Below are 167,329 nucleotides of genomic sequence, written 5' to 3'. Positions count from 1 at the left end.
GACTACCATATCGGAGTCCTACAACCCCAACAAGCAAGCTTGTTGGTTTGGGCTCTTCCCGTTTCGCTCGCCGCTACTCAGGGAATCGAATTTTCTTTCTCTTCCTGCAGGTACTAAGATGTTTCAGTTCTCTGCGTCTACCTCTAATCAGCTATGTATTCACTGAAAAGTAATATCCTATAAAAGATATTGGGTTCCCCCATTCGGAAATCTCTGGATCATAGCTTACTTACAGCTCCCCAAAGCATATCGGTGTTAGTCCCGTCCTTCATCGGCTCCTAGTGCCAAGGCATCCACCGTGCGCCCTTATTCACTTAACCTTATCAACCTTACGGTTGGGTCTTGATCACTTCTTCTAGCGATAGAAGGTTAATCAATAAATAAGCAATTGAACTTATTAAAAAACTCATTCAACGCGGTGTTCTCGGTTTGTTTTGATTCTTTTTACTTCAATATCCAGTTTTCAATGAACGAATGTTTTGAGAGTAGACCTCTCAAAACTGAACAAAGTAAAGACGAAATGTGTATTTCCGTAATATTCCTTAGAAAGGAGGTGATCCAGCCGCACCTTCCGATACGGCTACCTTGTTACGACTTCACCCCAATCATCTATCCCACCTTAGGCGGCTGGCTCCAAAAAGGTTACCTCACCGACTTCGGGTGTTACAAACTCTCGTGGTGTGACGGGCGGTGTGTACAAGGCCCGGGAACGTATTCACCGCGGCGTGCTGATCCGCGATTACTAGCGATTCCGGCTTCATGCAGGCGAGTTGCAGCCTGCAATCCGAACTGAGAGAAGCTTTAAGAGATTTGCATGACCTCGCGGTCTAGCGACTCGTTGTACTTCCCATTGTAGCACGTGTGTAGCCCAGGTCATAAGGGGCATGATGATTTGACGTCATCCCCACCTTCCTCCGGTTTGTCACCGGCAGTCTCGCTAGAGTGCCCAACTAAATGATGGCAACTAACAATAAGGGTTGCGCTCGTTGCGGGACTTAACCCAACATCTCACGACACGAGCTGACGACAACCATGCACCACCTGTCACTTTGTCCCCGAAGGGAAAGCTCTATCTCTAGAGTGGTCAAAGGATGTCAAGACCTGGTAAGGTTCTTCGCGTTGCTTCGAATTAAACCACATGCTCCACCGCTTGTGCGGGCCCCCGTCAATTCCTTTGAGTTTCAACCTTGCGGTCGTACTCCCCAGGCGGAGTGCTTAATGCGTTTGCTGCAGCACTGAAGGGCGGAAACCCTCCAACACTTAGCACTCATCGTTTACGGCGTGGACTACCAGGGTATCTAATCCTGTTTGCTCCCCACGCTTTCGAGCCTCAGCGTCAGTTACAGACCAGAGAGCCGCCTTCGCCACTGGTGTTCCTCCATATATCTACGCATTTCACCGCTACACATGGAATTCCACTCTCCTCTTCTGCACTCAAGTCTCCCAGTTTCCAATGACCCTCCCCGGTTGAGCCGGGGGCTTTCACATCAGACTTAAGAAACCGCCTGCGCTCGCTTTACGCCCAATAAATCCGGACAACGCTTGCCACCTACGTATTACCGCGGCTGCTGGCACGTAGTTAGCCGTGGCTTTCTGGTTAGATACCGTCAGGGGACGTTCAGTTACTAACGTCCTTGTTCTTCTCTAACAACAGAGTTTTACGATCCGAAAACCTTCTTCACTCACGCGGCGTTGCTCGGTCAGACTTTCGTCCATTGCCGAAGATTCCCTACTGCTGCCTCCCGTAGGAGTCTGGGCCGTGTCTCAGTCCCAGTGTGGCCGATCACCCTCTCAGGTCGGCTATGCATCGTGGCCTTGGTGAGCCGTTACCTCACCAACTAGCTAATGCACCGCGGGTCCATCCATCAGCGACACCCGAAAGCGCCTTTCACTCTTATGCCATGCGGCATAAACTGTTATGCGGTATTAGCACCTGTTTCCAAGTGTTATCCCCCTCTGATGGGTAGGTTACCCACGTGTTACTCACCCGTCCGCCACTCCTCTTTCCAATTGAGTGCAAGCACTCGGGAGGAAAGAAGCGTTCGACTTGCATGTATTAGGCACGCCGCCAGCGTTCGTCCTGAGCCAGGATCAAACTCTCATAATAAAAGTTAGAACAATCTTACGATTGTTAAGCTCAATTTGTTTGCTAGCATATTGCTTGCTTGTTAAAAATGTTTGTTGTCTTGAATTGAATCAAGACGCCCTACACATTTGGTTCGTCTATTCTTTGTTCAGTTTTCAAAGGTCTACGTTACCTCGCAGCAACTTTTATATCATAACAAACTTTCGTTTGGATGTCAAGAACTTTTTTAAAAAAGTTTTTTTAAGTTGTTTTGCTCGGTTGTTGTTGTCTGTTGTGACAACTTCTATATCTTATCATCTCGCTTGTTATTTGTCAACAACTTTTTTGTTGTTTTTTCAAACTTTTTTCGAGAGATTTGAAATCAAGAATTGTTATTTAATTATTGATTTCTGAATCGCTCAGCTGTGTGACTCGCCTTGCGACATGTAATAATATACCAAGATTTCAAGCATTGGTCAATCATTATTTTCACTTTTTTTAAACTTTTTTTCAATACCGATTATTCTTTCTTATCCGATTAGATAAAGTTCGTTTTTTTATCAGATTACCCATTCTTTTTATTACCCATCTTCGATTTTTTTAGAAAAAAAGAATTGGTTTCAATTGTTTTTCTATTCTTTTTTTATTTAATTTTTTGCGAATACAAAAAAAAGATGCCCTTAAGGCATCTTTTTTTATCTCATTGTTGGGAATAGCAAGACATCACGAATTGATTGTGCATCAGTTAATAACATAACTAGTCGATCAATCCCAATACCTAATCCTCCGGTTGGTGGTAAGCCATATTCTAAGGCTTCGATGAAATCTTCATCTACTCCGTGTGCTTCATCATTTCCTTGTTCCCGTTCTTTTTCTTGTTCTTCAAAACGTTCACGTTGGTCAATTGGATCATTTAATTCTGTAAATGCATTAGCAAACTCTTTTCCGATAATAAACAGTTCAAAGCGGTCAGTGAAACGACCATCTTCTGGATTTTTCTTCGCTAATGGTGAAACAGCTACTGGGTGACCATAAATAAATGTTGGTTGTTGCAACGTATCTTCTACAAATGTTTCGAAAAATTCATTAATGATATGACCGACTGTCATGGCATCTGTAATTTCAACATTATGTTCTTTAGCCAACGCACGGGCTTCTTCTATCGTCATCTCTTGCCAAAAATCTACGCCCGTTTGTTCTTTGACCGCATCTACCATGTGTAGACGTTTGAAAGGACTTCCTAAGTCAACCGCTTGACCATCGTACGTGATATCAGTAGTTCCTAAGACTTTTTCCGCAGCATTACGAATAATTCCCTCTGTTAAATCCATCACATCTTGATAATCAGTATAAGCGGTATAAGCTTCTAGCATTGTAAATTCTGGGTTATGAGTGGTATCGATTCCTTCATTACGGAAGACACGACCAATTTCATATACTTTTTCCATGCCACCGACAATTAAACGTTTTAAATGTAACTCTAGGGCAATGCGTAAGTATAAGTCCATATCTAATGCATTATGGTGTGTGATAAATGGACGAGCAGCAGCTCCTCCTGCTTCGTTATGCAAGACAGGCGTTTCTACTTCGACATAGCCATTGCCATCTAGATAACGACGGATTTCGCTAATAATTTGACTGCGTTTCATGAAACGATCAAAGCTTTCTTTGTTACTGATTAAATCCAAATAGCGTTGACGATAACGTTGTTCCACATTCGTTAATCCATGGTATTTATCTGGCAATGGACGCAAAGCTTTAGTTAATAACGTAATTGTTTGAGCTTTAACAGTAACTTCCCCCGTATTGGTTTTCATTATTTGACCTGTCACACCAAAGAAGTCGCCTAAGTCAGCATGTTTAAATAGTTCATAGGCTTCGTCTCCAACTTGGTCCTTCCGAACATAAATTTGAATTTGGCCTTCACGGTCTTGCAAATGGGCGAAACCAGCTTTTCCTTTACCACGTTTTGTCATCATACGTCCAGCAACGCTGACTTCTGTATTCATTTCACTAAGTTCTTCTTTTGTATGATTATCATATTGTTCATGAAGTTCTGCTGAATTATGAGTGCGATCGAAACGTTTACCGAAAGGATCAATCCCTTCTTCACGTAAAGCTTCCATTTTTTCGCGGCGCACGAGCATTTGATCATTTAAATCCTCTAAATGCGCTTGTTGTTCTTCTGCCACTGTTGTTCCTCCATTCTTGATTTTAACCTATCCTAATAATGCCACAGTAATTCGAAAAAAAGCAAGCCGAATTTTACTTTCGGCTTGAATTTTTTATTCTTCTATAGTAGTTACAGCAACTTTGGAAATCTTCTCTACAAAGGCATCAAGTAAATCGACAACTGCTTGTTGTGTTTCAACTTGGTTAATCGCAACTTTCACTTTGGCTGCTCGCGAAATTCCTTTTAGATAGTAAGAAGCATGTTGGCGAAACTCACGGACCGCAATTTTTTCACCTTTTAAATCCACTAATCGTTGTAAATGAACTTTTGCAATGTTAATTTTTTCAGCTGGTGAAGGCTCAGGCATCAATTCGCCCGTTTCCAAGTATTCTTTCGTCCGTTGAATCATCCAAGGATTGCCCAAAGCAGCTCGACCAATCATCACACCATCCGCTCCAACATATTCTAACATGCGTTTAGCATCTTCAGGCGTTTTGACATCTCCATTTCCCATAAAAGGAATGGTTAAATGCTTTTTCACTTCCTTTAAAACGTCCCAGTTGGCTGTCCCTTCGTACATTTGGACACGTGTCCGACCATGCATAGCAATTGCCGAAGCGCCTGCTTGTTCGGCAGCCAAAGCGTTGTCTACAGCATATAGATGATCTTCATCCCAGCCTGTTCGCATTTTTACAGTGACAGGCAAAGAAACTGCCGAAGAGACTGCGTGAACCATCTCATGCACTTTATTCGGATCCAGCAACCATTTCGCACCAGCTTCAGCTTTAATTATTTTATTGACAGGGCAACCCATGTTAATATCAATAATCGCCGCTTGCGTATTTTCTTCCACAAACTTAGCAGCTTCCACTAATGTTTCTTTATCTCCACCAAAAATTTGTACACTTAAAGGATATTCTCGCTCATCAATATATAGCATTTCTAAGGTTTTTTTGTTTCTTAATTTAATTCCTTTGTCACTAATCATTTCACAAACGACTAATCCTGCGCCAAATTCTTTTACAGTCACACGAAAAGCGGCGTTACTAATACCCGCCATCGGAGCTACGACAACACGGTTGGGGATTTCAACGTCTCCAATTTTCCACATAGTCTTTCCTCCTACTTTTGTTTCGTATTGCGAATCGCTTCATCGCGAAGTTCAATTAATTCTTCTTCACTATAGTGATATTTATTGTTACAGAATTGACAAACTGCTTCTGCTCCATGATCTTCATCGATCATCGCATTTAATTCATCGATCCCAACAGCAATCAAAGCGGTCGCAAATTTTTCTTTGGAACAGTCACATTTAAATTGTACAGGCATTTTTTCTAAAATTTCTACTTCGTCTTCTCCCAACAAGCGATACAAGACTTGTTCAGGTGTTTCTCCATTTTCTAGTAATTGTGAAATTGGTGGCACTTCCGCTAGACGCTGTTCAATAAAATCAATGGTACTTTCATCGGCACCTGGCATTACTTGAATCATAAAACCACCGGCTGCTTTCACAGATTCATCCGTGTCCACCAATACACCTAAACCGATAGCTGAAGGAACTTGTTCAGAGACCGCCATAAAATATGTAAAGTCTTCACCGATTTCACCAGAAACAATAGGTGTTTGTCCAGAAAAGGTTTCTTTTAATCCTAAATCTTTAATGACTGTGAAAATCCCTTCGTTACCGACAGCGCCACGTACATCAATTTTACCTGTTGCATTCAACTTTAAGCTGACATGTGGATTTTTAATGTAGCCTTTTGTTTCTCCACGGCCATTACTATCGACAATAATAGCGCCAGCTGGGCCATTTCCTTGTACTTTTACAGTTAATTTATCGTCACCTTTTAAAGTCGCTCCTAGTAAAAGGGCTCCAATCAATGTGCGCCCTAACGCTGCGGTAGAAGAACTCCATGTATCATGTCTTCTTTGCGCTTCGCTAACAGTTTCAGTGGCACTGATGGCATATGCTCGAATTGAACCTTTATAACAAAGGGCTTTTACCAAATAATCTTCCATTCTTTTTCCTCTTCTCTTGGTGCTTTTTTGTCCATTAGTCAGATAATACTAGGAATCAGGTGTTTTTTCAACCAAATAATCTTCCTTCTATAGAATATCTTAATATTATAGAAGGTGCAGTATTCGTCAACTCGACAAATACTGCACCTTCTACTAATTGGTTATTTATAACGATCTTCGTAGTTATTGCGATCATATTCAGAATTGGAATCTGAATCTTTTTTCTCTTCAGATTGGACTTCTTTTTCTGTTTGTTCGCTTTCTACTTTGACTTCTTCTGCTTCATCATGTAATTCTTTTTTCGCTTCTTCAAAGTCTTGCTTTTCTTCAACTTGTTTTTGCGCTTCTTTTTCTTCTAAAGCACGTTTTGCTTCTTCGAATGTTTGCGCTTCTTTTTCACTAGGATAGTCGCTGTCAGTACCTTCAGGCATTTTACCTGTTTCAAATAATGATTTGATTGCTTTTGCATCTAATGTTTCATATTCTAATAGTTTTTCAGCGATTAGTTTATGTTGTTCACGGTGCGCTTCGATAATTTCATGCGCTTTCGTATGAGCATCCATTAAGATACGACGAACTTCCTGATCGATTTCAAACGCCACTTGTTCTGAGTAAGCTTTTGTTTGACCATAATCACGACCGACAAAGACTTGATGGTTTCCTTCATATTGAACAGGTCCTAATTTGTCGCTCATTCCATATTCAGTTACCATGCTACGGGCAATCCCTGTTGCTTGTTCAAAGTCATTTGAAGCCCCTGTTGATTGAACGCCAAAGATAATTTCTTCTGCTGTACGTCCACCAAGTAAGCCAACGATTTGTTCAAACATATCTTCTTTAGTCATTAAGAATTGATCTTCTTTTGGTAAAGCAATCATATAACCGCCTGCGCGACCACGAGGGATAATTGTTACTTTATGGACAACACGGGCACGGCTTAAGACTAAACCAACGATTGTGTGTCCCGCTTCATGGTAAGCCACCATTTCGCGTTCTTTTTTATTAATCACGCGATCTTTTTTAGCTGGACCAGCAATTACGCGGTCTTCGGCTTCATCCACATCAGAAGCATCAATTTTTTTCTTGTTACGACGAGCGGCAACTAAGGCTGCTTCGTTTAAGACATTTTCTAAATCAGCACCAGCAAAACCTGGTGTTTGTTGTGCAACAACTTTCAAATCAACGTCATCAGCTAACGGTTTGTTTTTCGCATGAACACGTAAAATCGCTTCACGACCTTTGACATCTGGACGTCCTACCAAGATTTGGCGGTCAAAACGACCTGGACGTAACAACGCTGGGTCTAACACGTCTGAACGGTTCGTTGCAGCAATTACGATAACTCCTTCATTGCCATCAAAACCATCCATCTCAACTAATAATTGGTTAAGGGTTTGTTCACGTTCGTCGTGTCCGCCACCCATACCAGCACCACGTTGACGACCAACTGCATCGATTTCATCGATAAAGATAATCGCAGGTGCGTTTTTCTTCGCTGTTTCAAATAAATCCCGGACACGGCTAGCACCGACCCCGACAAACATTTCAACGAAATCTGAACCTGAGATTGAGTAAAATGGCACACCTGCTTCACCTGCTACAGCTTTAGCAAGTAACGTTTTACCAGTCCCTGGAGGTCCCTCTAATAGTACGCCCGCAGGAATCCGTGCGCCTAATTCAGCGAAACGACGTGGATCTTTTAAGAATTCCACTACTTCAACTAATTCTTGTTTTTCTTCTTCCGCACCAGCTACATCTGAGAAGCGGACACGGTTAGCTTTTTTATCGGCTTCTTTGGCTTTTGATTTACCGAAGTTCATCACACGGCCACCGCCGCCACCGCCACCGCCTTGTTGGCTCATCATCATGTAGAAGAAGAAGAAAATAATCACTAATGGTAAGAAACTAAACAACAATGACAACCAAGCGCCACTTGTTGATTGTTCTTTGACAACTAGCTTCACCTTGTTATTTTGTGCCGCATCTTGAATGCCAGCTAAGGTTGTATCACTAGGTAAAACGGTTGTTGTGAAGCCTTTTGACGACGCTTGCGTTGAGCCCCACAATGACAGACCACCTGTGTCTTTCACTTCTTGTTTTTCTTTATACTGACCTTCAATCCGGTAAACCCCATTGGTTGGTTGAATGGTCATGTCTTTGACTTTTCCGTCTTCCAATTGTTGTTGGAAGGTTGAGTAATCGATGTCTGGCGATTGTTGGTTGTTATTTCCAAAAATGAAATAGACAACCATGACCATGGCAAGTACTACTAAGACGTAGTATAAACCATTTTTCATGCCATTATTCTTTTTGTTCATGCCTGTCCTCCTTATGCTCATCATTACAATTCATGTTATTCTTTTATCAATCCTGACCTTTACATTGTAACACAATTAATTCCTTGATAGATATTAATTTGATTCGTAAACTTCAGGTTTTAAAACGCCAATATAAGGCAAGTTGCGGTACGTTTCTGCATAGTCTAATCCGTAACCGACCACAAACTCATTGGGCACATCAAACCCTACGTAGTCAGCTTTAATGTCTACCACACGGCCTTCTGGTTTATCTAATAAGGTAACAATTTTCACAGATGCAGCTTTACGGTATCTAAACAAATCTACTAAATACGCTAATGTACGACCACTATCGATGATATCTTCTACGATTAAAATATGTCTACCTTCGACATTTGTGTCCAAGTCTTTGACAATTTTTACTTCGCCTGAAGAAACTGTCGCGTTGCCGTAGCTAGATACATCCATAAAGTCCAATTCTAAATAAGTATTGATTTCACGAGTCAAATCAGCCATAAATGGTACTGCACCTTTTAAAATACCGACCACTAAAGGATTTTTCCCTTGATATTCTTCTGTCAGTTGCTTGCCAAGCTCTGCAGACTTCGCAAGAATTTCTTCTTTGGAGATTAGGACTTTCTCAATATCTTTTTCTATCATAGTGCGCTCCTTTCAGCATTACTCCTTTGTCTTAAAAAGGAGTCTGTAGTGTATTTTATCAGTTTCTAAAGGAATACTCAAATAGGAATTTGCAAATTTTGGTACCCAAATGATTTCCTCTTGCTCATCCGTAATGACCCAAGCACTCTCTCTCGCTTCATTTGGCACTTTTTGATCAATAAAAACTCTGCTTAATTTTTTCGTAAACCCTGGTTTTAATGTAATCCGATCACCACTTTGGCGATGACGAACGGTCAAAGGTGTGGCTGTGGTCAACGGGATCGCTAACAACTGACCCGTCCACTGATTAATCTCTTCAGGAAGAGGAAACGGTTTGTCTGTCGCAATTAATCCTAGCCACTCGGTTTCCGATAAATAAATCCCCGCGCCAGGTACTAATAAATGTGTAACTTCTTCTCGCAGTGCAACCTGTTTTTGTTCTAAGCACAGCCAATCATAACTTTTAGCTAGTTGCCATTGCTGTTCTAACATAACCGAGCCTTGCGGTTGGCGTTCATCATTCAAAACTTTTAAAATTTGTGTCATCTGGCGTTGGTTTAACGAAACCCCTAACGGCACTAATGTTTTTTGGAAAAACGCGGTTAAAAAGAAGTGCTGGTACGCAGGCGTTTCTTTTAATAATCTCTTCAAAGGAATGCGCCATCCTTGTTTGGTCGGTTCTACGGCTTCAGATAATTGAGGCTCAATTTGTTCTTGAATAAATTCTTGGGCAAAACGTTGTTCATTACTAAAAGAAGCAATCTGATCTAAGAATTGCGGATTTTCCTGCTTTAATAGCGGCAAAACCTGATTACGGAGCCGATTTCTCAAATATTCATTGGTTTGGTTCGTTTCGTCCTCAAAATAAACGAATGCTTGGCGCTGTGCAAATTGATACAATTCTTCTTTTGGATAAATAAGTAACGGACGAATCAATTCCCCTGTCGCAAAAGGACGTCTCTCTTTAATGCCTGCGGAATGGGAAAAATTAGTTCCTCGAATCAGTTTCATTAAAATCGTCTCCGCTTGATCGTCTAGATGATGTGCCGTCATTAAGACCGCCGCACCTTCAATTTCCATGACTTCTTTAAAAAATTCATAACGAAATGTGCGCGCTTTTGCTTCTAAATTCCGTTGCTTTTCAGGGTCTTCCCAACGCGTTTCATAATACGTCAGCTCTCGCTGCTGACAATAGGTAGCGAGATATTGCGCTTCCTGTGCCGACGCTTCTCGCAATTGATGATTGACGTGTGCAATAACCAATTGTAATTGTTCTTTTTCTGCCACCTGTTCCATTAACGTCAAAAGGGCCATGGAGTCTACACCACCAGAAACGGCGACCACGATTGTTTGATGCGGTTGCCAAAATCCTTGTTCTTTTCCTCGTTTATAAAACTGCCAAAACATTGTTCGCCCTTCTTTCTTCCTTAGAATAAAAGAGGAACCGAGAAATAACCCATTCGTTATCCCCAGTCCCCCTATTTGTTTGTGCTTAGCCGCGACGTCCGCCACGTCCGCCACGTTTGCCTTCAGTATTACGTTTTAATGAAGATAAACGGTCATCACTATCTTTCAAGAAAGAGCTCATCAATGAGTCAAAATCTTGTTTATTGTTATTGTTATTTGCTTGTGGTTTATTGAAAGGCTTTTTGCCCCCTGCGCGTGGATTACGGTCACGATTCTCATAATTGTTTTCACGACGTTGAAATTCACGTTTTGGTTGTTGCCCTTCTGCTGGCTCTTGTGCTTTACGGATCGATAAGCCAATTTTGCCGTCGTCACCAACTGAGGTTACTTTCACTGTTACTTCGTCACCTACTGTTAATACATCATGAATATCTTTAACGAATCCATTAGACACTTCACTGATGTGTACTAACCCAGTTTTTCCTTCTCCTAAATCAATAAATGCACCAAAGTTAGTAATCCCTGACACTTTTCCTGGCAATTTAGCTCCTACTTCGATTGACATAAAAAAATTGTTCCTCCTATTTTTTCCCTAATTATAATTGCAGTTTATTCAGCTGAAGACTTAGTTGTTTCAGTTGAAGACTGTGATTGACTATTTTTTTCTGAACTGCTCTTGCTTTCTTCCGCTCCAGAAGTCTGTGTTTTTTTCATTTGTTCTGGTGTGGGATAAATCTGTTCGCCTTCTTTTGAGAGAAGGAAACGGCTACGTGCTAATTTTGCCACATAATCATCATCTTTTAACAAAGCAACGTCTTTTTTTAGATCCTTGACCTTCTTATCAACTGCTACGGATTCAGCAATTGCATCTGCTCGTTCTTGTTTGAAAGCACCTAAGCGATGATAATCTTTCATCAATTGGATGCCAGAAAAGGCAAAAATAATGAAGGCCACGAGAAAAATCGCTGCCAAGCGTCTGCGTCTAAAAATCAATTGTTTCTGTTGTTTTTGGAATTCGACATACTGTTCTTTCGTGTAGTCATTTTCCAATGCCGCAACTTTCTTCGAGTTTTTTTCATTCTTTCCCATCGTCTCGCTCCACTCGCTTTGGATTGTCCGTTTTATTATACCAACATCTAAGAACCTTGTCTAATGTTAATTTCAGAGAAGTTAAAGAAAATCAAGCTTTTTTCTAAAATATTCTTTGCTTTTGAAATAACAGCGGTTGATTTATTAATTTTTTTCAAAAGCGGCGCGTCTGTTTCATTAAAACGCTGAAAGGATGAAGCGCTTGGAATATTCATCTTTTCAATGAACTTGCCAAGCGCTCCATCCTCACCTGCTTATTCTTCAGAGACACGTGTTTCTGATTTTATTTCATACATTTTTGTGGCATCTTCTTTTTTCGTAGAGTCATTTAGTTGCAGGACTTCTACTTCTAAAATTCTGTTCCCAAATTGAATTTTGACAAGGTCACCAATCTTCACAGTACTAGAAGATTTGGCTAAGACTCCGTTGATTTGAATCCGACCTTTATCAGCGACTTCTTTGGCAACTGTTCTTCTTTTAATAATGCGAGAAACTTTTAAAAATTTATCTAACCGCATCACATTCACCTCTTTTATTTTTTTTGTCTCATCCGTAAAATTTTTGCGCCATACGGTAAACTTAACCATTCACGTATCGTAAATAATTCTAACTTAATGATGGTGCTAATAAAAACTGTACCACCCACTGCAACACCTACAACTGTAACGAAAAACGCTTGACTTCGGTGATGCACACCTTGGAACAAGATGGAGATAATTCCTTGATAGACCAGTAATGACAGCATCATGATTGCTAAACTAAGCAACAGTTTTTTCAAAAAGTTTCGTTCTCGAACAAAACAATTAATCGCTGCATCCGATTGTCGGACTAAAACGAATAACGTCGCTAGTAACCCAAGGATGGTAGACCAACTAGCACCTAATGTTCCCCAACGAATGGTGAAAAAGCCCGTTGTCAGTAATTTCACTAATAAGCCCACACCAGCTGCCACTAAAGGACCTTTAAAACGATTGCGACTTTGTTCAATACTTTGGTAGGCCTGAATAATGGCCATAAAAGCGATGGATAAAACATACACCCCTAAAACATCGTTGCCTTTATAATCTTTAAAAAGCGTAAAGTTCATGTACGGCAATAACATCATTAGACCAATCGAAGCCGCCGATGCCAAGGTTGTGGTAAGGCGCAAAAAGATTTTTGCAACTTGTAAAAATTGTTGACGGTCTTTTTTCATAAAATATTTTGTCAAACCTGGTAAAAAGGTCGAGCTTAAAGCTAAAGCAATTACCAATCCTAATTGAACTAGTGGTTGTCCTCTATCATAAACCCCTTTGTCCACTTTCGCAGCTAAATCAGAGAGCCCGAAAAGCATGAGGGCATTTTTTACTTTAAAGGAATCAATTAATTGAAATAGAATCAGAAAAGCACTATATAAAGAGACCAAACCACCCTCAATCATTAAACGTTTAAATAGTCCTGTGGTTTGAGGCATAATCTTCCATTGATGCAAGTATTCCGTACTTCCACTAAGAATTTTTCGATTGTAGTACCATAAGACAAGTACCGCTAAGATACCGCCAGCCAACGCACCACTCATGGCCACCGTCCCCGTTTGGTAAATGGAGCCACCAAAGTAATGATAGGACAACGCAGCTACTAGAATAACCCCGACACGCACAAACTGTTCCATCACCTGTGAAATACCACTAGGCACCATCAACAAATGACCTTGAAAATTCCCACGATAGAAAGAAAGAATTGGAACGAGTAAAAAGGTAAAGGAAACAACTTCCATTAATGGTTGGAGTGCAGCATCCCCCATACTAATAGCAATTTCTTGACTACCAAAGAAAAAGAAGGCCCAACAAGCAATCGCTAACCATAACACATAGGGATATAGTTGGCGCAACACTTGTTTTTGACTCCGAATATCTGGTTGTTCAGCAACAATTTTGGAAATAAATTGCGGTAAGCCTGACAATGCTAATGTCATCGCAATCCCATAGATTGGATAAACTTGCTGATACACGTAAAATCCTTCATCCCCTACAAAGTTCTGAAAAGGAACGCGATAAAACGCACTCAACACTTTTGCAATGAAGGAAGCAATGGTTAACACAACGGCACCTTGCATCATTCGTTGCATTTCTTTTTGTGCCATCTTCTAGGCCTCCTTTTAAAGGGAATCCGTTTCTTGCGAATGTTTGTATTTTTCTTGTCGCAATGCGGTTGTAAAAGTAGCAATTTCTTGAATCCAAACAGCTTCTTTACAATCTTTCGGCAACTTCAAGGAAATAGTCATTTGTTCTTTCTCAACTGCTAGATCCGCTTTTAAGCTGGTTGCCGATAACGCTTCAAACAACTGCTCCACAGAGTATGTTTTTGTGCCAATTTTACTTAACACAAACTTGACTTTTCGGTCGCGTTTACGAATACTTTCTAACAAGGCACGGTCGCCATCCATTTTGATACGGCCAGTGGTTAATAAATGCGCCACTTCGTCAGGATACTCTCCAAAGCGGTCTAACAAGTCCGCTTCTAATTCTTCGTACATATCCATATTTTCTAATTGACGAATCCGTTTATAAATTTCAATTTTTTGTCGTTCGTCTGTAATGTACGTTCCTGGAATATAAGCATCAATGCCCAAATCAATTTCAACAGACGTTTTTTGGTCTTGGATATTTTTTCCTTGTTTACGAGCAACTGCCTCAGATAACATCTGTGAGTACATATCAAACCCAACCGAATCAATGAAGCCATGTTGTTGGGCACCAAGAAGGTTTCCGGCCCCTCGAATGGAAAGGTCACGCATCGCAATTTTGAACCCAGAACCTAATTCCGTAAAGTCTTTAATTGCTTCTAAACGTTTCTCGCTAACTTCGTTTAGGATTTTTTGCTGTTCGTACATAAAATAAGCATAGGCCACTCGATTGCTACGCCCCACACGACCACGTAATTGATACAACGTAGATAAGCCCATGTAGTCCGCATTTTCTACAAACAAGGTATTAGCATTAGGAATATCTACTCCTGTTTCAATAATCGTTGTAGTGACTAATATATCATATTGTCCTTCAATAAAATCAAACAAAGTATTCTCCAGTTGTACTTCTGTCATTTGCCCATGTGCATACGCAATTCGTGCGTCTGGAACTAGTGCTTGTAACTCTTCAACTTTTCGTTCAATCGTATCTACTCGATTGTATAAATAAAAGACTTGACCATCTCGGGCCATTTCTCGCTCAATCGCTTCCCGAATCGCCCCAGGATTATTTTCCATGACATACGTTTGGATCGGATAACGATTCTCTGGTGGGGTTTCGATGACAGATAAATCACGGACACCTAACATCGACATATGAAGGGTCCTTGGGATTGGCGTTGCTGTTAACGTCAAGACATCCACTTGTGAACGCAATTGTTTTAGTCGTTCTTTATGTTTCACTCCAAACCGTTGTTCCTCATCAATAATCAACAAGCCTAAATCACTAAAATTAATATCTTGCGACAATAAACGATGGGTACCAATCACAATATCTACTTGGCCATGTTTAATTTTTTCAATTGTTTCATTTTGCTGTTTTTTCGTGCGGAAACGACTTAATAAACCAATTTCTACAGGAAAGCCCTCAAACCGCTCTTGAATCGTTTCGTAATGTTGTTGCGCTAAAATAGTTGTTGGCACTAAAAAGGCAACCTGTTTATTGTTGCTAACAGCTTTGAAAGCCGCTCGTAAAGCCACTTCTGTTTTACCAAACCCTACATCGCCAACTAACAAACGATCCATTGGTCGAGATTTTTCCATGTCGTGTTTAATTTCGGCAGCACTACGTAATTGATCATCTGTTTCAGAATACGGAAAAGCCTCTTCAAATTCTTTTTGATACGCATCATCTGGCGGAAAAGCATAGCCTTTTTCCGACTCTCTTGTCGCATAAAGTAAGATTAAATCATCCGCGATATCTTCAATTTTCGAAGCAACTTTTCGTTTAGTTTTCGTCCATTCACTGCCGCCTAGCTTGTTAATTTTCGGCGTTTTAGACTCGGAAGCAACGAACTTTTGAATCAAGTTCAATTGTGTTACTGGAATAAATAACTTGTCATCATTTTGGTACAAGATAGTCATGTAATCTTGATGAACCCCATCAACTTCTAAGGTTTCCATACCAATATATTTACCAATCCCGTGATTCGCATGAACGACATAATCGCCCGTTTTTAAGTCGCTATAACTTTTCAAACGTTCCGCATTAGAGATTGTTTGACGACGTGCCCGTTTTTTGGTCGTTGTATGAAAAATTTCTTTTTCCGTAATCGCCACGAGCTTGTTTTTAGGTAATTCAAACCCTGTTTGTAATGCCCCTTGGACAATTTGGACATGCCCATCTAACAACTGATCCCAATTGCTTACTACGCTAGGTATGTCAAAGTCCTGAAATAGCTCTTCGACTTTTTGAATCCGTTCTTTCGTAGGAACAAAAACAACGACCGTTTGGTTTTGCTTTTGCCAACGGTCCACTTCCGCTTTTAGCAACGGCATTTGACCGAAGAATTGTTGCATTGAACGATATTGGAAATTATGGACTTCTTGGAAACGAAGATTCCCCATTCCTTTTTGAAAAAGTGAAAAGAAGGTCGTATTTCGTGCAGTTTTTCGCAATTGATCATGAAAGTCTACGCCAAAAGTTTGTTCAGAAAACACGCGCATTTCTTCAATTTTCAGGGTTTGCCATTCCGCTTCCTCTCTAGCGATTTCTCGCTCCGTTTCCATCATACGAGAATAATCATCCACAAAAAGCAAACTATTTTCTGGTAAATAATCTAACAGCGTAGTTTTTTGTTGGTACAGAAAATCTGTATAATAGTGAGCATTTTCTGTAGGAATCCCTTGTTCCCAAGAAGACAGCAACTGACCAAAATATTCTTCTAAAAAATCGGTCTCCGTTTGATCTTTAGCTGTCGCTAAACGTTTTTCTAGAGCATCTTGTAACCTCGTCATGCCATGATTCATATCTGCCTTTGAGAATACTAAATCAGTCATTGGTGAAATCGTTACTTCTTCAAGATTTTCTAATGAGCGTTGAGTATCTGCTTCAAAATAACGGATTGAGTCAATTTCAACATCAAACAGTTCCACCCGAACAGGGTATTCGGCATTTAGCGGATAGACATCAACAATGCTTCCGCGAATACTAAATTCGCCGGGCTTTCCGACCATCGATTGGCGTTCATAGCCCATTAACACTAAGCGTTGCGCGAGGATTTCAGGTTCTACTTCCGTCCCGATTTCCCAATGAAGTTGCGCATTTTGCCACGTTTCTTTCGTTGGCAAATATTTTCGTAGTCCAGCTACTGGTACGACCACGATTCCTGCATTCGCTGTCATCAGGAAATTTAACGCACTCACTCGATCTGCGCGCGCTTCTGGTGAAGAAAAGGCCATTTCGGCGGATAACACTTCATCTACTGGAAATAGATGAACTTGTTCTGAAGGTAAAATATTTAAAAAATCATCTACTAATTGATTGGCATAGTATAGGTTTGGGACCGCAATAACAATTTTTTGATGCGTCTTTTGTAAAGCGCCTGCCATCAGTAATGTTTTAGCAGAGCCTGATAACCCAGTAATTAGTTGGCGCGTTCCTGTTGTCATTAGTTGACTGCGCCATGATTTAGCAATTTCTGTTTGGCTAATTCGTTCGATAATATTCAAACAAGGGCCCTCCTTTCTGCTATTTTCCATTAAATTGATTCATTGTTTCAACAAACGTATGTCCTTCGCATGCATATAAAGCGGCATCGGCTGCTTTTTTTACAGCAAGTAACATCTCTCCGTGTGTTTCTTTGGGAAAAGTACTTAGTACATGGTGGATAACTGTATCATTTTTTGAGGGCCGACCAATGCCAATTTTAATTCTAGGAAAGACATTTGTGCCTAAATGGGCAATCAGACTTTTTATCCCATTGTGGCCGCCAGCACTACCTTTTTGCCGTAAACGAATTTTACCGACCTCTAAGTCTAAGTCATCATAAATAACAATCAAGTCTTCCTCATCTACCCCAAAGTAGGTCAACAACGGACCAACAGAGCGACCTGATTCATTCATAAATGTTAATGGTTTCACTAACAATACTTTCTCAGTCCCTATAAAAAACTCTGCAATATCTGCTTCAAAATTACTATTATTAAACGAAACATTTTGCCGATACGCAATTTCATCTAGCGTAATAAAGCCAATGTTGTGTTTTGTTTCTTTGTATTTACTACCGGGATTTCCCAGTCCTACGATTACTTTCATCTTTCATTCTCCTTGGATTATAAGCTTGCCAACACAAAATGGCTGGGAAGCGTATGCGCTACCCAGTTTTATTCATTATACCATAGAAATAAAAAAACTCGCAGTCTTTGAAGATTAAGAAAGATGTAAAAAAATTTTTTAGAAATTTAAATATGCGCAAGATAGTGAAATTACGCACATGTAAGAGCTACCATTTTGAAACAGGTCTGAAAACTGTATCATTTTTACAATCAAAGTTCGTGACATTTTTTACAAACCATGTTACTATCACTTTAGCAACAGGAAATAAAAACTCGTTGCTCACGAAAAAGAATGTAGAGGAAGGAATGGTACACATGACTGCAGCCGCAGGGAATAAAGATCACCAAAAAGTAATTTTAGTCGGGGACGGTGCCGTAGGTTCTAGCTATGCCTTTGCTTTAGTAACTCAGAATATTGCTCAAGAAGTTGGGATTATTGATATTAATGTACCAAAAACTGAAGGAGACGCGTTGGACTTATCTCACGCATTAGCATTTACTTCTCCTAAAAAAATCTATGCTGCTACTTATGACGATTGCCATGATGCAGACTTAGTTGTCTTAACAGCTGGTGCGCCTCAAAAACCAGGCGAAACTCGTTTAGACTTAGTTCATAAAAACTTGAAAATTAATAAAGAAATCGTTACAACAATTGTTGATTCTGGTTTCAACGGTATCTTCTTAGTTGCCGCAAACCCAGTTGATATTTTGACTTATTCAACTTGGAAATTCTCTGGCTTCCCGAAAGAACGAGTAATCGGTTCAGGAACTTCACTAGATTCTGCTCGTTTCCGTCAAGCAATTGCCGAATTAGTTGATGTTGATGCACGAAATGTCCATGCCTACATCTTAGGGGAACACGGAGATACAGAATTCCCAGTTTGGTCACATGCGAATGTCGCTGGCTTACAAATTTACGAATGGGTGAAAAATAATCCTGACGTCGATGAAGAAGCAATGGTTAATTTATTCTTCAACGTACGCGACGCTGCTTACACAATCATCGAGAAAAAAGGAGCTACTTTCTATGGAATCGCGGTTGCACTAGCGCGTATCACTAAAGCTATCCTAAACGATGAAAACTCTGTGTTACCATTATCTGTTTATTTAGAAGGTGAATATGGTCAAAACGATATTTATATCGGTGCACCAGCGATCATCAACCGCCAAGGCGTTAAACAAGTCATTGAAATTCCATTAACAGATGCTGAACAAGAAAAAATGGAAGCTTCTGCTTCTGCATTAAAAGAAGTTATTGAAACAGCTTTTGCTAAATTTGAAGCAGAAGAAGCAAAATAACTCCTTCTATAATAGTCGAAAATTAAAAACAACCAAGAGTGACCACTATTGTTACTCCGCTTTAAAGCCTGGTACAAAAATCCAAAGTGATTTTTGCACCAGGCTTTACTTTTAATCTGTTTTACTTTACTCATCACTCAACTTTTTCAAAAAATTATTGTTTTGTTTAGCTCGAAAAATAACAATAACCAAAAATAAGTTTATTATCTAAAATTCACTACACTACTTAATACAGTCCGTCTGCTTCTTCTTTTGTCACAATGTAAATATTTTTCATTTGCGTATAAGCATCTAGCATTGATTTATGCGTTTCTCGACCAATTCCTGATTTTTTATAACCGCCAAATGGCGCGCCCGCAGGCAATTGATTGTATGTGTTGACCCACATCCGACCTGTCCGTACACCACGAGCAACCCGTAATGCCACATTGATATCTTGAGAAAAGACGGCACCACCTAGACCATATTCAGAATCATTAGCTAAACGAATGACTTCTTCTTCCGTTTCAAATTTAATCACTGTTGCAACAGGACCAAAGATTTCTTCTTGGGCCACGCACATTGTATTCGTGCCGTTCGCTAATAACGTAGGTGCTAAAAACGCCCCCTTGTCTAGCCCATTTTCTGTTAAACGTTGCCCACCAGTAATCAGTGTAGCTCCTTCCTTCACACCAATTTCGACATATTTTAAAATTTCTTCCAATTGATGCTCATTGATCTGAGCGCCCATTTCAACATCTTTTTCCCACGGGAAACCAACGTTCACTTGTTCAAACTTTTCCTTTAAAGCTTCTACAAATTGATCATAAATACCTGACTGAACGAACACACGAGACCCAGCACAACAAACTTGCCCTTGATTGAATAAAATCCCTAACTGCACGCCTTCTAATGCACGTTCCCAATTGGCATCTTCAAAAATAATGTTGGCTGATTTTCCGCCAAGTTCTAAAGTGGCTGGAATTAGGCGGTCGGCCGCAGCTTTAGCGACAGTGTACCCCACCTCTGTTGAACCTGTAAAAGCTAGCTTATCAAACCCTGGATGTGCCAACATATAATTTCCTGAATCAGAACCACGACCGGTGATTAAATTCACTACTCCTTTCGGCAAGACTTGATCAAAAATTTTAAACAATTCCAACAGACTTAATGATGTGCTCGAGGACGGATGAATCACAACCGTATTACCTGCTGCCAACGCTGGTGCTAATTTCCAAGCACCCATTAATAAGGGGAAATTCCACGGAATAATTTGACCCACAACACCAATGGGTTCTTTCACAACAATGGATAACGTATCCTTATCAAATTCTTTGACAGACCCTTCTTCTCCACGAATCACACTAGCAAAATACCGAAAATGGTCTGCACTGGCAGGGACATCAATCGATTGCGTTTCCCGAAGCGGTTTTCCATTATCTAAAGTCTCCACCATAGCCAAATGTTCTTGATTTTCTTCAATCAAATCAGCAATTTTCAACAAAAGATTGCTTCTTGTTACAACGTCAACATCTTTCCATATCTGAAACGCTTCTTGGGCTGCTTCTACAGCTCGATCCACATCTGCATTTGTGGCATCAACAAATTCTGCTAATTTTTCGCCATTACTAGGATTGTAACTAGCAATCATTTTGTTACCACTACCTGTTGTCCACTCTCCATTAATATACAATTGATAGCTACTGGCAACTACTTGATTTATTTCTTTTTTACTCATTTACCCACCTCTTTTTTATTTTTGTATCCGCTTACAATTATAAGACATCTTCCACCTAAAAGTAAATGATTATACCTAAAAAAAATATAGCTCTCAGCGACTGTTGCTAACTCATCCCGACCTGAAGCCTCCTGGCAATATCTGAATGTATTAAACTTTATTGGAGAGAACTTTTGCCACAAAAAAAGCTAGCACTGAAGAATTAAAATTGCTTCTTCAGTGCTAGCTTTGATTTTTCCAACTCATTCGTTCTTATTGACAAAGAGCTGATTTTTTTATTTATCTTTTGGAACGATATAGTTCATTAAATGTGTTTCATCGGCTGAGATTGTACGTGTCGAAACAACGTTTAATCCCTTCACGTTCATTTCAGAAATTAAGATGCTACCATCTTTAAAGACTTTTTCCACAAATGCGACATGACCATAAGTATTGTCTGCGCCTAAAACGCCAGCTGGGAAGGAAACCGCTGCGCCTGCTTTTGGTGTACGACTTACTTTGTACCCGCGTGCACGACCTGTTTCGCCCCAATCTTGACCATTCCCCATTGTTAAGTCCACACGTTTACCTAATTGCGTAATACGGTTGTAGACATATTGTGTACAGTTGCCCCAAGCATAACTATTAAAGGTGTCATAGTTTTTGCCATTGTAGGCTGGGAAATTTGATTCCATTGGTTCAACGGTTGCTTTTTCTTTATCATAATAAGTTAAATCGTATGTTTTAATTAACGCATTTAATTTCTTATGGTAATCTTTGTCCGTTGCGTATTTTCCTGTTAGGAAACGTGTCGCTTCTTTATATGATTTGGCTTCCGTTTTCCAGACACCATGATAGAAATCTTTATTGGAATCTAAACCATTTTTCAATAATTTCGCATAATCTTCCATTGATTCTTTATACGTTGGATATTGACGGAATTTTGCTTCTACTGTGTATAGGTTACCGAAACCATTGTCTTCATAGGTAATAAAAGAAACAGATTGACCTTTGTAATCGCCTTTAATACCAAACAAATTGTAGTTTGGTTTCTGGCTTAATTTACTATTGCCGCTGCCACTTTCTAAAATTGCTTGAGCAATCATCACACTAGCATATAAGTTTTTGTCCTTGGCCACTTTCCGAGCAGATTCACCGATTTCTTGAATAAACTCTTCTGTCTTCTTCGTTTTGCTGACCGTAAACGCCTCATCGTCTTCCACTAACCCAACCGTTTCATTTGTAACTGGTGGGACTATTTCGGGCTGCGGTGTTGACGCTGTTGGTTGTTCTACTGGCTTTTCAGCTGGCGCTGTTGGTGTCACTGGTTTCGCCGGCTGTTTTGATTCAGAAGTACTCGTGCCAGGTTTTGGCTGTTCTTTAGAAGAACTTGGTGTGGTCGTCGGCGTGGTACTTGATTCAGTTGTACTTGTTGACGTAGAATCTGTGGTTGACTCTGTTGTACTCGTTGAGGTGGAGTCAGTAGTCGATTCTGTCGTACTTGTGGATGTTGAATCCGTTGTGGAATCGGTCGTTTCGGTTCCTGACGTTTCCGTGGACTCCGTGGTTGCAGATTCACTTGATTCGGTTGAACTTTCTGTTTCAGTTGTTGTTTCTTCTGTCGCTTCTGTTGTTTCACTAGTCGCTGTCATTTCAGTGGCTTCAGCAGTTGTTGCTTCTGCGGTTGTTTCTGCAACAGAACTATTTTCAGCTACCAAGTTATTACCTTCTGCAAATGCGCCTACTGGCATTGATGAACCTAAAAGTAACAAGGTAGAGAACAGGGCAAATTGTTTTTTCATACTCATTCTCCTTTTTTATTTTTCTCCATTTATTTTTATGTACCAACATAATAATTGACATAGTTATTGTTTAAATGGCTCCTTTTTTAATAGTATACTGTTTCATAAAAAATTTCTAGCAAAAAGTTAAAAAAATAGAAGAAAATTCACAAATTCTTCTATCTTTTTTTGGTAATTTTCTAAGAAAAAAAAGAAAGGGCTTGAACAAACATCAACGTCCTCTCTTTTTCTCGTTATCCTTCAAACAAAATACTTTTTTTTCGAAGTGCCTCTTTGATTTCTTGGAAAGTTTCTTCGTCTGCACAGCGAATAGTATGCAGATGGACGCCTCCTGTTAAAACTGATAGTAATGTAGCATGCTCTTTTTGATACTTGTCCATAAATTTATCAATATCTTTCTCTGATTGAATGCGCAAACTGCCGATTAATTCCCCATAAAGCGGATGTGCAATACTCACATCTACCACTTCTCCACCTTTGGCAACAATGACTGACAATTCTTCTCTCGTTTGTTCAGGTGTATGTTGACAAGCAATTTTCCGTTCAATTCCTTCTAAAGGTTGTTCCAACATATACCCTCGAGCTGTTGCGACAATTTCGACCCCTGTCGCCCGTAATAGAGCGACATCTCCTACAATAATTTGTCTGCTGACATCAAAAGCTTTTGCAAAACGAGTGGCACTAATTGGCTTTTCGGTCTCTCTTAATCTTTTAACAATCTCTCTTCTTCTGATTTCTCCATCCACGACCTTCGCCTCACTCTCCTAAATGTTTTTCTTGGAAACGTTTAGAGGCGTCCATAATTCCCTGGAAAGTCTCAGATAATGTTTCTTCATACTCGGCATTTTCAACATGATTCAGAATAGTTTCTAATACTTGTTGTTCTCTTTCAGAATCAAAAACCGCATGACCTGCTTTCTTTTTCACTGCAGCAATCTCTGCGACGACGTCCATCCGCTGTTCTAATAAACGGACCAGTTCCTTATCGATTTGGTTAATCTTTGCTCGTTGTTGTTCTAAAGAAGTTGTTGGGGCGTCATCTTCAGTCAATTCTTTAATTATCCGTGCTGGATTACCTGCGATCACACAGTTTTCTGGGAACGATTTGGTCACAACAGCGCCTGCTGCTACCACTACATTATCACCTAATGTTACGCCAGGAAGGACAATCGCTCCACCGCCAATCCAAACATTGTTGCCAATGATAATTCGTTTCCCTGATTCCATTCCGCTATTACGCTTGGCTGCTTGTAATGGATGCTCGGCTGTATAAAGTTGCACATTGGGTCCAAACATACAGTTATCGCCAATTTCGATTGGACAAACATCTAAAAAAACGTTATTAAAATTGGCATAGAAATTTTTTCCCACAGAAATGTTGTAGCCATAATCAAATTGAATCATCGGTTCGATGTACGTCCCGACACCCACTTTTCCAAACGTTTCTTCTATTAATTGACGACGAATATAAGTGTCTGGTTGTTGGTTAATTAACGCCATTTGTTCACGGGCTTTTTTGCGATCAGCCACTAATTCAGGATCTGAGGCAAAATATAGTGCACCTGCGATCATTTTTTCTTTTTCTGATTTAAATTCTTCCATTCCGTTACTCCTTTATCGTTAATTCTGCAAATATCGTTTCGGCTTTCGCTTCTAAAAAATAATAAGGTTGTTGTAAAAATAGCGGCGTTTGATTAATGGCTAAAATAGTTGCCGTTGGTTGTTTATAATGAATCAAATCGCAAAATGGATGCACTTGAAAACTCGTGCCGACAATCACGATTAAGTCGGCAGAAGCAACGGCCTGAATGGCTTTTTCGATTGCCTCTTCGGATAGGCCTTCTTCATACAAAGTAATAGCTGGACGGATTTGTCCATGACAATCAGCGTGCCGATCACTAAGCAAATAGTCTTGCCAAGGAACCGTTGCACCACAAGTTTGGCAATAACATTCATATAAATTACCATGAAAGTCCACCACTTCTTGGCTACCTGCTTTTCGATGAAGCCCATCAATATTTTGTGAAACAATTTTTCCCCGTTTCATTTGCTCTAATTGGGCCATTTTCTGGTGAATGATATTAGGTTGTGCGTCTGGATGATAGAGCGTTTTAACGAATTGATAAAACTTTTCTGGCTCTGTTTTTAAGCAAGTCCGGCTCAATAAGTATTCCGGTTGCTGGATTCCTTGATAGACACCTTTTAAGGAACGATAATCTGGCACACCTGAGGCTGTCGAGATACCCGCACCTGTTAAAAATGTGATTTTTTGTTGGGTTGCCAACCAATGAATTGCCTCAGCTTGCGTGATATCTTGCATATCGATTCAGCTCCTAATCTTCTATATTATAACGTATTTTAACATTAGCACCAAAAGTTTTTCCACTTTTTGAAAACTTCTTACCTATATATTGATTTATCTTGAAAGAGTTTGTGACAAATTTCTCAACTCGTGGTAAAATATGCATGAGTAAAAGTGAGGTGAAACAACAATGGTCGCATTTATTATTTATTGGGCTGCAATTATTGCCTGCATCGCTTGGGGCGTTTTAAGCATTTGGTTCTCTGTTTTTTATCTTTCTCGTAAAGAAAACGGAAATCTTTGGGCTTTTGCGTTCTTCAACGTTATCGCTATTATCGCCTTAGCAATTGTTTTATTAGTTTACAAAACTTGGGATTTCGGTATCTTAACTTACTCAAGTCTAATTTATACAATTTTAGCTTCTTTAGGTGTATTGACTGTTCTTCAAGCTATTTTAGGTCGTGAACCAAAAGCTGTCAAAGCTTAAGTAAAAAGCAACTGTTCCTTTAGGAATGGTTGCTTTTTTCGTATTAGTTTCTATTTCGTAGGGAAAATGTTACGCTAATTTCATGGTGTTTGTGTCCTCTTGATAAATTCCTTTGCTGGAACATATTGACTTTCTTCTGGATTTATCCTAAAATTAATAACTGAATTTAATAACTGAATAGTGCCTCAAAAAAGAGGTAGAGGTCGCGGTTTTTATTACGCTTGTGGAGTGAGAGGACACTGGGAAGCAAGTTTAGGATCAATCGCCGAAATGCATAACGGAGCCTCTTCTGTTGTGTGTTGGGACGTAAGTTAAGAGCTTGCGGACTGTCTTAGTAGTGATGCTAAGTTGTGCTATGTTTCGTTGAGGAATTTTTTTCGACATTACCTAGCAACCTTACATCTGTTTGGTTGTTTTTTTGTATTCAAAAATAGGTTGTGACAGAAGTATTCTCCTTTAAAAAGACAGAATCGCTTTTGCTCAGCTGATTATCAAAGCTTGTTGATTGAAAAAAGACAAAACGATCAATCAGACAAGAAATTTAAAGGAGAGAAAAAGATGAACAAAAAAGTTTTTTCATTCAGTCTACTACTTGTCACGCTATTTTCGTTACTTGGCATGACAACCAACGCTTCGGCGGAGGAAAATGGTGAATTTCGTGTCGGCATGGAAGCTGGCTACGCCCCTTTTAACTGGTCACAGAAAAATGACGCACATGGCGCAGTGCCTATTCAAGGCAACTCTTATGCAGGCGGCTATGATGTTCAAATTTCTAAAAAAATTGCCGATGGTTTAGGTCGTAAATTAGTAATCGTCCAAACCAAATGGGATGGCTTGGCGCCCGCCTTACAATCTGGAAAAATTGATGCCATTATCGCCGGAATGAGCCCAACCGCTGAACGAAAAAAAGAAATTGCTTTTACAAACCCTTATTATGAATCACAATTTGTCGTAATTGTAAAAAAAGATGGCAAATACGCTAATGCAAAAAGCTTGAAAGATTTAGCTGATGCTAAAATTACGGCTCAACTAAATACATTCCACTACGGATTAATTGATCAAATTCCAAATGTCAATAAACAGCAAGCAATGGATAACTTTTCAGCTATGCGAACAGCACTTGCTTCTGGCATGATTGACGGGTATGTTAGTGAACGCCCTGAAGGCATAACAGCAACTAGTGTCAATAAAGAATTAAAAATGTTAGAATTTCCAAAAGAAAATGGCTTTGATGCTAGCGCTGAAGACTCACAAGTAGCAGTCGGCATGCGTAAAGGCGATCCTGACATTGAAAAAGTAAACAAAATTTTAGCAGGTATTTCTCAAGATGAACGGACAAAAATTATGGACCAAGCAATCAAGGATCAACCTGCAGCAACAGATAGTGATGAACAAAAAACAGGACTTATTAACGATTTCAAAAATATTTGGAATCAATATGGCGACATGTTTTTACGTGGTGCTGGTTTAACGCTATTTATCGCGTTAATCGGGACGGTCGTCGGAACAACCCTTGGTTTACTAATTGGTGTCTTCCGTACAATTCCAGATTCTGAAAACCCAGTCGCTCGTTTCTTCCAAAAATTAGGAAATTTAATTCTTTCTATTTATATTGAAGTTTTCCGTGGTACACCAATGATGGTTCAAGCAATGGTTATTTTCTATGGTTTAGCTCTAGCTTTTGGCATCTCTTTAGACCGAACAGTGGCCGCATTATTTATCGTTTCTGTGAATACTGGTGCCTATATGTCTGAAATTGTTCGCGGAGGTATTTTCGCAGTAGATAAAGGACAATTCGAGGCAGCACAAGCGATTGGGATGACCCATGGACAAACAATGCGTAAAGTCGTTATTCCCCAAGTATTACGTAATATTTTACCTGCAACAGGGAATGAATTTGTCATTAATATCAAAGATACGGCCGTGTTAAGTGTTATCGGTGTTGCAGATTTATTCTTCCAAGGGAATGCTGCTTCTGGCGCAAACTTCCAGTTCTTCCAAACCTTTACAATTGTCGGCATCATGTACTTGGTAATGACTTTTGTGATCACACGAATCTTACGTGTTGTGGAACGTAAAATGGATGGCCCTTCTGCTTACGTTAAAGTAGAAGAATTAACTGAAGAAGGAAAAGAAAGCTAGGAGGCAAACAGATGAGTGCAATTATTGAAATTGAACATTTACGAAAAAGCTTTGGCGAAAACGAAGTATTAAAAGATATCAATATGAACGTCAATAAAGGAGAAGTTGTCACCATTATCGGTTCTTCTGGTTCTGGTAAATCAACGTTACTACGTTGTATTAATTTGTTAGAAAAACCAACAGATGGCAAAATCATCTATAATGGTAAAAATGTTTTAGAACGTGGTTATAGTTTGCCCAAATATCGGACCCATTTAGGCATGGTTTTCCAATCATTCAATTTATTTAATAACATGAATGTCTTAGAAAACTGTACTTCTGGTCAGATGACTGTCCTAAAAAGAAACAAAGAAGAAGCCAAAAAAATTGCCTTAGAAAATTTAGAAAAAGTTGGCATGGCTCGTTTTATTGATGCCAAACCTGCTCAATTATCTGGTGGACAAAAGCAACGGGTAGCCATTGCTCGAGCATTATCAATGGATCCAGATGTTTTACTTTTCGATGAACCAACTTCTGCATTGGATCCTGAAATGGTTGGCGAAGTGCTAAAAACGATGAAAAATCTTGCCCATACAGGGCTAACAATGGTGATTGTAACACATGAAATGGAATTTGCGCGGGACGTATCCGATCGTGTTATTTTCATGGATAAAGGTGTCATTGCCGAAGAAGGGACCGCTGAAGATATTTTTGTCCATCCAAAAGAAGCTCGGACAAAAGAGTTCTTACATCGGATTTTAACGAAAAACTAGTAAAAAAGAGGCAGTCATTCTGGTTAGAGTGACTGCCTCTTTTTTACTAGTTTTTGTATTGACGAATCATTGGCGGTTCATAGGAATCAATAAATGCACCAATTTCTTCTAAGGAATCTGAAATGAAAATTTTAGCTCGATCCGCCGCTGTTAAGAAATTAGTTTCTACCATTTTATCAAAAAAAGCAGCTAATAAATCATAGTAACCATTCACGTTGTATAAAATACAAGGGTTCATATGTTCACCGACTCGGCCCCAAGAGATCACCTCGCTAATTTCTTCGAGTGTGCCGGGACCACCGGGTAAAGCTAAATACACATCTGCCAATTCAATCATTTTTTTCTTACGCGCATGCATATCACTGACTGTATGCATCTTTGTAATGCCATTATGTGCAATCTCTCGTTCCATTAAAAAAGTGGGCATGACACCAATTACCTCTCCACCTTCTGCCAAAAGCGTATCAGCCACTGTACCCATTAGACCAACATTGCCACCGCCATAAACTAGATCATAGTGATTTTCTTTCATCCAAGCGGCTAACGCTACTGCAGCTTGCTGATAGATTGGCTCATTCCCCAGACTGGCGCCACAATATACTGCCATTTTTTTCACAAACATACCCTCCATTTAGATAGATTCTTTTTTACCATCTATCCTCTGGTAGCTATGGTAGCATATTTTGATTTTATCGAAAAGGTGCAGCCATTTTTCTTTTCGTTTTAAAAGTATTTGAATTTTCAGACAATAAATGCTATAGTCTTTTTATATTTTAAAATTTCAGAAAAAGGAGCCCTATTATCTTGTCTACCTCACTCACTATTCGCTTAGTTGCCGAAGCAGATTGGCCCGCATTACATACCTTGGACCAAATCATTTGGACAAAAAAGAATACCCCTGCCGAGATACAACCACTCTCGCTTGCGGCATATCAGGAAAAAATGAAGGATGAAACGATTTTCGTTGCCATCAGCGGACAACAACTCGCTGGATTTATTGAAGTCCATCCGCCCACTTCGTTAGCAGCTCATCAAAAGCAATGGTTACTAAGTATTGGCGTTTCGCCAGATTTCCAAGGTCAAGGGATTGGCGGTTCTTTGCTGTCGTATGTCAAAGATATGGCCCAGATAAGCGGGATTCATAAGCTGAGTTTGCGAGTAATGGCTACCAATCAAGAAGCCATTCGATTCTATGAAAAACATGATTTTGTGCAGGAAGCACATTTTAAAGAAGAATTTTATATAAATGGACACTATTGTGATGATTATCAGTATGCTTATTTCATAGAAAAATAAGAAAACCAATGTTTTCTATAAAAACTGGTTGCTCTCTGTTTCTTCTTCTGTTATTTTAAATAATAAGACAATATTAAGGAGTGTGAATCTATGCAAAAAAAGTTAGTTTGGCGTGATTATCTATACGTTGGTTCAATGTTATTCGGTTTGTTTTTCGGTGCTGGAAATTTAATTTTCCCTGTACATATGGGACAAGAAGCTGGGGCTTCCGTCTTTTTAGCAAACTTGGGCTTCTTAGCCACTGGAATTGGCTTACCTTTTCTTGGTGTCATTGCTATGGGTGTTTCTAAAAGTTCAGGTGTTTTTGACTTAGCTTCTCGGATTAATCGTCGTTATGCTCTTATTTTTACCTTACTATTATATTTAACGATTGGTCCTTTCTTTGCTTTACCAAGGTTAGCAACTACTTCTTTTGAGATTGGTCTTGCACCATTTGTTCCTAAAGACTTGCAATGGCTGGTTCTTGCTGGTTTTTCCGCATTATTTTTCTTAGCTGTTTGGCTCTTCTCTAGAAAGCCAAGTAAAATCTTAGATTATGTGGGTAAATTTTTAAATCCGTTATTTTTAGCATTGCTAGGAATTTTGATTGTTTTAGCCTTTGTAAAACCATTAGGTCATGTGGCCAGTGCCGCTGTTGGTGAAAATTATATTTCAAGTCCTTTCTTTAAAGGATTTACAGAAGGTTATAATACGTTGGATGCTTTAGCTTCATTAGCTTTTGGGATTGTTGTCGTTTCCACTTTACGAAATATGGGCGTCGAAAAACCAGGAGATATCGCTAAAGGAATGATTAAATCAGGTGCTTTCAGTGTTGTATTGATGGGGATTATCTATACCTTACTTGCTTATATGGGAACAATGAGTATCGGGGCTTTTCCAATCAGTGAAAACGGCGGGATTGCCTTAGCCCAAATTGCCAATTACTATTTAGGCCTACCGGGGAGTATTTTACTGGCTTTTATCGTAGTTCTTGCTTGTTTAAAAACCGGTATCGGCTTAAGCACAGCCTTTTCTGAGACTTTTGAAGAAATGTTTCCGAAAGTTTCCTATCAAAAATTCTTGGCAATTGTTGTTATTTTACCAGCTATTTTTGCAAATGTCGGCTTAACCAACATCATTCAATTTGCCGTTCCAGTCTTGATGTTCCTTTATCCATTGGCGATTACTTTAATGCTTTTGGTAATCATCAGTCCTATTTTCAAACATCGACGGGAAGTCTATCAAGCAACGACCTATATCACATTGATTGCTGCTGTTTTAGATGCATTAAATAGTTCCCCCGCCTTTATCAAAGATACGGCGTTTGTAACAACGCTTTTAGAAAAAGCCGGCCAATACTTACCATTGTTCACTATTGGCATGGGCTGGGTCGTTCCAGCAACGGTTGCTTTTCTAATTAGTTGGGTTTGGGTCATGATTTCTAAAAAAGATCCTATCCTTGATTAATTCTTACCAAAACAACACTAGAAAAAATGCGGAAGCGCATCTTTTCTAGTGTTGTTTTTATGTATATTCGTTGTACCAAACTCTTGACTATGGTAAATTGAAGTTACCAACAAGTACTGGAGGAAATTGCCCATGTTAGTTACAACAACCGAGAGAATTAGCGGTCAAGAATATGAAATTATTGGAGAAGTTTTCGGGTTAACCACACGTTCTAAAAATATGTTTAAAGATTTAGGTGCTGGACTAAAAAGTGTAGTTGGCGGTGAAATCAAAGGTTACACTGATATGCAACGAGAAGCACGCGACCAAGCAATCGAACGTTTAAAAGCAGAAGCCTCTAAATTAGGTGCAGATGCCGTTGTGATGATGCGTTTTGATTCTGGCACAATTGGCACAGACATGCAATCTGTCGTGGCTTACGGAACAGCTGTTAAATACATCTAAATTTTGCAACTAAAAAGACGCAGACCTTTTTTTGTAAGGTCTACGTCTTTTTAGTTTTCATATTTCACTTCTGCTAAATACAATCCTTCTGGATGAGCAGTCGGACCTGCTAAATTTCGATCTTTGGCTGCGATAATTGCTGGAATCGCGGTTGGTTCCAGCCGCCCATTGCCGATTTTCAATAGCGTACCAACTAAAATCCGAATCATTTTGTACAAGAAACCATCGCCCCGAAAAGTGAATGTTAATTCATCCCCCGTTTCATTGACATGAACACTGGCTTCATGAATGGTTCGGACTTTATCTTCTACCGAACTTCCTGAGGCACAGAAAGAGGTAAAATCATGGGTACCTAATAAATCAGGTAAAGCTTGTTGGATTTTTTCGAGATCAATGGGATACGGAAAATAACTGGCATAAAAACGTCGAAATGGACTTCGTGGTTTGCCAATATCCACTTTAAATTGATAGGTTTTTTCGATCACGTGATAACGTGCATGAAAGTCTTCTGAAACACGTTCCACGCTTCGCACAGCAATGTCTTCTGGTGTTTGTGTGTCTAACGCAAAGCGCATTTTTTCCAACGGACGTTCCTGCGGATAATCAAAGTGAATCACTTGGCCCATTGCATGAACACCTGCATCTGTTCGTCCTGAACCAAAAACCGTCACGGAGTGTCCGTTATTCATGCGTGCTAACGTTTTTTCTATTTCTTCTTGAACGGTACGCTCATTAGGCTGCTTTTGAAAGCCATGAAAATGAGTGCCATCATAGGCAATGATTGCTTTATAGCGGGGCATAATTTTTATTCACCTTTTCTAAGTTCTTAATACAAATAAGCCAATGGTTAACAAGACAAAGCCAAACATTACTATTGTATCTCGTAGGTGCCAATGAAGAATGCGGTATTTTGTCCGTCCTTCGCCACCTTGATAACCTCTTGCTTCCATAGCAGTCGCTAAGTCTTCCGCACGATTAAAACTACTTACGAAAAGCGGAATTAAAAGTGGAACAATAGCTTTCATTTTTTGAAGTAAGTTTCCTTCGCCAAAATCAACACCACGGGCACGTTGGGCATTCATAATCTTTTCCGTTTCATCCATTAATGTTGGGACAAAACGTAAGGCAATTGATAACATCAATGAAACTTCATGAACTGGAAATTTCACCACACGAAGTGGGCGTAACAAATATTCAATCGCATCTGATAACTCTAATGGTGCCGTCGTTAAAGTTAATAACGTTGACATGAAAATAATTAAAACAAAACGACAGAAAATAAATAGCCCATTCGTCACACCAAACTGGGTAATGGAAATAATTCCCCACTGAAAGTACACTTCCCCCCCTTGTGTAAACAAGGTTTGAAGAGCCACAGTAAACAGAATTAGCCATAATAACGGCCGAACACCGCGGATAAAGAAGCGGGCGCTGATTTTTGATAATGAAATAGCAAAAGCAGTAAAGGCTGCTATTAAAACATAACTCTGCCAATTATTTGCTAAAAAGATAATTCCAATAAAATAAAAACTAGCTAATAATTTTGCGCGCGGATCTAAACGATGGATAAAAGAATCACCTGGAATATAGCGCCCAAAAATCAATTTATTCATCATTTTGCCTCACCTGCTTCCTGCATTTTTTTCAGAAGCTGATCGGCTAATTGATCGGCCGTTAATGGTAATTGCTCAAAAGAAAAGCCTTTTGCCACTAATTTTTCAGCAAATTCGGCTGCAGTTGGCACGCCTAATTGTTTTTCTTTCAGCCATTGTGTCTCTTGAAACACTTCTTGTGGTGCTCCCGCTCGGACGATTTGTCCTTTTTCTAAAACAATCACATGATCTGCGTAATTAGCCACGTCATCCATCAAATGTGTCACTAAAACGATGGTCATATTATGTTCCTTATGCAGACGACTAAACATCTCCATCATTTCTTTACGACCCTTAGGATCCAAACCAGCAGTCGGTTCGTCTAATACTAAAACTTCTGGTTCCATCGCTAGCACACCAGCAATTGCGACACGGCGCATTTGACCACCTGATAACTCAAACGGAGAATGTTGTAAGTATTTCTCATCTAAGCCGACTAAATCAAGCATTTTCTTAGCTAATTTTTTCGCTTCTTCGTCTGAAACACCAAAGTTTTTCGGTCCGAAAGCGATGTCTCGCTCCACTGTTTCTTCAAACAATTGTGCTTCTGGAAATTGAAAAACGATCCCAACTTTTTTACGAATTGGTTTTAAATTCTTATTATCAGTTTCTGGCGTAATTACACGCTCTCCAATTGTCACTTGGCCTTTAGTTGGTTTCACCAAAGCATTCAAATGTTGTAATAACGTTGATTTGCCACTGCCAGTATGTCCGACAATCGCTGTATAAGAGCCGTCTTGAATCGTTAAATTAATATCGAATAATGCCCGTTGCTCAAAAGGAGTATTGGGTTGGTAAGTAAAATCTACTTGTTTAAAACGGATGTCCATAACCAATCCACCATCCCTTCTTCTGTTAAATAATTCGTTGGCACAACAACGCCACGCTCTTTCAAAGCTACTTTTAATTTTTCAGGAAACGGTAAATCCAAGCCCATTTCAACAAGCGCTTCTCCTGCAGAAAAAATCTTTTCTGGTGTTCCTTCGTTTGTCAATTGTCCTTGGCGCATCACTAAAATACGATTCGCATTAGCCGCTTCATCAATATCGTGGGTAATAGAAATAACTGTTAAATTGCTTTCTTCTTTAATCTTTTGAATGGTAGCAATTACTTCTGCACGACCTTCTGGATCTAACATACTTGTCGCTTCGTCTAAAATAATAATATCTGGTCGCAAAGCAACCACACCAGCGATAGCTACTCGTTGTTTTTGGCCACCAGATAGCCGAGCAGGTTCTCGCTTGGCAAAAGCTAACATACGAACCCGTTCTAAGGCATCGTGGACACGTTCGACCATTTCATCACGCGGAATACCTTGATTTTCTAAACCAAAAGCCACATCGTCTTCGACTGTTGAACCGACAAATTGGTTATCTGGATTCTGAAAGACCATTCCTACCATACGCCGGATATCCCAGACGTTTGCTTCATTTAATTCTTTGCCGCCAACTTTGATAGTCCCAGCAGCTGGCAGTAACAGCCCATTGATCGTTTTGGCTAACGTTGATTTACCAGAACCATTATGGCCAATAATAGCGACCCATTCGCCTTGTTGAATGGAAAAAGACACATCTTTTAAAGCGGGAGAAGCATCTTCTGGTTGATAATTAAATTGGATATTATTTAGTTCAATGATTGGTTGCATCGCGTACTCCCTCAATCTATTTATTCTTTCTAACACTACCAAAAAAGTAGCGTTTTTTCAATCATCTGTTCTGATTCTTCACACTATTTTTTATTATACCAAAAGAACGGTCATTATGGGAGCTCTTATCTGTCTTGACAGGTCTATTTTTCATAAAAATAACTTCTTGTTCTCATAAAACAAGAAGTTACTGATTTTCTTTTAAAAATGTGTCTTCAAATATTCAAACGCATATTGGGCATATAACTCAGCACCCATTGCCATCGCATCTTCATCAATATTAAAACGACCATGGTGATGTGCCCATTCCGTATCTTTCTCTGGATTACCACTTCCCACTAAGGCAAAACAACCAGAAGCATGTTCAGTATAATAACTGAAGTCTTCACCACCGGTTGTCGGCTCTTCTTGTCTTAAGGCCGCTTCACCAAAATTTTCCTTAATTAGTGTTTGAGCAAACAAGGCATCTTGCTCATCATTAATCACTGGCAACGTTCCATATTGATAATCTAACGAAGCCGTACCACCGTAAATAGCGGCTGTTTGTTCCGCATAGCGTTGCAGCGCCTGTTCTACTCGATTACGCGTTGCTACACTAAAGCAACGAACCGTTCCTTCTAAACGTGCATTCTCAGCAATCACATTAAAACGGGTCCCCACATCCATCCGTCCAATCGTGACAACTACTGGATCTAAAGGATCTGTCTCTCGAGAAACAATCGTTTGCAGATTCATCACGAAAGAAGAAGCTATGACTGCCGCATCAATACAAGCGTTTGGCATGGCACCATGGCCACCACGGCCTTTAAAATCAACAGAAAAAATATCTGCGGATGCGAAACTTGAGCCCACTCGACACGAAGCGGTTCCTACAGGCATTTGTGACCAGATATGTAAGCCAAATACATCATCAACACCGGTCATTGCGCCTTGCGCAACCATTGCTTTAGCACCTTGCGCATTTTCTTCAGATGGTTGAAAAATTAATCTTACAGTTCCCTGAAGTTCTTCCTGGATTTCTTTTAATACTTTAGCCGCTGTTACTAACATCGCGGTATGGGAATCATGCCCACATGCATGCATCTTGCCAGCTTCTAAAGATTTATAAGCTAAATCTTCATTTAATTCCTGTACAGGTAAGGCATCCATATCAGCCCGCAGCGCAACCACTCGGCCTGGTTTGCCGCCCACAATTTCAGCAATTAAACCCGTCGGTTCTGTTTTGCGATAAGTAATTCCTAATTGATCAAGAACTGCCGCGACTTTTTCTGTCGTTCGAAATTCTTCAAATTGTAATTCTGGATGTTGGTGTAAATCCCGTCGAAAAGCAATCATTTCTTGTGAATGCTGCTTGACTAGTGCTTTGATTTTTTTCATACTTACGCCCCGTTTCTACAAACTTAATAAAATACTTGAAAAAATACCCGCTAAAATAACCGAAACAATGGTGACTGTTACGAAACCTGCCACTAACATCGGTGGCATTAAATGGCTCGTTAAAGCCGCCTGTTCTTGTTCATCTTCTGTCAATGATTGAATCACTTCATTAGTAATAATATAATCGGCTGGAAAGCCATATAAAGCTGTCAATGAAACTGCGAATGCCATCTCTTTACTCACACCTAATACACGACCAACAATTGCTGAAAAGATGTACATCCCGATAACACCAATCACAATAATCCCAATCATTGGTAAAAATAAATCCATCAACATTTCAGGTGTGGCTTGTTTTAAGCCATCAAAGACAAAAAGCATTAACCCTAAAATCGCAAAACCAAAGCTATTTGCTTTCTGCAATGGTTGCTTTTCTAAAAAGCCTAAAGACGTTGCAATCACGCCAAAACATAAACACAGCACAAAAGGACTAATCGTCACAAACGGTGCCGTCCACACAGAAACATAATAAGCAAGTGTGGCAACTAAGGCTAAACGTAAAATTCGTGAATAATCTGTATGATATCGTTTGGGTACTTTTTCAAATAGTTTAGGCACATCTGGTTCTGCTCCTGTTTCTTGCCCCTCTTGTTCATGAACCGGCTGCCATGTCCCTGCTCGATATTCTTGAAGCTTCCGCTTTCCTTCTTTTTTTAGAACAATTGAAGTTAAGGGATAACCAGCAAACCCTTGAATGACATAAATTAAAATTGCCAAAACTGAAAGTGAGGCTAAACCAGCTGATTGAGCCGCTTCTGACATTACTAATGAAGAAACTAAACCTCCTACTAACGGCGGGATTGCAACTAAAACTGTTTTTAAGTCAAAAACAAAAGTCCCCACAGCTAACAACAAGGCAATAATGCCCAGAATACCTGACAAAGCAATCACAATCGTTTTCCATTGATTAACCAATTCTTTAACAGAGAGCAGAGTGCCCATATTAGTAATCAACAGATACATTAATAAAGTGGCAACCACTGTAGGAATCCCTGCCACTTCCACAATATTTTGTGGAAAAATAGTCCAATAACCAAGAATAAATAAAACACCACAAACAAAAACAGATGGAATCCAAGCTTTTGTTTTGATAGAAACTACATCACCAATGTATAAAATAACCATCAGCAACGAAAAAGCAAACATTTGCGACATATAATTCCCCCTTCTACTAACTCAGATGCTTAATTATCTGAAAATTCCAATTAATAACCAGTATAACAAACCGCAAAAGCTTCCGCAATGCTTTTATGAAACAAAAAAGCTTTGAGAAAACAGCGTTTTCCCAAAGCAAAAAAAAATCACCTTTATATGATGAGTGCTCCCCTGCTAAAGCCATCTTTAGCAGGGAAAGCAGAGCTAGACTCGGAGTCGCCTCCAACATCATAACACTCTAAAAGAAACATCTATAAAGTGATCGGTTTATTAATTATTTAACAAATTCGATAACTACCATTGGTGCTGCATCGCCGCGTCTTGGTTCTGTCTTCAAGATACGAGTGTAACCACCTTGGCGTTCCGCGAAACGAGGTCCTAAATCGTTAAATAGCTTTTGTAAAGCTGATTCAACAACGATAGACTCATCTTCTTCACGAACACTAGCAACTTCATTACGAACGAAAGTAGCTGCTTGACGACGTGCATGAAGATCTCCACGTTTACCTAAAGTAATCATTTTTTCTACAGTTGAACGTACTTCTTTCGCACGAGCTTCAGTAGTTACGATGCGTTCGTTGATGATTAAATCAGTTGTAATATCACGTAGCATAGCTTTACGTTGGCTTGATGTGCGTCCTAATTTACGGTAACTCACGTTGGGTTCCCTCCTTCGTTTCTGTTCTCACGAGCCACTGCTGTTAAGCAGGACTGGAAACTTCGTAAAAGTCTTAATCGTCCTTACGTAATCCTAATCCTAGATCATGCAATTTAAGTTTTACTTCTTCAAGAGATTTACGACCTAAATTACGTACTTTGATCATTTCTGGTTCAGATTTGTTTGTAAGTTCTTGTACAGTATTAATACCTGCACGTTTTAAACAGTTATATGAACGAACTGATAAATCAAGTTCTTCAATCGTCATTTCTAGCATTTTCTCTTTTTGAGTTTCTTCTTTTTCCACCATGATTTCAGCGTTTTTCGCTTCGTCAGTAAGGTTTACAAAGATATCTAAATGCTCAGTCATGATTTTCGCAGCTAAACTTAGTGCTTCTTGAGGAATGATTGAACCATCTGTCCATATTTCCATTGTTAATTTGTCGAAATCATCACGACGACCAACACGTGTATTTTCTACTTGGTAGTTAACACGACGAACGGGTGTGTAGATGGAATCAACTGGAAGTACACCGATTGGCATATCTTCTTTTTTGTTTTCGTCTGCTTGAACATAGCCACGACCAGGTTTCACTGTTAAGCGAGCATGGAAAGTAGCTCCTTCAGCAACACTACAGATAACTAAATCTTTATTTAGGATCTCAACATCACTGTCCACGATAATATCGCCGGCAGTCACGGTAGCGGGTCCTGTAATATCGATCTCAAGGGTTTTCTCTTCTTCAGCATATAATTTCAATGCTAAGCCTTTAATATTCAAAATAATTTGTGTTACGTCTTCTCGTACACCTGGAATGGTTGAGAATTCGTGTAAAACACCATCGATTTGAATATTCGTAATTGCAGCTCCTGGTAAAGAAGACAATAAAATACGACGTAGAGAGTTACCTAAAGTAGTTCCGTAACCGCGTTCTAATGGTTCAACGACGAACTTACCATAATCTCTATTTTCATCAATTTTTTCGATTCTTGGTTTTTCAAATTCAATCATTCTTATCTATACCCCTTTCAAAACGAAAAGTGTCTTGTTCAATGACGTTCCTAATTCAAACTCAGAATGAGTGGCGCTCATTAAACACGACGGCGTTTTGGAGGGCGGCATCCATTATGAGGAACTGGAGTCACGTCACGAATTGCAGTCACTTCTAAACCTGTTGCTTGTAATGAACGAATTGCTGCTTCACGTCCAGAACCAGGTCCTTTAACTGTTACGTCTACAGTTTTAAGTCCATGTTCCATTGCCACTTTAGTTGCGGCTTCTGCAGCCATTTGAGCGGCAAAAGGAGTTGATTTTTTGCTTCCTTTAAAGCCTAATGATCCTGCTGATGACCATGCTAATGCATTACCATGTGTATCAGTAATCATTACGATTGTATTGTTGAATGTAGAATGGATATGTGCTACACCTGATTCTATATTCTTTTTGACACGGCGTTTACGACTAACTTTTTTTGCTGCCATGAAGTTCTAACCTCCTTCACTTAGGAATTATTTTTTCTTGCCTGCTACTGTTTTAGTAGGGCCTTTACGAGTACGTGCATTATTTTTCGTGTTTTGTCCACGAGTTGGTAATCCACGACGGTGACGGATTCCACGGTATGAACCGATTTCCATCAAGCGTTTGATGTTTAAGTTCACTTCACGACGAAGATCCCCTTCAACTTTTAACTTATCAATTTCCGCACGAATCGCATCTGTTTGTTCGTTTGTTAAATCACGTACACGAACATCTTCAGATACGCCAACGTTTGCTAAAACTTTTTTAGCTGTAGTGTTACCAATACCATAAATGTAAGTAAGAGAAACTACTACACGTTTGTCACGAGGGATGTCTACTCCTGCAATACGAGCCATTATTCGTTACACCTCCTAATTATCCTTGACGTTGTTTATGTTTTGGATTTGCTGGGCAAATAACCATAACACGTCCTTTACGGCGAATTACTTTACAATGTTCACACATTGGTTTTACTGATGGTCTTACTTTCATGATAATACCTCCTGTGGTTTTACGGAGTACAATTATTTAAAGCGATAAGTAATACGGCCACGCGTTAAATCATACGGTGATAATTCAACTGTTACTTTGTCACCAGGTAAGATACGGATGTAGTGCATACGGATTTTACCTGAAACAGTAGCAAGAACTTGGTGTCCATTTTCTAGTTCGACTTTAAACATTGCATTCGGCAAAGTTTCGACGACTGTACCTTCGACTTCAATCATATCTTCTTTTGCCACGCACAGTACCTCCTTGTACTTGTTTCGCGTTTTCACACGATAAAACGGCGGAAACTCCAGCTCCCACCTAGAAATTCTCAACTAACTTCGTTATTCATTTTGATGTCACAAAACTGTAGAAGTCGGACTGATATATTCTACCATATTTAGTTATGTTTTGGCAAGAGAAACTGAATACAACAACAGGGTTAAACTGCGGGCAATTGGAAATTAGTTTTCGTCAATGATTTTTTTCACATCAGAAAAAACAGTATCGATTTCGCGATTGCCATCGATTGTATGCATCAAGCCTTGTTCTTTATAGAAAGCTAAGATTGGTGCGCTACTTTCAATGTTGACTGCCAAACGATTTTTAACCGTTTCGGGCTTATCATCTTCTCTTTGGTAGAATTCATGTCCGCCACAGCGATCACAAGTGCCTTCAACTTTTGGCGGGTTGAATAATTTATGATACGTTGCGCCACATGTGCGACAGATGAATCGTCCAGCTAAACGCTCGATTAATACATCTTCTTCTACATGGATGTCAATGACAGCATCAATTTTTTTGTTTAATTCTTTAAGCATTGTATCTAATGCTTTTGCTTGATCCAGTGTACGTGGGAAACCATCTAATAGGAATCCTTTGTCTGTGTCTGGTTCAGCAAGGCGTTCTTTAACAATTCCGTTTGTTACTTCGTCAGGAACCAGTTCACCTTTATCGATATAAGATTTCGCTTCTAGGCCCAAGGCAGTTTCATTTTTCATTGCTGCACGGAACATATCTCCAGTAGAAATATGTGGAATGCCATACGTATCAATGATTTTTTCTGCTTGGGTGCCTTTACCTGCTCCAGGTAATCCCATTAAAATGAGGTTCATATATTCTCCTCCTAATTTTAAAGACCGGCTTATGAAGCTAGCCATATGTGAGAATGGTGCTGAGGTAAAACCTCAACACTCGATTCTTACTTATTGATAAAGCCGACATATTGACGTTTCATCATTAATCCTTCTAATTGTTTCGTTGTTTCTAATGCAACCCCGATAACGATTAGTAAACTTGTTCCACCTAAACCGATTGATTGAGGTAAGTTCCAAACCATTTGCGCAATGATTGGAAGTAAAGCAACAAGTCCTAGGAAAATTGAGCCGACAACACTTAATCTCATTAACACGCCAGATACATATTCTTCTGTACCTTTACCTGGTCGCACGCTTGGAATGTAGCTTCCTTGTTTTTGTAAGTTTTCCGCTAATTTCTCAGGGTTTACTTGAACAAATGCATAGAAGAACGTAAACGCAACGATTAGGACAGTATAGATGATTGCCCCTGGAACTGTGTTATAACTGAAGATTTTTGTCATAATGTCATACCAATTTTCACCAGCGAATTTTGATGAGAAAGCTTGTAAAATGGCATTTGGTGTTGCAATTAACGAGCTGGCAAAGATAACTGGAATAACCCCAGCAGCATTTACTTTTAACGGTAAATAACTACTTGTTGGTGCACCAGAAACACGTTTTGTATATTGGATTGGAATCTTACGTTCTGCTTGTTGGAAGAACGTTACGACTGTAACGATCACCAAAATAGCAATAACTAAGATTGCAATGAAAATAACAGATTGCCAAATACGAGAAGACTCGATATTGACGAAGTAATCTTCATAGATTTCTTTGACTGCTCCTGGCAAACGAGAAATAATCCCGGCAAAGATAATCATTGAAACACCATTTCCGATTCCTTTTTCTGTAATTTGTTCACCCATCCAAGTCACAAACATCGTCCCAGCAGTTAAAATAACTGCAATCATCACAAAGGTACCTAAGGTTGGATTGTTTACAATCCCAGTTTGACTTAAGCTATTAAAACCAGCAGTGATCCCCATTGACTGAGCCACACCCAAGACAATCGTTAGATATCTTGTAGCTTGATTTAATTTCTTACGCCCAACTTCCCCTTGTTTTGACCATTCTACAAATCTAGGTACAATATCCATTTGCAATAGTTGAATAATAATAGAGGCTGTAATGTATGGCGAAACCCCCATCGAGAAGATAGAGAAGTTTTGCATGGCACTACCACTCACCATATTCAACATATTCAAAAAGGGTAAGCTACTTAAATCAGACAATCCCTTTGCATTCACCCCGGGCACAGTAATGTGCGCACCTAGGCGAAATACAAACAAGATTAAAACTGTAAATAAGATTTTTGATCTAATGTCTTTGACTTTAAAGGCGTTCTTTAATAGCTTGAACAATTAGATCACCTCGATTGAACCACCAGCAGCTTCGATAGCTTCTTGTGCTGATTTCGAGAATTTAGCTGCTTTCACAGTTAATTTTTTCGTTAACTCACCATCTGCAAGAACTTTGATTCCCGCTTTTTCGTTTTTAACGATTCCTGCTTCTTTTAGGACAACAGGAGTTACTTCTGTTCCATCTTCAAAACGGTTTAAAGTATCTAAGTTCACAACAGCGTAATCTTTACGATTAATGTTTGTAAACCCACGTTTTGGTAAACGACGGAATAATGGAGTTTGACCCCCTTCAAATCCTAAACGAACACCACCGCCTGAACGGGCTTTTTGCCCTTTTTGTCCACGGCCAGCTGTTTTACCATTACCAGATGAAGTACCACGTCCAACACGGTTACGTACTTGGCGTGAGCCCTCAGCAGGTTTTAATTCATGAAGTTTCATAGGTTTGGCACCTCCTTAAGCAATCTTCTATTACAAATCTATAAATCTTAAACTTCTTCTACGTCCACTAAATGTGAAATAGTGTTAACCATACCTTTGATTGCTTCATTGGCAGGTTTTGTAACAGTACTATTCACTTTACCTAAACCTAACGCTTTAACTGTAGCACGTTGGTTTTGAGGACGTCCGATAACACTGCGTTTTAAAGTAATTTTTAATTCAGCCATTATTTTTGTCCTCCTTAACCGATAATTTCTTCTACAGATTTACCGCGAAGTGCTGCCACTTCTTCGGCACGTTTTAATTGTTTTAGACCTTCAACAGTTGCGCGAACAACGTTAATAGGTGTGTTTGAACCTAGTGATTTAGATGTAATATCTGCTACACCAGCTAATTCCAATACGGCACGAACTGGTCCACCAGCAGCTACCCCAGAACCTTCTACTGCAGGTTTCATAAGGATACGGCCGCCACCGAATACGCCAATTACTTCGTGCGGGATAGTAGAACCAACCATAGGCACTTCAACTAAGTTTTTCTTCGCGTCTTCGATTGCTTTACGGATAGCTTCAGGTACTTCTTGTGCTTTACCAGTACCGAAACCAACGTGTCCGTTTTTGTCACCGACAACAACTAAAGCTGCGAAACGTAAACGACGTCCACCTTTAACAACTTTTGTTACACGGTTGATCGCTACAACGCGGTCTTCTAATTCCAAATGTTTTGGATCAATATAAACCATGAATGGTGTTCCTCCTTCTCCTAAAATTCTAGTCCATTTTCACGAGCAGCTTCAGCTAAAGCTTGCACGCGGCCATGGTAAAGGTATCCACCACGGTCGAAGACTACTTTTTTGATGCCTTTTTCAGCGGCACGTTCAGCAACTAGTTTACCAACAGCTGCAGCTGTTTCTGTTTTTGTTCCACCTGAAATTTCTTTATCCAAGGCAGAGGCACTTGCTAGCGTCACACCCGCTACGTCATCAATGACTTGCGCGTAGATGTTTTTGTTAGAACGGAAAATGTTCAAGCGTGGGCACTCAGCAGTACCAGAGATTTTGTTACGTACACGACGATGTCTCTTTTGACGTGTTTTGTTTTTATCTGGTTTTGTAATCACAATTTTCACCTCTTTGATTTAATGTTTACTACTAATATTTCAAGCAGTCAGCAGATTACGGAAAAGAGAAGCTGGCAGACAAGACAAAAGCATTTTATTGGAAAAATCCCATAAAATGACAGTTGCTTGTTGTTGACTTCTGTTTTCTACACAGCTGTTATTATTTACCAGTTTTACCTTCTTTACGGCGTACAAATTCACCAACATAGCGAATCCCTTTGCCTTTATAAGGTTCTGGAGGACGAACGCCACGGATGTTAGCAGCTAATTCACCAACAACTTCTTTGTTGATGCCTTTAACGATAACTTGTGTGTTCGCAGGTACTTCAAATGTTACGCCTTCTGGTGCTGTCATTTCGACAGGATGAGAATAACCAACGTTTAAAGTTAATTTGTTGCCTTGTACTTGGGCACGGTATCCGACCCCGATAAGTTCAAGTGCTTTTTGGAAACCTTCAGAAACACCAACAACCATGTTGTTGAAGTTTGCACGAGTTGTTCCGTGGATTGTTTTCATTTCTTTTGAATCGTTTGGACGAGTGAATGTCACTTCGTTTCCTTCGATGTTCATTTTGATATCAGAAGAAAATTCGCGTGTTAATTCACCTTTAGGTCCTTTAACTGTAATGTTGTTTCCGTCTTGCTTGATTTCAACACCAGCAGGAAGAACAACAACTTTATTACCAATACGGCTCACTTAGAGACACCTCCTTGTGTATTTTTTAGAATTACCATACGTAGGCGATTACTTCGCCGCCGATATTTTTCGCTCTAGCTTCTTTGTCAGTAATTACACCCTCTGATGTAGAGATGATTGCAATTCCTAGACCGTTTAATACTTTTGGTACTTCGTCAGCTTTTACGTATGCACGTAAACCTGGTTTAGAAATACGTTTTAAGTTTGTGATAACACGCTCTTCGTTTTTACCATATTTTAGGAAAACACGGATTACGCCTTGTTTGTCATCTTCGATGTATTCTACGTCGCGGATAAATCCTTCACGTTTCAGGATTTCTGCGATATCACGTTTGATTTTTGAAGCAGGTACTTCTAAAGTTTCATGTTTAACCATGTTCGCATTACGAATGCGAGTTAGAAAATCTGCAATTGGATCTGTCATGACCATTGAACTATTTACCTCCTTTATGCGAGTTTACTTGTTTACCAGCTAGCTTTCTTCACGCCGGGAATTTGACCTTTATAGGCAAGTTCGCGGAAGCAAATACGGCAAAGATGAAATTTACGATAAACTGAATGTGGACGTCCACAACGTTCACAACGAGTATAAGCTTGTGTTGAATGTTTAGCAGGACGTTTGTTTTTAGCAATCATTGATTTTTTAGCCACGTAGTTCGCCTCCTTATATTATTTTTGGAATGGCATACCTAATTGTGCCAACAATTCGCGAGACTCTTCGTCAGTGTTCGCTGTTGTAACAATTACGATGTCCATACCGCGTACTTTATCTACTAAATCATAATCAACTTCTGGGAAGATTAATTGTTCTTTAATACCTAAAGTATAGTTACCACGACCATCGAAAGCTTTTTTGCTGACACCGTGGAAGTCACGTACACGAGGTAAAGAAACTGTTACTAATTTATCTAAAAATTCGTACATTCTTTCGCCGCGTAGCGTTACTTTCGCACCGATTGGCATTCCTTCACGTAAACGGAATCCAGCGATAGATTTTTTAGCTTTTGTGATAAGTGGTTTTTGACCAGTGATTAATGCTAATTCTTCAACAGCTTTGTCTAAGTTTTTAGCATTTGATACTGCATCACCCACACCCATGTTGATAACGATTTTATCAACTTTAGGTGTTTGCATAACTGAGCTGTAATTAAATTTTTCCACCAATGATGGTGTTACTTCTTTAATATATTTTTCTTTCAGGCGGTTCATTCAGTAAGCCCTCCTTCCGCAATTTTTATTTATCTAAAACTTCACCTGTTTTTTTAGAAACGCGGACTTTTTTGCCGTCGACTTCTTTAAACGCAACTTTAGTAGCTTCTCCGTTTGAAGGATCAATCACCATTACATTAGAAACATGAATTGGCGCTTCCACTTCAAGGATTCCACCTTGTGGGGCTGCTTGGTTTGGTTTTTGGTGTTTTTTAACGACGTTGACACCTTCAACGATAACTTTATCTTGTTTAGGAAACGCTGCTAAGACAACGCCTTCTTTGTTTTTATCTTTACCAGTGATAACTTTTACTTTATCGCCTTTTTTAACAAACATTACTGTTTCGCACCTCCTTTAACGTGGGCTCGAGATTATAATACTTCTGGTGCTAGAGAAACGATCTTCATGAAGTTGTTTTCACGTAATTCACGTGCAACTGGTCCGAAGATACGTGTTCCGCGTGGGCTTTTATCGTCACGGATAATTACCGCAGCATTTTCATCAAATTTGATGTAAGAACCGTCAGCACGACGAGCGCCAGATTTTGTACGAACGATAACGGCTTTAACTACTTCACCTTTTTTAACAACCCCACCTGGCGTTGCTTGTTTGACAGTAGCAACAATAACGTCACCGATGTTAGCAGTTTTACGACCAGATCCGCCTAGGACTTTGATCGTTAAAATTTCACGTGCGCCAGAATTGTCAGCGACTCTTAAACGACTTTCTTGTTGGATCACGATGTGTATCCCCCTTTCAGATTTTGTGCTTCAATCTATTAGGAAATTCTCGTTTTATTAGATAATAACTGCTTCTTCGACTACCTCTAGTAAACGGAAACGTTTTGTAGCTGATAATGGACGAGTTTCCATGATTTTTACGATGTCTCCAACTTTCGCTGTGTTGTTTTCATCATGCGCTTTATATTTTTTAGAATATTTCATACGTTTGCCATAGATAGGGTGGTTTTTCTTTGTTTCAACGACAACTGTGATTGTTTTATCCATTTTGTCTGATACCACGCGACCTTGGTAAACTTTACGTTGATTTCTTTCTTCAGTCATACGCGTTTGGCCTCCTTCCACTATTAGTTAGCTTGTTCACGCAATACTGTTTTGATGCGTGCAATCGATTGACGTACTTCTTTAATACGTGCAGTGTTTTCTAATTGACCTGTTGCTAATTGGAATCTTAAGTTGAACAATTCTTCTTTTAATTGTTTTTCTTTATCTAGCATTTCGGCAGTGGTTAATTCTCTGATTTCTTTAACCTTCATTCGATTCACCACCCATTTCCTCACGTTTTACGATCTTAGTTTTTACCGGCAATTTGTGAGATGCAAGACGAAGAGCTTCACGAGCTACTTCTTCAGGAACGCCTGCGATTTCAAACATGATTTTACCACGTTTAACTGGTGATACCCAGCCTTCTGGTGCCCCTTTACCTTTACCCATACGTACGCCGATAGCTTTACTTGTGTAAGACTTGTGAGGGAAAATTTTAATCCATACTTTCCCGCCACGTTTCATGTAACGAGTCATTGCAATACGGGCTGCTTCGATTTGACGGTTAGTAATCCAGTGAGATTCAGTTGCTTGTAAACCCCATTCACCAAATGCTACTTCTTTTCCGCCTTTAGCTTCACCGCGCATTTTTCCGCGGAATTCACGACGGTGTTTTACACGTTTAGGTACTAACATGATTATTTCCCTCCTTTCTCAGTGTTTTTTTTCGTTGGAAGAATTTCTCCACGATAGATCCACACTTTAACTCCTAGTTTTCCGTAAGTAGTGTCCGCTTCTTCCCATGCGTAATCAATGTCCGCACGTAATGTATGAAGTGGTACAGTTCCTTCAGAGTATCCTTCTGAACGAGCGATATCCGCACCGTTTAGACGACCTGATACTTGAGTTTTGATTCCTTTAGCGCCAGCACGCATTGCGCGTTGGATGGCTTGTTTTTGAGCACGACGGAAAGCAACACGGTTTTCTAATTGACGTGCAATTCCTTCGCCTACTAATTTTGCATCTAAATCTGGTTTTTTGATTTCAACGATGTTGATGTGAACTCGTTTGCCAGTTAATTTGTTTAATTCTTTTCTTAGGTTTTCGACTTCAGATCCGCCTTTACCGATAACCATACCTGGTTTAGCTGTGTGAATTGAAATGTTAACACGGTTTGCAGCGCGTTCGATTTCAATTGTAGATACAGCAGCATCAGCAAGTTTTGTTGCGATAAATTTACGGATTCTTAAATCTTCGTGTAAGAATTCAGCATACTCTTTTTCAGCATACCATTTCGCATCCCAGTCGCGGATGATGCCTACACGCATTCCAATTGGATGTACTTTTTGACCCACTGATTGTCCCTCCTCTTAAATGTTTAAGCTCTGTTTTCATAAAGAAAACAGCCTATTTCATGAGACTTATTTCTCTGTTACAACTACTGTGATGTGACTAGTACGTTTGTTGATTGGTGAAGCTGAACCTTTTGCACGAGGACGGAAACGTTTCATTGTTGGTCCTTCGTTAACAAATGCTTCAGATACGACTAAGCTTTCAACGTCTAAGTCAAAGTTGTTTTCTGCGTTAGCAACTGCTGACATTAAAACTTTTTCAATGATTCCAGCAGACTTGTTCGGTGTGAATTTCAAGATTGAAATTGCATCCGCAACGCTTTTCCCTCTGATAAGATCGATTACTAAACGTGCTTTACGAGGTGAAGTGCGAACTGTTTTTGCAGTTGCTTTAGCTGATGTAATTTGTTCTGACATTTGCATATCCTCCCCTCAAAATTAGCGTTTAGTTTTTTTATCGTCAGCAACGTGGCCACGATAAGTTCTAGTTGGTGCAAATTCACCTAATTTATGTCCTACCATGTCTTCTTGAATGTAAACAGGGACATGTTTCCGTCCATCATATACAGCGATTGTGAAACCTACGAATGATGGAAAAATTGTAGAGCGGCGAGACCAAGTTTTAATTACTTTTTTCTTTTCGGCACCTTGTTGTGCTTCGACCTTTTTCATCAAATGATCATCGACGAAAGGTCCTTTTTTTAAACTACGACCCATGGTGAACCTCCTCTCAAAATGTACGACACATGGTCAAAAAAATTATTTAGTACGACGACGAACGATAAGTTTGTCTGATTTAGCTTTTTTATTACGTGTTTTGTATCCAATTGCTGGTTGACCCCATGGAGATACTGGCGCTTTACGTCCAATTGGTGTTTTACCTTCACCACCACCGTGTGGGTGATCGTTAGGGTTCATTACGCTACCACGAACAGTTGGGCGTTTACGCATCCAACGAGAGCGGCCAGCTTTACCAATGTTGATTAATTCGTGTTGTTCGTTACCAACTGAACCGATTGTTGCACGGCAAGTTGCTAAGATCATACGAACTTCGCCAGAGTTTAAGCGGATTAATACGTATTTGCCTTCTTTACCAAGTACTTGCGCGCTTGTTCCAGCTGAACGGATTAATTGTCCACCTTTACCAGGTTTCATTTCAATGTTGTGGATAACTGTACCAACTGGAATGTTTTCCAATGGTAATGCGTTACCTACTTTAATATCTGCTTCTGGACCAGATACTAGGCGCATGCCTACTTCTAATCCTTTTGGTGCTAAGATGTATGCCTTAACCCCGTCTTCGTAATGAACTAACGCGATGTTAGCAGAACGGTTTGGATCGTACTCGATCGTTTTAACAACCGCTGCGACGTTATCTTTATTACGTTTGAAGTCAATCACACGGTATTGACGTTTGTGACCGCCACCTTGGTGACGAACCGTAATGCGACCGTTGTTGTTACGACCGGCATTGTTTTTTAATGGCTGTAACAATGATTTTTCTGGTGTTGAAGTTGTGATTTCAGCGAAATCAGAACTTGTCATGTTACGACGGCCATTTGTGGTAGGTTTGTACTTTTTAATCGCCACGTCTTATTTCCCTCCTACGTTGATATTGTTCAGGACTGCTTATTCAGCAGCTTCGAATAATTGAATTTCTTTTGAATCTTCAGTTAATGTAACGATCGCTTTGCGACGTTTTTTTGTATAACCTGCATATTTACCCATGCGTTTGAATTTTGGACGCACGTTTAAGATGTTTACGTTTGCTACTTTAACATCGAATGCTGATTCAACAGCTTGTTTTACTAAAGTTTTGTTTGCGCGAGTGTCCACTTCGAAAGTATATTTCTTTTCGTCCATAGCTAACATGGATTTTTCAGTGATCACTGGGCGTTTGATTACGTCTAGTAATTCCATTATGCAAGCACCTCCTCAATTTGAGTAAGAGCTGTTTGTGTTGCCAAGACTTTGTTAGCTGACACAACATCTAACACACTAACGTTATCAGAAGTTACTACAGAAACGTTTGGTAAGTTACGAGCTGATAAAGCTGCAAAGTCGTTACCATTTTCTAAAACAACTAATACTTTAGTATCGATAGACAAGTTAGCAAGAACTTGTTTGAATTCTTTTGTTTTTGGTGCATCGAAGCTTAAACCTTCTACTGCTACCAAGTTATTTTCAGCAACTTTGTCTGATAATACAGATTTCATTGCTAAGCGACGAACTTTTTTAGGAAGTTTGTAGCTGTATGAACGCGGTGTTGGTCCAAAGACTACGCCACCTCCACGCCATTGTGGTGAACGGATTGAACCTTGACGAGCACGACCAGTTCCTTTTTGACGCCATGGTTTGCGGCCACCGCCACGAACAGCGCTACGGTTTTTAACTGCGTGTGTTCCTTGTCTTAATGAAGCACGTTGCATGATGATTGCATCATAGACAACACTTTCATTAGGTTCGATTCCGAAGATTTCTTCATTTAAAGTGATTTCACCGTTTTGAGTTCCATCTTGTTTGAATAATGCTACATTCGGCATTCCTTAGTTCCTCCTTTCCCTACACTTATTTAGCTTTCACAGCTGATTTGATTGTGATTAAAGATTTTTTCGCTCCAGGAATGTTTCCTTTGATTAAGATAACATTTCTTTCTACGTCCACTTTAACAACTTCAAGGTTTTGAATTGTTACGCGGTCGCCACCCATACGGCCGGCTAGTCGTTTATTTTTAAATACACGGTTAGGCGCTACTGGACCCATTGACCCAGGACGACGGTGATAACGAGAACCATGAGACATAGGTCCGCGGCTTTGGCCGTGACGTTTGATTGCCCCTTGGAATCCTTTACCTTTCGTAGTACCTGTAACATCAACAACGTCTCCTGCTTGGAAAACATCTACTTTGATTTCTTTACCTACTTCATATTCTCCTAGCTCAACATTCTTGAATTCTTTAATGAAGCGCTTAGGAGCCGTGTTTGCTTTTGCAACATGACCTTTCGCAGGTTTGTTTGATAAAACTTCACGTTTGTCTTGGTAACCAACTTGGATAGCTTCGTATCCGTCAGTTTCAACAGTTTTTACTTGTAAAACTACGTTTGGCGTAGCTTCAACTACTGTTACTGGAATTAATTCACCAGACTCAGTAAAGATTTGTGTCATTCCCACTTTTTTCCCTAAGATTCCTTTGGTCATGAGTACACCTCCATCTTAATTTTATAGTTTGATTTCAATATTAACACCAGACGGTAAGTCAAGCTTCATTAGAGCGTCAACTGTTTTTGGTGTTGGGTTCACAATGTCAATTAGACGTTTGTGAGTACGCATTTCGAATTGTTCGCGAGAATCTTTGTATTTATGAGTCGCACGAATAACTGTGTAAAGTGAGCGTTCTGTTGGTAATGGAATCGGACCTGATACGTCAGCTCCAGTTCTTTTTGCTGTTTCCACAATTTTATCCGCTGATTGATCTAAAATACGGTGTTCATACGCTTTTAAACGGATACGAATTTTTTGTTTTGCCATCTTGTTCCCTCCTTCGCCTATTTTAAAAGTAGACATAGCTCCACGAAAATTTATCCGGCATGCTCGTTCATGGCAAAGCGTCCGAGCGTGTCGCAACCTCTCGCTTCACAGCCGGCAAATCAAATCGTTGATCTACCAATGCTTTTTACACTCCTGTAAACAGCACCTTTTTGATTATACTATGAAAGGATAGTGTTAGCAAGGATTTTCTGCGTTTTTTTGAAAGAATTTTTTCTTGTTTTGAAAAGCATTTGTTTTGTTTTTCAATTCTTTTCATTCTATTTTTATAAAAAAAGAATTTGAGATTCCTTTTTTACCAGAATCTCAAATTCTCTCTTTTTTATTCTATTAACCAATCCGGCGCATTGGAATATCATTGTTATCTGGATGAACCAATAAATATTGAATAACATCAATATTGCTTGCTTGGAATGAGGCTGCACATGCTTGCAAATATAAGTCCCACATTCGATAGAAGCGCTCGCCTTTTTCGTCAACAATTTCTGCTTCTATATTATGGAAGTTTTTTGTCCAATGTTCCAACGTCAATTGATAATCTCTGCGCAAACTTTCCAAGTCAATCACTTGCAAGTCGTTTTCTGTCATATGGCCGACTAGCTCAGTGACACCAGGAATATAGCCACCCGGGAAAATATAACGATTAATCCAAGCATTTTTAGCCCCACCTTGTTGGCGACTGATCCCATGAATTAACGCCGTACCTTTAGGCGCTAAATTCCGCTGAACGACGTCAAAATATTCATGTAGATTTTCCGCACCGACATGTTCAAACATCCCAACACTCGTAATATGGTCAAAAGACTCTCCTTTTAAATCACGATAATCCATCAATTTGACAGTCATTCGATCTTGTAGACCTTCTTTTTCTATAATATGGCGAATATGATGAAATTGCTCTTCACTTAATGTAATCCCAGTTGCTTTGGCTCCATATTCTTTCACCGCAGTTAAAATTAACGTGCCCCAGCCGCAGCCAATATCCAGTAAAGTGTCGCCCTCTTTGATAAACAATTTATCTAAAATATGATGAACTTTATTCACTTGCGCTTGTTCTAATGTATCTTCAGGCGTTTTAAAATAAGCACATGAATACGTCATTGTTTGGTCAAGCCATTTTTTGTAAAAATCATTTCCTAGATCGTAATGGCTGTGAATATCCTCTTGCGAACGTTTTTTTGAATGACTTTCTTTAGGAAGCCATTTAATAAATTTAGCATTGTGTAAAAAGCTATCCTTTTGGTTATACACATCATAAATCAGCGCTTGGATATCGCCTTCGATTTCAATTTTGCGATCCATGTAGGCTTCCCCTAAAGTTAACGAAGCGTTATTCAGTAAATCCTTCACAGGAATTTTTTCATTGAATACAATTTTAAAAACCGGATCCCCCGACCCTTGCCCATACTCTTTGACGGTACCATCCCAGTATGTGACTTGTGTCTTTTTTGAAAAAGACCATTTAAACAGTTGACTGTACGTTTCTTTTTCTAACATTGCATTCCCTCCATTAAATACCATTTGAAGCCAAAACAAAAAGAAGTCGCTTTCCGGTAGTTCGTCAAAACAAACACCACAGTCCGTTCTAAACTGAAGCACAGAAAAGTTATCACCCCTTCTATGTTCCGCTTCTTTTTTTGCAATTACAGTTCTATTCTACTCCTCTTTTAAAAATTTGAACATTCTTTTAACGTAATACCTACTATTGTTATTCTTTATCACAAAAAAACTAGAGCCAGTCCTTGACAGACTCCTCTAGTTCTAAATATTATGCTTTCTTACGCATCCGTTGTTCCGCATGAGTGTAAGCGCCATGCCATACGTGCCCCACATAAGGATTAACTTGAATACCGTGTTTAATCGCCGCTGCTACAAATTTTTTTGCTAAAGTTACTGCTTCTAACACCGAATAACCTTTCGCCAAGCCAGCTGTGATTGCCGCTGAAAAAGTACAACCTGCACCATGATTATAATCAGTTGGATATAATTCATTTTCCAAAAGATGTGCGGTGTGACCATCGTAAAATAAGTCCAGTGCTTTTTCACCAGCTAAGCGATGTCCCCCTTTAACCACGACATGCTTGGCTCCCATTTGTACAATTCGTTTTGCCGCTTCTTCCATCTCCGCCACGGAAGAAATTTCGCCTAAACCAGATAAGATGCCCGCTTCAATTAAATTAGGCGTGGCCACTAATGCTAATGGCAGTAAATCGTTTTTTAGGCCTTCCACACTTTTGGGTTGCAGAATTTGTGCCGTGCCCTTACAAGCAATGACTGGGTCAATCACGACTTTTTGAATTTTCTCTTGTTTAATGTATTTGCTAGCCATTTTAATATTTTGTTCATTGCCCATCATCCCTGTTTTCAAAGCCGCTACTGGACCGCCTGCAAAAACCGAAATCAATTGTTTTTCTAAGAGCGTTTCTGGCAATTCAGTTACTTCATGTGACCAACCTGTCGTAGGATCCATCGTCACAATCGAGGTTAAACTTGAAAATCCAAAAACTCCATACTCTTCAAATGTTTTTAAATCTGCTTGAATCCCTGCCCCTCCAGTTGAATCGGAGCCTGCAATCGTCAATACTTTTTCCATTAAATCACCTAACCTTTTTCTCCAAGTATACTGAAGAAACAAGTCTGCTAAAACAGCCAATTGGCTTATTTTTTAGCCAGCCAATTTCTAAACAAAAAAAAGACCAGAGAATAAATTCTCTGGTCTTACGTCCGAATACCCCAGTTTTTTACGCTGGTTAAAGCTATAGTTAAAAAGTTAATTATTTAACGATTTCAGTAACAACGCCTGAACCTACAGTACGTCCGCCTTCACGAATAGAGAAACGAGTTCCGTCTTCGATAGCGATTGGGTGAATTAATTCAACGTCCATAGCAACGTTATCACCAGGCATTACCATTTCAGTACCTTCTGGCAATTCTACAACACCAGTAACGTCTGTTGTACGGAAGTAGAATTGAGGACGGTAGTTAGTGAAGAATGGAGTGTGACGTCCGCCTTCTTCTTTTGATAATACGTATACTTCAGCTTTGAATTTTGTGTGTGGAGTGATTGTAGCTGGTTTAGCTAATACTTGTCCACGTTCGATATCTTCACGTGCTACACCACGTAATAAAGCACCGATGTTGTCGCCTGCTTCAGCGTAGTCTAATAATTTACGGAACATTTCAACACCTGTAACAGTTGTTTTAGATGTTTCGTCTTTAATACCAACGATTTCAACTTCGTCACCAACGCGAACTTCACCACGTTCAACACGGCCTGTAGCAACAGTACCACGTCCAGTGATTGAGAATACGTCTTCGACTGGCATCATGAATGGTTTGTCAGTATCACGTTCTGGAGTTGGGATATATTCGTCAACTGCAGCCATTAATTCTAAGATTTTTTCTTCATAAGACTCGTCGCCTTCTAAAGCTTTCAAAGCAGAACCTGCGATAACTGGAACATCATCGCCTGGGAAATCGTATTCTGATAATAAGTCACGAACTTCCATTTCTACTAATTCTAATAATTCTTCGTCATCAACCATATCCATTTTGTTTAAGAATACAACGATGTATGGTACACCAACGTTACGTGATAATAAGATATGTTCACGTGTTTGAGGCATAGGACCATCAGCAGCAGAAACTACTAAGATAGCTCCGTCCATTTGAGCAGCACCAGTGATCATGTTTTTAACGTAGTCCGCGTGTCCTGGGCAGTCAACGTGTGCATAGTGACGAGTTTCAGTTTCATATTCGATATGAGAAGTGTTGATTGTGATTCCACGTTCTTTTTCTTCTGGAGCGTTATCGATAGAATCGTAGCTTTGTGCTTCCCCGCCACCGTGTTTTGATAATACAGTAGCAATTGCAGCTGTTAATGTAGTTTTACCATGGTCAACGTGTCCGATAGTACCAATGTTAACATGGGATTTAGAACGGTCAAATTTTTCTTTTGCCATTTTGAATGTTCCTCCTAAAAATATAAATTTTATTGTTTGTTTTATATGTGATAGACGTTACTAAAAATCGTCTGATCATCATAAGCTATTTTACACGAAATCTTGAAAAAAGGATAGTTCTAAAAACAAACCTTTTATTCTCAAGGAAAATTATGCGTTGCCGCCGTTTTTCTTGATGATTTCTTCTTGAACAGACTTAGGTACGTCTTCATAGTGGTCAAATACCATCATAAATGTACCACGTCCTTGTGTTGCTGAACGTAATGTTGTAGCATAACCAAACATTTCAGCTAAAGGTACCATCGCATTAACGATTTGAGAGTTACCGTGTGCTTCCATACCTTCAACACGTCCACGACGACTTGTTACGTGTCCCATGATATCACCTAAGTAATCTTCAGGAACAGTAATTGTAACTTTCATCATTGGTTCTAAAATAACTGGGTTTGCATTTTTAGCCGCAGCTTTCAATGCCATAGAAGCAGCTACACGGAAGGCCGTTTCATTTGAATCGACATCGTGGTATGAACCATCGTAAAGTTTTGCTTTGATATCAACTAATGGATAACCAGCAAGAACACCGTTGTTCATAGAGTCTTCTAACCCTTTTTCAACTGCTGGGATGTATTCACGAGGAACCACACCACCGACAATTGCGTTTTCAAACTCAAAGCCTTTACCTTCTTCATTTGGTGTAAATTCAACCCATACGTGACCGTATTGTCCTTTACCACCAGACTGACGAACGAATTTACCTTCTGCTTTAGTCGCAGCACGGAATGTTTCGCGGTAAGATACTTGAGGAGCACCTACGTTAGCTTCAACTTTGAATTCACGTTTCATACGGTCTACTAAAACGTCTAAGTGCAATTCACCCATACCAGAGATAACTGTTTCACCAGTTTCAACGTTTGTTTCAACGCGGAATGATGGATCTTCTTCAGCAAGTTTTTGTAGAGCCACGCCCATTTTATCTTGGTCAGCTTTTGATTTAGGTTCAACAGCGACTTGGATAACTGGGTCAGGGAATTCAATAGATTCAAGAATAACTGGTGCATCTAATGCACATAATGTATCACCAGTTGTTGTGTCTTTTAGACCAACAGCAGCAGCGATATCACCAGAGTACACTTTGTCAATTTCTTGACGAGTGTTGGCGTGCATTTGTAGGATACGACCGATACGTTCTTTTTTGCCTTTTGAAGCGTTCAATACGTATGAACCACTTTCAAGGACACCAGAATAAACACGGAAGAAAGTTAAACGACCTACGAATGGGTCAGTCATAACTTTAAATGCTAATGAAGCGAAAGGTGCTTCGTCATCAGCTGGACGAGTTGTTTCTTCGTCTGTTTTAGTATCGATCCCTTTGATAGCATCGATATCTAATGGAGATGGTAAGTAATCAAGAACAGCGTCCAACATTAATTGAACCCCTTTATTCTTGAATGCTGAACCAGCTAATACAGGGAAGAACTCAACGTTGATTGTTGCTTGACGGATACCAGCGACTAATTCTTCTTCAGTGATTTCTTCACCTTCAAGATATTTCATCATTAAGTCTTCGTCAGTTTCAGCAACAGCTTCAACTAATTTTTCGCGCCATTCTTGCGCTTTTTCTAAATAATCTTCAGGAATATCAGTTTCTTGAATATCTGTTCCCAAATCATTTGTGTAGATTTCAGCTTTCATTTTAATCAAGTCAATGATTCCAGTGAAGTCTTCTTCAGCTCCGATTGGAATTTGAATTGGATGAGCGTTTGCTTGTAAACGATCATGTAATGATTCTACTGAATAGAAGAAGTCCGCACCGATTTTATCCATTTTGTTACAGAATACAATACGAGGAACTTTATATTCAGTCGCTTGACGCCAAACAGTTTCTGTTTGAGGTTCTACACCTGATTGAGAGTCAAGAACTGTTACCGCACCATCTAATACGCGTAGAGAACGTTGTACTTCAATTGTGAAGTCCACGTGTCCTGGAGTATCGATGATATTTACACGGTAGCCTTTCCACTGTGCAGTTGTCGCAGCGGATGTAATCGTGATACCACGTTCTTGTTCTTGTTCCATCCAGTCCATTTGTGAAGCACCTTCATGGGTTTCACCGATTTTATGGATTTTACCAGTGTAGTACAAGATACGCTCAGTTGTTGTTGTTTTACCAGCATCAACGTGGGCCATGATACCAATGTTACGAGTTTTTTCAAGTGAAAATTCTCTTGCCATTTTGTATGTTTACTCCTCTCTTTATTTAAATCGATTGTAAATTGACTTTCTGCTGCCACTTTACGCGACAGACAGAGAGGATCTTACCAACGATAATGAGCAAATGCGCGGTTTGCGTCTGCCATTTTGTGTGTGTCTTCGCGTTTTTTAACAGAAGCGCCAGTGTTGTTAGCAGCATCCATGATTTCTTTCGCTAGACGTTCTTCCATTGTGTGTTCACCACGTAGACGTGCGTAGTTAACTACCCAACGTAAACCTAAAGTTGTACGACGTTCTGGACGAACTTCAACTGGTACTTGGTAGTTAGAACCCCCAACACGACGTGCTTTAACTTCAAGAACAGGCATAACGTTTTTCATTGCTTGTTCAAAAACTTCCAATGGATCGTTACCTGTAGATTCTTTGATGATATCAAATGAATTATAGATAATGTTAGCAGCAATCCCGCGTTTACCGTCAACCATTACACGGTTGATTAAGCGAGTTACTAATTTTGAGTTATAAATTGGATCTGGTAAAACATCACGTTTTGCAACAGGACCTTTACGAGGCATCCGTAACTCCTCCTTCCGAAATATGATTTTTCAAGTTGTTATTGTCTTATTATAATTAAGCTTTAGGACGTTTTGTACCGTATTTAGAGCGGCTTTGTTTACGGTCGTTAACACCGGCAGTATCAAGCGCACCACGAACGATATGGTAACGTACCCCTGGTAAGTCTTTTACACGTCCACCACGTAATAATACCACGCTGTGTTCTTGTAAGTTGTGACCGATACCTGGGATATAAGCTGTAACTTCGATTAAGTTTGACAAACGAACACGGGCATATTTACGTAAAGCTGAGTTCGGTTTTTTAGGTGTCATCGTACCCACACGTGTACAAACTCCACGTTTTTGCGGAGAGTTAACGTTTGTTTGAGTTTTCTTAAAACTGTTATATCCTTTGTTTAAGGCTGGTGAATCAGATTTTTCTACTTTAGATTTACGAGGTTTACGTACTAATTGGTTAATTGTAGGCATTCCTTGTTCTCCTCCTTCCTTACTTCGCTTCTAGTTCCACACATCCAGGTGGTTCTTTTTTCGCGATAAAAAATAATGCAATCTCTGCACTCTTTATCAAATATGCTTTGATAGACAGTCAGCACGTCCCTATAAGGAACCTGTAGATAAAGCACCTTTGTTAGGATACCACGATAAGTATCAGCTGTCAACCCTCTTCTTTCGCCTTTCGAAAAAAAGATTTTCCTTCTATTTAAACGTACTTTTCCTTTAAAAATTTTTATGACTTTTTCAAAAACTTTCTATCTTTTTTAGTTAAATAACGGTACAATATCTTTGACTATTGAAGGGGGCGGAAAACAGCGATGAATCTGAAACAAATGGTAGGAATCGAAGCTGCAAAATATGTAGAAGACGGCATGATTGTCGGTTTGGGTACTGGCTCAACAGCAAAATTTATGGTAGACGAAATTGGTCGTCGCATAAAAGAAGAAGGATTGTCAATCGTAGGGGTTACTACTTCAAAAGAAACAGAGAAGCAAGCCTTGGCCTTGGGCATTCCTTTAAAAAATATTGATGAGGTTCCGTATGTAGATCTTACGATTGATGGCGCCGATGAAATCAGCGCTGATTTTCAAGGAATCAAAGGCGGTGGCGCTGCCTTACTTTTTGAAAAAATTGTGGCCACTTATTCAAAGAAATGTATTTGGATTGTGGATAAATCAAAAATGGTGGACGATTTAGGGGCTTTCCCGCTTCCAGTTGAGGTTGTTCCTTATGGCAGCCGCCAACTAGTGCATTTATTTGAAGAAAAAGGCTATCACCCAACACTTCGTTTAAACGCTGCTGGCGAAACATTAATAACAGATGGAGGCCACCATATCATCGATTTGCATTTAGAAAAAATTACAGATCCAGAAGCTTTGGGTTCTTATTTAGACAACTTGGTTGGCGTCGTTGAACACGGCTTATTTTTAAATATGGTTTCTATGGTAATCGTCGGTTATGAAGATGGACCGAAAACCTTACATGTTCCCGCACGTTAAGAATGTGTGAAAAAAGATTATTTATATAGGAAGGATAATATATGAAACGAATTGGTTATGCACGCACAACTATTATTGAAGACGATTTAAAAAATCAACTAACCACTCTCCAATCGTTTGGTTGTGATGATATTTTCCAAGAGACATTTGATCCTCAAGCGGAGATCAGTGTCTTAGACGAAGTCGAAAAACTTCTTTCTGCTGGGGATACACTTATTGTTTGTAAATTGCACCATTTAGGTAAAACAACCCGCCAATTAACAGACTTTATGAAAATGCTAAAGGAAAAACAAGTTGATTTTGTCAGCATTTCAGAAGGAATTGATACTCACCTTCCAACAGGTGAAGCCTATTTCCAATTAATGGAGAGCTTATCTGCGATGGAATGTGCACTAATTAAAGAACGAACACTCGTCGGGCTCCACAAAGCTCGTGAAAACGGAAAAGTAGGTGGACGTCCAAAAATCGATGGACGCACCGTCCGCAAAATCCGTGCATTATATTACGAAAACAAAGAAACAATCCAATTTATTTCTAATAAATGCGGCGTTTCGGTGGGCACTTGTTATAAGTACATCAATTTACCTGAGACAGATGTCGAGAGGTTGTATTCCTAAGAATAAAAAAGAAGTCCTTCAGATGGGGCTTCTTTTTTGATTCGATTTCACTCTAATTTTTCAGCAACTTTCACGTTTTTTTACTATTTTCCATTGGAAATCTTGCGCAAAACGGTGTACAATAAACGTGGAAATCTTATTTTCAGAAAACTAAACTCAAAGGAGAGCTTATACATGCCAAAATTAGTTTTTTCTCGTCATGGACTTAGCGAATGGAATGCCTTAAACCAATTTACTGGATGGGCTGACGTAGATTTAGCACCTGAAGGTGTTGAAGAAGCAAAAGAAGGCGGCCGTAAAATTAAAGAAGCAGGCATCGAATTCGACGTTGCTTATACTTCTGTTTTAACTCGTGCCATCAAAACTTGTAACTATTTACTAGAATACTCAGATCAATTATGGGTACCTCAAATCAAATCTTGGCGCTTAAACGAACGTCACTATGGTAAATTACAAGGACTAAACAAAAAAGAAACTGCTGAAAAATACGGAGACGAACAAGTCCACATCTGGCGTCGTTCTTACGATACTCTTCCTCCATTAATGGAAGCAACAGATGAAGGTTCTGCAGCAAACGACCGTCGTTATGCAATGTTAGACCAACGCGATATTCCTGGTGGCGAAAACTTGAAAGTTACTTTGGAACGTGCATTACCATTCTGGCAAGATGAAATTGCGCCAGCTTTAAAAGACAACAAAACTGTTTTAGTAGCGGCTCATGGTAATTCATTACGTGCTTTAGCTAAACACATCGAAGGCATTTCTGATGAAGATATTATGGATCTTGAAATCCCAACAGGTAAACCATTAGTTTATGAATTAAACGATGATTTAACTGTGAAAGAAAAATACTACTTATAAGAACTTGTTTCTTATTAACAAAAGCGGTTTGCCAAGGCAAACCGCTTTTTTATGGATTAAATAAATTGACTTTCGGTTAAACAATCTTTATAAATCGCTACTATATCCGCTGCATCCAATGGTACATAAGCCTTTTCGGCAATTGCACTATGGTCCACAGCTTGTTGTGCCATTTCTTCAAATTTATCTGCTTCGATGCCAACTTCTGGTAATGTCATTGGAATGCCACAAGCCACAAAGTAATCATACAATGCTTGAATACCTTTTTTCGCTGCTACTTCCTCTTCTTGTTCGACTATTCCCCAAACATTTCGAGCAAACTGTGCAAATTTGCCTACGGTTTGTTCAGACAAAACGTAATTCATCCAACGAGGCGTTAAAATTGCTAAGCCAATCCCATGCGTAATGTCATAAAACGCACTTAATTCATGTTCCATTGGGTGACAAGACCAAACACCTTGTTTGCCGCGCCCTGTTAACCCATTTAAGGCTAAACTACTTGCCCACATTAAATTAGCACGTGCATCATAATCTTCTGGATTTTCTAAAGCAATAGGACAATTTTTGATAACCGTTCGCATTAAGCCTTCTGACACAAAATCTTGGACGTCTGTGCCTGTCGAAATACTAAAATAGTTTTCAATCAAATGACTGAAAATATCCGCTGAGCCAGCTGCTGTTTGATTTTGAGGAACCGTAAAAGTATTCGTTGGATCCAAGAACGAAACTTTTGGAATCATATTCGGACCACCAAAGCCTAACTTTTGATTGGTTTCTAAGTTAGAAATGACAGCACCTGCGTTCATTTCACTACCTGTCGCTGCTAAAGTCAAGATGGTCACGATTGGTAAAGCAGGACCAGTATACCCTTTTCTGGCTGCAATGACTGTCCAGATATCTTCTTCCGAATAAAAGCCCGCAGCTATTGCTTTGGAACAGTCAATGGTTGAACCACCGCCAACTGCTAAAATAACATCGACTTGGTTTTCTTTACACAACTCAATTCCTTTTCTAACGGTTTCAATGCGCGGGTTTGGTTCGACACCGCTCAACTCAATCAGTGTATGCCCGTTTTTTTGGGCCAAATCAGTAATTTGTTGGTACAAGCCATTACGTTTGATACTACCGCCACCATAAACAAGTAAGACATTTTTGCCAAATTGATCTAACACAGCAGGTAATTCGTCTAAACGATCTTTCCCAAAACGGATGTCTGTTGGTACATAAAAATTAAAGTTTTCCATTCTTTCATCCTCCATTCAATCCTCTTACGCATTTATCATACTATTTTTTCAAAAATCCGCCAATAAAAAAGCCGAGCAAATGACAGTTGCTTTCACAACGACCGATTGACCCAGCTTTTGATTCTTTTTTATAACGAATTGCTTGTTTTGATTAACAAATAAAGAAAATAAGGCGCACCGATGATCGCAACAATAATCCCTGCAGGCATTTCTCCATTGCCAGGCAATAGCCGACCAATCGTATCACTAACCAATAAAAGTAAACTCCCAAACAACGCCGCCAATGGCAATACCTGTTTTTGTTGCGTAAAACCACATTTGCGAGCAATATGTGGCGCAAGTAAACCTAAAAAATTAATTCCCCCTGTAACGGAAATCGCTGATGCCGCCAACATCACCGCTAACAGCAACGAAACGATTCGTTCTTTTTTCACAGCAATACCTACAGAAATAGCTGTTTCGTCCCCCAATTGAAAAATATCCAACAGACGATGACGCTTCATCGCAAAAAAGAACCCGATGACTAGCCAAGGCAACAAAGCGCCCACAAAGAACCAATTACTGCCCCAGATACTGCCTGCTTGCCACATTGTAACAAAACGGTACTTTTCAGTGTCAATTTTTGATGTAATTAATAAGGTGAGTGCTGAAATACCCGTACTCAAAATGACACCCGCTAAGACCATTCGAACTGGCGTCAATCCTAAACGATGATGATACGCGATTACTAAAATCCCAACAGCCGCTAGCAAGCCGCCAACTAAGGCCACGAGCGGAAGTGCAAACATCGTGATACTTGTCGTTTCAATAAAACTAATAAACAAAATCACTGCCAAACCCGCACCCGCATTAATGCCTAAAATCCCAGTATCTGCCAACGGATTCCGAGTAATCCCTTGAAGAATAGCGCCGCTTAAGCCTAAAGCTGCGCCCGCTAGGACCGCAAGCACAATCCGTGGTAACCGAAAATCCCAAACTAACAGTTGTTTGGCCTGACTTCCCTGTCCCAAAAGAAGAGCTTTTAAATCCATGAAGGAAACAGATAATTCCCCTTGCGTTAAACTGATACAAGCAGTTAGGATAATCCCAACTATTAAGATAGCCACCCAACGGGACACTTTTTTCTGTGTCATCCTAGTTGCCCTCCTTTACGAAATAAATAAAGAAAGAATGGGATGCCAATTAAGGCCGTGATAATCCCAAATGGTGTTTCAAAAGGCGGATTCACCATTCGAGCGATTAAATCTGCCACCAAAACGAGGAGCGCACCACCTAACGCCGAGAACGGAATCAAGCGCCGGTAATTTTCTCCAGAAACTGTTCGCATCACATGAGGCACCACCAAACCAACAAAACTGACCGAGCCAACTAGCGCCACAGACAATCCTGATAAAAGCAAAATCGTTATACTGGCAAACAACCGAATACGCTGCGGATTTCGCCCCAAACCAATTGTTGCATCATCGCCAAACCGTAAAATAGTCACCGACGGACTAATCAGAATTGCTAATGCAAATGCGCCCAGAAAGATAGGGACGACTATTTTTAATTGTGCCCAAGAAATAACGCTGACACCGCCAAGAAACCAAAACGTTAACTCTTGACTCAAATTGAACTGAATGGCTAAGAATTGACTAAATGATAAAAAAAGGGCACTAATACCAGCTCCCACTAAGGTCAGACGCATGGGGCTTGCTCCTCGAATTGAATGATTAGAAAGATAATAAATCAGTGCCACACTCACGCCGGCACCAAGAAAAGAAACAACTAAAAGCCACCAATAACTTGCCTGAGGGAGGAAAGCAAAAACAAGCGCCAAGCCCAAGCCAGCCCCAGCATTGATACCCAGCAAGCCAGAATCTGCCAATGGATTTTGTGTAATCCCTTGCGCTAACGCCCCACTCACCGCTAAACTTGCCCCCACAAAAGCGGCCCCTAAAATCCGCGGCAACCGAACCGTTTGGATGACTTGATGCGCTTGATTGGTCGCATCGAAGTGCGTAAATGAATCAATAATCGTTTGAATCGAAACCGACGTCGCACCAAACATCAATGACAGAAGCATTGTCCCCAGTAGCAAAAAAAGACAGACAAGCAACACTTGCCATTGGTGTCTATAAAATCCGCTTATGCCTTTCATCCATCCAGCTCCATTTCCATCAACTCATAAGAAAGCACTAGTGGCCGCTGTGTCTGACTATGATAACTAATTTCTGCTTGAATAGCGAAAACATCTGCTAAGCCAGTAACAGTAATCACTTCTTGCGGTGTTCCCTCATTGATAATCTTTCCCTCTTTCATCGCAATCACGCGATCAGAAAAACGAGAAGCTAAATTAATATCATGAATCGTCATCACGATAGTTTTCTGATGTTCTTGATTAATTCGTTTTAACACATTTAAAATTTCTAGCTGATGCGCTGGATCCAAATAGGTGGTCGGTTCATCTAAAATTAAAATATCTGTATCCTGCACTAGCGCCATAGCAATCCAAACCCGTTGACGTTGTCCACCTGATAAAATCGCCACAGACTCTCTAGCTAATTCAGTTAAGCCTGTTAATTCTAATGCCCATTGTATGTACTCTTGATCTTCTGTGGTGACACTTTTCCAGCCCGATTGATATGGATACCGCCCGAAAGAGACGAGGTCAAAAACAGATAAATCGATTGTATTTTCTGGCGTTTGTGATAAGATCGCTAGTTCTTGCGCCACTTCTTTTGAAGAAAAATGTTGAAGTTCTTGGTTCTTAATGAACACCTTGCCTTTCTCAGCTGGCAAAATACGCGCAAGTGTTTTTAACAAGGTCGATTTGCCACAACCATTTGGTCCAATAATACTTGTAATAGTTCCCGCTTCAAATGAACAGTTCAGCGCTTCACTAATCACTTGACGACCATATCCTGTAGTTAAGTCCTCTGCCTCTAAATAATTCATAACCATTCCTCTTTAATTTTTCTGTCGTTATTTTACATTTATTGAGAATCGTTCTCACTCATTGTTCCTTGATTATAAAAGACCCTTCCTTAAAAAGCAATGTTTCTTCCAATCAAAAAAACGAATTATCTAAAAAATGCAACTTATTTGCTCAAAAAAGCAAGCGATGATTGACAAACGGTCGTTTTTAACTGATAATGAGAATCGTTATCAACTAAAAATAAAGGAGTTACACAATGAAACTTTTAAAAAAGACGGTCCTAATTGGTACAACCCTTCTTCTTGGTTCATTCTTACTCGCAGCTTGTGGTAATACGAATAAAGAAGCCAACAACGCTGACAAAACACATGAAGTAACAGATACCTTAGGCAATAAAGTAACCGTCCCCGCGAAACCCAAACGGATTATTGCGAGTTATTTAGAAGATTATCTAGTTGCATTAGGAGAAAAACCAGTGGCACAATGGACAGTTGGACAAGGCAGCATTCAAGATTATTTAGCGAAAGAATTGAAAGATGTCCCCACTATTTCCTATGACTTGCCATATGAAGCGGTTCTAAAATTTGAACCTGACTTATTATTAATCAGTTCATCTGCTCTAGTTGAAGGCGGTAAATACAAAGAATACAGTAAAATTGCGCCAACTTATGTAGTCAAAAACGGCGAAAATGTCACCTGGCGTGATCAATTGGAAGATATTGCCACTGTTTTAGATAAAAAAGAACAAGCGAAAAAAGTGTTAGAAGATTATGATACCTTAACCAAAGGCGTCCAAGAAGACCTCGGCAAAAAGGATGCTGGCAAATCTGCGGCAGTCTTATGGGTAACCAACAACCAAGTCTTTATGGTTAGCGATAATCGCTCAAGCGGAACCGTGCTCTATCAGGACTTAGGCCTCCAAGTTCCAAAATTAGTGGAAGAAATTTCTAAAAACGCTACTGCGGATTGGAATCAAGTTTCTTTAGAAAAATTAGCTGAGCTTGACGCAGACCACATTTTCCTTGTAAACAGCGATGAATCAGCACCTCTTTTCCAAGAAGCAATTTGGAAGAACTTACCTGCTGTGAAAAATAACCAAGTTCATACCTATGACAAAAAAAGTAGTTGGTTATACAACGGACCTATTGCGAATACTCAAATTGTTGAAGATGTAAAAAAAGCGCTCTTAAATTAAAAAAATGCTTGGATGATTGTTTTCATCCAAGCATTTTTTTAATTAGCAATTGCCGTTTCTAAACCAACTTCAATCATTTCATTAAACGTCGTTTGGCGTTCTTCTGCCGTTGTTTCTTCGCCTGTCACCAAGCTATCACTCACCGTCATAATCGCCAATGCTTCTACATCAAATTTTGCTGCTAAATAATATAACATTGCCGCTTCCATTTCAATCGCTAATACCCCGTATCGACCTAAACGAAAGACATCATCTAAGCTATCTTTGTAAAAAACATCATCTGACAATACGTTACCAACATGGGTAGTAAAGCCTTTTGCTTTAGCAATTTCGTAAGATTTGAGTAAAAGATCAAAGCTCGCAATTTGTGGAAAATCATATTTAGGAAAATCATTGCGAATCGCGGAAGAAGGTGTCGCTGCTGCTTGTGCGATAACTAATTCACGAACGTTGACTTTTTCTGAAATAGAACCACACGTACCAACACGAATTAACTTCTTCACATTGTAAGAGTTAATTAACTCATGGGCATAAATACCTGCTGAAGGCATCCCCATCCCTGTTCCTTGGACCGAAACACGCTGTCCCTTATACGTTCCTGTGTAACCTAACATCCCACGAACTTGATTATAGCAGACAGGATTCTCTAAAAAAGTTTCCGCAATATATTTTGCTCGGAGGGGATCCCCTGGTAGTAAAATTTTATCGGCAATTTCACCTGGTTTTGCTTCGATATGCACACTCATTCTGGTTTACTCCTTTTTTATAAAGCTGCTAGTGTTGCTTTCACTAACTCTTTGAATTGTCCTTTAACGCGTTCAGTTGTTTCAACTACTTCTGCATGATTTAAGCTACTTTGCATACCAGCTGCTAAATTCGTAATACAAGAGATGCCTAGTACTTTCATGCCACTATGCACAGCTACAATGACCTCCGAAACAGTTGACATGCCAACTGCATCTGCACCCATCGTCCGTGACATCCGAATTTCTGCAGGCGTTTCATATGTCGGGCCAGAAAAGCCCATATACACGCCTTCTTTTAAGTCAATATTTTGTTCCGCAGCCACTTTTTTTGCCACTTCCCGATATTCTTGCGTGTAAGCATGACTCATATCTGGAAAACGCGGCCCGATTTCTTCATCATTTTCACCAATTAACGGATTATCGCCTGTAAAATTAATGTGGTCATTGATTAACATCAAATTCCCCGGTGTATATGTTTCATTTACGCCACCAGCTGCGTTGGTTACAATCATTGAATGAATGCCTAAAGCAGCCATCACACGAACGGGATAAGTGACCGTTTGCATCGAATGTCCTTCATAATAATGAAAACGTCCTTGCATCGCCAAAACTTTTTTTCCAGAAAGCGTTCCGTAAACTAATTGTCCAGCATGTCCAACGACTGTTGAAACAGAAAAATGGGGAATTTCAGAGAAAGGAATAGCAATCGCATCGGTTATTTCATTAGCTAATTCACCTAACCCTGAACCTAAGATTAGACCGAAGTCTGCTTGTTGCACCCCTTTTTCTTTCAAAAACTCAGTTGTTTCGTTTAAATGGTTCGTTAACGTTGTCATGTGTTGCCTCCTCGAATTATTGTAATTGATTTAAAAAGCTTTGACCGTTTTCCGTTGCAGGAACTTCAAAGTTTTCAGCAATCGTTGCTGAAATATCTGAATAAAATCCTTGTGGCAAGCTGCCTTGTTTTGTCATTTTTTTACTATAAGCCAATAAAGGCACATATTCACGTGTGTGGTCTGTTCCTGGGAAAGTTGGGTCATTCCCGTGATCTGCTGTAATTAAAAGCAAATCATCTTCGGCCATAGCTGCCATAATCTCTGGCAAACGACCATCAAAATCTTCGATGGCTTTTGCATAGCCCTTCACATCACGACGGTGGCCATACAGCGCATCGAAATCCACTAAGTTAGTAAAACTTAAACCTGTGAAATCTTTATTCATGACCGTTAATAATTGATCCACCCCATCCATATTGCTCTTCGTGCGGATAGCTTCAGTAATTCCTTGTCCATTAAAGATGTCGTTAATTTTCCCAACAGCGATCACATCATTGCCGTTTTCTTTCAACGAATCTAAAACAGTATGGCCAAAAGGATCTAAAGCATAGTCATGACGGTTACTGGTTCGAGTGAAATTACCTGGTTCACCAACATACGGGCGAGCGATAATCCGACCAATCATATAAGGTTCGTCTTTCGTAATGTCACGAACATATTGACAAATTTTATACAATTCTTCTAATGGAATAATGTCTTCATGCGCCGCAATTTGTAAAACAGGGTCTGCTGAAGTATAAACAATTAAATCCCCTGTTTTCATTTGATGTTCGCCATAATCATCAATGACTGCTGTCCCGCTATATGGTTTGTTACAAACAACTTTTCGCCCAGAAAAATCTTCAATTTGTTTCAGCAATTCTTCAGGAAAGCCGTTTGGGAATACTCGAAAAGGTTTTTTGATGTTCAAGCCCATAATTTCCCAGTGACCGGTCATAGTATCTTTTCCAACAGAAATTTCTTCTAATTTGGTGGCATAGCCATCGTGGTCTGCCACTGCTTTGACACCTGTTAAAGGAGCAATAGTTCCCAATCCAAGTTTTTCTAAATGAGGAATGGTTAGTCCCGCTTCTTTGGCAATATGACCTAGTGTATCACTGCCGACATCTCCAAATTTTTCAGCATCTGGTGCTTCACCAATACCGACTGAATCTAGTACGATTAAATGAACACGTTTAAACACACTTGCTTCCTCCTCTAAGGTCGTAAATACGTCAAGAATGACAATTATTTTACGCTAGCCTTTTAAATAGTCTCGAGAATCAAACAGAATAATCTATTTATTCTCAGCTCTTCAATTATACCATGAATCCGCTATTATTGCGTGTTTAAGACTGGCTTATATTTTAGAAAAAGCAACTTTTTCTAAAATATAAAGAAATAATTACACTAAAAAAGCCCCAGGCTGTTCCCTAGAGCATTGCTGAGATTCCTTCAATTTTCTTCTTAAAAATGAACGCATAAAATCCTTTTGTCATTGTAATATTCCTACAAGAACTGCTTCAAACTAATTGTTTGTCTTTGAAAGGCTTCTTTTACTTTATTACCAAACTGTCCTTTAAGAGCCGTTCCTAGTTGTTGCTGCCTTGTCCCAAAACTTGTTGCTGCTTCGACGACTAGCTTGCGATGCCTTTGATTTGCCTGATTCTTCTCCTGAGCAACCCGTTGTTGCATTGCTACTCCTACAGAACGAACATTGGCTTTATCTGCACTTCTAGCTATCTCCTTTAACAACCGTTGAATCATTTCGTCCACTAAATTACCTCTTTTCATTGCTTCGTTTTTGATACTCACTTCGATAAGTTTGTTCTAAATCCTCTATTTTATGGTTTATTTTTCGTTGTTCTAACTGAATCGTTTCTTGAAACTGTTCAATTATTGTTGAATAGTCCCTTTTCGCTCGATGCAAAGGTTCTCCGTCTAGCGCCAAGCTATTTAAGGCACTTCTTAAACGTTGCTCAGCTTCCATCCATTACCATTTGTTCTCCGTGCGACTGTGCTCGTCGTAAATCGTCACTTTGTTCTTCTAATCCTTGCCGTTCTCTGCGATAATTCGCTTGTAATTCATCCAATGTCATTTTTTGCTCCTATCTAAATTGATTAGCCAGTTCGCTATCGCGGGCAACGATTTCTGCTAATTTGGCGGTGATTTCCCGTTCTAAAGCATCAAAGGTGGCGCTTTTTTCTTTGGCTTGTTGAATACGCAGTTCATGGGTTTCTTTTGGTTGAAACACCTGACTTTGCTTGGTGACACCCACACTAGCTAAGGCTTCCATAATTTCAGCTTCAGTTAACATCTGAACAGAATTTCTAGCCGCACGAAGTCCTGCTTCCCAATTTTGCTCCAAGGTTCGAATCGCTTCTTGATGAATGCAAATCACTCGTTCCATGGCATATTTTGCATTGCGAGCTGCTATTTGAACCACGGCTCTGGCTTGAGCATCCTCCAAATAAATTTGTTGACTACTTGATAAACCGCTACCATTTTTCAGTAACTTTTTCTTCAAAATTTGTAAATTTGCCAATTCACTGGCAAAAACTGTCATGGATTTTCGCTCTTGTCCTTGAAGGCTCGCTTCTAAATTGTGTTCATTATCAGGAATTACCAAATAACCATCTGCATCAAAGAGCCAATTGGCTAAATCATGAGACTTCAACGGATTTTGCAAGCCCATTTGCAAAGCCACTTTGATTTCGGCGCCGGTACCATTGCCCATTAAATTACCTACAATATCCGCCTGATTGCGATAATTGGTTAACCAGCCAGGATTTTCAGCGACCCACTTTTTAGCAGCTGGTGTCAACACCTCATAGGGATCTGGCCCATTAAAACCGACATTTTTCCATTGATTTTCCGCGGCAATATACAACGCTAAATATTCCCCTAAAGAATGTCCGGTAGTAGAAAAAGTGGCCTCGCTGTATTCTTGTTTGACTGCCTCAGCAAAAGCCACTGCCGAACTCAGTTGCCCAGCCAAACGTTGTGGACTCCGTGCATCAGAAAAACCAGGAGATGCCGTTTTGTCCCAAAAACCACCAATCGTGCGCAAGTCCGTTTCCACATCTTTCCAATCACCAGGATTGGTGCCAGCATAACTAATCACAATTTGCGACAAATCAGGAACCCCTTGCTTATCTAAAGGAGCCACAGCCATCGCTTGCATCCCATCCGTCTGAGAATTCTCTTGGATTTTGAGGATTTGGAATTCAGTACCACCAAGACTATGAATAACATTCTCTTTTATTGTAGGAGAATATTTCTTATCTTTTGGATCCAGCCAATAAACAGCACCACTTATTTTATTATAACTTTTGTCTGTTATACTCAAATTGGCTCCTCCTGTCCATTAGAAAATGTCACTCTAACAACATTTTTAGTTATTCCTTTTTTCTGAACTTCTCTGTCGACGACTCCATAATCATCAATTTCATTACTATTTTTTACAAATCCATAATCAAAATAAGCAGTGCTACCAGTAGTATTTTTCAACGTCACAACAATCCTGTACGATCCCGTCATAGTATTAAATCCTGTTCGTTCAATCTCTACCTCTGCTATATCCGCAAAGGTATTTTTCAATACTTTCACTGATTGTTTCTCTACTGCTAGTAAATCTTGTTCTTTTTGTTCTGCCCGTTTGTCCATAAATACTTTCCCTCCAATGCCAATTAGGATGATTCCTAAAATCAATAAAATACCTACTCTAATTCCTTTTTTATTCATAGCTCCTCCTTTTATTTATTCATAGTTAATTGCTTAACCTATGTATCTTCATCTGATATTTATGTTTGACACAACAGCCATCGCTTGCATCCCATCCGTCTGAGAATTCTCTTGGATTTTGAGGATTTGGAATTTTAAATTTCCAAATTTACGTATTCTTCCTTCTTTAATACTCGGTGTATATCTTTTATGCTTAGGGTCTAGCCAATAAACTCTATCACTTAATTGATTATAGTCTTGGTCAGTTATCATTAAATCAACTCCTCCTTCCCATTAGTGTATGTTACTTTTACTGAAGTAGTTGTGACTCCTTCTTTTTGTACCGCTTCATCTTCTACTCCATAATCTCCCAATTCATTCCTCTCTTTCCAAAATCCATAATCAAATTTTACAGAGTCGTTATTCTTATTAAACATTGTCACATACATTCCATACGACCCTGTCATTTCGTTTTTTCCTGCTTCATGGAATTTGACTTCCTTAATATCCGCAAAGGTATTTTTCAGTACTTTCACTGATTGTTTCTCTACTGCTAGTAAATCTTGTTCTTTTTGTTCTGCCCGTTTGTCCATAAATACTTTCCCTCCAATGCCGATTAGGATAATTCCTAACACCAATAAAATACCTACTCTAATTCCTTTTTTATTCATGACTCCTCCTTTCTTTATTTAGAATCGAGACTTTGATAGCGTTTTACTTTTTAGTTTAACATAGCAAAAAGAAATGAATTTTCAATTTCTTGTACTTCACTAGAAAAAATTGAGAAAATAAGTACTAGGAAAAGTTCTCTCGCTAAAGTTGTTTGAAGAACAATCAAAAAAACTGCCCGTTATTTTACAACGGACAGTTTTAAATCTATTTCGTTTTGACGTAATTTTTCCCGTTCGCTTTTGGTCCCGATGATTTTCCGAAGAACACAACTAGGACTAAAATGGTCAATACGTATGGTGCTGCTTGTAGATAAACTTTTGGAATTTCTGAAATAATTGGTAGGTTTTCCCCAGCAATACTCAAGTTTTGTGCAAAACCAAAGAATAAGGCTGCGCCCATTGCCCCAAGTGGATTCCATTTACCAAAGATCATTGCGGCCATTGAAATAAACCCTTGTCCTGCAATTGTGGTAATCCCAAAACGACCCGCAATACTTTGAGCAAAGACAGCTCCGCCCATACCGCCTAAGAAGCCGGATAGCAAGACGCCAGAATAACGCATTAAGTAGACATTAATTCCCAATGTATCTGCCGCTTGTGGATGTTCCCCCACAGAACGTAACCGTAAGCCAAAACGTGTTTTATAAATGACAAACCAAGCTAAAATCGCAATCAAAATTGCTACGAAAGCTGGCAAAGAGGTTTTTGCAAAGAATAGTTCACCAATTACTGGAATTTTTGACAATCCTGGGAAAGAAAAATAGCCAAATGATTGTGTAATCATATCTGTTTGTCCTTTTTGATAAATAACTTTTACTAGGAAAACCCCTAGCGCCGGTGCCATCAAGTTAATGACAGTACCACTGATAATATGATCTGCTCGTAAGTTAATAGTTGCAACGGCATGTAAGAGAGAAAAGACAATCCCGACAACGCCTCCTACTAAACAAGCAATCCATGGTGTCGCCGCGCCAAATGTATCAGCAAACGTCAAGTTAAAAACGACCGAACTGAAAGCGCCCATTACCATAATACCTTCCAAACCAACGTTAACCACACCACTTCGTTCTGAGAACGTTCCGCCTAATGCTGTCAAGATGAGCGGAGTTGCATACACTAATGTTTGCGTGATGATTGAGGAAATTGTTGCTAAATCCATTAGATGTCTCCCCCCTCTTGATTGTTTTTGTCTGGCGCCGCTTCAATTGTTTCTACAATCGCTACTTCTTTTTTACTACCAGACGCTTTTGCTAACAAGAAACGAATTAAATAACTAATTCCCACAAAGAAAATAATCGCTGCAATAACAACATCAACTAATTCTGTTGGTACACCAGCTATCAACGGCATTCCTTGTCCACCAAGTTTTAACATTCCAAACAGTAATGCGGAAAGTAAAATCCCGATTGAGCTACCTGCTCCTAATAGAGACACGGCCATACCATCGAACCCAATGCTCAACGATGTGTTTTGAATAAAGAAGTTTTGGAAAGTCCCCAATCCTTGGACCGCACCACCTAAACCAGCCAGCGTTCCTGAAATCATCATGGATAAAATAATCGTTCGCTTGCTGCTCATTCCAGCATATTCAGAAGCAAATGGGTTTAACCCCACCGACCGAATTTCAAAACCAAGCGTTGTTTTTTTCATCAAGAACCACACAAGAATAAGGAAAATGAAGGCCAAGAAAATGCCGATGTTTAAACGAGAGCCATCACTGATACTTGTTAAAAACGGTGAGCGTAATGATGCATTCGCACCAATCATTTTGGTAATCCCTTTATTCGCCATAATACTTGGTTTCATGACATTATTAGCAATATGATTTCCTGTGTATAATAAAATATAATTCAACATAATCGTAACAATAACTTCACTCGTCCCAAAATAGGCACGCAAGAAACCTGGAATGGCTGCTGCTAAAGCTCCTGCAACTGCCCCAACAATAATCGCCACCGGCAACGCAATCATCCGGGGTGCATCAGGCATGGATAAAGCGACCCAAATACTAGCCACCCAACCACATAAGGCTTGTCCTGAAAGCCCGATATTAAAGAATCCAGCCGAATTTGCCACCGAGAATCCTAAAGCGGTAAAAATCAACGGAGCTGCGGTGACAAAAATCTCACCAATACTTTTCTTTCCTTGGAAAGCTGTTTCAAACATCGCTTGATACCCAGCCACTGGGTCATAGCCAAAGATAACCATAATAATTGCCCCTAAGAGGAAACCCATAATAACAGATAACACAGGGACTAAAATATTTCTTATTTTTTCAGAACGATTATTCAACAGTTTCACCTGCCTCTACTTTTGATAACTCAGCACGGGCTTCTTCCAATGAGTAGCCAGCCATTAACAAGCCCAATTCATTTTCTGTCGTTTCTTTCGGATCAACAATTCCGACAATTTCCCCCGCATGAATAACAGCGATACGATCAGAAACATTTAAAATTTCGTCTAATTCAAAACTTACTAATAAAACAGCTTTATTTTTATCTCTTTGTTCAATTAGTCGACGATGAATGTATTCAATAGCTCCGACATCTAAACCGCGTGTTGGTTGAGAAACAATCAACAAATCTGGATCGCGGTCAACTTCTCGGGCAATAATTGCTTTTTGCTGATTCCCACCTGAAAGCGCCCGAGCTGGTACTAGTTCATTAGGAGTCCGTACATCATATTCTTCAATTAATTCACGGGCGTGTTTGTTAATCATTCGATAGTTTAAAATACCTGTTGAACTGTATGGTTTTTGGTAATACGTTTGTAGGCCAATATTTTCAGCCAATGTCATCTCTAATACCAAGCCATATTTATGTCGGTCTTCAGGAACGTGGGCGACACCCATTTCCGTAATTTCCCGAGGTTTGCGATTAGTAATCTCTTTTTCATTCAAATGAATGGACCCGTTTTCGACTTTGGTTAATCCTGCTAAGGCTTGGATTAATTCTGTTTGTCCATTGCCATCAATCCCCGCAATCCCAACAACTTCCCCTGCTCGGACATCTAAGCTAAGATTTTTCACTGCATCTAAGCCGCGGCTTTCTTTCACTACTAAATCTTTAATTGATAAAATTGTTTCTTTCGGTTGCGCTGGTTTTTTCTCTGTTTTGAAGGAAACAGAACGACCCACCATCATATCGGCTAACTGTTGCGAAGAAACGTCTTTCACATTGACGGTGCCAATACTTTGCCCCCGGCGAATAACCGTACAACGGTCCGCCACTTTTTTAATTTCATCTAACTTATGTGTAATTAAAATGATCGATTTGCCTTCATCGGTTAGTTCTTTCAAAATAATCATTAATTCATCAATTTCTTGTGGCGTTAATACTGCGGTTGGTTCGTCAAAAATTAAAACGTTCGCACCACGATATAAGGTCTTTAAAATTTCAACCCGTTGTTGCATACCCACAGAAATATCGCGAATATAGGCATTGGGATTTACATCCAACCCGTATTGCTTAGACACTTCTTCAATCTCTTTTTTCGCTTTTTTCCGGTCTAAAATACCGCCATGGGTAGGTTCACTACCTAAGATAATATTTTCAGTCACAGTAAAGGCTTCAACTAACATAAAATGCTGATGGACCATTCCGATTCCTAAACGATTGGCTGCAGTAGGACTTGTAATGTTGACTTTTTCGCCATTCATATAAATCTCACCTGAGGTCGGTTCCAATAGCCCTGATAAGATATTCATCAAGGTCGACTTACCTGCACCATTTTCACCTAGCAGTGCGTGGATTTCACCAGGTTTTACTTGTAAATCAATTTGGTCGTTGGCTTTGAACGTCCCAAATTCTTTGGTGATTTTACGCATCTCAATTACGTTTTCTTCTTGAGACAAGGTCTATTCACTTCCTAACAAAATTATATTGGCAATACTTTAGAGGGTAATTTTGACCCTTAACTAAGTAGTTGAAGAACCTCAACTATTTAGTTAAAAATCCAAACATCATAAAGGGTTTCCTTGGCAGCCGTCGCTGCCAAGGACCACTTTATTTTTAGAAGGAACAATAATGAGCCCTTCTTTTTTCATTTAGGAGCTTAAATTATTCTGGTTTTTCTGGGACTTTTACGTCACCTGAGATTACTTTATCTTTTGCTGTTTTAACAGCTTCTTTTGTTTTGTCGTTTAAATAGCCGTCTGTTAAGTCAACGCCACCATCTTTTAATCCATAAACTAAATGTTCGCCACCAGGGAATTTGTCTTCTAACGCACGGTTGGCAATATCTTGAACCGCTGTGCCGACACCTTTAAGCGTTGAAGTTAACGTGAAGTTGTCTTCTTTGCCGTCTTTTGTTTTGTACTTGCCATCAGCATCTTGATCGCGGTCAACACCGATTACCCAAACTTTGTCGCCAGAACCTGATTCATTCAAGTCTTTTGCTTCTTGGAAGACCCCTTGTCCAGTCGCACCAGAAGCGTGGAAGATGATATCAACGCCATTTTGGTACATTGCAGCAGCTAAAGCTTTCCCTTTGGCAGGATCAGCAAATGAAGCCGCATATTTTGTATCAACAGTAATTTCTTTACCTAATTCTTTCGCAGCATCAGCCACACCTTTTTCAAAACCAGCTTGGAAACGGTCAATTACGACCCCTTCTTCACCACCAACAAAACCGACTTTGTTCGTTTTTGTTTCGTTTGCAGCAGCAACACCGGCTAAGTAAGCTGCTTCATTATCTCTAAATGTTGCAGAAACGACATTCTTTTTGCCATCGATTTGATCATCGATTAAAACAAAGTTTGTATCAGGGTTGGCATCTGCTGCAGAAGAAATTGCATCTTTTAGCAAGTAGCCAATACCAAAGATTGTGTTGAATTTACTTGATACCGCTTGGTCAATATTTGTTGTATAGTCAGCTGCATCATTCGATTGAATATATGCATACCCTTTTGAACCTTCTGGTAAATCATGTTCTTTACCCCAAGCTTGCAATCCTTCCCAAGAAGATTGGTTAAACGACTTGTCATCCACGCCGCCTGTATCTGTAATGATTACAGCACTATGCGCTGCATCCCCTTTGCCACCGCCGCTTTCAGCGGTTTTGCCTTTGCCACCACCACATGCTGCAAGTGAAACTGATAAACCTAATGCAATCAAACTAAAACCGAATAATTTTGCTTTTTTCATTTCTGTAAAGCCTCCTAAAAATAGTTTAATGTATTTAAACAACTAAGTTGTTTCTAAGGTTGGTCTGGGACTTTTACGTCACCAGAGATGATTTGTTCTTTGGCTTCTTTAACTGCCGTTTTGGCTTGATCGCTTAAGGCTTCTGTTGTTAAATCAACACCGCCATCTTTCAATCCATAAGTTAAATGTTCGCCGCCAGGGAATTTATCTTCTAATGCAAGATCAGAGATTTTTTTCACAGCAATATTTACACCTTTAATGGTTGAAGCTAACGTTAAGTTATCATCCTTGCCATCTTTGGTTGTATATTTACCGTCTTCGTTTTGGTCACGGTCAACACCAATCACCCAAACTTTATCTTTTGAACCTGTTTCATTTAGCGCTTTGGCTTCTTGGAAGATTCCTTGTCCTGTAGTCGCCGCTGCGTGATAAATAATGTCGGCACCTGCTTGATACATAGAAGAAGCTAAGGCCCGTCCTTTTGAAGCGTCTGCAAATGTCCCTGCATAAGTAGACGTAATTTGAATATCTTTGCCTAATTTTTTGCCAGCGTCTGCTACACCTTTTTCAAAACCAGCTTGGAAACGGCCAATAACAGGTCCTTCAACCCCGCCGATAAATCCTACTTTGTTGGTTTTCGTAGTGTTAGCTGCTGCCACACCTGCTAAATACGCAGATTCATTATCTCTAAATGTTGCAGAAGCGACGTTGTTTTTCCCATTAACTGTATCGTCGATTAGAACGAAATTCGTTTCTGGGTTGGCGTCCGCTGCATCTACTACTGCATTTTTTAGTAAATAGCCAATGCCAAAAATCGTTTTAAATTGACTTGAAATGGCTTGGTCAATGTTTGATGTATAATCAGATGCTTCATTTGATTGAATATACGCATACCCTTGAGGTCCTTCTGGAAGTTTGTGCTCTTTGCCCCACTCTTGCATTCCTTCCCACGCAGATTGGTTAAAAGATTTGTCATCAATGCCGGCTGTATCTGTGACCATTACGACACTATGTTGTGGATCACCTTTTGTGTTGGCGTTCTTTTTGCTATTGCCACCACATGCAGCTAACCCAATGGTTAAGGCAACTGCTGCCAATCCTAGACCTAAAAATTTTGCTTGTTTCACTTTCCGAAAAGCCCCCTACTATTTTATCTATTATTTCATTCGCATTTATGCTATTGAAATCTACTTTGAGCCCAACGAAACCTTATGTCCTTTTTTTAAAAATCTTTATCTGTAAATGAATAGGGCAATAATGCCTCAACTGTCATTGTTTTAGTCGCGCCATCTTTACCAACTAGCGTGACCGGCATTTGTGGATCAAAGAATTCAGCCATTACTTGACGACAAGCGCCACATGGAGAAATGGGTGCCTCTGTATTACCTGCTACAACTAAATGTTGGAAGGTCCGTTCATCTTCTGAAATGGCTTTAAAAATCGCCGTTCTTTCTGCACAATTTGTTAAACCAAAGGAGGCATTTTCAATGTTGACTCCTTGATACATTTTCCCGTCTGCAGTCACTAAGCAAGCGCCCACAGGAAAGTTAGAATACGGTACATAGGCGTGCGCCAATGCTTCTACGGCACAATCAAGCCATTCTTGTTTTACTGTCATCTTTTTCGCCACACCTTCGATTAATTTGAAATACGAATTAATACCCTTCGCCAGTTGCGCCAGAAACAATTGCTACACCCGTACTTGCACCGATGCGTGTTGCCCCAGCTTCAATCATTGCTAACGCTTCTTCTGCATTATGCACGCCACCAGAAGCCTTAACGCCCATGTCAGGACCAACTGTCTCACGCATTAAACGAATGTCTGCTACTTTAGCGCCGCCTGTTGAGAAGCCAGTAGATGTTTTAACGAAATCGGCACCTGCTTCTTTGGCTAATTCACAAGCTTTAACTTTTTCTTCGTCTGTTAATAATGCTGTTTCAATAATCACTTTGACTAACGCTTTTCCTTTGGCTGCATCTACTACGCCTTGAATGTCTTGACGTACGTAATCGTATTGTTGTGATTTTAATGCACCAATATTAATCACCATATCCACTTCATTCGCACCATTTTTAATCGCATCAGCTGCTTCGTATGCTTTAACTTCTGGTGTATTTGCCCCCAAAGGAAAGCCAATAACGGTACAGACAGCGACGTCGGTATCTGCTAATTGCTCGCTAGCAAAAGCGACCCAACAAGGATTGATACATACAGAGAAAAAGTTGTACTCCTTAGCTTCGTCAATAATTTTTTGGACAGCGGCTTCTGTCGCTTCTGGTTTCAAAATAGTGTGATCAATCATGCGGTTTAATTCCATGATGAGAATTCCTCTTTTCTTTTTGTTTTATTCCGTAATAATATCGTGAATCAAAATAGGCTCTTCGCCGGTTGGTCCAATTTCAATGTTTTTATAAAGCAATTGTTCGACTTCTGTCACGTCTTCACGATTGGCATAAATGGTTAATAATGATTCGCCTTTTTCAACTGGGCTCCCTACTTTTTTGTGAAGTTTCAAGCCAACTGCAAAATCAATCGTATCTTCTTTCGTAGCCCGACCAGCGCCCAGCAACATTGCGGCAACGCCAATTTCATTGGCAACGATTTTTTGTACCACGCCTGTTTCTTTGGCAGGTAAATCAAATTGATAAGTTGCGGTTAATAATTTTTCTGGCTGGTCAACAACGGAACTGTCGCCGCCTTGATTTTCAATCATTTCTTTAAATTTTGCGAGCGCTCGACCGCTTGTTAATGCTTCTTCTAATAAAGCCCGTGCTTCGTCTAACGTCTCGGCTTTTTTAGCTAAAACGACCATCTGACTTCCTAAGACATAGCACATCTCCACTAAATCTTCTGGCCCATTTCCTTGCAAGGTCTCGATTGCTTCAACGATTTCTAAACTATTTCCGATAGCCTCCCCTAAAGGTTGTGACATGTCTGAAATTACTGCCATCGTTTGGCGATTTGCCAGTTTCCCAATGCGAACCATTGTTTCCGCTAATCGACGAGCACTTGCTAGGTCTTTCATAAAGGCCCCTTCACCAGTAGTCACGTCTAAGACAATCGCATCTGCCCCTGCGGCAATTTTTTTACTCATAATGGAACTTGCAATTAATGGAATTGAGTCAACAGTGGCGGTCACATCACGTAACGCATAAAGTTTTTTGTCTGCTGGTGCTAGGTCACCTGACTGACCAATCACTGCCACTTTTGTATCGTTCACCAATTGAATAAAACGTTCTTCTGTCAATTCAACTTTAAAACCAGGAATCGCTTCTAATTTATCCAACGTACCGCCCGTGTAGCCTAAGCCACGACCAGACATTTTTGCTACATTGACCCCGACACTAGCAACTAACGGCGCTAAAATAAGCGTCGTAGTGTCGCCTACGCCACCTGTAGAATGCTTGTCGACTTTGATTCCTTCTATAGAAGAAAGATCCACAATTTCGCCTGAATGGACCATCGCTAACGTCATTTGTGTAATTTCTTCGTCTGTCATATCTTGGTAAAAAACAGCCATTAAAAAGGCACTTACTTGATAATCTGGAATTGAACCATCTGTGTATCCGTTGATAATAAATTGAATTTCTTCGCTTGTTAGTTGATGCCCGTCACGTTTCTTTTCAATAATGTCTACCATTCTCATGAATTCGTTCCCTCCGATTTCCCGATAATGTATTATACAACAAAATCGTTCAGCTTTAAACCATTTAGTAAACCAGTTTACTATTATTTTTTTCTTGTGAAAACGCAAACAACACGAACGTTCTATTTCTAAGCTGTTTTTTAAATCGGTTTTGTGCTTTTTCTAGCAATAAACGTCGCATCAAAAACTTTATTGGGAACTTTCCCTGTTGGATCTGCAATAGCTTCCACCAAAAATTTTGCTGCATAATAGCCAATATCAAAACTCGGCTGATAGACGGTTGTTAAACTCGGCACCAAATATTCGGAAATTTCCAAGCCATCAAAACCAACCACCGAAATATCGTCAGGAATTTTCTTGCCCGCTTCTTCAATGGCTTGATAAGCTCCCATCGCCATTTCATCATTGCCACAAAAAATTGCTGTGATTTCTTCATTTTTCAAAACTTCTTTCGCCGCAGCATAGCCGCCATGCAAGTTCAATTCCCCAGCACAAACATAATGCGGACGAAAAGGTAAATTATTGTCCTGTAACGCATGCTGATACGCCGTCACTCGTTCCGTCAAACGATAATAGCCGGCACTTTCACGCAACATGCCAATATGCTGATGCCCTTGTTGAATCAAATGATGGACCGCTTGATAAGCACCTTCGTACTCTTTAACGATTAATCGTCCACTATCTCGTGGATTAATCCCACGATCGACAAGAATGACAGGAATCGGATGTTCTCGTCGGTCTTTTAAAATATGATTTTCTGGCAAAACATTCGGCGTGGCAAAAATAATGCCATCCACCGACCGATGAATCAACTCGCTAACATATTGCATCGCTTGCTCGGAATCATGCTTTGAATTGCATAACAAAATCATGTAGCCTAACGAATTTAAATATGTTTCTACACCTTCAATCACTTTTGAGAAAAAGAAATCCGTCACATCTGGCACAATCATACCAATGGTTTTGGAATGACGGTTGATTACATTCGAAGCAAAGTAATCTGGTTTGTAATGATTTTCAGCGACTACCGCCAACACCTTGTTGCGGGTTTTTTCACTGAAACGACTCCCTTTATTATTCAGAATTTGTGAGACGGTTGTGACAGAAACACCAGCCATATCAGCAATTTCTTTAATCGTTAGTTTCATCGCGCCCCTCCCAACGTCTCCTTTTGCATTGACAGACATTTGTAGACGTGTTACAGTCTTCAAAATACTTATCGAATCTTTTACATTTTAACAAAAAAAAGACAAAAGAAATAGACTAAAAAGATTAAAAAACAAAAGAAAATGGAGGCTATTTTTTTCATGGAAGAATCCCGTGTCCGTCAATTACCAAAAATCGAGCTGCACTGTCACTTAGATGGGTCGATTCGACCAACCACTTTACGCACCATTGCTGAAAAACAAAACATTCCATTACCCCAAGACGAACAAGCCTTGAAAGAGTTAGTGGTTGCCCCTGAAAAATGCACCGATTTGAATGATTATTTAACTCGGTTCGACTTCGTGCTAACCTGTCTACAAACAGCTGAAGCTTTGCAAGCAGCGGCGTATGACGTGATTAGCCAAGCTGCCGAAGATGGCGTGGCATACATAGAGGTGCGTTTTGCGCCTTCGCAACATACAGAAAAAGGCTTACGGTTACCTGAAATCGTGACCGCTGTTTTAACTGGCTTAAAACAAGGCGAAGAAGATTTTGGTGTAAAAAGCAATGCACTGTTATGCGGCATGCGGCATGACCAACAACAAGCCATAGAAAAAATCGTTCACTTAGCGCATGATTTCAGAGAGACAGGCGTTGTCGGCTTTGATTTAGCTGGCAATGAAGTCGATTTCCCTCCATACACATTTGAAGACGTATTAGCTTTAGCCAACCAATTGTCAATTCCATTAACACTCCACGCTGGGGAATGCGGCTGTGGCAAAAACGTCGCTGATGCTGTCACTTTAGGTGCTACTCGGATTGGTCACGGTATTGCTTTGAAAGATACACCCGAATACTTGGCGCTCTTAAAAGAAAAAAAGGTTCTTTTAGAAATGTGTCCAACTAGCAACTTCCAAACAGGCACCGTCAAAACATTGGCTGAATACCCTTTTCAACAATTTATAGAGGCTGGCTTAGCCGTCTGCATCAATACCGATAATCGCACTGTTTCAGATACTACGTTAACGAAGGAATTCATGAAATTGGCCACTTGGTATCAATTAAGTTATGACGAAATGAAGCAACTCACTAAAAATGCGCTTGCAGGTGCTTTTTTATCGCCAGACGAAAAAAAACTGTTGAACCAAAAAATTGATCAAGCATATCTATTCTAAAAAAGAACCTCCACTAAAGTGGAGGTTCTTTTTTACTCTGCTTCTTTAACACTTCGTAAAATATAATAGCCTTTGTCTTTTGTCACAATTTCAACATTGCCAAATACTTCAGCCATTTTCTTTTCTGCACTAGGTGCACCTTGTTTCTTTTGAATAACTACCGTTAGTGTGCCACCAACTTTCAACAACGGAAAAGCCCCTGTTAAAATGCCATGGACAACTTTTTTGCCTGCACGAATGGGCGGGTTGCTAACAATCGCCGCGTAGGTCGTTTCGTTTAAGGTTTCATACACATTGGAAGAATGAATATCCACAGTAGTAATTTGGTTACGTTGGGCGTTCATTTGAGCTAGCCCAACTGCCCGTTGGTTGACATCCACCATTTCCACCAGTCGACCAGTCGCCGCTGCTAAGGACAACCCAATTGGTCCATAGCCACAACCAACATCTAACAAACGGCCTGCTGGTAAATTTTCCCATTCAAAGGCATCAATCAACACACGAGAACCATAATCCACTGTTCCTCTTGAGAAGACCCCGCTATCGGTCGTAAACTGAAAGGTCCGACCACGTAATGGAAAAGACCAGCTTTCTAAATCATGTGCTAATTCTGGATTTTCTGTATAATAATGATTCGCCATTTTGTTCTTCCTATCTATGCTTGTTTTGGTTTTAGTCTACCTTTTATTTCTCGAACAATCAAGGCACCTAATAATTCATAGCCCACTTGTGAAAAATGCAAACCATCCGCTTGTAAAAATTCATCCGTTCCAGGATAAACAGTCATCGCTTTATACAAATCAATAACTGGCAAGTTATGTGCCGCTCCGACTTCTTGTGCAACCTTGACCAATTCCTTGATACGCGTCTGTGGACGTTCTGGACGTCTGCCACTATCCGCATATGGTGGCGTAATTAAAATCACCTTTTCTGAACCAATTTCGTGAATCATTGTTTCAAGGTTTTCTCTAAACGTGGCTACTGTTATATTTCGATCCAGTGACGCATCATTGGCGCCAAAGAAAATCACCACCTCATCAGGTTTCTCAATTAGTACTTCTTTATTTAATCGTTTTAAACCATCCTCTGTTGTATCGCCAGGCATTCCAGCATTAATAACAGCCACTTCTTCTAGACCCATCGCAGCAATATCCCGTTTCACTAAGTCAACAAGAACAGGTGAGACGGCTTCGTCTAAATAACCAGCAGTAATGCTATCACCAAATAATACAATTTTTCTCATGGCTTTTCCCCTCTTTTCTAACAGTTTTCTCTTTTCATGATACCATTTTCATCATAAATTGGCGAAGAAGGGAATTCTTTTGTAAAATCCTGTGTTTCCCTTGTGAAATTATGGTAAAATGTACAAAGATTGAACAGGGTTTGGTGGAGGAACAATGGACGATAAAATGAATTACTACCCAATTTCCAGAGAAGAATGGCATGGGTTTTATCATGACGGCAAAGCACCGTTAACCGAAGCAGAATTGGATAACATTAAAAGTGTGAACGACCAAATTTCACTAAAAGATGTACAAGAAATTTATGTACCCTTAACGCATCTTATTCATTTATACATGAAAGAATTTGAATCGCTAACACTTAGCAAAGGATTATTCCTACATGAATATGTCTCTGTACCACCATTCATCATTGGAATTGCCGGCAGTGTCGCCGTTGGTAAAAGCACCACCGCTCGTCTTTTGCAAAGAATTCTGGCCCGAACGTTTAAACGAAGAAACGTTCAACTCATTACAACGGATGGATTTTTGTATCCCAATAAAGTGTTAGAAGAACAGGGAATTATGGACCGAAAAGGGTTTCCTGAAAGTTATGACATGGAGAAGCTAATTAATTTCTTAAACGAAGTCAAAAGCGGCAAAGACGAAATTAAAGCACCCGTCTATTCTCACAGTGTCTACGATGTTATCGAAGGCGAATATGAGTTGATTCAACAACCAGATATTCTGATTGTTGAAGGCATTAACACATTACAGTTACCCGCCAATCAACAAATTTATGTGAGTGATTTTTTTGATTTTTCTATTTTTGTGGATGCCGATCCAGCCTTAATTGAAAAATGGTACCTAGAACGTTTTGGGGCCTTATTAGATACGGCTTTCTTAGATCCTAATAATTATTATTACCAATATGCAATTGGCAAACGAGAAGATGCTTTCGCCATGGCACGGAATGTTTGGAAAACCGTGAACTTACCGAACTTGGAGGAATATATCTTGCCAACGCGCGGACGTGCGGACATTATTTTGCATAAAACGGAAAATCATTTGATTGACCAAATCTATCTACGTAAATATTAAGGGTTGACGAGCTAAGAAATATCCTGTATCTTTTGTAGAAATATCCTTGAAAATTTTCAGCAGAATGCATGACTTTCAAGGAGTAAAATGTTTTAATAAGTATAGCTAGACAAAGAAGAGTACGGAACAAAAGTGAACCACTTTTTAACCGCCTGATTCTCGGCTGTTTAAAAGTAGCCCCTGCGGAATTAAGCCAAAATTTTCTAAAAATCGTAAAACAATTTTTGAAAATCCTTTCTTAATTCTTGGTGCTGACCACTTTTTAACCGCCTTTTCTTTAGATAAATTTAAATGGATAAGGGGTAATAGACGTGACTAACGTTGCCGATTTGACATCTGTCGAAAAAATTATTGTTTTAGACTTTGGTAGTCAGTTTAACCAATTGATTACTCGTCGTATTCGTGAATTTGGCGTATTCTCTGAGTTATTAAGCCACCGAACTACGGCAGAAGAAATTCGCAAAATCGCGCCTAAAGGAATCATCTTCTCAGGTGGACCAAACAGCGTGTATGACAAAGATGCTTTTAGCATTGATCCAGAAATTTATGAGTTAGGAATTCCCATTCTTGGCATCTGCTACGGTATGCAATTAATGACTCATAACTTAGGCGGAAAAGTAGAACCTGCCGCAAACCGTGAATACGGAAAAGCAGAATTAGAAATCCTTGGTGATGCGACCTTATTCCAAGGAACACCTGCGAAACAAACCGTTTGGATGAGCCACGGTGATTTAGTAACAGAAATCGCTCCTGGATTCGAAAAAGTTGGGACAAGCAACGATTGTCCAATCGCTTCTATCGAAGATGCCAACCGCAAATTCTACGGCGTACAATTTCACCCAGAAGTTCGTCATTCAGAATATGGTAACGACTTATTACGTCATTTTGCTTTTGATGTGTGTGGCTGTACTGGTGACTGGAGCATGGAAAACTTCATCGATATGGAAGTCGCTAAAATCCGTGAACAAGTAGGCGATAAAAAAGTCTTACTTGGTTTATCAGGTGGCGTTGACTCAAGTGTTGTCGGCGTGCTTTTACAAAAAGCCATTGGCGACCAATTAACTTGTATCTTCGTTGACCATGGATTATTACGTAAAGGTGAAGCAGAACAAGTAATGGAAAGTTTAGGCGGTAAATTTGGCTTAAACATTATTAAAGTAGATGCGAAAGAACGCTTCTTAAGCAAATTAGCAGGCGTTTCTGACCCTGAACAAAAACGTAAAATCATCGGTAACGAATTTGTGTATGTTTTTGATGACGAAGCAACTAAACTTGCTGGGGAAGAAGGCGTTTCATTCCTAGCACAAGGAACTCTTTACACAGATGTCATCGAATCTGGTACAGAAACTGCGCAAACAATTAAATCACATCACAACGTTGGTGGTCTTCCTGAAGACATGCAATTTGAATTAATTGAACCTTTAAATACATTATTCAAAGACGAAGTTCGTGCCTTAGGAACTGAACTTGGCATGCCTGATGCAATCGTTTGGCGCCAACCATTCCCAGGACCAGGATTAGGTATTCGTGTGCTTGGTGAAATTACAGAAGATAAGTTACAAATCGTTCGTGATTCAGATGCTATCCTACGTGAAGAAATCGCAGCAGCTGGCTTAGATCGTGACATTTGGCAGTACTTTACTGTCTTACCTGGCATCCGCTCAGTAGGCGTTATGGGCGATGGCCGTACCTACGATTACACAGTCGGTATCCGTGCTGTGACTTCTATCGACGGCATGACCGCTGACTTTGCCCGTATCCCTTGGGATGTTTTACAAAAAATCTCTGTGCGCATCGTGAACGAAGTTGCACATGTAAACCGTATCGTGTACGATATTACTTCAAAACCACCTGCAACTGTGGAGTGGGAATAATATATAGGTGAACGCCATACAAGCTTATTGATTTATATGGGTTTCTTTCACCATTGAATTATTCCAGAAGAACAAAATTATGCAAATTTGATAGCTTGTGTACCCCGTTTGTAACCACGAAGTCAGTCGAAAAAAAGCTCTTTGTCAAATAATGTTGGTAAAGAGAAATTGTAGAATCATGTCGAGTCCAGAGGAGAAAATCCTCTGGATTTTTTTATTTGGTTTGTATAGCTTGTCCTTGTTGGACGAAAATACGTAATTTGAAATTATAAAAGTTACGAAAACCATAGGCATTCCGCTTTAACACTTTGATATGATTATTTAGACACTCCAATTGTCCATTCGAGTAAGGATAATTCAAGGCATCAAAATACGTTTGGTTGCGTTTATGAACGGCATACAAAAAGTCTTGGTACAATGTGTAGCGTTGTGTTAACTCAACACTACAGGAAAGAAGCCTGTCCACAAGCTCTGTTTCGGTCAAATAAGTTTTAAATGAAGGGCGCCGACGGCGGTTTAAACTATCCAACTTCTCTTGATTTTTTTGTAATAACTTCCAGTATTTTTTGAGTTATTTTCCTTGGCGTTTTTCAGCCAAACTTGAACTTTTTAATAGATAATTTGTCCAAGTGATTCGATGGTTTCGAAAGATCCGACCGATGTGTTGAACGATATGGAAGCGATCAATGATGAGCTTTGCTTTAGGGAAACATTTTTTCACGAGAAAAACGTAAGGTGTGTATATATCAATGACAATAAATTGGACGTTTTCCCGCACAGATAGTGGAAAACGATTAAAATAACGTTCTAAATAAGACAGTTGGCGGTTTTCAACAATATCAAATAATTTTCTTGTTTGCCCATTTAAAATGATAAAACTCATGGCGCCAGAAACCTGACGAACGGATTTAAATTCATCAAAGTGAAGAACGGTTGGGAAGGTTGTTTTAATTTGTCCATTTATTTTTTCTTTTCGCAAACAATTTTCTTCAAAAATAACATTTAGGTCTAGAATATTTAGGGTTTCTTTGATAAGCTCAGTATAGGACATCTTGATTCCTCCTTAGAATGGGTTAGGTGACTTTAATTCTACAGGATTTCGAGGTGTCTTTTTTGTGAAACAAAAAAGATGTTGGTAAAAATACCAACATCAGAAAGTATAGAGCCCGTTTATCCTACTAAAAAATCCCTGTAGTGATTTATTCAAGACAGGGATTCATTTTATTTATCTCTACTTTTTTGTAACTTACTAAGCAGTATTTCTGAGATTAGAAACGCTCTATTACTTAAAATATTGAGTTGATAACCCATAACTTTGGCAGTATATTGAAAGCTATGAATTTTCTGCATTCGAAACTTTGAATCCAAAAATTTATCTCTTATGATCCAATCTTGCTTTTACAATAGGATCATACCTAATTTCAAATCTACTTGCTATTTTCTGTCTTTCTTGTGGACTTAACTCAAATAGATACATGTATTTAGCTGCCATCTGTTGAAGAATTGATCTAGACATTAAATTTTTCTCTGTTTCTTGGAAAACTTCGTGTATATAGCTTGTGCTTGGATCAATGTACATCGTTTCTAAATAACTACCACTAATTATTAATTTTTTTATCATACTTAAATCGGTCGTTATCAAATTTTTATAGGTAATTTTAAGGGAACTACTACCAGTATCCTTAATGCTTTTATGAATTATAGAGAAACAAATCATCTCTACAAACTTGAAGAGTATTCTTTTTGCCGCAGCTTCTACTTCCCTTTGATTACTAGGTTCAATAACTCCATCTTCAACTATTTTTTCTGAAATAAAGTAAACAAGTTCATCTTTTTCAGATTTCACAATATTGATTAAATTACTTCCCGCTCGTAAGGTAACACTATATGCAGACTCTAATAAGTCTCGCTTAGTCTCCTTAATTATGCTTCCAGAATAATTTTTCAAAATTTGACCTATAACTTCTGATATTTTTTGTGCCTTGTCCATTTCAACAAGAATTTCATTTTTTTCAGTTAATGAGCTTTCTGTATCTGTTTCCTCACTAATCTCTGATTTACCATTCTCAGCAGTTTCAATAAAATGCTTTTCCTCATTATCATTTGAGTCTCTTACTCTATTATAATTCGATCTATTATCTGATACATTTGTATTTTCAAAAACTAAAGTTGGTAGTTCGGTCATTAACTGGTTTAACTCTATTATATCATCTTCCATTCTTAATTCAGGAAAATCTGCCAATAATTTATTTGATACTTCAACAACAGTATTCAAGATAAATTCATCTTTTGATAAATGCGTCAAAAATATCAATACATTCGCATTTATTTCGACATTTATTTTCTGAATCAAATCTACTATAATATTTTTAATTAGATCTTCTGATATGTTGTTTGACAAGTACTGTGCAACAAAAAAATACAATGCATAATTATAAGTAAACGTGTATCTCCCTTCTGAAAATTCTTTTATAATTCTACTCTTGATAAGCCTTTTTTTGTAGTATTCAAACGACATAGTTTGAGAATCTAGTTCATATTTTTCCAAGTAATTTTCGTGAAAATCATGCCATTCAGAATAGCTTAGAGATTTTTCATTATTTGAGAAAACTTTATATCCAAAATAACTCAAATAATTGTGCAATAGAGCCATTTCATTATTGTTTATATCAACGTCATTAATTAGTTGTTTTATTAGTAACTCGTAATAGTAACCATTTGATTGACTATTAAAATCTGATAAATCACGGCCACTATCTATAGATTGAAGTATGATTAAAATGTATAAAGGAACTTGAGGCACATAGCTCTTCCCTATAACTTCATCTATCTGTTTAGTATATTTATCAATATCAAATATTATATCCTTTTCTTCTTTTACATACTCATTTCCAAAACGAATCCATTTATCAACTAATTCTTCTCTTTTTTTAAATCCAAATTTTTTTATTTCAATAAATTTAATTCTACTTTCAAGCTCATCATTAAGTCCTAAAATATCAGAAGTATTATTAGGTATACTTTCTGCAACTATAATTATTGTAGAAAAAAATTTGGTAAAAATTTTTACAAGCTCTTTTTTTCCAATTTTATTTAAGTCTACTCGATCCCAATTATCCAATAACAAAATCTTTTTAGATATATCAAATTGCAAAAAATGCTCATACATATTTCCCTCATATTGTCTGGAGAACTCCTTTTTTATGAGTTGTTCTATTTTTTTTAATACGGGGATATCACTAATTTTTTCACCATCTAAAAATACTGGAACCCATTCTTTCTCATGAAAATCACGATACATTTTTTTTAATAAAGTGGTTTTACCTGATTCTTTATCTCCTTCAATAAACCAAACGCCTTTATCATCACCTATTTCATTAAGTAAATGTGAAGCCTTCATATCTTGCTTATTTTTTTCTCTTCAAGAGAATTTTCAAAATCAGGATATACAAAGATATCGTTCAGTAACAAATTCCCATGTCTTGGATGAACAACATACGCACCTAAATCATTAATAAATTTTGACATGCTTTCTTTTATAAAGAATCGATTATTTTCACCTGTAGAGGCATGGTTAATTCTTCGACGCATTGTATCTATTTTTATCTCCTCGAAATCATTTACAATATACATATTTTGTTGAGAATCCCAAGCAAATTGTTCCAAATCGATGTTTACAACAATTGAATTTTCTATTTCTATAGTAATAATATTAAATCCACTGATTTTAGGATCAGAATTTTCTTGAAGTACATTTCCTTCGAGAATTATTGTTTCTCCTAACGGTGATATTTTAGAAATTTGTGACTCTTGGTGTTCGTGCCCAGTAAATATAAAATCAGAAACATTTTCTAAAAGGTGATCAAATTCTCTTTTGTTATTTGGCTCTAACCAGTGAGTAGGATGATGAATAATAGAAAAATTGAAAAGAGCATCATTATCATATTCTAGCCCTTGAAGTTCAGTCATCGGCATATACTTAGTTCCTGCATTTTCATGTAATGTAGAATCCCAAGCGGTATTTATTAAATTAATTTTTATTTTTTGGTCTTCATTTATTGAGAAATTCACGACTTTGAAAATAGGAAAGTCTGATATTAATTCACTAGATTCCCAGAACTCCATAAACTTGGAGAAATAATCATCATAATGATCTTGTAATGTAATTTTTTGGATCAAATTCTCTCTTTTGTCTTCATTATCTTTTATTCTTTCTAAAATGGTTTCTCTTATTACTGAATCCATAACACTAAAATTGCAATCATGATTACCCGGAACACATAAAAAATCAGTTCCTTCAAATTCAAAAATAACATCCGAAAAAAATCAAATGCAACATCATATTCTTCCTGTTTTCCACTAAATGCAGAATCTCCATTCATTAGAAATAATTTTTTTTCACTACTATTAATTCTAGAAGCTATCGCCTTGATCAATTGCTGTTTTTTTTCTAATATAGAATTATTTCCTGCCATAAAATGAACATCCGAAAAATTAACAATTGATAATTTCATAATAATTCCTCCCTTAAGACTCCTCTACTATTAGAGATAATATCATTCACCTTTTTAAATAACTATTATTATACCACAATAAATGAAACGTTTTTCCATTATTAACAGGAAAAAAGCATTTAGAAGCATAAACCTCAGCAAAAATTTATTCTCTATCTCATGTATATGCACAATAAAAAAACCGCCAATATTTACAGTCTCTACAATCTATTTTTGCTCAATATTAACAATTCTTTCAATAATATTGAGCAGTTCATCTTTATTCTTTGATAAAGATAGAGCGTGAATAACAGCAGCTTCTCTATTAGTTGTTGTTCCAAATGAAAAGAAAGCTGGATAATCTCCATCAAGGGCTTCGATAATTTTTTCCAGTGTACTTATTTGAATGTTTGCAGACTTCCCTCATTCAATCCTACCCAAGTACGAAACAGCAAACCCAATTTTATCAGCTAACTGTTCTTGAGTCATGTTTTTAGAAGTTCTGAGTTCTCTAATACGATTCACTATTTCCTGTTCTAATTTCATAATGGCTATCCCCTTTAAACTCTCTCAATCAAGATTAAAGGTATTTCACCATTTTGTTTAGAAATCAAAAGACCTTTTATTAGACATTAAATAAATTTATTAGTACTTTTTTTGATATGATTACATCAGTTGTTAATTTAGAAATGGAGTACGAAAAATGAAAAGGAAAAAATTAGTGACACTTTTATATTTAAGCTTAGCAATGTTTGCATCGTTTGTACAACCCAAACAGCGGAGAGCATTTTTACACGGCAAACACTAATGAAAAGAATCATTTTAATAAAGTTGGTTGGAAGTATTAGAGAATCGGATGGTATTCAGACACGAAAAAACTGTACCACTATATCGTGCGTATAATCAAAATGCAAAAGCTAGTTCCCAAAGTTACACGGTAAACTATGCAGAACAAAAAAAAGCTGTTAAAAGTTGGCTGGAGAAATGAATGAATAGCATGGTACGGTACTAAAAAGGAATCGACAACACCAAAGCCAACGCCTGTCACTAAATATAAGGTGACTGTAAATGTAATTTGTGAAGGTAAAGTTATAAAGACTAAAAGTGAAATGATTGAAAAAGATAAGCAGTACACAGACTTTGCGGAAGAAATTAGCGGCTACATCTTAAACGAATATAATGTAAAATCTGTCATAGTAAATAATAATACTACAATCAGTTTTGATTACAAAAAAGTAGAATTAGTTGATACATTCAATATGAAAATTTATGTCGATAACGTATATTACAAAACGATTAAGAAAGGCGAATCCTATCAGCCAGCAACAAAAAATTTGGGATTAGATGAAAATGAATTTGATCTATCTAATTCAGTCACCGATCAACCTAAAAACTGGATCGATGGTCAAACATATAACTATGACTTTTACGTATCACATTACGAATTATTATCAAATGCTGAAAAAATAAAAGCAATCAATACTATACTTTCTATTCTTATCTAGTTGTTACTTCCTAAATGGATCTTTATACTTTCTTTTGTTTATACTATCCCTTACTCGATCTTCTGCTTCTTGTCCTCGTATATACTTAGCTATCGTTTTTTTGTTCAGTCCTACAGCGCTCACATAATAGCCTTTTGACCAAAAATATCGATTTCCATAATTGTATTTTAAATTCGCATGACGTTCATGAATGACTACTGCACTTCTTCCTTTTAAGAAACCCATAAAACCTGATACACTCAACTTCGGTGGAATTCTTACCAACATATGGATATGGTCGGGCATTGCATGCGCTTCAACGATTTCGACTTCTTTCATTTCACACAATTTTCTTAGTATTTTCCCTATATCTCGCCTCAATTGACCATAGATTACTTTTCTTCTATATTTTGGTGTAAACACAAGATGATACTTACAATTCCAACGAGTATGTGCTAAACTTTTATCGTCGTTCGACATTCAAAAACTCCTTTCGATTTGATAACGGTTGGTAGCCTTTATCTATTATATCGAAAGGAGTTTTTATCGCTAAAGCTCTGACCTCCACGCGCAGTATGCGTGTTTTTTTATCGAAAACTCTTTAGAGATTTTGGCTGATCAAAGTCATTAAATAAAAAAACAAATTACATTTCTTAAAATATCATCTAAAACATCTCATTTTAATAATAAAATTTTTGTGAATTATTTTAAAAAAATAAAATACAGAAGAAAATATCATTACAGTATTTACTGAAATCGCTTTCTTGTGTAATATATAAAAAAGGAGGTTTTTACTATGAAATGGCTTACTGAAGAAACAAAAATAGAAAAAAGAGGTGTTATAACGTGTACATTATTCAATTGTACAAGTAACAGCGCTAACTGCAAAATCAGAAAATGCTCTTCATACAACGGTAATTGTTTTATTAATTATTAACTAACTTTATTTTTAGAAATTCTAGCTGGATTGGAGTGATCATTGTGAAATTATCTACATTTAATATTGAAAAAGAAATTCCAGATGGAATCATAGTTTATAATACTTTTTCTTCTGGTGTTCTATTTCTTAACAATGAATATAAAAATGAATATCTTAATTTAAAAAAAGGAAAAAAATGTAATAAAAAAGATTTAGAGAAAGAATTGACTAAAGGAAGTATGCTTGTTTCAGATGAAGTAGATGAAGTGTCACAACTAAAGGTACTAAACAATGCGACTCGTTTCAACACTCAAGGAATTAGTTTTACTATTGCTCCCACAATGAAATGTAATTTTGCATGTCCTTACTGTTTTGAAGAAGGAGTTAGATATAATACAATGACTCAAACAATCGAGAATGAAACAATAGAATTCATAAAAAATTTTTACATACAAAATACTCCTTTTGGTATTTGTTGGTATGGTGGAGAACCATTATTGGGCATTAAAAATATCGAAAGAATTACTAACAAATTGTTTGAAAATGAATCTTTAAAAGAAAGCTATCAAGCAGATATAATTACAAATGGATTCTACCTGTCTAGAAAAAATGCAGAATTATTAGCCAGTTTAGGGGTTAAAACTGCTCAAATTACGTTAGATGGACCCCCAGATATCCACGATACTCGTAGAGTTCCTAGGAATGGTAAAAAAACTTTCAATACCATATTAGAAAATATCAAAAATTCATATGATCTTTTGGAGATAGTTATTCGAGTAAACGTAGACCGCACTAATATATCTAGAGTTCATGAAATTTTAGATATTTTAGAAGAAGAAGGTCTTCGAAATAAATTAGGTTTTTATATCGCTGCAGTAGATGATAGCGCTTCGCAAAAGCCTAATCCACAATGTTTTAGCGATAAAGAATTCTCAGAGGAAGAGTTCAATTTCTATATTGAAGCACTTAAACGAGGATTTAATTTAATAAATATTCCTGGTCAAAATTTAGGGATTTGTGGTGCTATTTCATTGAATAATTATGTAATTGATCCACTAGGCGATTTGTATAAATGTTGGAATGAAATTGGTAGAAAAGAAAAAGCTGTTGGAAATGTTGTTGAAGGTCCCTTGTATAATAATGTTATGGTTGAATACTTGAATTATGAAGCAATTACTGATAAAAAATGTATGGAGTGTAAGGTACTGCCAGCATGTATGGGAGGATGTCCTTATATAACAATTAATTCTGAAAGAAAATGTAATTCTATACGCTACAATGCAGAAAAACTAATTGAGCTAGTATATTCAAATCAGATGGTAGATGGTTAATGAAAAAAGAAATCAGTTTAGTTTTCAAATATATTTTAGAACTAGATCTATCAAAATGGGAATTTTCCTCATTATTGTTTGCAACAATAATGGCAAATTTAATAAATCTTACTCAACCATTTTTCTTAGGAAAAGTAATAGATGGTGTAACAACATTTTCAAATTTAGCAATAGTTAATAATCTTTTATTCATGGCTACTTTCTTTGTTTTCTCAATGTTTTTCTTATATATTAAGAACAAAAAAACAATTGAAATAGTCAGTAAGATAGAAATTGATATGAAAAAAAAAATTTTCAACTCTATTTTTAAGATGTCCTACAAAGATTTTCTAATAAATAACGACGGTAAATTGTTAAACCTTATTGAAGAAGATGCTATGGTTTTTTCAAATATTTTATCTACTCTTTTAAGTATGATCATAGATATTTTAAGTTTTTTCATTACAATTGGAATTATGCTGTTCTTAAACTCTACACTAAGCATCATTTTCATATTGATTTTTCCAATTACAAGTTTTATATATTATTTCACAGGAAAAAAATTGAGAAAAAAACAACTGGAATTGAAAAATGAACATGATGACTATATTTCATTTATCACAGAATCTCTCAATAATTTTAAATTGCTAAAAATTTTCAATAAAGAGACTGATCGGGGTAACCACTTCACTAGCAAAATCAGAAATATTTATGATATAGGTATTACAAAAATACTAATTGAAACAAAATCCGAAATTCTACTTCAAATTGTCTTGTTCATAAATAATATGGTAGTTCTCATCTTAGGAATTTATATGATATTCATGGGGACATTTACTTTAGGTTCCCTGATATCTTTCAATTCCTATTCCGAAAAGTTCAAGCAATCGGCATTAAGCCTAACAAAAATAAATAGCAGTATTCAAAATATGCTTGTCTCCTTAGAAAGAATCCATAATATAACAACAAACGGTAAGTATCATTTTAAGGTAGTTGAAGAGAATTATATTAAGACCGAAAATATTCATACTGTCCTAATAAATAATTTGAATTACTATGTAGACAGCAAACATATATTAAAGAATCTGAATTTTGAATTTCGTAGTGGTAGTATTAACTTAGTTAGTGGAGAAAGCGGCTCTGGAAAAACTACATTATTTAATATACTGACCAAACTAATAACAAGTTATTCAGGACAGATCTTTTTTGATACAGTTAACATACAAAATATTCCAAATAAAGAATATAGGAAAATAATATGCTACGTGACTCAAGAAAGTCTTATTTTCTCAGAAACTATTTCTAATAATTTGAAATTATACAACAAAAATATTACTCAAGAAGAAATTATTGATATCTGTAAAAAACTAAATTTGCATGAATTTATTAGCAAGTTAGAAAATGGTTATGATACTTACATCTATAAGGGTGGTGAAACTATCTCTGGTGGACAGGCACAAAGATTATGTATAGCTAGGGCTGCACTAACTAATCCAGATATTTTTATTTTTGATGAAATAATATCGTCCTTAGATGCTTACAACGCCAAATTAATCACAAACTTTGTTGAAGAGTTATCAAAAGAAAAAATTGTTGTTATTTCTTCTCATCAAAAATTAAATGTAAAAAGTTCTTACTCGATTTTAAAACTTTAAATTGTTAAATATAGGAGGAATAAATGATGAACAAGATTCTTAAAATTTTATTAATTATTTTTGTTATTTTAATAGTAGTCATTTTTCTGCCTACTATTATATTTTTCATAATTAAATAGAAAGGAGGAATTTGAAATGAATTGGTTAAATTTTAGTGAACCTTCACTGCGTGGCAATTGTTCAGGTTTAACTTGCGGAATTAAAACTTGTATCTCAGTTTCTTGTCCAAATAATGGGGGTTGCGCATGGAGATGGTGTTGGAATAAATCTTGTTATATCAATCTTTAAACAATAGGAAAGGAGCATATGAATATGAATTGGTTAAAAGACTATAACGAAATTAAACCTAGAGGTGCATGTGTCATAAGAGTTTGTACTCAGTATAATGGTTGTAACCCTCTGTACTGGTGTTGGAGATTAGAAGGTAACTAACTGAAAGAGAGGTGTTTTGTTAATGATTTGGCTTTCGCAAAAATCAATAGAACCTAGATGGTGTTTCTTCCGTACCGCATGTCCTAGAAAACAAAATGATACTTGTATAATTCATATAACTTAAATGGGAATTGTGTTGTTCATAGTTTGAATAGTAACAATATGTTTTTAATCACAAACCCTTAATACAAGTCCGAATGAAAAATTTCTTTATAATCAACTAATTTTTGGTGATAAAATTAAGTTTCTACGAAATAATTATTATGTAATTATTGGAAAAGCCCTATTACCAAAATCATTACTGATGTTGAAATATTTTATTTTATAAAACCTAAATATCTAAAGACTTATTTAACCTTAGTTGATAATATTCTAAATGAACATGCCTATTTTAAATTACTTTACATCTGCATAAATATCACCTCTCCTATTACCAAAGTTGTTGGCTTTTGGGAGGGAATAACAATCAACCCGCTAGAAAACCTATAAATTAGGTTTTCTAGCGGGTTTTCTTTTGTGTTATCACACTTTCCTCCCACCATTCTCCGTTTTTCCTTTGCTCCACCGCCCTCAAAGTCCTATAATTTAATCATAAGAATAGTGACTATTAATAAAATTCATCAACCAAAAGGAAGCGATTTCAACATGTCAAAAGAAACTTTTCTTAAGTATGGTTTTGTTGTCCTCTTCATAGGAATTTTTTTACTTCGTGCCCAAAAAGTTATTTCTGAGCCCCTTTCGTACCTTTTTTCGGGTATTCTTTTGCTTATTGTTGCGTATTTAATACTCGTGAAAAAAATGAACTTTTTCTCAAGTTTGCTCACTGTTACCGATCAACCTTCTTCTACCCAACAACGATTAGGTCAACTTTCTGGTCTTGTCAGTTTATTGATTGGTTTACTTCTGGTAATTCTTAGCTTCATTTTCTTTCTCCAACTTTGATTCCCCCTTGACTCTCCCTTCACTCTTGGCTATGATTACCTTAGCAAGTACAATGGTGTACTGTGAACAGTCGAGCAACGGCGCTCAAAAAGATTGGCTTTCGTGCATTCTTTTTGAGGGCTTTTTATTTTTAGAAAGTAGGGAAATTGAATGGAAAAAATGTACCGCAGTCCGTATGAAGCGTACCCGTATCTATCTTCTAAACCAGAAGATTTACGATGTGATTTTGAATTAATGACTGATGAATTGGCCTCGATGACAGGTCTTCTACGAGGATACGTGCAACAATTAGACGTCCCTGAACAACCTGCACTAACAGAAGAACTAGCCAAAATTTGCGAGTTAATCTACCATGTCAATCCAACGACCCGAACAAAATTAACAGTCACAGAGGAAGAAATAGCATGGCTTTTGGAACGTGTCAATGCTATGAATGAACTGACATACGAAGAAAATCGTCCTTTTGTTTTACCGATGGGCACAATCTGTTCCTCTTATGCACACATTTTAAGAGCCAAAGCCAAAGATATTGTTCGTTTACTTTATCGCATGGACTATGGTGGTAAAAAAATTGATCCGCAGCTGTATGATGTAGTCAACTTACTCTCAGGTTACTTTTTCATGTTAGCCTTGTACCTAAATCAGCTCGAAAATGGTGAAGAAGTTCCCTTTGTTTCTCGCAACTATTCTATTTAAAAAGTACACCGACCGCTAACGACGAATTGCTAGCGGTCGGTGTACTTTTATACAGGTAAGTAAGCTTCCCCTTTTGCAAATAGTTTAGCAGTACCACCAATAATGACTCGATTTTCTTTCACTTCACAAGTTAAAAAGCCGCCTCTTGGGGACACTTGATAGGCCGAAAGGGTCGTTTGATTGAGCCGTTTTCCCCAATAAGGAATTAAATTGGCGTGCGCAGAACCACAAACTGGGTCTTCGTTAATTCTTAGTTTCGGGAAAAAAGTTCGTGAAACAAAATCCACCGAGTCTCCTGATGCCGTTACAATGACTCCTACTCCTAAATCCAATGCTTTTAATGCAGAAAAATCTGGTGTGATTTTTGCCACTGTCTCTTCGTCTTTTAAGACAAAAAATAAATCGCGACCCAAATAAGCTTCATAAATTTTCGTGCCTAAAGCGGCTTCATACTCTGGCAAAATTGGAATCCTTTCCGGTAGGATATAAGGAAAATCTAGATAATAGTATTCCTCTTTTTTGGTCACTGCGAGCGGTCCACTTTGACTAGTAAAATGGAGTGTTTCTTCCGCAACGGAATAATAGTTAAATAACACAAAAGCCGTCGCTAATGTAGCATGTCCACAGAGATCGATTTCTCGTTCCGGCGTAAACCAGCGCAGGGCGTAACTTTGTCCCTCCTTGACCGTAAAAGCAGTCTCTGACAAATTATTTTCAATCGCAATGTTTTGCATCACCGCTTCTGGCAACCATTTTTCCAAAACATAAACAGCGGCGGGATTGCCTTTAAAAACTTCCTCCGCAAAAGCATCGACAATATAATAGGGATAACTCATTTTAATTCTCTCCTTGTATTTTTTGATAAATGTATTCCGCGCAACACAAATCCTCAACTGCTAAGCCAACCGCATCAAAAATCGTGCGGCCTTTCTGCTCCGCCTTTAGTTTAACTTTGCCAGTGACTAATTCGCCGAGAGAACCTACAATTTTTTCAGCTGAAAAGGCACCTTCTGAAATCGGAATTAAAAGATCCCCGCTTTCTTTTAATGCAGCCGCATACTCATCTACAAACACTTGACTGTTTTTAACAAGGTCGCTTGTTAATTCTCTGGAAGTCGGCGTGAATGTGCCAATCGCATTGATATGGGCATTCGGCAAAACGTCTTTTTCTTCTAAAAATGCGTCCTGACTGGAAGTTAGTGTACAGATAATTTCCGCTTCCTGGACGGCTTCTTGGACAGAAGAACAACCAATAAAGGTACATTCGGGGTAATTGTGCTGTTGCTTAGCGATTAATTTTCGTGCGCGTTCTGCTGTGCGGTCATATATAAAAACCTTTTCAATCGCCCGAACGCTTTGTAGCGCTGCGAGATGAGACGAAGCTTGTTGACCTGCACCAATCAAAGCGATACTTTTTGCATTTGGAGCTGCTAAATAATCGGTTGCCAAAGCAGAAACAGCTGCTGTGCGAAGCCACGTAATCGCATTGGCGTCCATCATCGCAACTGGTCTTCCAGTAGAACTATCAAACAATAAAATTTGACCAAGATGTGAGGCCAAATTTTTTTGTGGATTTTCTGGAAAAGCTGTAATGATTTTTGCCCCAAAAAAGCGATTTTTTCCTAAGTAAGCAGGCATTAATGCAAAAAGATTCTGATTTTCCCCATCTGGTAAAACCTCTACATGGCGCTCACTTTGCGAAATTTTTCCTTTTTGCAACTCTGCAAAGCAACGTTTCATCACTTGAATTGCTTCGGAAAACGACAATTGTTGAATGACCCTCTCATAAGAAATAATGTCCATCTGAATTCCTCCCTTTGCGCTATCATAAACCAGACAAACAATACACTCAATGTTATAATTGTATGGAATACAATTTTATAGAAAGGAAGTTCCCCTCATGCCGATTAATTCCTATGAGAACTATGCGTTGTCATGGCGCCCTGTTAAAGAACGTTTAACAAGACCTTATTACCAATCATTGGTTCAACAATTAGAAGCGGATATCTTATCTGGTGCGCTTCAAAAAAATGTGAAATTGCCTTCGCAAAGAGAATTAGCTGATTACTTGGATCTGAATTTCACGACGATTGGTCAAGCCTATAAACACGCTATGGAAAAAGGCTTACTTTATACCAACATCGGTAGCGGCACTTTCGTTTCTCCCAACGCGTTTCACTCAATTACAATCTCTACCAACCAAGTAGCGGACCATCTAATTGATTTAGGGCTGGTTAGTTCCTTTGATATGTGTAATCAGCGGATTTTACCTTTTATTGAATCCGTTAGTAAAAATGCGGCCCTTAACAGTTTGCTAAATTATCGCGATCCTTTAGGTACGCACTTTCAACGAGCAACCGCTGCCGAATGGCTTCAGACACAAGGCGTTCGGACCAATGCCGAAGAAGTTGCCATTGTATCTGGTGTCCAGAATGGGCTGGCCGTGACGTTAGCCGCCGCTTTTTCTCCAGGTCAGCGGATTGCCGTAGATCGATACACGTATTCAAATTTTATTGAACTCGCCCAGCTTTATCATTTAGAAATCGTCCCGATTGGCTATGATTCCGAGGGGATGGACCCAGAGCATTTACTGCAAGAATGCAAAAAGAAAAAAATACACGGTATTTTCTTAATGCCCGCATGTAATAACCCGATTGGTTTCCAAATGTCTAGCGCCCGCCGAATGACTTTAGCTGAAATCATTCAGCAAGAACACTTATGGGTAATTGAAGATGACATTCATTCTTTTTTAACAACTTATGCACAGCAAGCAGTTTTACCAACGTTTCAAGAACTCTTACCTCAACAAACGATTTACTTAGCGGGGATGACAAAGTTTGTCTGTACAGGCTTACGCATTGCGTACCTTGTTTTCCCTCCGCTTCTTCGCCAAGAAATAGAGCGTGCGATTTTTAACATTAACGTTAAAACTTCTGGCTTTGATGCTGAAATTGTCACCCAAGTCTTACGCTCACCAGTTGCAGAAGAATTAGTGATAGAAAAATTGGCTTTAACAAAACAAGCCAATGACTTATTTGATACCATTTTTGGGTTAGCTAGACCTAGCAATCCTTTGCCGTACTACCGAACTATTCCCCTTTCTACCGAAAAAACGGCGCCGCAAATTGAACAAGAATTTCTCCAAAATGGGGTACGTCTTTTTCACTCGAGCCGCTTTACTGTGCAAAATCAGCCAGATGCTTTTTTACGAATTTCCTTGGCCTCCAATCAGCTTGAGGTATTGGCGAAAGGATTAACCATTATCCAAGAACTCTTACCGACATTAAACGAAAAGAAAGGACATTCCCTATGAATTCATTGCCAATACTTGAAAAAGCAGTGGGCGCGATCACCCTGCTTTCCGAAGAAAAACAAAATGCCGAATATGAAGGCTTTTTATGTCAAGTTAATGAATCGCAACAACTTATCCGCAGTCGTTTAGCCAAAAAAACGCCGAAAAAAGAAGGCTATTTTGCAGCCTTCTGGGAAAAAAATCAACAAAATCAGAACGAAGCCTTTGATGCAACGGAAGCCCCTGAAATGTTAGCAATTGTCATTGCTGATCAAGAAAAGCAAGGTCTCTTTCTTCTGCCGAAAGAATGTTTAATCCAACAAAAAATTCTCAAAACGAATCAACAAAAAGGCAAAATGGCGGCCCGTTTTTATCCTTCTTGGTGCCAAAACCTTAATCAAACCGCCAAAAAAACACAAAAATGGCAACTAGCTTACTTTACTGATTTATCTAAATACTAAAAACGTCAGCTGGCTTCAGAAGCCAGCTGACGTTTGTTTCTTCTACTGTTTAACCAATTGGTGGCGTACCTTCTGCGTTCCCAGCAATCGCTTCGATTTGAATCTGAGCACCTTTTGGTAAATCCGTCACACCAATCACTCTTCTTGCAGGCGTGCCTTCAGGGAAGTACGTTTGGTAGACGTCATCTACTGCCGCCAGCTCTTCAATCTCTTTCACAAAAATGTTCACTTTCACCAGATCAGCTAAGCTGTGATCCACACTTTCAATAATCGCTTTAATATTTTCTAAACATTGCGTCGTTTGTTCCTTGATTCCGCCAGCGACTAACGCATTTGTTTTAGGGTCCAATGGTAGCTGAGCTGATAGATGGTTGTAATGAGAAAAAGCAACAGTTTGTGTCGAAAATGGACACTTCGGTGCGTGCTCTGTATTATTTGCTTCAATAATTAATCCATGTCGATCTTCAATCGCTTGTGGTGGCGTACCATCCCCATGAGAAACCACCGCTTCTACTTGCACCGCCGCGCCCATTGGTAAATCAGCAACAGCAATCACTGTTCGTGCTGGCATATAATTGACCGTGCGCGCAATTCCTGAATCTGGGAAAAAAGCGGCATGTACTTGATTGACAGCTTCCAGCTTAGATAAATCTTTTAAATAAATGTTGATCTTCACAATATCATCAAAAGGCACATCAATACTGGTTAAAATGGCTTTTATGTTTTTCAAACATTGCTTTGTTTGCGTTTTAACACAGCCAGCCACAACTCTGCCCGTTTGAGGATCTATAGGCAATTGTGCAGACAGATTGTTATAGTGAGAAAACGCGACCGTTTGACTGGCTAGAGCATCAATTGGTGCCTGAACAGTCTGATTTGTTAATTTAATTAAATCCCCAGCTTGAGGTGCATTAGGGATAGTTCCTTCCCCATTTGAAACAAGTGCCTCCATTTGAACAGAAGCGCCTAACGGCAAATCTGCGACGGCAACCACTGTTTTAGCTGGATAATAATGGGTAAAAAAGGCCGCATAGACCTCCTCAACTGCGGCAGCATCCCGCATATCTTTGACAAAAATGGTCATTCTGACAATGTCACTCATCACATGGTTGATACTTTCAACAACCGCTTGGATATTTTTCAAACATTGTGTCGCTTGGGCCCGAATGCCACCTTCTACCAATTGTCCAGAGGTTGGCTCAATAGGTAATTGTGCCGACAAATGATTATAGTGGGAAAATGCGACTGTTTGGGCTGCGAGAGGATGCTTTGGTGCACGCTCTGTATTTCTTGCTAAGACGATATTTTCATTACTCATAACTCTACTCCCTTTTTTAGCATTCCAACAAAAATGATTCCGCTTACATTTTTAAGCATTAAACTTCCAACAAGATCCTTTTTATTTTCCTGCTTTTCTATTAATGGTGATAGCTTTCCACCACCACTTCTTTCAGTCTACAATAAGAACAGGAACATTTCAATAAGGCATTCCTAAATTGATTGTTGGCCCGCAAACAAATCTTCTTCAGTTAAAGAAGACTGGCACGAATCAAGCTTGATTCGTGCCAGTCTTTATAGATAACTCGTTAGCTTTAACTAGTTTTATTTAACCACCATATACTCACGATAATTTTCCGAGAACGTATCCATTAGCGTATAAATTCGTTCAAAATCATAGTCACGACGAGGGTCATCATACCAAACACATTGAATACTTCCAATAATTGGAAGATTTGGGCTACCTGCTGGCACATCTGTAAATGCTTTTTTCGACATATTTGCTAAAGCATCATCATATTGATAAATGCCAGAATCAACATTGCCAGCTACCCAATACCACGCATCATTGGTATTAAAAATTTTGTGTCCTTTTTGAACAAAGTACTCAGGTTTGGCTACGTCATATCCGCTCCAACCGGCTGTCCAATAAGAAATAATAATCTCTGGGTCAAATGTACCGAAAGAATCGTCGCTGTTGTAATAAATGCCATCATTGAAGCTCATTGGCTGCATGCCCGCATCTTTAATTATTTTAGCTAAATCATTCGCATAAGCGACAAAATCTTTGTAGCGCCCAGAAGATTGCAGTTTCGCCCAACCGCCTGTATCGACATCATTTGCATACTCATCGCCGCCAAAATTGAAAATTTCACTATGCGCGGAAAAATAAGCCACGTACTTACTGATAATCGCCTTTGTGAAATTCACTGCCTTTTGGTTCCCTAAATCTACTGTTCGTTTTGAGCCATCAAAAGCGGGATTTTTAATCGCTAGTTTTTCCATGGCCACTAACAAGGCATCCATATGTCCTGGACTGTTAATCACGGGAATGATGTTGATGTTGCGCGCTTTCGCAAAAGCCAACAACCGATCCATTTCTTTTTGTGTTAACGCGTTGCCATTAGGATCATTGTAATATGCGTTGTTGCCTCGTTGGATTGCTTTTGAAACCCGGTTGTGGTTGTATTTTTTACCATTCACATTGACCGACATATCATCCAAGATAAACCGTAAGCCATCATTTCCTAAAATTAATTGGACATCTGTGTACCCATTTTGACTAGCTTTGGCCACTAATTCTTCCAGTTGCTCCACGGAAAAATATTTTCTTCCCGCATCAATGGAAAAGACACTTTTTAAAGGTTGTGTTTGTTTCTCTTTTAAATTATCCAAAGCTGTTTGGACCTCCGTTTGCCAAGTAGTCACTTGTGCGGCTGTATACGTTTTTCCCGCAAGTTCTGTGGCGACTGTCTCTTTTGTTGTTTGTAGTGCTTGAATCGTTTCTGGTGTATAACTTTCTGCCTTTTCAATGGCTGTAACTGCTTGATCCAACGCACGATATAAAGTGGTTAAGTCAATGGCTAACAGGCCTTTTTCTAATTCAGCATCATAGGTGTTTGAAAGCCCTTGGCCATAATCGCCACCTAAAATAGCTTTATTCACATCATAAAGCGTTGTTGCTTGTGTCACTGCTTCTGCGGCTTTATTTTGTGCTTCAAGGTCTGTGTTGGCGTAGCTAATTCGTTTTAAATAGTGTTGCGCAGCCGCTTTCATCTCTGCAAGAGAAACGCCTTTACTCTCTGCAATGGCCGTTTTTGTCCAAAGTAAATTAGAAGGTTTTATCTGATTTAAATCGTCTTCATTATAGGTGCGACCATCGCGATCTAAGGCATAGAGGAACATGCCCCCTAAATTATTTTCATAAGAATAACGAGCTACTTTATACATGTTACTTTCCATATACGGCTCTTTTGTGTCATACCAGCGGTTGCGATCTTGCTCTTCTGGGAAAGTTAATCCTGGAACAAATCGTTCCCCATTGAGAACCGGACTTAAATTATTTAATGCTCGTTGCGTGCGTTGGTCATCGCTACCATACTGTTGATACGCGAGAAAATCGAAACAGTCACTGACATCTTGTAAAGGTGGTAAATATTCTGCATTGGTATCATACAAAAATGGACGATCCGTTCCCGACTTCGGTCCAATGTATTTTGATAATGCACGAATGACACCATTAGATAGAACAATATCTTTTTCACTTGGACGAGTTTCCATGTCAATATCTAACCCATCAATTCCTAAATCATCGACAAATTTGGTTAACAACTCTTTCGCATAAGCATCAAATTCTGCTTCTGTAGGCGTTGTTCCTGCGTAAGGAACTTTTAATAGCTCGCTGTAATCAATCCCACGAACTAAACGAACACCTCGTGCATGCAGTGCTGGCGCATACTCATTTTTTAACGTATCATAAAATGGCTGTGCAAGTGCTTCTTGTCCTTTTGGCACATAACTAAAGACATTCACAATGTCAATACCATAAGGAATATCGTGCATCGTTAGCCAATTTTCATCTGGCAATGTTGTATTAACTCCTTGCATCGTTTTGTCACGCCAAGCCCGATAATAAACCATAAAATGTTTCTCTTGGGTCGGCTCATTGGCTTGGCTGATCATTGGTTGATGAAACAGACTAAATAAGATAAACGCCAAGCCAACCAATAACGAAAGACCCAGCCAACTGACAATTGTTTCTCTGTTTTCTCCTTTTCTTGTCGATAAATTGTTCCCCACTTTGAACACCATTCCTTTCTGCACTCCGTTCATTTTTGTGTATCCGCCTAAAAAGAAAGCGCATACACAACCATCAATAGAATAACAAAAAATAACGAATTTGCAAAATAGAAACTGGAAAAATGAGGATTTTCTATAAAAATCTTTTCCCGCCTAAAATCACTTTCGTTAGGCGGCGTTTAAATGGTAAACTTTGAGACTTGCAAGAAAAATGGGCCTATTTTTCTTGCAAGTTTCCTTTACTTAGTCGTGATTAACATCGGCGATTTTCACAACAATTTTCCCTTGCGCTCGTCCTGTCAGTGAATAGTCCACCGCTTCTTGAATTTGGCTAAAAGGTATGACTCGGTCAATTATCGGCTGTAATTTTCCCTGTTCAATGAACTCAGTGAGTAAAGCTAATTGCTCGCCATCGGGACGCATAAACAAAAAATGATAACTAACATCTGTGTCTTGCTCCAATCGATGAATCTTGCGGGTAGCTATTTTAAAGGCCCATTGTTTCCAAAGCGGCAAGCCATACTCTTTAGCAAAACGTTCGTTGGGAATGCCTGACAATGTAACAACTTTTCCCTGAGGTTTAACCACTGAAAAAGCTTTTTCTAAGATTGTCCCCCCCATTGTATCAAACACATAATCGTAGTCGGATAAAACTTCTTCAAAATTTTGTGTCCGATAGTCAATCACTTCATCTGCTCCCAACGCTTGAACCCATTCTTTATTTCTACTACTCGTTGTGGTGGCAACGTAAGCGCCTGCTAGTTTTGCTAATTGAATCGCAATGGTTCCAATCCCTCCTGAACCTGCTTGAATCAGGACTTTCTGGCCTGGCTGTACATTCATAATATCATGTAGCGCTTGATAACTTGTCAAACCGACTAACGGAATGGCCGCAGCTTCTTCAAACGTTAAATTTTTCGGCTTCATAGCTACAGCCGCTTGATCCACTGCAATATATTCAGCAAAAGTTCCCACGCGATTTTTGGGTACTCGTCCGTAAACTGCATCGCCCATCCTAAAATTTTGAACATTTTTTCCAACAGAAACAACAATCCCAGCAAAATCACTGCCTAAAATCAGTGGCATTTGATAATTTAAAAGCATCTTTACTTTGCCATCTTTTGTTTTTAAATCAATCGGGTTGATACTGGCAGCGATAATTTTGACCAAAACATCATTGTCATGAATGGTGGGTAAGGGCACCTCCTCGATTGATAATTCTTTTTGTCCGTATTTATGAATTAAAGCGGCTTTCATCATTGAATCTTTCCTCTCTTTCTATCCCTTTTATTGGTTTAAAAGTTTAAACCTTTAATCAATTAGTATCTTAACGAAAAATGGGATCCACGTCAAGTTTCAGCCCTCAGCGTATTTTATTGACAAAAAACACGAAAAATGGTTTAATCGTTTAAAAATACGAACCAAAGAGGCGAAAAAATATGAAAGAATTAGAAGAAATTCAAACAGAATTTACTGCGCTTAGTGATTTTTTAATCGCATTGGGTGATGAAAAACGCCAAGCAATTATTATTGCACTGTTAGAAGACCAGGCCTGTGTTGGCCGTCGTGTCACTGAGTTAACAGAGGCGACACAACTCTCACGTCCCGCTGTTTCTCACCACTTAAAAATTTTGAAACAAGCCAAATTAATTGATTGTCGCAGTGAAGGAACTAAAAATTATTACTCACTTTCTCACGATACCACCAAAATTGAGCAACTCCAACAACTATTGACCCACATTACGTCGATTATGCCAGGGAGGAAGCAAGCATGAAAAAAATTCTCGTGGTCCTCACAAACGTTTCCCGTTATCACGGCACCGAAGAACCAACGGGCCTCTGGCTAGGTGAAGCCACGGAGTTCGTGGAAGAAGTAACCAAAGCAGGATTTTCAGTTGACTATGTTAGTCCCCAAGGAGGCTATGTCCCTTTGGATCCCCGGAGTATGAAATATGTAGATTCATCCATTATGGCGGTTTATGAAAGTGCCGATTTTCAAGAACGAGCGCTAGCGCATTCCCTCTCTCTTGAAGAAATTGATCCAGATGAATACGCAGCGATTTACTTTACAGGAGGCCATGGCGTTATGTGGGACTTTCCTGATAATCCTCAGTTGCAAGCAATCACTCGTAGCCTTTACGAACAGGGCAAATACCTAACTTCTGTTTGTCACGGAATTGCTGGTCTTTTAAATGTCAAAGATGCGTCAGGAAATTATTTGATTGCAGATAAAACCATTACTGGCTTCACAACTGCAGAAGAAATTTTAGCCATGAAAAAAGTAGTTGTTCCTTTCTTAAACGAAACAATTGCCAAAGAACATGGTGCTACTTTTGCGAAAAAGCGTCCCTATAAAGAATTTGCGTATCAAGATGGCCGTATAATCACTGGGCAAAATCCTTTTTCTGTCCGCGCTGTCGCAAAATTGTTAATTCAACAACTATCAAAATGAAACAACAGCGACTACTTTTAGGTAGTCGCTGTTGTTTCATTGCTTCTTCTTTTTTCCGAAAGCCGAAGCCCTAACATAAAAAATTTTTGATTAGCTAAAGAGTAACATCGCGCCAATTAAGATAATTAGGTTAATTAAGCCTAAGACAATCATTGGTTTGGCCATGAATTTTGTCCAAGTGGCATATTGAACTTTGGAAATTTCCAAACCACCCATTACAACACCAGATGTTGGCGTGATCAAATTAATCAAGCCACAACCTGAAGCAAAAATCATAACCATCACTTCTGGACTTAAACCAATGTTTTTAGCTAACGCACCCATTACAGGAATAGAAACGTACGCTAAACCAGAAGTTGAAGGAATTAGGAAAGATAAACCTAAGTATAAAACAAAGGCACCGATGACAAATAAGACTGGGGAGAGTCCTTGTAATAAGCCTGCCGCTTTATCAAGGATAAATGAATCTAAATACGTTTTAGACATCAAAACAGATGCCCCGCGAGCAACTACGATAATTAAAACAACGGATAACATATCTTTGGCACCGTCGATAAATGCTTCAATGGTTTCTTTTTCAGTAAAGCGACCAATCAAGGCAGCAATGATCCCTAAAAGGAAGAACCACATCGCTAAGTCGCCAAAGTACCAGTCACCGAAACTGTTGCCTGTTAAAACAGACGTCCAGCCTTTGAAAATCGTCACTCCAAAGTCGTTCCATGGAATTAAGGAAACAATCATAATGACAAAACAGAAAGCGAATACCATTAAGATTTTTTTATGACGATTCGTAAATGGCATTTCTTTCGACGCTGCTTGTCCATACGTTTTTTCCATATCCTCTTGTTCTTGTAAAGATAAAATTGTTGAACCTTTGTCAGCCTTCACTTTTTTCGCATAACGCATCACAATGAAAATAGAATAGCTAGTAGAGGCCGCCCACAAAATAGCACCGACAATTAAAATAATTCCTGTATTCGGCTGAATGCCAATACCTCGCAACGCATCCATCGCTACCCCTGTGGAGAAAGGGTTAACCGTTGAACCGATAACACCTGATCCTGCACCCAATAGTACAGTACCCACTGCGACAAACGTATCAAAACCAGCGGCGACCATGGTGGCACTCAATAAACCATAAAAAGGAATTGTTTCTTCTGCCATTCCATAAGTCGAACCACCAATAGAAAATAAAATCATTAAAATCGGAATGATTTTCAATTCGTTCCCTTTTAACTTTTTAACGACTGATTGAATCCCTGCTTCAAGAGCCCCAGTTTGTGTCACAATATTTAAAAAGCCACCGAGTACTAAAATAAAAATATTAATTTCAATGGCATCTTTAAACCCATTGAATGGAGCCATGATAATATCCGATAATTTGGCCCCTACCACGTGGTCAACCATTTTGCCATCAATTTCTCTTGGGGTAAATGGCTGGCCATTTAGCAAGACCGTTACGATACCTAAAACAATTAAAATAATAAATAAAATACTAAAAGACGAAAGCTGTTTTTTGTTTTTCTTCTTTTTTTCTGCCATATCCTTTTATACAGGAACCTACTTTCCTGTATCTCCCTTCTCTATGATTAATTACTCAATCGATCAATAAAGAATGGCGTATCTAGAAAAGTTAAGAATTTATGACTGTAGCTAATACGGTTCATTTGGACTAATTTTTTCATAACACTGCTTGCTGTTTCCCGCGTAGTTCCACTCATCCGTGCAATGTCATTAATGGTAATTGGACAAGTAATTGCAACGCGTTCTCTGTTGTCAATTCGTTCTCCTAAATCATTTAATAACATCGCCAGTGATGTCACAATCCGTTCACATGCATCATTGGTTGTTCCTTTTTGGATTTTGATCATACTTTCTTTTAAAAGGACCGATTGTTCTTGAATCCAATGAATCAATTGCTGGGGATTATTTTGGAGAAAACGCTCAAACAGTTTAACTGGCACAAACACAACCTCAATATCCGTATAGGCAATCGCGGAGTCGTAATGAACCTCATCTTGAAACAGTCCGATTCTCGGAAAAAGAGCCTGCTTTTTCATAAAATGCAGATAGGAAAAATTACCACTGCGATCATTTTTTTCAATTTTAATGACACCTGAAACCAATAAAATTAAATGATTTCTCGGATCACCTGGATAAAAAAGGACTTGGCCTTTTTTATAGGAGCGAACGAAACTCTCGTTGCGCAATTCTGTTAGTTCTGATTCAGAAAAGTATTGAAAATCTTGATTATTTTTAGTGATTATTTTCTCTATCATCATCTTAATTCTCCTAAATACTATACTTTATTTTGTCACAACCGTTCCTACGATTTCATCGCCGCTCATACTTCCTAAGTTTTCCAAAGAAGTGATAATTGCTTGTTTATTGGGTTGGCTTTCTACAAACTGAATGGCGGCTTCAATTTTCGGTAACATACTACCTGGTGCAAAATGACCCGCTTGTTTGTATTCTTCCAACTCTGCTACAGTGACATTGGTTAATTGTTTTTCATCTGGTTTGCCATAATTAATACACACATAATCCACGCCAGTTAAAATAACTAGTGCATCCGCATCCACTAATTCTGCCAGTTTTTCAGAAGCAAAATCTTTATCGATTACTGCTTCGACACCTTTTAATTCTTGTCCTACGACAGGGATGCCGCCACCACCACATGAAATGGTAATTATATCATTTTTTATTAAGGTATTAATAGTCTCAGCCTCGTGGATATCAATTGGCTTAGGACTTGGAACGACTTTGCGCCAGCCACGTCCTGCATCTTCTTTAAAAATAGCACCTGCTTGCATTGCTTCTTTGGCTTCAGCTTCTGTTAAAAATGGACCGATCGGTTTTGTTGGATTTTTGAATGCCTCATCTGCTGGATCTACGACCACCTGTGTTAAAACAGTAGCCACTTGTTTCTTGATTCCTGCTTTGTTTAATTCTTGATTAAGCGCATTGGACAACCAGTAGCCGATACTTCCTTGTGTCATAGCAACACACGTATCTAGCGGCATCGCTGGATTTTTTTCAGAATCAGCTGCTTGTTGTTGCAATAATAGATTACCGACTTGTGGACCATTGCCATGTGAAACAATCAACCGATGCCCTTGTTTAATTAAATGAACTAAATAGGCAGATGTTTGAACTAATGCTTGCTGTTGTGCATGTGCGCTAGCATCATTTGAAAGGATGGCATTTCCGCCTAGTGCAACGACCATTTTTTTCCCCATTACAAATCCTTCTTTCCTATCATAATAAAGAATAGGCCGCCCTTCAAAAGAAACTCTTAAAGGGCGAAACAACTATTCTTTTTTCAATGTTTTTTCAGTTGCTTCCTACACACGAGGAATGAATAAGTTGCCTAAAGTAGCTGCCATGATCGCTTTAATAGAATGCATTCTGTTTTCTGCTTCTTCAAATTGACGACCATATTTACTGCGGAAGACTTCATCCGTAATTTCCATTTCAGTAATGCCAAATTTTTCAGCAACCATTTCACCGTATTGTGTTTTCGTATCATGAAAGGCTGGCAAACAGTGTAATACGATTAAATCGCCATCCATGTTTTCGGTTTTTTCTAACATAGCCATATTAATTTGATAAGGTTTCAACAGATTGACACGTTCTTCAAATTTATCTTCTTCACCCATGGACACCCAAACGTCTGTATATAACACGTTGGCTCCTTTAACACCTTTAGCAACGTCGTCTGTAATCATTAATTCTGCACCAGATTCTTTCGCAAATTCTTTTGCATAATTAACGACTTCATCAGAAGGGAACAATTCTTTTGGTGCACAAATGCGAACATTTACGCCTAAAATAGCACCTGTCACTAACAAGCTGTTTGCCATGTTGTTACGGCCATCGCCGACATATACTAAAGTGATTCCTTCTAAACGACCAAAGTTTTCTTTCACTGTCATAAAGTCCGCAATCATTTGTGTTGGGTGCCATTGATCCGTTAAACCATTCCAAACAGGAACACCAGAATATTTCGCTAAATCTTCCACTACTTCTTGACTAAACCCACGGAACTCAATCCCGTCAAACATACTACCTAAAACAATCGCTGTATCTTCAACAGATTCTTTTTTACCTAATTGAATATCGTTGGCGCCTAAATACTCAGGATGTGCCCCTAAATCAATCGCTGCTGTCGTGAATGCAGAGCGTGTCCGTGTCGAAGTTTTTTCAAATAAAAGAGCGATATTTTTTCCTTCTAAATAGTGATGTGGAATCCCTTTTTTCTTCAATTCTTTTAAGTGAATACTGAAGTCTACCAAATACTCTAATTCTGCTCTTGAAAAATCTTTTTCTGCTAATAAACTACGTCCTTGAAATACTGAATTCATGATGATTCCTCCTATTTTTGGGTGTTTTTTTAAAGATCTTCACGGTAAAGTGGCATACTCATACAACGAGGGCCACCACGGCCACGTACTAGTTCACTTCCTGGAATGTAATTCAATTTCACGCCTGCTTCTTCTAGCGCTTTATTCGTAATCGTATTCCGATCGTAAACAACAACTTCCCCAGGGGCAATTGCTAATGTATTTGAACCGTCGTTCCATTGTTCACGGGCTGCTGCTGTTAAATTTCCAGCACCGCAACGGATTAATTGAACATTGTCTAAATGCAAGTATTTGCATAAAATGTTATCTAATGTATCTTTTTCTTTTGTAATTTGGATGTCTCCATCTGCTTTTTCAGTGATTGAGTAAACAACCAAACCACCTTCGATTTCTGGATGAATCGTAAATTTATCATAGTCAATCATGGTAAAAACGGTATCTAAATGCATGAATTTACGATGTTCACCGATATCAAAAGCCAAGATATTTTTGAACCCTAATTTTTGTTCAAAAATATTTCTCGCAATTTTTTCAATTGACGCGGCATCCGTTCTTTGAGAAATCCCAATGGCCACTACTTCTTTTGAAAGAATTAATTCATCGCCACCTTCAATTCTGGTTGATTCTGAACGATCATAGACTCTAGGAACCTCTTTTCCAGCAAAACGAGGATGATAATCAAAAATGTATTGCCCAAAAATGGTTTCCCGTTGTCGAGTTACTGAATACATATGATTTAAAGAAATCCCGTGCCCCATTGTCGCAAAGTTATCACGCGTGAAGTATAAGTTAGGCATTGGATCAATAATGAATGGATAATCCGCTTCAACCATATCTGTTAAAAATTCTTGCTCATATTTAGGTAATTCTTGTTTTTGAATGCCAGCAATCGCTTTTTGAATCAGTTCTTCGTTGTCGTCAATTTCTAACATTAACTCTCTAACTTTTTCTTTTGCTGATTCACTGCGAATATTGGCTTCTTCTAAGAATTGGTCAATAAATTGTCGGCGGACCTCTTCATTAATCAACGCTTCAGCAGCTAAGTCCTCTAAATAGACCACTTCGATATCTTTTGATCGTAACAACTCTGCAAATGCATCATGTTCTGCTTGTGCTTTTTCTAAAAACGGAATATCATCAAACAACAGTCTCTCCAGATAATCTGGCATTAAATTTTCTAATTCCTTACCTGGACGATGTAACATCACTGTTTTCAATTTCCCGATTTCAGAAAATACATTAATTGGATGACTCATGTGAAATAACCTCCTCAACTTAATTACAAACACAGAATAACAGACCTGATTAACCTAGGACGTGAGCCATTTGCCAAACAAAATACCAAATATACAACGGTATTCTTTCTTATGCATATTTCCAGCCTAAAAGAATGCGCTTTCATAGATATTCTAAAAAAATAATGCATAATTAAATAAAAAAAAATGCATTTATTCAAAAAAAATTATTTCTCCACACACTTCATAAAGTTATAATCTTATAGAGGTAAAAGGAAGGGAGCCAGAAGTCAAAACGACTTCTGGCTCCCTTCCTTTTATGCGTTACTTTTTGACAAAGGTATTGGCTGAATAAATTGTTGAAAATACTGCTCTAGTTCTTGTGCTTTTTCCTCGGATGATGAAACAATAATAACAGTGTCGAAGCCAGCGACAGAACATTTCTTTTCACACAAAGACACTTCATCAAGTACAGCTGAAAACAATGTTGCGTTGTCTGGTAATGTATGAACCAATAGTAAAAAGGCGACACGTTCAACTTTGGTCACTACCTCACGAATTGCTTGTATCAACTGTTCTTTTTTTCGTTCTTCTAAAGAAGTGAATTGTTCAAAAATCGTTAACCGCATCTCGCCAGACTCATCTAATGCTTTGACGACTTTTAATTCCCATAAATCCCGTGAAATCGTTGCTTGTGCGACATTTATCTCGCGCTTTTTTAATTCTCTTAACAACTCATTTTGACTATGAATTACGGTTGTTTGAATGATTTCTTTAATCAAACTTTGGCGTGTTTGCTTATTCACAAATAACACCCTTCCTCCAGACATTTACAAAGCAATACTAGCAGAATCTCTCTAATTAGAATAGAAAAAGGGTCGTTTAGCCAAAAGATTCTCATTGATTTTGTCGGATATTTCGCATTTAAAAAAGTGAGACTTGCACAATTTAGTAAAACGTTGTACAGTGATTTTAGGGAATTACTGGCACCGTTTTAAATAACAGCAATGATGTTTTTTTGCATGATTAACTGAACTGGAGGAAAGTAATGAACCGATTAAAACGCCAAACGATGATTAAGCGATTGGTCACAGAAAATGAAATCCATACACAAAGTGAATTACTAGCATTATTGGAAAAAGAAAATATTCACACCACGCAAGCAACTATTTCTCGTGACATTCGTGAGCTGAATTTAAACAAAGTAGACAATGGTCAAGGAGAAGCCTATTATCGTATCTTGAATAATTCTGCCCTTCGTCCAAAATATAAAACAGATGAAGAACGTCTTGTTGACATTATTATTGAAACTGGTGTTTCTTTAACACAAATAGAGTTCACAAATCTTTTAACCGTCTTACCTGGCAACGGGCAAGCCATTGGGGTTTTAATTGATCGCATACGTATCCACAACCCTCATATCTTGGGCTGCATCGCTGGGGATGATACCATCTTAATTCTTTCAAAAAATAAAGAAGATGCCCTTGAAGTTAACAACTATTTCCAGCAGTATTTGTACCACCCATAATTCATCACTTAGTAAAATCGACTATTCTTTGACATCATTGCTATTTTTATTAAAGATAAATAAAAAAAGGCGTCTCAGTGAAAGCTGAGGCGTTTTCTCATGAGTTTTTCTTTTGAACACCGTCTTTTTTTTGTATAATAATCAAAAAGCAAAGAAAGGGTTTCTTATGACTGAACAATTCATACTCACTTCAAACGATCAACAAACTCAGCTCAATGTACGTCATTGGCCCTGTCCTTCACCCAAAGCCGTAGTTCAATTGATTCACGGCATGGCAGAGCATATCCAACGTTATGATGAATTTGCTCGTTTTTTAAATCAATTAGGGTTTGCCGTAATTGGTCATGATCATCTAGGTCATGGCGAATCTGTACAACCAAGCGCACCAATCTATGGTTTTTTTGGAGAACAAGGGCCTGAAAATGTCGTTACAGATATTCATCAAGTGAAACAATGGGCTGTGAATCGCTATCCACAATTGCCCTATTTTATGATGGGTCACAGCATGGGGTCTTTCGCCTTGCGCAACTATCTGCAAGACTATCCTGTGACTGTGCAAGGAGTCATTTTCATGGGCACTGGAACAAGTCCGTTACCTTTAACCGCAGCATTGCCTTTTATTAAAAAAATGGCCGAGAAACAGCCGAAAAAACCAGCTCCGTTCATTGATAAGCTGGCATTTGGTTCTTTTAGTAAAAAATTTCCTGAAGCAAGTTCCTTTAATTGGCTTTCTAAAAATCAAGCCAATGTCGCTGACTATGAAAATGACCCATTAATGGGCTTCGTATTTACCAATAATGGTTTTGCTACCCTTTTTTCGCTTGTTAAACGAGCCAATCAAAGGAATTGGTACCAAGCGATCCCAAAAGAATTGCCTATTTTAATCATTAGTGGCGCTGAAGACCCAGTTGGTGATTTCAGCAAGGGGCCAGCGAAAATTCAAAAGCAATTAAAGCATGCAGGTTTTCAGCACGTGACGTTACGACTATTTCCCACATTGCGTCATGAAATTTTATTAGAAACGGAAAAAGCTACAGTTTTTCAAGAAATTGGGCATTGGTTAACGGATTTAACGAATAAAAAAAGAAGGTTGATGTTGTGACATCAACCTTCTTTTTTAATCTATTTTCGTTAAACCGCCCATATAAGGACGTAGAACTTCTGGAATCGTTACGGTGCCATCTTCATTTTGATAATTTTCCAAAATGGCAGCCACTGTTCGACCAACAGCAAGTCCTGACCCATTAAGAGTGTGGGCATATTGAACATGACCCGTTTTATCACGATAACGAATCAACGCCCGACGTGCTTGGAAGTCTTCACAGTTTGAACAAGAACTAATTTCTCGATACGTTTTCTGTGCCGGAATCCAAACTTCTAAATCATAGGTTTTCGCTGCCGAGAAGCCCATGTCACCTGTCGAAAGAGTAATCACTCGATAAGGGAGGCCCAATTTTTCTAAAATGTCTCCAGCATTGTTGGTCATTTTTTCTAATTCTTCATAGGAGTGTTCTGCATCACTAAATTTAACCATTTCTACTTTATGGAACTGGTGTAAACGAATTAATCCTCGGGTATCACGACCTGCACTACCCGCTTCCGAGCGAAAAGAAGGACTTAAAGCAGTGAAATAAATCGGTAACTCTTGCGCATCTAAAATTTCATTATTATAGTAGTTAGTTAATGGGACTTCCGCTGTGGGGATCAGCGTCAAATCACTTTCTGCAACTTGGAAGACATCTTCTTTGAACTTAGGAAACTGACCAGTGCCAAACATTGCTTTGCTATTGACCAAATAAGGAGGAATCACCTCGGTATAACCATGTTCATTAACATGTTGATCTAACATAAAATTATAGACCGCTCGTTCTAAACGAGCCCCTAAGCCTTTGTAATAAAGAAAACGGCTACCAGATACTTTCGCGCCTCTTTCAAAATCTAAAATTCCTAAGGCTTCACCGATTTCCCAATGTGGTTTCGGTTCAAATGAAAAAGTTTTCGGCGTACTCCACCGCCGAACTTCTACGTTGGCGGCTTCGTCTGCGCCAACAGGTACGCTCTCATGAGGTAAGTTAGGCAAACGTTCTGCAATGGCTGTGCATTGTTCTTGCAAATGAACAACTTCTTGATCTAAAACTTTAATTTGCTCGCTAACTTCTTGCATATTTAGCAATTGTTGTGAAGCATCTTTTTGTGCACGCTTTAATTGTGCAATTTCTCCTGACACCTGATTACGGTGTTTTTTCAGTTCTTCAACTTTAACAAGTAACGCTCTCCGTTCTTCATCTAAAGCCAAAAAGCGCAATAAAACTTCCTCGTCCACACCACGTGTTTTTAACTTTTTCTGTACCACTTCTACATTTTGGCGAATTTTTTTCATATCCAGCATCTTATTTCCCTCTTCATGATTAAATTTTAAACAATGGTGAATTTTACTTTTTCAAAAATTTCATTCTTCATTCGTTGGCCAGTCGCTGTGCCAGCTAAGCCACCTAAACCCGTTTCTCTCAATTCTCGTGGTAATTGACGGCCGACTTTATTCATGGCTTCCACCACTTCATCTGCTGGTATTTTATTTACAATTCCAGCTAAAGCCATATCTGCAGCGATTAACGCATTGCCTGCACCTACTGTATTTCGTTTGACACAAGGAATTTCGACTAACCCAGCCACTGGGTCACAAACTAAACCTAATAAATTCCCTAAAGCCATAGCAAAAGCTTCAGAAGATTGGCGTGGTGTTCCGCCAGCCGCTTCAACAGCTGCAGCGGCGGCCATCGCTGAAGCACTGCCTACTTCGGCTTGACATCCACCAACAGCACCAGCAATCATCGCATTGTTGGCTGTGACCATTCCAAATAAAGAACTGGTAAATAAGAAACGAATTTGTTGATCACGCGTTAAATTCAAGGTATTTTTAATCGCTGTTAAAACCCCTGGTAAGGTGCCACTTGCACCAGCAGTTGGCGTTGCGCAAACAACGCCCATTGCTGCATTGACTTCATTAGTACCTAGTGCGGCTTGAACTGCAGACATCATTAAATCACCTGATAACGTTTTGCCAGCTGCGCGGTATTTTTTTAAACGCGCTGCATCACCGCCCGTTAACCCAGTAGGAGAAAAAACGCCTGCTCCTTCTTGCGAGCGTTTGACAGCAGCATCCATGACATCCAAATTTTGACCCATCTGTGTCCAAATTTCTTCATAGCTTTTTTGGCTACGTTCCATTTCTTGCTCAATCATTAAATCAGAGATTTTTTTTCCTGTTTTTTCAGCTTTATCGATAAATTCTTCAATCGAAAGGTACATATGTCAAACTCCTATCATAATAAGATTATTTTCGATGTGTCATCTAGTGAAAACAGTTGTTCTTTCACCGAGGAAATTGGTGCCGAATCTAAGTCAAAGATGAATAAAATTTGATTCCCTTCCACATAACGAGACACCGCATTCACTTGAATATTATTTTTTTGTAACGTATCTTTAAAAGCTTGCATCGCCTGCTCTTCTTGATTAATGACTAACAAAATAGGTAAAGGACCATGTAGTTGGACATTGAAACCGTCTAATTCAATGTATTTCACCTCGATAGTGCCGCCACCTACAGAAATTCCTGTTAAATGAATTTCGTGCGTTGCATCACTGAGTGTCACACATGCTGTATTAGCATGCTTCACTGGACTTTCTTCACTCATTTCTAAAAATTGAATCTCAATTCCTTGTTCTTCCGCAAGTTCAATGGATTGTGTTACGTTGGCATCATCTGCTGCTAGTCCAAGAATTCCGCCAATAATTGCAAAATCAGTTCCATGTCCTTTATGCGTGTCTGCAAAAGATTCATAGTATTTAATCACAATTTTTTCTGGCGTTCCGCCGAATAACTTTCTTGCCGCTAAGCCAATCGCTAAGGCCCCAGCTGTATGCGAACTAGAAGGACCAATCATAATAGGACCGATAATGTCAAAACAACTTTTGTAGTTCATTACTTTGTTCACTTTTTTAGGTTTATTGATGGCCATAGCTGTGTTCATACGTAACTCCTCCTTTGGTTTTTACTGCTTCTTTTTCACTGGTTACTTCCGTCGTTCCTTCAAATTCTGGTGTATTATCCACCGCTTCAATTCTGTAACGTTTAAAGACCAGCGCACCTAAAAATCCAAACATCAGACTGACCACTGTGATAATCGCTACTGCTAGTAAAGTCGTTTGAATGGCATTGTTACCTAATGTCACAAGTAAACCAGCCCACGGCGTTGCCATTCCTGTCACAGGTACTTTTAAGCCAAAGAAAGTCACTACAATACCACTAACCATTCCTGAAATTAAATTCGTTGCGTAAATAGGAATTGGATTGGAGCTGATGATATCGACTTGTGTTAATGGCTCAATTGCCACAGCTAACGGGGTTGAAGCTGTGCCTAGTTTTAACTTTTTAAATAGCGCCGCATTGACAATGGAACTGCCGTAACAAGTCAACGCACCGACAGCCATTGGTACACCAGTCAAACCAATCAAGGCAGTTAAAACCATTGAACTTAACGGTGTCATACCAACAATCGGGATAATAGCACCTAAAATTGCGCCCATCACATATGGATTGCCATCTACTGCACTTAAAATCGTGCCCCCAATAACTTCTAGGACACCTAATACAACGGGTTGAATAAAACCAGCAACTAACGAAGCAGCGACTGGAATGACTAAAATAACGACTAATAAGTCAATCCCTTCTGGAATACGTTTTTGCATCTGCTCAACAACAAAAGATAAAAGATATGCGGTAATAAAGGCTGGTAACAAGCTGACTTTAATCAATGACAGACCTAAAATAATTGAAAAAACTGGACTAATCCCGAAAGCGAGCGGCACAAGAGCTCCAGCTGCTAAACCACCTAGACTACCCATAGTTTCACCAATTTGCGACACATAATCTAAATGAAAAACGCCGCCTACTGCATATCGCAAAAACGCCTCTGGTAGAAAGGTGGCACAAGCTGCACCAGACAAAGCACTTAAAGATTTTTTCCCTCGCGGTGCTTTAAAAGAGAATAGGGACATGCCACATAAAACTAAGACTAACATCAAGATTCCTGATAACGTTTTCATTTCTTTGCCTCCAACTATATTTTTTTATAACGGATGGTACTCCTGAATAAAATTTTTATTGCTCAACAAGTGAAAGAATGAGCGAGCATTCCGATGAACTAAAGTACAATGAGTAACAAAAATTTCATTCCACATTCAGAGTATACGACTAAACAAAAGTTTAGTCAATGTATTTTTTTAACGTAAAGAATCTTATTGCTTTTCCATTAAAAAAGTATTACACTAAAATTAATTTCAGTGTAGGGGAGGATATCACTTGGAGTCATATTTACGTTTAAGTGAAGTAGATAAACAAATCTTACATTCACATGCCTTAATGCTTGATGGATTAGGGAACTTCTTTGGTAGTACCCATGAAGTCATTCTTCATAGTTTAGAAAATTTGGAAAGTTCAGCTATCAAAGTCATCAATGGCCATTTCAGTAACCGCAAGGAAGGTGCCCCCATTACTGATATGGCGTTAAAAATGTTAAGTCAAGTAGAGTCGGAACATGATTACGCTGTGAAACCCTACTACAATAAAAATCAAAAAGGGGTTATTTTAAAATCTTCCACCATTCCAGTTATCGGTGAAAATGATCGTATTATTGGATTGATCTGTATCAATATGCATTTAGAAATGCCATTAATTGATTACTTGCAAGACTTATTACCTTCAGGACAACAAAATGATATGTCCCAAGAGCTTAAAAATTCTGAACATTTTTCTGACAATATTGACGAATTAATCACTACTTCACTGACAAAAGTAAAACAAGCAGTAGAAAGCGATCCAAATGTATCACATTTGAATCAAAATAAAGAAATTGTTATTCGTTTATATGATCAAGGAATTTTTAATCTCAAAGATTCTGTCATAAAGATTGCCGATCGATTAGGTATTTCAAAAAATACCATCTATTTACATATCCGCAATCATAAAAAAGAAGAAGCTTAAACCATCAAAGCCACCAACGCTAACTAGCGTTGGTGGCTTTGATCACTTCTCTTCTATTTTAATTTGGTAAATCAAACAAGTAAGGTGTCCCTATTTCTCCATTTAACGTAACATCTAAGCGATTTTTTGTGCCGGGAACTAAATTACTGGCTGTGAAATTCCCTTGGGCATCCGCAGTAAAACTTGCTAAAATCACCCGCGCATCATCTGCACGTGACACTAAAATAGTTGCATTCGGTGCTGTTTTACCAGAAATTGTCCCTTGTTTCGGATCAATCGTAATATTGCTAAAAGAAAGCGCTGCTTCTTGTCCTGAACTTGGAATATCAATTTGGACAGGTGCACTATTCCGTTGATCAACGGTTGCGATTAATTGAGTAGTCGCTCCCGCTCTGGGACTAATTACTGTAAAATTGCCATTGGCATCCGCATAAAAAACACCTGCTTGTGCAGAAGCATCACCGACTACCGTTGCTGTAATGGTTGCATTAGGTAATGTAGTACCATTAATTTCATTTCTTTCAGGATTGAAAACAACATTGGTAATTGTAATGTTTGTATCAGGTGCTTGGTTTTGAGGGACTTCATTCGTTTCATCAGTTCCTGCAGAAGGCTGCGTGGCATTTTCTGACGGATTTTCCCCTGTCACATTAGAATTTTGACCCGTGACAGACGAATGACTACTTTTCATTTCTTGTTGACTAGAGGATTTCTGCGTGGCTTTCTTTGTTTCTTGCTTTGGCTTAGAATCATTTGTGCTTGCTGTTTTTTTGTTTCCACATCCTGCTAGACTTAAAGACAATACACTGAACGTTAACATACTGAACAAAGCAATTTTTTTCATTTTTCGTTACCTCCAGAAATCTTTTTGTAACATTAATGTAACATTGTTTTAAAAATCTAGCAATAATTTTTCAACCGTTTTCCTTTTTGTTTAAAAAGAAAAAACCTGCACAAAGGCATTTAGCCTTTGTGTAGGTTTTTATCTGCTAAATGGATTTAATGTTTGCGATAGCTTAAATAGTAAAAGCCAGAAACAAAAATGGCACCACCAATGATATTACCTAAATAAACAAAAATAAAATTACGGAAAAAGTCTCCCCACTGAACGCCGCCTTCAAAAATTGCGGCTGGAATGATGAATGCATTCGCCACACTATGCTGAAAGCCAATTGCAACAAAAATCATTACTGGAAACCAGATGCCTAATAGTTTCCCCGCTGCATCTTTCGCACCATAACAAAGCCATAAGGCCAGACCTACGAACCAGTTACAGCCAATACCTGAAATAATTGCTTGAAGCCAAGTTGCTGCAACTTTATGTTCTGCAAGAGAAAGAACCTGATTTAAATAGGCGCCGCTACTGGTTAAACCTAAATAATGGCCAAAAAAATAGGCAACAAATAGGGCGCCAACCATATTTGCCAATGTAATTGTGACCCAGTTCACGAGTAATTCTCTGAAAGAAACCTTTTTAGCAAACCAAGCCGTACTCACCGCCATCATATTTCCTGTGATTAACTCACCACCAGCCATTAAAATAACAATTAGACCAATTGGGAAAACCGCAGCTCCCACTAAAGCTTGAACACTGGCTAAATCTGCTGGAATAGAGGCGGAAACACGCACATAAGCCAAATAGCCGAGGGAAATCATGGCACCGCCGATAAATCCTAAAATGAGTTTTGCTACCAAAGGCTTTTGAATTTTTTTCTGACCATTTTCAATACTGATACTTAAAATTTCATCTGGTGTATACAAACATTTCACTTCCTTTGTTTTTTGTCCTCCTTTACTTTACCCTTATATCACAGAATTTCAAGTACTTTTGTGTATTTTTTCACTAAAAACTGTAGTTCTTTTAATTTTATATGAAAACATCCTGAAACAAGTCCTATTTCTTGTTTCAGGATGCTTACTTATCCGTTTTTAAAGAGTTATCTTTTCACTTTAAAACAATAGGTTGCTATGGCTAACGATAAAAAGCTCAGGCCTAGGAAGCTCCCAACTGCTGAAGATTGTTCCCCTGTTTTGGGGAATTTTTTCTTGGCAATTTTGGTCGTATTATCCGCTTTTTTGACTGTTCCTGACGATTCTTGATTCGTCTGTATCTGTTTAGTTGCTTGGTTTTCTGCTACTGATTCCTTTGTTTGACTAGCCTTGGCAGAGGGCTTTGAATTACTTTGAGCGTCATTAGGATCTTGATTAGACTCTACCGCGTAAATGACAGAATTCTGGCCTTTGTTTTGGCTGCTTTCGTTTACAGTGCTTGGGGTGCTACTCTCACTTGTACTGTTGGTTGCGCTGGTCGTACTTGAAGCACTACTTTCGCTGGTACTACTTGTTTTACTGGTTGTGCTTGGCGTGTTGCTTTCACTCGTACTACTGCTCTCACTTGTCGTGCTTGGCGTGCTGCTTTCGCTGGTACTACTGCTTTCATTTGTCGTGCTTGAGGTGCTGCTTTCGCTGGTACTACTGCTTTCACTTGTCGTGCTTGAGGTGCTGCTTTCGCTTGTGTTACTAGTTGTCTCTGTTGATTTTTCAACTAACAGAAGTAACGCCGTTTTTATGGTTTGTGTTAATTGATTAATACGCTTTTGTGCATCTGCAGGCGTTTTAAAGCCACCAAGTGTTGGCTCTAATAATTCTTCATCTGACCAAGCAAGCAGTTGTTGTAACTGCTTAGAGCTTCCTTCGCCAGTTGTTGTATCTATTAAGGCTTCTTGCATGGCTTGCCAAGAGTCTTTGGTATATACAGATTCGTCTAATTTATGAACGCTTGCCAGTTCATTTTCTGCTTCTGTACGCTCTAGCGTGATATCGGCTTTTTTGACTAATACTTTCATTGCAGATTGCAAATTACTTGTTAACTGATCCACTTGCTCTTGGGTTTTGTCCTGACTCTCCTGACCTTCTGCTAACAATTGTGTCGCCTGCTGATAATAGGAAGGAACAATTGTTTTAGGCCCAATGGCAGTGAATAGCTGCCAAGAGTAAACTGTATATTGGTTTGCTTCACCAATCGAAGCATAAACGGTTTGTAGCTGGGACAAATCAAGCTTTTTTGCAGGGGCCTCTACCGTCACCGGTACGTTCACTGTTACCAATGACCCTGTTTCATAAGTTAATTGAACAGTCACTTTTTGTTGGCCGATTTCATTTAAGACCTCTGGATTGACGATTTTAGCGGCTGGGACTGCTTCATCCGCGTCATTTGTATTAGCAACCAGTTGCTGCGGATCGATTGATTGTCCTTGCACAATCGTTGTAGCCACAGGGGTTGCTAAAGTATTTCTAACCGGAATTGGCGTATTTTTATATTGCTCATAAAGTGTTGGTGAAATTAATGATTCCCATGTTGCTGGCATTAAGCGATAGTCCGCCTCTGTCCAATTTTCTACCAATAATTGGCCGTTTTTAAGGCCATCATCTCGAGTATTGTCTTTCACAAAACTCGTTTCTGGTCGGAAACCACCGCCACTAGCGATTAACAATTCCCGACGTCGGTTTTGCGGAATATTGTGGTAGTTAACAAACTGATTGTTGATAAATACGCCATTGAACACATTGTTATTTCCTGTATGTCGATTGTATTCCATTCCAATTGCATATTGATTGTTCCAATACTTCCAATCAAAAATGTTATTAGCCACTAACCAGTTAGAGAGTTCTGAGATAGCACCCTCTGCTTGCGTTTCTGCCAAACCAATCTCTGGTGTTCCATACATAATGAGACCTGTATTTCGCAAATAATTATTCATAATCGTAATATTACGGCCTGATTTAAACTTAAATCCGCCAGCTGGACCATTTTGTAGTCCGCGTAAATGATTCCCTACCACCGTGATGTTTTGGGCGCCACGGAAATAAATTGCATGATCTCCCACTAGACCATTCAAGTTTTCATTATCATAGGGTGAATAGAAAAAATTATGTTGGACAGTTACATCCTTCAGCATATTAAAAGAATTAACCCCGGTGGATAGATAATTTTGTTCATTAGGTACTGAAATAGCACCTGCTTCAATGGCTGTTTGTAAACGTGTAATAGTTGCTGCTAAGTCTGAACGACTGGTGCTTTTAATCGCATCTAATTCCGTCACTTTTAACCCAAATAAATTGTCCACGATGTCTACATCTGACATATACTGGAAGCGACTTGGTGTTGAATAACCACCAATGTAAATCGCTCGGTTAAAATCAATCTTGGGTTGCATGTGTGCTGTGTCTCGCATGAAAATATTGCCTGAAATCTTAACGCCAATGTCTGCATTTAAATTGACCACAAATCCTTTTAATGGATTATAGAAGATATTGTTTGCTAGCGTTAATTGATTCGTCAATTTCAAGGTCACATTGATGCCATCAAAAGCAATATTTTGAAGTCGTACATTGGTTTTCGTTCCGTACGTAGTGTCTTTCAGTTGAATCGGTGTACCTGTAGCATTATGTAAAATAGTGGCTCCTGTTGTATCGCCAATTAATTGATAATTTGAAGAAATCGTAATATCTTTTGACAAAGCATAACTTCCCTGTGGTAAAAATAATGCCCGTCCTTCCTTTGCTGTCTGACTCAGTAATGTCTGTAACTTCTCTGTTTGATCCTCTGTGCTATTAGGTACCATCGCTTGCGCACCAAAAATTGTTGCATCTGTTGCATCAACTGGTTCAGCCGCTTCAGTCACCATTGGTAGACCAACCACCGTCAATAAACCAAATAGAAGAATAAGTATTGTTTTCTTCATGTGTTTTCCTCTTTTCATTCCGTTACTTCCAACGGCTTATTTTGTAAAAGTTGATACAGCGTAATAACACGACTGTCTTCGTATGCATAAATTTTTTTAAATTTTGGATTCATATGTAAGATACTTGTTACCTTTAACAAGTTTTGATTTGTGACTTCTAATTCTAAGGCCTCAACCAATTCCTTTAATCGAACACCGGCACTATTTTCTTCACAACTTAAGATTTCTTCAATTTGTTCCATCCGTTTTTTCATTCTATCCCGCCTTCCTTCCCTTGCTCTTTCTATTATATAGAAAAATTCTTGTGAGAACCCTCAATATTTTTTAACTGACTGTTAAAAAAAGTAGTAGTTCCTTTACTATCAATAGCTAATCATCTATTATTTACGATAAAAAAAGCAAAAAAAGTACCTTTTTGACATAATTTTCAGAAGAATTGACGCAGTATTTATTAAAAAACAACGAGAAAACGTCAATAAGTAGGTGTTGATTACCTACTTATTGACGTTTTCTTCTTGTCTTTTTTTACTTTTTAGAAAAATTTTTTTACAATTTATCGGACATATACCTCAAAAAAGCCCATTTTTTTGATTTTTTATTAAAGTGACGTGGTTCTTTTCTCGTTAATTTTTACTATTTTTTGGTTCAAACGATTATATTGCTCAAACGTTAACTCACTTGAAAGTAAAAAGATCTCTGGATGGCCCGTTTCTACATCTGCCAAAGAAGTCACTAATAGTAAATCAATATTTTGCCATTCTTCTTTGCTTGCTTCACTGTATCGTAAGACTTCCAATGCATAAAACCGACGAAAATTATTTTCAATCGAAAGTTTCACCCGTTCTTCTTCCAGTACTGGCAAGCCTGATTTTAACCCTAAAACAATTTTTTGTTCACGATGAATTAAATCATTAGAAAGCGCCAAAACACTAGAATAACGCAAAGCCAAAAATTCTTTATTTGTAAATAATTCATTGCCTGTTTGTTCGTAAAGTTGATTTAAGCCTTGGCTTAATTCTTCTAAAAGAACTGGATATTTTTCTTTAACTTTATTCCAGAAGACATTGTACATTTTCACATTTTGGACATAGTAAAGTTCGGCAAATAAATGTGTAGCAAACAAATAATAAAAAATTTGCGGACGAATTTTCTCCAATTGCGGCGTCATGTGTATTTCTTCTAATAAGAAATGTTGGACTAAATGAGTCAACATATAAACAGGCGCTTCAGACTCATCAAAATGCGCTAAAATTGCTTGTGCAGTGGCTTCATCTTGATAAAATTGGTCATTGGCTAACAAGAAAAAGTACACAAAAGTTAAATCGTTTTTGTTAAGGAAAAGGGTTGTAGCTGTCATCTCTTCTATAAAGGCTTGGTAATGTTTATTACCTTCTAAATAAGTTTCTTGCTCGGCTGAAGGTCGATATTCGGCGCCTTGCGCACTCCGGACTTTTGAGATAGCGACCATATATTTAACTCGGCGTGTCACCGTTTCCGCAACTTCTACGTTGAAAAAAGCCATCATTTTTTGGACAGTTTGTGCGACTTCCGTTTCTTGTATATAGTCAAAAGGCCAAGTATCACGGATTAAGTCCATAAAAATAGTGTAAGCAAAATGGCGCAAATACGCTTCATTGCCTTCAATTTTCCAGGTGCTTTTATTAATCACTAACCCCAATGGCGCTAAAATTTCTGTAAACCCTTTAAGCAAGCGCCGAATCGTGGCATCACTGGTATGATATTTTGTTGTCGCTGGCACAATCCCATTAAATCGACCCCAGAATAAATCTTCCATTACTTGATAAGTTAAACTATCCCGAAAAATTGCTGTATAAAGTTTCTGGAACGCTTGGCTAGACGCCAAGTTCAAGCGATAGCCATGCCCCTTTTCAAAAGCCAAAGAAGCATCATTATCCACAGCATAATACGTAATGTCATCTTTTAGAAGCTCTACGTATTTTTTGACTGATTTTTTGTTTAATTGTAATTCTTCTGCTAACTCATTGATGTCAATCCAGCCTTCATTAATTGGCAAGTTTCTTAAAATAATAATTTTAGAAACGACATCTGTATCGAATATATCAACATATTCATCCCATTTCACTGTTCACTCAACTGCCTCTCTTCTGTTCTATTGTACACAAAATGAGAAATCTATTCCACGAAAAAATAACAGTTGTTTCTTTTATTCTTTCTTAGATGTGGACGTTTCAGGAACAAACACGTTGAGTCCCCCAGCTTCCACCGTTACTTTAATCGGTAAATCATCGGTAGGGTCGCCATCTGTTCGTGTTTGGACTTTCTTGTCTTTTTCGCCACTAATTTTAAATTGACTCCCAGAGAAATACACGACACCAGGAATTTCATTTAATTGTCCTCTGATAATTTTAGGTAAATAATAGACAAACTTGTAAAAAACTAACTTAGGCAAAATGATAATGTGGACTTCGCCGTCATCTGGCGTAGCATTGGCATCGAAATTGGTAAAGCCGCCAGCAGAATTCGTCATGGTCATCGTTAATAATTGGGCTTTGCCATGCCAACGTCTTTCATCGCCATCAATTTTTAGTTTGTATTTTTTCTTTTTCATTAATAAGCGGAAAAATTGCTTTGTAAAGGCTAAAGGACCATATTTTTGTTTCTCCTGTTGGGTCACATTTGCTGCTGTGTCCGCTAATAGTCCAATCGTTAAGGTCGAAATCATCACATCTTGATTTACCATCCCAAAATCAACTGGCGTGGTCTGTCCTGCCAAAATGGTCTCAAAGGCGTCTTCTTCTTTCAAAGGAATACTTAACACACGTGCAAAATTATTGACTGTTCCACCTGGAATAATCCCTATTTGATAGTCACGAATGGTGTCTTTAAAATTTTGAACGGCATGATGAATGGTCCCGTCACCACCAATGACGACCAAGACACCCACTTGATTTTCTTTGGCATTTTTCCGCATTTCTTCAGGATCAATGTCTGGATTGGAAGGTTGCAAAATAACCGCTTCCCCTCTCGCTTCTGCAGCTTTTTTAAAGCGTTCTGCAATCTCTTTACTTTCACTACTTCCTGAAGTTTCGTTGTATAAAACCATCATCTTTTTCATCATTCTATCCTCATATCTCTAACTAAATTTCTTGCACATGTAAAGTGTACAATATTTTAGCCAAAATACCTAAAGATAGCATCGAAAAACAAAGGCTGAGGCACAAGCGGTTATCTCCAAGAACCCAGTAAGTTCTGTTCAAAGACTAAACTGCGATGAAGGCTTACCTGAGAATGTCAATAAGAAGGAGCTGCTTTTGTTCAGTTGATTAGCTTAAGATGAAAAAACAGGCCATCCGTCCTTTCGACGGATGGCCTGTTTTTTTATAGCTTTTGCTTATTTCTTGCTCTTTTTATAGAAGAGCCAACTTGCCAAACTGACCAACAGGAGGCCGATAAAGACAAAGAAGTAATTGACTTTTGTGTTGGTTTTCGGTAAATCAAGCCAACCTGTCTCTCTAGCTGCTTGTTTCGTTGTTGGCTGATTTGGTTTTGTTTTTTTGGATACAGGTTGTTTCTCGTTAACAAACGTGCCCGCATCCACGAGTTCAGGTTTGTCTTTCGCTGTTGCCGCAATAGTGAATGCGACTGCTTGCTTAGACAGTTGGTAACCATCCGGTGCTTTTGTTTCCACAAAGGTATATTTTCCTGGTTGTAAGTGGTTCACTTGAACTAACCCTTGGTTGTCAGAACGTAATGAACGAGCGACAGTTTGCCCTGTCTCTGCATCTGTCACTTTAAATTCAGCACCTGCTAAGGCATTCTTTTGCTGGTCAATTTTCACCAGCTTGGCAGCACCTTGGTAATTAATAAAAGGTGCTTTAAGTACCACAGTGGCTGGTTTGCCTTGGTTGTCTTTGGCAATCGTAAAGCTTGCGCTTGGCGTTTCATTAAGAAGATAGCCTGTTGGCGCTTGTGTCTCCACAAAACGATACGTTCCCGGTGCTAAGTTTTTCGCAATGACTTTGCCTTGCTTGTCAGACATCAGATTGGCTTGTCCAGCTACGGTTTGCCCTGTTTCATCAATGACCTTAAACACCGCACCTGCCAATGCTTCACCTGTTTCGTTTTCTTTGGTTAATTGAGCAGTTCCTTGATAATTGATAAGATCGCCTAAAGCAATTGGCTGCTCTTTTCCTAATTGGGCGGTTACATCAAATGGATGTGGCGTTGTGTCTAACAGATAGCCTGTTGGTGCTTTCGTTTCCACTAAAACGTAATGCCCTTCATTCAGACCTTTAGCGTAAATTTCGCCAGTCTTCTCCGTTGTTATTTCAGAAACTTTTTCTCCTGCACGATTCAAGAATGTTATTGGTGAACCTTGTGGCTGATTCTGATTATCGGCGTTGTAAATTGCAAAAACTGCACCCGCTAAGGTTTGACCTTGCTCGTTGACTTTACGTCCCGTTACTTCCGCTTGATAATTTACAAACTCTAACTCATCTAGTGGTTGTTTATCATTTGAATTCTTCTTCACTACAAAATAAATGGGTTGTTTATTGACGATATAGCCATCCGTTGCATCCATTTCATCTAATTCATAACTACCAGCGCCTAAATCCTCCATAGCCAATGAACCATCTTTTTCAGCAGTTACTTCTCTTTCAAAGATTTTTTCCCCGTTTTCGATTCGATACAATTTAAAAATCGTTCCTGGAAGTGGGTTCGCATTGGCATCAATTTTCTTAAAGACGGCGCGTCCTTTGAAATTGGCGAAGGCCCCTAATTGGAAGATCTCCGGATCGCCTTTGAAATCACCACGAATTTCTACTTTTACTAATTCAGGATAAATAATATAATCTGCGCCATCTGGTAATTTTGGTGCTTTGATTTCTTTGTAATAATAGGTACCTGGCGCCAAGTCTCTAAAGATAATTTTGCCATCTTTGCCACTCGTTGCTGTAATCCCTAATGATTGTTTATTGTGATCATATAGTTCAAAAACAGCACCTGCTAATGGTTGGTCTGCGCTATTCGTTTTCACGATTTGGAAAGCCCCTTTGTAATTCACAAAGTTGTCACTAGCAACAACGACCGCTGGTTTACCAGCATTTTTCTCAGCAATTTCAAATGGGACTGGCGTGGTATTTAATAAATAGCCTGTTGGCGCTTTGGTTTCTACAAAGCGATATTTTCCTGGGGCTAAGTGCTCTGCAACAATTTCCCCTTGATTATTTGTCGTCAAGCCTGTTTGAATCGTTTCTCCCTTCGCATCAAGCACTTTAAATGTCGCACCACTTAATAAGTGTCCATTCACATCTTTTTTGATTAATTTAGCCGTGCCTTGATAGTTAACAAAGTTAGCCGTTGCTATAACTGTTGCTGGTTTGCCCCGATCGCTTGCTGCAATCGTGAAAGCACTTGGTTCAGTGTTTAAAAGGTACCCTGCTGGCGCTTTGGTTTCCACAAATTGATATTTTCCTGGGGCTAAATCCGTCACTGTGACTTTTCCGTTTGCATCCGAAACTAAGTGTTCTCGAACTGCTTGTCCTGTGGTATCAAGGACTGAAAATTCAGCACCTGCTAATGGATTGCCTGCTTGGTCTTTTTTAATTAGTTCAGCAGAACCTTGGTAATTAAGCATTTTAACATGAACATCACGAATTTGTCCGCTCGTGTTTTGTGTCACAATGAACCGTTTGGGTGTCGTGTCTAAAAGATAGCCTGTCGGTGCTTCGATTTCTGTGAACTGATAAAGCCCTGGTTTTAAACTATCCACCTCTAACTGGCCATTCGCGTTGGTTCGATCCGGCGCAAGGGGAACTTCTTCCCAATGAGTAAACGGCGTGGTTACGGCATGCTCTAATTTAAAGCGAGCATTGACTAACTTTTTACCCTTCTCATCCATTTTTTCTAAAAATACTTTATTGACATCGTTTTTAATAATGGTTGGTTGTGCTCCTTCGGCTGAAGTTTCTTCATCAATAGTAATGACTCGGCCTTTAGCTAATTCGTCCGAAACTGTATAGCCTTCTGGTGCTTTTGTCTCCACCAAAATGTATTGCCCTTGCGGCAACCCACCAAATGTGATAACCCCAGTGGCGTCTACTGTACCTTCACGTAGGACTTGTGTTTTAGCTTGGTCCCAAATTTGGAAATGGGCGCCTGCTAAAATAGTTGTCCCATCCATGGCTGTTTTCTTCAGCTGAATTTTGCCTTTAGTCCCTGTGGCATGCCCGCCACTGTGATCAATGTCAACGACCACATCGCCATTGTCATCCCCATGAACGACTTCTGAACCATTTCCAGTAATTGACACTTGGTTGGATACCGTGTCTGTACTCCCCGCCGCTGAAGAAGTCACTAAACTACGATATTCCATATAATAAGGTGCTTCAATATGGGCCATTTTAACGACAATTTTTTGTTGTCCTGTTTCATTATCGGTGGTAACTTCCAGTGTGTAATCTTTTCCTTCTTCTAAAATAACAGATTTATCTGGCGTAATAGTTCCGTCTTCTGTTACGTTGGTACCGTAAATCACCAATGACTCGGGATCTAGCACTTGGTTTGGTGAGGGTGTATCAGTAATAACCACATCGTCTAAAACCGATTGGGCGCCATTGATCATTACATGCCAGTACACATGATCTGGATCATCTTTGTGGTATTCGCCACCTTTTTTCACTGATTCGCCACCATGTTGAATAGAAACTTTTCCTGTCACATCACGTGAAGAACCTTGGTTTGTATAAGATGCGGTATTGTCATAACTAGCCGAACCTTCGATAACTTTTTCATCAACAGACGTCTTAAATTCAATCACATACGTACGACTATCATTAGGAAAATCAACACGCCAAGTATTTTGGTTTTTCTCGCTTGGTTCTTCCATTGTGATATCCGTCAACGGTTGCGTTGGTTTCACTTTTTCAACCGAACCATCTGGCTTTGTATTGCCTTCATAGACTTTCAAGCTCCCAGCCAAATAGGTTTGATTGGCTAAAATTGGATCCGTCAAAAAGGCGTCGACTAAACGATTATTACTTAAATTAACCGCAAGCGTCCAAGTGATTTCTTTGGTGACGGCATTGTAAACACCGCTTTTTTGCGCATTTAAATCAAAAGCAGGTAAAGGTTTAAACGGTTTACTATCTTCTGAATGATGATTGTTTCCTGCTTCATCCATCCAATCAATGGCAGCGGTATTTCGGTAATGGTCCAATGCAGGATTGTTAGCATCTAACTCGGTAACATCGAAAAAGGTAGTATAGGTTACGTAAAAGGCATCACTTGTTTTGGCATACGCCCCCATGAAACTTAACTTAAAGCCTGTTTCACCTTCTGCATTACGAGTTATTTCTACCATGTAATCTTTACCTAACGTCAACTGAGCACCAGTGGTTGTATCTTTAACAACCAACGAATTGGGTACCATGGTTAAGCCAGGAACTGGTTCGTATGTGTCCGTAATCACGGCATTTTCCATCAAATAATTATTTTGATTCACAGCTAACGTCCAACCAATCGTTGAATTTTGATAATCAACTGCACCAGTGTTTTTAATAATATTTTGTTGACTGGCTGTGCCATCACCTTCTGAATGCTGACCAGTGCCGACATCCACACGATTATTCACGGCAACATCGCCTTCGACAATTCCATCAACTTTGGTTTTATAATCAATCTTGACTGCGCCATTCACATCATGTAAAAAGTCAATTGCAAAGGAACCGTCTCCGTTGATTACCACTTTGTAATCTTTTCCTTCCACAAGTTCTGCTCCAACGACTTCATTTCCTTTGTCATCAAACGTCACTGAATATAAATGTAAAGAATCTGGTTCAAACGTTAAATTATCGCCCATTGTGTCTGTAATGACTGCTTGGTCTTTTGGAATGATTTGTTCACCATAGTTGTAGTTAATTTCCCAAGTGAATTCTTGATTGGTTTCATCGTAATCTATGTTGCGCTTGTCTAACATTTTGCCATATGTGGCGGTAACAGTTGCTTCAGCATCTAACCCATTTGGATTATTATCACTTGTTAACGTCGCGTGATTTTTAAAAGGCACATCGCCGCCGCCATCTGGAATAACCGCCTCGTCAATCGTCGTTTGGTACTCAAGACGATACGCTTTGTTGGTGTCACCTTTAATCGTCACATTGCCATTTTTATCAACGGTATATTCATCTGGACTAAGTTCGCGACCCACTTCTTTAATTGTTCCATCAAGATTCATCACTAACTCATAGACTTTCACGGACTTAAAGGTATTCCCTGTTGGCCATGTTTCCGTCACAGTTGGATTTGTTTGATCTTTCATCGCTTGATTGATATCTATCGTCCAAGTAATCGCACTAGGATTGGGCGTTCGATCAAAATGGCCTTGTTTATCAATTTGTTGTTCGGTATCTGGGACAATCGGAATCACTACAGGCGGCAAATCTTCTTGTGTAGGAATATCAATCACCCAATCTCCTGGGCCCCGCCCATCTGAATCATTCAAATGAGTATCTAAAGAAAAGTCCCCGTGAATGTCACTTTCAGACGTGATTCGCTCATTAAAGGTAAAACGAACCGTACCATCTTCACTAATTGTGTAGGTTCCATAGACATTGCCTTCTGCATCAACTAAATCACCTGAACCTGGTTTATTAGGTTTCAAATTGCCAGGTAATTGAAACTCGAAGTAATCGCCTGCTTTCATTTGTTCCCGCACATCTTCTGGAATCGACCAGTTAAAGTTCCAATGAATGGTCACATCTTCTTTATACGGCGGTGTTGCTGGTGTGCCATCAGGATTTAAATAAATCGGATCTTCAAAATTATCGATAATCGTTGTTTCATCACCTGTAAAATAGTCACTGATATCTGTTGGTCCTGCTACGCGCGGTTTGACAGTCGTAGACTCGGTTGTTTTACTTTCTATCGCTTTTGTCGTGCTGGCGACAGTTTCTTCGGACGAACGAGGAGCAGAGGAGTTTGTAGATGCTTCTTCTGTTGAACCTTCATTCGCTGATGCGGCTGGCGAACTCGTGATTGCCGTTGATTCTGTCGGATCAGTACCAGTATTTAACGTCAACGCTCGTTGCTGTTGTCCATAAGAAAACGTCACATCTTCTGTAGCTGTAGGGTTCAACGTTAAGACTAACGTATCTGCTAACGCTTGCTGATTCAATTCAATTTGAATCTGTTTCTTCTGGTCATCCACTTGAATCTTGCGCGTATTATTGGGCGCTGCCCAATGTGCAGCTTTGATTGACACATTGGCACTATAATGCACTACAACCTCTTGTGTTACTGGTTGTGCTTTTCCTTGAAGCGCTAAGGTCATTTCTTGCTGGCTGGTTTGCTTCACTTCTCCTAACATTAACTGGCCATCGCTGTTAACATCTTCCGCCAAAGCCATGAGTGGTGTGCCATAATTTAGAACAAGTAACAAACACATCAACCCGTAGAGCCAACGGTTTACCATTGGACCATTCTTTCTCATTTCTTTCATCCTTCCTCTACTAACGACACATAGAAGAGAACGTTCACTTCGTACCAATTTTTTATTTTAAACCAAATAAGTGAGTGCTCTTCTGTTGTCTTTCTTCCTTGCTAAAACAGACAGCCAACACACCTTTTCTTTTTATCTCCTCAAAACGCACTCTTACTTCGAATGCGGATTCATTTTCTGCTTTTTCCTATAGACTCTTCTATAAGAATAAGAAGAGTATAACGAGATTTTTCAGCGAAAATTATCAACAACTTCTCCTCCAAATAGAAAAAGTTGATGAAATCCCAGAAACCCTTTTCATCTTTATGAAAACACGTCCTTATCCTTTCTTATTTTTACTATTCCTTCTTCCACTATACCGTTTTTTTTAATTTTTTTCATAAGAACTAACCAGACAAAAAAGCCTATTTGTATAAGCTATTTAAGCTAAAAAATCAATAGACTCAAATTATCATTTTTGTTATTTAAATGTTTTATATAAACTGGTTGTTTTTCTTAATAATTTTTTGCTCTATCATTTTTTGTCCATGTTTTCTTCCATTTGACACATTCAGTTCTTCTTGATTTTTAAGAATAGATACAGTAGCATAAGAACAACTAGTTCTTTCACTGGCAATTGTCAAATGTCATTTAGAAAAGAATGCCCTATCTGTATTATCTGAAAAATCAAACAATCATAACCAATTAGAAAGGTGGTTATTATGTATAACTTATTAACCAAACAGGAAATTCAGTTACTTTCCCTAATTGAATACTTGTATGACAGTAAAGAAAAAGTCCCCATGCAAGTACTCCGACGAAAATATGAATTTTCCCATTACAATATCAACAATTTATTGAATCAATTAACTTTGTTAATTTCTCGAGTCAATACACATGAAAATGTACATATTCGCATCATTAATAATCAACAGTCCATAGAATTAGTTGCCGATGAAAATATCCCGATTGAGTTAATGAAAGAAGCCGTAGTTCGCGGGTCATTAACCTATATGTTAGCCCTGGATTTACTTTTAAAACGCTACACTTCAGCCAAAGATTTTTGTGAAGAGCACTTTATTAACTTTTCTATTTTTAAACAAGTCAGTGACCGTTTAAATAATCATCTAGCTAGATTTAATTGTTATTTAAACTTAAAAAGACGAGAAAAAATTTGTGGTAACGAGAAAGATTTTCGCAGTTTCTTTTATTCCTTATTCTTCATTTCAGGAACTTCTCTAGTACCATTTCTATCTAAGACTAATCAAGCACAATTGCAGAACTTCATTGAAATCATCAAAAACCGTTACCCTTACTTTACATATACTGATTTACGCAAATTAAAATTAATTATGTCCATAGGTTTACTCCGTTATCAATCCGGTTTTACAATCACCAATTATCCAGAAGTTGCTGCTATTAATTTGGCCTTTCCTTATTCAGAATTCCAATTATTAGTGAATGATTGTTTTATTGATGAACAAAAAGAACCTGACACTTGGCAAGCTGAGATTCATTTTTATTATGATTTCTTCAGCACATTAACGATGTACTCTCTGGTCCAAATGGAAACCATCAACTTTGCCAACTTAGCGATCATGGGAATGGATAACAGTCCACACGCTACTTGGATTTTTGAAAAATGTACGCAATTACAGTTGGATCTAAGCGCAATAGAAGTGGTCTTTTTGTTGGTTAATTTATCCAATGCCAGTGAACGACTGATTCTTTTCCCTGTGGAAGAGGAATTGAGCTATGAGGTTGCTAATGTCTCTTTGTATGAAAAACAATACCCAAATGTTTCACGAACAACCAACTATTTCTTAAAGCGTTTGCCTTTTGACAAACAACATCCACTAGATGCGTTATTTAAAGAAACCATTTTTTTAATTATTCGGAGTGTTTTATTAAATAAACAAATTCCTGTTAAAATTTTACTTCATTCATCTATTAATCAGATACAAGAAAATTGGTTAGCGAAGGAAATCAATAATTATTGCGATGTTCCTTTGAAATTTGTTAATCATATTCAAGAAGTGCCTGACTTAGTCATTACTGACAAAAATAATCCGCTTTTTCACGCCAGCAAAACCTTTTATTGGCATCCCGTTCCTTATTTAGACGAATACTATAACCTAAAACAAGTAGTTCGCAAAATTTATTTTGCCAAATTACGTGGGGAAAACAGTTTGGAGGGAATCGGATGTTAACAGGATTACTTGATGTACCTTATCGTAAAAGTTTTGCTCTTTTAGAAGAGTTACTCGAACGTCGTGAAGCAGAAGAACAAACATTGGCGATTTCTACTTTAGCGACTCAATTAAAAATGCAACAAAATACCATTCTACAATCTGTAGCTTTGCTCCAAACAGAAATTGAAAAAAACGGCTGGGAGAACTTATTTTCTTTATCAGCAAATGCCAAAGAAATCACATTTTGGTTTGCACCCTATTTCCAACTGTCGTTTTTGATGCCCTACTTTGTCAAAAAAAGTTTCGCGTATCAAGTACTGACCTATGCCTTTAACCATAATGCAATTGATAGCAAACATTTTGAAAAAGTCCTAGAAATTTCTTCATCAACCTTTACGCGAAAAATTGGACAATTAAACCAATGGCTCCAAAAATATCAGATTGAAATCAATTTAAAACGTACCAATGTGTTGGTGGGCAAAGAAAAAGATATCCGGATTTTCTTTATGATGCTTTTTTGGAACAATTACTCTGAAGGCGATTGGCCGTTGCACACGATTACTAAAAAAGAAGTCCATAGTCTCTTTCGACGTTTAAAACACTCTGTTTCTTTCAATACAACACAAGATTTTACAAAAGACTTAATTTTTTCTGCTGTGATTTTAGCGCGTTGGAAAGAGGGCTTTTTTATCAAAGAAACTTTCGTGGAGGAAGAAGCGATTGTTAATCCCTTTGTTAATCTGAGTGAATTTGAATTGTTTTTTAAAGAAGAAGCCTTACACCAAGTTCCAACAAAATTTATACAAAAAGAAGGCCTTTTTGCCTTTTTCTTATTGACGATTAGTGTCAGCTACGCCACACAAGATGTCTTGGAAATTCCTGCAGCACGCATGCATATGGTCCAGCTATTAGGCTCGCCCATTAAAGAGATCATTTATCAACTGACGTCTTTTTATCAAATTAAATTGACATTTCACGAGTATCTTTATCTATATACTTCTATCCAAAATTTAAGCGTCTTTTTTAAGACCTTTGTCACGATTGCCAATCCATTTGTGCAAGAAAGCTTTTTAAAAGAAGCACTTCAAAAAAACCCAAGTCTCTACAAAGATGTGAAGCGCCTTACAATTGAAATGCTTCCAACATTGATGGGCAATGAAAAATTGTTAGTTGACTGCTTATTCATTCTTTTTTGTACACTGAAAACGAAATCTTTACCACCGATTCGTGTCTTAGTAAGGACCAATCAAAGTAATTTAATTTTAGATACCCTTTATGAAAAGCTAAGTAAAGCCGTGGATAAAAAATTAATTTTTGTCGCTTCACCAGAAAAGCCTTTCGATGTAATTATTACAGATATCTTTTCAGAAGTTAGTGTCAAATCAACGGTTCCCACTTATTATGTTGATTTTTCTGCTAGCATTGGTGAACTAGCGCAAAACTTAGAAAATTTAAATACACAAATTGTCACCAAACAAAGTCCACGCCACTTTTAAAAGTTTTCACGTGAAACATTTTAAGTGATAAAAATTACAAAAAACGCCAAAAGGTAGCAGAAAAACTGCTGCCTTTTGGCGTTTTTTACGAAAATTTTCAATGTTCCACTCTAGTGATACCGAAACGTAGAACATTCATTTACTAACTACTCACTTTACATGACGTTGTTATTTTCTGTCACCAATTCTAGCTCTTGCAAGTAATGATCCAAAGTCGCGTGATGTTGATCGACATCGGCTAACTCTGTTTCAATTTTAGCTAAACGCGTGTTCATGCGTTGAATTTCCGTTAGTGTTTGTTGTAAAACGTTTAAAATCCGTTCATCGTTAGGCATTGAAATCACTCCTTGTCCATTTATAGTTCTGAGCCGTGTTCAATCTCTTCAATCGTTTCAAGAGACAAATCTTTGGCATCATTTTTAGCTTTGTGGAAGACCATATATAAAATGGTACAAACGATTGGGATACAGCCTGCTAAGAAGTACATTTGTTGGAATGACATAAAGTTACGTAATTCACCTAAAACGTACGGACCAACCCCTAATCCAAGGTCTAAACCGATGAAATAAGTCGATAAAGCAATCCCGATACGGTGAGGACTTGGGCTTTCTTGAAGACAAACCGCTTGGCCATTTGACATGAAAGTACCATAACCTAAGCCAATTAACCCACCTGAAACTAATAACATCCAACCAGACGTAGTCATACTTAATAAGAATAAGCCTAGTGTTAAGAAAATGTAGCTCGGATACATGACGTAGCGTTCACCCTTGACATCGAAAATCCGACCTGTCGATGGACGTGTTAAGGTAATCACGACCGCATAGACGATAAAGAAGAAGGTGCTGACGTCAACTAAATCGATTACTTTGACATAAGAAGATAAGAAAGATAAGACACTTGAATAAGCAAGACCCATTAAAAAGGCGATAAATGTAATAAATAAAACTTTCTTTTCAACAAAACTATCAAAATTCCATTTAGATAAAGCTTCACGATGTTCAGGTGTTAACTCAATATTTTTCACTGGGAAAATGAAGCAAGCAATGGTTGTTAACAAAATTAAAATAATTGAAAAGTTAATAATGACATGGAAGTTGGAAACATTTAACAATAACATCCCAATAAATGGCCCAATGCCGGCTGCTAAACTAGTACTCAAACCATAATAATTGATCCCTTCCCCTTTTTTGTTTTTAGGGATATAGGCGGTAACAATTGCGTTGGTCGCTGTCGAAACGGTTCCGTAACCAAACCCATTTAAAAAACGGACCAGATAAAGAATGCCCATACTTGGCATATACATATACGCAACAGTCGTTAAAAGATAAAACAAAGCCCCATAACGTAAGACTTGTTTGCGCCCAATCAGTTCAAGGAGTTTCCCCATGAAAAGTCGTGCAAGCAATGTCCCGATGATGTAAATTCCTGAGGCCAAACCCGCTTGACCTAAAGTAGCGTGTAAGCTATCTTGCGCAATCACCGCAATAATAACCATTAATAAATAATAAACAAGATAGACAATGAAATTAATCACTGTAATACTGATAAAGCCTTTATTCAAAAGCTTTGTTGGTGTTTGTTCTGTCATAATTCTTTGAATTCCTCTCTCTTTTGTTCTGTTTATTTTGTGTTGCTATTTTTCAATAAAAGACCGCTATCCCCTCACTTTGATGACTTATCAAAAAATTTTCTGAAATTCATTTGCAGTTATTACTATACGAGATATCCGTTACAAAAAAATGTAAATTTGTGAATGATAAACGTTATCTACAAATAACTTCAACAAATGTTGTTGATTTTTGTTGAAGAAAGAGTCCTCAACTATTCTCAAAATATCGAATGGTTGAGGACTCTTTCTTTTAATTAAAAATAAGTTCACATCTATTACAAACTGTCTATAGTTTGACTCTGTATGTCTAAGACATCGGTTACTTTTTTACCAAATTGTCCTTGGACCGACTTTTCTAAGCCAGTATTTGCATTTTCTATTGAGCGTTTGGCTTGTCCTAAAGCATTTTTTTCCCTTCGCTTGCTTTTCTGTACTTTTTTACTCTGTTGTTGTAACAGCGATAAACCGAGAGACTGCGCTGTTACTTTTTGCAGATTCTTTTGGTATTCTTTCCATAATTTCTCCAATAACTCCATGAACATCCTCCTTCGTTAACTTTCCCGCTGTGCATTTAATTTTCTATACTTTATTTCTAACTCTTCCCTCTGACGGTAAAGTTTTCTCTTAGCATGACTTACTTCTTCTGAAAAGTCATATTCTAATCGGCCAAGCGCTTGTCTCGCTTGTTGTAGTGGTTGCTGATTTTCGGCAATCATTCGAATAGCAGACTGAATGTTATAATAGGTTTCTTCAGCGAGTTGTTGGCTTTTTCTCTGATAAGAAGCTAAGAGCATTTCTTGCTCATCTAACTCCCGCAATTGTCTGCGGCATCTTTCTAGCTCATCGGCTGTCGTCATGTTAAGGCTCCTTTCAGTTGGTTCGCTAATTCTTGATCTCTCTGAACCAATTCATTTATTTTAGCGGTAATTTGTTGGGTTAATTGAACAAATGAAGTTCTAATACGATTGATTTTGCTGAATTTTTTCTGGAAATATTCCAGATCTTGGTCAACCATCGTTTGTTTCGTACATTGGACTTGATCCATCGCCTCTCTCATTTCTGCATACGAAAGTTCTGGTGTATGTCGTTGAATGAGTTGCAATCCGTTTTCCCAATCTTCTTGTAATTCTTGCATCACTTTTTTGTAAATATGTAGGCACTCTTCCATCGCTACATCAAATTGTGATGCGGCGACTTTAACAACCGCTAAGGCTTGACTATCTTCTAAATAAATCCGTTCATTACTAGATAATCCGCCACCGCTCGCCGTTAAAGAAACACGTAATTCATTCAACTGATTAAATTGTTTCAGTTGTTCTTGAAGCCATTTGTTTTCTTTTTTTAAACGGTTGATTTCTGCCAATGTCTCAGGATTCGTGCCGTCGTAAGTCTCCAGCCCACGGATTCTATTTTTATTTTCTAAAATCTGCTGCGCCAGAATGGTTTGCTCGATTGCAACCCCACCATGCCCATCTGAATAGACAGCAATATCGCCAAATTTATCAATATAATTACCGGCATCATCAATTTCAAACATATCCAAATCATGGCCGAACGTCTTTTTAACCCAGCCAACAATTACGCCACTATAATTATCAACTCCAAAACTATAAAAAGGAATTTTCCCTTGTCCACCTGTTACAAAACTGCTGGTGACCGCATCTGAAGTATCATAGAAATTAATAATTTGACCTTTGTAGTTTTTAATTTGTTCGTCTGTCAATCCTGAACCAGCCGCACCATACGTGATGGCATTGTAGCCTTTCAAAACCGCAACGTAAATTGCTTCGGCACCACCAAGAGAATGACCCGTCGTGTTAATTGTATAGCCAGCTTCAGGAGAATATTGGCGCTCAATCTGACTGGCATATGTTAAAGCAGATTGGAACGCTCCAGCTTGGTGTTTATCATTAAAACCAATTTCTCGAAAATTGGTTTTCCAATCTTGCCATGATTTGGTACCAGCGTAGACAATGGTGAGATTTTGGTTGATTACGGATTGGGGATAGCCTTTGATTTCTTTTAATTTACTATCCTTATATGACTTATATTCATCTTTGATTTCAGCCACTGTCATAGCTTGCATGCTGTTGCTTCTTAGTTCATGTTCGTATCCGAGAGTATCTTTATCAGTATCGATGGTATCGATTACAAGATACTTCGCCCCTTTGTATTTAATAACATTTCCTGAATTTGTTGTTTCTTTCTCCACTCCGTATACTATTTCAGAAAATTTCCGATAATTGTCCATTACTTTATCCCTCCTTCATAATAAATAATTTTATTCTTGGGTATTGTTACAGAAGTTGGCTGTTCTTTTTCTTCTAAAACATAATTATTTCTCGTATTTCCTGGATCCAAACTATAGCGAAATTTTCCTGTTTCTGCTGAGATAGTACTTAATGTTGTATTATCTTCATACACATCGTTAATAATAAATTCGACCTCTAAACCTTTCATTGGCCCTACTGCAAAACTGGTAAATTCTACTTTTTTAATATCGCTGTATTCTTTTAATTTATCTGATTTTTTTAGAAATTCTTCCGTAGTTAAACTACCTTCCCCTCTGTTGTATTCCTTATTTAGCTGTTCATCCTTTGCTTCATCTACTGTGTAAAGTCTGTAGTTATTATACAAATAGTTCGCTAAATCTGTTTGGATTTCGTGTAGTTTCGCTTTTTCTTGTTCGTCCATATACCATTTTCCTCCAATTCCTATGATTAAAATAATGAGTAGTCCGATTAACCATTGTTTCCTATGTTTCACTGATGCACCTCCTTTTTGCCACGCAACGACTTTTTAATTAAATTTTAACAAAACCACCTATCAAAGGAAAGTTATATTTAATCTAATTTTAATAAACTGGATAATATTAAAGAATATAAAAAAAGAGTTTGGACAATCGCCCAAACTCTTCTGAAAAATCTTCTCTATTTTCGTCCTAAAATCCATGAAACGATGGCAACTAAAATCACTGCCCCGATAATCGATGGCACAATAGCCATCCCAGCTAAGCTTGGTCCCCATGTGCCTAAAATGGCTTGACCAATTGTTGAACCAACTAACCCTGCAATGATATTGGCAATAATGCCCATTGATGATCCTTTTTTAGTAATTGCTCCAGCGATTGCCCCAATGACCCCGCCGACAATTAATGCCCAAATAAAGCCCATGATTGTTTCCTCCCTTTAACTGTTTATTCTACACGTGGTTCCATATTTTCTTTGACTTGTTCTGTTCCTTTATTCACAGCTTTTTTTGCTTTTTCTGTTTGTTCAGAAGCAAATTCACCGGTACTTTTGGCAGCGCCTGTGACTTTATCTTGAACCGTTTCGCTATCTTCTTCGTATTCTTCTTTTGATTTGATATCGACTACGTTAACATTCACTTCAATCACATCTAAGTGGGTCATTTTTTTCACTTCACGGCTGATTAATTCTTTCATTTTTTCGTAAATGTCTTGAATATCTTTGCCGTATTCTACTACGATATCCATATCAACAGCGACTTGTTTTTTACCAACTTCGGTATCAATACCCGCTGTGACGTTATCTGTGTTTACTAATTTTTCAGCAATATTTGAGAAAAAGCCGCCATCGACTGTTAATAGACCATCGACATTTTCTAAGGCTAAACCGATAATTTTTTGAACGACTTTATCTTCAAATGTTAATTCACCTTTGATTGCATGATCTTCTGGTGTGTGTGGTCCGTTTCCTGCTGGTTTTGGTACATTATTGAATTTTTCGTTACTCATGGTTCATTCCTCCTAGTTTCTTCTATTATTGCTTTATTTTTAATAAAATAATAACCAATTATTGAACACGAGGTGCCGTGTTTTCTTTGACTTTTGTCTTGCCTTTAGTTACCGCATGTTTGGCTTTGTTGGTTTGTTTTGACATAAAACTACCTGTCGCTTCAGCGGCGTTGCCAAGTTTATCTTGGACCGTTTCACTTTCTTCTTGGTACTCTGCTTGTGTTTTGATATCTACTACGTTGACATTGACTTCGATTACTTCCAAGTGAGTCATTTGTTGGACTTCACGAGTAATAACCTCTTTCATTTGATCATAAATGGTCTCGATATCTTTCCCATATTCGGCTACAATGTCCATATCCACTGCGACTTGTTTTTTGCCGACCTCGGTGTGAATGCCTGTTGTAACATCTTCACTATTAATCATTTTATCTCGTAAATTCGAGAAAAAACCACCGTCCACAGTTAACAAACCGTCGACTTCTTCCAAAGCAATGCCAATAATTTTTTGGATTACTTTATCCTCAAACGTCAACTCACCTTTAACAATCGATACATTTGCATTTTCCATAGCCAAAACCTCCTATTTATGATGAAAATAATTTTTGACAATGCCTGTCTGTTCCAAATACAAACCTAGCCAAATACCTAGTCCTGTCAGGAGTACTACTAACAATGTTTTAAAGAAGCCGATTGACAGAAACAAGATTGCAAAAACCAAGCCGACTAGGCCACCAATTAACGGAACGGCATATTGTTTTATCCATTCAACCATTGTACATCCCTCCTACTCCACACGTGCTTGTGTCTGCTGTTGTTGTGGTCGTTTCATTGATTGAATATCTTCAAAATGAACATCAATCGTAATCTTGTGACCAGTTCCCACCAAACGAGCAAGCCGTTCTTCCATTGTTTTTGACCAAGCTTCTGTTTGTCCAATTAAATCTGCCGTTCGTTTCAGTGTGCCTTTGACATTGACCTTAATGCGCCGTTTTGTCGCCTTTACACGAATGGTTGGTGCTTCCAGAAAGTCACTGTCTTGCAAGCTAGAGCGTACAAATCCTTCGATGGCTTTACGGTGTAACACTAACTTTCCTTGCTCTTCTTTTAATTCAAACGTGCCTTTTCTTCTTGGGAATAAAAGAATGAATAAAAATAGAAAGAGCATAATTCCTAGTAAAACCAGCGCTACCCAAAAGATTGCTTGACGTGCGTACTCGTTGTCTTGCAAGAACCATTGGACATTATCTGGTGGTTGCCAAGCTGTATCGGCTGACCAAGTGGTGATGGCCACCGCGCCAAATAATGCCATTAAAATCAGTGAACCTAGAAGCAAAAGTATTTTAACAACTTTATTCACGGAACATCCCTCCTAAAGATTAATTGCTTCTCCACCAGTTACGCCATAAACTTGAGCCGTAACATAACTTGCATCATTGGACGCCAAGAAAACATAAACAGGGGCTAATTCAGCAGGCTGACCTGCACGTTCCAGTAAAGAATGTTGCCCAAATTCTGGCAACTCTTCAATTGGTTGTCCATGATCTAACTGTAACGGTGTCCAGATTGGTCCTGGAGCCACGCCATTTACCCGAATGCCTTTTGGTGCCAGTTGTTTTGCTAAACCAACGGTAAAGTTGGCAATTGATGCCTTCGTTGCTGCATAATCCAACAAATGCTCACTTGGATTAAAGGCTTGGACGGAAGTCGTTGTCACGATGCTACTTCCGGCAGGTAAGTGAGGCACTGCTGCTTTGACAATGCCAAACATCGCAATAATATTGACATGGAAAGTGTCTATCACTTGTTCCATTGGTAATTCTTCAATAGCGGCACAGGAAATTTGTTGGGCTGCATTTAAAACAAGGGTATCCAAGCCGCCTAATGCTTCATGAGCTTGTGCAACCAATTTTTCAGGTGCCTGTTTATCTCTTAAATCTGCTGGCAAAAGAACGACTTTTCGGCCAGCTTCTCGTATATAGTGCGCCACTTCTTCGGCGTCTTTTTCTTCACCTGGGAAAAAATGTAAGGCGATATCTGCGCCTTCACGAGCAAAAGCAATCGCCGCCGCTCGTCCAATCCCAGAATCACCGCCTGTAATTAATACCCGACGATTTTCTAATTTGTGATTTCCGACATAGCTGTCTTCCCCACAATCTGGTTTAGGGACCATTTTGTCCTGTAATGCGGGAGTTTCTTGATCTTGTTGCGGAAATCCATCACTATAAAATAACTTTCTTGGGTCTTTTAAGTTTGGTTCTGTCATTAAATCTCCTCCCTTTCTACTATTACCTTAATACAATTTTTTCTTTTTGAAAAATATTTGAGCACATAAAATAAAAAAAATATTTTTAATACTCATTAAGCGAAATTTTTGGCAAAATTATCTAAAAGCTGATTTTATTTTTCAAAATAGCGTTTAATTGACCTTTTTTATCAACATTTGTTATTGACATATGATGTCCAATTCGCTTAAATAAGAAAGAAGCCCAACAGGCAAAAACAAAAATATTTAGAGATAATTGAGGAGTTACCGCCAATGAGAAATGTTTTACAAGACTACTTAGATGAACATTCCTTTCGAGTCGTTGTAAAAAAGAAGAAAAATTATTTAACTTATGAAGGACTGCAAGATCGTTATGCCTATATTTTAAAAAGTGGCATCATCAAAACTAGCGTTATTTCCAAAGACGGTCGTGAATTTAATTTACGTTATATCAACAATTTGGAAATTGTTTCATTGCTACGTGATGAATATTCAGAATTTATTGATGCACCTTTTAATATTCGCATCGAATCTCCACAAGCAGAACTTTACCAAATCGACCGTGTTCAATTTTGGCGGGATATCAATAATAGTAAAGACTTGCAAATGTATGTCAAAGAATACTATCGGGACCGTTTAATGCATTCCATGAAAAAGATGCAGCAAATGTTGATGAATGGCAAATTTGGGGCCGTTTGTACACAAATCTATGAAATGTACGATTCATTTGGCGTAGAAACAGAGGAAGGTATTTTAATTGATTTCGTGGTGACCAATGAAGAAATTGCACATTTTTGTGGGATAACTTCTGCTAGTAGCGTTAACCGGATGATGCAGCAACTAAAAGAGTTAGGGGCAATTGAACTACGTAACCGCAAAATTTTGATTAAAGATTTAGATATGATTAGAGATAACATTATTGTTTAACATCAGCACCCCCCGCAAGTTTGACCTTGCGGGGGGTGCTTTTTATTTTTCAGTGACAATATTCAATGGAAACTGACCTTTTTCTAAATTAAATGTCCGACCAGCCGTCAGCTGAAGCATTTCTTTTTTCATGCCTTCCGCCAAACGTACATCGCCAAAGCTTTCAATCATATCAATAACGGCGATTACTTCTTTATAATATCTCATTTTGCCAGTGTACAGATAATACGTAAGGTTTTTTAAGTAACGTAAGTTAAAATGAATATAGTAGATCTCAGCAGGAATCGTGGTAACACTCACTAGCGCTAAATATTCCCGAGCTTTCGCATAATTTTTCTTATAAAGTTCCCCAGTAATGATATTTAGGTAAAAACCATAGGCGACATTTAATGTTTGGGTATCACGTAATTCAGCATCTTTGACAGGAAACATCTGCTCAAGAATCTGAAGGACTTCATTTTCAGAAAACAAGGCGGCAGGATTAGTCACCATTTGATAATCGTAGTATGTATAGTAGCTTTTGCTAGAGATAAGCGCGAGAATTACCATTCGATCGGTTTCATCAAATTCTGGAATTTCCTCCCAATCATTACTAAACGTTAATTTAATATCTGTATAAATAGACATTTCCAACGCATTTTTATGAGGATTGCGCTCTAATTGATAAAAATAATGAATGAGATTCTTTTTTTCACTTGTATTGTTCAACCCCAGTTGACAACACTCAATTTGATGTTTGACTTCTGAAGAAGCCATGATTCTCGTATCAGATACCATAAAAAAAAATTCATTAAAAGTAATCCCCAATGACTGTAATGCCGTCATTAAATCCTCGTAACTTAGCTTGGCTTCACCAATTTCGATTCTTCGATAGGTTTGTTTCCCCTTTTTTGGCAAAACATCTTTCTGAGCAATTTTTTTCTTTTTTCTAAAATATTTTAGAGCACCTAGCACATCCATAATATCCCCCTTTTATAATAAAAATAATATTAAATATTATTTTTTTATTAACTTAAAGATCCAACAATACCTGTACAAATTAAACAAAATCAGCGAAAACATTAATAAATATTTCAAAATATTCTTTTTTATTATTTCCGTAATTATAATATCGTAATATTTTGATAATCATAAAAACTTATATACTTAACTTCCCTTGAAAAAACCAAAAGAAATGTTCTATAATAGAAGTCAATATAGCTAACAGAGAAGGAGGTTTTGCATATGTTTGGTTTTGATATCAGCTTATTCCTTATTACACTATTCCGTTAAACCCACTCTTCATTAACCATTGTACAATCAATTTCGTTGAATATCTATTTCATTTTTATTAAATAACATTTTTAATAAAAGTACATATCGTTTATTTTTAGATGTTTTATTTAATTATATGGAATATATTTATTTAAACAAATAAATTACATTTAATTAAATCAGAGGGAAACAGATTGTAGCAAGTGAAGAAAAAAATAGCTCTTGAGAGATATTTTCTCAAGAGCTGTTTTTCTATTTTATTTCAAAAGCGGTTTGCGTTGTGGGATTATTACTTAATAAGGTGTTTTTATACAATAAATAGTACGCTGCTGCTGACCAACTAAAGTTTTTCGTACTTAGGCCCTTCCCTGTTAGTGGATCATAATTTTCATGAATAGGTCCTTCTCCCATCAATCCTTCGGCATGTAAGAAGAGTTTTTGTGTCATTTCTTTCGCTTCTTTTGTATAGTCATAGTTTTGAAGAGCTTCTACACCAAACAAGGCTTGATCAAGCCAAACTGGTCCCCGCCAATATTTCGTTGCAGCAAATTTTTCATTGTCTTTGGATGCTGTTGGGAATGGCATAAAGGTATTGAACATTTCTTGATTCATCATGTTTTTCTTAACTGCCGCCGCCTGTTCTTTGGTCGCTACTTTTGCCCAGAGCGGCAACCAGCCTTCTGTTCCTTTGCCACGATTGACTAACAATTTTGTTTTCGAGCCGTCTTCATTTATTTGTAAGTCATAGAAGAATCCTGTTTTTTCATCAAACATATTTTCTTGAATATATTTTTTTAGTTTCTTCGCTTCTTTTTGATAGTTCTTATAGTCCTCTTTTTTGCCTAGTTCTTCTGCTATCGAAGCTAAATAGCCCTTTTCAGCGTAGAGATACGCATTCAAATCCACTGATTCTTGATTAATCGAATACCCCACTACTTTTCCTTTATTTTTATTTTCAAAAACTTTAACTCCCACGTCGCCTTTGCCCACACCTTCTTTGTCAAACCGTGTAGCGTTATCCATACCACTTTCCCAAGCGGCTGCTTCAATAACAGCATCATCATCCACTTTAGGTTGGCCATTTTTATCTTTAATGATTTGATCCTTGTCATCTTTTTGCCAGTGAGCATCACTGACCATGCTTCCATATTCTGCTATCCCATTTTTATTGTAGTCTCTGTTGGTATACCACCAATTATGATAAGCCACAAGTTTGGGATACATTTCTTTTAAAAATTCCTTATCTTTGGTTTCTTGATAAATATGCCAAACTGCCCATGCAGCCAATGGTGGTTTAGAATTTCGTTCATTCCAGTTGCCACCTTCACCACCACGCGCACTGTCTTGATTGTAAAAGACAGCATCAATGATCGCTCCTGCATCTTGTGGACGTACGGTATCATCTTTTTGAATTTGATAATCAAACAAGGCCCGCATATTATTTTTAGCTAACTCGGGATTAAAATCAGCCGTTGCTACATCCGCTTTCCACGAATCCCAAGCCCACATACCAATAAACCATTTATAAGACATGGACGGAACAATCCCGTCATGCTTAAAGGCACCTGCCGCACTTCGCCAATTGGTATTAATCGTTTCAATCGATTTGACTAGCGCATTTTGATATTCAGGAAATTCTGCTGTTTTCTTTTGATCAAACGTTTTATCTAGATATCCTTGCCATCTTTGCTTGTTCTCTTTGAAATAGCGCGCCGCATTTTTGGTATATTCGGGTGCTTGTTGTTGTTCCTTTGCCTCTTCTTCTTTTGTAAAAGTATAGCTTTCTGTCGTATAGGTGTTGTACGTTTGTTTAGGCTTCAATTCAATAGGTTCAGCGGTCGCTGTATAATTCCGATTATCAATTTTTGTTGAAACTTTATCCGCGTGATGAATCGTATATTTTGTGTCTTTCGTAGCAAAATAATTCCACGTTTCTCTGACTTCACCAAAATTCACTTGAATGTCATTGTCTTTAGCAGTTAAACGAGTGCCAATATCTAAGGTTTCCGTTCCCTCTTGAATTTTGTCAAAGACCGCACCTGTCCAGCTTGCTTCAAGTGACAAGGGCTCTTCACCAGTGTTTTCAAGTGTCGTTTGGATAAGCGCCGTTCGATTGCTGACAAAAATTAAAGCTAAATGAATCGTTAGATCGTCTAATTCATAGGTTTGCTCTAGGCGCCCAGGATAATAAGACAGGTCCATGCGGTTGCTTTGGCTTAAATCATAGGTTTCTCCCGTTTTTTTATTTTTGACCGTTAATTTGTTTAAACTTGCCGCCAAGTTTACTGGATATTCTTCCGCAATAATCAATGGCCCCGCAAAACCACCCAGTAGCTCTTTATTGCTTTTTTCAGGTAAATAGTAGCCATGCCATGCACCTAAATCAGAAAAATTATTAAAATAATTGGTATCGTATACGCCATTCGTCCGTTCGGTTGGTGATGCACTCACATCTAAAACATTTGCAAATTCATCAACTTTTGTTCTTTCAACACTTGCTTGCACTTCCCCGCTTAACGCAAAACAGCTGACTACGGTGATTCCTAACGCTAACCAAGTAGACACCCGTTTCTTTTTTGATAATCCCTTCATAAAACCCCTCCTATAAAATGATAGCGCTTTATACACTGATCTATTATCAGCAAGGACTATGCCAAGCGGAGTGTATCCCTTTTCATTATTGAAAGATTCAACTTTCTCTAGAAAAAAAGCGACCGTATCGAAGTGTATTGATCAAAAAATAACGAGTGTATCGATAGTGTATTTAGTTTATGCTTGATTCTGTTTTATTTTCGTAGCTTCCACAAATTTTTCAGTAATTTTTTGCGGTCGTGTAATAACAGATCCCACCACCACGCTATAAGCACCTAGCTCCAGGACACGTTGGACTTTTGCTGGCGTATCAATCATTCCTTCTGCAATGATTGGTGTAGTAAAATGCTTCTTTGCTTCTCTTAACAGTTCAAAATCATTTTGTTCAATCCGCTGATTTTCACTTTGCGGCGTATAGCCGACTAACGTTGTGCCAATATAATCAAAACCTAACTCCGCCGCTTCAATCATCTCTTCCAGTGTGGAACAATCCGCCATCCATTCTTGGTTAGGATACTTTTCTTTTATTCTTTTGAAAAATGTGGCTAACGTTTCGCCATTTGGTCGTTTCGAATGGGTTGCATCGAGAGCGATAATTTCTGGCTGAACAGCCATTAATTCATCTACCTCACGCATAGTTGCGGTAATATATACTTCTGCGTCAGGATAATCTCGTTTAATAATCCCAATGATTGGTAAATCAACCTCTTTCCGGATTGCTCGAATGTCTACCACAGAATTTGCTCGAATACCTTTAGCCCCTCCTTGTTTAGCGGCCAAAGCCATCTTGGACATGATAAAAGAACTATGCAACGGTTCGTCTGCCAACGCTTGGCAAGAAACAATTAATGCCCCTTTGATTTCTTTATTCAACATTGATCCCTCCAATTTAAAAGCGATTACAAACACAGTATACCTACAACAGCTGAAATATGCCACTCTTCTAAATAAGAACAAACGTTTCACGTGAAACAAAAGAAAGCAAGCGGTTAAGGCTTGCTTTCTTTTGACTTATTTTTAATTTTTACGACCCTCTAAATAATCATACCCAAAATGTGCATACGCAAATGGCGTTGCAATTCGTCCTCGCGGTGTTCGTTTAATGAAACCTTTTTGAATAAGATAGGGTTCATACATATCTTCCACCGTTTCGGTTTCTTCACCGATGTTTACAGACAAGGTACTTAAACCAACCGGACCGCCGCCGTATAAATCAATCATTGTTTTCAACAATTTTTGATCGACATAATCCAAGCCTTGATGGTCCACTTGCAGTAAGGTTAACGCTTTGTCTGCAATCGCTCGGTCGATTTTGCCATCTGATTGGACTTGTGCAAAATCACGGACACGTTTTAACAAACGATTAGCAATTCGGGGGGTTCCTCTTGAGCGGCGCGCAATTTCAAAGGCACCTTCCTCAAAAATCTCCGTTTGAAAAATATCCGCGGAACGGAGAACGATTTCTTTTAAATCCTGCTCTTGATAATACTCCATGTGAGAAATAATCCCAAAACGATCTCGTAATGGTGCTGAAAGCATCCCTGCCCGTGTGGTAGCGCCCACTAAAGTAAAAGGCGGTAACGGAAAATGAACGGGATGTGCCGTGGTTCCTTGACCGACCATGATATCAATGTAAAAATCTTCCATTGCGGAATACAGCATTTCTTCCACCACTCGCGGCAAACGATGAATTTCATCGATAAATAACACATCACCAGGCTCTAATTCGTTCAAAATAGCGACTAAATCTCCCGCCCGTTCGATGGCTGGTCCACTTGTGGTACGAATGTTCACATTCATTTCATTGGCGATGACCATCGCCATTGTCGTTTTCCCTAAACCTGGCGGACCATAAAGAAGGGTATGATCCAACGCTTCATTCCGATTTTTCGCCGCTTCAATATAAATCGTTAGTTCTTGTTTTACTTTGTCTTGACCAATATATTGTGCTAAAAATTGTGGACGTAACGATTTTTCAATTGAAGCTTCTGCTTCTTGACTTGCAGCTGAAAGCAACCGTTCTTCTTCTGTCATCGTTATTCCTCCTTAGCGTTTCATCATGAATTTTAACGCATTGCTTAAATAGACATCTGTCGTTGTCTCACCTAACGCTTCCAATTGCTTAGTGATACGCTTAATCTCTCGGTCACTGTAGCCTAGGGCACTTAATGCTTCTAACGCTTCTGCCAATGCTTGATTGCTTGTTGTCACCACTTCGGTTACGGTCATGGCCGCCACCGCTGCTTCGGAAGACTCTAATTCCCCTAATTTTCCTTTTAAATCTAAAATCATTTGTTGGGCTGTTTTCTTGCCAACACCTGGGAACTTCGTTAAATATGTAACATCTTCCCCTTCAATTGCATTGATTAAACCACCATGATCAGCCACAGAAGCCATGATAGCTAAACCACTTTTAGGGCCAATTCCAGAGACACTGATTAATTTTAAGAACAATTGTTTTTCTTCTAAACTGCCAAAACCAAATAATAGCTGTGCATCTTCCCGCACGACTTGGTGAAGATATAGTTTAATATCCGTATCCATTTTTCCTGAATAGCGATACGGGTTATCGACTGAAATCTGATAGCCAATGCCATTTGTTTCAACGACAATATAGTATGGGCTAACAAACGTTACTTTTCCAATAATATATTCGTACATGTTGTCACCTTTCCAATTGCTGATTGCGTACATATGTTCCATTTTAACACAAAGCATCAAAAAGCCATAGCGGAGAATTTTTTATCATCGACCTTGGCTACATCTATTTGTTACTTTTCGCTCACTAGGGAATTAAAAAGTGCGTACTGTTTTTTTTGACATGCTTGCGTAATAATAGCGGTAGCTTCAAAAAAATAACCAAAAAGGAGACTACATACATGAAATTAAGTATCTTAGATCAATTAACGGTTCCTAAAAATCAATCAGCAAGCGACACATTACAAGAAGCCAAAGAGCTCGCTCAATTAGCGGAAAAACTTGGTTACACAAGAATTTGGTATGCCGAACATCACGGTTCAGACGCCTTTGCCAGTGCAACGCCAGAAATTTTAGTTGCACATATTGCTAGTGCCACCGAAAAAATTCGTGTTGGCGCGGGTGGCATCATGACCATGCATTATGCGCCATTTAAAGTCGCAGAAACGTTTAAAACATTAGCAGCTTTATATCCTGATCGAATCGATTTAGGCATGGGCCGCTCGCCTGGCGGCAGCCCTTTGACTACGTTAGCGTTAAATAATGGTCAGCCACCACAGCTAGACCAATTTGATAAATTACCTGAAATTTTACTCTTTTTAAGAGAGGAATTTCCTGAAGATCATTTATATTCTAAAATTTCAGCTGTTCCGCGGGAAGTTCTATTACCACAACCCTGGTTACTAGGTGCTAGCAAAGAAAGCGCACGTTCAGCTGGTGAATATGGCATTAATTTTTCCTTTGCGCAGTTTATTCATGGACATTTGCCCAAAGAAGTATTGTCCGCATATTACAAGCATTTCCGACCAGTAACTGAACAACAAGAGCCGCAAGTGAGCGCTGCGTATTTCACTTTCGCCGCCGACACGAAAGAAGAAGCAGAATACCATGCGGCTAGTTTCGAGCATTATATCTTTGCCACCGAACATGGGCTTCCAAATAAATTTTTATCGCCAGAAGAAGCCCTAGCTTTCCCTTACAGTGAAATGGACAAACTGGTTTTAGAACAAAATAAACAACGCTTTGTCATTGGCAGTAGCCAAGAAGTTGCGGAGTTTTTCCACCAACAAGAAGAACTAGGGTTGACAGAAGCAATGCTAATCACCCCAGGTTATGACAAACAAACGCGCTTTCAATCGTTTGAACGCCTAGCAAAAGAATTATTATAGAAAGGAAATGAGAAATGTTAGAGGTTTTAAAAAGAATTAATACGCTTGCACAAAAAGAGCGTGAACAAGGTTTAACATCTGAAGAACAAGCTCTTCGTGTCGATTTGCGACAAGAATATTTGCGGACCATTCGTGAACAATTCAATAAAACATTAATGGGCGTCACTATTTATGATCCTACTGGTGAAGATGTAACCCCAGAAAAATTAAAAGAAGAACAGCAGAAATATTTTGATTAAAAGAGACACAGAACAGTCGATTTGACTATTCTGTGTCTCTTTTTAACTACTCTTCTGTCACATATGTCCACTTATAATCATATTGTGCGCCAGCACCATGGGCAACGACGCCTTTCACTTCTTTACTGCGTAGATGGGCAGTCGCCTTTTGATAAAGTGGTGCTAAAGCGGTCTCTTCACCAATCAATAACTTCTCAGCCTTAACCATGTCTTCCCAACGTTTTTCAGGATCTGAAGCATCTCTTGTAGCTGAAGCCTCAATCAACTCATCGTAGGCTTTACTTGAAAAACGCCCGCGATTATAGTTATTACCAGTAACAAAAAGATCTAAGAAACTACTGGGATCTGCGTAATCCGCAGCCCAACCACCTAAGATTGTCTCAAAATCGCCGCGACTACCTCGATCAATTCGAACTGAAAACGGCACTGGGCTCACTGTTACATCAATGCCCTCTAAAGTATCCTTTAACGTACCTTGAATATATTCCGCTAACTTTTTCGTAGAATCGACATCATCGGCAACAATATCCATTTTGAGTGTTGTTATGCCCAATTCTTTCTTCGCTTTTGCCCAATATTCTTTTGCTTTTTCTGGGCTATATTCAACAATTTTTTTATTTTCATCAGCAAAATCTGTGTCATCTGTCGGCGAATACGACATCCCTTCTGGAATTAAGCCGGTAGCGACTACTGAGCCGTCGCCTAAAATTTTATCTACTAATGCGTTGCGATCAATCGCTGCTGAAATTGCTTTGCGTAAATTCACATTATTATACGGTGAATTTTTATCTCGCTGATTAAATTCCAAATAGCTGGTTCGTGCTTCTTTTTCGATAACCAATTCTGGATCCTTCGCCATTTGCTGGGCCAATTCGCCGCTTAAAATAACATCGTCTGCCTGGCCATCTTGGAATAAGTTCAAGGCGGTTGGCGCCTCCTTGACAACATCAAAATTGATTTTATCTAATTTGACATTGTCTTTATCCCAATAGTTTTCATTTTTTTCCAAAGTCCAATTGGTATCTGAGCCAGCCCCTTCAAAGTTAGCTAAGACAAACGGACCATTATAGACTGCTTTTTCACTGGAAGCAGCGTAATCTTTGCCATATTTCTCTACGGTTGCTTGATGTTGCGGGAAAAATAGTGGAAAGGCCAGTAAATAATCAAAATATGGTGTTGGTTTTGCCAGTTTAATTTCTAGCTCGTAATCTCCGTTTGCTTTAATGCCTAATTCAGAGACTGGTTTCTTACCAGCTACAATGTCTGCACCGTTTTCAATCATTTCTAGAAAATAAGCATACTCAGCGCCAGTCTGAGGATCTGCTGTACGTTGCCAACTAAAAACATAATCGGCAGCTGTGACAGGATCACCATTGGACCATTTTGCTTCTTCTCTTAGTTTCACTGTGTACGTCAGACCATCATCACTGACTTGCACTTTTTCTTTAGCCCCTGCTGGTTGCGGCTTGCTTTTATCATCTAAACGATAAATTCCTTCATACGCATTATTCAGTGCCGTAAAACTAATTGTATCTGTTCCTAAAGATAAATCTGCAGAAGGCATTTCTTGTTGAACTACTACTTTAAATTCTTGTTTAGCGGCAGTTTTCTCTGATCCGCCCTTTGCTTTTTCGGCGCCAGCTCCCCCATCACCACCACAAGCAGCTAAAACTAACAGCGTTGTTAAACTTAACCCGATAAGTCCTTTTATACGTTTACTTTTCATGCCTTTCTCCCTTCACAGAAAAAACTCTTCATTTTTTAATTTTTAGAATATTCTTATAATACTAAAATTAAAAACAAATGGCAAGCATTAAAATAAAAAAAGAACCAATCCCGAAGGACGGTTCTTAAAAAATGACTAACTAGCTTTGTTACGTCGTTTATAAATATACCAGCCAGAAGAAGAAAGTCCAACGAACAGTAAACCATATAATGCAAGCGTTTCTGTTTCTGTACCCGTTTTAGGTAAAAAGCCGCCATACTTTTTCTTCTCTGTTACGGATGGATTGCTCTGTCTTGCTCCCGCTTGGTTTTGTTTATTGGTTGCTACTGGTGTTTCTGGTGTTGGTTTCGGGTCTGGTTTTGGATCTGGTTTTGGATCTGGTTTTGGATCTGGTTTTGGATCTGGTTTTGGATCTGGTTTTGGATCTGGTTTTGGATCTGGTTTTGGCGTCTCTCCTCCACCGATTAACTCTTTGTAAGCTTCTTCCGAAATAGAAACAATTCGTTCGCCTGGGAATGGTTCTTTATATTGTGCTAAATCAATCGTCGTTGCTGCACGATACAACCGCAAGCTGGTTGCACTTTTCAAGTATTCAATTAAGACAGAATCTAGTGAAATCCCTTCTTCTCGTTCACCACCTAGCATATCGTAACCATCACCACCAGCAGCTAAGAAATCATTGGTAGCCATCCGGTATTGTTTCTTCTCATCCAATGGTTCAAACTTTTGTGTTTGCCGATTTTTAATTTCTATTCCTAATACGCGACTACCGACAATCGTTTGTCCTGTTTCATTGCCTTCGTCACTAGCCAAGCGAGTACCTGGTTTTGTGGAATCATAGTGGATACGAATGGAGCTTGAAACATGTAGGAAACCACCATTTGCGCCAAGTTTTGGTTGGCCAGCATCATCTAGTAAAATTGTGCCATTCTCATCTTTTTGTGGAATCGAACGAACAGACATTTCAAACATTTCTTTAACTTGGGCGCCGGTTACTTGAATTTGCGCAATGCTATTGCCAAAAGGTAACACAGCAATGACATCCCCAACTTTAATTGGCCCTTGTTTAATATCAGCGCGAATGCCGCCACCATTAGTTACTGCAAAATCAGCAGGTTGGCTAAACGCGTCTTGGCCATATGACATAATCGCATCACCAATCAAATTCCCTAAGTTGGTCTCTCGTGTGCGCACATTTTCTCGTTGTCCATCCAATGTGAATGGAATATAATCGACAATTACTTTTTCATTTTCAGCGTTAAAATTCGTACGTGCTTCATCAACGATGGCTTTAACTGCCGGGTTTTCTGGCAATCCTAGCAACTCTTCTGCTGGAATCAATTTTGCTGTTTTCTTAGTTGGTTCATTCTCTGGTGCTGTGACAATTCCAACATTATTTAAATAATTACCTGTTTGAGCATAGATCACTTTGCCATAACGTTTGCCACTTTCGACGGCTGTATGCGAATGTCCATCAATCACATTAATATCTAACTCAGGATATGTTTGACTAAGGGTTTCTGCTAGCGTATCACCACGCCAGATATGCGGCGTCGTTTCATCTACGCCTAAATGCCCAGTAACCACGAAAGCTTGAATATCCGCGTACTTCTCTTTAATTTCATTAATCACTGCTTCTACTTCTGGAATCGGGTCTTTAAATGTCACCTTCTCCACGTTTTTCGGGTGTGTTTTCGTTGCTGTTTCTGGGGTCGTCACACCTACAATGGCAAACTTTTTCCCGGCTTTTTCTACGATTGTATACGGATCAAAAACCCGTCCACTGCCATCTTTGTAATACGTATTACTAGATAAAATCGGAAAATTCAGTTGGTCTTTATAACCTAGTGCAATCTCTAAACCAAAATCAAACTCGTGATTTCCCACCGCCATGGCATCATAACCAACTTCATTCATTGCTTTGGCCATATCCGCGCCTTTGGAGAAATTGGAGATTGGTAATCCTTGGAAAACATCCCCTGCATCCACCATCAAGGTTGGGTTTTCTTGGTCTTTAAAGGTTTTTAGACGCGCCATACCTAATTCGCCTTTCCCTGCTTCTAGTCGGCCATGAACGTCATTTGTGTGCATAATGGTATATGCATTATCTAAATCAAAGCCCGCATTACGGACATCTTGTTTCGTAATAGCAGCGGCGTTTGGTGTACGTCCATCAGGAGAAGTCGGAATTTGAAGAGTGCCGTCATTCACTAATTCGATTGCTTTGGCACGCCATTTTTCATCAAAATTTGTCCCAATAATTGACCAATTTCGTTCGATTTCTTGTTCTGGATCAAGAGTTCCTTTTTTCTTAATATAATCAACAATCATTCCTCGTAAGGTTTCTGGATCAGAATTTTTAATAGGTTCCCCTACTTGAATCCCTTGGCTAGCTAAACCGCCGTAACGATAATTATTCATAGCAATCGTATATTCTTTGGCAGGATCCAACGGTTGTCCGTCAATTTTCGCATCTACAATTCGTTCACCCACTGGTTTTGAAATGTCAATCTTGTAGTCCACTCCAGAAATCATGTCATAGTTATATACACGAATGTTTGGATTAAAACTAATGGTCAAATCATCTGGCTGTGTTTGGTTATAGTACGCCCCTTGTTTTTCTAAATACTTCAGTAAGTTTTCACCGTTAATAGGAACACTCACTAAGGTATTCGGGTATTTGTAGATATCAAAAATCGTGGCATAGGAAATCTTCCCCGCAGGTAATTTACTGTCGTATTTAAACAGCGCTGCCGCACTTAATTGTGCACCTGTCACTTCTTTTTGAACGTTATTAATTAAAGAAATCATCGCTGTTGGTTGTAATTGCGCTTCGGGAATTCCTTTAATTTCTTGTTTTGGTAAAAAATCAGCTGTTGCTGTGCCGATCTCCTCCTGAATAAACGCTCGCGTTTTTTCATGGTATTCTTTTGTCGCTGCCTTAACTGCTTCATCTGCTGGAACATTCGTTGTTGGTACAATCGTTGCTGTACCTTCTTGCACTTCCCACTTATCGGCATTTTTAGCAACTGAAAGATCAATCTTAACAACTTCTGTCCCTGTATCTTTAGGTCCCCCTACCGGTACAGTTTTTCCATTCGGCGCTGCTCCTTGCTTGGTAAAAGAAAGGTGGTCATGACCCAGAATATACGCATCAATCCCCGCGACATTTTCAATTACTTGGTCGGCACTGGCAGCCGGATCACTATTTTGTTGTCCCGCATGAATCGAAGCAACAATAATGTCAGCCTGATCGTTAGTTTTCAACTCAGTAACTGCTTTTTCTGCTTCTTCTTTCAAAGGTAAAAAATTAAGCGAAGTAACACGAGGGCCATCCCACAAAGGAATGTGCGGAATTGTTAAGCCGATAATCCCAACTTTTAAATCTGGCTGCCCATCTTGATTAAAATCAAGTTCCTTCGTGGTAGTCCCTTTAACAAAACGACGACCATCTTCCTTATTGTAGGTATTCGCAGACAAGATTGGAAAAGTGGCTTCTTGTTGAATTTTTTGGATTAACGGTAAACCAAAATTAAACTCATGATTTCCCAAAACCATTGCATCATACTTCATCACATTCATGGCGGTAATCATTGGATGGGTCTTTTCATTCACTAAAGGCGCTTTATTATACAAGTCATCTGTTAAAATAGTGCCTTGAATATTGTCGCCATTATCAATTAAAACGGTGCCTGCTGGGTTTTGCGCCCGGACTTGGTTGACGACTGTACTTACTTGGGACAAACCAACTGGTAGTTCTTTATCATCTTCATAAGACCAATTCCATAATTGACCATGAACATCTGACGTACCTAAAATTGTTATTTTTTGCGGCGTGCTCGTTTCTTCTTTTTCAGCGGTTGACGTTTCTAAATTCGTCGTCTCTGTTGGTGCTGTGGTTTCTTGTGACTGCTTGACACTGTCACTCGTAGCCTGATTTGGTGCTTCTTGTTTGATGTCTGTTGTTTCCTGTGTAATGACTGGTTCTTGTTTTCTACTTGAATCGGTGGTACTTGTTACTGCTTCTGAACTTTGTTGACTCGTTGTTTCTACTGCATATGCCGTACTAGTAACGCTTGGCGCTATCAACGCAACAGCCATTAAAAAATGCATGCCCCACTTCACTTTTTTAAAGCTCAACTTTTTCACAAATTTCCTCCTTGTGTTTCAACCCATTTGCAACAAACAATTGTCAAAGTAACAAACAACAAAAAGAGCCTTCCCCCATCACGTTGCTCTTCTTTTCCTATCATAATATATCCGTTAAATAAAAAACAGTAAATTCCGTTAAAATAAGATGTTTTTCCTGTAAATTGTTTTTATTTTTGGACAATACAGCGGATTTGTTTGTGAAAAAAATAGTAATTTTGACCAAAAAACGAACTTTATAAAAAAAGAAAGTCTTTTTATATTGGAAAAGCAGAACAAAAACTATTTTTTTGAAAAAAATAACTAAAAATACCGAATAAACAGCATTGGTCTAGTCCTTGAATGCCTCTAAACAAATATTAGCAGAAATTGGTCTAGTCTTTAAGGAGGAAAAAGAACGCTCTTTTGCTTAAGCAAAAGAGCGTTCTTTTTTATTTGAGGTTAATCCTTCATGTAAGGTAACTTTTTAGCATAGCCTTCTTTATTCACTTGACGTGCCCGGGCAATCGCCAAATCTTCTGAAGGGACATCTTCTGTGATGGTTGAACCAGCAGCAGTCACCGCATGATCACCAATCGTGACTGGCGCAACAATGTTCGTTGCAGAGCCAATAAACGCGTGATCACCCACGACTGTTTGGTGTTTATTTTTGCCATCATAATTAACAAAAACAACGCCGCAACCGACATTAATATCTTTGCCTAATGTTGCATCACCAACGTATGTTAAATGGCCCACTTTTGTTCCTTCATCGATTGTTGCATTTTTTACTTCCACGAAGTTACCAATGTGTACGTTTGCCCCCACATCTGCTTTAGGACGTAAATGTGCATACGGACCCACATCGGCCCCCTCGCGAACCACACTTTCTTCAATCACAGACTGTTTAACAACCACTTGATTGCCGATATGACTATCAACGATTTCTGAATGTGCGCCAATCAAGCAATCTTCGCCAATCACTGTTTTTCCTTTGATAGTGACTCCCGCTTCAATGACTGTGTCTGAACCAATTACCACGCCTTCATCAATATACGTTGTGTCTGGATCAATAAATGTAACACCATTTCGCATATGCATTTCATTTAAACGACGATGCATAATTTTATTAGCAGTGGATAAAGCAACACGATCATTTACACCCATTGCTTCGTCAAAGTCTGCCATTTGGTAAGCAGCGACAGCTTTGCCTTCTTTTTTCAAAATTTCAATGATATCTGTTAAATAGTATTCCCCTTGTGTATTGTTTGTATCTGTTTTCGCTAACGCTTCAAACAATGATTCATTATCAAAACAGAAGGTTCCTGTATTAATTTCTTGAACACGTGCTTCTTCTTCACTGGCATCTTTTTGTTCCACGATTCGTTCAACAATGCCCACATGATCACGAATAATTCGACCATAGCCTGTTGGGTCTTCTGCATGCGCTGTTAAAATAGTCGCACTTGCATTCTTACCTTGATGGTAATCGAATAAATTTTTCAAGGTTTCCGCAGTTAATAACGGCGTATCCCCTGTAATAACTAATGTTGTTCCTTGTTTACCACCTAATAACTCTTGTGCTTGCATGACTGCATGCCCAGTTCCCAATTGTTCAGCTTGTAAGGCATATTGACTACGTTCGCCTAAATGGCTTTTAATCATTTCCGCCCCATGTCCAACGATTGTCACGATTTCTGTTGGTTCTGTTTGTTCTACTTGATCTAAAATATGTTCGACCATTGGTTTACCAGCAACTGGATGCAATACTTTATAAAGTTTAGATTTCATGCGTGTTCCTTTACCAGCTGCTAAAATAATTGCGTATCTATTTTCCACGTTTGCCACCTCAAATTAACTAAATTGTTTGATTTTCTTCTAAATCGTCCTCATTATACCTTTTCTAGTTTATCTTACTCTTTTGTCTTTTTCAACAAAATAAGGCATTTAAAAGGTAGACCAATTTATTTTCTCATCTTTTTTTAAAGGAATAAAACAGAAAAAAAGAACCTGAAAATGGAATGGACCATTTTCAGGTTCTTTTTCAAATTATTTCTCTGTGAAATAGTTTCCTGGGACTACGCTAATCGTTTTTGTTTGTGTATCCACATCTTCCACGTACAATAGCGAAGTATAGTCATCGATTGCACGACGGCCATTGAATTTTGACTCAGCAAAAACGGTAATGCCCACAAGTTCTGCTTCAAATTCTTCAATCATACTCTTCATACCATTGACGGTGCCGCCGCCTTTCATGAAGTCATCCACGACTAAAACTTTTGAGCCGCGTTTTAAGCTGCGTTTTGAAAGTTCCATTTTTTCGATACGTTCTGAAGACCCTGATACATAGTTCACGCTCACCGTTGAACCTTCAGTAATCTTAGAATCGCGACGAACAATCACAAACGGAACATTTAAGTAATAAGACACAGCTTGCGCAATTGGCACTCCTTTAGTCGCAACGGTCATTACCGCATCAATTTGTTTGCCTAAATATTTAGAAGCAATAATCCGGCCCACTTGTCTTAATAAATTCGGTTCCCCAAGTAAATCTGAAAGATAAACATAGCCCCCAGGTAATAAGCGATCTTGTTCTGACAAACGATCACATAAATCCATAATCAACTGCTCCGCTTCCTCATAAGGAATTTCAGGGATAAAGCGGACACCGCCTGCAGCGCCTGGAATCGTTTCTAAAATACCTGTTCCACGTTCTTTAAATGTTTTTTTAACAATTGCTAAATCTTCACTAATGGAAGACTTGGCAGATTGGTATCGGTCAGCAAAATATGTCAAAGAAACCAATGTATGGGGATGATCTAAAAGATATTGGGTCATATCGATTAATCGTTCACTTCTCCGAATTTTCAAATTCGTCACTCCTTTTCATTCTATCGTTCCTTATTATAAGGGGTTTAACCGAAAAATTCGAGGATTTTTTTCAAATAACTGAAAATAGTTCGCCATTTCTTTTAAAAAAAAGAAATAAAGGAGAAAAACTTTCGTTTTTCTCCTTAGTTTCTTTGCATTTTTTGTTTTCGTTGGACCATGACAACCACTCGGCGATAAATATTGACTAATAAGAATAAACCAATAAAAATTAGGGTAATACTTGCACTCGGTGGTGTTTCCAAATAATACGAGCTAGTCAACCCTGTTAGCATGCCAATCAAGCCCATAAACACACTGATAATAATCACCGTGTTAAAGCCTTTACCAATTCGCATACCTATTGCAGCTGGTAAGACCATAATTGCTGAAATT

165 protein-coding genes, 2 rRNA genes, 2 pseudogenes and 1 riboswitch (2 of these 170 only partly in view) are annotated in these 167,329 nt (G+C 38.6%); of the genes and pseudogenes, 33 read left to right on the top strand and 136 right to left on the bottom strand.

The features are described from left to right. The 14 genes from IGL56_RS01090 to pth all read right to left on the bottom strand — a co-directional run. Window positions 1-320: ribosomal RNA gene (locus IGL56_RS01090) — 23S ribosomal RNA — on the bottom strand (it extends 2,593 nt beyond the left edge of the window). Window positions 321-546: 226 nt separating this feature from the next. Continuing rightward, window positions 547-2,107 (bottom strand): 16S ribosomal RNA (locus IGL56_RS01085). Together the 16S and 23S rRNA genes form the textbook arrangement of a ribosomal RNA operon. Window positions 2,108-2,760: 653 nt before the next feature. Continuing rightward, window positions 2,761-4,257 (bottom strand): lysine--tRNA ligase, encoded by a 1,497-nt coding sequence (gene lysS, locus IGL56_RS01080; RefSeq protein ID WP_002356264.1) that lies wholly within the window; start codon window positions 4,255-4,257, stop codon window positions 2,761-2,763. Between the two features lie 93 nt (window positions 4,258-4,350). Next, complete coding sequence (gene dusB, locus IGL56_RS01075) at window positions 4,351-5,349, bottom strand: tRNA dihydrouridine synthase DusB (protein ID WP_002356263.1); 999 nt, start codon at window positions 5,347-5,349, stop codon at window positions 4,351-4,353. Between the two features lie 11 nt (window positions 5,350-5,360). Next, window positions 5,361-6,257, bottom strand: coding sequence for an Hsp33 family molecular chaperone HslO (gene hslO / locus IGL56_RS01070; RefSeq protein WP_002359370.1), 897 nt, complete (start codon window positions 6,255-6,257; stop codon window positions 5,361-5,363). 161 nt (window positions 6,258-6,418) lie between these two features. Beyond that, a complete protein-coding gene (gene ftsH / locus IGL56_RS01065; protein WP_002364513.1) occupies window positions 6,419-8,575 on the bottom strand; it encodes an ATP-dependent zinc metalloprotease FtsH in 2,157 nt (718 codons plus the stop codon). Between the two features lie 93 nt (window positions 8,576-8,668). After that, window positions 8,669-9,214: a hypoxanthine phosphoribosyltransferase gene (gene hpt / locus IGL56_RS01060; RefSeq protein ID WP_002356260.1), complete on the bottom strand. Its 546-nt coding sequence runs from the start codon at window positions 9,212-9,214 to the stop codon at window positions 8,669-8,671. Between the two features lie 18 nt (window positions 9,215-9,232). Beyond that, window positions 9,233-10,621 (bottom strand): tRNA lysidine(34) synthetase TilS, encoded by a 1,389-nt coding sequence (tilS, locus tag IGL56_RS01055; RefSeq protein ID WP_002356259.1) that lies wholly within the window; start codon window positions 10,619-10,621, stop codon window positions 9,233-9,235. A gap of 85 nt (window positions 10,622-10,706) precedes the next feature. Then, entirely contained in the window at window positions 10,707-11,186 is a 480-nt protein-coding gene (locus IGL56_RS01050) for a S1 domain-containing RNA-binding protein (protein ID WP_002356258.1), read from the bottom strand. Window positions 11,187-11,230: 44 nt separating this feature from the next. Continuing rightward, on the bottom strand, window positions 11,231-11,710 hold the full coding sequence (locus tag IGL56_RS01045) for an FtsB family cell division protein (RefSeq protein WP_002356257.1): 480 nt from the start codon (window positions 11,708-11,710) through the stop codon (window positions 11,231-11,233). Between the two features lie 254 nt (window positions 11,711-11,964). Continuing rightward, window positions 11,965-12,228 carry an RNA-binding S4 domain-containing protein gene (locus tag IGL56_RS01040; RefSeq protein WP_002356255.1) on the bottom strand — a complete coding sequence of 88 codons (264 nt, stop codon included), beginning with the start codon at window positions 12,226-12,228 and terminating at the stop codon, window positions 11,965-11,967. 14 nt (window positions 12,229-12,242) lie between these two features. Next, a complete protein-coding gene (locus IGL56_RS01035) occupies window positions 12,243-13,832 on the bottom strand; it encodes a putative polysaccharide biosynthesis protein (protein ID WP_002356254.1) in 1,590 nt (529 codons plus the stop codon). A 15-nt stretch (window positions 13,833-13,847) separates the two neighbouring features. Next, window positions 13,848-17,387 (bottom strand): transcription-repair coupling factor, encoded by a 3,540-nt coding sequence (gene mfd / locus IGL56_RS01030; protein WP_002356253.1) that lies wholly within the window; start codon window positions 17,385-17,387, stop codon window positions 13,848-13,850. Between the two features lie 19 nt (window positions 17,388-17,406). Continuing rightward, the gene (gene pth / locus IGL56_RS01025) at window positions 17,407-17,973 is read right to left on the bottom strand and encodes an aminoacyl-tRNA hydrolase (RefSeq protein WP_002356252.1); all 567 of its coding nucleotides are present in this window, start codon (window positions 17,971-17,973) and stop codon (window positions 17,407-17,409) included. A gap of 335 nt (window positions 17,974-18,308) precedes the next feature. Here pth and IGL56_RS01020 point away from each other — a divergent pair, with 335 nt between their 5' ends. After that, window positions 18,309-19,292: an L-lactate dehydrogenase gene (locus tag IGL56_RS01020; RefSeq protein ID WP_002356251.1), complete on the top strand. Its 984-nt coding sequence runs from the start codon at window positions 18,309-18,311 to the stop codon at window positions 19,290-19,292. Window positions 19,293-19,518: 226 nt separating this feature from the next. Here IGL56_RS01020 and IGL56_RS01015 read toward each other — a convergent pair whose 3' ends face one another. The 5 genes from IGL56_RS01015 to IGL56_RS00995 all read right to left on the bottom strand — a co-directional run bounded on the left by IGL56_RS01015 (window position 19,519) and on the right by IGL56_RS00995 (window position 25,110). Next, window positions 19,519-21,009: an aldehyde dehydrogenase family protein gene (locus IGL56_RS01015; protein WP_002356250.1), complete on the bottom strand. Its 1,491-nt coding sequence runs from the start codon at window positions 21,007-21,009 to the stop codon at window positions 19,519-19,521. 275 nt (window positions 21,010-21,284) lie between these two features. Continuing rightward, on the bottom strand, window positions 21,285-22,796 hold the full coding sequence (locus tag IGL56_RS01010; protein WP_025189089.1) for a glucosaminidase domain-containing protein: 1,512 nt from the start codon (window positions 22,794-22,796) through the stop codon (window positions 21,285-21,287). A 227-nt stretch (window positions 22,797-23,023) separates the two neighbouring features. Continuing rightward, window positions 23,024-23,536, bottom strand: coding sequence for a transcription repressor NadR (locus IGL56_RS01005; RefSeq protein WP_002356248.1), 513 nt, complete (start codon window positions 23,534-23,536; stop codon window positions 23,024-23,026). A 10-nt stretch (window positions 23,537-23,546) separates the two neighbouring features. Next, window positions 23,547-24,392, bottom strand: coding sequence for a chorismate mutase (locus tag IGL56_RS01000; RefSeq protein WP_002363448.1), 846 nt, complete (start codon window positions 24,390-24,392; stop codon window positions 23,547-23,549). A gap of 4 nt (window positions 24,393-24,396) precedes the next feature. Continuing rightward, a complete protein-coding gene (locus IGL56_RS00995) occupies window positions 24,397-25,110 on the bottom strand; it encodes an NAD-dependent protein deacylase (protein ID WP_002381369.1) in 714 nt (237 codons plus the stop codon). Between the two features lie 172 nt (window positions 25,111-25,282). On the opposite strand from IGL56_RS00995, the gene IGL56_RS00990 reads away from it, so the two are divergent. The 3 genes from IGL56_RS00990 (at window position 25,283) to IGL56_RS00980 (ending at window position 28,473) form a co-directional block, all read left to right on the top strand. Beyond that, complete coding sequence (locus IGL56_RS00990; RefSeq protein WP_002356244.1) at window positions 25,283-25,579, top strand: hypothetical protein; 297 nt, start codon at window positions 25,283-25,285, stop codon at window positions 25,577-25,579. A gap of 189 nt (window positions 25,580-25,768) precedes the next feature. Continuing rightward, window positions 25,769-25,943, top strand: a riboswitch (Lysine riboswitch). A gap of 194 nt (window positions 25,944-26,137) precedes the next feature. Then, window positions 26,138-27,721 (top strand): ABC transporter substrate-binding protein/permease, encoded by a 1,584-nt coding sequence (locus IGL56_RS00985; protein WP_002381368.1) that lies wholly within the window; start codon window positions 26,138-26,140, stop codon window positions 27,719-27,721. Window positions 27,722-27,732: 11 nt separating this feature from the next. Further along, complete coding sequence (locus IGL56_RS00980) at window positions 27,733-28,473, top strand: amino acid ABC transporter ATP-binding protein (RefSeq protein ID WP_002356242.1); 741 nt, start codon at window positions 27,733-27,735, stop codon at window positions 28,471-28,473. A gap of 46 nt (window positions 28,474-28,519) precedes the next feature. Here the strand turns inward: IGL56_RS00980 and IGL56_RS00975 are convergent, their stop codons facing one another. Next, entirely contained in the window at window positions 28,520-29,104 is a 585-nt protein-coding gene (locus tag IGL56_RS00975; RefSeq protein WP_002385418.1) for a TIGR00730 family Rossman fold protein, read from the bottom strand. 173 nt (window positions 29,105-29,277) lie between these two features. Here IGL56_RS00975 and IGL56_RS00970 point away from each other — a divergent pair, with 173 nt between their 5' ends. The 3 genes from IGL56_RS00970 (at window position 29,278) to IGL56_RS00960 (ending at window position 31,659) form a co-directional block, all read left to right on the top strand. Beyond that, on the top strand, window positions 29,278-29,769 hold the full coding sequence (locus IGL56_RS00970) for a GNAT family N-acetyltransferase (RefSeq protein WP_002356240.1): 492 nt from the start codon (window positions 29,278-29,280) through the stop codon (window positions 29,767-29,769). 90 nt (window positions 29,770-29,859) lie between these two features. After that, on the top strand, window positions 29,860-31,215 hold the full coding sequence (gene brnQ / locus IGL56_RS00965) for a branched-chain amino acid transport system II carrier protein (RefSeq protein WP_002356239.1): 1,356 nt from the start codon (window positions 29,860-29,862) through the stop codon (window positions 31,213-31,215). Window positions 31,216-31,347: 132 nt separating this feature from the next. After that, the gene (locus IGL56_RS00960; RefSeq protein WP_002381365.1) at window positions 31,348-31,659 is read left to right on the top strand and encodes a heavy metal-binding domain-containing protein; all 312 of its coding nucleotides are present in this window, start codon (window positions 31,348-31,350) and stop codon (window positions 31,657-31,659) included. A 50-nt stretch (window positions 31,660-31,709) separates the two neighbouring features. Here IGL56_RS00960 and truA read toward each other — a convergent pair whose 3' ends face one another. The 42 genes from truA to rpsL form a co-directional block, all read right to left on the bottom strand. After that, window positions 31,710-32,459, bottom strand: coding sequence for a tRNA pseudouridine(38-40) synthase TruA (truA, locus tag IGL56_RS00955; RefSeq protein WP_002356237.1), 750 nt, complete (start codon window positions 32,457-32,459; stop codon window positions 31,710-31,712). A gap of 18 nt (window positions 32,460-32,477) precedes the next feature. Beyond that, window positions 32,478-33,275 (bottom strand): energy-coupling factor transporter transmembrane component T family protein, encoded by a 798-nt coding sequence (locus tag IGL56_RS00950; protein ID WP_002373841.1) that lies wholly within the window; start codon window positions 33,273-33,275, stop codon window positions 32,478-32,480. Continuing rightward, window positions 33,272-34,141, bottom strand: a complete 870-nt coding sequence (locus tag IGL56_RS00945) for an energy-coupling factor ABC transporter ATP-binding protein (RefSeq protein ID WP_002381364.1) — start codon at window positions 34,139-34,141, stop codon at window positions 33,272-33,274. The genes IGL56_RS00950 and IGL56_RS00945 overlap by 4 nt, the downstream gene beginning before the upstream one ends. After that, on the bottom strand, window positions 34,117-34,956 hold the full coding sequence (locus IGL56_RS00940) for an energy-coupling factor ABC transporter ATP-binding protein (protein WP_002356233.1): 840 nt from the start codon (window positions 34,954-34,956) through the stop codon (window positions 34,117-34,119). Before IGL56_RS00940 ends, IGL56_RS00945 begins: the two co-directional genes overlap by 25 nt. 201 nt (window positions 34,957-35,157) lie before the next feature. Continuing rightward, window positions 35,158-36,333, bottom strand: a complete 1,176-nt coding sequence (locus tag IGL56_RS00935; protein ID WP_002356230.1) for a M20 family metallopeptidase — start codon at window positions 36,331-36,333, stop codon at window positions 35,158-35,160. A 15-nt stretch (window positions 36,334-36,348) separates the two neighbouring features. Continuing rightward, the gene (locus tag IGL56_RS00930; RefSeq protein WP_002356229.1) at window positions 36,349-37,548 is read right to left on the bottom strand and encodes a DUF819 family protein; all 1,200 of its coding nucleotides are present in this window, start codon (window positions 37,546-37,548) and stop codon (window positions 36,349-36,351) included. 16 nt (window positions 37,549-37,564) lie between these two features. Then, window positions 37,565-37,777: a hypothetical protein gene (locus IGL56_RS00925; RefSeq protein ID WP_002392601.1), complete on the bottom strand. Its 213-nt coding sequence runs from the start codon at window positions 37,775-37,777 to the stop codon at window positions 37,565-37,567. Between the two features lie 45 nt (window positions 37,778-37,822). Further along, on the bottom strand, window positions 37,823-38,206 hold the full coding sequence (gene rplQ, locus IGL56_RS00920) for a 50S ribosomal protein L17 (RefSeq protein ID WP_002356228.1): 384 nt from the start codon (window positions 38,204-38,206) through the stop codon (window positions 37,823-37,825). A 73-nt stretch (window positions 38,207-38,279) separates the two neighbouring features. Continuing rightward, entirely contained in the window at window positions 38,280-39,218 is a 939-nt protein-coding gene (locus IGL56_RS00915) for a DNA-directed RNA polymerase subunit alpha (protein WP_002356227.1), read from the bottom strand. 80 nt (window positions 39,219-39,298) lie between these two features. Next, window positions 39,299-39,688 (bottom strand): 30S ribosomal protein S11, encoded by a 390-nt coding sequence (rpsK, locus tag IGL56_RS00910; protein WP_002356226.1) that lies wholly within the window; start codon window positions 39,686-39,688, stop codon window positions 39,299-39,301. Window positions 39,689-39,715: 27 nt separating this feature from the next. Beyond that, a complete protein-coding gene (gene rpsM, locus IGL56_RS00905; RefSeq protein WP_002356225.1) occupies window positions 39,716-40,081 on the bottom strand; it encodes a 30S ribosomal protein S13 in 366 nt (121 codons plus the stop codon). 19 nt (window positions 40,082-40,100) lie between these two features. Further along, complete coding sequence (rpmJ, locus tag IGL56_RS00900; protein WP_002288710.1) at window positions 40,101-40,217, bottom strand: 50S ribosomal protein L36; 117 nt, start codon at window positions 40,215-40,217, stop codon at window positions 40,101-40,103. A gap of 32 nt (window positions 40,218-40,249) precedes the next feature. Next, entirely contained in the window at window positions 40,250-40,468 is a 219-nt protein-coding gene (infA, locus tag IGL56_RS00895) for a translation initiation factor IF-1 (protein WP_002356224.1), read from the bottom strand. Window positions 40,469-40,678: 210 nt separating this feature from the next. Beyond that, complete coding sequence (locus tag IGL56_RS00890; protein ID WP_002356223.1) at window positions 40,679-41,329, bottom strand: adenylate kinase; 651 nt, start codon at window positions 41,327-41,329, stop codon at window positions 40,679-40,681. 86 nt (window positions 41,330-41,415) lie between these two features. Then, window positions 41,416-42,714, bottom strand: a complete 1,299-nt coding sequence (gene secY, locus IGL56_RS00885) for a preprotein translocase subunit SecY (RefSeq protein WP_002359350.1) — start codon at window positions 42,712-42,714, stop codon at window positions 41,416-41,418. Next, a complete protein-coding gene (gene rplO / locus IGL56_RS00880; protein WP_002356221.1) occupies window positions 42,715-43,155 on the bottom strand; it encodes a 50S ribosomal protein L15 in 441 nt (146 codons plus the stop codon). A gap of 47 nt (window positions 43,156-43,202) precedes the next feature. Next, complete coding sequence (gene rpmD, locus IGL56_RS00875; protein ID WP_002356220.1) at window positions 43,203-43,382, bottom strand: 50S ribosomal protein L30; 180 nt, start codon at window positions 43,380-43,382, stop codon at window positions 43,203-43,205. 14 nt (window positions 43,383-43,396) lie between these two features. Continuing rightward, complete coding sequence (rpsE, locus tag IGL56_RS00870; protein ID WP_002356219.1) at window positions 43,397-43,897, bottom strand: 30S ribosomal protein S5; 501 nt, start codon at window positions 43,895-43,897, stop codon at window positions 43,397-43,399. A gap of 20 nt (window positions 43,898-43,917) precedes the next feature. Then, entirely contained in the window at window positions 43,918-44,274 is a 357-nt protein-coding gene (rplR, locus tag IGL56_RS00865; protein WP_002356218.1) for a 50S ribosomal protein L18, read from the bottom strand. A 160-nt stretch (window positions 44,275-44,434) separates the two neighbouring features. After that, on the bottom strand, window positions 44,435-44,971 hold the full coding sequence (gene rplF / locus IGL56_RS00860; protein WP_002356217.1) for a 50S ribosomal protein L6: 537 nt from the start codon (window positions 44,969-44,971) through the stop codon (window positions 44,435-44,437). Window positions 44,972-45,002: 31 nt separating this feature from the next. Next, window positions 45,003-45,401, bottom strand: coding sequence for a 30S ribosomal protein S8 (rpsH, locus tag IGL56_RS00855; RefSeq protein ID WP_002356215.1), 399 nt, complete (start codon window positions 45,399-45,401; stop codon window positions 45,003-45,005). A 35-nt stretch (window positions 45,402-45,436) separates the two neighbouring features. After that, a complete protein-coding gene (locus IGL56_RS00850; protein WP_002356214.1) occupies window positions 45,437-45,622 on the bottom strand; it encodes a type Z 30S ribosomal protein S14 in 186 nt (61 codons plus the stop codon). Between the two features lie 18 nt (window positions 45,623-45,640). Beyond that, on the bottom strand, window positions 45,641-46,180 hold the full coding sequence (rplE, locus tag IGL56_RS00845; protein ID WP_002356213.1) for a 50S ribosomal protein L5: 540 nt from the start codon (window positions 46,178-46,180) through the stop codon (window positions 45,641-45,643). Between the two features lie 25 nt (window positions 46,181-46,205). Continuing rightward, a complete protein-coding gene (gene rplX, locus IGL56_RS00840) occupies window positions 46,206-46,517 on the bottom strand; it encodes a 50S ribosomal protein L24 (RefSeq protein WP_002356212.1) in 312 nt (103 codons plus the stop codon). Between the two features lie 35 nt (window positions 46,518-46,552). Further along, complete coding sequence (gene rplN, locus IGL56_RS00835; protein ID WP_002356211.1) at window positions 46,553-46,921, bottom strand: 50S ribosomal protein L14; 369 nt, start codon at window positions 46,919-46,921, stop codon at window positions 46,553-46,555. Window positions 46,922-46,978: 57 nt separating this feature from the next. Further along, the gene (rpsQ, locus tag IGL56_RS00830; protein ID WP_002359348.1) at window positions 46,979-47,245 is read right to left on the bottom strand and encodes a 30S ribosomal protein S17; all 267 of its coding nucleotides are present in this window, start codon (window positions 47,243-47,245) and stop codon (window positions 46,979-46,981) included. A 23-nt stretch (window positions 47,246-47,268) separates the two neighbouring features. Then, entirely contained in the window at window positions 47,269-47,457 is a 189-nt protein-coding gene (gene rpmC / locus IGL56_RS00825) for a 50S ribosomal protein L29 (RefSeq protein ID WP_002383858.1), read from the bottom strand. Next, the gene (gene rplP, locus IGL56_RS00820) at window positions 47,447-47,881 is read right to left on the bottom strand and encodes a 50S ribosomal protein L16 (protein WP_002356208.1); all 435 of its coding nucleotides are present in this window, start codon (window positions 47,879-47,881) and stop codon (window positions 47,447-47,449) included. The genes rpmC and rplP overlap by 11 nt, the downstream gene beginning before the upstream one ends. A gap of 2 nt (window positions 47,882-47,883) precedes the next feature. Then, window positions 47,884-48,540 carry a 30S ribosomal protein S3 gene (gene rpsC / locus IGL56_RS00815; protein WP_002356207.1) on the bottom strand — a complete coding sequence of 219 codons (657 nt, stop codon included), beginning with the start codon at window positions 48,538-48,540 and terminating at the stop codon, window positions 47,884-47,886. 66 nt (window positions 48,541-48,606) lie between these two features. Continuing rightward, entirely contained in the window at window positions 48,607-48,954 is a 348-nt protein-coding gene (rplV, locus tag IGL56_RS00810; RefSeq protein ID WP_002356206.1) for a 50S ribosomal protein L22, read from the bottom strand. A gap of 21 nt (window positions 48,955-48,975) precedes the next feature. Next, window positions 48,976-49,254 carry a 30S ribosomal protein S19 gene (gene rpsS / locus IGL56_RS00805; protein WP_002356205.1) on the bottom strand — a complete coding sequence of 93 codons (279 nt, stop codon included), beginning with the start codon at window positions 49,252-49,254 and terminating at the stop codon, window positions 48,976-48,978. A 42-nt stretch (window positions 49,255-49,296) separates the two neighbouring features. Next, on the bottom strand, window positions 49,297-50,127 hold the full coding sequence (rplB, locus tag IGL56_RS00800; RefSeq protein WP_002356204.1) for a 50S ribosomal protein L2: 831 nt from the start codon (window positions 50,125-50,127) through the stop codon (window positions 49,297-49,299). A gap of 39 nt (window positions 50,128-50,166) precedes the next feature. Next, window positions 50,167-50,457 (bottom strand): 50S ribosomal protein L23, encoded by a 291-nt coding sequence (locus IGL56_RS00795; protein ID WP_002356203.1) that lies wholly within the window; start codon window positions 50,455-50,457, stop codon window positions 50,167-50,169. Further along, a complete protein-coding gene (gene rplD / locus IGL56_RS00790; protein WP_002356200.1) occupies window positions 50,457-51,080 on the bottom strand; it encodes a 50S ribosomal protein L4 in 624 nt (207 codons plus the stop codon). Before rplD ends, IGL56_RS00795 begins: the two co-directional genes overlap by 1 nt. Window positions 51,081-51,105: 25 nt before the next feature. Beyond that, window positions 51,106-51,735 (bottom strand): 50S ribosomal protein L3, encoded by a 630-nt coding sequence (rplC, locus tag IGL56_RS00785; RefSeq protein WP_002356199.1) that lies wholly within the window; start codon window positions 51,733-51,735, stop codon window positions 51,106-51,108. 21 nt (window positions 51,736-51,756) lie between these two features. Continuing rightward, entirely contained in the window at window positions 51,757-52,065 is a 309-nt protein-coding gene (gene rpsJ, locus IGL56_RS00780) for a 30S ribosomal protein S10 (RefSeq protein WP_002389727.1), read from the bottom strand. Between the two features lie 348 nt (window positions 52,066-52,413). Continuing rightward, complete coding sequence (locus IGL56_RS00775; protein ID WP_002391607.1) at window positions 52,414-53,580, bottom strand: SAM-dependent methyltransferase; 1,167 nt, start codon at window positions 53,578-53,580, stop codon at window positions 52,414-52,416. A gap of 271 nt (window positions 53,581-53,851) precedes the next feature. Continuing rightward, window positions 53,852-54,676: a bifunctional hydroxymethylpyrimidine kinase/phosphomethylpyrimidine kinase gene (gene thiD / locus IGL56_RS00770; RefSeq protein ID WP_002364530.1), complete on the bottom strand. Its 825-nt coding sequence runs from the start codon at window positions 54,674-54,676 to the stop codon at window positions 53,852-53,854. 181 nt (window positions 54,677-54,857) lie between these two features. After that, window positions 54,858-56,045, bottom strand: coding sequence for an elongation factor Tu (gene tuf, locus IGL56_RS00765; protein ID WP_002356194.1), 1,188 nt, complete (start codon window positions 56,043-56,045; stop codon window positions 54,858-54,860). A 150-nt stretch (window positions 56,046-56,195) separates the two neighbouring features. Then, complete coding sequence (gene fusA, locus IGL56_RS00760) at window positions 56,196-58,277, bottom strand: elongation factor G (RefSeq protein WP_002356192.1); 2,082 nt, start codon at window positions 58,275-58,277, stop codon at window positions 56,196-56,198. A gap of 83 nt (window positions 58,278-58,360) precedes the next feature. Next, the gene (rpsG, locus tag IGL56_RS00755; RefSeq protein WP_002356191.1) at window positions 58,361-58,831 is read right to left on the bottom strand and encodes a 30S ribosomal protein S7; all 471 of its coding nucleotides are present in this window, start codon (window positions 58,829-58,831) and stop codon (window positions 58,361-58,363) included. 55 nt (window positions 58,832-58,886) lie between these two features. After that, complete coding sequence (gene rpsL, locus IGL56_RS00750; protein ID WP_002356190.1) at window positions 58,887-59,300, bottom strand: 30S ribosomal protein S12; 414 nt, start codon at window positions 59,298-59,300, stop codon at window positions 58,887-58,889. A 344-nt stretch (window positions 59,301-59,644) separates the two neighbouring features. On the opposite strand from rpsL, the gene rpiA reads away from it, so the two are divergent. The 3 genes from rpiA (at window position 59,645) to gpmA (ending at window position 61,803) form a co-directional block, all read left to right on the top strand. After that, window positions 59,645-60,325, top strand: coding sequence for a ribose-5-phosphate isomerase RpiA (rpiA, locus tag IGL56_RS00745; RefSeq protein ID WP_065813916.1), 681 nt, complete (start codon window positions 59,645-59,647; stop codon window positions 60,323-60,325). A gap of 41 nt (window positions 60,326-60,366) precedes the next feature. Then, window positions 60,367-60,942: a recombinase family protein gene (locus IGL56_RS00740; protein WP_002356188.1), complete on the top strand. Its 576-nt coding sequence runs from the start codon at window positions 60,367-60,369 to the stop codon at window positions 60,940-60,942. A gap of 174 nt (window positions 60,943-61,116) precedes the next feature. Next, the gene (gpmA, locus tag IGL56_RS00735) at window positions 61,117-61,803 is read left to right on the top strand and encodes a 2,3-diphosphoglycerate-dependent phosphoglycerate mutase (RefSeq protein WP_002359343.1); all 687 of its coding nucleotides are present in this window, start codon (window positions 61,117-61,119) and stop codon (window positions 61,801-61,803) included. A gap of 56 nt (window positions 61,804-61,859) precedes the next feature. Here the strand turns inward: gpmA and IGL56_RS00730 are convergent, their stop codons facing one another. The 4 genes from IGL56_RS00730 to IGL56_RS00715 all read right to left on the bottom strand — a co-directional run bounded on the left by IGL56_RS00730 (window position 61,860) and on the right by IGL56_RS00715 (window position 65,990). Next, complete coding sequence (locus tag IGL56_RS00730; protein WP_002356186.1) at window positions 61,860-63,047, bottom strand: iron-containing alcohol dehydrogenase; 1,188 nt, start codon at window positions 63,045-63,047, stop codon at window positions 61,860-61,862. A 128-nt stretch (window positions 63,048-63,175) separates the two neighbouring features. Further along, window positions 63,176-64,180: a FecCD family ABC transporter permease gene (locus IGL56_RS00725; RefSeq protein ID WP_065813914.1), complete on the bottom strand. Its 1,005-nt coding sequence runs from the start codon at window positions 64,178-64,180 to the stop codon at window positions 63,176-63,178. Further along, the gene (locus IGL56_RS00720; protein ID WP_002356184.1) at window positions 64,177-65,187 is read right to left on the bottom strand and encodes a FecCD family ABC transporter permease; all 1,011 of its coding nucleotides are present in this window, start codon (window positions 65,185-65,187) and stop codon (window positions 64,177-64,179) included. Before IGL56_RS00720 ends, IGL56_RS00725 begins: the two co-directional genes overlap by 4 nt. Then, window positions 65,184-65,990 carry an ABC transporter ATP-binding protein gene (locus IGL56_RS00715; protein ID WP_002356183.1) on the bottom strand — a complete coding sequence of 269 codons (807 nt, stop codon included), beginning with the start codon at window positions 65,988-65,990 and terminating at the stop codon, window positions 65,184-65,186. Before IGL56_RS00715 ends, IGL56_RS00720 begins: the two co-directional genes overlap by 4 nt. A gap of 230 nt (window positions 65,991-66,220) precedes the next feature. On the opposite strand from IGL56_RS00715, the gene IGL56_RS00710 reads away from it, so the two are divergent. After that, window positions 66,221-67,159: an iron-hydroxamate ABC transporter substrate-binding protein gene (locus IGL56_RS00710; protein WP_002361532.1), complete on the top strand. Its 939-nt coding sequence runs from the start codon at window positions 66,221-66,223 to the stop codon at window positions 67,157-67,159. Window positions 67,160-67,197: 38 nt separating this feature from the next. Here the strand turns inward: IGL56_RS00710 and deoD are convergent, their stop codons facing one another. The 18 genes and pseudogenes from deoD to IGL56_RS00620 form a co-directional block, all read right to left on the bottom strand. Further along, window positions 67,198-67,905, bottom strand: a complete 708-nt coding sequence (gene deoD / locus IGL56_RS00705) for a purine-nucleoside phosphorylase (RefSeq protein ID WP_002356181.1) — start codon at window positions 67,903-67,905, stop codon at window positions 67,198-67,200. A 17-nt stretch (window positions 67,906-67,922) separates the two neighbouring features. Beyond that, window positions 67,923-68,741, bottom strand: a complete 819-nt coding sequence (locus IGL56_RS00700) for a purine-nucleoside phosphorylase (RefSeq protein ID WP_002356180.1) — start codon at window positions 68,739-68,741, stop codon at window positions 67,923-67,925. Window positions 68,742-68,757: 16 nt separating this feature from the next. Continuing rightward, entirely contained in the window at window positions 68,758-69,924 is a 1,167-nt protein-coding gene (gene deoB, locus IGL56_RS00695) for a phosphopentomutase (RefSeq protein ID WP_002356179.1), read from the bottom strand. A gap of 305 nt (window positions 69,925-70,229) precedes the next feature. Further along, window positions 70,230-70,487, bottom strand: a complete 258-nt coding sequence (locus tag IGL56_RS00690; RefSeq protein WP_229237024.1) for a hypothetical protein — start codon at window positions 70,485-70,487, stop codon at window positions 70,230-70,232. Window positions 70,488-70,500: 13 nt separating this feature from the next. After that, window positions 70,501-70,710, bottom strand: coding sequence for a hypothetical protein (locus tag IGL56_RS00685; RefSeq protein ID WP_231428264.1), 210 nt, complete (start codon window positions 70,708-70,710; stop codon window positions 70,501-70,503). A gap of 118 nt (window positions 70,711-70,828) precedes the next feature. Then, entirely contained in the window at window positions 70,829-72,070 is a 1,242-nt protein-coding gene (locus tag IGL56_RS00680; protein WP_002385431.1) for a hypothetical protein, read from the bottom strand. Further along, window positions 72,067-72,465, bottom strand: coding sequence for a hypothetical protein (locus IGL56_RS00675; RefSeq protein WP_002356175.1), 399 nt, complete (start codon window positions 72,463-72,465; stop codon window positions 72,067-72,069). Before IGL56_RS00675 ends, IGL56_RS00680 begins: the two co-directional genes overlap by 4 nt. A 72-nt stretch (window positions 72,466-72,537) precedes the next feature. Next, window positions 72,538-72,717, bottom strand: a pseudogene (locus IGL56_RS00670) (hypothetical protein); the annotation flags it as partial. Then, entirely contained in the window at window positions 72,717-73,115 is a 399-nt protein-coding gene (locus IGL56_RS00665) for a hypothetical protein (protein ID WP_002385432.1), read from the bottom strand. The pseudogene IGL56_RS00670 and the gene IGL56_RS00665, both read right to left, overlap by 1 nt. Window positions 73,116-73,320: 205 nt before the next feature. Beyond that, entirely contained in the window at window positions 73,321-74,274 is a 954-nt protein-coding gene (locus IGL56_RS00660) for an ABC transporter permease (protein ID WP_002356172.1), read from the bottom strand. Further along, on the bottom strand, window positions 74,274-75,407 hold the full coding sequence (locus IGL56_RS00655) for an ABC transporter permease (RefSeq protein WP_002356171.1): 1,134 nt from the start codon (window positions 75,405-75,407) through the stop codon (window positions 74,274-74,276). Before IGL56_RS00655 ends, IGL56_RS00660 begins: the two co-directional genes overlap by 1 nt. After that, complete coding sequence (locus tag IGL56_RS00650) at window positions 75,400-76,968, bottom strand: ABC transporter ATP-binding protein (protein ID WP_002381361.1); 1,569 nt, start codon at window positions 76,966-76,968, stop codon at window positions 75,400-75,402. The genes IGL56_RS00655 and IGL56_RS00650 overlap by 8 nt, the downstream gene beginning before the upstream one ends. 205 nt (window positions 76,969-77,173) lie before the next feature. Further along, window positions 77,174-78,259 (bottom strand): BMP family lipoprotein, encoded by a 1,086-nt coding sequence (locus IGL56_RS00645; RefSeq protein ID WP_002356169.1) that lies wholly within the window; start codon window positions 78,257-78,259, stop codon window positions 77,174-77,176. Window positions 78,260-78,312: 53 nt separating this feature from the next. Next, a complete protein-coding gene (locus tag IGL56_RS00640) occupies window positions 78,313-79,386 on the bottom strand; it encodes a BMP family lipoprotein (RefSeq protein WP_002356168.1) in 1,074 nt (357 codons plus the stop codon). 95 nt (window positions 79,387-79,481) lie between these two features. Then, entirely contained in the window at window positions 79,482-79,946 is a 465-nt protein-coding gene (locus tag IGL56_RS00635) for a cytidine deaminase (protein WP_002385433.1), read from the bottom strand. Beyond that, window positions 79,915-80,577, bottom strand: coding sequence for a deoxyribose-phosphate aldolase (deoC, locus tag IGL56_RS00630; protein WP_002356166.1), 663 nt, complete (start codon window positions 80,575-80,577; stop codon window positions 79,915-79,917). Before deoC ends, IGL56_RS00635 begins: the two co-directional genes overlap by 32 nt. A 27-nt stretch (window positions 80,578-80,604) precedes the next feature. Further along, window positions 80,605-81,906, bottom strand: a complete 1,302-nt coding sequence (locus IGL56_RS00625; RefSeq protein ID WP_002356165.1) for a pyrimidine-nucleoside phosphorylase — start codon at window positions 81,904-81,906, stop codon at window positions 80,605-80,607. 140 nt (window positions 81,907-82,046) lie between these two features. Then, on the bottom strand, window positions 82,047-83,054 hold the full coding sequence (locus IGL56_RS00620; protein ID WP_002356164.1) for a substrate-binding domain-containing protein: 1,008 nt from the start codon (window positions 83,052-83,054) through the stop codon (window positions 82,047-82,049). Window positions 83,055-83,195: 141 nt separating this feature from the next. On the opposite strand from IGL56_RS00620, the gene add reads away from it, so the two are divergent. Further along, window positions 83,196-84,227, top strand: a complete 1,032-nt coding sequence (gene add / locus IGL56_RS00615; RefSeq protein WP_002356163.1) for an adenosine deaminase — start codon at window positions 83,196-83,198, stop codon at window positions 84,225-84,227. A gap of 32 nt (window positions 84,228-84,259) precedes the next feature. Here the strand turns inward: add and IGL56_RS00610 are convergent, their stop codons facing one another. Further along, window positions 84,260-84,868, bottom strand: coding sequence for a class I SAM-dependent methyltransferase (locus IGL56_RS00610; RefSeq protein ID WP_002356162.1), 609 nt, complete (start codon window positions 84,866-84,868; stop codon window positions 84,260-84,262). Window positions 84,869-84,882: 14 nt separating this feature from the next. Beyond that, on the bottom strand, window positions 84,883-85,470 hold the full coding sequence (locus IGL56_RS00605; RefSeq protein ID WP_002356161.1) for an SGNH/GDSL hydrolase family protein: 588 nt from the start codon (window positions 85,468-85,470) through the stop codon (window positions 84,883-84,885). A gap of 154 nt (window positions 85,471-85,624) precedes the next feature. On the opposite strand from IGL56_RS00605, the gene coaA reads away from it, so the two are divergent. Together coaA and guaA are read left to right on the top strand one after the other, a co-directional pair. Next, the gene (coaA, locus tag IGL56_RS00600; protein ID WP_002356160.1) at window positions 85,625-86,548 is read left to right on the top strand and encodes a type I pantothenate kinase; all 924 of its coding nucleotides are present in this window, start codon (window positions 85,625-85,627) and stop codon (window positions 86,546-86,548) included. A 311-nt stretch (window positions 86,549-86,859) separates the two neighbouring features. After that, window positions 86,860-88,422 carry a glutamine-hydrolyzing GMP synthase gene (guaA, locus tag IGL56_RS00595; protein WP_002356158.1) on the top strand — a complete coding sequence of 521 codons (1,563 nt, stop codon included), beginning with the start codon at window positions 86,860-86,862 and terminating at the stop codon, window positions 88,420-88,422. Window positions 88,423-88,636: 214 nt separating this feature from the next. On the opposite strand, the pseudogene IGL56_RS00590 reads toward guaA, so the two are convergent. From IGL56_RS00590 to IGL56_RS00570, 5 genes and pseudogenes are all read right to left on the bottom strand, one after another. Then, window positions 88,637-89,371: pseudogene (locus tag IGL56_RS00590) on the bottom strand (transposase); the annotation flags it as partial. A gap of 423 nt (window positions 89,372-89,794) precedes the next feature. Then, the gene (locus IGL56_RS00585) at window positions 89,795-91,822 is read right to left on the bottom strand and encodes an NACHT domain-containing protein (protein WP_002356156.1); all 2,028 of its coding nucleotides are present in this window, start codon (window positions 91,820-91,822) and stop codon (window positions 89,795-89,797) included. Continuing rightward, entirely contained in the window at window positions 91,819-92,667 is an 849-nt protein-coding gene (locus tag IGL56_RS00580; RefSeq protein WP_002356155.1) for a hypothetical protein, read from the bottom strand. The genes IGL56_RS00585 and IGL56_RS00580 overlap by 4 nt, the downstream gene beginning before the upstream one ends. Then, entirely contained in the window at window positions 92,655-92,936 is a 282-nt protein-coding gene (locus tag IGL56_RS00575) for a hypothetical protein (RefSeq protein ID WP_002381358.1), read from the bottom strand. The genes IGL56_RS00580 and IGL56_RS00575 overlap by 13 nt, the downstream gene beginning before the upstream one ends. Before the next feature lie 402 nt (window positions 92,937-93,338). After that, entirely contained in the window at window positions 93,339-93,461 is a 123-nt protein-coding gene (locus IGL56_RS00570) for a helix-turn-helix domain-containing protein (protein ID WP_002356153.1), read from the bottom strand. Between the two features lie 206 nt (window positions 93,462-93,667). Here IGL56_RS00570 and IGL56_RS00565 point away from each other — a divergent pair, with 206 nt between their 5' ends. The 3 genes from IGL56_RS00565 to IGL56_RS00555 all read left to right on the top strand — a co-directional run bounded on the left by IGL56_RS00565 (window position 93,668) and on the right by IGL56_RS00555 (window position 94,420). Beyond that, window positions 93,668-93,763 carry a hypothetical protein gene (locus tag IGL56_RS00565; RefSeq protein ID WP_221887222.1) on the top strand — a complete coding sequence of 32 codons (96 nt, stop codon included), beginning with the start codon at window positions 93,668-93,670 and terminating at the stop codon, window positions 93,761-93,763. A gap of 8 nt (window positions 93,764-93,771) precedes the next feature. Beyond that, a complete protein-coding gene (locus IGL56_RS00560) occupies window positions 93,772-93,903 on the top strand; it encodes a hypothetical protein (protein ID WP_429861299.1) in 132 nt (43 codons plus the stop codon). A gap of 121 nt (window positions 93,904-94,024) precedes the next feature. Further along, window positions 94,025-94,420 carry a hypothetical protein gene (locus IGL56_RS00555; RefSeq protein ID WP_010773887.1) on the top strand — a complete coding sequence of 132 codons (396 nt, stop codon included), beginning with the start codon at window positions 94,025-94,027 and terminating at the stop codon, window positions 94,418-94,420. A 3-nt stretch (window positions 94,421-94,423) separates the two neighbouring features. On the opposite strand, the gene tnpA is transcribed toward IGL56_RS00555, so the two are convergent. Further along, window positions 94,424-94,879, bottom strand: coding sequence for an IS200/IS605 family transposase (tnpA, locus tag IGL56_RS00550; RefSeq protein ID WP_002356150.1), 456 nt, complete (start codon window positions 94,877-94,879; stop codon window positions 94,424-94,426). A 501-nt stretch (window positions 94,880-95,380) separates the two neighbouring features. On the opposite strand from tnpA, the gene IGL56_RS00545 reads away from it, so the two are divergent. From IGL56_RS00545 to IGL56_RS00530, 4 genes are all read left to right on the top strand, one after another. Continuing rightward, window positions 95,381-96,649, top strand: coding sequence for a radical SAM/SPASM domain-containing protein (locus IGL56_RS00545; protein ID WP_002356149.1), 1,269 nt, complete (start codon window positions 95,381-95,383; stop codon window positions 96,647-96,649). After that, window positions 96,649-98,283, top strand: a complete 1,635-nt coding sequence (locus tag IGL56_RS00540) for an ABC transporter ATP-binding protein (RefSeq protein ID WP_002356147.1) — start codon at window positions 96,649-96,651, stop codon at window positions 98,281-98,283. The genes IGL56_RS00545 and IGL56_RS00540 overlap by 1 nt, the downstream gene beginning before the upstream one ends. 1,032 nt (window positions 98,284-99,315) lie before the next feature. Beyond that, complete coding sequence (locus IGL56_RS00535) at window positions 99,316-99,657, top strand: hypothetical protein (RefSeq protein ID WP_002385444.1); 342 nt, start codon at window positions 99,316-99,318, stop codon at window positions 99,655-99,657. Between the two features lie 150 nt (window positions 99,658-99,807). Next, the gene (locus IGL56_RS00530) at window positions 99,808-100,353 is read left to right on the top strand and encodes an ATP:cob(I)alamin adenosyltransferase (protein WP_002385445.1); all 546 of its coding nucleotides are present in this window, start codon (window positions 99,808-99,810) and stop codon (window positions 100,351-100,353) included. Between the two features lie 47 nt (window positions 100,354-100,400). Here IGL56_RS00530 and IGL56_RS00525 read toward each other — a convergent pair whose 3' ends face one another. Together IGL56_RS00525 and IGL56_RS00520 are read right to left on the bottom strand one after the other, a co-directional pair. Beyond that, window positions 100,401-101,189 (bottom strand): PhzF family phenazine biosynthesis protein, encoded by a 789-nt coding sequence (locus tag IGL56_RS00525; protein ID WP_002356143.1) that lies wholly within the window; start codon window positions 101,187-101,189, stop codon window positions 100,401-100,403. A gap of 1 nt (window position 101,190) precedes the next feature. Beyond that, window positions 101,191-102,156 carry an ornithine cyclodeaminase family protein gene (locus IGL56_RS00520; RefSeq protein ID WP_002356142.1) on the bottom strand — a complete coding sequence of 322 codons (966 nt, stop codon included), beginning with the start codon at window positions 102,154-102,156 and terminating at the stop codon, window positions 101,191-101,193. A gap of 97 nt (window positions 102,157-102,253) precedes the next feature. Between IGL56_RS00520 and IGL56_RS00515 the strand changes: the two genes are divergently transcribed. Together IGL56_RS00515 and IGL56_RS00510 are read left to right on the top strand one after the other, a co-directional pair. Continuing rightward, window positions 102,254-103,666: a PLP-dependent aminotransferase family protein gene (locus IGL56_RS00515; protein WP_002373794.1), complete on the top strand. Its 1,413-nt coding sequence runs from the start codon at window positions 102,254-102,256 to the stop codon at window positions 103,664-103,666. Then, complete coding sequence (locus IGL56_RS00510) at window positions 103,663-104,106, top strand: MepB family protein (RefSeq protein ID WP_002356140.1); 444 nt, start codon at window positions 103,663-103,665, stop codon at window positions 104,104-104,106. Before IGL56_RS00515 ends, IGL56_RS00510 begins: the two co-directional genes overlap by 4 nt. 49 nt (window positions 104,107-104,155) lie before the next feature. Here IGL56_RS00510 and IGL56_RS00505 read toward each other — a convergent pair whose 3' ends face one another. The 3 genes from IGL56_RS00505 to IGL56_RS00495 form a co-directional block, all read right to left on the bottom strand. Beyond that, on the bottom strand, window positions 104,156-105,424 hold the full coding sequence (locus tag IGL56_RS00505) for a RidA family protein (protein WP_002356139.1): 1,269 nt from the start codon (window positions 105,422-105,424) through the stop codon (window positions 104,156-104,158). Between the two features lie 284 nt (window positions 105,425-105,708). Next, the gene (locus tag IGL56_RS00500) at window positions 105,709-108,216 is read right to left on the bottom strand and encodes an EndoS/ChiA family endoglycosidase (RefSeq protein ID WP_002381355.1); all 2,508 of its coding nucleotides are present in this window, start codon (window positions 108,214-108,216) and stop codon (window positions 105,709-105,711) included. Between the two features lie 210 nt (window positions 108,217-108,426). Next, the gene (locus tag IGL56_RS00495; protein WP_002381354.1) at window positions 108,427-109,443 is read right to left on the bottom strand and encodes an NADP-dependent oxidoreductase; all 1,017 of its coding nucleotides are present in this window, start codon (window positions 109,441-109,443) and stop codon (window positions 108,427-108,429) included. Between the two features lie 179 nt (window positions 109,444-109,622). Between IGL56_RS00495 and IGL56_RS00490 the strand changes: the two genes are divergently transcribed. Both IGL56_RS00490 and IGL56_RS00485 read left to right on the top strand, forming a co-directional pair. Next, window positions 109,623-109,958, top strand: coding sequence for an ArsR/SmtB family transcription factor (locus tag IGL56_RS00490; RefSeq protein ID WP_002356136.1), 336 nt, complete (start codon window positions 109,623-109,625; stop codon window positions 109,956-109,958). Next, on the top strand, window positions 109,955-110,635 hold the full coding sequence (locus IGL56_RS00485; RefSeq protein WP_065813873.1) for a type 1 glutamine amidotransferase domain-containing protein: 681 nt from the start codon (window positions 109,955-109,957) through the stop codon (window positions 110,633-110,635). Before IGL56_RS00490 ends, IGL56_RS00485 begins: the two co-directional genes overlap by 4 nt. 90 nt (window positions 110,636-110,725) lie before the next feature. Here IGL56_RS00485 and IGL56_RS00480 read toward each other — a convergent pair whose 3' ends face one another. From IGL56_RS00480 to IGL56_RS00455, 6 genes are all read right to left on the bottom strand, one after another. Then, window positions 110,726-112,177, bottom strand: coding sequence for a YfcC family protein (locus IGL56_RS00480; protein WP_002356134.1), 1,452 nt, complete (start codon window positions 112,175-112,177; stop codon window positions 110,726-110,728). Window positions 112,178-112,224: 47 nt separating this feature from the next. Beyond that, window positions 112,225-112,917: a Crp/Fnr family transcriptional regulator gene (locus tag IGL56_RS00475; RefSeq protein ID WP_002356133.1), complete on the bottom strand. Its 693-nt coding sequence runs from the start codon at window positions 112,915-112,917 to the stop codon at window positions 112,225-112,227. A gap of 24 nt (window positions 112,918-112,941) precedes the next feature. Beyond that, window positions 112,942-113,874 (bottom strand): carbamate kinase, encoded by a 933-nt coding sequence (gene arcC, locus IGL56_RS00470; RefSeq protein WP_002356132.1) that lies wholly within the window; start codon window positions 113,872-113,874, stop codon window positions 112,942-112,944. A 105-nt stretch (window positions 113,875-113,979) separates the two neighbouring features. Then, window positions 113,980-115,002 (bottom strand): ornithine carbamoyltransferase, encoded by a 1,023-nt coding sequence (argF, locus tag IGL56_RS00465; RefSeq protein WP_161299076.1) that lies wholly within the window; start codon window positions 115,000-115,002, stop codon window positions 113,980-113,982. A 26-nt stretch (window positions 115,003-115,028) separates the two neighbouring features. Continuing rightward, window positions 115,029-116,255 (bottom strand): arginine deiminase, encoded by a 1,227-nt coding sequence (gene arcA, locus IGL56_RS00460; RefSeq protein ID WP_002356129.1) that lies wholly within the window; start codon window positions 116,253-116,255, stop codon window positions 115,029-115,031. Window positions 116,256-116,551: 296 nt separating this feature from the next. Continuing rightward, window positions 116,552-117,064 carry an arginine repressor gene (locus IGL56_RS00455; RefSeq protein WP_429861298.1) on the bottom strand — a complete coding sequence of 171 codons (513 nt, stop codon included), beginning with the start codon at window positions 117,062-117,064 and terminating at the stop codon, window positions 116,552-116,554. Window positions 117,065-117,282: 218 nt separating this feature from the next. Between IGL56_RS00455 and IGL56_RS00450 the strand changes: the two genes are divergently transcribed. Together IGL56_RS00450 and IGL56_RS00445 are read left to right on the top strand one after the other, a co-directional pair. Further along, window positions 117,283-117,762, top strand: coding sequence for an arginine repressor (locus IGL56_RS00450; protein ID WP_002356125.1), 480 nt, complete (start codon window positions 117,283-117,285; stop codon window positions 117,760-117,762). 130 nt (window positions 117,763-117,892) lie between these two features. Beyond that, window positions 117,893-118,864, top strand: a complete 972-nt coding sequence (locus tag IGL56_RS00445) for an alpha/beta hydrolase (RefSeq protein WP_002390352.1) — start codon at window positions 117,893-117,895, stop codon at window positions 118,862-118,864. A 15-nt stretch (window positions 118,865-118,879) separates the two neighbouring features. Here IGL56_RS00445 and serS read toward each other — a convergent pair whose 3' ends face one another. From serS to IGL56_RS00425, 4 genes are read right to left on the bottom strand one after another with little or no spacing between them, the layout of a single operon-like run. After that, window positions 118,880-120,151, bottom strand: coding sequence for a serine--tRNA ligase (serS, locus tag IGL56_RS00440; protein ID WP_002356123.1), 1,272 nt, complete (start codon window positions 120,149-120,151; stop codon window positions 118,880-118,882). 26 nt (window positions 120,152-120,177) lie between these two features. After that, window positions 120,178-121,071 carry an L-serine ammonia-lyase, iron-sulfur-dependent, subunit alpha gene (gene sdaAA, locus IGL56_RS00435; protein ID WP_002356122.1) on the bottom strand — a complete coding sequence of 298 codons (894 nt, stop codon included), beginning with the start codon at window positions 121,069-121,071 and terminating at the stop codon, window positions 120,178-120,180. A 14-nt stretch (window positions 121,072-121,085) separates the two neighbouring features. Beyond that, a complete protein-coding gene (gene sdaAB / locus IGL56_RS00430; protein WP_002387470.1) occupies window positions 121,086-121,781 on the bottom strand; it encodes an L-serine ammonia-lyase, iron-sulfur-dependent subunit beta in 696 nt (231 codons plus the stop codon). Beyond that, window positions 121,768-122,868, bottom strand: coding sequence for a PTS sugar transporter subunit IIC (locus IGL56_RS00425; protein ID WP_002368593.1), 1,101 nt, complete (start codon window positions 122,866-122,868; stop codon window positions 121,768-121,770). Before IGL56_RS00425 ends, sdaAB begins: the two co-directional genes overlap by 14 nt. 316 nt (window positions 122,869-123,184) lie before the next feature. On the opposite strand from IGL56_RS00425, the gene IGL56_RS00420 reads away from it, so the two are divergent. Then, complete coding sequence (locus IGL56_RS00420) at window positions 123,185-123,805, top strand: helix-turn-helix transcriptional regulator (RefSeq protein ID WP_002383467.1); 621 nt, start codon at window positions 123,185-123,187, stop codon at window positions 123,803-123,805. 58 nt (window positions 123,806-123,863) lie between these two features. On the opposite strand, the gene IGL56_RS00415 is transcribed toward IGL56_RS00420, so the two are convergent. The 7 genes from IGL56_RS00415 to fss1 form a co-directional block, all read right to left on the bottom strand. Beyond that, window positions 123,864-124,649, bottom strand: coding sequence for a lipoprotein (locus IGL56_RS00415; protein WP_002356118.1), 786 nt, complete (start codon window positions 124,647-124,649; stop codon window positions 123,864-123,866). A 155-nt stretch (window positions 124,650-124,804) separates the two neighbouring features. Then, entirely contained in the window at window positions 124,805-125,566 is a 762-nt protein-coding gene (locus IGL56_RS00410; protein ID WP_002389593.1) for a formate/nitrite transporter family protein, read from the bottom strand. Window positions 125,567-125,742: 176 nt separating this feature from the next. After that, window positions 125,743-128,568: a glycosyl hydrolase family 28-related protein gene (locus tag IGL56_RS00405; protein WP_025189088.1), complete on the bottom strand. Its 2,826-nt coding sequence runs from the start codon at window positions 128,566-128,568 to the stop codon at window positions 125,743-125,745. Next, window positions 128,565-128,804 (bottom strand): hypothetical protein, encoded by a 240-nt coding sequence (locus IGL56_RS00400; protein ID WP_002356115.1) that lies wholly within the window; start codon window positions 128,802-128,804, stop codon window positions 128,565-128,567. Before IGL56_RS00400 ends, IGL56_RS00405 begins: the two co-directional genes overlap by 4 nt. Before the next feature lie 344 nt (window positions 128,805-129,148). Then, window positions 129,149-130,654 carry a helix-turn-helix domain-containing protein gene (locus tag IGL56_RS00395; RefSeq protein ID WP_002364561.1) on the bottom strand — a complete coding sequence of 502 codons (1,506 nt, stop codon included), beginning with the start codon at window positions 130,652-130,654 and terminating at the stop codon, window positions 129,149-129,151. A gap of 81 nt (window positions 130,655-130,735) precedes the next feature. Further along, window positions 130,736-131,650 (bottom strand): diacylglycerol/lipid kinase family protein, encoded by a 915-nt coding sequence (locus IGL56_RS00390; RefSeq protein WP_002391508.1) that lies wholly within the window; start codon window positions 131,648-131,650, stop codon window positions 130,736-130,738. A 273-nt stretch (window positions 131,651-131,923) separates the two neighbouring features. After that, on the bottom strand, window positions 131,924-138,022 hold the full coding sequence (gene fss1, locus IGL56_RS00385) for a fibrinogen-binding MSCRAMM adhesin Fss1 (RefSeq protein WP_010815893.1): 6,099 nt from the start codon (window positions 138,020-138,022) through the stop codon (window positions 131,924-131,926). 710 nt (window positions 138,023-138,732) lie between these two features. Between fss1 and IGL56_RS00380 the strand changes: the two genes are divergently transcribed. After that, a complete protein-coding gene (locus IGL56_RS00380) occupies window positions 138,733-140,220 on the top strand; it encodes a helix-turn-helix domain-containing protein (protein WP_065813935.1) in 1,488 nt (495 codons plus the stop codon). After that, on the top strand, window positions 140,214-141,698 hold the full coding sequence (locus IGL56_RS00375; RefSeq protein ID WP_002356103.1) for a helix-turn-helix domain-containing protein: 1,485 nt from the start codon (window positions 140,214-140,216) through the stop codon (window positions 141,696-141,698). Before IGL56_RS00380 ends, IGL56_RS00375 begins: the two co-directional genes overlap by 7 nt. A gap of 155 nt (window positions 141,699-141,853) precedes the next feature. Here IGL56_RS00375 and IGL56_RS00370 read toward each other — a convergent pair whose 3' ends face one another. From IGL56_RS00370 to IGL56_RS00315, 12 genes are all read right to left on the bottom strand, one after another. Beyond that, window positions 141,854-142,033, bottom strand: coding sequence for a hypothetical protein (locus IGL56_RS00370; RefSeq protein ID WP_002381345.1), 180 nt, complete (start codon window positions 142,031-142,033; stop codon window positions 141,854-141,856). Between the two features lie 20 nt (window positions 142,034-142,053). After that, window positions 142,054-143,289 carry an MFS transporter gene (locus IGL56_RS00365; protein WP_002356101.1) on the bottom strand — a complete coding sequence of 412 codons (1,236 nt, stop codon included), beginning with the start codon at window positions 143,287-143,289 and terminating at the stop codon, window positions 142,054-142,056. A gap of 296 nt (window positions 143,290-143,585) precedes the next feature. After that, window positions 143,586-143,852: a hypothetical protein gene (locus IGL56_RS00360; RefSeq protein ID WP_002356100.1), complete on the bottom strand. Its 267-nt coding sequence runs from the start codon at window positions 143,850-143,852 to the stop codon at window positions 143,586-143,588. A 9-nt stretch (window positions 143,853-143,861) separates the two neighbouring features. Then, window positions 143,862-144,167, bottom strand: a complete 306-nt coding sequence (locus IGL56_RS00355; protein WP_002356099.1) for a hypothetical protein — start codon at window positions 144,165-144,167, stop codon at window positions 143,862-143,864. Beyond that, window positions 144,164-145,561 carry a DUF2974 domain-containing protein gene (locus tag IGL56_RS00350; protein WP_002356098.1) on the bottom strand — a complete coding sequence of 466 codons (1,398 nt, stop codon included), beginning with the start codon at window positions 145,559-145,561 and terminating at the stop codon, window positions 144,164-144,166. Before IGL56_RS00350 ends, IGL56_RS00355 begins: the two co-directional genes overlap by 4 nt. Next, window positions 145,561-146,076, bottom strand: a complete 516-nt coding sequence (locus IGL56_RS00345) for a hypothetical protein (RefSeq protein WP_024797154.1) — start codon at window positions 146,074-146,076, stop codon at window positions 145,561-145,563. The genes IGL56_RS00350 and IGL56_RS00345 overlap by 1 nt, the downstream gene beginning before the upstream one ends. 164 nt (window positions 146,077-146,240) lie before the next feature. After that, window positions 146,241-146,483, bottom strand: coding sequence for a GlsB/YeaQ/YmgE family stress response membrane protein (locus IGL56_RS00340; RefSeq protein WP_002356092.1), 243 nt, complete (start codon window positions 146,481-146,483; stop codon window positions 146,241-146,243). A 23-nt stretch (window positions 146,484-146,506) separates the two neighbouring features. Then, complete coding sequence (locus IGL56_RS00335) at window positions 146,507-147,067, bottom strand: Asp23/Gls24 family envelope stress response protein (RefSeq protein ID WP_002356090.1); 561 nt, start codon at window positions 147,065-147,067, stop codon at window positions 146,507-146,509. A gap of 58 nt (window positions 147,068-147,125) precedes the next feature. Then, a complete protein-coding gene (locus IGL56_RS00330) occupies window positions 147,126-147,638 on the bottom strand; it encodes an Asp23/Gls24 family envelope stress response protein (RefSeq protein ID WP_002383483.1) in 513 nt (170 codons plus the stop codon). Window positions 147,639-147,650: 12 nt separating this feature from the next. Then, window positions 147,651-147,842, bottom strand: coding sequence for a DUF2273 domain-containing protein (locus IGL56_RS00325; RefSeq protein ID WP_002356087.1), 192 nt, complete (start codon window positions 147,840-147,842; stop codon window positions 147,651-147,653). Between the two features lie 12 nt (window positions 147,843-147,854). Further along, on the bottom strand, window positions 147,855-148,427 hold the full coding sequence (amaP, locus tag IGL56_RS00320) for an alkaline shock response membrane anchor protein AmaP (protein WP_002381343.1): 573 nt from the start codon (window positions 148,425-148,427) through the stop codon (window positions 147,855-147,857). 12 nt (window positions 148,428-148,439) lie between these two features. After that, on the bottom strand, window positions 148,440-149,333 hold the full coding sequence (locus IGL56_RS00315; protein ID WP_002356084.1) for an SDR family oxidoreductase: 894 nt from the start codon (window positions 149,331-149,333) through the stop codon (window positions 148,440-148,442). Between the two features lie 273 nt (window positions 149,334-149,606). Between IGL56_RS00315 and IGL56_RS00310 the strand changes: the two genes are divergently transcribed. Beyond that, window positions 149,607-150,260: a Crp/Fnr family transcriptional regulator gene (locus IGL56_RS00310; RefSeq protein WP_002356081.1), complete on the top strand. Its 654-nt coding sequence runs from the start codon at window positions 149,607-149,609 to the stop codon at window positions 150,258-150,260. A 42-nt stretch (window positions 150,261-150,302) separates the two neighbouring features. Here IGL56_RS00310 and IGL56_RS00305 read toward each other — a convergent pair whose 3' ends face one another. From IGL56_RS00305 to ruvA, 5 genes are all read right to left on the bottom strand, one after another. Further along, complete coding sequence (locus tag IGL56_RS00305) at window positions 150,303-151,220, bottom strand: helix-turn-helix domain-containing protein (RefSeq protein WP_002356079.1); 918 nt, start codon at window positions 151,218-151,220, stop codon at window positions 150,303-150,305. A 546-nt stretch (window positions 151,221-151,766) separates the two neighbouring features. After that, a complete protein-coding gene (gene ygjK / locus IGL56_RS00300) occupies window positions 151,767-154,106 on the bottom strand; it encodes an alpha-glucosidase (protein WP_002381341.1) in 2,340 nt (779 codons plus the stop codon). Between the two features lie 177 nt (window positions 154,107-154,283). Then, on the bottom strand, window positions 154,284-154,982 hold the full coding sequence (locus IGL56_RS00295; protein ID WP_002370615.1) for an N-acetylmannosamine-6-phosphate 2-epimerase: 699 nt from the start codon (window positions 154,980-154,982) through the stop codon (window positions 154,284-154,286). 141 nt (window positions 154,983-155,123) lie between these two features. Then, window positions 155,124-156,140 (bottom strand): Holliday junction branch migration DNA helicase RuvB, encoded by a 1,017-nt coding sequence (gene ruvB, locus IGL56_RS00290; RefSeq protein ID WP_002381340.1) that lies wholly within the window; start codon window positions 156,138-156,140, stop codon window positions 155,124-155,126. Window positions 156,141-156,152: 12 nt separating this feature from the next. Next, window positions 156,153-156,767, bottom strand: a complete 615-nt coding sequence (gene ruvA / locus IGL56_RS00285) for a Holliday junction branch migration protein RuvA (protein WP_002356072.1) — start codon at window positions 156,765-156,767, stop codon at window positions 156,153-156,155. Between the two features lie 218 nt (window positions 156,768-156,985). On the opposite strand from ruvA, the gene IGL56_RS00280 reads away from it, so the two are divergent. Next, window positions 156,986-157,972, top strand: coding sequence for an LLM class flavin-dependent oxidoreductase (locus tag IGL56_RS00280; protein WP_002356071.1), 987 nt, complete (start codon window positions 156,986-156,988; stop codon window positions 157,970-157,972). A gap of 14 nt (window positions 157,973-157,986) precedes the next feature. Next, window positions 157,987-158,211, top strand: coding sequence for a DUF896 domain-containing protein (locus IGL56_RS00275; protein ID WP_002356070.1), 225 nt, complete (start codon window positions 157,987-157,989; stop codon window positions 158,209-158,211). Window positions 158,212-158,257: 46 nt separating this feature from the next. Here the strand turns inward: IGL56_RS00275 and IGL56_RS00270 are convergent, their stop codons facing one another. From IGL56_RS00270 to IGL56_RS00250, 5 genes are all read right to left on the bottom strand, one after another. After that, window positions 158,258-159,937 carry a peptide ABC transporter substrate-binding protein gene (locus IGL56_RS00270; RefSeq protein WP_002356069.1) on the bottom strand — a complete coding sequence of 560 codons (1,680 nt, stop codon included), beginning with the start codon at window positions 159,935-159,937 and terminating at the stop codon, window positions 158,258-158,260. A 135-nt stretch (window positions 159,938-160,072) separates the two neighbouring features. After that, window positions 160,073-164,086: a 5'-nucleotidase C-terminal domain-containing protein gene (locus IGL56_RS00265; RefSeq protein ID WP_033780667.1), complete on the bottom strand. Its 4,014-nt coding sequence runs from the start codon at window positions 164,084-164,086 to the stop codon at window positions 160,073-160,075. 441 nt (window positions 164,087-164,527) lie between these two features. Continuing rightward, window positions 164,528-165,913 carry a bifunctional UDP-N-acetylglucosamine diphosphorylase/glucosamine-1-phosphate N-acetyltransferase GlmU gene (glmU, locus tag IGL56_RS00260; RefSeq protein WP_002356067.1) on the bottom strand — a complete coding sequence of 462 codons (1,386 nt, stop codon included), beginning with the start codon at window positions 165,911-165,913 and terminating at the stop codon, window positions 164,528-164,530. Window positions 165,914-166,114: 201 nt separating this feature from the next. Beyond that, entirely contained in the window at window positions 166,115-166,936 is an 822-nt protein-coding gene (purR, locus tag IGL56_RS00255; protein ID WP_002381336.1) for a pur operon repressor, read from the bottom strand. A gap of 143 nt (window positions 166,937-167,079) precedes the next feature. Next, window positions 167,080-167,329, bottom strand: partial view of a metal ABC transporter permease gene (locus tag IGL56_RS00250; RefSeq protein ID WP_002383493.1) — the 3' end only. It continues 590 nt past the right edge of the window; 250 of the gene's 840 nt are visible here — the last part of the coding sequence; the start codon falls outside the window, past its right edge — the gene reads right to left on this strand; its stop codon occupies window positions 167,080-167,082.

Origin of the sequence: Enterococcus sp. DIV1316a, assembly GCF_050536915.1 — a bacterium.
GTDB lineage: Bacteria > Bacillota > Bacilli > Lactobacillales > Enterococcaceae > Enterococcus > Enterococcus faecalis.
The sequence above is the reverse complement of the archived record's forward strand: the minus strand, read 5'-3'. Positions and strand labels throughout refer to the sequence as shown.

Excerpts from the sequence above, each read along its gene's own strand:
- dusB (WP_002356263.1), bottom strand. The coding sequence starts at position 5,349 with ATGTGGAAAATTGGAGACGTTGAAATCCCCAACCGTGTTGTCGTAGCT.
- hslO (WP_002359370.1), bottom strand. The coding sequence starts at position 6,257 with ATGGAAGATTATTTGGTAAAAGCCCTTTGTTATAAAGGTTCAATTCGA.
- ftsH (WP_002364513.1), bottom strand. The coding sequence starts at position 8,575 with ATGAACAAAAAGAATAATGGCATGAAAAATGGTTTATACTACGTCTTA.
- hpt (WP_002356260.1), bottom strand. The coding sequence starts at position 9,214 with ATGATAGAAAAAGATATTGAGAAAGTCCTAATCTCCAAAGAAGAAATT.
- tilS (WP_002356259.1), bottom strand. The coding sequence starts at position 10,621 with ATGTTTTGGCAGTTTTATAAACGAGGAAAAGAACAAGGATTTTGGCAA.
- IGL56_RS01050 (WP_002356258.1), bottom strand. The coding sequence starts at position 11,186 with ATGTCAATCGAAGTAGGAGCTAAATTGCCAGGAAAAGTGTCAGGGATT.
- IGL56_RS01045 (WP_002356257.1), bottom strand. The coding sequence starts at position 11,710 with ATGGGAAAGAATGAAAAAAACTCGAAGAAAGTTGCGGCATTGGAAAAT.
- IGL56_RS01040 (WP_002356255.1), bottom strand. The coding sequence starts at position 12,228 with ATGCGGTTAGATAAATTTTTAAAAGTTTCTCGCATTATTAAAAGAAGA.
- IGL56_RS01035 (WP_002356254.1), bottom strand. The coding sequence starts at position 13,832 with ATGGCACAAAAAGAAATGCAACGAATGATGCAAGGTGCCGTTGTGTTA.
- pth (WP_002356252.1), bottom strand. The coding sequence starts at position 17,973 with ATGAAAGTAATCGTAGGACTGGGAAATCCCGGTAGTAAATACAAAGAA.
- IGL56_RS01020 (WP_002356251.1), top strand. The coding sequence starts at position 18,309 with ATGACTGCAGCCGCAGGGAATAAAGATCACCAAAAAGTAATTTTAGTC.
- IGL56_RS01015 (WP_002356250.1), bottom strand. The coding sequence starts at position 21,009 with ATGAGTAAAAAAGAAATAAATCAAGTAGTTGCCAGTAGCTATCAATTG.
- IGL56_RS01010 (WP_025189089.1), bottom strand. The coding sequence starts at position 22,796 with ATGAGTATGAAAAAACAATTTGCCCTGTTCTCTACCTTGTTACTTTTA.
- IGL56_RS01000 (WP_002363448.1), bottom strand. The coding sequence starts at position 24,392 with ATGGAAGAATTTAAATCAGAAAAAGAAAAAATGATCGCAGGTGCACTA.
- IGL56_RS00995 (WP_002381369.1), bottom strand. The coding sequence starts at position 25,110 with ATGCAAGATATCACGCAAGCTGAGGCAATTCATTGGTTGGCAACCCAA.
- IGL56_RS00990 (WP_002356244.1), top strand. The coding sequence starts at position 25,283 with ATGGTCGCATTTATTATTTATTGGGCTGCAATTATTGCCTGCATCGCT.
- IGL56_RS00985 (WP_002381368.1), top strand. The coding sequence starts at position 26,138 with ATGAACAAAAAAGTTTTTTCATTCAGTCTACTACTTGTCACGCTATTT.
- IGL56_RS00980 (WP_002356242.1), top strand. The coding sequence starts at position 27,733 with ATGAGTGCAATTATTGAAATTGAACATTTACGAAAAAGCTTTGGCGAA.
- IGL56_RS00975 (WP_002385418.1), bottom strand. The coding sequence starts at position 29,104 with ATGGAGGGTATGTTTGTGAAAAAAATGGCAGTATATTGTGGCGCCAGT.
- brnQ (WP_002356239.1), top strand. The coding sequence starts at position 29,860 with ATGCAAAAAAAGTTAGTTTGGCGTGATTATCTATACGTTGGTTCAATG.
- IGL56_RS00960 (WP_002381365.1), top strand. The coding sequence starts at position 31,348 with ATGTTAGTTACAACAACCGAGAGAATTAGCGGTCAAGAATATGAAATT.
- truA (WP_002356237.1), bottom strand. The coding sequence starts at position 32,459 with ATGCCCCGCTATAAAGCAATCATTGCCTATGATGGCACTCATTTTCAT.
- IGL56_RS00950 (WP_002373841.1), bottom strand. The coding sequence starts at position 33,275 with ATGATGAATAAATTGATTTTTGGGCGCTATATTCCAGGTGATTCTTTT.
- IGL56_RS00945 (WP_002381364.1), bottom strand. The coding sequence starts at position 34,141 with ATGGACATCCGTTTTAAACAAGTAGATTTTACTTACCAACCCAATACT.
- IGL56_RS00940 (WP_002356233.1), bottom strand. The coding sequence starts at position 34,956 with ATGCAACCAATCATTGAACTAAATAATATCCAATTTAATTATCAACCA.
- IGL56_RS00935 (WP_002356230.1), bottom strand. The coding sequence starts at position 36,333 with ATGAAAAAAATCAAAGCACTAGTCAAGCAGCATTCACAAGAAATGATT.
- IGL56_RS00930 (WP_002356229.1), bottom strand. The coding sequence starts at position 37,548 with ATGTCGCAAATGTTTGCTTTTTCGTTGCTGATGGTTATTTTATACATT.
- IGL56_RS00925 (WP_002392601.1), bottom strand. The coding sequence starts at position 37,777 with ATGTTGGAGGCGACTCCGAGTCTAGCTCTGCTTTCCCTGCTAAAGATG.
- IGL56_RS00915 (WP_002356227.1), bottom strand. The coding sequence starts at position 39,218 with ATGATTGAATTTGAAAAACCAAGAATCGAAAAAATTGATGAAAATAGA.
- rpsK (WP_002356226.1), bottom strand. The coding sequence starts at position 39,688 with ATGGCAGCAAAAAAAGTTAGTCGTAAACGCCGTGTCAAAAAGAATATA.
- rpsM (WP_002356225.1), bottom strand. The coding sequence starts at position 40,081 with ATGGCTCGTATTGCAGGAGTAGACATCCCTCGTGACAAACGTGTAGTA.
- rpmJ (WP_002288710.1), bottom strand. The coding sequence starts at position 40,217 with ATGAAAGTAAGACCATCAGTAAAACCAATGTGTGAACATTGTAAAGTA.
- IGL56_RS00890 (WP_002356223.1), bottom strand. The coding sequence starts at position 41,329 with ATGAACCTCATTTTAATGGGATTACCTGGAGCAGGTAAAGGCACCCAA.
- rplO (WP_002356221.1), bottom strand. The coding sequence starts at position 43,155 with ATGAAACTTCATGAATTAAAACCTGCTGAGGGCTCACGCCAAGTACGT.
- rpmD (WP_002356220.1), bottom strand. The coding sequence starts at position 43,382 with ATGGCTGAATTAAAAATTACTTTAAAACGCAGTGTTATCGGACGTCCT.
- rpsE (WP_002356219.1), bottom strand. The coding sequence starts at position 43,897 with ATGGTTTATATTGATCCAAAACATTTGGAATTAGAAGACCGCGTTGTA.
- rpsH (WP_002356215.1), bottom strand. The coding sequence starts at position 45,401 with ATGGTCATGACAGATCCAATTGCAGATTTTCTAACTCGCATTCGTAAT.
- rplE (WP_002356213.1), bottom strand. The coding sequence starts at position 46,180 with ATGAACCGCCTGAAAGAAAAATATATTAAAGAAGTAACACCATCATTG.
- rplX (WP_002356212.1), bottom strand. The coding sequence starts at position 46,517 with ATGTTTGTTAAAAAAGGCGATAAAGTAAAAGTTATCACTGGTAAAGAT.
- rpsQ (WP_002359348.1), bottom strand. The coding sequence starts at position 47,245 with ATGACTGAAGAAAGAAATCAACGTAAAGTTTACCAAGGTCGCGTGGTA.
- rpmC (WP_002383858.1), bottom strand. The coding sequence starts at position 47,457 with ATGAAGGTTAAAGAAATCAGAGAATTAACCACTGCCGAAATGCTAGAT.
- rplP (WP_002356208.1), bottom strand. The coding sequence starts at position 47,881 with ATGTTAGTACCTAAACGTGTAAAACACCGTCGTGAATTCCGCGGAAAA.
- rplV (WP_002356206.1), bottom strand. The coding sequence starts at position 48,954 with ATGTCAGAACAAATTACATCAGCTAAAGCAACTGCAAAAACAGTTCGC.
- rpsS (WP_002356205.1), bottom strand. The coding sequence starts at position 49,254 with ATGGGTCGTAGTTTAAAAAAAGGACCTTTCGTCGATGATCATTTGATG.
- IGL56_RS00795 (WP_002356203.1), bottom strand. The coding sequence starts at position 50,457 with ATGGAATTACTAGACGTAATCAAACGCCCAGTGATCACTGAAAAATCC.
- rplD (WP_002356200.1), bottom strand. The coding sequence starts at position 51,080 with ATGCCGAATGTAGCATTATTCAAACAAGATGGAACTCAAAACGGTGAA.
- rplC (WP_002356199.1), bottom strand. The coding sequence starts at position 51,735 with ATGACCAAAGGAATCTTAGGGAAAAAAGTGGGAATGACACAAATCTTT.
- rpsJ (WP_002389727.1), bottom strand. The coding sequence starts at position 52,065 with ATGGCAAAACAAAAAATTCGTATCCGTTTAAAAGCGTATGAACACCGT.
- IGL56_RS00775 (WP_002391607.1), bottom strand. The coding sequence starts at position 53,580 with ATGTTAGAAAAAGAAACGTACAGTCAACTGTTTAAATGGTCTTTTTCA.
- thiD (WP_002364530.1), bottom strand. The coding sequence starts at position 54,676 with ATGGAAAAAGTATTGACGATTGCAGGCTCCGATTCAACTGGAGGGGCA.
- tuf (WP_002356194.1), bottom strand. The coding sequence starts at position 56,045 with ATGGCAAAAGAAAAATTTGACCGTTCTAAATCCCATGTTAACATTGGT.
- fusA (WP_002356192.1), bottom strand. The coding sequence starts at position 58,277 with ATGGCAAGAGAATTTTCACTTGAAAAAACTCGTAACATTGGTATCATG.
- rpsG (WP_002356191.1), bottom strand. The coding sequence starts at position 58,831 with ATGCCTCGTAAAGGTCCTGTTGCAAAACGTGATGTTTTACCAGATCCA.
- rpsL (WP_002356190.1), bottom strand. The coding sequence starts at position 59,300 with ATGCCTACAATTAACCAATTAGTACGTAAACCTCGTAAATCTAAAGTA.
- rpiA (WP_065813916.1), top strand. The coding sequence starts at position 59,645 with ATGAATCTGAAACAAATGGTAGGAATCGAAGCTGCAAAATATGTAGAA.
- IGL56_RS00740 (WP_002356188.1), top strand. The coding sequence starts at position 60,367 with ATGAAACGAATTGGTTATGCACGCACAACTATTATTGAAGACGATTTA.
- gpmA (WP_002359343.1), top strand. The coding sequence starts at position 61,117 with ATGCCAAAATTAGTTTTTTCTCGTCATGGACTTAGCGAATGGAATGCC.
- IGL56_RS00730 (WP_002356186.1), bottom strand. The coding sequence starts at position 63,047 with ATGGAAAACTTTAATTTTTATGTACCAACAGACATCCGTTTTGGGAAA.
- IGL56_RS00725 (WP_065813914.1), bottom strand. The coding sequence starts at position 64,180 with ATGACACAGAAAAAAGTGTCCCGTTGGGTGGCTATCTTAATAGTTGGG.
- IGL56_RS00720 (WP_002356184.1), bottom strand. The coding sequence starts at position 65,187 with ATGAAAGGCATAAGCGGATTTTATAGACACCAATGGCAAGTGTTGCTT.
- IGL56_RS00715 (WP_002356183.1), bottom strand. The coding sequence starts at position 65,990 with ATGGTTATGAATTATTTAGAGGCAGAGGACTTAACTACAGGATATGGT.
- IGL56_RS00710 (WP_002361532.1), top strand. The coding sequence starts at position 66,221 with ATGAAACTTTTAAAAAAGACGGTCCTAATTGGTACAACCCTTCTTCTT.
- deoD (WP_002356181.1), bottom strand. The coding sequence starts at position 67,905 with ATGAGTGTGCATATCGAAGCAAAACCAGGTGAAATTGCCGATAAAATT.
- IGL56_RS00700 (WP_002356180.1), bottom strand. The coding sequence starts at position 68,741 with ATGACAACGTTAACGAACCATTTAAACGAAACAACTGAGTTTTTGAAA.
- IGL56_RS00690 (WP_229237024.1), bottom strand. The coding sequence starts at position 70,487 with ATGATTCAACGGTTGTTAAAGGAGATAGCTAGAAGTGCAGATAAAGCC.
- IGL56_RS00685 (WP_231428264.1), bottom strand. The coding sequence starts at position 70,710 with ATGGAAGCTGAGCAACGTTTAAGAAGTGCCTTAAATAGCTTGGCGCTA.
- IGL56_RS00675 (WP_002356175.1), bottom strand. The coding sequence starts at position 72,465 with ATGAATAAAAAAGGAATTAGAGTAGGTATTTTATTGATTTTAGGAATC.
- IGL56_RS00665 (WP_002385432.1), bottom strand. The coding sequence starts at position 73,115 with ATGAATAAAAAAGGAATTAGAGTAGGTATTTTATTGGTGTTAGGAATT.
- IGL56_RS00660 (WP_002356172.1), bottom strand. The coding sequence starts at position 74,274 with ATGGATTTAGCAACAATTTCCTCAATCATCACGCAAACATTAGTGTAT.
- IGL56_RS00645 (WP_002356169.1), bottom strand. The coding sequence starts at position 78,259 with ATGAAAAAAGCAAAATTATTCGGTTTTAGTTTGATTGCATTAGGTTTA.
- deoC (WP_002356166.1), bottom strand. The coding sequence starts at position 80,577 with ATGGAATTAAACCGCATGATTGATCACACTATTTTGAAACCAGAAGCG.
- IGL56_RS00625 (WP_002356165.1), bottom strand. The coding sequence starts at position 81,906 with ATGAGAATGGTAGACATTATTGAAAAGAAACGTGACGGGCATCAACTA.
- IGL56_RS00620 (WP_002356164.1), bottom strand. The coding sequence starts at position 83,054 with ATGAAACTAACGATTAAAGAAATTGCTGATATGGCTGGTGTTTCTGTC.
- add (WP_002356163.1), top strand. The coding sequence starts at position 83,196 with ATGGAGGCTATTTTTTTCATGGAAGAATCCCGTGTCCGTCAATTACCA.
- IGL56_RS00610 (WP_002356162.1), bottom strand. The coding sequence starts at position 84,868 with ATGGCGAATCATTATTATACAGAAAATCCAGAATTAGCACATGATTTA.
- IGL56_RS00605 (WP_002356161.1), bottom strand. The coding sequence starts at position 85,470 with ATGAGAAAAATTGTATTATTTGGTGATAGCATTACTGCTGGTTATTTA.
- coaA (WP_002356160.1), top strand. The coding sequence starts at position 85,625 with ATGGACGATAAAATGAATTACTACCCAATTTCCAGAGAAGAATGGCAT.
- IGL56_RS00585 (WP_002356156.1), bottom strand. The coding sequence starts at position 91,822 with ATGAAGGCTTCACATTTACTTAATGAAATAGGTGATGATAAAGGCGTT.
- IGL56_RS00580 (WP_002356155.1), bottom strand. The coding sequence starts at position 92,667 with ATGGATTCAGTAATAAGAGAAACCATTTTAGAAAGAATAAAAGATAAT.
- IGL56_RS00575 (WP_002381358.1), bottom strand. The coding sequence starts at position 92,936 with ATGAAATTATCAATTGTTAATTTTTCGGATGTTCATTTTATGGCAGGA.
- IGL56_RS00570 (WP_002356153.1), bottom strand. The coding sequence starts at position 93,461 with ATGAAATTAGAACAGGAAATAGTGAATCGTATTAGAGAACTCAGAACT.
- IGL56_RS00560 (WP_429861299.1), top strand. The coding sequence starts at position 93,772 with ATGGTATTCAGACACGAAAAAACTGTACCACTATATCGTGCGTATAAT.
- IGL56_RS00555 (WP_010773887.1), top strand. The coding sequence starts at position 94,025 with ATGATTGAAAAAGATAAGCAGTACACAGACTTTGCGGAAGAAATTAGC.
- tnpA (WP_002356150.1), bottom strand. The coding sequence starts at position 94,879 with ATGTCGAACGACGATAAAAGTTTAGCACATACTCGTTGGAATTGTAAG.
- IGL56_RS00540 (WP_002356147.1), top strand. The coding sequence starts at position 96,649 with ATGAAAAAAGAAATCAGTTTAGTTTTCAAATATATTTTAGAACTAGAT.
- IGL56_RS00530 (WP_002385445.1), top strand. The coding sequence starts at position 99,808 with ATGGAAAAAATGTACCGCAGTCCGTATGAAGCGTACCCGTATCTATCT.
- IGL56_RS00525 (WP_002356143.1), bottom strand. The coding sequence starts at position 101,189 with ATGAGTTATCCCTATTATATTGTCGATGCTTTTGCGGAGGAAGTTTTT.
- IGL56_RS00520 (WP_002356142.1), bottom strand. The coding sequence starts at position 102,156 with ATGGACATTATTTCTTATGAGAGGGTCATTCAACAATTGTCGTTTTCC.
- IGL56_RS00515 (WP_002373794.1), top strand. The coding sequence starts at position 102,254 with ATGCCGATTAATTCCTATGAGAACTATGCGTTGTCATGGCGCCCTGTT.
- IGL56_RS00510 (WP_002356140.1), top strand. The coding sequence starts at position 103,663 with ATGAATTCATTGCCAATACTTGAAAAAGCAGTGGGCGCGATCACCCTG.
- IGL56_RS00505 (WP_002356139.1), bottom strand. The coding sequence starts at position 105,424 with ATGAGTAATGAAAATATCGTCTTAGCAAGAAATACAGAGCGTGCACCA.
- IGL56_RS00500 (WP_002381355.1), bottom strand. The coding sequence starts at position 108,216 with ATGAACGGAGTGCAGAAAGGAATGGTGTTCAAAGTGGGGAACAATTTA.
- IGL56_RS00495 (WP_002381354.1), bottom strand. The coding sequence starts at position 109,443 with ATGATGAAAGCCGCTTTAATTCATAAATACGGACAAAAAGAATTATCA.
- IGL56_RS00490 (WP_002356136.1), top strand. The coding sequence starts at position 109,623 with ATGAAAGAATTAGAAGAAATTCAAACAGAATTTACTGCGCTTAGTGAT.
- IGL56_RS00485 (WP_065813873.1), top strand. The coding sequence starts at position 109,955 with ATGAAAAAAATTCTCGTGGTCCTCACAAACGTTTCCCGTTATCACGGC.
- IGL56_RS00480 (WP_002356134.1), bottom strand. The coding sequence starts at position 112,177 with ATGGCAGAAAAAAAGAAGAAAAACAAAAAACAGCTTTCGTCTTTTAGT.
- IGL56_RS00475 (WP_002356133.1), bottom strand. The coding sequence starts at position 112,917 with ATGATGATAGAGAAAATAATCACTAAAAATAATCAAGATTTTCAATAC.
- arcC (WP_002356132.1), bottom strand. The coding sequence starts at position 113,874 with ATGGGGAAAAAAATGGTCGTTGCACTAGGCGGAAATGCCATCCTTTCA.
- arcA (WP_002356129.1), bottom strand. The coding sequence starts at position 116,255 with ATGAGTCATCCAATTAATGTATTTTCTGAAATCGGGAAATTGAAAACA.
- IGL56_RS00455 (WP_429861298.1), bottom strand. The coding sequence starts at position 117,064 with ATGTCTGGAGGAAGGGTGTTATTTGTGAATAAGCAAACACGCCAAAGT.
- IGL56_RS00450 (WP_002356125.1), top strand. The coding sequence starts at position 117,283 with ATGAACCGATTAAAACGCCAAACGATGATTAAGCGATTGGTCACAGAA.
- serS (WP_002356123.1), bottom strand. The coding sequence starts at position 120,151 with ATGCTGGATATGAAAAAAATTCGCCAAAATGTAGAAGTGGTACAGAAA.
- sdaAA (WP_002356122.1), bottom strand. The coding sequence starts at position 121,071 with ATGTACCTTTCGATTGAAGAATTTATCGATAAAGCTGAAAAAACAGGA.
- sdaAB (WP_002387470.1), bottom strand. The coding sequence starts at position 121,781 with ATGGCCATCAATAAACCTAAAAAAGTGAACAAAGTAATGAACTACAAA.
- IGL56_RS00425 (WP_002368593.1), bottom strand. The coding sequence starts at position 122,868 with ATGAAAACGTTATCAGGAATCTTGATGTTAGTCTTAGTTTTATGTGGC.
- IGL56_RS00420 (WP_002383467.1), top strand. The coding sequence starts at position 123,185 with ATGCTTGATGGATTAGGGAACTTCTTTGGTAGTACCCATGAAGTCATT.
- IGL56_RS00415 (WP_002356118.1), bottom strand. The coding sequence starts at position 124,649 with ATGAAAAAAATTGCTTTGTTCAGTATGTTAACGTTCAGTGTATTGTCT.
- IGL56_RS00405 (WP_025189088.1), bottom strand. The coding sequence starts at position 128,568 with ATGAAAAGAGGAAAACACATGAAGAAAACAATACTTATTCTTCTATTT.
- IGL56_RS00400 (WP_002356115.1), bottom strand. The coding sequence starts at position 128,804 with ATGAAAAAACGGATGGAACAAATTGAAGAAATCTTAAGTTGTGAAGAA.
- IGL56_RS00390 (WP_002391508.1), bottom strand. The coding sequence starts at position 131,650 with ATGATGAAAAAGATGATGGTTTTATACAACGAAACTTCAGGAAGTAGT.
- fss1 (WP_010815893.1), bottom strand. The coding sequence starts at position 138,022 with ATGAGAAAGAATGGTCCAATGGTAAACCGTTGGCTCTACGGGTTGATG.
- IGL56_RS00380 (WP_065813935.1), top strand. The coding sequence starts at position 138,733 with ATGTATAACTTATTAACCAAACAGGAAATTCAGTTACTTTCCCTAATT.
- IGL56_RS00375 (WP_002356103.1), top strand. The coding sequence starts at position 140,214 with ATGTTAACAGGATTACTTGATGTACCTTATCGTAAAAGTTTTGCTCTT.
- IGL56_RS00370 (WP_002381345.1), bottom strand. The coding sequence starts at position 142,033 with ATGCCTAACGATGAACGGATTTTAAACGTTTTACAACAAACACTAACG.
- IGL56_RS00365 (WP_002356101.1), bottom strand. The coding sequence starts at position 143,289 with ATGACAGAACAAACACCAACAAAGCTTTTGAATAAAGGCTTTATCAGT.
- IGL56_RS00360 (WP_002356100.1), bottom strand. The coding sequence starts at position 143,852 with ATGTTCATGGAGTTATTGGAGAAATTATGGAAAGAATACCAAAAGAAT.
- IGL56_RS00355 (WP_002356099.1), bottom strand. The coding sequence starts at position 144,167 with ATGACGACAGCCGATGAGCTAGAAAGATGCCGCAGACAATTGCGGGAG.
- IGL56_RS00350 (WP_002356098.1), bottom strand. The coding sequence starts at position 145,561 with ATGGACAATTATCGGAAATTTTCTGAAATAGTATACGGAGTGGAGAAA.
- IGL56_RS00340 (WP_002356092.1), bottom strand. The coding sequence starts at position 146,483 with ATGGGCTTTATTTGGGCATTAATTGTCGGCGGGGTCATTGGGGCAATC.
- IGL56_RS00335 (WP_002356090.1), bottom strand. The coding sequence starts at position 147,067 with ATGAGTAACGAAAAATTCAATAATGTACCAAAACCAGCAGGAAACGGA.
- IGL56_RS00330 (WP_002383483.1), bottom strand. The coding sequence starts at position 147,638 with ATGGAAAATGCAAATGTATCGATTGTTAAAGGTGAGTTGACGTTTGAG.
- IGL56_RS00325 (WP_002356087.1), bottom strand. The coding sequence starts at position 147,842 with ATGGTTGAATGGATAAAACAATATGCCGTTCCGTTAATTGGTGGCCTA.
- IGL56_RS00315 (WP_002356084.1), bottom strand. The coding sequence starts at position 149,333 with ATGACAGAACCAAACTTAAAAGACCCAAGAAAGTTATTTTATAGTGAT.
- IGL56_RS00310 (WP_002356081.1), top strand. The coding sequence starts at position 149,607 with ATGAGAAATGTTTTACAAGACTACTTAGATGAACATTCCTTTCGAGTC.
- IGL56_RS00305 (WP_002356079.1), bottom strand. The coding sequence starts at position 151,220 with ATGGATGTGCTAGGTGCTCTAAAATATTTTAGAAAAAAGAAAAAAATT.
- ygjK (WP_002381341.1), bottom strand. The coding sequence starts at position 154,106 with ATGAAGGGATTATCAAAAAAGAAACGGGTGTCTACTTGGTTAGCGTTA.
- IGL56_RS00295 (WP_002370615.1), bottom strand. The coding sequence starts at position 154,982 with ATGTTGAATAAAGAAATCAAAGGGGCATTAATTGTTTCTTGCCAAGCG.
- ruvB (WP_002381340.1), bottom strand. The coding sequence starts at position 156,140 with ATGACAGAAGAAGAACGGTTGCTTTCAGCTGCAAGTCAAGAAGCAGAA.
- ruvA (WP_002356072.1), bottom strand. The coding sequence starts at position 156,767 with ATGTACGAATATATTATTGGAAAAGTAACGTTTGTTAGCCCATACTAT.
- IGL56_RS00280 (WP_002356071.1), top strand. The coding sequence starts at position 156,986 with ATGAAATTAAGTATCTTAGATCAATTAACGGTTCCTAAAAATCAATCA.
- IGL56_RS00275 (WP_002356070.1), top strand. The coding sequence starts at position 157,987 with ATGTTAGAGGTTTTAAAAAGAATTAATACGCTTGCACAAAAAGAGCGT.
- IGL56_RS00270 (WP_002356069.1), bottom strand. The coding sequence starts at position 159,937 with ATGAAAAGTAAACGTATAAAAGGACTTATCGGGTTAAGTTTAACAACG.